At 62.3% G+C, this 183,172-nt stretch carries 169 protein-coding genes and 2 riboswitches (1 of these 171 running past the window's edge); of the genes, 76 read left to right on the forward strand and 93 right to left on the reverse strand.

All coding sequences use genetic code 11. The features are described from left to right. Positions 1 to 46, forward strand: the 3' portion of a protein-coding gene (locus tag ACYU0X_RS16190; RefSeq protein WP_461901701.1) for an ABC transporter substrate-binding protein. The gene continues 1,475 nt to the left of window position 1, outside the view; the window shows 46 of its 1,521 coding nt (coding positions 1,476–1,521); its start codon lies beyond the left edge, outside the window; it ends in the stop codon at positions 44 to 46. Beyond that, positions 43 to 1,806, forward strand: coding sequence for an ABC transporter permease subunit (locus tag ACYU0X_RS16195; RefSeq protein WP_418907793.1), 1,764 nt, complete (start codon positions 43 to 45; stop codon positions 1,804 to 1,806). Before ACYU0X_RS16190 ends, ACYU0X_RS16195 begins: the two co-directional genes overlap by 4 nt. 70 nt (positions 1,807 to 1,876) lie before the next feature. Here the strand turns inward: ACYU0X_RS16195 and ACYU0X_RS16200 are convergent, their stop codons facing one another. From ACYU0X_RS16200 to ACYU0X_RS16215, 4 genes are all read right to left on the reverse strand, one after another. Then, positions 1,877 to 3,022: a glycerate kinase gene (locus ACYU0X_RS16200; protein ID WP_461901702.1), complete on the reverse strand. Its 1,146-nt coding sequence runs from the start codon at positions 3,020 to 3,022 to the stop codon at positions 1,877 to 1,879. 112 nt (positions 3,023 to 3,134) lie between these two features. Beyond that, the gene (gene gcl, locus ACYU0X_RS16205) at positions 3,135 to 4,928 is read right to left on the reverse strand and encodes a glyoxylate carboligase (protein WP_461901703.1); all 1,794 of its coding nucleotides are present in this window, start codon (positions 4,926 to 4,928) and stop codon (positions 3,135 to 3,137) included. 348 nt (positions 4,929 to 5,276) lie between these two features. Continuing rightward, the gene (locus ACYU0X_RS16210) at positions 5,277 to 6,161 is read right to left on the reverse strand and encodes a 2-hydroxy-3-oxopropionate reductase (RefSeq protein ID WP_461901704.1); all 885 of its coding nucleotides are present in this window, start codon (positions 6,159 to 6,161) and stop codon (positions 5,277 to 5,279) included. Positions 6,162 to 6,194: 33 nt separating this feature from the next. Then, positions 6,195 to 6,992: a hydroxypyruvate isomerase family protein gene (locus tag ACYU0X_RS16215; protein ID WP_461901705.1), complete on the reverse strand. Its 798-nt coding sequence runs from the start codon at positions 6,990 to 6,992 to the stop codon at positions 6,195 to 6,197. Positions 6,993 to 7,291: 299 nt separating this feature from the next. Here ACYU0X_RS16215 and ACYU0X_RS16220 point away from each other — a divergent pair, with 299 nt between their 5' ends. The 3 genes from ACYU0X_RS16220 (at position 7,292) to ACYU0X_RS16230 (ending at position 9,889) form a co-directional block, all read left to right on the forward strand. Then, positions 7,292 to 7,432 (forward strand): hypothetical protein, encoded by a 141-nt coding sequence (locus ACYU0X_RS16220; RefSeq protein ID WP_418907798.1) that lies wholly within the window; start codon positions 7,292 to 7,294, stop codon positions 7,430 to 7,432. A gap of 162 nt (positions 7,433 to 7,594) precedes the next feature. Next, positions 7,595 to 9,124, forward strand: coding sequence for an NCS1 family nucleobase:cation symporter-1 (locus ACYU0X_RS16225; RefSeq protein ID WP_418907799.1), 1,530 nt, complete (start codon positions 7,595 to 7,597; stop codon positions 9,122 to 9,124). 24 nt (positions 9,125 to 9,148) lie between these two features. Further along, entirely contained in the window at positions 9,149 to 9,889 is a 741-nt protein-coding gene (locus ACYU0X_RS16230) for an aspartate/glutamate racemase family protein (protein WP_418907800.1), read from the forward strand. 90 nt (positions 9,890 to 9,979) lie between these two features. Here ACYU0X_RS16230 and ACYU0X_RS16235 read toward each other — a convergent pair whose 3' ends face one another. The 3 genes from ACYU0X_RS16235 to ACYU0X_RS16245 all read right to left on the reverse strand — a co-directional run bounded on the left by ACYU0X_RS16235 (position 9,980) and on the right by ACYU0X_RS16245 (position 12,880). Beyond that, a complete protein-coding gene (locus ACYU0X_RS16235; RefSeq protein WP_418907801.1) occupies positions 9,980 to 11,344 on the reverse strand; it encodes an MFS transporter in 1,365 nt (454 codons plus the stop codon). A 74-nt stretch (positions 11,345 to 11,418) separates the two neighbouring features. Further along, entirely contained in the window at positions 11,419 to 12,054 is a 636-nt protein-coding gene (locus ACYU0X_RS16240) for a GntR family transcriptional regulator (protein ID WP_418907802.1), read from the reverse strand. Positions 12,055 to 12,199: 145 nt separating this feature from the next. Beyond that, positions 12,200 to 12,880, reverse strand: coding sequence for an SDR family oxidoreductase (locus ACYU0X_RS16245; protein WP_418907803.1), 681 nt, complete (start codon positions 12,878 to 12,880; stop codon positions 12,200 to 12,202). 325 nt (positions 12,881 to 13,205) lie between these two features. Between ACYU0X_RS16245 and ACYU0X_RS16250 the strand changes: the two genes are divergently transcribed. The 4 genes from ACYU0X_RS16250 to ACYU0X_RS16265 all read left to right on the forward strand — a co-directional run bounded on the left by ACYU0X_RS16250 (position 13,206) and on the right by ACYU0X_RS16265 (position 17,069). Continuing rightward, positions 13,206 to 14,192 carry a siderophore ABC transporter substrate-binding protein gene (locus tag ACYU0X_RS16250; protein WP_461901706.1) on the forward strand — a complete coding sequence of 329 codons (987 nt, stop codon included), beginning with the start codon at positions 13,206 to 13,208 and terminating at the stop codon, positions 14,190 to 14,192. A gap of 99 nt (positions 14,193 to 14,291) precedes the next feature. Further along, on the forward strand, positions 14,292 to 15,272 hold the full coding sequence (locus ACYU0X_RS16255; RefSeq protein ID WP_418907805.1) for an ABC transporter permease: 981 nt from the start codon (positions 14,292 to 14,294) through the stop codon (positions 15,270 to 15,272). Next, positions 15,265 to 16,317 (forward strand): iron chelate uptake ABC transporter family permease subunit, encoded by a 1,053-nt coding sequence (locus ACYU0X_RS16260; protein ID WP_461901707.1) that lies wholly within the window; start codon positions 15,265 to 15,267, stop codon positions 16,315 to 16,317. The genes ACYU0X_RS16255 and ACYU0X_RS16260 overlap by 8 nt, the downstream gene beginning before the upstream one ends. Next, positions 16,314 to 17,069 (forward strand): iron ABC transporter ATP-binding protein, encoded by a 756-nt coding sequence (locus ACYU0X_RS16265; protein ID WP_418907807.1) that lies wholly within the window; start codon positions 16,314 to 16,316, stop codon positions 17,067 to 17,069. The genes ACYU0X_RS16260 and ACYU0X_RS16265 overlap by 4 nt, the downstream gene beginning before the upstream one ends. On the opposite strand, the gene ACYU0X_RS16270 is transcribed toward ACYU0X_RS16265, so the two are convergent. Continuing rightward, positions 17,066 to 17,533 (reverse strand): hypothetical protein, encoded by a 468-nt coding sequence (locus tag ACYU0X_RS16270; protein ID WP_461901708.1) that lies wholly within the window; start codon positions 17,531 to 17,533, stop codon positions 17,066 to 17,068. The two genes, ACYU0X_RS16265 and ACYU0X_RS16270, sit on opposite strands and share 4 nt — an antisense overlap. Beyond that, entirely contained in the window at positions 17,530 to 18,042 is a 513-nt protein-coding gene (locus ACYU0X_RS16275) for a DM13 domain-containing protein (RefSeq protein WP_418907809.1), read from the reverse strand. The genes ACYU0X_RS16270 and ACYU0X_RS16275 overlap by 4 nt, the downstream gene beginning before the upstream one ends. Positions 18,043 to 18,198: 156 nt before the next feature. On the opposite strand from ACYU0X_RS16275, the gene ACYU0X_RS16280 reads away from it, so the two are divergent. Further along, entirely contained in the window at positions 18,199 to 18,900 is a 702-nt protein-coding gene (locus ACYU0X_RS16280; RefSeq protein WP_418907810.1) for a response regulator transcription factor, read from the forward strand. Next, entirely contained in the window at positions 18,897 to 20,054 is a 1,158-nt protein-coding gene (locus ACYU0X_RS16285; protein WP_461901709.1) for a sensor histidine kinase, read from the forward strand. Before ACYU0X_RS16280 ends, ACYU0X_RS16285 begins: the two co-directional genes overlap by 4 nt. 248 nt (positions 20,055 to 20,302) lie before the next feature. Here ACYU0X_RS16285 and ACYU0X_RS16290 read toward each other — a convergent pair whose 3' ends face one another. The 6 genes from ACYU0X_RS16290 to ACYU0X_RS16315 all read right to left on the reverse strand — a co-directional run bounded on the left by ACYU0X_RS16290 (position 20,303) and on the right by ACYU0X_RS16315 (position 25,972). Then, positions 20,303 to 20,581: a metal-sensitive transcriptional regulator gene (locus tag ACYU0X_RS16290; RefSeq protein WP_309409962.1), complete on the reverse strand. Its 279-nt coding sequence runs from the start codon at positions 20,579 to 20,581 to the stop codon at positions 20,303 to 20,305. 289 nt (positions 20,582 to 20,870) lie between these two features. Then, positions 20,871 to 21,764, reverse strand: a complete 894-nt coding sequence (locus tag ACYU0X_RS16295) for a sulfite exporter TauE/SafE family protein (RefSeq protein WP_461901710.1) — start codon at positions 21,762 to 21,764, stop codon at positions 20,871 to 20,873. 3 nt (positions 21,765 to 21,767) lie between these two features. Further along, on the reverse strand, positions 21,768 to 22,346 hold the full coding sequence (locus ACYU0X_RS16300; RefSeq protein ID WP_461901711.1) for a rhodanese-like domain-containing protein: 579 nt from the start codon (positions 22,344 to 22,346) through the stop codon (positions 21,768 to 21,770). 37 nt (positions 22,347 to 22,383) lie between these two features. Next, complete coding sequence (locus ACYU0X_RS16305; RefSeq protein WP_461901712.1) at positions 22,384 to 23,781, reverse strand: MBL fold metallo-hydrolase; 1,398 nt, start codon at positions 23,779 to 23,781, stop codon at positions 22,384 to 22,386. A 156-nt stretch (positions 23,782 to 23,937) separates the two neighbouring features. Continuing rightward, positions 23,938 to 24,732 (reverse strand): hypothetical protein, encoded by a 795-nt coding sequence (locus ACYU0X_RS16310; protein ID WP_461901713.1) that lies wholly within the window; start codon positions 24,730 to 24,732, stop codon positions 23,938 to 23,940. A 10-nt stretch (positions 24,733 to 24,742) separates the two neighbouring features. After that, a complete protein-coding gene (locus ACYU0X_RS16315) occupies positions 24,743 to 25,972 on the reverse strand; it encodes an MFS transporter (RefSeq protein WP_461901714.1) in 1,230 nt (409 codons plus the stop codon). A 66-nt stretch (positions 25,973 to 26,038) separates the two neighbouring features. Here ACYU0X_RS16315 and ACYU0X_RS16320 point away from each other — a divergent pair, with 66 nt between their 5' ends. Continuing rightward, positions 26,039 to 27,466, forward strand: a complete 1,428-nt coding sequence (locus ACYU0X_RS16320) for a phytoene desaturase family protein (protein ID WP_461901715.1) — start codon at positions 26,039 to 26,041, stop codon at positions 27,464 to 27,466. A gap of 114 nt (positions 27,467 to 27,580) precedes the next feature. On the opposite strand, the gene ACYU0X_RS16325 is transcribed toward ACYU0X_RS16320, so the two are convergent. Together ACYU0X_RS16325 and ACYU0X_RS16330 are read right to left on the reverse strand one after the other, a co-directional pair. Next, positions 27,581 to 27,910 carry a nuclear transport factor 2 family protein gene (locus ACYU0X_RS16325; RefSeq protein ID WP_418907815.1) on the reverse strand — a complete coding sequence of 110 codons (330 nt, stop codon included), beginning with the start codon at positions 27,908 to 27,910 and terminating at the stop codon, positions 27,581 to 27,583. Between the two features lie 18 nt (positions 27,911 to 27,928). Next, entirely contained in the window at positions 27,929 to 28,684 is a 756-nt protein-coding gene (locus ACYU0X_RS16330) for an SDR family oxidoreductase (protein ID WP_418907816.1), read from the reverse strand. A 68-nt stretch (positions 28,685 to 28,752) separates the two neighbouring features. Between ACYU0X_RS16330 and ACYU0X_RS16335 the strand changes: the two genes are divergently transcribed. Next, complete coding sequence (locus ACYU0X_RS16335; RefSeq protein WP_418907817.1) at positions 28,753 to 29,448, forward strand: TetR/AcrR family transcriptional regulator; 696 nt, start codon at positions 28,753 to 28,755, stop codon at positions 29,446 to 29,448. Between the two features lie 58 nt (positions 29,449 to 29,506). On the opposite strand, the gene ACYU0X_RS16340 is transcribed toward ACYU0X_RS16335, so the two are convergent. From ACYU0X_RS16340 to ACYU0X_RS16355, 4 genes are all read right to left on the reverse strand, one after another. Then, a complete protein-coding gene (locus tag ACYU0X_RS16340) occupies positions 29,507 to 30,415 on the reverse strand; it encodes a dihydrodipicolinate synthase family protein (protein ID WP_418907818.1) in 909 nt (302 codons plus the stop codon). 83 nt (positions 30,416 to 30,498) lie between these two features. Further along, entirely contained in the window at positions 30,499 to 31,476 is a 978-nt protein-coding gene (locus ACYU0X_RS16345) for an ArsA family ATPase (protein WP_418907819.1), read from the reverse strand. Then, on the reverse strand, positions 31,467 to 31,733 hold the full coding sequence (locus ACYU0X_RS16350) for a cory-CC-star protein (RefSeq protein WP_418907820.1): 267 nt from the start codon (positions 31,731 to 31,733) through the stop codon (positions 31,467 to 31,469). Before ACYU0X_RS16350 ends, ACYU0X_RS16345 begins: the two co-directional genes overlap by 10 nt. Beyond that, positions 31,730 to 33,436 carry a carbon starvation CstA family protein gene (locus ACYU0X_RS16355; RefSeq protein WP_418907821.1) on the reverse strand — a complete coding sequence of 569 codons (1,707 nt, stop codon included), beginning with the start codon at positions 33,434 to 33,436 and terminating at the stop codon, positions 31,730 to 31,732. Before ACYU0X_RS16355 ends, ACYU0X_RS16350 begins: the two co-directional genes overlap by 4 nt. 284 nt (positions 33,437 to 33,720) lie before the next feature. Here ACYU0X_RS16355 and ACYU0X_RS16360 point away from each other — a divergent pair, with 284 nt between their 5' ends. After that, the gene (locus tag ACYU0X_RS16360) at positions 33,721 to 34,803 is read left to right on the forward strand and encodes a Fic family protein (protein WP_418907822.1); all 1,083 of its coding nucleotides are present in this window, start codon (positions 33,721 to 33,723) and stop codon (positions 34,801 to 34,803) included. Between the two features lie 69 nt (positions 34,804 to 34,872). Here ACYU0X_RS16360 and ACYU0X_RS16365 read toward each other — a convergent pair whose 3' ends face one another. Further along, positions 34,873 to 35,664 carry a carbonic anhydrase gene (locus tag ACYU0X_RS16365; protein WP_461901716.1) on the reverse strand — a complete coding sequence of 264 codons (792 nt, stop codon included), beginning with the start codon at positions 35,662 to 35,664 and terminating at the stop codon, positions 34,873 to 34,875. 122 nt (positions 35,665 to 35,786) lie between these two features. Next, the gene (locus ACYU0X_RS16370; RefSeq protein WP_418907824.1) at positions 35,787 to 36,386 is read right to left on the reverse strand and encodes a GNAT family N-acetyltransferase; all 600 of its coding nucleotides are present in this window, start codon (positions 36,384 to 36,386) and stop codon (positions 35,787 to 35,789) included. 105 nt (positions 36,387 to 36,491) lie between these two features. On the opposite strand from ACYU0X_RS16370, the gene ACYU0X_RS16375 reads away from it, so the two are divergent. Genes ACYU0X_RS16375 through ACYU0X_RS16395 form a run of 5 tightly spaced genes read left to right on the forward strand, consistent with a single transcriptional unit; the run spans position 36,492 to position 42,107 of the window. Continuing rightward, positions 36,492 to 37,139 carry a TetR/AcrR family transcriptional regulator gene (locus ACYU0X_RS16375; RefSeq protein WP_418907825.1) on the forward strand — a complete coding sequence of 216 codons (648 nt, stop codon included), beginning with the start codon at positions 36,492 to 36,494 and terminating at the stop codon, positions 37,137 to 37,139. Between the two features lie 3 nt (positions 37,140 to 37,142). Next, positions 37,143 to 38,750: a carboxyl transferase domain-containing protein gene (locus ACYU0X_RS16380; RefSeq protein ID WP_461901717.1), complete on the forward strand. Its 1,608-nt coding sequence runs from the start codon at positions 37,143 to 37,145 to the stop codon at positions 38,748 to 38,750. 5 nt (positions 38,751 to 38,755) lie between these two features. Next, the gene (locus ACYU0X_RS16385; protein WP_461901718.1) at positions 38,756 to 40,786 is read left to right on the forward strand and encodes an acetyl/propionyl/methylcrotonyl-CoA carboxylase subunit alpha; all 2,031 of its coding nucleotides are present in this window, start codon (positions 38,756 to 38,758) and stop codon (positions 40,784 to 40,786) included. Beyond that, positions 40,783 to 41,286 (forward strand): MaoC family dehydratase, encoded by a 504-nt coding sequence (locus ACYU0X_RS16390; protein ID WP_461901719.1) that lies wholly within the window; start codon positions 40,783 to 40,785, stop codon positions 41,284 to 41,286. Before ACYU0X_RS16385 ends, ACYU0X_RS16390 begins: the two co-directional genes overlap by 4 nt. Next, a complete protein-coding gene (locus ACYU0X_RS16395) occupies positions 41,283 to 42,107 on the forward strand; it encodes an HpcH/HpaI aldolase/citrate lyase family protein (RefSeq protein WP_461901720.1) in 825 nt (274 codons plus the stop codon). Before ACYU0X_RS16390 ends, ACYU0X_RS16395 begins: the two co-directional genes overlap by 4 nt. Positions 42,108 to 42,119: 12 nt before the next feature. On the opposite strand, the gene ACYU0X_RS16400 is transcribed toward ACYU0X_RS16395, so the two are convergent. Continuing rightward, a complete protein-coding gene (locus tag ACYU0X_RS16400) occupies positions 42,120 to 43,229 on the reverse strand; it encodes a hypothetical protein (protein WP_461901721.1) in 1,110 nt (369 codons plus the stop codon). Positions 43,230 to 43,348: 119 nt separating this feature from the next. Next, positions 43,349 to 43,458, forward strand: a riboswitch (TPP riboswitch). On the opposite strand from ACYU0X_RS16400, the gene thiC reads away from it, so the two are divergent. Continuing rightward, positions 43,455 to 45,197 carry a phosphomethylpyrimidine synthase ThiC gene (gene thiC, locus ACYU0X_RS16405; protein WP_461901722.1) on the forward strand — a complete coding sequence of 581 codons (1,743 nt, stop codon included), beginning with the start codon at positions 43,455 to 43,457 and terminating at the stop codon, positions 45,195 to 45,197. (Overlaps the previous riboswitch by 4 nt.) Before the next feature lie 297 nt (positions 45,198 to 45,494). Next, complete coding sequence (locus tag ACYU0X_RS16410) at positions 45,495 to 46,007, forward strand: DUF4822 domain-containing protein (RefSeq protein WP_461901723.1); 513 nt, start codon at positions 45,495 to 45,497, stop codon at positions 46,005 to 46,007. A gap of 148 nt (positions 46,008 to 46,155) precedes the next feature. On the opposite strand, the gene ACYU0X_RS16415 is transcribed toward ACYU0X_RS16410, so the two are convergent. After that, positions 46,156 to 46,635, reverse strand: a complete 480-nt coding sequence (locus ACYU0X_RS16415; protein ID WP_461901724.1) for a GNAT family N-acetyltransferase — start codon at positions 46,633 to 46,635, stop codon at positions 46,156 to 46,158. Positions 46,636 to 46,816: 181 nt separating this feature from the next. Here ACYU0X_RS16415 and ACYU0X_RS16420 point away from each other — a divergent pair, with 181 nt between their 5' ends. The 3 genes from ACYU0X_RS16420 to ACYU0X_RS16430 all read left to right on the forward strand — a co-directional run bounded on the left by ACYU0X_RS16420 (position 46,817) and on the right by ACYU0X_RS16430 (position 49,429). Beyond that, on the forward strand, positions 46,817 to 48,217 hold the full coding sequence (locus ACYU0X_RS16420) for an MFS transporter (protein ID WP_418907835.1): 1,401 nt from the start codon (positions 46,817 to 46,819) through the stop codon (positions 48,215 to 48,217). Continuing rightward, complete coding sequence (locus ACYU0X_RS16425) at positions 48,210 to 48,641, forward strand: DUF1801 domain-containing protein (protein WP_461901725.1); 432 nt, start codon at positions 48,210 to 48,212, stop codon at positions 48,639 to 48,641. Before ACYU0X_RS16420 ends, ACYU0X_RS16425 begins: the two co-directional genes overlap by 8 nt. Before the next feature lie 182 nt (positions 48,642 to 48,823). Beyond that, complete coding sequence (locus ACYU0X_RS16430) at positions 48,824 to 49,429, forward strand: HdeD family acid-resistance protein (protein WP_461901726.1); 606 nt, start codon at positions 48,824 to 48,826, stop codon at positions 49,427 to 49,429. Positions 49,430 to 49,558: 129 nt separating this feature from the next. Here the strand turns inward: ACYU0X_RS16430 and ACYU0X_RS16435 are convergent, their stop codons facing one another. After that, positions 49,559 to 50,191, reverse strand: a complete 633-nt coding sequence (locus ACYU0X_RS16435; RefSeq protein ID WP_418907838.1) for a hypothetical protein — start codon at positions 50,189 to 50,191, stop codon at positions 49,559 to 49,561. Between the two features lie 152 nt (positions 50,192 to 50,343). Here ACYU0X_RS16435 and ACYU0X_RS16440 point away from each other — a divergent pair, with 152 nt between their 5' ends. Further along, positions 50,344 to 51,066: an ankyrin repeat domain-containing protein gene (locus ACYU0X_RS16440; RefSeq protein WP_461901727.1), complete on the forward strand. Its 723-nt coding sequence runs from the start codon at positions 50,344 to 50,346 to the stop codon at positions 51,064 to 51,066. Here the strand turns inward: ACYU0X_RS16440 and ACYU0X_RS16445 are convergent. From ACYU0X_RS16445 to ACYU0X_RS16460, 4 genes are all read right to left on the reverse strand, one after another. Then, positions 51,034 to 52,440 carry an ABC transporter ATP-binding protein gene (locus ACYU0X_RS16445; RefSeq protein WP_461901728.1) on the reverse strand — a complete coding sequence of 469 codons (1,407 nt, stop codon included), beginning with the start codon at positions 52,438 to 52,440 and terminating at the stop codon, positions 51,034 to 51,036. The two genes, ACYU0X_RS16440 and ACYU0X_RS16445, sit on opposite strands and share 33 nt — an antisense overlap. Next, positions 52,437 to 53,192, reverse strand: a complete 756-nt coding sequence (locus ACYU0X_RS16450) for an energy-coupling factor transporter transmembrane component T family protein (RefSeq protein WP_461901729.1) — start codon at positions 53,190 to 53,192, stop codon at positions 52,437 to 52,439. The genes ACYU0X_RS16445 and ACYU0X_RS16450 overlap by 4 nt, the downstream gene beginning before the upstream one ends. Before the next feature lie 12 nt (positions 53,193 to 53,204). Then, positions 53,205 to 54,011, reverse strand: a complete 807-nt coding sequence (locus ACYU0X_RS16455) for an ECF transporter S component (protein ID WP_461901730.1) — start codon at positions 54,009 to 54,011, stop codon at positions 53,205 to 53,207. 89 nt (positions 54,012 to 54,100) lie between these two features. Continuing rightward, positions 54,101 to 55,195 carry a nucleoside hydrolase gene (locus ACYU0X_RS16460; protein WP_461901731.1) on the reverse strand — a complete coding sequence of 365 codons (1,095 nt, stop codon included), beginning with the start codon at positions 55,193 to 55,195 and terminating at the stop codon, positions 54,101 to 54,103. 87 nt (positions 55,196 to 55,282) lie between these two features. Here ACYU0X_RS16460 and ACYU0X_RS16465 point away from each other — a divergent pair, with 87 nt between their 5' ends. The 3 genes from ACYU0X_RS16465 to ACYU0X_RS16475 all read left to right on the forward strand — a co-directional run bounded on the left by ACYU0X_RS16465 (position 55,283) and on the right by ACYU0X_RS16475 (position 58,504). Then, positions 55,283 to 55,870: a hypothetical protein gene (locus ACYU0X_RS16465; RefSeq protein WP_461901732.1), complete on the forward strand. Its 588-nt coding sequence runs from the start codon at positions 55,283 to 55,285 to the stop codon at positions 55,868 to 55,870. Positions 55,871 to 56,014: 144 nt separating this feature from the next. Then, positions 56,015 to 57,430 carry a PepSY-associated TM helix domain-containing protein gene (locus tag ACYU0X_RS16470; RefSeq protein ID WP_461901733.1) on the forward strand — a complete coding sequence of 472 codons (1,416 nt, stop codon included), beginning with the start codon at positions 56,015 to 56,017 and terminating at the stop codon, positions 57,428 to 57,430. Positions 57,431 to 57,481: 51 nt separating this feature from the next. Continuing rightward, positions 57,482 to 58,504, forward strand: coding sequence for a CobW family GTP-binding protein (locus tag ACYU0X_RS16475; protein WP_418907846.1), 1,023 nt, complete (start codon positions 57,482 to 57,484; stop codon positions 58,502 to 58,504). 52 nt (positions 58,505 to 58,556) lie between these two features. Here ACYU0X_RS16475 and ACYU0X_RS16480 read toward each other — a convergent pair whose 3' ends face one another. Further along, positions 58,557 to 59,072 carry a VOC family protein gene (locus tag ACYU0X_RS16480; RefSeq protein ID WP_418907847.1) on the reverse strand — a complete coding sequence of 172 codons (516 nt, stop codon included), beginning with the start codon at positions 59,070 to 59,072 and terminating at the stop codon, positions 58,557 to 58,559. A gap of 34 nt (positions 59,073 to 59,106) precedes the next feature. On the opposite strand from ACYU0X_RS16480, the gene ACYU0X_RS16485 reads away from it, so the two are divergent. Both ACYU0X_RS16485 and ACYU0X_RS16490 read left to right on the forward strand, forming a co-directional pair. Then, positions 59,107 to 59,928 (forward strand): AraC family transcriptional regulator, encoded by an 822-nt coding sequence (locus ACYU0X_RS16485; protein ID WP_461901734.1) that lies wholly within the window; start codon positions 59,107 to 59,109, stop codon positions 59,926 to 59,928. Between the two features lie 112 nt (positions 59,929 to 60,040). Then, positions 60,041 to 60,682, forward strand: coding sequence for a class I SAM-dependent methyltransferase (locus ACYU0X_RS16490; protein ID WP_461901735.1), 642 nt, complete (start codon positions 60,041 to 60,043; stop codon positions 60,680 to 60,682). 170 nt (positions 60,683 to 60,852) lie between these two features. Here the strand turns inward: ACYU0X_RS16490 and ACYU0X_RS16495 are convergent, their stop codons facing one another. The 4 genes from ACYU0X_RS16495 to ACYU0X_RS16510 are packed head-to-tail and all read right to left on the reverse strand — an operon-like array spanning position 60,853 to position 66,006. Next, complete coding sequence (locus ACYU0X_RS16495) at positions 60,853 to 61,686, reverse strand: bifunctional allantoicase/(S)-ureidoglycine aminohydrolase (RefSeq protein WP_418907850.1); 834 nt, start codon at positions 61,684 to 61,686, stop codon at positions 60,853 to 60,855. An 11-nt stretch (positions 61,687 to 61,697) separates the two neighbouring features. Continuing rightward, on the reverse strand, positions 61,698 to 62,954 hold the full coding sequence (locus ACYU0X_RS16500) for a DUF6986 family protein (RefSeq protein ID WP_461901736.1): 1,257 nt from the start codon (positions 62,952 to 62,954) through the stop codon (positions 61,698 to 61,700). A gap of 2 nt (positions 62,955 to 62,956) precedes the next feature. Next, positions 62,957 to 64,579, reverse strand: coding sequence for a malate synthase A (aceB, locus tag ACYU0X_RS16505; RefSeq protein WP_461901737.1), 1,623 nt, complete (start codon positions 64,577 to 64,579; stop codon positions 62,957 to 62,959). 41 nt (positions 64,580 to 64,620) lie between these two features. Next, positions 64,621 to 66,006 carry a malic enzyme-like NAD(P)-binding protein gene (locus ACYU0X_RS16510; RefSeq protein WP_461901738.1) on the reverse strand — a complete coding sequence of 462 codons (1,386 nt, stop codon included), beginning with the start codon at positions 66,004 to 66,006 and terminating at the stop codon, positions 64,621 to 64,623. 232 nt (positions 66,007 to 66,238) lie between these two features. On the opposite strand from ACYU0X_RS16510, the gene ACYU0X_RS16515 reads away from it, so the two are divergent. Continuing rightward, positions 66,239 to 67,009, forward strand: a complete 771-nt coding sequence (locus ACYU0X_RS16515) for an IclR family transcriptional regulator (protein WP_461901739.1) — start codon at positions 66,239 to 66,241, stop codon at positions 67,007 to 67,009. 94 nt (positions 67,010 to 67,103) lie between these two features. Here the strand turns inward: ACYU0X_RS16515 and ACYU0X_RS16520 are convergent, their stop codons facing one another. Continuing rightward, on the reverse strand, positions 67,104 to 67,709 hold the full coding sequence (locus ACYU0X_RS16520; protein WP_461901740.1) for a malonic semialdehyde reductase: 606 nt from the start codon (positions 67,707 to 67,709) through the stop codon (positions 67,104 to 67,106). A 117-nt stretch (positions 67,710 to 67,826) separates the two neighbouring features. Continuing rightward, positions 67,827 to 68,267 (reverse strand): MarR family winged helix-turn-helix transcriptional regulator, encoded by a 441-nt coding sequence (locus tag ACYU0X_RS16525; RefSeq protein ID WP_461901741.1) that lies wholly within the window; start codon positions 68,265 to 68,267, stop codon positions 67,827 to 67,829. A gap of 50 nt (positions 68,268 to 68,317) precedes the next feature. Here ACYU0X_RS16525 and ACYU0X_RS16530 point away from each other — a divergent pair, with 50 nt between their 5' ends. Then, complete coding sequence (locus ACYU0X_RS16530) at positions 68,318 to 68,740, forward strand: organic hydroperoxide resistance protein (protein WP_461901742.1); 423 nt, start codon at positions 68,318 to 68,320, stop codon at positions 68,738 to 68,740. A gap of 10 nt (positions 68,741 to 68,750) precedes the next feature. Further along, positions 68,751 to 69,134, forward strand: coding sequence for a DUF1304 domain-containing protein (locus tag ACYU0X_RS16535; protein WP_418909347.1), 384 nt, complete (start codon positions 68,751 to 68,753; stop codon positions 69,132 to 69,134). 69 nt (positions 69,135 to 69,203) lie between these two features. Here the strand turns inward: ACYU0X_RS16535 and ACYU0X_RS16540 are convergent, their stop codons facing one another. Then, positions 69,204 to 70,460 (reverse strand): ROK family transcriptional regulator, encoded by a 1,257-nt coding sequence (locus ACYU0X_RS16540; RefSeq protein WP_418907857.1) that lies wholly within the window; start codon positions 70,458 to 70,460, stop codon positions 69,204 to 69,206. A 53-nt stretch (positions 70,461 to 70,513) separates the two neighbouring features. Here ACYU0X_RS16540 and ACYU0X_RS16545 point away from each other — a divergent pair, with 53 nt between their 5' ends. The 12 genes from ACYU0X_RS16545 to ACYU0X_RS16600 all read left to right on the forward strand — a co-directional run bounded on the left by ACYU0X_RS16545 (position 70,514) and on the right by ACYU0X_RS16600 (position 84,630). Next, entirely contained in the window at positions 70,514 to 71,872 is a 1,359-nt protein-coding gene (locus tag ACYU0X_RS16545; protein WP_418907858.1) for an ABC transporter substrate-binding protein, read from the forward strand. Positions 71,873 to 71,881: 9 nt separating this feature from the next. Continuing rightward, positions 71,882 to 72,823 (forward strand): carbohydrate ABC transporter permease, encoded by a 942-nt coding sequence (locus tag ACYU0X_RS16550; protein WP_418907859.1) that lies wholly within the window; start codon positions 71,882 to 71,884, stop codon positions 72,821 to 72,823. Between the two features lie 2 nt (positions 72,824 to 72,825). Then, positions 72,826 to 73,722 (forward strand): carbohydrate ABC transporter permease, encoded by an 897-nt coding sequence (locus ACYU0X_RS16555; RefSeq protein ID WP_418907860.1) that lies wholly within the window; start codon positions 72,826 to 72,828, stop codon positions 73,720 to 73,722. A gap of 79 nt (positions 73,723 to 73,801) precedes the next feature. Continuing rightward, positions 73,802 to 75,454 (forward strand): glycoside hydrolase family 13 protein, encoded by a 1,653-nt coding sequence (locus ACYU0X_RS16560; RefSeq protein WP_418909348.1) that lies wholly within the window; start codon positions 73,802 to 73,804, stop codon positions 75,452 to 75,454. A 36-nt stretch (positions 75,455 to 75,490) separates the two neighbouring features. Beyond that, complete coding sequence (locus tag ACYU0X_RS16565) at positions 75,491 to 77,179, forward strand: glycoside hydrolase family 13 protein (protein WP_461901743.1); 1,689 nt, start codon at positions 75,491 to 75,493, stop codon at positions 77,177 to 77,179. Between the two features lie 274 nt (positions 77,180 to 77,453). Beyond that, positions 77,454 to 78,476, forward strand: a complete 1,023-nt coding sequence (locus ACYU0X_RS16570) for an ABC transporter substrate-binding protein (RefSeq protein ID WP_461901744.1) — start codon at positions 77,454 to 77,456, stop codon at positions 78,474 to 78,476. 77 nt (positions 78,477 to 78,553) lie between these two features. Further along, positions 78,554 to 79,372, forward strand: coding sequence for a hypothetical protein (locus tag ACYU0X_RS16575; protein ID WP_418907863.1), 819 nt, complete (start codon positions 78,554 to 78,556; stop codon positions 79,370 to 79,372). Beyond that, the gene (locus ACYU0X_RS16580) at positions 79,359 to 80,219 is read left to right on the forward strand and encodes a class I SAM-dependent methyltransferase (protein WP_418907864.1); all 861 of its coding nucleotides are present in this window, start codon (positions 79,359 to 79,361) and stop codon (positions 80,217 to 80,219) included. Before ACYU0X_RS16575 ends, ACYU0X_RS16580 begins: the two co-directional genes overlap by 14 nt. A gap of 2 nt (positions 80,220 to 80,221) precedes the next feature. Then, positions 80,222 to 81,517, forward strand: a complete 1,296-nt coding sequence (locus tag ACYU0X_RS16585) for an opine metallophore biosynthesis dehydrogenase (RefSeq protein WP_461901745.1) — start codon at positions 80,222 to 80,224, stop codon at positions 81,515 to 81,517. Beyond that, positions 81,514 to 82,728, forward strand: coding sequence for an MFS transporter (locus tag ACYU0X_RS16590; RefSeq protein WP_309410033.1), 1,215 nt, complete (start codon positions 81,514 to 81,516; stop codon positions 82,726 to 82,728). The genes ACYU0X_RS16585 and ACYU0X_RS16590 overlap by 4 nt, the downstream gene beginning before the upstream one ends. Next, positions 82,725 to 83,825, forward strand: coding sequence for a FecCD family ABC transporter permease (locus ACYU0X_RS16595; RefSeq protein WP_418907866.1), 1,101 nt, complete (start codon positions 82,725 to 82,727; stop codon positions 83,823 to 83,825). Before ACYU0X_RS16590 ends, ACYU0X_RS16595 begins: the two co-directional genes overlap by 4 nt. Positions 83,826 to 83,856: 31 nt before the next feature. After that, positions 83,857 to 84,630: an ABC transporter ATP-binding protein gene (locus ACYU0X_RS16600; RefSeq protein WP_418907867.1), complete on the forward strand. Its 774-nt coding sequence runs from the start codon at positions 83,857 to 83,859 to the stop codon at positions 84,628 to 84,630. A 536-nt stretch (positions 84,631 to 85,166) separates the two neighbouring features. Here ACYU0X_RS16600 and ACYU0X_RS16605 read toward each other — a convergent pair. The 12 genes from ACYU0X_RS16605 to uraD form a co-directional block, all read right to left on the reverse strand. Beyond that, positions 85,167 to 85,670: a 2'-5' RNA ligase family protein gene (locus ACYU0X_RS16605; protein WP_418907868.1), complete on the reverse strand. Its 504-nt coding sequence runs from the start codon at positions 85,668 to 85,670 to the stop codon at positions 85,167 to 85,169. Between the two features lie 42 nt (positions 85,671 to 85,712). Then, positions 85,713 to 86,663: an ROK family protein gene (locus tag ACYU0X_RS16610; RefSeq protein ID WP_418909349.1), complete on the reverse strand. Its 951-nt coding sequence runs from the start codon at positions 86,661 to 86,663 to the stop codon at positions 85,713 to 85,715. Positions 86,664 to 86,726: 63 nt separating this feature from the next. After that, the gene (gene galE / locus ACYU0X_RS16615) at positions 86,727 to 87,689 is read right to left on the reverse strand and encodes a UDP-glucose 4-epimerase GalE (protein WP_418907869.1); all 963 of its coding nucleotides are present in this window, start codon (positions 87,687 to 87,689) and stop codon (positions 86,727 to 86,729) included. Further along, complete coding sequence (gene galK, locus ACYU0X_RS16620) at positions 87,686 to 88,882, reverse strand: galactokinase (protein WP_461901746.1); 1,197 nt, start codon at positions 88,880 to 88,882, stop codon at positions 87,686 to 87,688. Before galK ends, galE begins: the two co-directional genes overlap by 4 nt. After that, positions 88,879 to 89,997 carry a galactose-1-phosphate uridylyltransferase gene (gene galT / locus ACYU0X_RS16625; protein ID WP_418907871.1) on the reverse strand — a complete coding sequence of 373 codons (1,119 nt, stop codon included), beginning with the start codon at positions 89,995 to 89,997 and terminating at the stop codon, positions 88,879 to 88,881. The genes galK and galT overlap by 4 nt, the downstream gene beginning before the upstream one ends. Before the next feature lie 50 nt (positions 89,998 to 90,047). Beyond that, entirely contained in the window at positions 90,048 to 91,229 is a 1,182-nt protein-coding gene (gene mmsB / locus ACYU0X_RS16630; RefSeq protein WP_418907872.1) for a multiple monosaccharide ABC transporter permease, read from the reverse strand. Continuing rightward, positions 91,226 to 92,764 carry a multiple monosaccharide ABC transporter ATP-binding protein gene (gene mmsA / locus ACYU0X_RS16635; protein WP_418907873.1) on the reverse strand — a complete coding sequence of 513 codons (1,539 nt, stop codon included), beginning with the start codon at positions 92,762 to 92,764 and terminating at the stop codon, positions 91,226 to 91,228. The genes mmsB and mmsA overlap by 4 nt, the downstream gene beginning before the upstream one ends. A 42-nt stretch (positions 92,765 to 92,806) precedes the next feature. After that, a complete protein-coding gene (chvE, locus tag ACYU0X_RS16640) occupies positions 92,807 to 93,973 on the reverse strand; it encodes a multiple monosaccharide ABC transporter substrate-binding protein (RefSeq protein WP_418907874.1) in 1,167 nt (388 codons plus the stop codon). A gap of 199 nt (positions 93,974 to 94,172) precedes the next feature. Continuing rightward, positions 94,173 to 95,714 (reverse strand): nucleobase:cation symporter-2 family protein, encoded by a 1,542-nt coding sequence (locus ACYU0X_RS16645; protein WP_418907875.1) that lies wholly within the window; start codon positions 95,712 to 95,714, stop codon positions 94,173 to 94,175. A 78-nt stretch (positions 95,715 to 95,792) separates the two neighbouring features. Next, positions 95,793 to 96,716, reverse strand: coding sequence for a factor-independent urate hydroxylase (gene pucL, locus ACYU0X_RS16650; RefSeq protein WP_418907876.1), 924 nt, complete (start codon positions 96,714 to 96,716; stop codon positions 95,793 to 95,795). A gap of 4 nt (positions 96,717 to 96,720) precedes the next feature. Next, the gene (uraH, locus tag ACYU0X_RS16655) at positions 96,721 to 97,074 is read right to left on the reverse strand and encodes a hydroxyisourate hydrolase (protein ID WP_309410060.1); all 354 of its coding nucleotides are present in this window, start codon (positions 97,072 to 97,074) and stop codon (positions 96,721 to 96,723) included. Positions 97,075 to 97,128: 54 nt separating this feature from the next. Next, positions 97,129 to 97,623: a 2-oxo-4-hydroxy-4-carboxy-5-ureidoimidazoline decarboxylase gene (gene uraD, locus ACYU0X_RS16660; RefSeq protein WP_418907877.1), complete on the reverse strand. Its 495-nt coding sequence runs from the start codon at positions 97,621 to 97,623 to the stop codon at positions 97,129 to 97,131. A 318-nt stretch (positions 97,624 to 97,941) separates the two neighbouring features. Here uraD and ACYU0X_RS16665 point away from each other — a divergent pair, with 318 nt between their 5' ends. Then, positions 97,942 to 98,130 carry a hypothetical protein gene (locus ACYU0X_RS16665; RefSeq protein ID WP_418907878.1) on the forward strand — a complete coding sequence of 63 codons (189 nt, stop codon included), beginning with the start codon at positions 97,942 to 97,944 and terminating at the stop codon, positions 98,128 to 98,130. A 110-nt stretch (positions 98,131 to 98,240) separates the two neighbouring features. On the opposite strand, the gene ACYU0X_RS16670 is transcribed toward ACYU0X_RS16665, so the two are convergent. From ACYU0X_RS16670 to aceE, 3 genes are all read right to left on the reverse strand, one after another. Next, positions 98,241 to 99,239, reverse strand: a complete 999-nt coding sequence (locus ACYU0X_RS16670) for an AEC family transporter (RefSeq protein ID WP_418907879.1) — start codon at positions 99,237 to 99,239, stop codon at positions 98,241 to 98,243. Between the two features lie 147 nt (positions 99,240 to 99,386). Further along, the gene (gene ald, locus ACYU0X_RS16675) at positions 99,387 to 100,514 is read right to left on the reverse strand and encodes an alanine dehydrogenase (protein ID WP_418907880.1); all 1,128 of its coding nucleotides are present in this window, start codon (positions 100,512 to 100,514) and stop codon (positions 99,387 to 99,389) included. 272 nt (positions 100,515 to 100,786) lie between these two features. Beyond that, on the reverse strand, positions 100,787 to 103,585 hold the full coding sequence (gene aceE / locus ACYU0X_RS16680; protein WP_461901747.1) for a pyruvate dehydrogenase (acetyl-transferring), homodimeric type: 2,799 nt from the start codon (positions 103,583 to 103,585) through the stop codon (positions 100,787 to 100,789). Positions 103,586 to 103,794: 209 nt separating this feature from the next. On the opposite strand from aceE, the gene ACYU0X_RS16685 reads away from it, so the two are divergent. Then, positions 103,795 to 104,565, forward strand: a complete 771-nt coding sequence (locus ACYU0X_RS16685; protein ID WP_418907882.1) for an SDR family oxidoreductase — start codon at positions 103,795 to 103,797, stop codon at positions 104,563 to 104,565. Between the two features lie 19 nt (positions 104,566 to 104,584). Here the strand turns inward: ACYU0X_RS16685 and ACYU0X_RS16690 are convergent, their stop codons facing one another. The 3 genes from ACYU0X_RS16690 to ACYU0X_RS16700 form a co-directional block, all read right to left on the reverse strand. Then, on the reverse strand, positions 104,585 to 105,034 hold the full coding sequence (locus ACYU0X_RS16690) for an SRPBCC family protein (protein WP_418907883.1): 450 nt from the start codon (positions 105,032 to 105,034) through the stop codon (positions 104,585 to 104,587). A gap of 53 nt (positions 105,035 to 105,087) precedes the next feature. After that, positions 105,088 to 105,327, reverse strand: a complete 240-nt coding sequence (locus ACYU0X_RS16695) for a hypothetical protein (protein ID WP_309410406.1) — start codon at positions 105,325 to 105,327, stop codon at positions 105,088 to 105,090. Positions 105,328 to 105,402: 75 nt separating this feature from the next. Next, positions 105,403 to 105,876 carry a MarR family winged helix-turn-helix transcriptional regulator gene (locus ACYU0X_RS16700; RefSeq protein ID WP_418907884.1) on the reverse strand — a complete coding sequence of 158 codons (474 nt, stop codon included), beginning with the start codon at positions 105,874 to 105,876 and terminating at the stop codon, positions 105,403 to 105,405. Between the two features lie 102 nt (positions 105,877 to 105,978). Between ACYU0X_RS16700 and ACYU0X_RS16705 the strand changes: the two genes are divergently transcribed. Continuing rightward, on the forward strand, positions 105,979 to 106,989 hold the full coding sequence (locus ACYU0X_RS16705) for a pirin family protein (protein WP_418907885.1): 1,011 nt from the start codon (positions 105,979 to 105,981) through the stop codon (positions 106,987 to 106,989). Next, on the forward strand, positions 106,986 to 107,324 hold the full coding sequence (locus tag ACYU0X_RS16710) for a GNAT family N-acetyltransferase (RefSeq protein ID WP_461901748.1): 339 nt from the start codon (positions 106,986 to 106,988) through the stop codon (positions 107,322 to 107,324). Before ACYU0X_RS16705 ends, ACYU0X_RS16710 begins: the two co-directional genes overlap by 4 nt. Here ACYU0X_RS16710 and ACYU0X_RS16715 read toward each other — a convergent pair. The 5 genes from ACYU0X_RS16715 to ACYU0X_RS16735 all read right to left on the reverse strand — a co-directional run bounded on the left by ACYU0X_RS16715 (position 107,321) and on the right by ACYU0X_RS16735 (position 112,898). Next, a complete protein-coding gene (locus ACYU0X_RS16715) occupies positions 107,321 to 108,682 on the reverse strand; it encodes an MFS transporter (protein ID WP_418907887.1) in 1,362 nt (453 codons plus the stop codon). The genes ACYU0X_RS16710 and ACYU0X_RS16715 overlap by 4 nt on opposite strands. 44 nt (positions 108,683 to 108,726) lie before the next feature. Next, a complete protein-coding gene (locus ACYU0X_RS16720; protein ID WP_418907888.1) occupies positions 108,727 to 109,467 on the reverse strand; it encodes a ZIP family metal transporter in 741 nt (246 codons plus the stop codon). A 35-nt stretch (positions 109,468 to 109,502) separates the two neighbouring features. Then, the gene (gene dnaB / locus ACYU0X_RS16725) at positions 109,503 to 110,861 is read right to left on the reverse strand and encodes a replicative DNA helicase (protein ID WP_309410400.1); all 1,359 of its coding nucleotides are present in this window, start codon (positions 110,859 to 110,861) and stop codon (positions 109,503 to 109,505) included. A gap of 479 nt (positions 110,862 to 111,340) precedes the next feature. Continuing rightward, positions 111,341 to 111,856 (reverse strand): flavin reductase family protein, encoded by a 516-nt coding sequence (locus ACYU0X_RS16730; RefSeq protein ID WP_418907889.1) that lies wholly within the window; start codon positions 111,854 to 111,856, stop codon positions 111,341 to 111,343. 68 nt (positions 111,857 to 111,924) lie between these two features. Then, a riboswitch (SAM riboswitch) is annotated at positions 111,925 to 112,040 on the reverse strand. A gap of 144 nt (positions 112,041 to 112,184) precedes the next feature. Next, positions 112,185 to 112,898 carry a DUF1345 domain-containing protein gene (locus ACYU0X_RS16735; protein ID WP_418907890.1) on the reverse strand — a complete coding sequence of 238 codons (714 nt, stop codon included), beginning with the start codon at positions 112,896 to 112,898 and terminating at the stop codon, positions 112,185 to 112,187. Positions 112,899 to 113,034: 136 nt separating this feature from the next. Here ACYU0X_RS16735 and ACYU0X_RS16740 point away from each other — a divergent pair, with 136 nt between their 5' ends. Continuing rightward, positions 113,035 to 113,502, forward strand: coding sequence for a mycothiol transferase (locus tag ACYU0X_RS16740; protein WP_418907891.1), 468 nt, complete (start codon positions 113,035 to 113,037; stop codon positions 113,500 to 113,502). Positions 113,503 to 113,512: 10 nt separating this feature from the next. On the opposite strand, the gene ACYU0X_RS16745 is transcribed toward ACYU0X_RS16740, so the two are convergent. Continuing rightward, positions 113,513 to 113,830, reverse strand: coding sequence for a helix-turn-helix domain-containing protein (locus ACYU0X_RS16745; RefSeq protein ID WP_418907892.1), 318 nt, complete (start codon positions 113,828 to 113,830; stop codon positions 113,513 to 113,515). Between the two features lie 221 nt (positions 113,831 to 114,051). On the opposite strand from ACYU0X_RS16745, the gene ACYU0X_RS16750 reads away from it, so the two are divergent. Beyond that, complete coding sequence (locus ACYU0X_RS16750; protein WP_418907893.1) at positions 114,052 to 114,630, forward strand: dihydrofolate reductase family protein; 579 nt, start codon at positions 114,052 to 114,054, stop codon at positions 114,628 to 114,630. 323 nt (positions 114,631 to 114,953) lie between these two features. Beyond that, positions 114,954 to 116,042: an IS110 family RNA-guided transposase gene (locus ACYU0X_RS16755; RefSeq protein ID WP_461901749.1), complete on the forward strand. Its 1,089-nt coding sequence runs from the start codon at positions 114,954 to 114,956 to the stop codon at positions 116,040 to 116,042. Between the two features lie 84 nt (positions 116,043 to 116,126). On the opposite strand, the gene rplI is transcribed toward ACYU0X_RS16755, so the two are convergent. From rplI to rpsF, 4 genes are read right to left on the reverse strand one after another with little or no spacing between them, the layout of a single operon-like run. After that, positions 116,127 to 116,585, reverse strand: a complete 459-nt coding sequence (gene rplI / locus ACYU0X_RS16760; protein WP_418907894.1) for a 50S ribosomal protein L9 — start codon at positions 116,583 to 116,585, stop codon at positions 116,127 to 116,129. 15 nt (positions 116,586 to 116,600) lie between these two features. Then, on the reverse strand, positions 116,601 to 116,840 hold the full coding sequence (gene rpsR / locus ACYU0X_RS16765) for a 30S ribosomal protein S18 (protein WP_013350683.1): 240 nt from the start codon (positions 116,838 to 116,840) through the stop codon (positions 116,601 to 116,603). 60 nt (positions 116,841 to 116,900) lie between these two features. Then, entirely contained in the window at positions 116,901 to 117,464 is a 564-nt protein-coding gene (locus ACYU0X_RS16770) for a single-stranded DNA-binding protein (RefSeq protein WP_418907895.1), read from the reverse strand. A 57-nt stretch (positions 117,465 to 117,521) separates the two neighbouring features. Further along, entirely contained in the window at positions 117,522 to 117,818 is a 297-nt protein-coding gene (gene rpsF / locus ACYU0X_RS16775) for a 30S ribosomal protein S6 (protein ID WP_309410392.1), read from the reverse strand. 258 nt (positions 117,819 to 118,076) lie between these two features. Here rpsF and ACYU0X_RS16780 point away from each other — a divergent pair, with 258 nt between their 5' ends. Continuing rightward, complete coding sequence (locus ACYU0X_RS16780) at positions 118,077 to 118,475, forward strand: YybH family protein (protein WP_418907896.1); 399 nt, start codon at positions 118,077 to 118,079, stop codon at positions 118,473 to 118,475. Between the two features lie 10 nt (positions 118,476 to 118,485). Then, entirely contained in the window at positions 118,486 to 119,844 is a 1,359-nt protein-coding gene (locus ACYU0X_RS16785; protein ID WP_418907897.1) for a purine-cytosine permease family protein, read from the forward strand. A gap of 1 nt (position 119,845) precedes the next feature. Here ACYU0X_RS16785 and ACYU0X_RS16790 read toward each other — a convergent pair whose 3' ends face one another. Continuing rightward, the gene (locus ACYU0X_RS16790) at positions 119,846 to 121,915 is read right to left on the reverse strand and encodes an acyltransferase family protein (protein ID WP_461901750.1); all 2,070 of its coding nucleotides are present in this window, start codon (positions 121,913 to 121,915) and stop codon (positions 119,846 to 119,848) included. Positions 121,916 to 122,391: 476 nt separating this feature from the next. After that, the gene (locus ACYU0X_RS16795) at positions 122,392 to 123,021 is read right to left on the reverse strand and encodes a TetR/AcrR family transcriptional regulator (RefSeq protein WP_418907899.1); all 630 of its coding nucleotides are present in this window, start codon (positions 123,019 to 123,021) and stop codon (positions 122,392 to 122,394) included. Positions 123,022 to 123,096: 75 nt separating this feature from the next. On the opposite strand from ACYU0X_RS16795, the gene ACYU0X_RS16800 reads away from it, so the two are divergent. After that, positions 123,097 to 124,719: an amidohydrolase gene (locus tag ACYU0X_RS16800; protein WP_418907900.1), complete on the forward strand. Its 1,623-nt coding sequence runs from the start codon at positions 123,097 to 123,099 to the stop codon at positions 124,717 to 124,719. Between the two features lie 9 nt (positions 124,720 to 124,728). Beyond that, positions 124,729 to 125,817, forward strand: coding sequence for a C45 family autoproteolytic acyltransferase/hydolase (locus ACYU0X_RS16805; RefSeq protein ID WP_418907901.1), 1,089 nt, complete (start codon positions 124,729 to 124,731; stop codon positions 125,815 to 125,817). A 107-nt stretch (positions 125,818 to 125,924) separates the two neighbouring features. Here the strand turns inward: ACYU0X_RS16805 and ACYU0X_RS16810 are convergent, their stop codons facing one another. Together ACYU0X_RS16810 and ACYU0X_RS16815 are read right to left on the reverse strand one after the other, a co-directional pair. Beyond that, positions 125,925 to 127,118, reverse strand: a complete 1,194-nt coding sequence (locus tag ACYU0X_RS16810; protein WP_418907902.1) for a serine hydrolase domain-containing protein — start codon at positions 127,116 to 127,118, stop codon at positions 125,925 to 125,927. Next, entirely contained in the window at positions 127,118 to 128,548 is a 1,431-nt protein-coding gene (locus ACYU0X_RS16815; RefSeq protein ID WP_461901751.1) for a purine-cytosine permease family protein, read from the reverse strand. Before ACYU0X_RS16815 ends, ACYU0X_RS16810 begins: the two co-directional genes overlap by 1 nt. Before the next feature lie 361 nt (positions 128,549 to 128,909). Here ACYU0X_RS16815 and ACYU0X_RS16820 point away from each other — a divergent pair, with 361 nt between their 5' ends. From ACYU0X_RS16820 to ACYU0X_RS16855, 8 genes are all read left to right on the forward strand, one after another. Beyond that, positions 128,910 to 130,241, forward strand: coding sequence for an MFS transporter (locus ACYU0X_RS16820; protein ID WP_461901752.1), 1,332 nt, complete (start codon positions 128,910 to 128,912; stop codon positions 130,239 to 130,241). A gap of 53 nt (positions 130,242 to 130,294) precedes the next feature. Then, the gene (locus tag ACYU0X_RS16825) at positions 130,295 to 130,945 is read left to right on the forward strand and encodes a GntR family transcriptional regulator (protein ID WP_418907905.1); all 651 of its coding nucleotides are present in this window, start codon (positions 130,295 to 130,297) and stop codon (positions 130,943 to 130,945) included. Positions 130,946 to 130,998: 53 nt separating this feature from the next. Next, complete coding sequence (locus ACYU0X_RS16830; RefSeq protein WP_461901753.1) at positions 130,999 to 131,154, forward strand: hypothetical protein; 156 nt, start codon at positions 130,999 to 131,001, stop codon at positions 131,152 to 131,154. A gap of 44 nt (positions 131,155 to 131,198) precedes the next feature. Beyond that, positions 131,199 to 131,855, forward strand: a complete 657-nt coding sequence (locus ACYU0X_RS16835) for a DUF2848 family protein (protein ID WP_418907906.1) — start codon at positions 131,199 to 131,201, stop codon at positions 131,853 to 131,855. A gap of 1 nt (position 131,856) precedes the next feature. Then, complete coding sequence (locus tag ACYU0X_RS16840; RefSeq protein ID WP_461901754.1) at positions 131,857 to 133,329, forward strand: 4-hydroxyphenylacetate 3-hydroxylase family protein; 1,473 nt, start codon at positions 131,857 to 131,859, stop codon at positions 133,327 to 133,329. A gap of 11 nt (positions 133,330 to 133,340) precedes the next feature. Next, complete coding sequence (locus ACYU0X_RS16845) at positions 133,341 to 133,694, forward strand: cupin domain-containing protein (RefSeq protein WP_309410370.1); 354 nt, start codon at positions 133,341 to 133,343, stop codon at positions 133,692 to 133,694. A 3-nt stretch (positions 133,695 to 133,697) separates the two neighbouring features. Next, entirely contained in the window at positions 133,698 to 134,222 is a 525-nt protein-coding gene (locus ACYU0X_RS16850; RefSeq protein WP_309410369.1) for a flavin reductase family protein, read from the forward strand. Between the two features lie 101 nt (positions 134,223 to 134,323). Further along, a complete protein-coding gene (locus ACYU0X_RS16855) occupies positions 134,324 to 135,118 on the forward strand; it encodes a carbon-nitrogen hydrolase family protein (RefSeq protein ID WP_418907908.1) in 795 nt (264 codons plus the stop codon). Positions 135,119 to 135,139: 21 nt separating this feature from the next. Here the strand turns inward: ACYU0X_RS16855 and tpx are convergent, their stop codons facing one another. The 13 genes from tpx to ACYU0X_RS16920 all read right to left on the reverse strand — a co-directional run bounded on the left by tpx (position 135,140) and on the right by ACYU0X_RS16920 (position 155,313). Beyond that, entirely contained in the window at positions 135,140 to 135,634 is a 495-nt protein-coding gene (gene tpx / locus ACYU0X_RS16860) for a thiol peroxidase (protein WP_418907909.1), read from the reverse strand. Between the two features lie 121 nt (positions 135,635 to 135,755). Further along, a complete protein-coding gene (locus ACYU0X_RS16865; protein ID WP_418907910.1) occupies positions 135,756 to 137,036 on the reverse strand; it encodes a M18 family aminopeptidase in 1,281 nt (426 codons plus the stop codon). Between the two features lie 110 nt (positions 137,037 to 137,146). Then, the gene (locus tag ACYU0X_RS16870) at positions 137,147 to 137,653 is read right to left on the reverse strand and encodes a nucleoside deaminase (RefSeq protein WP_418907911.1); all 507 of its coding nucleotides are present in this window, start codon (positions 137,651 to 137,653) and stop codon (positions 137,147 to 137,149) included. Between the two features lie 10 nt (positions 137,654 to 137,663). Further along, entirely contained in the window at positions 137,664 to 138,362 is a 699-nt protein-coding gene (locus tag ACYU0X_RS16875) for a response regulator (protein ID WP_418907912.1), read from the reverse strand. A 36-nt stretch (positions 138,363 to 138,398) separates the two neighbouring features. After that, complete coding sequence (locus tag ACYU0X_RS16880; RefSeq protein WP_418907913.1) at positions 138,399 to 139,757, reverse strand: copper amine oxidase; 1,359 nt, start codon at positions 139,755 to 139,757, stop codon at positions 138,399 to 138,401. A gap of 131 nt (positions 139,758 to 139,888) precedes the next feature. After that, positions 139,889 to 147,682 (reverse strand): SdrD B-like domain-containing protein, encoded by a 7,794-nt coding sequence (locus ACYU0X_RS16885; protein WP_461901755.1) that lies wholly within the window; start codon positions 147,680 to 147,682, stop codon positions 139,889 to 139,891. Positions 147,683 to 148,201: 519 nt separating this feature from the next. Continuing rightward, positions 148,202 to 149,497 (reverse strand): sensor histidine kinase, encoded by a 1,296-nt coding sequence (locus ACYU0X_RS16890; protein ID WP_418907915.1) that lies wholly within the window; start codon positions 149,495 to 149,497, stop codon positions 148,202 to 148,204. A gap of 10 nt (positions 149,498 to 149,507) precedes the next feature. Further along, positions 149,508 to 150,341: an ABC transporter permease gene (locus ACYU0X_RS16895; RefSeq protein WP_418907916.1), complete on the reverse strand. Its 834-nt coding sequence runs from the start codon at positions 150,339 to 150,341 to the stop codon at positions 149,508 to 149,510. Between the two features lie 6 nt (positions 150,342 to 150,347). After that, complete coding sequence (locus tag ACYU0X_RS16900) at positions 150,348 to 151,274, reverse strand: ABC transporter ATP-binding protein (RefSeq protein ID WP_418907917.1); 927 nt, start codon at positions 151,272 to 151,274, stop codon at positions 150,348 to 150,350. Positions 151,275 to 151,346: 72 nt separating this feature from the next. Further along, positions 151,347 to 152,762, reverse strand: coding sequence for a phytoene desaturase family protein (locus ACYU0X_RS16905; protein ID WP_418907918.1), 1,416 nt, complete (start codon positions 152,760 to 152,762; stop codon positions 151,347 to 151,349). Then, complete coding sequence (locus tag ACYU0X_RS16910; protein ID WP_418907919.1) at positions 152,763 to 154,223, reverse strand: glycosyltransferase family 87 protein; 1,461 nt, start codon at positions 154,221 to 154,223, stop codon at positions 152,763 to 152,765. It lies immediately after the preceding gene. A 224-nt stretch (positions 154,224 to 154,447) separates the two neighbouring features. Beyond that, a complete protein-coding gene (locus tag ACYU0X_RS16915; RefSeq protein WP_461901756.1) occupies positions 154,448 to 155,101 on the reverse strand; it encodes a hypothetical protein in 654 nt (217 codons plus the stop codon). Next, entirely contained in the window at positions 155,056 to 155,313 is a 258-nt protein-coding gene (locus ACYU0X_RS16920; RefSeq protein WP_461901757.1) for a hypothetical protein, read from the reverse strand. Before ACYU0X_RS16920 ends, ACYU0X_RS16915 begins: the two co-directional genes overlap by 46 nt. Positions 155,314 to 155,803: 490 nt before the next feature. Between ACYU0X_RS16920 and ACYU0X_RS16925 the strand changes: the two genes are divergently transcribed. The 7 genes from ACYU0X_RS16925 to ACYU0X_RS16955 all read left to right on the forward strand — a co-directional run bounded on the left by ACYU0X_RS16925 (position 155,804) and on the right by ACYU0X_RS16955 (position 163,990). Continuing rightward, positions 155,804 to 156,979, forward strand: a complete 1,176-nt coding sequence (locus ACYU0X_RS16925) for a cytidylyltransferase domain-containing protein (RefSeq protein ID WP_418907922.1) — start codon at positions 155,804 to 155,806, stop codon at positions 156,977 to 156,979. Between the two features lie 44 nt (positions 156,980 to 157,023). Continuing rightward, a complete protein-coding gene (locus ACYU0X_RS16930) occupies positions 157,024 to 157,917 on the forward strand; it encodes an N-acetylneuraminate synthase family protein (RefSeq protein ID WP_309410355.1) in 894 nt (297 codons plus the stop codon). Positions 157,918 to 158,020: 103 nt separating this feature from the next. After that, the gene (locus tag ACYU0X_RS16935) at positions 158,021 to 159,016 is read left to right on the forward strand and encodes a glycosyltransferase family 2 protein (protein WP_418907923.1); all 996 of its coding nucleotides are present in this window, start codon (positions 158,021 to 158,023) and stop codon (positions 159,014 to 159,016) included. After that, positions 159,013 to 160,371, forward strand: a complete 1,359-nt coding sequence (locus ACYU0X_RS16940) for a polysialyltransferase family glycosyltransferase (RefSeq protein WP_418907924.1) — start codon at positions 159,013 to 159,015, stop codon at positions 160,369 to 160,371. Before ACYU0X_RS16935 ends, ACYU0X_RS16940 begins: the two co-directional genes overlap by 4 nt. Positions 160,372 to 160,382: 11 nt before the next feature. Next, positions 160,383 to 161,393 carry a hypothetical protein gene (locus ACYU0X_RS16945; RefSeq protein ID WP_418907925.1) on the forward strand — a complete coding sequence of 337 codons (1,011 nt, stop codon included), beginning with the start codon at positions 160,383 to 160,385 and terminating at the stop codon, positions 161,391 to 161,393. Positions 161,394 to 161,399: 6 nt separating this feature from the next. After that, positions 161,400 to 162,608, forward strand: a complete 1,209-nt coding sequence (locus tag ACYU0X_RS16950) for a DUF6716 putative glycosyltransferase (RefSeq protein ID WP_461901758.1) — start codon at positions 161,400 to 161,402, stop codon at positions 162,606 to 162,608. Positions 162,609 to 162,904: 296 nt separating this feature from the next. Beyond that, positions 162,905 to 163,990, forward strand: a complete 1,086-nt coding sequence (locus ACYU0X_RS16955; RefSeq protein WP_418907927.1) for an inositol-3-phosphate synthase — start codon at positions 162,905 to 162,907, stop codon at positions 163,988 to 163,990. A gap of 205 nt (positions 163,991 to 164,195) precedes the next feature. Here the strand turns inward: ACYU0X_RS16955 and ACYU0X_RS16960 are convergent, their stop codons facing one another. Further along, on the reverse strand, positions 164,196 to 164,318 hold the full coding sequence (locus tag ACYU0X_RS16960) for a hypothetical protein (RefSeq protein WP_309410349.1): 123 nt from the start codon (positions 164,316 to 164,318) through the stop codon (positions 164,196 to 164,198). A gap of 562 nt (positions 164,319 to 164,880) precedes the next feature. Next, entirely contained in the window at positions 164,881 to 166,323 is a 1,443-nt protein-coding gene (locus ACYU0X_RS16965; protein ID WP_461901759.1) for a CCA tRNA nucleotidyltransferase, read from the reverse strand. A 91-nt stretch (positions 166,324 to 166,414) separates the two neighbouring features. On the opposite strand from ACYU0X_RS16965, the gene ACYU0X_RS16970 reads away from it, so the two are divergent. The 5 genes from ACYU0X_RS16970 to trxA all read left to right on the forward strand — a co-directional run bounded on the left by ACYU0X_RS16970 (position 166,415) and on the right by trxA (position 171,810). Next, positions 166,415 to 166,954 carry an NUDIX hydrolase gene (locus ACYU0X_RS16970; protein ID WP_309410347.1) on the forward strand — a complete coding sequence of 180 codons (540 nt, stop codon included), beginning with the start codon at positions 166,415 to 166,417 and terminating at the stop codon, positions 166,952 to 166,954. Continuing rightward, a complete protein-coding gene (murJ, locus tag ACYU0X_RS16975; RefSeq protein WP_461901760.1) occupies positions 166,938 to 168,695 on the forward strand; it encodes a murein biosynthesis integral membrane protein MurJ in 1,758 nt (585 codons plus the stop codon). The genes ACYU0X_RS16970 and murJ overlap by 17 nt, the downstream gene beginning before the upstream one ends. A gap of 99 nt (positions 168,696 to 168,794) precedes the next feature. Then, on the forward strand, positions 168,795 to 170,396 hold the full coding sequence (locus ACYU0X_RS16980) for a hypothetical protein (protein ID WP_461901761.1): 1,602 nt from the start codon (positions 168,795 to 168,797) through the stop codon (positions 170,394 to 170,396). A gap of 99 nt (positions 170,397 to 170,495) precedes the next feature. Then, positions 170,496 to 171,464: a thioredoxin-disulfide reductase gene (gene trxB, locus ACYU0X_RS16985; RefSeq protein ID WP_418907931.1), complete on the forward strand. Its 969-nt coding sequence runs from the start codon at positions 170,496 to 170,498 to the stop codon at positions 171,462 to 171,464. Between the two features lie 22 nt (positions 171,465 to 171,486). Then, positions 171,487 to 171,810, forward strand: coding sequence for a thioredoxin (gene trxA / locus ACYU0X_RS16990; protein ID WP_309410343.1), 324 nt, complete (start codon positions 171,487 to 171,489; stop codon positions 171,808 to 171,810). A 5,357-nt stretch (positions 171,811 to 177,167) separates the two neighbouring features. Here the strand turns inward: trxA and ACYU0X_RS16995 are convergent. From ACYU0X_RS16995 to rpmH, 8 genes are all read right to left on the reverse strand, one after another. Further along, positions 177,168 to 178,361, reverse strand: a complete 1,194-nt coding sequence (locus ACYU0X_RS16995; protein WP_461901762.1) for a ParB/RepB/Spo0J family partition protein — start codon at positions 178,359 to 178,361, stop codon at positions 177,168 to 177,170. Between the two features lie 112 nt (positions 178,362 to 178,473). Next, positions 178,474 to 179,406, reverse strand: a complete 933-nt coding sequence (locus ACYU0X_RS17000) for a ParA family protein (protein ID WP_418907934.1) — start codon at positions 179,404 to 179,406, stop codon at positions 178,474 to 178,476. 169 nt (positions 179,407 to 179,575) lie between these two features. After that, positions 179,576 to 180,217 carry a 16S rRNA (guanine(527)-N(7))-methyltransferase RsmG gene (gene rsmG / locus ACYU0X_RS17005; protein ID WP_461901763.1) on the reverse strand — a complete coding sequence of 214 codons (642 nt, stop codon included), beginning with the start codon at positions 180,215 to 180,217 and terminating at the stop codon, positions 179,576 to 179,578. A 25-nt stretch (positions 180,218 to 180,242) separates the two neighbouring features. Beyond that, entirely contained in the window at positions 180,243 to 180,767 is a 525-nt protein-coding gene (locus ACYU0X_RS17010; RefSeq protein ID WP_418907936.1) for a Jag family protein, read from the reverse strand. Positions 180,768 to 180,769: 2 nt separating this feature from the next. Further along, positions 180,770 to 181,735 (reverse strand): membrane protein insertase YidC, encoded by a 966-nt coding sequence (gene yidC, locus ACYU0X_RS17015; RefSeq protein ID WP_309410338.1) that lies wholly within the window; start codon positions 181,733 to 181,735, stop codon positions 180,770 to 180,772. Continuing rightward, complete coding sequence (gene yidD / locus ACYU0X_RS17020; protein ID WP_418907937.1) at positions 181,735 to 182,112, reverse strand: membrane protein insertion efficiency factor YidD; 378 nt, start codon at positions 182,110 to 182,112, stop codon at positions 181,735 to 181,737. The genes yidC and yidD overlap by 1 nt, the downstream gene beginning before the upstream one ends. Beyond that, positions 182,105 to 182,461: a ribonuclease P protein component gene (gene rnpA / locus ACYU0X_RS17025; protein ID WP_418907938.1), complete on the reverse strand. Its 357-nt coding sequence runs from the start codon at positions 182,459 to 182,461 to the stop codon at positions 182,105 to 182,107. Before rnpA ends, yidD begins: the two co-directional genes overlap by 8 nt. A gap of 63 nt (positions 182,462 to 182,524) precedes the next feature. Next, the gene (gene rpmH / locus ACYU0X_RS17030) at positions 182,525 to 182,662 is read right to left on the reverse strand and encodes a 50S ribosomal protein L34 (RefSeq protein ID WP_309410335.1); all 138 of its coding nucleotides are present in this window, start codon (positions 182,660 to 182,662) and stop codon (positions 182,525 to 182,527) included. Positions 182,663 to 183,172 lie beyond the last annotated feature (510 nt).

Here is a 183,172-nt window from a genome sequence, read left to right on the forward strand (position 1 = left end):
GCGCGAGCGCGCGCTGGTTTCCACCTCCACCGCGATCGAACCATGAAATCGCTGATCGGGTGGGGCTCGCGGGTCCTAGCCTTCTCCGCCACGCTGGCCATCGCCGGGCTGCTTCCCTGGTTTTCCTCGGTCTCCGCCGAGCGGGCAATTCTGCGCGCACGCTATGCCGACCGTGAGGCCACCGATGAGGCCCTTGCCGCCATCCGCGCCGAGCTGGGGCTGGACCGCGGGCCCTGGCACATCATGGTGGACTGGTTCGCCGGGGTTTTGCACGGTGATTTAGGCACCTCGTGGGTTTCCCATACTCCGGTGGCCGAGGGTATTTTCGCGGCCCTCGCCGTCTCGCTGACACTTATGGGGTTGGCGCTGCTGGTCGCGTTGTGCTGCTGCATTGGGCTCTGCCTACCGGTGCTGCGCCGTGGCCTGAATGGAAAGGTGCGGGCTGGCAGCGGCGCGGCGGCCACCGCACTGACCGCGCTGCCCGAGTTCGTGCTGGCGATGCTGTTGATGCTGATCTTCGCGATCTGGCTGGGCTGGTTCCCGCCCTTCGGCTGGGAATCCCTGCACAATGCGGTGCTTCCGGCCCTGGCCCTCGGCATTCCGGCCGGCGGGTTGATGGGCAAGTTGCTCTCCGATTCGCTGGCGGCCACCCTCGCCGAACGCTGGGTCGCCACCTGGCAGCGGGCCGGCTACCGGCCGCTGTCCGTGGCCCTGGCGGCGCTACGGCGCGCCACGGCCCCACTGGTGGGACAGCTGGCGCTGGTGGTCATCGGGCTCACCGGCGGAGCCGTCGCGGTGGAACAGACCTTCGCCATCCCCGGGCTCGGACGGTTGATGCTCGGGGCGGCCTCGGCGCAGGACGTTCCGGCGCTGCAGGCCAGCCTGCTGGTGTTGCTGCTGCTCGCCGCGCTGTTGGGCACCGCCGCCGCGCTGGTGCGCTGGCTCATTCTGGGACCGGCCGTGCGCGCGGGCAATGTGCCGATCTCCGCCCTGGCCGGCGCCTCGACGCGACGCGACCTGTTGCTGCCGGGCGGGTGTCTGGCATTGTTGGCCGTCATCGTGCTCTGCGCCCTGCCGCGTGACCCCTTCGCCTCCGCACATCCGCGGCTGGCCGCGCCGAGCCTGTTGCTCCCCTTCGGGGCGGACGCCTCGGGACGTGACCTGCTGGCGCGGGTGGGGCACGGGGCGTTGCTCACTTTGGCGCTGGCTCTGCTGGTGGTGGCGATCTGCCTCGTGTTGGGCATTGTGCTGGGCAGCTTCCCGCGGCTGAGCATCGGCCCGTTGGAGGTCGCCAATGCGGCGCCGCCAATTATCGCCGGGCTGCTGGTGGCCACGATCTTCGGCCCCTCGGTGCCCGGGGCGGTGATCGCGGTCTCCGCGGTGGGCTGGGCCCCGCTGGCCGCGCACACCTCCGCGCTTTTACATGAGTTCTCGGCCCAGGCGCATATTCGCATGTTGCCGTTGCTCGGACTCAACCGCGCGCAGATCTATTTCCGGCACCTGCTGCCGCAGCTGCTCGGCCCGCTCCTGAAGCATGCGCTGTTGCGTTTGCCGGGGCTCGCGCTGACCCTAGCCAGCCTGGGGTATCTGGGGCTTGGCCCGAAGCCGCCGACCGCGGAGCTCGGGCTAATTCTGGCCGAGGGGCTGAACTATCTCGAGCGCGCCCCGTGGGCGGTGGCCGCCCCGGCCGGCGTGTTGGTGCTGCTCTCGATCCTCGCGGTAACCGCCGGCGCGCTGCGCTTACCGCGCCGCGTCCGCACAAATCCGCGAGGCCGCACGCTCGACGCCGTCGGGCCACGCGGCTAACCTCCCGCTTAAACGCAGCGTTCCCGCCGGGTCATCGACCCGGCGGGAACGCTGTTGCTGTGGTTAAGGCTTAGTTGGCGGTGCGCTTGAGCGCCAGATCCGCGCCGATCTGCTCGCCGAGCTTTTCGGCCGCGTCCACCACCAGTTCGGCGGCGCGGGCCATCGCCTCCTCCGGGCTGTCCACCAGATCCATGAGGGCAACGGTGGCGCGGAAGCCGGCCTTCTGCAGGGTTTCGGCATCCAGCGTGGTGCGCCCACAGATGCCGTACACCGGCACCTGGTGTGCGTCGGCCATCTCGGACACGCCGATGGGGGTTTTACCCTCTAACGACTGGCTATCGAGGCTGCCTTCGCCGGTGATCACCGCGTCGGCCCCCTGCAGGGCCTGTTCCAGACCGGTGAATTCGAGGACGACGTCGATGCCGCGGCGGCGCGTGGCACCGAGCACGGCCATGGCCGCGTACCCCATGCCGCCGGCGGCGCCGGCACCGGGGTTATTCCGGTAGCTGTTTTCCAACTGGGCCTCGACCTGATCGGCAAAGTGCCCCAGGGCCGCGTCGAGCTGGGCGACCTGCTGTTCGTCGGCACCCTTCTGCGGGCCGAAGACATGGGCCGCACCGTTCGCGCCGGTCAACGGGTTATCCACGTCGGCGGCAAGGAGCACGGTGGTGTCACGCAGGCGCGCATCCAGTTTGGACAGATCCACGGTGGACAGGTGCTCGAGCACCCCGCCGCCACCGGGTAGTTCGTCTCCGGAGGCGTCGCGGAAGCTGGCACCCAAGGCCTGCAACATTCCGGCACCGGCGTCGGTGGTGGCCGAACCGCCGACCCCGAGCACGATCTGGGTGGCCCCGGCATCCAGCGCATCCTTGATGAGTTCGCCGGTGCCGTAGCTCGTGGCGGTCAGCGGAGCCTTGCGCCCCTCGGGCAGCACATCCAGCCCGGAGGCCGCGGCCATTTCGATGACGGCCACGCCGTCCTTGAGCGCGTAGCTGGCCTCTAGCGGCTGGCCGGTGGGTCCGGTGACGGTGACCTGGCGCGGGGTGAAACCAGCGTCCAGGGCCGCGTCGACGGTGCCTTCGCCGCCGTCGGCTACGGGTACCGCGCTGGTCTGTACGCCGGGGATGGAGCGCTCAAGCCCGGTGGCGACGGCCTGGGCCACCTGCGCGCCGGTCAGGGTGCCCTTGAACTTGTCCGAGGCAATGACGATCTTCATCGGCTCTTACGCTCCTTGAGATGCAAAAAAGTTTCGGTAGATGTGAACGCTGCCGCGCCCGCTCCCAGTATTGTCGGAAACGCGGCGCGGCAGCGTGATGTTACGTAACAGGTTAGGCGTTGACCTTCTCGCCGATGTTCAACGGCACCAGTGCGGTCGGTGCGTCGGCCGGGCTCAGGGCCAGGTCCTCGAACTCGTTGACGGCGTCCAGCTGGGCGCCCATGGCGATGTTGGTGACGCGCTCGAGGATGACCTCGACAACCACCGGCACCTGATGCTCGGCGGCCAAGCGACCGGCCTCGGCGAAGCCCTCGGCCAGCTTGGCCGGGTCTTCGACGCGCACGGCCTTGCAGCCCAGACCCTCGGCGACCTTGACGTGGTCCACGCCGTAGCCGTTGGTCTCCGGGGAGTTGATGTTATCGAAGGCCAGCGAGACGTGGTAATCCATCTCGAAGGGGCGCTGCGACTGACGAATCAGGCCCAGGTAGGAGTTGTTGACCACCACGTGGATGTACGGCAGTTTGAACTGCGCGCCCACGGCGAGCTCCTCGATCATGAACTGGAAGTCGTAGTCACCGGAGAGGGCCACCACCGTCTCGCCCGGCTTACCGCGCACCACGCCCAGGGCGGCCGGTCCGGTCCAGCCCAGCGGGCCGGCCTGTCCGGCGTTGATCCACTTGCGAGGGCCGAAGACGTGCAGCATCTGCGCGCCGGCGATCTGCGAGAGCCCGATGGTGGACACGTAGGTGGTGTCCTCGCCGAAGGCCGCGTTCATTTCCTGGTACACGCGCTGCGGCTTGATCGGCACATTGTCGAAGTTGGTCTTGCGGTGGTTGGTACCCTTGCGGGCGGTCGACTCGTCGGCCCAGGCCGAGTAGTCCGGCACCGACCCGGCGGCCTTGCGCTCACGCACAACCTCCAGCACGACCTCGAGGAAGGCACCGGCGTCGGAGACGATCCCCAAATCCGGGGAGAACACGCGACCGATCTGGGTGGACTCGATGTCCACGTGCACGAACTTGCGGCCGGCACGGTACACGTCCAGCCCGCCGGTGTGGCGGTTGGCCCAGCGGTTACCGATACCCAGCACGAAGTCCGAAGCCAGGAAGGTTTCGTTGCCGTACTTGGTGTGGGTCTGGATGCCCACCATACCGGCCTGCAGGCGGTGGTTATCCGGGATCGCACCCCAACCCATGAGGGTCGGCGAGACCGGGATGTTCAGCTCTTCGGCCAGCTCGACGAGCTTGTCCGAGGCGTTGGCGTTGATGATGCCACCGCCGGCGATGATGATCGGGCGCTCGTGGGCGGTGAGCAGGTCGACAACCTTCTCGGCCTGGCCACGGGTTGCGGCGGCCTTGACCACCGGCAGCGGCTCGTAGGCGTCGATGTCGAAGTCGATCTCGGCCAGCTGCACGTTGATCGGCAGGTCCAGCAGGGCCGGGCCCGGGCGACCCGAACGCATCACCTGGAAGGCCTTGGCGAAGTAGCCCGGCACCAGGCCCGGCTCCAGGATGGTGGCCGCGAACTTGGTGACCGGCTTGGCGATGGACTCGATGTCCACGGCCTGGAAGTCTTCCTTGTGCAGCACGTTGGTCGGCGCCTGGCCGGTGATGCACAGCATCGGGATGGAGTCGGCGATCGCGGCGTACAGGCCGGTGATCATGTCGGTGCCGGCCGGGCCGGAGGTGCCCAGGCAGAGGCCGATGTTGCCGGTGGCGCGGGAGTACCCGTCGGCGGCGTGCGAGGCACCCTCGACGTGGCGGTGCAGGGTGTGGTTGATTCCGCCATGCTGCTTCATCGCCGAGTACAGCGGGTTGATTGCGGCACCTGGCAGGCCGAACGCCTCGGTGGCGCCTTCCTTCTCCAGGATCAGCACGATCGCATCTACTGCGCGCATCTTTGCCATTTGAATCACAAATCCTTTGGGGTGGTACGCCCGCTTCGAGGGGGCGATGAGGTTCAGTCAGGAGGTAGAGACCTGGGGCGGGTGGGAAGAGCAAACGGTGAGCATCTGCCGCCGCACCGCTAGTGGCATCACGCAGATGAGTCACCATCGACGACGGAACCGTGAGCGTGACAGACGCTAGGTGTTAGGAACGAAGGACACCGTCTCCGGCGGTTCAGGGATCACCGGAATAAGGAGAAAGCTAATCTGTCCAGTTGCCGTCGGGTGGGGCCACGGTGCGGGTGCAGCCGTTTGCCGGTGCACCCGCCCCAGGAATTCTGTAGCCAGTCCCTTGCGGGAGAGGGAAACTTACTCGGCCTTGCCGGCGAGGCGCTGTACGCCGCGGAAGAGACCCGAGTGATCCAGTGCGCCGTCGCCGGAGGCCACGGTCGAGGTGACCAGCTGGGCCACGAGGGCACCGAGCGGGAGCACCACGCCAGCTTCGCGGGCGGCGGAGGTCACGATGCCCATGTCCTTGTTGTGCAAGGCCAGGCGGAAGCCCGGGGCAAATTCGCGGTCCAGGATCTTCTGGGCCTTCTGGTCCAAGACCTTGGAGCCGGCCAGACCGCCGCCCAAGACCTTGATCGCCGATGCGGTGTCGACGCCGTAGGCCTCGAGGAACACCACTGCTTCGGAGAGCGCCTGAATGTTGGCGGCAACGATCAGCTGGTTCGCGGCCTTCACGGTCTGGCCGGAACCTGCCGGGCCGACCAGCACGATGGTCTTACCCACGGCGTTGAGTACGTCCTGGGCTGCATCGAAGTCTTCCTGCGCACCGCCGACCATAATCGAGAGCACGCCGTCGATGGCACCGGCTTCGCCACCGGAGACCGGTGCGTCCAGCGGGCGCAGGCCTGCGGCGCGGGCCTCTTCGGCCAGGCGGACCGAAACGTCGGGGCGGATCGAGGAGTTGTCGATCCATAGGGCGCCGGCCTTGGCGTTGGCGAAAACGCCTTCCTCGCCGGTGACCACGGCTTCAACATCCGGGGAGTCCGGGACCATGGTGATCACGACGTCGGCGTCCTTGACGGCCTCGGCGATCGAGGAGGCACCCTTGCCGCCGGCGGCGACCAGGTCGTCGATGGCCTTCTGGCTGCGGTTGAAACCGGTGACGGTGAAGCCGGCGTTGACGAGGTTCTTGGCCATCGGCAGGCCCATGATGCCAAGTCCGATGAATGCAACGTTCTGCGACATGTCTTACTCCAAAAATCTAGATGGTGCGGGTGCTTAGGCGGTGGCGGAAGTGGAGGTCAACCACTGGAAGGCGGTGGCGGCGTCCTGCTTGTATTCCAGGGCGACCTTGCCGGTGTAGCCCAGTTCGCGGGAGCGGTTGATCCAGTCGAAGAGTGGCAGCTCGCCGGTACCCGGTGCGCCGCGGCCCGGAGCGTCGGCGATCTGGATGTGGCCGAAGTCCTTGGCGTGCGCCTCGATCACGGCGGCGACATCGTCACCGTTGACGGCCATGTGGTAGAAGTCGGCCAGCAGTGCGATGTTGCTGTTGCCCTCGGCCTTCACGGCGTCGACTACCTTCAGCGCGTCGGCGGCGGTCTTCAGCGGGTAGGCCTCGGTGCCGGAGACCGGTTCGATCAGCACGGTGCCGCCGATCTTGGCCACACCCTCGGTGGCGACCAGCAGATTCTTCAGGCCCAGCTCGTCCTGTTCGGCGGCCGAGTAGTCCGGCAGACGGTTGCCGTACAGGGCGTTGAAGGAGGTGCAGCCGGTGGCTTCGCCGATGGCGGCGACCACTGCCACGTTGTCCCTGAATTCGCTGCAGCGTCCCTTCCAGGAGACCAGGCCGCGATCGCCGCCGGGCATATCGCCGGCGAAGAAGTTCAGACCGTCGAGCTGTACACCAGCGTCCTTCAGCGAGGCGATGAATTCATCGACCTGCTTGTCGGTGGGTACGGCCTCGGCGAAGGGCCACCAGAATTCCACGCTGTCGAAGCCCGCGGCCTTGGCGGCGGCGGCGCGCTCGAGGATGGGCAGCTCGGTGAGCAGGATTGAGCAGTTCAGAGTGTAGGACACTTCGGTGCCTCCTTCAGGATCGGTCGCTGATTCCACAGAGCGGAATTTATGTTTTGCTTGATGAAAACTCTAGGGGGAGGCGTGGATCACTGTCAAGCAGTAGGCAGAGAAGTTTCGAAACCCCAAGAGAATCCCCAGCCAGCGGTAACTCGCGGCTCAGCGCGTGGGTAACAATTTCCAGCCAGCGAAAAGTTTTTTACCAAAAGATCTTGCGCGAGCATCTGGTCGACCATTAAGGTTAGTGAACCCAGTGATGTGGCACACATCTCGGAGTTGTAGTACATAGCTCAGGAGCAGCCATGAACCAACCACGATCCACCGGATCACCCAAGCGCCTTGCGGGCACCGCCCGCACCCTTGCTTCGCGCAGCAATTTTTACCTCTACAGCAACACCAACGTCGAGTTCTACGCGCACTTCGGCCAGCCGGTATTCCCGTAGATTCCTTAGGTTCCCAGCCCGCGACGTCGTCGTCTCTCTGGGCGCGCTCTGCGCCATCTTTAGACCGTCGCTCCCCCATTCATCGTGGCCGTAGTGCGTCCACTTCACGTCGCCTCGACGTAACCTCGCGCATCTCATGCCACCTTTTCTAAGGAACTCGCAATGGCGCTGCCCAAAACCAGCCCTACCGATGCTCAGCCAGTGTTGCTGACCACCAACTCTTCCGGCATTGCCCCGGAAAACCCCCACAATTTGAGCGCTTCGCTCTACAACCAGGACCTGGCCCCCACCACGAGGTCCGGCCGCACCTGGAACGCCTACAGCATCTTCACGCTCTGGGCCAACGACGTGCACTCGCTGGGTAACTACGCCTTCGCCATCGGGCTCTTTGCCTTGGGCATGAGCGGATGGCAGATCCTCTCCGCACTGGGCATCGGTGCCCTGCTACTCTTCGTGCTGCTGAACCTCTCCGGATTCATGGGCGAGAAGACCGGCGTCCCCTTCCCGGTGATGAGCCGCATCGCCTTCGGCATCAACGGCGCACAGATTCCCGCACTGCTCCGCGGCGCCGTAGCCATCGCCTGGTTCGGCATCCAGACCTATCTGGCCTCTCAGGTGCTCAGCGTGATGATCATTGCCGTAGCACCGGGCGCCGCGACGCTGCAGGAAACCAGCTTCCTGGGCCTGAATCTGCTGGGCTGGATCTGCTTCGTGGTCCTATGGATCATTCAGTTGATCATCGTCAGCTACGGCATGGAGATGATCCGCAAGTACGAGGCCTTCGCCGGCCCGATCATCTTGGTCACCTTCCTGGCCCTAGCCATCTGGATGCTCTTCGAATCCGGTTTCAACATCTCGCTGAGCACCGGCGAAACCAAGTCCGGGCTGGATATGTGGATCGCCATCTTCGGCGCAGCGGCCCTCTGGGTCTCCATCTACGGCACCTTCGTGCTGAACTTCTGCGACTTCACCCGCGGTGCGGCCACCAAGAACTCGATCGTACGCGGTAACTTCTTCGGCATCCCGCTGAATATGCTCTTCTTCGGCGCCATCGTCGTGGTGCTGACCGGCACCCAGTTCTCCATCAACGGCACCGTGATCGCCTCGCCCTCGGATGTGGTCGCCTCGGTACCGAACACCTTCGCCCTGTTGCTGGCCTCCGGCGCCCTGCTGGTGCTGACCATCGCGGTGAACCTGATGGCCAACTTCGTGGCCCCGACCTACGCCTTGACCAACCTCTTCCCGAAGCACCTCGACTTCCGCAAGGCCGCGCTGATTTCCGGCGTGATCGGGCTGGTCATCCTGCCGTGGAACCTGTACAACTCGCCGCAGATCATCAACTACTTCCTCGGTGGTCTCGGCGCTCTGCTCGGCCCACTGTTCGGCATCATCATGGCCGACTACTGGATCATCCGCCGCGCGCGGGTGAACGTGATGGACCTGTACCGCTCCACCCCGGAGGGCACCTACTACTTCACCCGCGGTGTGAACTACCGCGCGGTCACCGCCCTGGCGATCAGCTCCGTAGTGGCCCTGCTGCTGGCCTTCCTGCCCGCGCTTCACGTGGTCGGCCCCTTCGCCTGGTTCCTTGGATCCGGCGCGGGCGCCATCGCCTACCTGCTGCTGGCCAAGCGGCCGGTGGATCTGGCCGACATCGACGGCGAAGCCATCGCCGTGGCACCGAAGCACTAGTCCGATCCTGGCAGGAAGAACCCCATGCGTATTCTCATTCTCAACGTCAACACCACCGCCTCGATGACCCAGGCCATCGGCGACTCCGCCCGTCAGGTCGCCTCCCCGGGCACCGAGATTGTCGAACTGACCCCGGACTTCGGTGCGGACTCCTGTGAAGGCAATTTCGAAAGCTACCTCGCGGCGTTGGCCGTCATGGACAAGGTCAGCAACTACCCCGAGCCCTTCGACGCCGTGATCCAAGCCGGCTACGGCGAACACGGGCGCGAGGGTTTGCAGGAACTGCTCGATGTCCCGGTCGTGGACATCACCGAGGCCGCAGCCTCCACGGCCCAATTCCTCGGACACAAGTACTCGGTGGTCACCACCCTGGATCGCACCGTGCCGCTGATCGAGGACCGGCTCAAGCTGGCCGGGCTCACCGACCGTCTCGCGTCGGTACGCGCCAGCGGGCTGGGTGTCCTCGAGCTTGAATCCGAGCCCGAGCGCGCCGTGCAGGCCATCGTGGAGCAGTCGCGCAAGGCCGTGCTCGAGGACAAGGCCGAGGTGATCTGCCTTGGTTGCGGCGGCATGGCCGAACTTGAAGAGCAGGTGCGTCTGGCCACCGGCGTGCCGATCGTCGATGGAGTGCGCGCCGCGGTCACCATCGCCGAGTCGCTCGTGCGGATGCGGTTGAGCACCTCCAAGGTGCGCACCTACGCCACCCCGCGCCCGAAGCAGATCACCGGTTGGCCGATCACCGCGGTTCCGGTCGTCGCCCGCTAAGGCAAACACGCTCAAGGGTCCGTCACCACGTTTAGCTGTGGTGGCGGACCCTTGCGCATATGTGCGGCACGTGGCACCGCTCCGGCACGCTTAATCCGCGGGCGTGCGCCGGATTCCCCCGAGTGTCTGCAGCAACAGCGGCAGCAGCACCAGCCCCGCCACCAGCGTGAGCGTGGCAAAGGAGGTCCCTGCCATCAGTGGACCGGACGCGAGCGCAGCGCCCGCGGCACACAGATTGGACAGCGCATCCACACCGCCCTGCGCCGAGGCGCGCGAGTGATCCGAGACCACGGTGGAAAACAGTGCCGAACCGGCAACGTTGACAAAGGACCAGCCCAGACCGAGGAGGATCAAGCTGCCCATAATCCAGCGCATATCCTGCGGCCACAGCCCACCGGCTAAGAGCGCCCCGGCAAAGAAGACCAAGCCGATTCCTATCGCGAACCGGTGCCCGATACGGTCGGCGATGAATCCGACCACGGGCGAGAGCGCATACATGCCCAGAATGTGCAGCGAGATGGTCAGCCCGACAAGGGTGACAGAGCCCCCGTGATGCGTGATGTGCACCGGGGTCATCGTCATCACCGAGACCATCACGATCTGTGCGCTGAGGATCGCCACAACCGCATACCGGGCCCGCCGATTGACGCGCAGTTCCTCGGCGATGCGGCCGAAACCGCCCCGAGCAGGTCGTGGGGCCGCGGGCGAGGTGGCGTCGTCGCGCTGCAGAATCAGCAAGGGGTCCGGTCGTAGCCAGATGAAAATCAGGACACCGGCCAACGCCATGCACAGACCGGCAATCAGGAAGGCTCCGGCGTAGACATTCAGTCCGGTCAGCGTTCCAAGCCACTGCCCGGGTATCCCGAGGTTCGGGCCAAGCACCATGCCGATGGTGCCCACCCAGACGACCAGCGCTAGACTCCGGCCCTTATGTGCGCTCTGCGCCAGGTCGGTGGCGGCGAAACGGGCCTGGAGGCTGATGGCCGAGCCCGACCCGATGAGTAGTAGGCCGAGGAACAACAGGGCCACCACGTTGTACTGGGCGGCCGGTACGAGTAGCAACCCACCGAGCGCGGCGAGCCACCAGCCACTGGTCAGTGCCACGCGGCGTCCGAAGCGCGCCGCGAGATTACCCAAGGGCACTCCGAACAGGGCCGCACCGAGCGTGCTGGCGGTTCGTGCCAGCCCCGCCCAGACTTCGCTGGAGGTGACTTCTTCGGCGAGCAGGATACCGATCGAGGGGGCGACGCCCACCCCGACGGTGCCGATCACCTGCGTGATCGCCAGTATCCACAGGGTCTTTCGTTGGATTCGGTCGCGTTCGTCGCCGCGGCCCGCCATAGCTGACAGCACGCCACCTGCTTGCTGTTCCTCTTGCCCGGCCATCTGCCCGCCTTTCACTGCCCCACGGCGGCTCTTGTTGGCCAAGCCGCCCGGATCTTCAGTGTAAAGCATCTGGGATTCATCTTGTATCCCAGATGCACGCAAGCGTCGCTAGCTGAACATTGAAGTGATTTAGTGCCTTGGATTCAGCTCGCTGCGCCGCTATCGGACATGTGCAACTGAAGGCGCTCGGCAAAGCCCTGAGCGTCGCGATTCGCCATCAATTCCACGAGCGCTTTGTGCTCGGCAATGATCTCCGCGCAGCGGCTTTGCAACATGTCCCCGGTGGAAAACAGCGCGAAACGGTGCCGGTCGGCCAGCCGGTCATAGAGTTCGAGCCGAATTCCGTTGCCGCTTACCTCGACGAATCGGCGATGGAAGGCGATGGTGAGGTTAACGAATTGCCGAAGGTCCCCTTGGGCAAAAGCTTCCTGTTGCGCTTCAATCGACGCCAGCTGCCGCTGCGCCATGCGCTGGCATTCGGCCTCCGGGGCATCGGCCACGGAGGTGCTCTCAAGTAGCCAGCGCGTATTGGCCAGCTCGGCGATTTGCCGCTCACTCAGACCCTTGACCAGCGCGCCACGCTTCGGGAAGATTTCGATCCATCCCTCTTGCTGCAAACGTCCCAGAGCGAGGCGCACCGGGGTGCGACTAAGACTGAACTCCTTGGCCAGCGAGGCCTCGCCGATCATGGTTCCCGGAGCGTAGGTACCCTCCAGCACGCCGTCGCGGATCAACAGGTACGCACGTTCAGATGCGCTCAGTTCCTCGATGTCCGTCACGTGGAGTTTCCCCTCGTTCGCCGTTCAAGGCGCGGTGATTCCACGCCTTGAACTACAGTACGTGAGTTCCCGAACGACTAATACAACGTGGGCCTTAACGAGCGTCCTTGGCACCTCGAAGCGCACCGGCGACCCGACCTGCCAACTAAGCCCAGGCCACTTCCATGGGGGTGTCCCCGTCGATGAAGTTGGCGGTCTGACGAATCAGCAGATCCTCGCCGAGCACCAGCGCAATGGCCTCGGCCACGTTCTCACGCGAGGTTGCCGAACTTTGCGGATCCGCCCCGTCAATCCTGCCGAAGGCATCGGCCACGCGCACCTTAGACGTGCCCGGCTCCAGGGTCAGCGCTCCGGGACCAAGGATCGTGTAGTCCAAAGCGGAGTCGCGTAGCACCTCGTCGGCCTCGTACTTTGCCTTGGCATAGGAGTAGAAGGAATGCGAAGGCTCGAGACGCTCGGCATCAACCAATGCGCTCAGATAGGAAACCATCACAAAGCGCTGCACGCCGCTTTGCTGCGCGGCCCGCATGGCCCGGGTTGCGGCCTCATAGTCCACCGCGTTGGTGCGTAGCGGGTTACCGCCACCGGCGCCTGCCGAGAACACGATGGCTTGGGCGCCGGCGAAAACTGCGGCCAGCTCATCGACGCCGGCCTGCTCGATGTCCAAAAGCACGGGTTTCGCACCCGCCCGCTCGACGTCGGCCGCGTGCTCCGGGTTGCGGATCAGCGACTCGACGGCAAATCCGCGGGCGCTTAGTTTCGGTGCGGCCAACAGGGCAACTTTTCCGTGCCCGCCAAGAATAACTACTCGTGGTGATGCGCTCATATTTCTCTCCCTCTTCGCTCGTCCTTGGCACAACCGACACCGGGCGCCAGACATTCCCGCCGGGCTAAACCATGGGATTCGGCACATCACCTCACCATGCCGCGTCGACACAATTAGGTTACTTTTTCTCGCCGTATTTCGACATATTCTCGGCGCGATTCCGCGGATTCATGAGGATGATGCGATGAATAAGGGAAATTAACCCTATCTAAAGTGAGGTATCTAACAAGACAATGGTTTAGCTTAATTTGAACAGCTAAGGCTAAGCTAATTTTCAGATCACCCAATCCGGCACCTATTCAGGGTGCCCAACTCGAAGGAAAACATGGCCTCCATGAAGCTTCGCGCTGCAGCGCTGCTGGGCGTCGCTGCCCTGTCCCTGACCGCCTGCGGTTCCACCACCGCCGCCCCGGCCGAATCCTCCACGCCGGCCGCCGAAAGCACGGTGACCTTCACCGACAACAACGGTGAGCACACCGTTAAGACGCCTTTCAGCTCGGTAGTGGCCACCGATAACCGCACCTTTGAGACTCTGGAGAGCTGGGGCGTGAAGCTTTCGGCCGCCGCCGTCGCATTGATGCCGGACACCATCGGCTACACCAAGGACAAGTCGATCGTCGATCTGGGTAACCACCGCGAACCAAATCTGGAAGCCGTCGTCGCCGTCAAGCCGGACCTGATCATCAACGGCCAGCGCTTCGCCGACTACGCCGACGATTTCGCCAAGCTGGCCCCGGAGGCCACCGTGGTGAACCTCGACCCGGCCGACGACAAGCCACTGGATGAGGAACTCAAGCGCCAGACCACCGTACTGGGCGAAATCTTCGGCAAGCAGGCCGAAGCCAAGAAGCTCAACGAAGAGTTCGATGCCTCCATCCAACGCGTGAAGGACGCCTACAACAAGGACGAGAAGGTCATGGCCCTGATCACCTCGGGTGGCGAGATCAACTACTCGGCTCCGGGCGCCGGACGCACCCTCGGTCCGGTCTTCGACATCCTCGGCCTGACCCCGGCCCTAGAGGTCGAAGGCGCCTCCACCGACCACCAGGGCGATGACATCTCCGTCGAGCAGATCGCTAAGTCCAACCCGGACTGGATGCTGGTCATGGACCGTGACGCCGCCATCGCCGCCGACGAGCAGGGTTACAAGCCCGGCGCCGAACTGCTGAAGAACTCCGAGGCGCTGGCCAACGTCACCGCCGCCAAGGAAAACAACGTCGTGGTCATGCCCAACGACACCTACACCAACGAGGGCATCCAGACCTACACCGAATTCTTCAACGAATTCGCCGACGCGCTGGAAGCCAAGTAACCATCAGCGTCGCGACGCGACCCTAGCAGTGGCGCAAACCGTTCGGAACGGTTTGCGCCGCTGTGCCGTATCCACCACACTTCATTTCACGGCGGCACCATGACACGCATTCCAACGGAGGCCAAGCCCAAGGGCCGGCTCTTCGAACCCAAGCTCCTGCTGGGCATTCTGGGGGTAGCCGCCCTGCTGGCGCTCTCCCTGTTCACCGGGGTCTACGACATTTTTGGCGCCGCGGACGGTGCCGAAATGTTCGCCATCACCCGCATCCCGCGCACCATCGCACTCGTCCTGGCCGGGGCCGCCATGGCCATGAGCGGGCTGGTCATGCAGTTACTGACGCAGAACCGGTTCGTCGAGCCCACCACCACCGGCACCACCGAATGGGCCGGACTCGGCCTGCTTGCGGTGATGATCATCGCCCCCAGCGCCGGACTACTGACCAAGATGACCGTGGCCATCGCCTTCGCCTTCATCGGCACCATGGTCTTCTTCTTGTTCCTGCGCCGGGTCTCGCTCAAGGCGTCGCTGACCGTACCCATCGTGGGGATCATGCTCGGTGCTGTCGTCGGGGCCTTCTCCACCTTCCTCGCGTTAACCACCGATATGCTGCAGTCCCTGGGGATCTGGTTCGCCGGATCCTTCACCTCGGTCATTCGCGGACAGTACGAGGTGCTGTGGATCGTCGCGCTGGTGGGCCTGGCCGTGTTCTTTGTCGCCGACCGATTCACGGTCGCCGGCCTGGGTGAGGAAATCGCCACCAACGTGGGCCTGAACTACCGACGCGTCATGTTGCTCGGCACCGGGCTGATCGCCATCGCCACCGGTGTGGTCACCGTGGTGATTGGCAACCTGCCCTTCCTAGGGCTCATCGTGCCGAACATCGTCTCGATGGTGCGCGGCGATGACCTGCGCAGCAACCTGCCCTGGGTGTGTCTGCTGGGCATTGCGATCACCACCGTCTGCGACCTCGTGGGACGCACCATCATCCGGCCCTTCGAAGTTCCGGTCTCGCTCATCCTCGGGGTGGTCGGCGCCGCGGTGTTCATCATCCTCCTGTTGAGGCAGCGTAAACATGGCTAATCTACTGACTCGCCCGTTGGCCCCCGCGCCGAGCCCGCGGATTCACCGCGGCTCCGGGGCACTACCCCAAGGGCGCACCCGCACCCGCTACTGGGTGGTGTTCGGCATCCTGCTAGTACTCGCCGTGGGCTTCGGTTTCGGCTTGCTCGCGTGGGACAACCCCATGCCGCTGGGAACCGAAGGCTTCTGGCTGATCGCCAATATGCGCGCGAACAGCCTGTTGACCATGGCAATTGTGGCCTTCTGCCAGGCGGTGGCGACGGTGAGTTTTCAGACGGTCACCAATAACCGCATCATCACCCCATCGATTATGGGCTTCGAATCCCTCTACATCGCGGTGCAGACCGGGGCGGTATTCTTCCTCGGCGCCGCCGGTGTCAGCGCGGTGCAGGGACTCTGGCAGTTCTCGGCCCAGGTGGCCATCATGGTGCTACTTGCCTGCCTACTCTACGGCTGGCTGCTCTCCGGCAAGCTGGGCAACATCCAGATCATGTTGCTCATCGGCATCATCCTCGGCGCCGGACTCGGGTCCATCTCGACCTTCATGCAACGGCTCTTAACCCCCAGTGAATTCGACATTCTCACCGCGCGACTCTTCGGCTCCATGTCTAACGCCGATATGAGCTACATGCCGGTGGCGATTCCGCTGGTGGTACTCGCCGGCACGGCACTCATCGCTAGTTCCAAGCGACTGAACGTCGTTGCACTGGGACGCGACACCACCATGAACCTGGGCATTAACCACCGCGGCGAGGTGATGCGCACGCTGTTCTTCGTCTCGATCCTGATGGCCGTGTCCACCGCGCTGGTCGGGCCGATGACCTTCCTCGGCTTCTTGGTGGCCACGTTGGCCTACCAGCTGGCCGATACCTACGATCACCGCTACATCTTCCCGGTCGCCTTCCTGACCGGGTTCGTGGTGCTCGCCGGGGCCTACTTCGTCATGAAGAACATCTTCTACGCCCAAGGCGTGGTCGGCATCATCATCGAAGCGGTCGGTGGCATCACATTCCTGATCTTTATCCTCCGAAAGGGACGCCTGTGATTACCCTCAACGCAGTACACAAAAGCTACAGCTCCGAGGTGTCCATCGGCCCGGTCACCCTACAGATCCCCACCGGGGGCATCACCGCGCTGGTAGGCCCAAATGGGGCGGGCAAATCCACCATGCTCACCATGGTCGGGCGGTTGCTGGGCATCGACGCCGGTAGCATCGAAGTGGCCGGTTACGACGTGTCCTCCACCTCCTCGAAGGACCTGGCGAAAATCGTCTCGATTCTGCGCCAGGAAAACCACTTCGTCACCCGCCTCACGGTGCGCCAACTCGTCGGCTTCGGCCGGTTCCCCTACTCCAAGGGGCGACTGACCACCGCCGACGAGGAGATCATCTCGCGGTCCATCGACTTCCTCGACCTCGGCGCACTCGAACACCGCTACCTGGACCAACTCTCCGGCGGGCAACGCCAACGCGCCTATGTGGCCATGGTGCTGGCCCAAGACACCGAACACGTGCTGCTCGACGAGCCGCTGAACAACTTGGACATGAAGCATTCGGTGCTGATGATGCAGCATCTGAAGCGTGCAGCCACCGAGTTGGGACGCACCATCGTGATCGTGCTGCACGACATCAACTTCGCCGGTCACTACGCCGACTACATTTGCGCCATGAAGCACGGCCAGGTGGTGGAGTTCGGGTCTCCGGCGGACATCATGCGCGACGAGGTACTCACCGGTGTCTTCGACACCCCGGTGCGGGTAGTTGAGGGCCCGGCCGGTCCGCTGGCGGTCTACTACTAGCCGACCTCCGGGGCGCGCCGGCGGCGCAGCAAACCGTCAAGACCGATGCGGTCGGCGGCGTGTGGGAAAATCAGCAAGAGCACACCCAGTGCCGCCATCAGCGGGTAACTGGCGGTGAGCTGGTCACTGGACCAGTACATCAGCAGCGTACCCAACGCCCCGGCCAGCACCAGCACGGTCCCCAACCCCAGAATCAGCAGCACCCCCAGCCCGGCCTCAAGCCACGGAATCAGCACCCCGAACAGGCCCGCCAGCGGCTCGATCACTTCGGCGGCGAACCACTTCATCGGCGCCGGGGTGCGGCTATTACCGGTCACCGAGTCGACCACCAACAACATATCGGCGGCACCGAACCCGGCGCGGAACTTAATCAGCGCCTCGGCGATCCACAAACCGCCCAGCACCACCCGGGCGATGGTCAGCGGCCACGCCGCCCATCGCGCGGCCGCCGACAGCCGACTCATGACAAGCTCGCCGCCCCGTACACCGTCTTGGCCTTATCGCAGTGGATCACGACGGTGTTGTACATGCCGGCCTGCATCTCATCGAGCGCAAACTCCTGCATGGCCTGGTCATACTGCACCTTGCCGAGCTCCATCCCGGCTTCCACATCGGCTTCGGTGCTGCCATTGGTCAGGTAAACGTGCAGATCCGGGGCCTCATCCGAGGCAAAGTCTTTCAAGATCAATTTCGAACCGCTTAGTTCGACGGTGCCGGTGACCATCTTGCCGCCAACTCCCTCAAACATGCCGGTTGAGGCCATCGGCTCCATCGAGTCCATCGATTCAGTTGGCGACATTGAATCCATCGGTTCCATGGAATCCATCGACTCGCTTGGCGCCATCGAATCCATCGATTCGCTCGGGGCCATGGATTCGCTAGGCGCACTGCCGGAATCCGCCCCACAGGCGGCCAGACTCAACGATAGGGTCAGCCCGGCGCCCAATGCCAAGGCCTTCGTAAGGGTACGCATGATGTGCTCCTCGTAATGTGCTGTAGCTCTCCGACGGCAGGGTGCCGCCGGGCATACTTCGACGGTAATGAGCGCCGGCGCCCGGCGGAGCGAAGATTTCAAGACCGTAAGATCTGCCGGCCACCGCATCTGCACTGGCCGCAGTAGGCTGAAAATATGCAACAGCGAGCCCGCGTCACCATCGTCGAAGACGACCCCACCGTGCTGAAGGTCGTCGGCGATTACCTGCGGGCCCAAGACTTCGAAGTGCAACAGTGCGCCGACGGAATCGCCGGTCGTGAGCTACTGTCCAAGGACCTACCCGACGTGTTGATTCTGGACCGGATGCTCCCCGGGCTCAGCGGCGACGAGCTCTGCGGCTTTGTGCGGAAGCGCGCACCGCAACTACCGATCATCATGCTCACCGCACTGGGGTCGGTGGACGAACGCATCGACGGGCTCGAGCGCGGGGCCGATGATTACCTTCCCAAACCCTTCGCCCTGCGCGAGCTAAAGTTGCGTATCGACGCGCTGGTACGCCGGGCCCGTGGGCCGCAACCCACCGCAACCCCCTTCAGCTTGGGCGCCTTCACGATCGACCCGGCCCGCCGCATCATCTGGCAGGATGGTCGACAGATCGAACTAACCACCCGCGAATACGAGCTTTTCCTCTTTCTGCTGCGCAACCCGGACCGGGTACTCACCCGTGAAGACATCCTGCGCGAAGTATGGGGCTGGTCTTTCGGCGAAGCCTCCACGGTCACCGTGCACGTGCGGCGACTGCGCGAGAAAATTGAGGCCGAACCCCATTTTCCACGCTACCTGCGCACCGAATGGGGCGTGGGCTACCGTTTCACCGTCGACGGGAACACACCATGATGCTCAGCGGCACGGACCTGTGGATTATCCTCGGCACCTCGGCCGGATGCACCCTGCTGATCATGCTGCTCACCGCCGGGCTGCTGCGGCTGGCCGCGGCGCGCACCATTGTCGTGCAGTGGCTGATCTTGGTCGCCGGGGCCATTCTCTCCATCGTCGCCGCCACCGTGGCCATTGCCGCCGAAATGTACTTCTCCGGCCACGACCTTCAGGTTTTGCTGGCCGTGATCGGTATTTCGGCGCCCCTGTCCTTGGGCGCGGCCATCATCACCGGCCGGTTGGCTAGCAGTTCGTTGCGCGAAATGCGCGCCTCCGCCCAGCGGATCGGTGCCGGAGACGTGGTCACCGCCCGCCCCGCCGGGTCCAAAGAATTGACCGAACTCTCCGAACAGTTGGCCGACACCTCCGCACAGCTCGCCGGGGCACGCGCGCAACTCGAACAACTCGACGCCGCCCGCCGACAGTTTTTCGCCTGGATTTCGCACGACCTGCGTACCCCGCTGACCGGGGCCCGGATGCTGTGCGAAGCGCTGGAAGAAGACCTCGTCGACGACCAACCGCAGGCCCTGCGCAGCATCCGGTTCAAGGTCGACACCATGTCGCGACTGGTCGACGATCTCTTTGAGCTCTCCCGGTTGCAAAGCGGAGCCCTGCGCTTACACCGCGAGCATGTGGCACTGATCGATGTGGTTTCCGAGGCCGCGGCCAATGTGGCCCGGCAGGCCGAGGCGCGCGACGTACGCATCGAACACCGCCGGCTCGAGGACAAGCTACTCTGGGCGGACCCGCATGAGTTGTCCCGGGTGATGACCAACCTGCTGGGTAATAGCGTGCGCCACGCCCCGGCGGGCACGGCGGTGGTGGTCTCGGCTGAACGCAATAGCACCGGACACCTGCTGGTCACCGTGCTCGATCAGGGACCGGGAGTGGACACCGAGGATCTAGGGCATATGTTCGAGGTCGGTTGGCGGGCCGGCAACGCCCGCACCCCGGGACCCGATGAGCACGACGCGCCGGCTCCAGGCACCGGGGCCGGACTAGGGTTGGCCATTGTGCGCGGCATCGTAGAGGCCCACGGCGGCACCGTGGCCGCAGCCCGTGGGGACGCCGGCTTCGAAATGAACATCAGCCTGCCGGCGGATAACCCGCGCTAAACGTTCTGCCGCACGACACAGGAAGTTTGGAGCTGCACCACTGTGGGCATAAATTCTCAGCGACCAAAAATACGTGCGAGCAGTCCCCGTGACGGCTCGGCGTCGTGCCCTGGGCAGCGATCCTTAACCGGAATGCCACGCATCACCGAATCGACGTGTTGGCCGCATCCAGCCCACGTAGCCTTCTGACAAACCTTGCATTGAACCTGACGGCACACGGGTGCCTCCTTTCGGGCCGTAGCCTTGATCTAGGACAACGAGAGGAAGAGCTTTTCGAGCTCTTCGACCGTCAATCCGTCTTCTTCTTCAGCGATTTTCTGGGGGTCAGCGATGCAATGCTGCATTGCCGATGAAATGATGGCGAACCCGGCACGGTCGAGGGCCGTAGACACCGCCGCCAATTGGGTCACGATCTCACGGCAGGACCCATCGGTTTCCACCGCGTTAATCACCGCATCGAGCTGACCCCGGGCCCGCTTAAGCCGATTAACTATGCGCTTCTGAGTCGCCTCGTCCGCATTACGCATCCGTATTCTCCTTCGTCAAGGGATGAAGTTTCGTGTGCCGTCTTGGGGCGGAGCACCTGTGCTGCGCACGGAGCTCGGCTCTCACCCATGTGATGTTGAGGTTCGTGAGTTCGACGATCAGGTCCTCGAGGGTTCTGTGACTCTGTGGGCCCGTTGTGGAATGTACAAGTATCCCATCCTTGAAGGCCTTAAGTGTCGGCACCATCCTAATCTTGGCGGCCTCGTCGAGGACGAGCTGCGGGTGCTCGGTGGCCGACAGGTGAACCGTCTTTATGACGCCGCCTCGCTTTCACTGACTCAAGTTGGGCGACAGTCGGTGGCCCCGTTGCCAGGGACAGCCTATGGTCGAACGCGAGAGCTTCGCACAGATTAGCTGGACGACGAGGCCCAACACGATGAGGACCGCTCCAACCGCTCCAAAAGGGTACGGAACTTCTTGCACCAGCACCAGCGCTGCAACGCTCAGGACGAAATAACCAAAGCCACGGCGCAGCTTCACGGACGCAATCCGGTTGACAAGGCGAGCGCCTAACAAGGACCCGATGACGGCGGCGATGCTCACCGGAGCGATGACGCCCCAAGGCACGGTCAATGAACCTACATAACCGGAGAACCCGGCCAGTGCGTTCATGAAAATCACCACTAACGACGTCCCCACCGCGCTGGATAGGGGTAACCGGCCCAGCAAGGTCAGCGCGGGCACTAACAAGAACCCACCACCGGCGCCGACTAGCCCCGATAAAAATCCAACGAGGAGTCCGACGACCACGGACCACCACACCGATCGTTCACGACGAAACTGGTCGGTGGCTACCCTCCGCCCTCTCAGCATCGCCGTTCCGGCCGCGAGCATCATCGCGGCAAAACCAACCATGAGTATGCTCCCCGGGACGGCGCCCCCAGCAAGTCCGCCCGCGAAAGCGCCGACAACACCAGAACCACCGAAAATGGCTCCTATCCCCCATCGGACGTTGCCCTGCCGTGCGTGCGTCGGCAGGGTCGCCAGCGAAGTCACTCCGATCACCACGAGCGAGGCGGCCATCGCCTCTCGTGCCGGCATCCCCGCCACATACGTCAAGATCGGTACCATCAGGATCGAGCCGCCACCACCAAGTAGCCCCAAGGAGATGCCCACAAGGCCAGCCAAACCGATGGTGAGTGCGACAATCGCAGCGCTATCCATGGCTCACCGCCCGGCCTCGGGTATGTCGGCGAAGGGATCTGCTGGCGTCGATGTCCTATTCCACGGCATGCTTGCTAACCCACCAATCATCGGGCAGCTATCCCTGAGGGCCGATACGGCCAAGCCGGCCCCGGCCGCTGCGGCGATCAGGACGAGGCTACGGTGCGCATAGCGTCGCCCGAGTAATCCCAGCAAGACCATGCTCCCAGCGGTCAATCTCATCTGCCGGTCCAAGGTCCATCGTCGGGTGCCGTATGACAGGGTGCCACCGCATTCTTCATAGGAGGCGATGCCACCGGCAAGCACCGCACACCGGTCGAGACCCTGCGCAAGAAGCCGCCGCTGGGCCTGTGTTGCACGGTTCCCGGATTGACAGATCAACACGATGCGTTGTTCCGTGGTCGACGGAAATTCCAACGCCTCCGCCTTAAGCCGATCTAACGGAATGTTCCGCGAACCTGGAATATGCTTGGATTCAAATTCCACCGGGGTTCGCACGTCGAGTAGCAAACCAACAGGTGCTCCCTCGTCCATCGCGGACCTCAGTGTTTCCGCTGCCACAGCGGCCGTCGAGGTAGTCATCACGACATATCGCCTCCGTTGAGAATCTTCACGACGTTTAAGCCTTGGCCGTTGCCTTGTCGCGGCACCACGCCGCATAGCTTCCATCGAGTTGCACCACCCGGTAGCCCGCTTGGCGTAGCACGCTGGAAGCCACGGAGTTTCTCATGCCCGATTGGCAATAGGTGACGATGGTCCCCTCACGTGGCAGATCGGAGAGCTGCCCTAACAGGCGACCGGCCGATAGCTGCCGAGCCCCCGGGATATGCCCACGCGCGTATTCACCCTTGGTGCGCACATCGAGTAATAAGGAGTATTGGCTCTCGGCAAGTTGTGCCGGCCGCACCGTATCTGGCACGTATTCCGGCAGTTGAGCGAGGCTCGTGATGAATCCGGTCGCCGTATCAATGCCCACCCGGATCAGATGATCACGCATTTCTTCGGCGCTGGGCGCATCGGCGGCGAGGACGATTAGTTCGCGTTGGTCATGTTCCGGATCAATGGCCCACGCTGCAAAGCTTGCCATTTTGGATGGCCCGGGGATCGCCAGCGCTCCGGACACGGTGGCTCGCGAGACCGATTCGTGCTCTCGTGTATCAATCACAACGGCCGCCGAACGCCCCGTGCGCTCCAACACCTCGCTAGACGTGAGTTCCCGCATGGGTGGCTGCGGACCCAAGATCTGTGCGCCTTCGCGGTTCTGTCGCTTCATTCTGGCGAAATACGCATGAGCTTCCGGTTGACCTTCGAGTAGCTCCGAGCTGAAACCTTCGACGTCGTCATTTCGCAGATAGCTCCCCCACCAGGCGTTATTGCGCTCATATCCCACGGTACTCGAGGGAACTGCGCCCAGCGCCTTACCGCAGGCGCTGCCTGAACCGTGGCCCGGAAAGATTTGTACATGATCGTCCAGCTTCAGTAGGACATCCTTCAAGGAGGCGAATAACTGTCGTGCACCCACATATCGGGTATCCACACCTCCGGCCGCCTCGTCCAAAAGATCCGGGCGCCCCAGATCTCCCGCGAACACGAAATCACCAGATAGTAAATAACCGGGCCGATCGCTAAAGGCTCCGTCGGTGACCAAGAATGACAGGTGTTCTGGGGTGTGCCCCGGGGTATGACGCGCCTCGATGCGAATGTTGCCTAGTTCGATGATGTCCCGATCTTTAAGGCGCTGCGCGTCAAAACTGTACTGCCAGTCGTCACCCCCTTCGGCCGAAACGTAGATTTGGGCACGGGTCGCTGCGGCTAGCTCACGGGTGCCCGACAGATAGTCGGCGTGGATGTGAGTTTCCGTGACCGCCACAATACGCATCGAATGCTTAGCGGCCAACGTCAAGTACTCGGCAATGTCGCGACGCGGATCAACCACAATGGCTTCACCGCGCACTTGGCAGCCGATGAGGTAACTAGCCTGCGCAAGATCTTCATCGTAGAAGCGTTCCAGCAACATGTGAGCGTCCTTTCTAGGTGACTTTCCAAGACCATATCCATACCCCAGGGGGTATGTCAAAATACGGGTGGGGGTATACAAAAGACTGGTCCGCTTCTGCCTCAGAGAATCGGGAGATTACCTCAGATCAGACCGCTCACCTAGGAGCGCGCACGCTCAGTCCCACAGCGCATGCGGGAACTCCGCTTCGATCTCGGCGGTAGCAACCGAATGAAACATGGGGTCGTAGTTCGAAGGCTCGCACAACTCCACGAGGACAATGCTGGCCAGATCCTCAATCAGGGATTGTTCGTCGGCCACCCGCGATTCCAGTAGCACACCGAGGAAGCAGGCAACCACACGGCCGAAAGGCTCACGGTAAATCAATACCTGTCGTCCGTCGAGCGCATCACGAAGGGCCACAAAACCTGCTTGCTGCAGGTGACCCGGTGACACCCGAGCGAATGCCTCGCGCAGGTGCTCTTCACTCACGCGAGGTGCGCGGTAGGCCACCGCCGGCACGGACGGAGGGGCTTCGGAACCGCCGGAAGCCTCGTACCGCGCCACCGATGGATCCCCGGTGGCACACCCGAGACTCTCCAGCTCATCGCGCGCAATGACGCTGCCAATTCCCAAGGGTTCATAGGAGCCGTGATAGCAGAATGTTCCGGCGTCGTCAGGCGGGTCCTGTCGCGTCGGGTCGGCCCCAGCCAGGCGCACCAATGAGACCGACGTTGAGCCCGCTTCGTTGCCTGCTGCCTCGGCCACCACGACGAACACTTCGTACTCCCCTCCCGCCGCGCGCAGCCGGGCCCACTGCAACACCTCAGCAACGTCGGAGGCTTGCCGGATCTGAAAGGTCTGCAGATTCCATGCACCAGTTTCCGGGTCGGCGTTCCACAGGTGAACCCGATAGGTCGGGTCGTTGGCCACCTCGGAGGGCGCGCACCGTTCGGTGACTCGAATAAACATGCCGCTCAGCTTACTCCGCCACAGGACGCGGCTTGCCATGAACGCGTGGCGGTAGAACCGGGGAACACAGCAACAACACCAGCCCCACCAACGGCACGACCAGCAGCGCCACCCGCAAACCCCAGGATTCGGCGACCAGACCCACCAGCGGCGGGGCGCCCAGGAATCCCAGCCGCATCAACCACGAGACCACGTTCAGGCCCGTGCCCGGCTTGAGCCCGGGCATCGTATCGGCCTGCGCCATTGCCGCCGGCACCGTGGTTGCCACCCCGAACCCGGCAGCCGCAAAACCCAGGATGCTCCCGGCGATACTGGGCCACGCCAGTGCCGTACCCATGCCCAAAACCACCAGCAGGGCACCGAATTGCACCACGGTGCGCTGGCCCCACCGATTGACCATCCCATCTCCAAGTAGCCGCCCCACGAACTGGGCGCCCACTAGGGCAATGAACCCGCTGGCCGCGACCGGACCCGGGGCATCCAACGACTGTCCCAAATACAGTGCCGCCCACGAATTTCCGGCGTCTTCGACGACGATCCCGGACACCGCGATGAGTACCAGCGCGGCCATCACCAGTACGAGTCGAGAACGCCGTGGCGCCGCAGCGGCATCACCGGGCTGCTGCGATTCCGTCTGTTCGGGCACGCCGCGGGTGACCGCCACCGGTAAGCAAAAACGCCAGGCCGTCAACGACACCACCGAAAAGAGCAACGCCGAAATCCCCAGGTGTAGCCCCAGCGGCAGCCGCAATGCCAACGCGCCGGCCGCCATCAGGCCGCCGAGCACCGCACCGACCGACCAGAGGGCGTGGAAGGAGTTCAAAATCGATCGCCCATAGCGCCGTTGCACCGCCAACCCATGGGAGTTCTGCCCAACGTCGGTGATCGCGTCCATGGCCCCGCCGCAGAGCAGGGCCAGCGCCACCAGGCTCACCCCGGGCGCGGTGCCGGCGGCCAGCACGGACAACGCGGTGAGCAAGGTGCCGATCACCGCCACGGGTGCCGACCCCCAGCGTCGAATGAACGCCGCCGCGGCCAACCCCGCCACGATCGCACCCAAGGGCCACGCCATGACGAGCAGACCATAGCTGGCCTCACCGAGGCCCAGCGAAGCCTTCAATTCCGGTAACCGCGGCACGAGGTTCGCGAAAATCGCCCCGTTGGTTAAAAACAGGGCGGAAACGGCCGCACGGGCACGGCGCAAATCGCGGTCTGGCTGGGCAGTGATGGTGTCGCTCACCGCACCAGTCTATTGATCGATCCGCGTTAGACTCGGAGAAACTCGCACTATCCTTTAGGAGCGTCCGTGCCCAGTGCCCTCATCGTCGGTAGCGGCCCGAACGGTCTGGCTGCCGCTCTCACCCTGGCCGCCGCCGGTCTCGAGGTCACCGTCCTCGAGGCCGCCGACACCCCCGGGGGCGGGATCCGCTCCGTGGAAGCCACGATGCCCGGGCTGCTACACGACCACTGCGCCGGTTTCCACCCCTTCTTGGACAACTCCGCCTTCACGCGCGCCTTCGACCTCGCCTCGGCCGGAGTCAAGCTGGCCCAGCCACCGGTGCAGTATGCGCATCCCTTGGACGACGGTGGCGCCGCCGTCTACCGCTCGCTCACCGAAACCGCCGCCGGGCTCGGGGTCGATGGCGATAACTACCGCCGCCTGTTCGAACCCTTGGCGCGGCAGTTCTCCGCCATGTCCGAGGAGTTCCTCCAGCCGCTGCTGCACCTGCCCCGCCACCCGCTGGCCCTGGCCGGGCTGGGGATGCGCGCGCTCTGGCCGGCGACGCTCCTGGGGCGCCTCTTCCGCGACGAACCGGCGCGGGCCCTCTTTGCCGGCACCGCCGCTCACGCCTTCACGAAGCTTTCCACCCCGCTGAGTTCGGCCATCGGTGTCTCACTCTCCGCGGCCGCCCACGCCAACGGGTGGCCGGTGGCCGTCGGCGGCTCGCACACCATCGCCGACGCGCTGATAACCCTGCTGGAACGGCACGGCGGCCAGGTGGTGACCGGTCATGAGGTCACCGACTTCGGTGAGCTCGAGCAGGCCGACGTCGTCCTCTTCGACACCGGGCCACGCACGCTGGCTCGCATTGCCGGCGACCGCCTACCGGCGCGTAGCCGCTCCGCCTACGCGAACTTCCGGCACGGTGCCGGTGCCTTCCAACTGTCCCTCGCCGTCGAGGGCGGGTTGCCTTTCGCCTACGAGCCGGCGCGCCGCGCGGGCACCGTGCACCTCGGTGGCACGCTGGCAGAGGTCGCGCACGCGGAGGCGCAGGTTGCCACGGGGCGCATGCCCGAACGCCCCTTCGTCCTGGTCGGGCAGCAGTATCTGGCCGACCCGACGCGCCGCAAGGGCGAGCTGGTTCCCGTGGACTGCTACGCTCACGTGCCCGCCGGGTACACCGGGGATGCCAGCGCGGCAATCCTCGCGCAGCTCGAACGCTACGCTCCGGGCGCCCGCGAGCGCATCGTTGAGATCACCGCCCGGCCGACCGGACGGATCGAGGCGCTCAACCCCAACTTTGTCGGCGGCGATATCGTCACCGGCCGCAAAAGCCCCCGCCAGCTCCTGCTCGGACCCCGCGTCAGCGCCAATCCCTACCGCACCGGAGCCGCGGGCATCTACCTTTGCTCGGCGGCCACCCCGCCCGGACCGGGCGCCCACGGGCTATGCGGCTACTACGCGGCACGCACCGCACTGGCCGACCTCGAACGATCCCCGGCGCACGGCTAGGCGTATCTGAAGCTTCTGACGCCACCCATGAAAATGCGTGCTGCGGGCGAACGGGCTGATGCTTCTGGGCCTTACGGCCAGCCCCCGAAGCATCAGCCCGTCACCCATTGGTGCTTAGCCTTCGCGGATGGTCATTTTGGTCAGCTTGTCACCGCTGGTCTCGAAGGTGAACTTTGACATGCCGTTGGCGTGGGTGGACTTCCAGTCGCCCCGCACAATGACGTGCCCGTCTTCTTCGTGAACGCTTTCTATGTCCAATGTGCCGCGGGCTCCGATGAATTCCTTGTCGCTCCAGGCCTTGATTTCCTTGGTGCCGGTGAAGACCCGTCCCCAATCATCTACTACCCCGTCCGCGGTGAAAGCGTTCAGGAAGCCTGATTCGTCGTGCCCATTCACTGCCTTCCAGAACGAAGCAACCGGCTCGGGTACAGAAGTATTGCTCATTGATCTGCTCCTTGTTCTCTAGCGGGTGGTATATCCGCCGTTGGCGAAGATGGTCTGGCCGGTGATCCACCAACCGTCGGTGGCCAAGAACGAAACGATCGGGGCAATGTCTTCGATCTGGGTCAGTTGGCCGCCCATTGCCTGGGACTTGTGGAACTGCACTCGCTCGGGGGTTTCCTGCCCATAGAAGAACGGGGTATCCATTGGGCCGGGCGCGATCGCGGTGACCGAAATGCCACGCTCGGCGAACTCCTTGGCTGCCGCGCGAGTGAAGTGCTCGACCGGGCTCTTGCCGCCGGCGTAGGTCGAGTAGCCGTCGGTGAAGGCACCTAGCAGCGAGGTCACAATCGTGATGATCTTTCCGTTGTCGTTCAAGTGCAGGCCAGCTTCCTTGATGAAGAAGTAGGCGGCCTTGCTGTTGACGTCGAACATCGAGTCGTATTCCTCTTCAGAGGTTTCAACGATCGGCTTACGCAGCACCTTACCGACGGTGTTGACGGCAACGTCGATCTTTCCGAGGGCGGCTTCGGCATCGGCGAAGAGTTGCTGCACAGCCTCAGGCTTGCTCAGGTCTCCGCTGAGGATCACCCCGCGAGCTCCCGCGGCTTCGACCGCTGCCAGCGTTTCCACGGCCTGCGGGTGGGTGGATTCCGATTTGTAGTGGATCGCGACGTTAGCGCCAGCCTCGGCTGCTTGTCGGCTGATCAATCCGCCGAGGTTCTTTGCTCCTGCCGCAACGAGGACGTTCTTGCCTTCCAGAGTATGTGTGCTCAACGCTTTCTCCTTCTCGCTATGACACTAATACAAGTTTATGTACCAGTGGTATGCGCTACTATAGCAGTATGACAGAAGAGCGTCGAGGCGATACACGATCTCGAATTTTGGAGGTCGCGGCACAGATGATTGCCGCAACGCCGGGCGAGGACGTGTCATTACGTGCCGTATGCGCAGAGGTCGGCGTCAAAATGCCTACTCTCTACCATTTCTTCGGGAGCAAACAAGGCCTTTTGGAAGCAGTGGTGGAACGCGGGTTCGATCTCTACTTGGCCGAAAAAGAGGCACACGAAAGCTCCGGCGACCCCATTCAGGATCTCCGCGATGGCTGGGATGCCCATGTCGCCTTTGGTGTGGAGAATCCGGGCTTTTATAGCTTGATGTACGGGAAGGTGCGCCCCGGGTACTCACCTGCCGCGCAGTCGCGGCCCAGCGAAATCCTTCGCGGGATCACCTCAAAGGCCGAAGCGCAGGGTCGCCTCGTGGTCTCCTCGGAGCACGCCGCCGCTCACGTGCTAGCGACGAATATTGGAGTGACCCTGCGGATGATCACCTTGGCCCAAGAGGACTGGGAGCTGTCCAATGCCGTGCGCGAAGGCGTCATCTCGGCCATTACGGGCACTTCTGTTGCGGATCCGCAACGCTCTGTCATCCATCAGGTGCTGGACTATGCCAACGCACGCCCGGACGTGCTTGGAACCGAGGAGACGGCGCTGCTTTCGGCGTGGCTACGCAGGCTCTCGAGCCCGCACAAGGGGCGTTAGGCATAAGGCATAGGTCCGCCATCGCTGGGAAAGGCGCACCCGGACATGCCGGCGCGCTCTAGCTTTCGGCCGAGATCTCATCCAGGGCCGCCACGGCGCGCTCCACCACCGGACGCAGATTGGATCCGGCGGGCCGAAGCGGCAGTGGCAAGTTGTACTGACTGGCCAACCGTCGATGATGGGCAATGGCGGCCACGGCTCGCACGCTGCTACCTGCCTGGGCATAGAGCTCCCACACCGGCTCCAGGCGGGCCGAAACATCGTGGATCAGGTCCTCGTTCCCGGAATTAACCACCTGAAGCAGTTTGAGTGCGGCCACCGGTTCGGTACCGGCCAGCACGGAATGCCATAGCTGACACCCGCCGACAAGACCGGTGGCGGCGTGGGGGTCGCCCGATATTCCCAGCGTGATCTCATCCCCCACGGCACCACGAATACCGGTGATGCGCGCGGTGACCTCGGATTGAGGTCCGGGTACCGGAGGGATCTTGATCCCTGCGATCCCGGGCAGCGAAGCCAATTCTGCATAGAGTGCGTCGGTGAATTGAAAATGTGTGATGCGCGGGTTGTCGTAGACGGCCACCGGTAGCCCGCAGAACCCGGCCACCGACCGGTAGAGCTCGATCACTTCATCCTCACGCAGCGGCTGATAGCTCATGGGGGCCACCAGCACCGAGATAGCCCCCGCCTCGACCGCCACCTGAGCGTGCTCGAGCACCTCACGCAGGCTTATCGCCGAGATACCGACCTGCAGACGCACTCCCGGGAGCTGCTCGGCGGCAAGCTGCACGACCCGCTGTCGTTGCGCCATCGAAAGATAGGCGTAACTGCCCGTCGATCCCAACACCGTGACCGAGTCGATCCCCGCCTCGCGCACCCGCTGCAGCAAGCCGCGGAACGCCGCCTCATCCACTTCGCGTCCGTCGGACATGGGAGTCAGCAGGTACGCACTAAGTTCTTTGCTCATGATCGACGTCCCCTCATGTCAGGCTCTGGTTAGTTGGCGCGCTCTTCTTGCGATCACTGTAGGGCATTAAAGTGCACTCTCGGTTATATTTCGCCGAAGAGCTCCTGAGCCAGTCGGCTTAAGGCTTGCTGGCCGAGAAGCTCGCCGGATAAGAGCGGCACCTCGGTGATCGGTATCTTTGGTAGTCGCCCGCGAAGCAGCGCCAATTGCCGGTCTTCGGCCTCGCGCCGGGCGGCCAAGAGTTCACCGGCATCCGCCGGTGAGCGCCGGTTGGCGATCAAGGCGGCAATGGGAATCGCTAATTCGCCAAGTCGTTCGGCAAGTTCAACGGATTCGGCGACCGGTAGCGGTTCAGCGGCCAACGCGATCACAAATCCGCATTCGTCTCGATTTGTGACCAGCCGATGAAGATTCGCGAAGCGTTCTCTGCGCTTGATCAGCACCCGGCGCAGTTGCGCATCGCGTCGATCGGGCCCATCCTCGGCCCCCGGAGTCAGGCCGCGCAACGCGGCGGAGAAGCGCTCGGAGCGGTCCCGGTTCGCCAAGAGCTGCTCGGTCCAGCCACCTAGTTGTTCGGGTAACGCCAGAAGCCGCAAGGTATGGCCGCTCGGAGCCGTATCAAAAATCGTCAGGTCGTACTCGTGGGCTCCGGCCTCGACCGCTTCGGCAATGCGTTCGAGCATGGCCGACTCGTGGGTGCCAGGTGCCTGCCGCGCCAGCCGCAAATGCCGTTCGGCGGCCGTATGCATCCGCTCCGGAAGCATCTTGCGCATGGTTTGGCCCACCGCGGCCAGGTGGCGGTCCACGGTGCGTTGCGGATCGATCTCCACGGCATGCACCGTGCCGCCGGACCCGGCCTCTGCCACGAGGGTCGCCTCATCGCCGAGCCGCGCCCGCCAGAGATGCCCGAGGTTATGGGCAGGGTCGGTCGAAACCACCAGCACCCGTCGTCCCCGCTGGGCTAGACCCAGCGCGGTGGCCGAGGCCAGCGAGGTCTTCCCGACGCCTCCCTTGCCACCAAAGAACAGGACCTTCTTGCCCTCGAACTGGCTCAACAACACGACATATGCTCCAACGGCGAGGTTTCCATGCCCATGCGCCGATGCCAGGCATGGAAGTCTTCGTAGAGCATCGGCATGAGTTCGGCGGTGTAGTAGGCCGCGGGATCGGGCACCCCAAGCGCCTCGGCCAGGACGACGAGGGTGAACAAGTCGTCCTCTTCGCGCCGGGCTCGAGCGAAGGTCTGCCGGTAGGGTCCGGCATAGAACTGCTCAAGCCCGGCCACGAAAGAGGCCCAGCGTTCCCGCATGGTGCTCATCGCTTGAGCAGGTCTCCCACCACGTCGGGCACGTCGGCATCGGGAGCCTCCGGCGGGTCGGTAAAGGCCTTACGCAGGGCGACGACGGCCTCGACGGAGACCCAGACGGCCGCAAGGATGATGATGATATCCAGCACGAGCAACAGCCAATTGCCGGTGTCGACGAAGGTGCCGATCTGCACGAAGGCCGCATAGAAGGACATCACGAACACGAACAGCAGCGGGATGATCGCCGGCCAGGGGTTGCGGCGCTTGCGCACCAGCATGACCGCCACGATCAGCAGGGTCAGCGAGGCCAGCAGCTGGTTTGTGGTTCCGAACAGCGGCCAGATGGTCAAGCCACCGCTGCCGTCCATGCCCTGGCTGAAGACCAACGCCATGGAGACCACGAGCACGATGATTGTGGCCGTGTACTTTCCGAGCTTGATCCGCGCCGCATCGCCGGCTTCCTGCACCACGAAGCGCATCAGGCGCACGCCGGTGTCCATAGTGGTCGCCGCGAAGAGCACCGCCATGGTGGCCAGTACGGTGGCCGATAGCGAGACCGGCAAGCCGAGGCCGGCGTTGACCAGGTGGCCGCCGCCGGCGACGAATGCGCCGACGCCGCCCTGCCCGAAGGCCGTGTAAATTTCTTCCCACTGCGCCAGGGTCTGGAAACCGGCGGTGGTAGCCAGGATGGCGCCGAGCGCCAGCATGCCTTCACCGACGGCACCGAAGTAGCCGATAAACCGAGCATCCGGCTCGGAGTCGATCTGCTTGGCACTGGTTCCCGAAGAAACCATGCCGTGGAAGCCCGAGATCGCGCCACAGGCAATGGTGACGAAGAGCAGCGGGACGATCCCCGGGGTGCCGTCCGGGACGTTCTCGTTGATCGCGGGGACCACAAGTTTCGGGGCGCTGACCAGTACGGCGATGAACAGGATGGCCAGTCCAATAAACAGCTGCACGCCATTGATGTAGTCGCGCGGCTGGAGCAGGACCCAGACCGGAAGCAGCGAGGCGATGCCCGCGTAGACGAAGAGGGTGACGATCCAGAAGGTCGCCGGGCTCATGCCGAGGATCGTTTCGGGCAGCACCACGGGTACCGCATCGCCGAGCACGATCAACGAGTAGAGGGCCACGACGCCGATGGCGGTAACCAGCAGCAGGTTCCAGCGCAGCTTGTATACGGCCACACCCACGAAGAGCGCCACGGCTACCGCGCCCCAGGCCGGGATGACGGCGGTCGGGGTGGAAATCAGCAGGTTCGTGATGACCACGGCGAAGGCCGCCACCACCATGAGCAACAGCAGGAAGATCACCACGAGGAAGAGGTTCGCCCCGCGCTTGCCGATGTAACGGCTGGACAGCGAGCCCATGGAGCGTCCCTTATTGCGCTCCGAGGCCCACAGGGCGCCGAGGTCGTGCATTCCGGCGAAGAATACGGTGCCGATGGTGACCCAGAGGAAGGCCGGGAGCCAACCCCAAATCACCGCCACGGCCGGGCCGACGATCGGCGCCGCGCCGGCCACGGAAGTGAAGTGGTGGCCCCACAGCACGAACTTGTTCGTCGGGACGTAGTCGATCCCGTCGTTCAGTTCATGGGATGGCGCGGTGAAACTCGGGTCGAGCTTGTATACCTTCTGGGCAAGGTACTTGGAATACAGCAGGTAACCTCCGGCAAACATCGCCAGACCAATCACCAGCAGAACGATCGCACTCATCGTTTGCCTTTCGTCGACTGCTAACAGGGCTGGAACCCGCTGCCGTCTCACACATCACAGCTGGCTCCCAGAAAGCAGTCTACGTGAGCCGCACCACCTTGCGACCTCCGCATTTGCGGGGTGTCGGGTGCTCCCGGCCTTGGTCGTCTCGGGCGAGAAAGTGCACTTCAGTGCGCTTACGGCATTCCGCAAAACGTGTAAAGCTGGTTGACACGTTCCCAAAACGTGTAAAAAAATCGGCGAAATCTTTACACGTTTCGCGTGAACGCGCGTAGTCTGCTCCTATGTGGTTCCCCGACGTTCCCTTCAACGAACTCCCACCCCCACCCCGCGATGAGCTAGAAACCAAGACTGTCCTTAAAGCGACGACTGCAGCGCGCGCAGCCCTCGCCGCGCTTGACCAAGCCATCCATCGAATCCCCAATCCGGCCGTTCTCCTCAGCGCCGTTTCACTACTCGAGGCTCAGGCAAGTTCGGAAGTCGAGAACATCGTCACGACTACCGATGATTTGTTCCGTTTCGCATCATCCGTCGAAGAACACGCCTCGCCTGAAACCAAGGAAACCCTTCGATACCGCGAAGCGCTCTTCAAAGGGTTGCATAGCATCAAGAGCCGACCGCTCAGCACCACAACAGCCATTGCCGTGTGTTCAACAATCAACAACCACCAAACCGGAATTCGTAGACTACCTGGTACCTACATCGGCAAACCCTCGACTGGAATCGCGCGCTACACTCCTCCCGAGGGACATGAAGTAATAGCAAATAAACTTGCGGCATGGGAGCAATATCTGCACCATGACGACGACTTGGATCCGCTAGTAGTCATGTGTGCAGCTCATTATCAGTTCGAAGCCATTCACCCATTCCCAGATGGGAACGGCCGCACAGGCAGAATACTAAATGTCCTGCTTTTAATTGAGCGCGACCTACTTCGGCAGCCCATTCTCTATCTCTCCAAATACATCATCCAGCACAAGGACGAATACTATGACCGGCTATTGGCGGTTACGCGCGATAACGCGTGGGAGGAATGGATTACTTACATGCTCCGAGCAGTCGAAATGACCGCAAGAAGCACCCTAGGGCTTATAGATCACATTCAAGACCTTCAGTCGTCTATGCGCGAGGAGCTTCGCGCGACGCTAGGAAACACGGACGCCGATCTGCTGGATCTCCTTTTTGAACGCCCCTACTGCCGCGTTGCCGATGTTATCGAGCGATGCAGCGTTTCCAGACCGACAGCAACCAAGTGGCTCCGTGCCCTGACTGACGAAAACCACCTGGTCAGCCAGAGAGTCGGACGTGAGAACCTTTATATAAACCATAGGTTCCTTGCTTCACTCTCAAAGCATCACGACGTGTAAAGCCCGTTAACACATTCGCGAAACGTGTAAAAAAATCGGCAAATTCTTTACACGTTTCGCGCTCGCGAGCTAGCCGGTTACATCCCATTCGACCTCGCCGGTATTCAGGTCGTAGACCGCGGCGACCACCTTGGTGCGGCCGGCCTGAACCGCCTGACGAATGATGGCCGAGCGTTCGACGAGCTTTTCGGCCACCGCGGCGGCGTTGGCGCGCACCACCTTATCGATATGAGCCGCCTCGTCTCCCTCGGGCTTGACCTCGCGGGCCACGGGTGCAATTTCGTCGATGAAGTCCGCGATCTCTCCTGGAGCTTGCGGATCCTTCGGGTTCTCGGCCAGCGCCTTGACGGTCCCGGTGACCGCGCCGCAGGCGGTATGACCCAGGATCACAATCACCGGCACCTCATAGGGGCTGCCCACCGCGAACTCCATGCTGCCCACGAGCGTGTCATCGAGCACCTCACCGGCGGTTCGCGTGACGAACAGATCGCCGACCCCCTGATCGAACAGCAGCTCGGGTGAGACCCGAGAATCGACGCAACCGTGAATCAACGCCCACGGTTGCTGGTGCTCGGCGACCGCGGCTCGCGCCTCGGCATTTTGCCGGGGGTGTTGGGCGGTGCCCTGCGCATAGCGCGCATTGCCCTCGCGCAACCGGGCCAGCGCTTCGTCCGTGGTGCGCGGTGCCTCGTCCGCCTCGGTGGCCGAAGCCCGTTGCCGCTCTGCCTGTGGCGCCGAGCAGGCGGCGAGTCCGGCCAGCGCCAGCAGGCCGCCGACTCCGGCGAGCATCCGGCGTCGACTCAGGTCAGATCCGTTGCGCGGTGCTGGGCTGTTAGTGAGGTCGTGCGCGTGGCTGGGCATGCTAACTCCTTGGAGGTTTCGACGTGAGCGACGAAAGTAGCTACGCCACCCAAACCCATCATCGAATTAAAATACCTCCATGTGAAAACCGAATCTCACTCTCCGAGAGATTCAGGCAAAGATTACGCACCGCCGCGTTGCTCACGCCATTCCTCGGCGAGAATGCCGTACATCATCCCATCCATCCACTGACCGCTGCGGTGCAGCCCAGACGCGCGACTATATTCCTCACGGCGCATCCCGAGGCGTTCCATAAGTCGCCAGGAGGGCTCATTCGCCGCGAAGCACCCCGCGACGACGCGGCGCAGACCTAGCGGGCCAAAGCAGAGGTCGATCACCGCACGCACGGCCTCGGTCGCATAGCCACGGCCGGAATAGTTGGGGTCCAGGGTCCAGCCGAGTTCGGCCTGACTGCTTTTAGCCGGTTCCAACAGCTCGGTCTGGGACCAGCCATCCTCGATGCGCACCATGACATCGCCAATGACCTTCGGAGCCGCCGAGCCCTCGGTCAGCTCGATCATCAGGGTGCGCGCCAAGCGTTGCGGGTCGGTGAACATTTCGAGGAACGCATCATAGGTCGTGGGCCCCGAGGTGATCCATTGGGTCACCTCGGGCAATTGGCGAAAGGTCCATACCGCCGGCGCATCCGCCGCAGTGGCCATGCGCAGTTGAAGTCTGTCGGTGCATAACGGCTGCGTCATGCTCGTCGATAACAGGGTCATGAGATAAGCATAAAGAGAAATCAATCGAGTGATTGACATCACAGCCAAAGTTGGATGTACTGAGCCTGTCAATCGATTGATCGAGTCCACGAAGGGGTGGCACCTATGGATCTAGGGCGAGTGCAACGCGCGGCCGTGGGTTGCTTCGCGCGCAAAGGGTTTGCTGCCACCGGCATCCGAGAACTGGGTGCGGCCGTCGGACTGAACTCCGCGACGCTGTACCACTACGTCGGCAGCAAACAGGAGCTTCTGGTGGAGATCATGCGCCGCTGCCTGGAGACCATGATCGAGCAGGGGCGTGCCGCCTGCGCCGCCGCCACGACCCCCACCGGTCAGCTGGCCGGGCTGGTCGCCTCCCATGTCGGTTTCACCGCCACCAACCCGCTGTCCTGCCGCGTGGCCGAACACGAGCTGCGCGCCCTGGAGCCCCCGGTGCGCGCCGAAATGCAGGCGCTTCGCGATCACTATGAGCAGCTCTTCACCGATGTGCTGCAGCGCGGTGCGCAGCAGGGCGACTTTCACGCCACCGACCTCGGCCTGGCCCGGCTGGCCATTATGGAAATGTCCACCGGCGTCGCCCACTGGTACCGGCCCGACGGGCGCAAGTCCCTCACCGAGGTCCAGCACGCTTTCGTGGCCATGTCCTACGCCCTACTTGGCGTGGACGCCGACCCACACAGCATCCTTCCCGCACCACCACCCCCGGTGCGACTTGCCAGCGAACCCACCGACGAGCTCAGCGACCAAGGATAAGTTATGCCCCTCTTGCCCAGCGCCTACACCCCCGGCGACCCGGCCCAACAGGAAAGCCGGCAGGCCTACGAGACACTCATCGCACAGCTACGTGAACGCATGGCCCGCGTCAGCGCCGGCGGCCCACCGGCCTCCCGCGAGCGCCATGTGGCCCGCGGCAAACTACTGCCGCGCGACCGCGTGCAACGACTCCTCGACGAGGACTCCCCCTTCCTGGAGTTAGCGCCGCTCGCGGCCGAAGACATGTATGAGGGGGCCAGCCCGGCCGCCGGCGTGATCGCGGGCATCGGCCTGGTGCACGGCCGCCGCGTCATGGTGGTTGCCAACGACGCCACCGCCAAGGGCGGCACCTACTTCCCGATGACCGTGAAAAAGCACCTCCGGGCGCAACAGGTCGCCGCCGAACACCGGCTGCCGTGCATCTACCTGGTGGACTCCGGTGGCGCCTACCTGCCGCTGCAGGATGAGGTGTTCCCCGACCGGGAGCATTTCGGGCGCATCTTCTACAACCAGGCCACGCTCTCCGCCGCCAAGATCCCGCAGATCGCCGCCGTGCTCGGCTCCTGCACCGCCGGCGGCGCCTACGTACCGGCGATGAGCGACGAGACGATCATCGTGCGTGAGCAGGGCACCATCTTCCTGGGCGGCCCGCCCCTGGTCAAGGCCGCCATCGGCGAGGTGGTCAGCGCCGAGGAACTCGGCGGAGGCGACCTGCACGCCCGCACCTCGGGGGTGGTGGATCACCTGGCCGAGGATGACGAGCACGCGCTGGAACTGGTGCGCGACGTCGTATCCACGCTGCCGCAGGATCATCCCCCGGTGTGGGAGGTGGCCGAGGTCAGCGAACCACGGTACGACCCGGCCGAGTTGACCTCCATCGTGCCGGTCGACGTCAACGCCCCCTATGAGGTGCGTGAGGTCATCGCCCGGATCGTCGACGACAGCGACTTCAGTGAATTCAAACCCGAGTACGGCACCACGCTGGTCACCGGCTTCGCACGCATCCACGGTCACCGGGTGGGGATCATCGCCAATAACGGGGTGCTGTTCTCCGAGTCGGCACTGAAGGGCGCGCACTTCATCGAGCTCTGCGATCAGCGCGGCATCCCGCTGGTGTTCTTGCAGAATCTGGCCGGGTTCATGGTGGGCCGCGATTACGAGGCCGGGGGCATTGCCAAACACGGAGCGAAAATGGTCACCGCGGTGGCCACCGCCCGCGTCCCGAAGCTCACCGTGGTTATCGGCGGTTCCTTCGGCGCCGGCAACTATTCGATGTGCGGGCGGGCCTACTCGCCGCGCTTTTTGTGGATGTGGCCGGCCGCGCGCATCTCGGTGATGGGCGGTGCCCAGGCCGCCGGCGTATTGGCCAGCATTCGACGCGATGCGCTCGAAGCCGAGGGCCGCACCTTCGACGAGGCGGCCGAGCAGGAACTCACCGCCCCGGTGCGCGCCCAGTACGAACATCAGGGCAACCCGTACTACTCCACCGCGCGGCTCTGGGATGACGGGATCATCGAACCGGCCGACACCCGGCGGGTGCTTGGCATGGCCCTGGACCTTTGCTCGCGCCAACCCCTGCCGGAAACCAACTTCGGCCTGTTCAGGATGTGAACCCCATGCAGAATCCACCTTTCGACACGGTACTTGTGGCCAACCGCGGCGAAATCGCGGTCCGCGTCATCCGCACCCTGAAATCCCTGGGCATCCGCGCGGTGGCGGTGTATTCCGACCCGGACGCCACCGCCCTGCATGTGCGCGAGGCCGACGAGGCGATCCGGCTCGGCCCCGGACCGGCAACACAGAGCTACCTGAATATCGAGGCGGTACTGGACGCCTGCAAGACCAGCGGCGCCCAGGCCGTCCACCCCGGCTACGGGTTCCTCTCCGAGAATGAGCGGTTCGCCGCCGCGCTCGAGGCGGCCGGCATCAGCTTCATTGGCCCCAGCGTGTATTCCATGCACCTGATGGGCGACAAGATCAGCGCGAAAAACCACGTGGCCGCCCACTCGGTCCCCACCACCGAGGGCGTGGCCAAACCGGGGTTGGACGACGCGGCGCTGATCAGCGCGGCGGAGCGCATCGGCGCACCGCTACTGATCAAGCCCTCGGCCGGTGGCGGGGGTAAGGGCATGGTGGCGGTGCACGACCTGGCCGACCTGCCCGAGGCGCTGGCCAGCGCCCGACGCACCGCACGCAGCGCCTTCGGCGACGAAACCCTACTCCTCGAGCGGCTGGTCACCCGGCCGCGGCACATCGAGGTGCAGGTACTGGCCGATCAGCACGGGAATATCGTGCATCTGGGCGAACGCGAATGCTCGCTGCAACGCCGCCACCAGAAGGTCATCGAGGAGGCCCCGGCTCCACTGCTCGAGGGACTACCGAATGGGGCCGCGATCCGCGAACGCCTCGGGGCCGCGGCGGTGGCCGCGGCCCGCTCGGTGGAATACACCGGGGCGGGCACCGTCGAATTTCTGGTCAGCGACGATCGGCCCGAGGACTTCTACTTCATGGAGATGAACACCCGCTTGCAGGTGGAACATCCGGTCACCGAGGCGGCCATCGAGGTGGCCGGAGCCCCGATCGACCTGGTGGCCTGGCAGGTGCGCATCGCTGCCGGCGAGCGCCTGGACTTCGCCCAGGATCAGGTGGCCTTTGTCGGCCACGCCGTCGAGGCCCGGGTCTACGCCGAGGATCCACAGGCCGGTTTTCTGCCCTCCGCCGGGCGGATTCTGGCGCTGAACGAACCGACCGGGCCGGGAATCCGCGTGGATTCCTCCTTGTGCGAGGGCGGGATCGTGGGCACCGATTACGACCCCATGCTGGCCAAGGTGATTGCCGCGGCGGACACTCGCGCCCAGGCCCTGGCACGACTGGACCGGGCGCTGGGTGAAATGCTGATCCTCGGGGTGCGCAGCAACCTGTACTACCTGCGCGCACTGCTGGCCAACGATGAGGTGCAGGCCGGGCGGCTGGATACCGGGCTGATCGAGCGCACCCTGGAATCCTTGCAGCCCGGGGCACCGGAGGCGGCGGAGGTCGTGCTGGTCGCGGCCTGGGTCCACGCCCAGCGCAACGTCGGCGACGGCCTTTTCCAGGCGGCCGACGGCTGGCGACTGGGCGCGCAGGCGCTAGCTGCCACGGTTCATCTGGTGTTGGACGAACAAAACTACCGGGTGCAGTTGAGCCCGGACGGGCGCGCGGTGCTCCACCCCGAGGGTGCCGAACCCAGCGAGCACCACGTTGACGGCCCCGCACAGCGCTTGACGGTCGACGGCCGCACCCGGCCGGTGCACATCGTGCGCGAGGGCTCGCAACTATGGGTCCGTGCCGGAAGCCACACCCGCAATTGGCGGGTGCTCAGCCGGTCCGAGCGGCTGGCCGAACGACTGGCCGGTCTCAACCGCGAGGGCACCAGCAACGGGCAACTGACCGCCCCGATGCCGGGCACCGTGGTGGCGGTGGGCGCCGCCGAGGGCCACCAGGTCTCCCCCGGCGACCTGGTGGCCACCATCGAGGCAATGAAAATGGAGCACCAGCTCACCGCCCCGATCGCCGGGGTGCTGCGCCGAAGCCCGCTTGCGGTCGGCGACCTCGTCACCGCCGGTCAACTCATCGCAACCGTCGAACCAGTGGAAGAGCAGTCATGAGCCAGAGAATCGAACAGCGCGGACGCTACCTCGACGAGCTGGAAAGCGGCACCGTTTACGTGCACCGCCCGGGACGTACCCTCACCGAGGCCGATAACGTCCTGTTCACCACGCTGACCATGAACACGCAGGGGCTGCATTTGGATGAGGCCTTCGCCAGCGCCCAACCCTTTGGGCGGCGACTGGTCAATTCCATGCTCACCCTCAGTACGATGGTCGGCCAGTCGGTGGCGCAGCTGACCGAGGGGACCATTGTGGCGCAACTGGGGCTCAGCGATATCTCCTTCCCGCACCCGATGTTCCATGGAGACACCCTCTACACCGAGACCGAAATCCTCTCCGTGCGGCCCTCCTCGTCGCGGCCCGGGCAGGGCATTGCCACGATGCGCCATACCGGCTATAACCAAGAGGGAACCATCGTGGCAACCGCCAGCCGCAGCTGCCTGATGTGGACCCGCGCCGCCCACGAAGCGGACAAAGCTCAGGAGCGTAGCCGATGACACATGCAAAATACTCCACGGGGCCGGCCCTCTTATTCTGCCCGGCCAACCGTCCCGAGCGCTTCGCCAAGGCGGCCGAACGCGCCGATACGGTCATCCTCGATCTGGAGGACGCGGTCGGTGAACAGGAAAAGGACGCCGCCCGGCAGGCGCTGATCGATCACCCGCTGAATCCCGAGCGCACCATCGTGCGCATCAATCCGGTGATCAGCGGTCATTTCCCCGCCGACCTGCGGGCCCTGGCGCAGACCGAGTACCGCACCCTGATGCTGGCCAAAACCGAGGACGGTGCGGTGCCCGCCGCGCTGCCGGACTATCGGGTCATCGCCCTGTGCGAGACCGCGCGCGGGATCGCCAATATCGCGGCCATCGCCGCCACCAATAACGTGGTGGGTCTGATGTGGGGCGCCGAGGATCTGATCGCCTCGCTCGGCGGCACCAGCTCCCGCGGCACCGACGGCAGCTACCGTCAGGTGGCCCGCTATGCCCGCGCCCAGGTGCTGATACATGCCGCCGCGCACGGCAAGGCCGCGATCGATTCGGTGTACCTGGACATTCCCGACACCGCCGGCTTGCTTGCCGAGGCGCAGGATGCCCGGGCCAGCGGCTTCACCGCCAAGGCCTGCATCCACCCAAGCCAGGTTCCGGTCATTCGGCGGGCCTACTACCCCGATGCGCAGGAGGCCGCCGCGGCCTCGCGCATCCTGCGCGCCGCCACCGAGAATTCCGGGGTGTTCAGCTTCGAGGGGCAGATGATCGACGAACCGGTGTTGCGGCAGGCCCGCGCCACGCTGGCCGCCTGGGAGGCCGGGGAACAGTAGGCTCGACCCCGCTTATTCGGCGGCCTCGATGAGGCTTTCGGCCTCGCTGACCCCGGCGGAAATGACCGGCAGCAACCGTTCATCGACCTCGTAGGAATCGCCTGCGGCGCTCAGTAGCCCAAAACCGGCCAGCGAGGCCAACGCGGCCTGTGCCTCGGGCAACACCACGTCGAATAGCTTCGGGCCCACGCTGCGTCGCAGCGGCTCAAACTCCGCATCCTTACCGGTCACCGCGGTGACCAGCAGGTTCCGCAAGATCAAGTAATGCGCCTCGTCGCGCTCGCTGGGGTCCTGATGCGGCAACAGGTGGCTTTGCACGCAGCCCACCGCCATCTCGAAGAGCACCTGGGCGCTGTCGCCGGCCTCCCCCTCGGTCAGGCTGGCGAAGGCCGCCTCATCGCGCACAACAAGTTCTTCGCCGGGCTCCACCACGGACATCACCGCGGCGTTCCAGACATGGGCGAAAACCTCCGGAGCCGGCGCATCACCGCTGGTAGTGGCCGGATCAACACCCACCGAACGCATGATCCGTTCCCGGGCCGGGCTGTCGTCGCGGGTGAACTCATCGAGGTGCACACCCTCACCGAGCGCCAGCGCGAGGTCCTTGACCTTCGTGTACAGGTCGGTGCCGCGCAGCAACTGCACCAGCTCCGCGTCATCCTCGGCGAACCCGGTCAGCGCGGATTCGAGGATCTCCTGCAAGGCCTCGAGCTCTTCCTGCGGCCCCTCCCAGAGACCGCGGGCGGCGAGATACTGGAGGTAGTCGATCCAGGCCCCGAAAATTGGCTCGACCTCCACCCCTTCGGGCAGCGACACCAAGAATTCGGCGAATACCTCGCCGAACAGTTCCGGGTCGATCGCGCGCAGATGGGCGTTGCCGGCCGCCTGAGCGTATTCGCCGCCCACGGACTTCACGACATCTAGCTGCATCTCGGCCACCTGCTGCGCCTGCGACTTATCGAAGCCCGGCGCTTGTTCGCGCACCCACAGGGCATAGTCATCACGTAGCGCGTCGAGCGCGATTCCGGCCTGCAACCGGTGCACGCTACGCCCCCGCGGAGCCGACTTGGCGGGGTTTCCCGCTCCGGCGTTCTTCTTACCCTGGCGTTTCTTGCCGGCCATGAGCCATCCTTGCTGATCGAGCGGAACTACGTCCCGTTAAGCCTACGTGTTCGCGCTGGCCACCGCGCGCCCGGACCGACACCAACTTGCCAGGCACCGCCCCGAACGTGTTAGCGTAATCGCGACCACACGGGTGTCCGTAAGCACGGGCTGAGATCGAACTGTAGCTGTTCGAGACCGTCGAACCTGTCCGGGTAATGCCGGCGAAGGAAGTGAGCTCATTCCATGAATGAATTTCAGCAGCACCCTGCCCATTCTCTGTCCTATCTCGAGGAGGGTGACCTGCGCGTTCCGGTCACCGAAATCGAGTTGGCCGATTCCCCCGATGGGCGAAGCAATCCCCCGTTGCAGGTGTACCGCACCTGCGGCCCCGGCAGCGACCCGGTACAGGGACTGCCACCCTTCCGCGAACAGTGGATCCGGGGACGCGGCGACGTTGAGGACTATGCCGGGCGCGGGCGCAACTTGCTCGACGACGGCAAGTCCGCGCTACGCCGCGGCACCGCCAGCGAGGAGTGGGCCGGGCGGCGCCCCACCCCGTTGCGTGCCACCGGTGAGCAGCGCGTCACCCAGATGCACTATGCGCGCCGCGGGCTGATCACCGAGGAGATGCGCTATGTGGCCCTGCGCGAGGGCTGCGATGTGGAGAAGGTACGTAGCGAGTTGGCCGCCGGCCGGGCCATCATTCCGGCCAATATCAACCACCCGGAAGCGGAGCCGATGATCATCGGCCGCGCCTTCCTGGTCAAGATCAACGCCAATATCGGTAACTCGGCGGTGACCAGCTCCATCGCCGAAGAAGTTTCGAAGCTGCAGTGGGCCACCGCGTGGGGGGCCGACACCGTAATGGATCTGTCCACCGGTGATGATATCCACACCACGCGCGAGTGGATCCTGCGCAATTCCCCGGTGCCCATCGGCACCGTGCCGATCTATCAGGCGCTGGAGAAGGTCAACGGCGAGGCTAACGCGCTGACCTGGGAGATTTTCCGCGACACCGTCATTGAGCAATGCGAGCAGGGCGTGGACTACATGACCATTCACGCCGGGGTGCTCTTGCGCTACATCCCGCTCACGGCCGATCGTGTCACCGGGATCGTCTCGCGCGGCGGGTCGATTATGGCCGGCTGGTGCCTGGCCCACCACAAGGAGAATTTCCTCTACGAGCACTTCGACGAGCTGTGCGAGATCTTCGCCAAGTACGACGTGGCCTTCTCCCTCGGCGACGGGCTACGCCCCGGCTCCATCGCGGACGCCAACGACGCAGCACAATTCGCCGAACTCGATACGCTGGCCGAACTGACCAAACGCGCCTGGAAGTACGACGTGCAGGTCATGGTCGAGGGACCCGGGCACATCCCGCTGCACCTGGTCCGCGAGAATGTGGAACGCCAGCAGGAACTGTGTGATGGTGCCCCGTTCTACACGCTGGGCCCACTGGTCACCGATATCGCTCCGGGTTATGACCACATCACCAGCGCCATTGGCGCCACCGAGATCGCCCGCTACGGCACCGCCATGCTCTGCTATGTCACCCCCAAGGAGCACCTGGGGTTGCCGAACCGCGACGACGTGAAGACGGGTGTGATCACCTACAAGATCGCCGCCCACGCCGCAGATCTGGCCAAGGGTCACCCCATGGCCCAGGCACGCGACGACGCGCTGAGCAAGGCCCGCTTCGAGTTCCGCTGGAACGATCAGTTCTCGCTCTCGCTCGATCCGGTCACCGCCCAGGAATTCCACGATGAAACCCTGCCCGCCGAACCGGCGAAAACCGCGCACTTCTGCTCCATGTGCGGGCCGAAGTTCTGCTCGATGCGCATCAGCCAGGACATCCGCAATGAGTACGGTTCGGCCGCCGAACAGCAGGCGCTGGTCGGAATGGCAGAAAAATCGGCTGAATTCCTCGCGTCCGGCGGAAAGGTTTATGTCAGCGCCGAAATTCCGGTGGGTGAGCCAAGTAGCTAGACAGGATTATCGGCTAGTTTCCTCCAATCCCAAAGGATTAGCACAGACTCGAGCCCTATAGTCATAAGTACCTCATGAAGGTGCGAGTGATGATCGACTGATGGCCCCGGTAGTTACCGGGGCCATTAGTCGTTAAGCCTTCGCTCCCCGCCGGGTCAAAGATCCCCCAATTGGCTATTTCTTCGTGGTCAACTGCCCGATGCCACGCACTGCGCCTCGCGGCGACGATAGATACTAAGCGGCCCGCCGAGCACGGTGAGCGGCCGCCAACTATTGCCGATCGACGAAGGATCTCCGATGAACTTCCGCTCCAAGCCAGTCAAGACCGCCACCGCCCTGGGTTCTGCCCTGTTGGCCGCGGGCCTACTTGTCTCCTGCGCCTCGGGCGTCTCCGAGCAGCCAACCACTTCCGCCGAGGCCTCCGCGACGCAAAGCCCCTCTCAGCTGCTGGCCGCTACCGCATGGGAAACGACCGGCGCCGTGGATCAGGACGACCAAGAGGTGGACTTGAGCGACGAACGCGCCGCGAATTTCGTTGGCTACGCCTACTTCAACCAGGACGGCAGCTTCCAGATGTATACCTTGGATGACGAGCCCAAGATGCAAGGTGAGTGGAGCATCTCGGAGGACGGAGCAACCCGCCATATTGTGGCCAAGGACGAGGACGGCAAGGTTCTCTTCGAGCGCGTCTCGCACATCACCACCCTGACCGGTGAGGAGTTCACCTACCGGGTCCCCGCCGAGGACGACCCGGAGCAGTTCGTGGACATCGTCCACACCCCCACCGACCACCTGGAACCCACTAAGTAAGAGCAGCTATCGGCAAGCTCCGGTGCGGGGCTAAGTTCACGCACAGATGAGAGCCTTAGAGTAATAAGTACCTCATGAAGGTGCGAGTGATGATCGAGCAAGCCGCCGGATATTTCCGGCGGCTTGTCTCGTTAAAACCGTCGGGACCTCAGCGAGGGTTGCCCACATTCAGGGGTAGCCGAAAGTAGGCGCTGTGGGGGTCGCTCCGATAAGACCCGAAGGCCGGTGCCGGAGTAAAGCCCACGGATTCATAGAGGGCACGGGCGGCACGGAAGTGATCGTGGGTCCCGGTTTCGAGGCAGAGCGTTCGAACGCCGCGCTCGGCCGCCACCTGAATAAGATGCTCGAGCATGCGACGGGCATGACCGCGTCCGCGATGCGCGGCATCCGTGCGCATGCTTTTGACCTCCGCCACGTAGTCGGCGAAAAAGTGCAACGCCCCCATGGTGATGGGCCGCTCCCCCAGATAACCGGCATAGAGCTGCACCGACGGTGCCATCAGGCGTTCCGTTCCGAAGGCGTGCCGGCTTTCCGATGGTGCGGTGGCCTCCAGGTCGCGCAGGTGCTCACCAATGAATTCGGCCATCCCGGGCGCATCGACGCCCACCGCCCTGATCTGTAGCTTCATAAACGGCAGTCTGCCAGAGTCATGTTTCAAACAGTTTGAGTCGCGGTCACAAGCGCGTTTCCGATGCTCGCTTTTTCGACGGCAATCCGGCCCGTGCCGTATCCCACCGCTGACATTGTCGGTCTTAGCTCGTATCCTAAAGCTACGTGCACCCCTTCAACGGAAGTCAGGACGTTGCGCGATGGACAATGATTTCGATGCCGAACTCACCGATGCTTCCACGGCACCGGCATCAGCGGCGCCCACAACCGGACACCGCACATTCCTTCACGTTCTGGTCAATACCGCCATCGCGAATATCACCACGAGCTACCTGTGGTTCGCGCTGACCTTCTGGGTGTACCTCGAGACGAAGAATGTCATGGCTACCGGCTTTATCGGCGGCGCCTTCATGCTCCTGATTTCGGTCTGCGCCATGATCTTCGGCACCGCCGTGGATCGACACCGCAAAAAGGCTGTCCTGGTCTTTTCGGCGGTGTTCACCGCAGCGATGTTCTCCCTAGCCGGCCTGCTGTATCTGTGGTTGCCCACCGCGTCCATCTTGGATATTGGCGGGTGGCAATTCTGGCTTTTCAGTGGAGTGATCCTCATCGGCGCCATCGTGGAGCAGATGCGCAATATCGCCCTGTCCACCACCGTGACCCTGCTGGTGCCGGTAGAACGACATGCCAACGCAAACGGTCTCGTCGGCACCGTGCAGGGGGCCGCACTGATCGTCACCAGCGTGTTTAGTGGCCTGTCCATCGGCCTGCTCGGCATGGGATGGACCCTGAGTTTGGCGATCATTCTGGTGCTGGTGACCTTGACGCATCTGCTGACGATTCGCATCCCAGAAAAGCAGCCCGAGCCGGAACCCGGGGTCAGCCGCAGCATGGATTTCCGGACCGGATTCGCGGCCATCACCGCCATCACGGGATTGCTCGCGCTCATCCTGTTCTCGATGTTCAATAATTTCATCGGCGGGGTCTACATGGCGCTGATGGATCCCTACGGTCTGGAGATCATGTCCGTCGAGGCCTGGGGCATCGCCTTCGGTGTTGCCTCCACCGGCTTCATCATTGGTGGGCTCCTCGTTGCCAGATTTGGGCTCGGCAGCAACCCGATCCGCACCCTGTTGATCGCGGTGATGGCCATGGGTGCCTTGGGCGCCTTATTCACCATCCGGGAATCGGTGTGGCTTTTTGTGCTGGGAACCTGGCTCTACATGATGTTGATTCCCGCCGCGGAAGCCGCCGAACAGACCGTCATTCAGCGCGTCGTGCCCTACGCCCGGCAGGGGCGCGTCTTCGGCTTCGCCCAAATGCTTGAGGCGGCCGCGGCACCCATTACCGCGTTTCTGATTGCGCCGTTCGCACAGTATTTGATCATTCCGTACATGCGTACCGAGCAGGGACTCGATACCTTCAACTGGTTGTTAGGTGGCGGTGGTACGCGCGGCATCGCCCTGATTTTCTGCGTTGCCGGCGTGATCATGGTGATTGTCGCCCTGCTGGCCCTAGCCAGCCGACCCTACCGTGAACTCTCGGCGAGCTTCGGCTCGGCAAAGGTCAACGAACGAACCGGACAGGAAACCGATGGCTAATCAAAAAACCTTGCCCACCACGGCCAGCGTGGCCGACTTCCTCGCCTCGGTCACACCGAACAAGCGACGGATGGACGGTGAAGAGCTGGTGGAGATCTTCCGTCAAACAACCGGCGTTGAACCGGTCATGTGGGGGCCGAGCATGATCGGTTTCGGACAGTACAGCTACAGCTACGACTCCAAACGCAGTGGGATCTGGCCCAAGGTCGCGTTCTCCCCACGCCGGGACCGGATTAGCCTCTACGGGTTGAAGGACAACACTCAGCAGGTGGAGCTGCTTCCGCGTTTGGGTAGCTTCACCGAGGGTGTTGGTTGCGTCTACGTGAAAAAGCTTGAAGAAATCGACCACACGGTTTTACGCGAACTCATAATTCTGGGCTTCAGCCGCCCGGATCGGCTACCCGAGTCCACAGAGTGGTACTGATCTCGCGTCGGACGGGCATTCGTGCTCGGGGTGATTCCGAAGCTCGGCTTGCCTTCGCAAGACTGTGTCAAAGATCGCGCCGAGGGCCATTGTGACCAAAGTATAGTTTGCCTTGTTAGTACCCATTATCGTGTTGGCGCGTCGCGTTTTCGCGGCGGCTACCCGCCACGGAAGGACTAGGCATGCACCTGCTCACCCCGCAGATTGATGCGTCACTATCGCGCACTCTGGCCAAACACATGTTTACGGCGATGCTAGTGCGTGGCATTCTGGCCATCGTTTTAGGTTTGCTGATCTTGTTCTTTCCGAAGACCTCGTCGGTGACCATTTCCCTCTTCGTGGTCCTTACCCTGTCTTTTTGGCTCTTTCTTGACGGCGTCGCATCGCTGCGAGCCGGTTGGATCGAGCACAAGGCCGGGGTGAAAGGTTGGGGGTGGACGATCGCCGGCGGTATCGCGGCGATCCTCGCCGGCCTTGGCGCACTGGCCTTCCCGCTGTCCGTGGCCTCCTTCGGCGGCCTGATGATTATGTGGTTCATGGCGTTGGGGCTGATGATCCGCGGCATGCTGGAAATCGGCTCACGCCTCGGTGGGGCCTGGGCCAAGGTATTCGGCGTGCTGAACCTGCTGGCCGGTCTCGCCCTGTCCATCGTCATTGTGACCAATCCGGTCTCGGCGCTGTTGGCCTTGTTGTGGATTATTGGCTTCTACGGCGTGGTGTTTGGCGTTGCCGCGCTCGTGGGCGCCTTTGCCTTCCGCCGCGCGACCAAGCCGCTCACCGCCGCCTAACGTATCGGCAGGCAGTCGCAAGCCGAGGCACAGTGCGGACATAGGGGCGCGACTTAAGCTGGTATTACCTCTTTGAAGGTGCGAGTGATGATCCGCGAAATGCCCCGCTTCGGCGGGGCATTTCCTGGTTTAGCCGGCTAGGGAGCCTTGCAGGCGCAGTTGAGCCGGAGTACGCAATACCGGGGCCCGGCGTTGCGCGGCGGCGACGGCTGCGGCGGCCGCCGCTGGGGTCAGTCCGTCGCTGACCATCAGGCGAATGGATTCCTTGGCCAAGTCGGTGGCCGCCTCGGCGGCCAGGCGCACATCGATATGTTCCTCGTCGAGTCCGAGGGCGCGGGCCATGGTGGGCGTTAATGCCTCGGTGGTTTCCTGCTGCATATCGAGCCAGACCCTGCGGTAGGCTGCGGCACCGACCAAGAGGTCGGCCAGGCCTTGATCTACAACGGCCGATTCGCCGTGGTAGGCCTCGGCGAAAGATTGAGCGACGAGGTCAATGAGGGCCGGGGTGGACTGGCTGCCGGGCCGGGCCGCTTCGCGGACACGCCGGGAGAGCCCTTCGATGAACTTGACCAGACCCTGCACGAGTAGCGGACGCAGGCAGTCGGCCTTGGTAGGAAAGTTGCGAAAGAAGGTCCGTTCGGACATTCCGGAGGCTTCGACCAACGCCTTGGTGTTGGCGTCGGGGCCTTCGCTGATGAGTACTTCGGCGCAGCGGCGAGAACTATCGAAGAGCTGCTGCGCACTGAGGGGTGTTCTTGCCATCCTTTAAGCCTAACCTTAATGCCGGTTACTGCCATTATGAGCTCACTCACCGCCGCGTGGCAGGCCTAGCCGAATGGCCGATGTGCCCCGCCTGTGCCATTGGGCATAGTCGAAGAGACGATGATTCTGCACTGACACTTCGGAGCTAGCCCATGAACGCCCGCCGCCTATTCCCTCTGCCCTTCCTCCTGCTGACCCTTGCACTGGCCGGTTGCGCCACGGGAAGTCCGAGCCCCTCCCCCTCCTCCGGTGCCATGGATTCAACGGCCACGGCCAGTAGCTCCGCGATATCGGCCACGGCCGAACTGCGTCAGGCCGTGACCACCTCCGATGTGGCCGCCGCGCGGCAAGCGATCGCCCGCGGTGCCGATCTAGAGGTTCGCATGCACAACGGGATGACCCCGGTCATCGTCGCGACCAAGGCCGAAGAGACACCCATGGCGCTGGCGCTGATCGAGGCCGGAGCGGATGTGAACGCCACCGACGACATGCAGGACTCCGCCTTTCTCTACGCTGGCGCCGAGGGGTTGGATGAGATCCTCGCCGCGACCCTAGCCGCGGGGGCCGATGTAGAAAGCGTGAACCGGTACGGCGGCACCGCGCTAATTCCCGCCAGCGAACACGGCCACGTCTCCACCGTCAAAATGCTCATTGCCGCGGGCGTGCCGCTGGATCATGTCAACAACTTGGGGTGGACGGCCCTACACGAGGCGATTGTGCTCGGCGACGGAGGAGCCGATCAGCTCGAAACCATCCGGCTGCTCTTGGAAGCCGGTGCCGATCCGCAGCTGGCCGATGGCAACGGGGTGTTGCCGGTGGAACTCGCCCGGCGTCACGGATACTCAGAGATCGCCGAACTGCTGGCGCGTTACTGAGCGGCCGGGTGCCGCCGCCAGACGCACCACCCGGTGCGCGGTGCGCCGCATGAACGACTCGTCGTGGCTTGAGAACAGCACGGCGCCCCCGGCGGCCAGTCGATGCTCGATCACCCGGTGGAGTCGTTCCAGCCCGTGCCCGTCGAGGGCTTCGGTGGGTTCGTCGAGCAGCAGCACACGCGGCTCGCGCACCAGCACCGTCGCGAGCGCCAGCAAGCGGCGCGCCGACACCGGGAGCTCGTAGGGGTGCGTTTCGGCCAGCTCGCTCAAGCCCAGTTCATCCAAGACGCGCTCGACCCGCTGGCGGTGCAGGCTACCGCGCGGCAGACCAAAGCTGACCTCGCGGCTCACTGTGCGCTCAAAGAGTTGCTCGGCCGGGTTCTGCAGTAGCAGCCCAATGTCTTCGCATGATTCGACGGTTCCGCCGCGCGGCGGCAGGAGCCCGGCGGCGATTTTCAGCACGGTGCTCTTGCCGCTGCCGTTGGCACCGGCCAGGCAGAGACACTCACCGGCCACCAGCCGCAGGCTAAAGTCCTCGAGTACCGCGGCGGACTGTTGCGGGTACCCCGCGCTGACGTGATCGAATGCTAGGAGCGTCGCCGGATCCTCGATCGCTGGCCACTCGGTGATCGCAGGCGGCGCCGGGGTGGGCCAAACTGTCACGGGCCACAGGGTCCCGTCCTGCAGCCGGAAGCTGGCATCCGCCTGACCGGTGAGGGCATCGGGCAGCCGGCTGAGCACCACCACGGCCCGGCCCTGGGCGCGGAGCTCGAGGATCACCCGGCGCACGCGCTCGGCGGCAAGGGCATCCAATCCGGCCAGTGGTTCGTCGAGCACGAGCACCTGGGGGTCGCCGATGCTCAGTGCGGCGAGCGCCAGGAGCCGTTGCTGTCCGCCGGAGAGCCGCTCCGGGGCTCGCTCCAGCAGCGGTTCGATCCCGAATTGCCGGGCGACCGATCGCACCCGGGTTCGCATCTGCGCACGCGGCACCCCGATATTTTCCAGCCCGAAGGCTAATTCCTCGGCCACGGTCTCGCGGATGCCGGAAAGGTACTGCCCGACCTCCTGCGGCAGTAGTGCAACATGGCGGGCCCAAACGGCCAGGTCGATGCGTGGCCCCTGCCCATCGCGGTGATCGATCTGCTGCCCGTCGAGCCGAAGCTGACCGTGGAGCAGGTCGAGTCCGGGGCGCGGTAGCATGCCGGCCAGGACGGCTCCGAGGGTGGATTTTCCGGAGCCCGAGGCACCGACGATCACATTGAGCGTTCCCGGCACCACCTGCAGGTGGCTGCCGTGCAGTATCGGGTGCCGGGACCTGTCAAAGCGGAAGGAATCGATCCGGGCTTCGAGCATCGGCTGCCGTGCCCCGCTCATCCGCTGAACCGATCCAGGGTCAGGATCAGGGCCGGACCGGCGACGGCACAGATCAGCGCCACACGGCGCAGCACGCGTTGGATGGTGGAATCGGGGACCTCACGCAGCCGGGTATGCGCCCCGGCGGCGGGGAATCCGCGCGCCGCCAGGTGCGGGGCACGGTCGGCGGCATCCTGTAACGATCCAAGCACCAGCGGCACGCTGCGCAGCCGGATACGTTGAAACCAACCGATCGGACCCCGACCAACATGCCCCAGACGCAAGGCCTGCGCCTGTCCGATGGCGTGCTGTTTCGCGCTCAACTGCGGCAGCAGCGACAACGTGGCCGCCACCAGATAGCCCAGCTGCGGCGGCGCCTTCGACAGGTCGATGGCCGCGATAAGCCGGTGCCGGTCGATCACTAACGCGCAGAGCAACCCGACGACCACAAGCACCGCGGTGCGCAGCGCCAGCTGGGTAGCGAGCCAAAGCCCCGCGCCGGTCAATTCGAAGGGCCCCAGCTGGGCGAGCACCGGCGATGGGCCGGGGGTGAACAGGGCATGGACCATCAGTTGGGAGCCGAAGGTTGGCGCTATGATCAGCGCGGACAGCGCACAGAGCTTACCCAAACACCGATGCGTGGTCGCCAGCACCAGGCAGCCGAGGATCACCGCCAGGCTCAGCGGCCAGTACCCGGCCGCGGTGGTGATGGTCAGTACCGCGGTGGCTAGGGCCAACACGGTGAAGGGGTGTAGCTGATCGGCTTGTGGCATGGAGTCCGTTACTTAGTTTCCGCTGCGTCGACCCAGCACGCGGTAGCGGCGCACAAAATCAAAGCTACTAGTCAACCGGCCCGGCAACGCGTAAACCAGCAGGGCGGCGATGAGGAAAACCACGGCCTTATCCCCGGGGTCGGAAATCAGCGCCTGCTTGGTGACCGCGGAAAACAGCGACTCACCCATGGCCCGGAAGGTCGCCACGAGCGCACCGGTGCCCACCCCGGAGGTACCTCCGTAGACGAAGGCCGCCACCGGCGCGGAGATCACGCCGACGAGCACGCCGCTGAGCAGACCGGCCACCGGGGCCAGGTAGATGCGGCGCAGCGCACCGAACCGGGCGGCGGTACCGGCGAGGAAACCAACGAGCGCGGCGCCGGCGGCGAAGGGCAGCACGGTGGGGGCGAATAGCGACCAGATCAGCGTGCCCAGCACACCGGTGGCGGCCCCGGCACGGCGACCGGCGAGGAAACCGATGAGCACGGTACCGATGGAATCCAGATACAGCGGCACCATCACCGAGCCAACGAACTGGCCCAGGATCACATTCAAGGCCAGCGCCACCGGGATCAGGGTGAGCGTAGCGACCGGCACCTCGGGCAGTACCGCGGCCAACAGCAGGATCGCGGCGGCAAGATAGGCGACGAAGGTGGCCAGCGCGACCCCCTGCCCCAGCCCTTCGACCAGCGCGGTGGGTTGGGTGATGACCAGGGTGATGTAGGTGCCGACCAGCAGCAGCGTGCCGGCCACGGCCATCAGCCGGCGCGGTAGTGTGCCCCCGGCGCGGGCGTCGTCAATGGTCAGGTTCGATGACATGGGTACCTCGGATGCGTCGATGATGTGGCGGCATCCCTGGGATACCACCGTTCGGCAGGGTCTATGTCACCTCGACCCGGAAGCATAGTCTAGTCGATGCCTGCCCGCCCGGTCGGGGCGTTCAGACCCCGCGCCAGCGCCGCGAGCTTCACGCGCAGTTCGGCGAACCCGGCGGCCGGGTCGTTGGCGCTGAGCACCCGGACGTTGGCCGGGCGCCCCCAGAGCCCGCGAAAGTCGGCGACGGTGGTGCCAAAGAGCAGTTTGGATTCGGTTTCCACCGCGACACTGGCCGGTCTCGTGGCGTAGTCTAGGGTGCCCACGGCAATCCCCGCGGCACAGTAATCGTGCACGTGGGCGATGTACCCCTGATCGTAGGCCCGATGAAATTCGAAGTAGAAACGCAGGGCATCGGAGAGGTAGCGCACCAGCGGATTCGAGGCGGTGCTTGTCGTTCCCTCGCCGTCCTCGGCACGCACAAGTTCCGGTTCCGCGCAACTGGCCGCGGCGGCCAGCTCGGTCAGGAAGCTCGGCTGCATTTCGAATCGTTCGGTCTGCTCCAGCGGGCAGAGGATCGGCAGCTGCTCGGCCGGCAGCCCCTGCGCGGCGGCCCGGTCGTAGGCCGCGAAGACCTCGGCGGCCGCATGCGGGTCGACGTGCACATTCCATTCGGCCGTGGGGGTGGTGTTGCCCTGATAGTAGAAGGCCCCGCCCATGATCACCACGCGCTTCAGTAGCCAGGGCAGTCGCGGTTCGCGACGCAAGGCCAGGGCAAAGTTCGTCAACGGGGCGCAGAGCAGCGCGGTCAGCTCCCCCGGATGTTCGCGCGCGGCGCGCACCCAGACATCCACGGCGTCCTGGTCCTCGGCCGTGCCGGCCGGCTCGGGTAGTTGGGCGTATCCCACGCCCTGCGGTCCGTGGGTTTCTTCGGTGGTGACCAGCGGGATCTGCAGGGGTTGGCGGGCCCCGATAAACACCGGCACCTCGCCGCGGCCGCAAAGTTCGAGCAGTGCCCGGTTATTGGCCGCCACCCTATCCGCATCCACGTTCCCCGGGGTACTGGTGACCGCCTCGAGTTGCACATGCTCGCAGGCGCAGAGGTAGGCCAACGCCAGCGCATCGTCGATTCCCGTGTCGTTATCCACCAGCAGGCGCACCGGTTCGGGTGCCTTGTGCATCGGACTCATCTCTTCCCCCCTCGGCCGGGTCTGGACCCGTTGGTGACTATACCGCCCTTCCGTCAAGACCCGCAGGTGATCTGGCATACTGAGCCCGTGCGACTCAGACCCTCCGCCCTGCTGCGTGCGCCGATCATCGCCGCGCTATGCGTGGGGTTCGCGGCACTTTTTCACGCCGTGGGTGGCGGACCGGTACCGGACGCGGGTTTGCTGGTGCTGCTAACCGGGGCGCTGACCCTGGGAAACCTGTTGCTCGTCAGGCGTCATGCGCTCTGGCGCACCCTACTGGCCAGCGGCGCCGGTCAGCTTCCGCTGCATGCGGCGTTCGCTGCCGGGCACCGGGTGCCGAGCCTTGGCGCGGGCCATGCCCACGCCGTCGGTGAGCCTGTGCAGCTGGCCGTGCGCACCGCAACGGAGCACCCTTCCATGTGGTTGGCGCATATCGGGGCGGCTGTGGTCACCACCGCCGTCGTCTGCCTGGTCGATGGACTGGGGCGTTGCGCGCGGCGGCTGGGCGGGCAGCTCATCCGGCGGATTCTGCTGCTTTGGTTGCTGTGGGCCCTAGGCCGAGTGCCCCTCATCCCGCGTCTGCTCGCCCATCAACCGTTGCCCCGTCCGCGGTGCGGCTTAACGCACCGCGCGGATCCGGTCCGCGGCCCTCCACTGCATCCCAGATTTTCCTAATCCCAGCGGCTCGCACCGCCGTCACATGGCGGTATCGCGAGCCGCCTTCCCGCCGGGCCCCGCCCGGAGCACACCGTCTACGTCACTGGCCGAGCGCCGTGCCGTCGGACCGAAAATCTAGGATTCCTTATGTCGCCTACCTCGATGCCCTCGAGGCCCCTAGCCGATTCCACTACCCCCACCCCGAATGCCAGGGGCTGGTTTCCTGCCCTGTTGCGCCGCCTGCATTTCTACGCCGGGCTTTTCATCGGCCCGTTGATCGCCATCGTGGCGCTATCCGGTGCGCTCTACGCACTGGCCGCGCCAGTGGAGAACGTCATCTATCGGGATGAGCTCTATAGTTCGGCGCGTGGTCCGGCCCAGCCACTGTCCGCGCAAATCGACGCCGCCAACACTTACCTACAGACCGGAACCCCGGTCAAGGCCGTACGCCCCGCCATAGCCGAGGGACGGACCACGCGCGTGCTGTACGCCGATGCGCGGGATCCCATGGGTGCCGACCGCGCCATCTTCGTCGACCCGTTCAGCCTTCAGATCACCGGCGACCTGCATTCCTATGGAACCAGCGGGGCGTTACCGATGCGGATCTGGCTCGATGGGGTGCACCGCAACCTGCACCTGGGCGAGCTTGGACGCGGCTACAGCGAAATGGCCGCCTCGTGGTTGGCCCCGGTGGCGCTCAGTGGCTTGGGCCTGTGGCTCTGGCGTCGCCGTTCACAGCGGCGTAGCGCGCACCGGCCATCCGGCGCGCGGCGCGGCCAGCGCGCCACCCGCACGCTACACGCGAGGATCGGGGTCTCCGTCCTGCTTGGTGCGCTGTTCTTTTCCGCCACCGGACTCACCTGGTCCAACTATGCCGGTGGCAATATCGCCGCTGTGCGTGCCGAACTTGGCTGGACGGCCGACCCGCTGAAGCTCACGGTGGGCGAGGCGGCCACCGATGCGGAGCATAGTGCGCATCATGGCGGCGGCGGGCATCTCGGCTCCAATGTGGCACCCGAGCATTTCGATCACGTGTTGGCGGCCGCCCGGCAGGTCAATATCGACTCGCCGGTGCTGGAGATCTCCGCGCCGGCCGATGAGCACTCGGGGTGGCGGGTACGCGAGCTCGACCGGCAGGTGCCCTCGTCGCTAGATTCGGTCTCGCTGGACCCGCAGACGCTCGCGGTGATCGATCGGGATGATTTTGATCGATACCCGTTGATGGCCAAGCTTTCGAGCTGGGGTATCGCCCTGCATATGGGTGAACTGTTCGGCCTGCCGAATCAGCTGTTGATGGCCGCCTTCGCCCTAGGCATCTTCGTCCTCTGCCTCTTGGGCTACCGCATGTGGTGGCAGCGCCGTCCGGCCGGGGTGGCCGGCGGCCTGGCGGCCGCCCCGCGCGCCGGGGCGTTACTACGCGCTCCGCGCTGGGCGATGGGAGTGAGCCTGCTGCTCGCTCTGGCGCTTGGCATCTTCCTGCCCTTGCTCGGCGTAAGCCTGCTCGGCTTCGTCCTTATCGACCTGCTGGTGCAAGGGCGTGCGCGGCGCCGCGCGAAACTTGCGAGTGATTCTCATTAGAATGGTGGCGGCCCGGCGTACGGGCCGCCACCGAGCAGAAAGGCAGGACCGTTGATTCCCGTCATCGCGCTGACCGGCCATTTGGGTGCCGGTAAGACCAGTGTGCTCAACCAGCTCCTGAGCCGCCCGGGCACCCGCGTCGGGGTCATTATCAACGACGCCGGGGCCATCAACGTCGACGCCGGGCTGCTCACCTCGCAGGTGGACGCGGCCGAGTCCATTGCCGGAGGTTGCGTCTGCTGCCTGAACGATTCCGGGCCGCTGGATGAGCTGCTCGAGAAGCTCAGCGCCCCGCGGCTACGGCTGGATGCGATCATCGTGGAAACCAGCGGGTTGGCCGACCCGGTGAATGTAGCCCAGCTGCTGCGCTTTTCGCAGGCCGAGAACGTGCGCTTCGGTGGAATCGTCGATGTCCTCGACGCCGTCGAACATGAACGGACCGTGGATACCGGCGGCCTGCCCCCGGCGCGGTACGCCGCTACCAGCTTGGTGCTGGTGAACAAGATGGATCTGTTGGAGCCCGCGGCGGCGACCGCGACCCTGGAGCGGATCACCGCCCGGGTGCGCGAACGCAATGCACTGGCTCCGGTGCTACCCATTGCGCATGCCGCGGTGGATCCGGAGCTCATTTTCGACGTGGCCAACGAGCAGGATCCCGAGGATCAACTGCCGCTGGCCGAACTGGCCCGCGCCAGCCATCATCGGCACACCCCGCACGTGCACGCGGTCACCGTCCCCTGCCCCGAGCCGGCCGATCCGGGGGCCGTGCTGGATCTGCTGGCTTCCCCGCCACCGGGGGCCTACCGGCTCAAGGGCGTGGTGCCGTTCCGGCTGGCCGGTGGCCGCCGCGCCCGCTACCGGGTCAACGTGGTGGGCCGCACGGTTCACTTCGAACCCCCGGGTCCGGGTGCCGACCCGAGCGAGGATGGGCTGGTCGCGGTGGGTATGGAACTGTGCGCGGAGGAAGCCAGCGCGGCCTTAGGTGTCGCGCTCAGCCCGAGCACGCAAGAACCTAGCGCACGGTCGCTGACGCGTCTGGAGCGCCAACTGATTCTCTCCGGCGGTGCCCGCTAAGGGCCGCGGTCCGGCTCTCATGCCGGCCCGCGGCCTACGGGGGTGAAATTTCTTAGCTTTGCACCGATTGCGCGGCGGCCCACTGTTCCACGCGCCGGTTGCTCTCCTCTTCCGAAAGATCCTCGACGCGGGACATGATCGACCAGCGCACCCCGTACGGGTCACGGATCGAGGCGAAGCGGTCGCCGGAGACGAAGGTGCTCAGCGACTCGCGGATCACCGCGCCGGCCGCCTCGGCCCGCTGCACCAGCTCATCGGCGTCGGCGCAGTACAGCCCCAGCGAGTAGCAGTCGTCGTCCCCCTCCGGGGCCGGTACGAGGTGGTAGTCGGGGTTGACCTCGCCAAGTTGCAGTCGGCCCTGGCCGAAGTCCAGCTCCGCGTGGACGATGATTCCGCCCATGTCGGTGGCGTTGACCACCCGGGCGCCGAAGACCGAACGGTAGAACTCGATGGCTTCGCGCACCGAGCGCAACGCCAGGAACGGGGTCAGGCTCGTGTAGCCCTGCGGGATACCGTCGGTGGTGTACGTGCCGCTAACGCCGCGGCGGGGCGTGTTGTTTGTTTCCATAACTCGACGGTACGTTGCCTTCAGGGGACGAGACTTGAAGATTTACGACAACCTGCGAAAGGGACCCATGGGCGACGTCGAGGACTTGCGCGGCATTCTGTACCCCACCCGTCTGCCGACCTTTCACCGGGAGCCGGCGCCCGCGGAGCTGACGGAGCTGATCCGTTGGTTCTGGATCCCACGCTGGGCCATCGCCCCGGGGCGTAGCTCGCGGCAGGAAGTCTTGCCGTTCCCGGCCTCGAACCTCGTGGTGCAGCCCCAGATGGTCAGCATCGCCGGCCCGACCACCGCAATCTCCCGCCGCGATCTCACCGGCACCGGATGGGCCGTGGGCGCGCTCCTACGGCCCGCGGCGCTGGCCTCGCTGAGGCTTGACCCGCAGGCGCTGCGCGATCGTGAAGAGCCGCTGGACGAGCCGGATCTGCATGCGGCGGTCTGCGCGGCCATGGACGAACCCGAGGAATCGGCCGCCCGGCGGCGGGCCGTGGCGGAATTTTCCAGTTGGGCCCGAGCGCGGCTGACCCCGCCCGATGAGGAGGCACGGCTGGCCAACACCATGGAGGAGCTGATCTCCACCGATCGCTCGATGATGCGCGTGGAACAAGTTGCCGACGCGCTGCACAGCAGCCCGCGCACGGTGCAACGACTGGCCCACCGATACATTGGGGTGCCGCCGTTGGCGATGATCCGACGGTACCGCTTGCAGGAAGCGGCCCAACGCCTCCGCGAAGAACCACAGCAGTCGCTGGCCGATCTGGCCGCCGATCTTGGCTACGCCGACCACGCCCATCTGACCCGTGATTTCCGCACGGTGCTGGGTTTCACCCCGCGTGGGTACCGCGGCAGCGACCAGTAACTGAGGCGGGGCCCTACGGGTTTTTGCGTGCCACGCAAGGATGCGCGCAGCACCGCCATCGGCGACGTACGCTGAATCCCACACCCGTTGATCCGAGAGGAAAAGTGGCCCCATGCATCAGCACCAGCACAGCGACGCCGTCATCAATCATCAAGACTTCTGGGAGCAGCACTACGGTGCCGCCCAGCGGATCTGGTCCGGTCGGGTCAACCCGCAGTTGGCCGAACTGGCCGGTGCGCTGCCGGCCGGCCGCTCGGTGGATCTAGGCTGCGGGGAGGGCGCGGACGTGCACTGGCTCGCCGCACGCGGCTGGGAGGCACTGGGCGTCGATATTTCTGCCACGGCTATCGAGCGGGCCCGCGCGGTGGCCGCCGAACATGAGCTGAGCACGGCGCGGTTCACGGCCGCGGATCTGACGGTTTGGACCCCGAACGAACATTTTGATCTGGTCACCGCCAGTTTCCTGCAGGCCCCTTTTGAGTTCTCGCGCAGCACGTTGCTGCGTCGGGCCAGCGAGCTGGTGGCCCCGGGCGGTCACTTGCTGCTGGTCTCGCACGGCTCTCGGCCGCAGTGGGCGCCGCAGCCGCAGGGCGGCTTCGAGTTCCCCACGCTGGAGGATGAGCTTCGGGCGCTGGCGCTGGATGAACAGCGCTGGGAGCTGCTCGTGGCCGAACGCCGTACTCGGGAGCTCACCGGGCCACAGGGCCAGCCGGGAACCACCGATGACAACGTGATCTTTGCCCGGCGCCGCTGAGCCACATCGGGCAGAAAGTAAAAAACCGGGGCCACGGCCCGGAACGAAGCGCACATCCCCTCCCCTCCCCGAGCAAAGAAACATCACTGGAACAAAAGAGGTTGGAGAGGAATGAGAATGGCGCGCCGTCCCGGGCCGTAGCCCCGGCGGTCTGAGATGAACCGGTCGTGCTACAGCACGATCTGGCGGTTCTGATCCTTGTAGAGCAGGTAGCGGAAGTTGCTCGGGCCACCGGCGTAGCAGGCCTGCGGGCAGAAGGCACGCAGTGCCATGTAGTCACCGGCTTCAACTTCGACCCAGTCGTCGTTCAGGCGGTAGACGGCCTTGCCCTCGAGCACGTACAGCCCGTGCTCCATTACGTGGGTTTCGGCGAAGGGAATCGAGGCTCCCGGTTCGAAGGTCACGATGTTCACGCCGAAGTCGTAGGACAGGTCCTCCGGATCGAGCATGCGGGTGGTGCGCCACTTGTTGTCGGTGTCCGGCATGGCGCCGGGGGTGATGTCCTTCTCGTTACCGACCACGGCCTTCGGGGCTGGCACGTAGTCCAGGGCCTCGTAGCGCTTGCGGATCCAGTGGAAGGTGGCCAGCTCGGCGCCGTTGTTGTTCAACGACCAGTTGGCGTTCGGCGGCACGAAGGCGAAGCCGCCCTCCTCCAGCACGTGCTCCTGACCTTCGAGGGTCAGGGTCAGCGACCCGCCCACGACGAACAGGAAGCTGGAGACCCCGGCCTGCGGTTCGGGCTTTGCGGCTCCGCCGCCCGGAGCGATCTCGACGATCACCTGGGAGAAGGTGGTCGGTCCACCGGCGACCGGGCGGTTGAGCACCCAGGCGCGGGTGTTGGTGAACTCGGGGAACACGCTGGTGACGATATCGCGCAGCACACCCTTGGGGATCACGGTGTAGGCCTCGGTCACGATCGCACGATCGGTGAGCAGGTCGGTCTGCGGCGGGTGCCCACCATAGGTGTTGTAGTAGGCACTCTTGGTCTGTGCTTGGGCAGTCATCTGCGGTTCTCCTAGTTAGCGTGGGAGCGATTCAGTGCGATCGCTTCGAGTTCGTCGAGGGAAATCTGGGCCAGCTCGGTGACTTCCTCGGCGCTGACCGCACCGCAGGCAACGCCACGGTGGATATAACGGGCCAGCGCGCGGGCGGTGGCTGGCTCGTCCATAATGGCCGATTCGATCTTGTGCACGTAGTTGCGCAGTCGGGTCGCGGCGGCCTCAAGTCCTTCACGGAAGAAGGCGAAGGCGGCAAGGTAGCGGGTGACCAGCTGGTTTTCGTGCAGGTCCCAGCCTTGGTAGATGCCGCGTTCGAGGTGACGACGGACCAGGCGGGCGTGCAGTTTCCAGGCGGCGGCCATATTCTCCGGGTCACCGGCGGGCAGGATATTGGTCGACCCGTCGGAGAGTTCGACCCCGGTGCCGGCCACGGCGACCTGCATGACGTCCTTGGCGAAGTCGGCGACCGGGTGTTCCATGGACTGGTAGGCGGCGGCCACACCCAGCGAAGCGGAGTAGTCGTAGGTGCCGTAGTGCAGAGAGATCACGCGCCCGGCACCGGCGTGGATGAGGCGGGCCACCGGGTGATCCCCCTCGGGCCCGATGATGACCTGCGGGGTTTCGATCTGCACCTCGAAGCGCAATGAACCGGCCGGCAGGTTATGTGCCTGCTCGAGCTTCTCGGCGAGGAACACCATGGTGCGGACCTGCTCGACGGTGGTGACCTTCGGCAGCGTAATGCGCAGGCCCTCCGGTAGCGGTCCGTGGCTGGCCAGCTGGGAAACGAACAGATCTAGGGTGCGCACTCCGCGGGCCCGGGTGGGCTCCTCGAAGCACTTGAAGCGGGTGCCGATGAAGGCCGGGGCGCTTCCGTCGGCCACGGCGGCGGCGACGGCATCTGCCGCCGCCACCACTGCGGCGTCTTCTTCGGCATCGCTGCGCGAGCCGTAGCCGTCCTCGAAGTCGAGGCGCAGGTCTTCGATGGGCTCCTTGGTCAGCTTGGTGGTCACCAGCTCGGCCAGGCGCTGCGGCTCCTTGAGTCCCAGCGTGGTGGCCAGCTCGACCAAACCACGCGTGTCACCCACGGCGGCCAAAGCGTTGCGACCCCAGGTCGAAGGCAGCTCGGCGGTGTACCGGTCGGCCGGAATGTACACGGTGTGTACGGGCTGACGGTTACCGGTATCCCCCGGGAACTGCTTAGCCAGCAGTTCGTCGGTGGAGGCTAGCTGCTCTTCGACCGCGGCCAAGGTTTGCTCATCAAAGACTGCACTCATCGTTACTTCACGGGCTCCTTATCCAACAATTCGTAGGCGGGGGTGGTCAAGAAGTCGGCGAAGTCCTCGTCACGGCCCGAGACCAGGGTGCCGATAAGCTCGGCGGCTGGCTCGTAGTAGGCGGCGAAGCGTGCCTCGTCGTTGACCTCTCCGCGCAGGCGCTCAACTTCCTCGGCGAGGATGTTGGCCACCAGTTCGGCGGTGATGGTGTTGCCGGTATCTTCGGCGACGACCTCGTTGCGGATCTGCTGCCAGATCTGCGAACGGGAGATTTCGGCGGTGGCGGCGTCTTCCATCAGGTTGTGGATGGCCACCGCGCCGTTGCCCGAAAGCCATACGGCGGTGTAGGCCACGGCCACGTAGAGGTTGGCGCGCACGCCGGCCTCGGTGACCTTGCCCGGGGCGCTGGCCACGTCGAGCAGCTGCTCGGCGGTGACCTCAACCTCGGGGCGTTGCTTGTCGAGCTGGTTCGGCTTATCGCCCAGCACCGAGTCGAAGACTTCCTGGCAGATCGGCACCAGATCCGGGTGGGCCACCCAGGAGCCGTCGAAGCCGTCGCCGGCCTCGCGGGTCTTGTCGGCGCGGACCTTCTCGAAGGCTGCGGCGGTGGTTTCCGGTTCGCGGCGGTTCGGGATGACCGCGGCCATGCCACCCATGGCGAAGGCGCCACGCTTGTGGCAGGTCTTGACCAGCAGCTCGGTGTAGGCACGCATCATCGGGGCGGTCATCGCCACGTCGGCGCGGTCCGGCATGATGAAGGCTTCGCCGGCTTCGCGGAAGGTCTTGATCATCGAGAACAGGTAGTCCCAGCGTCCGGCGTTCAGGCCCGAGGCGTGATCGCGCAGCTCGTAGAGGAACTCTTCCATCTGGAAGGCGGCCGGGATGGTTTCGATGAGCATCGTGGCACGGATGGTGCCGTAGGGGATGCCCACGTATTCCTGAGCGAAGGTGAACACGTCGTTCCACAGGCGTGGCTCAAGGTAGTGTTCCATCTTCGGCAGGTAGTAGAACGGGCCCTGGCCGGTGGCGGTCAGGTGCTTGGCGTTGTGGAAGAAGTGCAGGCCGAAGTCGACCAGGGCACCGACGCCGGGCTTGCCGTCGATCAGCACGTTGTTTTCCACCATGTGCCAGCCGCGGGGGCGCACGACCACGGTGGCCAGCGGCGCGTCGCTGCGCAGCTGGTAGGTCTTGCCTTCCTCGGAGGTGAAGCTCAGCTCGCCGCGGGCGGCGCTGGTCAGGTTGGCAACGGCGTCAATGACGTTTTCCCAGCTCGGGGTGGAGGCGTCTTCCAGATCGGCCAGCCAGACCTTGGCACCGGAGTTCAGTGCGTTGATGGCCATCTTGGCCGGGGAAGCCGGGCCGGTGATTTCCACGCGGCGATCCTGCAGGGCTGCCGGAGCTTCGGCGACCTTCCAGTCACCGTTGCGGATCTCTTCGGTGGCCGGATCGAAGTCGATGCGCTTGGCGGCCGCGTACTCGGCGCGGCGGGCGGCGCGGGCGGCCAGCAACTCGTCGCGGGTGCCGGCGAACTTCTCATGCAACGCCTCGATGAAGGCGAGGGCCTCTTCGCTGAGGATATTCTCTGCCCCGTTCACCTCGGGGATTCGGGTTAGCGAGATACTCATGGTGCTCCTTTTGACCTCTTTTTAATCTGTTCCAGTGACTCTCAATGCTTGTTCGACGCGCGAACCACAGCGGCGGCAACGTCGCCGGCGACCTGGGTATCGAACACCGACGGGATAATGAATCCCGGATTGAGTTCGTCCTGTCCCACCCGTGCGGCAATCGCGTCGGCGGCGGCCAGCAACATGGAGTCGGTGATGTCGGCGACTCCTGCATCCAGCAGCCCGCGGAAGAAACCAGGGAAAGCCAGGACGTTATTAATCTGGTTGGGGAAGTCGCTGCGACCGGTGGCAACCACCGCTGCATGCCTACCCGCAACCTCCGGATCCACCTCTGGATCCGGGTTCGCCATGGCGAAGACGATGGCCTGGTCATTCATCGAGGCAATATCGTTTTCGTCCAGGACGTTTGGTGCCGAAACGCCGATAAATACGTCCGCTCCGGCCACGGCTTCCTTCAAGGAGCCGCGGAAATTCTCGGGGTTGGTGTTCTGCGCCAACCACACTCGGTGTTCGTCGGTGTAGGTTTCGTCGCGGTTGATCGCACCGCCACGGCCGCAGGCGACGATGTTCTTCGCGCCGCGTGCCTGCAAAAGCTGAATGATGGCGTTGCCGGCCGCTCCGACGCCGGAGACCACGATGCGCACCGAGCCGATGCTCTTACCCACGACGAGCAGTGCGTTCTGCAGGGCCGCCAAGGTCACGATGGCGGTGCCGTGCTGGTCATCGTGGAAGACCGGGATGTCGAGCTCTTCGCGCAGGCGCGCTTCGATTTCGAAGCAGCGTGGTGCGGCGATATCTTCGAGGTTCACTCCGCCATACACCGGGGCCAGGGCCTTGACGATGTTCACGATCTCGTCGGTATCCTGAGTGTCCAGGCAGACCGGCCAGGCGTCGACGTCGGCGAACTGCTTGAACAGTGCGGCCTTGCCTTCCATAACCGGCAATGCGGCGGCGGGACCGATATTACCCAGGCCCAGAACCGCCGAACCGTCGGTAACCACGGCGATGGTGTTGCGCTTGACGGTCAGGTTGCGGGCGTCGGCGGGGTTTTCGGCAATGGCGAGGCAGACGCGGGCCACGCCGGGAGTGTAGGCGCGGGAGAGATCGTCGCGGTTGCGCAGGGCAACCTTGGGCACAACCTCGAGCTTGCCGCCTAGGTGCATGAGGAAGGTACGGTCCGAAACATTACGAACCTTCACACCATCGAGGGCGTTCAGTGCATCGCGGACGGCTTCGCCGTGCGCGACGTCGGTAGTGTTGCACGAAACGTCAACCACCATGTGGTTGTGGTGGGACTCGGTTACGTCCAGGGCGGTGATATGGGCACCGGCGCGGCCGACGGCGGCCGCCAGTTCGCTGGTGGCTGTAATCGACGCGGGGGTCTCCACGCGCAAGGTCAAAGAATATCCAGGGCTTGGTGCAGCCATCAGTTCCTCCTACGAACGTTTTCCGTATAGTGGATACTAATATCTATAAAATGAAAAGGCAAGCACATTTTGTGGACCTGCTCACAACTCTGTCACAAAAAGTTTTCGGATCGTGGAAATCTGGCAGACTTTAGCGGTAATCTAGTTCCACGACGCCTAAACGACTTTCACTTGGACCCGTGATATAGCGCCCCTTGGCGCCTCGGATCCCCTTCACTCTAGGAGCAGCGATATGACAGAGACCGCGAGCAAACCGGCGGCGGGCGTACAGTCCGTCGAGCGGGCCTTTGAGCTGCTTGAAGTAATTGCCCGGGCCGGCGGTGAGGCCTCGCTGAGCGAGCTAGCCGCCGACACTCCGCTACCCCTACCGACCATCCATCGCCTGCTGCGCACCCTGGTTGGCGTGGGCTACGTCCGCCAGCTACCCAACCGGCGCTACTCGCTGGGCCCGCGCCTCATTCGCTTGGGCGAGGTGGCCAACCGTCAGCTCGGCGCACTGGCCACCCCGGTTCTCAAAACCCTCGTCGAGGAGCTCGGCGAAAGCGCGAATATTGCGGTGCTCGACGGCGACATGGTCACCTATATTGCTCAGGCGCAATCCCCGCATTCCATGCGCATGATCACCGAGGTCGGCCGCCGCGCGATGCTGCATTACTCGGGCGTGGGCAAGGCGATTCTCTCGGTACTCGACGACGAGCGCGTGCAGCGCCTGGTCGCCCAGGCCGGCATGCCGCCGAAAACCCCGAATACGATCACCACGCTCGGCAAGCTATTTACCGACGTCGAGGCCATTCGCGAACGCGGCTATGCGCTGGATGAGGAGGAGCAGGAGCTGGGTGTGCGTTGCGTAGCGGTACCGGTACCCGGCGCCCCCACCCCGATGGCCATCTCCGTCTCCGGCCCGGTCACTCGCGTGGATGCAAACTTCGTAGGCCTGGCGGTGCCGAAGCTTCAAGAGGCGGCCGAAACCCTCGGACGCCAGCTGGTGGCGGACGCCGAGTAGCCACCGCCCGAGGCGTCGAGCTCTTAACTAACAGACGGCCCTGGCCCACCCCGATTGATTTGGGGTAGGCCAGGGCCGTCGTCGTGCGCGGTGCCTAGACGGTGCGCACAACCTCGTCGTAGGCAAAGCGTTCCTTCGGGGCGCCGATCTGGTCGGCGGCGGGCTGACCGATGTTGACCACGAGGAAGCTCTTCTGCTCGCCGTCGGGGAAGAAGGCCTGGTCGATAGCCGAGAAATCGGCACCGGTCATCGGACCGGCGGCCAGACCCAGCGAGCGCACGGCCAGGATGAAGTAGCCGGCCTGCAGGTGCGCGTTGTTATTGCCGGTGGCGGCGGTGAACTCGGCGTCGGCGTCATACATGGCCTTCGGGGCCGTGTATCCGGGCAGGAAGTCTTCCCAACGCTCATGCCAGGAGGTGTCGTAGCTGAGCACAGCCACTAGCGGTGCCGCGGCGGTCTTCTCACGGTTACCGGGCATCAGCGCCTCGACCAGGTGGGCGCGGGCCTCGGCCGAGCGGACGTAGGTTACGCGCAGCGGCTGCGAGTTGAAGGCGGTCGGTCCGGACTTGGCCAGCTCGTAGATGGCGCGGGCCTGCTCGTCGCTGACCTCACCGGTGAAGGCGTTCGCGGTGCGCGAGGAGGCAAAGATCGCCTCAAGCGCCTGGGTATCGATGGTTACTTCCTGTTCGGCAATGCTCACAGAGTCTCTCCTTGGCATGAGCCCGAGGCGGTGGAGCCACGGGCGCGGGCGGTAGTGGGTGCTTCGTTGTGTTCCAACCACCGCTTCCGCGGCCAGATTCCCCGAACCCGCTGTGACTTAGCCCACGCGATCGAGTGATTCCATCACCTCGGCGAGCAGGCCGCGCAGCTGGGCGGCGCGCCGCTCATCGAGTCCGACGGACGCCGCCATGCGCTCTGGAACATCGGCCACGGTCTCACGCAAGGCAATCCCCTGCTCGGTCAGCGAGATGAGCACCCGGCGTTCGTCGGCCGCGCTGCGCACGCGATGCAGGTGGCCGGCGGCCTCCAGGCGCTTGAGCAACGGGGTGAGCGTGCCGCTATCGAGGCGCAGACGGGTGCCGAGTTCGCCGATGCTCAGTGGTTCTAGATCCTTCCAGAGGGCCAACATGACCAAATATTGCGTGTAGGTCAGCCCGGATTCCGCCAGCAAGGCGCTGTAGGCGCGGGTGACGGCGCGGGTTGCTGCATGTAACGGGAAGCAGAGCTGGGCGTCGAGGTCGAGCTGTTCGTAGGCCATGGCAAAATTATAGCTTGCCAATTTAAATTGCGCACAATATAGTTGTGCTCATGACAAACAAAACCCTGTACACCGCAACCGCCGCCGCCTACGGAGATGGCCGCAATGGCCGCATCGAGTCCTCCGATGGACTACTCAGCGCCGAGGTGCGCACCCCCACCGAGCTCGGCGGCCCCGGTGGCGCCACCAACCCCGAGCAGCTCTTCGCCGCCGGCTACGCGGCCTGCTTCCACTCCGCACTGAAGCTGGTGGCCGGTCAGCACAAGGCCGACGCCTCGGACTCCGAGGTCGTGGCCGATGTCAGCCTGCACGGATTGCCACAAGGTGGATTTGGTCTCGCGGTGCGCCTCGAGGTTGCCCTGCCGGCCTTGGAGCGGGAGGAAGCCGAGAAGCTGGTCGAGGCCGCCCACCAGGTGTGCCCCTACTCCAACGCCACCCGCGGCAATATCGACGTCTCGCTCTCGGTGGCCTAAGGTGACCGCGCTGACCATCGCCGGCCTGGCCCTCAGTGGCCTCGCCGCCGCCGTGCACGTGCTGATTTTCTGGCTTGAGTCTTTCGCCTGGCTTACGCCGCGGGCGCGCAGGATCTTCGGCACCGGGGAGTCCGAGGCCCAGGCCACCCGCGAACTCGCCTTCAACCAAGGGTTCTACAACCTCTTCTTGGCCATCGCCGTGCTCCTTGGCCTGGTGTTCTTCGGCGCCGGGGCGCAGACCGTGGGGGCGACGCTGATCTTCACCGGCGCAGGCTCGATGGTCGCGGCCAGTCTCGTGCTGCTGCTCAGCAGCCCCGAGAAGCGCGCGGCCGCGCTGAAGCAGGGCGTGCTACCCCTGCTGGGCATCGCCGCACTGGCGCTGGGCCTGCTCTAGTTCCGGCGCACCCATTGGCACCGTCTCGCATGCGAGGCGGTGCCAATTTCTGTATCCAGCGCGTTGCGCCTAGTCGGGGATCAGCGCGGTGTCGCGCACCATGGCCAACGCCGCGGCCAAGGCACCTTGCACAACCACATCCTCGCCCATTTTCGAGGCGACCAGCTCGGCCCAACTGAGCGTGTAGTCGCGGCTCATCAATTCGCGGGTGCGGGCCAGCACCGGCTCGATCCGCTCGGCCACGGATCCGGCAATGATGATCCGGTCCAAATCCAAAAGCCCGGAGAGCAGCATGCAGACCGGGGTCAGCACCTCGGCCAGCGAACCGAGGATGTCCTGCGCACAGCGATCCCCACGGCGCGCGGCGGCAAAGACGAGGTCGGCGTCAATCGACTCGGCCGGCACCTCGGCCAGTTCCCCGCGCAAGGTTCCGGCCGCCGCGGCGGCCCGCACCTCGGTGCGCGCGTGGTAGGCCAGACCATCGGGTGTGCGCACCCCGGCGATCATCTCCAGCACGCGCATTTCACCCACCGCGCCATGCTGCCCACGCAACAGCCGCCCATCCACCACCAGTCCGGTACCAAAGCGCTCCCCGGAGAGCAGCGTGGCGAAGGAGCGCACCCCGGCTCCGGCGCCACCGGCGGCCTCGGCCAATGCGGCGAGGTTTGCGTCGTTATCCACCAAGACGCGCCAGCCGCGCTCGGCAAATTCGGCCTGCAGGTTCGGGTTCATGCGTTCCCACCAGCCCTCTGCGCCATCCGAGACGGAGGTGCCGTGGGCATCGACCGGAGCGGGGACTGCGATCGCCATGGACATGATCTGCTCTTGCCCGAGATCAGCCTCGGCGAGCACCGAATCGACCAGATCCACCAATGCGGCGCGCCGTCTGGGGCCGGAGGCGTCGGCGGGTATTTCCCGATCGCGCTGCGCCACGATCACCCCATGCAGATCCGCGACGCGGGCACGTAGCCGCGACTCGTCGCTTTCGCAGGCGATGACATAACCGGCCTGTGGGCGGAAGAGGTAACGCAGCGCCGGCCGCCCCTTGACGTAGCTGCCGGCGATACGCGAATCCTCGGCCTGTTCGATCCAGCCGGCCTCGACCAGATCGCGGCACACCGAAAGCACGGTGGCCCGCGTCAGCCCAGTAGCTTCGATTAATTCGCTCGCGGTCATGGGCTTTCCGGGCCAGATCGCCTGCAGGACGCTGCGCGCGTTGACGGTGCGCGGGGATAATCCGGCGCCCGCCGACGCGGCGCCATCCGCCTCGTTCAGGGGGAGCCATCCCGGCCACGCTGCCGGGTCCAAGTCCTTCAAAAAGTCCACGCAACAATTATAGACACGCTTATATTTAGGTGCTAATTTTATTCCCACGCCGCGTGACGGGCACCACATGCCCGGCACCCGCGATCGTCACCGCCGCACGAGAGGACGCCATGCACCCGATCAATTCCCCCGGAGCCACCCCGGCCCGCCACGGGGTTTCCCGACGCCAGTTACTGGCAGGCTTTGCCGGCCTGTCGACACTGGCCGCACTGGGCCTGAGCGGGTGCTCGGCCAGCGCCACCGCGGGCCAATCGCTGCGCTTCTACCAGACCAAGCGCGAGGTGATCGAGTACATCCGGGGCCTGCTGGCGGACTTCCACACCGAACACCCCGAAATCTCGGTCGTCCACGACACCGCCGAAGGCACGCTCAACGGCCAGTTCGTGCGCAGCACGCCGCCGGATCTGGCGCTGCAGCTCTACAACTTCGAAATGTCGCGCTTCCAGGAACGCGGGGAACTCTCCGATCTCTCGGACCTGCCGCAGGCCGCGGCCATCGCGCCGGCGGTGCGCGAACAGATCGAGCTCTACCCGCTCTATCCCGGGCGCACCTCGGTGCTGCCCTACTCGATGATGGCCGCGGGCGTGATCTACAACAAGGAACTCTTCGCCAAGCACGACGTGGCCGTACCCACCACCTACAGCGAGTTCATCACCGCCTGCGAAACCTTCGAGGACGCCGGGGTAACTCCCATGTATGGCACCTGGGCCGACGCGTGGAGCGTCAAGCAGGGACTGGTGGACTACGCGGTCGGCGGCATGGTCGACGTCATCGAGTTCTTCAAGCAACTGCGCGCCCTCGGCCCGGACGTCACCGCCGACTCGCCGGTCTCCTTCTCACGCACGCTGCGTGAACCGCTGGAAAAGATGCTCAAGATCGCGAAGTTCACCAACCGCGATGCCAAGGGACGCATCTACGGTGACGGCAACCAGGCCTTCGCCAAGGGAGAGGCGGCCATGTATCTCCAAGGTCCGTGGGCCCTGCTGGAAATCGAAAAGGTCAACCCAAAGCTTTCGGTGGGCACCTTCCCGCTGCCGATGACCGAGAACCCGGCGGATAACAAGGTGCGCGTCAATCTCGACCTGGCCCTGTGGATTCCGAGCAAGGCGAAAAACCCGGACGCCGCCCGCGAACTGCTGAAGTTCCTGACCCAGCCGGCCATCCAGGACGAATACAACCGTTTCGCCCTGGGCTTCGGGGTCCGCAACGACGCGCCGCCGGTCAGCGACCCGCGCATCAGCGAACTACAGCCCTATGTGGACAGCGGTGCGATCTATCAGGGTGTCTCGCAAGGCATCCCGTTGACCATCCCATTCGAAAACTACTGCCAAGACCTGGTCTTCGGGGGCAATCTCGAGCAGATGCTCGCCACCCTCGACGCCGACTGGGTCCGGCTGGCCAAGCGCGCCTAGGAGCCCTCGATGACGACTACCGAACAATCGGCCAACGCCCCGCGGCCCGAGACCCTCAGTCCCGCCAAAACCCAACCGCGTAAGCAGCGCAGGCTGGGCAAACACCCGGATGGCACGCACTGGCTTTTCCTCGCCCCGACACTGCTGGTGTTCACCCTCTGTATCGTGCTCCCGGCGCTGATGGGCATTTTCTTCAGCTTCACCAACTCCGTGGGCTACGGCGACTGGGAGTTCGTCGGGCTGAGCAACTACGCGCTCATGTTCACCGATCCGGCGATTCTCTCTTCCTTCGGCTTCACTCTGGGCTTTGCGGCAATTACCGTGATCGTGACCAATATTGTCGCGTTCCTGCTCGCGGTCGGGCTGAGCGCCAAGATCCGCGCCCGTGTCGCGCTCCGCACGATTTTCGTGATCCCGATGGTGGTCTCCCCCATTGTGATCGCCTTCGTCTTCAAGTTCCTCTTCGCCAAAACCGTGCCCGCGGCCTCCGGCGCTCTGGGGATCGGGCCGCTCGAGGAAACGATTCTGGCCAACCCGGATTTGGCGTGGCTGTCCATCGTGATCGTCACCGCCTGGCAGGCGATTCCCGGCACCATGCTGATTTATATTGCCGGATTGGTCGCCATTCCGGACGACATCTACGAGGCCGCCTCCATTGACGGCATTGGACCATGGCGCCAGATGTGGCTGATCACCATTCCGCTGATGGCCGGATACATCCTCATCAACGTGGTGTTGACCTTCAAGAACTTCCTGAACGCCTACGACATCATCAAGGGCCTGACCGACGGCGGTCCGGGCACCTCGACCCGTTCGGTGGCCATGACCATCTTCCGCGGCTTCACCGACGGCGACTACGCCTACCAGATGGCGACCGCCACGATCTTCTTCATCATCACCCTGGCCATCGCGCTGCTGCAGCTGCGCCTGACCCGCCCAAGGAAGCGCTAATCATGACGGCAACACCGAGTAGTCCCAAATACAGCAGCACCCAGATTCTCTCCAAGGGGTCCAAGGTCCGTCGTCGCGGCGAGCGCTTCAACCGTCCGCTGACCCTGATCTTGACCCTGTGCACCCTAACGGTGCTGATTCCGCTGCTAGTCACCGTGTTCATGGCCTTCAAAACGGCCGGTCAGGCAGTCGAGGCTCAGGCCTTCGCCCCGCCGGCCCCGTTGAGCATCGAAGGTTTCCTCGAGGCGTGGCGGCTGACCAACTTCCCGGTCACCTTCGCCACCTCGCTGTTTGTCTCGGCGATTGCGGTGGCCGGGGCGGTACTGATCTCATCGATGGCCGCCTACGCCATCCACGCCAACTGGGAACGCAAGTTCTTCCGCTTCGCCTTTTTCTACGTGCTGGCCGCCATGTTCCTGCCCTTCCCGGTGCTTGCGCTGTCGCAGATCAAGCTCAGCGGCATTGTCGGCCTGGATAACCCGCTCGGGGTGGGCATTTTGCATGTGATGTTCGCACTCGGTTTCAATGTCATGCTGCTGACCACCTTCCTGCGCAACCTGCCCGGTGAGCTCGAAGAGGCCGCCCGCATGGACGGTGCCAGCACCTGGCAGACCTTCTGGCAGGTCATCTTCCCGGTGCTTGCGCCGATGAGTGCAACGGTGGGGATCTTCGCCTTCCTGTTCTCGTGGAACGACTTCATGATGCCCTCGATGATCATCTCGGACCCGGCCCAGCAGACCTTGCCGGTGGTGCAACAGCTCTTCCAGTCGCAGTTCTCCAGCAATTACCACGTCTCCTTCGCCTCCTACCTGATGGCCATGACCCCCTCGATTCTGGTGTACATCCTTACCCAGCGCTGGGTACTCTCCGGAGTGACCCAGGGCGCGGTAAAGTCCTAGTCCCCGCGTGTCCGTATTTTCGAAAGGAATCTCAGTGACGAGCTCCCTCCGCCCCGCCGACCACACCTCGGCGGACCGCATGGCCGACCCGAACTGGTGGCGGCAGGCCGCCGTCTACCAGATCTACCCGCGCAGCTTCGCCGACGCCAACGGCGATGGCATCGGCGACCTGCAAGGGATAACCGCCAAGGTGCCCTACCTGCGGGAGCTTGGCGTCGATGCCGTCTGGCTCAGCCCCTTCTACCCCTCGGCGCTGGCCGACGGCGGCTACGACGTGGACGACTACCGCGACGTCGACCCAAAGATCGGCACACTCGAGGATTTCGACCGGATGGTCGCCGCCCTGCACGAGGCCGGCATTAAGCTCATTGCCGATATCGTCCCGAACCACTCCTCAAACCGTCACGCCTGGTTCCAGGAAGCGCTGGCGGCCGGCCCCGGATCCCCGGAACGCGACCGCTATATCTTCCGGGACGGGCGCGGCGAGCACGGGGAACTGCCACCGACCGACTGGGAATCGGTCTTTGGCGGCCCCATGTGGCATCGCGTCACCGAGCCCGACGGCCAGCCGGGACAGTGGTACCTGCACATCTTCGCCCCGGAACAACCAGACTTTAACTGGCAGAACCGGCAGGTGCGCGAGGACTTTTTGACCACGCTGCGCTTCTGGTCGGATCGTGGGGTGGATGGCTTCCGCATCGATGTGGCCCACGGGCTGACCAAGAACCTCGAGGGCGCGCTGCCCACCAAGGCCGAACTCGATGCGCGCAAGCACGCCACCGATGGTTTCGTCGACGGCTCGCACCCGTACTGGGACCGCGACGAGGTGCATGAGATCTACGCCGAATGGCGCAAGCTGTTCGACTCCTACGATCCGCCGCGGACCGCCGTGGCCGAGGCCTGGGTGCACGCCGACCGGCTCGCCCGCTACGCACGCCCCGAGGGTCTGGGACAGGCCTTCAACTTCGATCTGTTGCTGGCCGACTTCGACGCGGCCTCCTTCCGCGAGGTGGCCACCAAGGGGCTGGACGAAGCCGCACGGTCCGGGGCCTCCTCCACGTGGGTGTTCTCCAACCATGACGTGGTGCGCCACGCCACCCGCTACGGGCTACCGGTAACCGAGCACCCGCACACCGGCAAGGACTGGCTGCTGCGCGGCGGAGCGCGCTCCGAGGTCGACACCGAGCTGGGCGAGCGCCGTGCGCGGGCCGCCACCCTCTTCCAACTGGCCCTGCCCGGCTCGGCCTACCTGTATCAGGGCGAAGAGTTGGGCCTGCATGAAGTGGGGGACCTACCCGACTCCGCCCGCCAGGATCCGAGCTTCTACCGCAACCCCGGCAAGGAGATCGGGCGCGATGGTTGCCGCGTACCGCTGCCCTGGAGTAGCCAGGGCCCCTCCTTCGGCTTCGGTGACGGCGGTGCACATCTGCCGCAACCGGCGTGGTTCGCCGACTACTCGGTGCAGTCTCAGGACGGCACCGCCGGCTCCACATTGGAAATGTATCGCGCGGCACTGAAACTGCGCCGCGAACTACAGACCGAGGAACGTCTTCACTGGTTGGTCAGCGGCCACGAGCAGGTACTGAGCTTCGAGCGCCCGGGCGGCTGGGTGGTGGTCAGCAACTTCGGCAACGAACCGGTTGACCTCCCAGCCGGTGAGGTGTTGCTGGCCAGTAGCGAGCTGAACGACGCCACTCTGCCCGGGGCCACCACCGTATGGTTGCGCCGCTAACCACCTACTTTTACCCCACGAAAGGATTATGAATCGATGAGTCTGAGCACCGCGCCAGCCACCGAACGCCCCGAAACCCTCACCGATGCAAACTGGTGGCGGCAGGCCGCCGTCTACCAGATCTACCCGCGGAGTTTCGCCGACGCTAACGGCGATGGCATCGGTGACCTGCAGGGCATTACCGCCAAGGTTCCCTACCTGAAATCCCTCGGGGTGGACGCCGTATGGCTCAGCCCCTTCTACCCCTCGGCGCTGGCCGACGGTGGCTACGATGTCGCCGACTACCGCGATGTCGACCCCAAGATCGGCACCCTGGACGACTTCGATCGGATGCGCTCCGCCTTGCATGACGCCGGGATCAAACTGGTCGTGGATATTGTCCCGAACCATTCCTCCAATGAGCACCGCTGGTTCCAGCAGGCGCTGGCCGCGGGCCGCGGCAGCGTCGAGCGCGACCGCTACATCTTCCGCGAGGGACGCGGGGACAATGGCGAACTACCGCCGAGCGACTGGACCAGTATTTTCGGTGGCCCGGCCTGGACCCAAGTGGAGGACGGGCAGTGGTATCTGCACCTGTTCGCCCCCGAGCAACCGGATTTCAACTGGTCGAACCCCGAGGTGCGCGAGGACTTCTTGACCACCCTGCGGTTCTGGTCCGACCGTGGCGTCGATGGTTTCCGCATCGACGTGGCGCACGCGCTGAGCAAGGATCTTTCCGATCCGCTACCCAGCGAGGCGGAGCTGAACCAAATCGATCGCAGCTCGGGCACGCACCCGATCTGGGACCGCGACGAGGTACATGAGATCTACGCCGAATGGCGCAAACTGTTCGACTCCTATGATCCGCCGCGCACCGCCGTGGCCGAAGCGTGGGTCGAACGGCACCGCCGACCGCGCTACGCCAGCGCACAGGGCTTGGGGCAGGCCTTCGAGTTCGATCTGCTCACCCAAGAATTCGACGCCGCGGCCTTCCGCGAGGTGGTCACCGACTCGCTGGAGCTGGCCGCCGAGTCCGGTTCCTCGTCCACCTGGGTACTCTCCAATCACGATGTGGTGCGCCATGCCACCCGCTACGGTTTGCCGCCGTTGCAGGCCAGCGTGGGCTCCACCGAACGCGATCAGAAGCAGGGTCAGGCCTGGGTACTGGCCGGTGCCCCGGAAACGGCATTGGATCGCGCCCGCGGGGAACGCCGGGCACGGGCGGCCTCCCTGTTCGAGCTGGCGCTCCCGGGCTCTGCCTACCTGTACCAGGGTGAAGAATTGGGGCTCCACGAGGTGGGCGACATCGCCGATGAGGCGCGGCAGGATCCGACTTTCTTCCGAAACCCCGGGGTGGATAAGGGCCGCGACGGCTGCCGCGTACCCCTGCCATGGAGCAGCGAAGGGTCCTCCTTCGGTTTCGGTTCCGGCCACGCGCACCTGCCGCAGCCGCAGTGGTTTGGCGACTACTCGGTGGCGGCGCAAGATGGCACCGCTGGCTCGACGCTGGAACTGTATCGCGCGGCGCTACGACTGCGGCGGGAGCTGCAGGGCGCGGAAACCCTGCAGTGGCTCGAGACCGCTCGGCTGGACGTGCTGAGTTTCGAGCGGCCCGGCGGCTGGGTGGTGGTGACCAACTTCGGCACCGAACCGGTTGACCTGCCCGAGGGGGAACTATTGCTTAGTAGCGCAGAGCTGGTCGCCGGGGCGCTGCCCGGTGAGGCAACCGCCTGGTTGCGCCGCTAGTAGTAATTCTTAGGGCCCCGCTTCACTTTGGAGCGGGGCCCTAACTCATTTAACAGCTCCGTTGCGTTCCGGCATTGCAGCTGCCGCCAGTTTAAGCGCAGCCCTGTCTGGAGAATCTAGGTCCTACTCAGCAGGTTTAGAGCAACCTACGCAACAATGCTCGACCCTTTTTGTTATTGAGAATCATTTGCAATAAGCTTAGGGCGTTTGGTTCCTGGACGCGGCACTCGTTGACCGCACGGCTCGACGCACATGAAAACGGAGCAATCTCTCAATGAAACACCCCAATCCCGTCAAAGCACTCTCACTCGCCCTGCTAGTCGCGCTAATTAGTGGGTGCAGCACCCCCGGCACTGTCGATCGCACGAACGCGAACAGCACGACGGCCGAATCGGTCACCATCGACAGCTGCGGCCGAGAGGTCACCTTCGATACGCCGCCAGAACGCATCTTGGCCGTCGGGTCGGAAGCCCCGGCACTGCTCGAGGCGGCCGGTGCTGGCGAACGAGTCACCCACTACGCGGGAAGCTTGCAGGTTCCCTTCGACGCATCAACCCAGCGTGTGGTGGAGCAGGCCGAACGCATCGCCGAGGATTCCCACAAGGTGTCCTTTGAGATGATCCTGAACAGTGGGGTCGATGCGGTGATCGGCACCGATATCACCGCAGGCGTTGACCTCGACTCGCTGGCCCAGCGCCTGGAGGGAGCCGGGATCAAATTAGTCACGGTCAGCGGCTACTGCGCCGGTATCGAGGGGCGTTCCACACACAACCTCAGCGGCTTCGAGTTGATCTACCGGGATATTGAGAACTACGGCAAGGTCTTTGGCACTCAGGACCAGGCCGCGGCCTCCATCGCCGATCTACGCAAACGAGTTACCGCAGCCACCGAGCTCGTCGGTGACCACGCCGCGCGCAGCGCGGTCCCCCTCTATGTCCCGGCCGAAGGAACCGTGGGCTCCTACGGCGGACAGTCATTGGTGTCGGAGCAAATGGAATTGCTCGGCGTAGAAAATGTCTTCGCCGATGTCCCCAAGCGTTACTTTGAGCCCTCCACCGAGGCGCTGACCGATGCGGCTCCGCAACTGATTTTCGCCATGTTCCTACCCACCGGATCCTCGCAGGTTGAAACCGAGCAGGACGTCGTGGACGCGGTGCGTCAGCGCCCCGAGCTGGCCGGTATCGAAGCGGTATCGGACGACTCGGCCCTGCTGCCACTGAATTACTACTACACCTCCCCCGGCCCCTTGGCCGTGGATGGCCTGGAGCTGCTCGCTAATCGCCTGAGCGACGGATGAGCCGGCTCACCCAACACTCCCGGAGCGCCGCCTCCCACTCATCATTGCGCCGAGGGGCTCTGCCATCGGCTACCGCCGTGGAGTTCGTCAAGCTCTCGCCCACCGAAAACATGACTCTCCTGGTCACCAGCGGGCACCCCAGCGCGCACTACCCAGCGATTGCGGCCCAGCTGCTCCAAACCCAGCATGTGCACGCCGAGCAGGTCGGATTTATCCGCACCGCATCCACCCCGGAGGCGCACGCGCGGTTGCATATGGCTGGCGACGAATTCTGCGGCAATGCATGCATGGCGCTGGCCGCCTACCTTGCCGCGCACGGCGGATTACTACCCGGCCGGTCGCGACAGATCACCCTCGAGGCCTCGGGCAGCACCCGGGCGGTGCACTGTCTGGTCGAGCACCGCGACTCGGGATACCACTGTCAACTCTCGGTGCCCGGGCCACTGCGTGTTGAGCCCTACCGTTTCCCGGGTGCCGAAACGGCGCCCTGCGCTCTGTTGCGCTATCCCGAAGCGATTCATCTGGTGCTCGAAGGCAACCCCGCAGATCCGCATCTGCGTGCCGCGGCGCAAAACCACGCACGGAATCTAGCACTACGCACCGGTATCGCCCTGGTCGGGGTAATGCTCTACGACCCGATACGACAACAACTAGCACCACTGATCCACGTGCCCGCGCTGGATTCCATGGTTTTCGAACGCAGTTGCGGTTCGGGCACCGGCGCAGTGGGCGCCTACTTGGCCGCTACCGGCGGCCGCTCGATCAGCACCGCGGTGCACCAGCCCGGAGGCACCATGCACGTGAGCGCACAGTACACACAGGGAACCGTCACCGAGCTTGGTATCGGTGGGCAGGTTCGCATCATCGCCGAAGGGACAGCCTATGTTCACATCTAACCCAGTCACCACCGAGCCAACCGTTGCGAGCTCCGATGAGGCGCAACGGTTATTGGAGAGCCTGCACCAGTATCGCCGGCTCTTCACCGAGGCTCTCGCGGCCTATGACGGCAGCACCGGAGGGGCCCGACACCTCGAACAGGCCATCGCCAACTATGCCCGGCTGATCACCAGCGCATCGAACGAGGCACGGTTCACCCGGCTCCTTCAAGATGGCGGGGCACCGACGGAAGAATTAGTGGACGAACTGCGTGCACTCTCGGCACGATGCGCCGGGGTGCTGGAAAAGTACCGGGCGCTACGGTTGCTCAACGGTCAGGAAAGCACCGACGACTACTTCATGAACGTTGAATCCTGCATCGAGCAGGAATTCGGGGCGATGACTCCGGATGAGCATTCCAAGGTGCTGCTCATCGGTTCCGGTTCCTACCCGATGACCTTGCTCCACCTCGCTCAACAGACCGGGGCCCGCACTCTCGGTATCGACATCGACGCAGAAGCCGTGGAACTGGGCCGACGGGTGGTGCAACAGTTGGGCAGCGGCCTGCACATCGGGCTCGAACAGCGTACGGCCGCCGAACTGGAGTTCACAGCCCAAGCCACCCACCTCGTTTTCAGTTCCACGGTGGCGGCCAAATACGAGCTACTCGACGAGCTCTACGCGCACACCCGCGAGGACGTCGTGGTGGCCATGCGCTTCGGAGATTCACTGAAGTCGCTATTCAACTACCCGATGCAGCCGGTCAACCCACAACGCTGGCAATTGGTGCACACCATCCGCCAAGAAGATCAGGTTTTCGATATCGCGCTCTACGCCAAGGCGCGCACGCAGGCAAAGGACGGATAACCATGGAAGATTTCGGTTCGGTATTAATCGCCGGCACCGGTCCCACCGCGGTGCAATTAGCGCTCCTGTTCACCCGCCTCGAGCATCAGGTGGGCATCGCCGGGCGCCCCTCGGCGCGCTCCGCCGAGTTCTTTGACCGCTTGCAAGCCTCCGCCGGTCAGATTGAGGTCGAGGTGCACAATGAACAACACCGGGCGCTGGCCGGCACCGGCAGGCTCAGCTTCTGGTACACCGATTACACGCACGTACGGGGCCGTTGGGACACTCTCGTCCTGACGGTCACCGCCGATGCCTACCTTCCGGTGCTACGCAGTCTCCCGCCTAGCGTGCACACCTCGCTCCAGCGCATTGTCCTGCTCTCCCCCACCCTCGGCTCCAGTGCCCTGGTGCGCAGCTACACCCGCGACTGGCCCGCCACCCCAGAAGTCATCAGCCTTTCAAGCTACCTAGGGGATACTCGCTGGTCGCAGGGTACTATCGGCGAGCGCGTGCTGACCGCCGGGGTCAAACGCCGCGTCTACGCCGGTTCCAGCGCGGGTAGCTCGCCAAGTCTGCAGGTGCTGTCCAAGTTGCACGCCGGCGTCGGTGTCGAACTGGAGGCAGTTGAACATCCGCTGGCCGCCGAAACACGGAATATGTCGCTCTACGTGCATTCGAGCCTGTTCATGAACGAGTTCGCGCTGCGGGCCGTATTCGATCCGGCGGCGACAAAGAGCTATGTCTATAAGCTCTACCCGGAGGGACCGATCAACCCGGAGCTGATCCGCACCATGCTCGCCCATTGGCGAGAGCTCTCGGCCATTACCGAGCGCTTGGGCGGCGCCCCGGTCAACCTGCTGGATTTCATGCTCAGCGACGGGTATCCAGTGCGCCCCGAAAGCATCAATCCGGTGGACGCCGCCCGCTTCGAGAGCCTGTCGAGCAGCGAGCAAGAGTACTTGCTCTACGTACGCTATGCGTCGCTACTGATCGACCCGTACTCCACCCCGGATGACCAGGGACGCTACTTCGACTTCTCGGCCATCGCTTTCCGTCCGATCTTCCGCACACAGGCTGGGGTATGGGATATTCCGCGGATGCCGAAGGAGGATTACTACCGCACGAAGATCATCCAAGGTCTCGCCCGGCAACTGCAGGTCCCCTGTCCCACGATCGACGCGCTGCTCAATACCTACGAACGATACCTAACCCAGAGTGCCGAAGCCTTAGCCCCGGAACCTTGTTCTGAGGCCTTCACGGTGCAAGATTTTTCCGACGATGTGCAGCTGATCTGCGCCGCAACGGTGGGAGTGAAATGAGCAATAACCTCACAGTCGACCAAACCCTGCCCAGCGAACGGCGCATAGTCGCCGCCCTGTGGCCCACACTGCTCGCCTCCGCGGCGGGTCTACTACCCTTCACCATTTTCAGCACCTTTCTGGTCTCGATCGCAGAATCCGTGGGCGAAGGGAACGCCGCCGTCGGCGCCCTGCGTGGACTCGGCGGAATCGGCGCGGTGCTGGCCGGGGTCGCGCTGGCCCCGCTACTTTCCCGTTTTGCACCGGGCCGCGTGGCTTCGGTGGCGTTGGTGCTCCTTGCCCTGGCCACTGTTGTCGGGTCGTTCGCTTGGCTTCCGGCGCTGGCGGCCTTCTGCCTGATCACAGGCGTGTCGAACGCGTTGCTCTATCCGGCGCTCTCCACGGCGGCGGCCGACCGCTTTGGCTCCGGGCCCGCCGCCAGCCGGGCCGCCACACTGGTCATGACCTCACAAACCCTAGCCTCGACGCTGGGGGCTCCGCTGCTGGTGATCCCCACCAGCTGGTGGGGCTGGCGTGGCGACCTGATCGCGGTGGCCGTGCTGGCCCTCGCGCTGGTCCCGCTACTGCTGCGTTTTGACCGCAACACCCAGCATGCGGCACCGGATACCGCACGCATCGGTTACCTTGCCGCCTTCCGCACCCTTGCCAAGGTGCCGGGGGCACGGGCACTGCTCTTGGTGGCCTTTGGCCGGGCCGGGGCTCTGATGGGCCATCTGGCTTTCCTCGCGCCGTTGTACTCCGAACGCTTTGGCCTGCAACCGAGCCAGTTCGCCTTCGTTTGGGGGCTTAGCGGCGGTGCTTTCTTCCTAGGACATCTCGCGGCCGGTCGACTGTTGAATCTCGAGGAGGCCGATGCACGAGCCCGGCGGGTTATGGTGCTCTGCCTCATCAGCGCCCTTGGCGCTCTGGTTGGGGTGTATCTCGCCCCTAATCTGCCGTTGGCGCTTCTGGCCACGGCGTTGCTTTCGGCGAGTCACGCCGTGGTGGCCGCAGCCGTGGTGACCCTGCTGGTGCGCCGATGCAGTACCGTACGCGGCACCGCGTTGAGCCTAAACTCCGCGGGTATGAGCCTAGGTCTCTTCCTCGGTGCCGCCGTGGCCGGTGCCGGCATGGGCGTGGCCGGCTATCCGGGTGCGGCCACCGCACTCGGGGCGCTCACGCTACTCGCGCTACTAGCCGCCCTGTCTCTGCGACCGGAGCCGACCGAATGAGCACAGTTACCGAATTTTCAGCCGTCTTGCCCCCGCTCCCGGCAGCGGATGACCTCGAGCATGACCGGCGGCGTCGGCGCACCCGCCGATGGCTGATCGGGCTCTCGGTGCTCTTGGTGGCCACAATTCCGGTGGCCGTTAGCCTCGGGCCGGCCAGTATCCCGTTGGAGACGACCGCGAGGATTATCGGCCGGCAGCTTTTCGGGCTTCCGCTGCAAGTGGATTGGAGCGCGTCCGAGGAATCGATTATCTGGCTCTCGCGGGTACCTCGGGTACTTCTTGGAGCCGCGGTCGGCGCGGGGTTGGCCATTGCCGGAGTGGCGTTGCAGGCGTTGACTCGCAATATCCTGGCCGAGCCCTACCTGCTCGGGGTGACCTCGGGTGCCTCGACACTAGCCGCGGCCGCGATTCTTTTCGGTTTCGGTGCCAGCGTAGGTTCGCTATCGCTCACCGGTAGCGCTTTCATCGGGGCGCTCGCCGCCGGGGTGGCGGTCTTCTTATTGGCCCGTGTCAGTGGGCAGATGACTTCCACCCGTCTGGTGCTCTCAGGGGTTTCGATTGGGTACGTATTACACGCATTGACCTCGCTGCTGATTTTCGCCTCCGATGACCCGGATGCGGGCCGTTCGGTGCTCTTTTGGGTGCTCGGTTCGCTCACGCTGGCCACCCACGGTTCGGCCATACTGACCCTCGCGGTGGTGCTGGCCACGCTGATGCTGCTGTTGTATTGGGCTAGGCCGCTCGATGCGCTCGCCATCGGTGATGGCACCGCGCAGACCTTGGGCCTCTCCCCGACCCGGCTTCGCGCGATGGTGATGGTGTTGATCGCGCTCTGCGTCGGAGCCTTGGTTGCCGCCTCGGGTGGGATCGGCTTCGTGGGGCTGATCATCCCTCATGTAGCCCGGCTCTGCGTGGGAACCGCACACCGTCGGCTATTACCGGTCGCGGCGCTGCTCGGTGGGATCTTCCTCATCTGGGCCGATGTGCTGGCCCGCAGCGTCCTGTCCCCGCAGGAACTGCCGTTAGGGATCGTCACCGCACTACTCGGCGCGCCCTTGCTCTTCCTGCTGGTACGCCGGCTGAACCCTACCCAATGATGACGCGTTACATGAAAGGAAGTGAGTAGCCATGATTTCGGCCCAAGATATTTCGGTCGGCTACGATGACCGACTGGTCATTCAGGGCGTCTCGCTCGAGGCGGGCCCCGGTGAAGTGCTGGGGCTGATCGGCCCCAACGGTAGCGGTAAGAGCACGCTGTTGCGCACCCTCTATGCGGCCCTGCGGCCCCGGGCCGGACTCGTGAGCATCGATGGAGACCCGGTGACCGCGTTGCGCGGCACCGAACTGGCCCGGAAGATCGCGGTAGTGGCCCAAGAGACACCCTCGGACCTGCCGATCACCGTGGCCGATATGGTGTTGTTGGGGCGGACAGCGCAACGCGGTGCCTTGGCCGCTTTCGACCGCGAAGATCACCGTGCCGCGGCGCAGGCGCTGACTCGCGTCGGTGTCCGCGACTTAGCGGATCGGCGCTACGCCACGCTCTCCGGCGGTGAAAAGCAACGCGTGCTTATTGCTCGCATGCTCGCGCAACAGGCCGATCACCTGTTACTCGATGAACCGACAAACCACCTGGACATTCGGCACCAGCACGAATTGTTGCGCCTCGTCGGGCAGCTCGGGTTGACCACCGTCATCGTGTTGCACGATCTGAATCTTGCGGCGCGCTATTGCACGAAACTGGTGATGCTCCAGCAAGGGCGGGTCGTGGCCAGCGGTACTCCCGACACGGTGCTCACCTCGGAGCTGATACGCGAGGTCTATGAGGTGAACGCCGAGCGTGTTTCACTCGGCGCCCACCTACAGCTGGTGTTCAGTCCGCTTGAGGAGCCGGTCACGGTGTAGCCGGTTGGTGTTCCCACGGTTACTGCTCCTTGGGCGCAACATGACATATGCCAGACGCGCGAGTGCCGCAGGCTCCAACGAAAGTAGGATTTACAGCCAATTGGGGCCCGGAATAGACTTCAAGGGAATTTATACTCAATCACTTGGGTCGACTTCGTGCCTCCTGTTCGGAGTCCCGCCCGAGTCGTCGACCTAGAGATTGCTCGCCAGCCTAAGGTGGTGCGTTGCCCATTACTGCTCTTTCCGTTTCAGCCATGAGTGCATTTGCACTTGGAGCAGTACTCTGTCTGCGCGCGAGCAACCATTCTCGAGCAAGCTCTCCGACGCTCGAAGGGCGCCGGAATCCATTTCTGATCTTCATTTTCAGCGCCTTGGCACTATTCATTTTTGGGCTCGGGCTATTGATTTTCGACTTCATCAACTAGCCGCCAACCCGTAGCGGATGGCGTCGGTGACGTCATCCGCCGCGGTCCACGCTGTCTCTGGACCGCGTAACGCAACGCCACAGCCGGAGCGTTGGCTGCCCACTAAGCACGTCACGCCGGAGGCGGGCCCTGCCAGAGCTTGAGAATGCGGCGCTGGGAGTGGTCCCCCTCCGGAGCCATGTCCACCAAGGCCACACGGTCCAGCTCCAGCAGTTGTCCGGCATGTCGTCGCCGACCGTCGTGGTGGGTGATGTGCGGCCGGTAGGCCTCGAGGGTATGCCGCTGGCTGGCGATGCGCCCGTGCAGGGCCAGCACCTGCCCAGCGATGGTTTCGTGGAGCTCCTGTAGCCGTGGGTCGGGTTCCACGAGGTTGACCAGAATCGATTCGTGCCGCCCGAACCACGCCTCGGGGCCTACCCGCAGTTGCGCCCCTAAGGCCCGGCAGACGGCCGGGGTCGCATCTTCCACTAGCCGCCGCACGGGATCCGATCCGTCTTCGGCGGTACTGGGCAAATCAAAACGTAGCAGCGTGATGTGCAGTGGCCAGTCCTCGCGCGGGAACATCCCACCCTCGGTCACCGGTTCGACGAACACGACCATCACCAGATTCCGCATGGCTCCAGTGTCACATCGATCGCTCCGGCGGAACAGGGGCCGCTAGACAGTGGTGTGGTTGCGGCGGGCCAGATCGGCGGCGCCGATGAGCCCCGCTTCGGCCCCCAGTTGAGCCTGAGCCACCACCGCATAGGGCCGGTAGCCACGCCCGGAGAGCGTTTTTCGGTAGCTCTCGTCGGCGGTGGCCACCAACTGCGCAGAGGCCGCACCCAGCCCGCCACCGATCACGATCATGCCTGGATCCAGTACCGCGCACAGATTGGCGATTCCCAGCCCCAACCACTGCCCCATCTCGGTGAGCAGGTCCCGGCAGGCCGGATCCCCTTCGGCGGCCAGTCGGGTCACGATAGCTCCGGTGACCTCCTCAGGCGCTCCGTGCACCGCGGCAATCAGGTTGTGCGCCACCGGTGAACCCGAACGCACCAGTTCGGCGCCATCGCGGCCAAGTGCGTTACCCGAGGCGTACTGTTCCCAGCATCCCCGGTTACCGCAAGCGCAGCGGTGCCCTCCGGGAACGATCACCTGGTGGCCAAACTCCCCAGCTACCCCGAAGCGTCCGCGATACACCTCGCCGCCGAGAATCATCGCACCGCCAATCCCGGTGCCTAGGGTCAAGCAGACCACATCGCTTTCTGCGCGCGCGGCCCCAAAGCGGTACTCGGCCCACCCGGCGGCGTCCGCGTCATTGACCAGGGTGACTTCGGCACCCATCAGATCGCGAAGCCGAGCCCGCACCGGCTCGTTGCGCCAGGCCAGGTGTGGACTAAACAGCACGTTCTCACCGGCCGCATCCATCCACCCCGCGGCGCCGACCCCGACCGGGATACCCGCTTCGCCGGCACTGAGTTCATTCACCAGCTCGGCCACAGTGTATTCAACCGTTAGGGCATCATTTTTCGGTGTTTCACGACGAAGTTGACGCACGATGCGCCCTGCCGAATCGACAAGTCCGGCGGCTATTTTGGTTCCGCCTATATCGACACCGATGGCCATAATCTGTTGCACGCTAATAACTCTAAACGTTAAGCGCCTGGTGTCCCTCGGACCGGAGTTTTCTCACCGCAATGTAGGCGCAGCTCGAAAGGCACTAGCGACCATCTGTCCTAGGCTGTGGCGCATCCTCCAGTCCAGATCGCGGGCCGCCAAACTACCGTCGGCCACAATTCGCGCCGGGTCACCCGGCCGACGCTCGGCTAGGCGCGGCTCGAACCGGTGCCCGGTCACCTCGGCGACCGCCTGCATAATCTCCCGAACCGAAACCCCCTGACCCGATCCGAGGTTATAAACCGGCTCGACGGGTTCGCCGCGTTCGAGCCGCCGCGCGGCCGCCACATGCGCCAGCGCGAGATCCGCCACGTGCACATAGTCGCGCACGCAGGTGCCATCGGCGGTGTCGTAGTCGGTGCCGAAAATGGTCGGTCGCTCCCCCGCGGCGAGCGCTCGGAAGATCAACGGGAACAAGTTATGAGCGCTGGCGTCGTAGAGGTGCTTGTCCCCCGAACCCACCACGTTGAAGTAGCGCAGCGAGGTGTGCGCAATCCCCGCGGCGACCGCTTGGTCGCGGATCAACCATTCGGCCACGAGCTTGCTTTGACCATAGGGCGACTGCGGATAGGTGGGCGTGCGCTCGGTGACGAGCTCCTCACGCGGGGTGCCATAGACGGCGGCCGAGGAGGAAAAGACAATGCGCTCCACCCCTGCATCGGCCATGGCCTGCAATAGGGTGGCGGTGCCCGTGACATTCTGCTCGAAGGTATGCAACGGATAGCGCACCGATTCCCCGGCGTACTTGTAGCCGGCTAGGTGAATCACACCGCGCACCCGGTACCTGAGCATGGCGTGCGCGAGCTCATCGCGCTGCAAGATGCTCAGCTCGAGCAGCGGAATGTGCTCGGGTACGAAACCGCGCACACCGCTACTGAGGCTGTCCACGACGACCGGGGACATGCCGGCCTCATCCAGTGCCCTGATGACGTGGGCTCCGATATATCCGGCACCGCCGGTAACCAGCCAACTCATACGCGCCCCGCCCCCTGCGCGGGGGCCACCACAAAGATGCCGGGCTCGGCGTACCCGGCCCGGTCAAAGGCCTGACGGATCGCGCTCTCCACCTGCGGCCGCACCGTTTCGTCGATCAGCGCAATGGCGCTCCCGCCAAAGCCGCCGCCCGTCATGCGCGCCCCAAGGGCACCGGCTTCGAGGGCAGCGCTCACGGCTAGGTCCAGTTCGGGACAGGAAATCTCATAGTCATCGCGCATCGAAGCATGTGATTCGGTCAGCAGTTGGCCGACGAGGTTCAGATCTCCACGTTCCAGGGCCTGCACGGTGTGCAGAACACGGCCGTTCTCGGAAACAATGTGGCGGGCCCTGCGACGCAGTGGCTCTTCCAGCGCATCAAGCAGGTGCACCTCGTCGATCTCGCGCAACGAGCTCACCCCCAACCGCGCGGCGGCCGCTTCGCAGCTGGCCCGGCGTTGTGCATAGCCACCGTCCACCAGAGCGTGGGCGACCCGTGTGTCAATGACCAGCACCTTTAGGCCCCGCTCGGTTAGTGGCAACGGAACCGCTCGCGAGGCAAAGGAGCGACAGTCCAAAAACAGGGCGTGGCCTGCCTGCGAGAGCAGCGAGGCGCTTTGGTCCATGATCCCGGTCGGTGCCCCCACAAAGTCGTTTTCCGCCCGTTGCGTCAGGCGCACCATCCGTTCCGCATCGAGCCCGAGGTGGAACACCTCATTCAGTGCCACGATGGTTGCTACCTCGAGCGCATGCGAGGAGGAGAGCCCCGAACCAACCGGGACCGTGGAATCCACGAGGAGTTCAAAACCGCGTATCCGTCCGGCATATTCCGCGGCGAGCACATGGCTCACCGCCGCCGGGTACGCAGCCCAGCCTGCCGGGGTTCCCGGAGCAAGGTCGGCTAGCCGCATCCGCGTCACCTCGGGAGCCCCACCACCGGCGCCCATGGTGGAGGCCAGGGCAATCTCGTCCGCATGCGCGGCGTCGGGGTCCACGCGACGCACCGCGATCAGCGTCTGCCGGTCGATGGCAAAGGGCAACACGTACCCAAGGTTGTAGTCGGTATGTTCCCCCATAAGGTTCACCCGGCCCGGTGCCTGCCAGACACCCTCCGGACGGTGACCGTAAAGTGCCTCGAAGCGCTCGTGCAGTCGCCGGGCGCGCTGCTCTACGGTGTGGTCCTCGTGGCGGATCATGGCATGGCCTCACGCAGTCGCGCAGCGGTCTGTTCGGCACTCACGTCGTTGATGAAGGCGCCCATGGCCGCCTCGGATCCGGCCAAGAACTTCAGTTTGTCGGCGGAACGGCGTGGACTGGTCAGTTGTAGATGCAACCAGCCGGTCGCGCGGTCAACTGCGGTCAGCGGGGCCTGATGCCACGCGGCGATATAGGGAGTGGGGCTGGCATACAGTGCGTCATAGCGGCGCAATAGGTCGCGGTAAAGCACGGCCAATTCGTCGCGTTCGGCCCCGGTCAATGCTGCGATATCCGGCACCTGACGATGCGGCACCAGATGGGTTTCCAGTGGCCAGCGCGCCGCAAAGGGTACATAGGCGGAGAAGTATTCGCCCTCGAACACCATTCGTTCACCACTCTCCCGCTCCCTAGCGAGTAGTTGCCCCATAAGCGCGCCCCCGGTGTCCTCGGCGTACCGGCGCGAACGCTCGGCCAGCCGCTGGGCGTAGGGGGTGATGTAGGGGTAGGCATAGATCTGTCCATGCGGGTGATGCAGGGTCACGCCAATGTCTTGGCCGCGGTTTTCGAATGGGAAAACCTGGCGGATGCCGGGTAGCGCCGAGAGGGCCGCGGTGCGTTGTGCCCACGCCTCAACCACGGTGCGGGCCCGCGCATCAGTCAGTTGGGAGAAACTCCCGGCGTGCTCCGGAGTGAAGACCACAACCTCGCAACGGCCGTAGGCGGGCTGGGCTTGACCGTGGGCGGCGTCCGCGAGGTGGTCTTGGGTCGGCCCCAGCGAGGGGAAGCGGTTCTCGAAGCAGACCACATCGAAATCGGCGGCGGGAATTTCGCTGTGCCGCCCCGCCACGCTCGGGCAGAGCGGGCACTCTTCCTTCGGCGGCAGATAGGTGCGCGCTTGGCGGTGGGCGGCGACGGCCACCCAGTCCCCGGTCAACGGATCCTGGCGTAATTCCCCGGGCGCCGAACGCGGGTCCAGCGCCCGCTGGTCTCGCACCTCTTGTGGCGGCTCGCGGCCAGCGTCGGCGAAGAAGATCGCCTCGCGGCCATCGGCCAGCCGATGGCTGAGCCAGCCGTGGTTGCCGCAATCCGCTAACCCGGAAGTACTGAGTGACATTGATTTTCTGCCCTAGCAATTGTTGAAGAACGGTGTCGTGGACGCAGCCTCTAGCTGGCTGCCCCAACCCTCCGCTTGTTGTAAATGTCGAAGGCCACGGCGATGAGCAGCACCATGCCCTTAACCAGTTGCTGCGTCGAGGCACCCACACCCATGAGCTGCATGCCATTTGAAAGCACCGCCATTACCAGACCACCGACAATGGCTCCGGTGACCCGACCCACGCCGCCGGTGGTCGAGGCGCCACCGATGAAACAGGCGGCGATGGCATCAAGCTCGAACATATTGCCCGCCCCCGGCTGGGCGCCGTTGGACCTGGAGGAGAACACCACGCCGGCAATACCGGCCAACATGCCCATATTCACGAAGATCCAGAAATTGATCTTCTTGACGTTCACCCCGGAGAGCCGGGCGGCCGACAGGTTACCGCCGATGGCGTAGACGTGGCGGCCGAAAACGGTACGCGTGGTCAACACGTGATAGGCGATGATGAGCACACCGAGAATCATCAGCACGATGGGCATGCCGCGGCTGATGGCGATCTGCCAGAAGAACCAGAGAATCACGGCGGTGGCGAGCGCGTACTTGATGATGAACAACGCCAGCGAATCCACGTGCTGCCCGAATTTCAGTTGTCCCTGCCGGGTGCGCCAGGCCGAAACCACCAAACCGACCACCGCAATCACGCCGATGACGAGAGTGAAGGTGTCATAGCCGTAGCCTCCGAGCAGTCCGTTAAGGAACCCGCCGGCGATTCGCTGGTATTCGCCGGGGAACGGCGAGAGGGAGACGTTATTGAGCACCTCATAGGTCAACCCACGAAACAGCAGCATGCCGGCCAGGGTCACGATGAAGGCCGGAATGCCCACATAGGCGACCCAAAAGCCCTGCCAGACTCCGCACAGGGCGCCGACCGCGATCCCGGCGAGCATACCCACCCACCATGGGGCTCCGCCCTGAATGACGAGCACCGCGGAGACCGCACCGGTCAGCGCCACCAGGGAACCGACGGAGAGATCAATGTGCCCGGCGACGATCACCATGATCATGCCCAAGGCGAGCACGAGCACATAGGAGTACTGCAACACAATGTTGGTGATGTTGATGGGGCTGAGCAGCAGGCCCTTGGTGAGCACCGTGAACAGCACGACGATCAGCACGAAGGCAATATAAATGCCGCTGGTGCGCAGGTTCTTGGTGAAAATATCCTTCACATCGGAAGCGATGGTCATCGGGTGTTGTCCTTCTCGAGTGTCATGAGCTCCATCAGGCGTTCCTGGGTGGCTTCGGCGCGCGGGAGTTGGCCGGTGATCCGGCCGTAGGCGAGTGTGTAAATGCGGTCACAGATCCCTAGTAGCTCCGGTAGTTCGGAGGAGATCACCAGCACCGCCTTACCTGCGTCGGCGAGCTCGTTGATGATCGTGTAGATCTCGTATTTAGCTCCGACGTCGATGCCGCGGGTTGGTTCGTCGAGGATCAGTAGTTCGGGGGCGGTGTGCAGCCATTTGCCCAGTACGACCTTTTGCTGGTTACCGCCCGAGAGATTTCCGGTTTTGGCCAGCACCGAGGGGGCCTTGATCCGCATGGAGCGGCGGTAGAACTCGGCGATCTGGATCTCCTTGGGCCCGTTGACGAATCCGCCGGTGGAGATCTTTTGCAGCCCGGCCGCGGTGGTGTTGGTGCGAATATCTTCGATGAGGTTTAGTCCGAATTTTTTCCGGTCCTCCGAAACATAGGCGATGCCAGCCTTGATGGCTTTGCGCACGCTGGAAGTATCCACGGGCCGGCCATCCATCAGCACGGTGCCGGAGATATCCCGCCCATAGCTGTGTCCGAAAATGCTCATCGCCAGCTCGGTACGACCAGCGCCCATGAGACCGGCAACGCCCACAATCTCACCGGCCCGCACATCCAGCGCCGCCCCATCCACCACCAGCCGATCGGGCTGGGTCGGGTGTCGCACGCTCCAATCCCGCACCTCGAACACCACCGAGCCAATGTCAGGTTCGCGCGGCGGATAGCGTACCGACAGCTCACGCCCGACCATGGCCCGAATAATGCGGTCCTGCGTGGTGAGCGGGTCGGACATGTCGAGAGTTTCAACGCTCTGCCCGTCGCGAATGATGGTCGTGGTGTCGGCGATCTCCTCGATCTCTCCGAGCTTGTGGGAGATGATGATGCTGGTGATCCCCTGCCGCCGAAGATCGCGCAGAAGATCCAAGAGATGCTCGGAGTCGGCGTCATTCAACGCGGCGGTGGGTTCGTCGAGGATGAGCAGCTTGACGTTTTTGCTCAGCGCCTTGGCGATTTCCACGAGCTGCTGCTTACCCACGCCGAGTTGTCCCACCGGGGTGGCAGGGTGCTCGGCCAGACCAACGCGTTCCAATAGAGCCGCGGCTCGCTGGTTCGTGGAGTTCCAGTCGATGAATCCGGCGTGCTGGGTTTCGTTGCCAAGGAAGATGTTTTCCGCCACCGACAGGTGCGGCACCAGCGCCAATTCTTGATGGATGATGACGATCCCCAGCGCTTCGGAATCCTTGATGGTGCTGGCCTTGAGCTCAACACCGTCAAAGTGGATGCTGCCGGAGTAGCTCCCATGCGGGTATACCCCGGAGAGGACCTTCATAAGCGTGGATTTCCCGGCGCCGTTCTCACCACAGATGGCGTGGATCTCTCCGGCGGCAACCGAGAGGTTGACGCCGTCGAGAGCCTTAACCCCGGGAAAGGTTTTGATGATGTCCTGCATGCGCAGGATGGTGTTCTCCATGTGGGCTCGTTCTTCTCCTCGCGTGCGCCCTACTGTGGGCGGTTACTTGCTCTGCCCGGCGGCAACTTCGTCGGCCGTGTAGTAACCGGAGTCGACCAGCAGCGAAGAAATGTTCTCGGCCGTGACGATGTCCGAGTCCAGTAGGTAGGACGGGACGGTTTTCACGCCGTTGTCATAGCTGGAGGTGTCATTGGCTTCCGGTTCGTGGCCTTCGGCGAAGTCCTTGACCGCGGTGACCGCCTGGCTGGCGAGCTTGCGGGTGTCCTTGAAGATCGTGGAGTACTGCACTTTGTCGTCGATGAGTTTCACGGAGGCGATTTCCGCATCCTGTCCGGTGATGATCGGCAGTCCAGCGTCGATATCGACTCCGTATCCGGCGTTGCTCAGTGCGGTGATCACGCCACGCGAGATGCCATCGAAGGGTGAGAGGATCCCGTCGATCTTCTTCTTGCCGCCGCCGTAATGGGCGGTGATCAGGTCCTCCATGCGGCTTTGCGCTTCTTCCTGAGACCAGCGCAGGGTGGCGGTTTGCTCAATGGTCGTCTGCCCGGAGCCGACCACTAGGGTGCCGTCGTCGAGGTAGGGCTTGAGGGTGTCCATCGCACCCTTGAAGAAGAAGTGCGCGTTGTTGTCGTCCACGGAGCCGGCGAACAGCTCAATGTTCAGCGGCCCTTTCTTCGTGGTGCGTTCGCCCTGTTCATCGAGCAGTCCCAGTCCGGTCAACAGCGAGGTGGCCTGTTGCACGCCCACCTTGTAGTTGTCGAAGGTGACGTAGAAGTCGACATTCTCGGTGCCGTTGATCAGCCGGTCGTAGGCGATGATCGGAATATTCTGATCGGCGGCCGCTTGAAGTTGGGTGGAGAGGGCGGTGCCGTCGATGGAGGCCACGACGAGAATATCGGCGCCCTTGGTGATCATCTGGTCGATCTGCTGCTGTTGCGTGGGGATATCGTCGTTGGCGAACTGCAGGTCGACCTCGTAGCCGGCCTCTTCAAGCTGGGACTTCACGGCGGCACCATCGGCAATCCAACGCTCCGAGGTTTCGGTGGGCATCGCCACGCCTATTTGCACGTCGCCCGGTTCCATCGCATCGCCACCACCGGCCGCACCGGCCCCGGCTCCCCCGCCACCGCAGGCGGCCAAACCCGTAATGAACGCCAACGAACCGAGCGCAGCTACCGTGCGGCGAGCCCATGTTTTCCGTGCCATGTAATCCTCCTGCTAGTCCTTCGTTGTCGGGCGGTGGAGCCAGACTCACACAATGTTAGCGCTAACAAGTGATGCGGGCCACCCCCAGAGCAAATTCTTCGCTTCCCACCCAGAGACCTCGCAATGGCAATAAATGCACGAAGACCCGACCCCTGCAGGGGTCGGGTCTTTCTCATGCGCGCTATAGGTGGTCTTTTACCTAGTGACCGTGGCCGACATCGGCCAGCTTCGGTTTAGGCATTTCGATCGCACCCGTTTCAATTTTTTCGAACTCCTCCGGGGTGACCACGGGGATTTCGTAGCCATCCTTGTCGATGAGCTTTCCACCCTCGAAGTGGTCCCCGTCGATCAGGCCGCACACCTCATCCTTGCGTACCAGACGCGGTGGGGCGGCCGAGAAGACCGAACCATCCTTCTTCGGGGTGCCGAAGCGCATCTCGTTGAACAGCAGATTCAGCAGCACGGCCATCAGTGCGGCCGAGGAGATACCCGAGTGGAAGATGGTCTCGAACCAGGTTGGGAAGTTGTGGTAAAAATCCGGCTTCACGATGGGCAGGCAGCCAAAGGAGATGGACGCGGCCACAATGGCGAGGTTCAAACCGTCGTACTTCACCTTGGACAGCGTGCGGATGCCGGAGGCGGCCACCGTGCCGAACAGGACGATACCGGCGCCACCGAGCACTGGCATCGGAATGGCGGCCACCACACGACCGAGGACCGGAAGCAAGCCAAGGACCAGCAAGATACCGCCACCTGCGGCCACCACGAAACGGCTGGTAATGCCGGTGATCGCTACCAGGCCCACGTTCTGCGCGAAGGCGGACTGGGTGAAGGTGTTGAAGATCGGGGCGACCATCGAGGAAGCCATATCGGCACGCAGGCCGTTGGCGATGCGCTTGCGGTCCACCTTGGTGCCGGCGATCTCGCCCACGGCGAGGATATCGGCGGTGGTTTCGGTCAGAATAACGAGCACCACGATGGTCATCGAGATGATGCCGCCGATTTCAAAGACCGGCATGCCGAAGGCCAGCGGCTGCGGAACCGCGAAGATGGCGCCTTCGCCGACCTTCGAGAAGTCGGCCATGCCGACTACGGCTGCCACTACGGTGCCGATGACGATAGCCAGCAGAATCGACAGGCGCGAAATTGCGGCGTTGCCGACCTTCGAGAGCAATAGGACGATCAACAGCGTCAGGCCGGCGAGCCCGATGTTGGCTAGAGAGCCGTAGTCCTCGGTGTTCGAGTTTCCGCCCATGGCCCAGTTCGCGGCTACCGGGGTGAGCGATACACCGATCATGGTGATCACCACGCCGGTGACCACCGGCGGGAAGAACCTAATCACACGGGCAAAGAACGGCGTGATCAGGAAACCAATCGCCGAGGCGGCAAGTACCGCACCGAAGACCGCTTGAATGCCGCCACCGCCATTGACGATGGCCACCATGGTGGCCACGGAGGCGAACGAGGTTCCCTGCACCAGGGGCAGCTGAGCCCCGAAGAAAGGAATGCCAATGGTCTGCAGAATCGTGGCCAGACCACCTACAAACAGGCAGCAGGCAACCAACAGGCCCAGATCAGCACTGTCCATCCCGGCGGCACCGCCGATGATCAGTGGCGGGGCAATGATGCCGCCGTACATGGTTAAGACGTGTTGCATGCCATAGGCAATTGTCTTCCCAATCGGCAACTTTTCGTCTTCGGGACGCTGTGGTTTGATAGATTCGACTTTCGCAGCGCGCATGGCTGACCTCCTTCGTCAGTTTGCTGCAAGGGGCGTGTCCGTGCGGCTACACGGACACGCCCCGATAGGCATTAAGGGCTAGATGAATGCCGGGATGTTGGTCCAGATCGGATGCTTGGCGCCGGCACCTTCGCGCTCGACAGTGGCTTCGATCAGACCGTATGGGCGGTCTGCGGCGAAGAACACTTCGTTCGGGTTGTCCTGGCCGAAGACCTCAAGGTCCACCAGGAAGTGGTGGTTGTTCGGCAGCGAGAACTTGATCTCGGAAATCTCCGGGTTGGCCTCCAGTGCAGCCTTGCCCATTTCGAACATGGTGTGCTGCAGAGCCAGCGAGTGAGTGTTGGCGAACAAGGTCAGCAACTGCTCACGCACCGAGGCGTAGACGGCGTTGAAGTCGATGCCGGCTTCGATAGCCTCGTTCGAGTAACGCCAGCGAGCGGTCACGTCGGTGGCCAAAATGCGGTCGGTGGTTTCCTTCAGCGTGGTGTACTTGTCACGCGGGAAACCGTGGAACTCCGAACCGGTGGACTTCAGGACGGTCAGGTCCTCAAGGCCGGCGACGATGCTCTTCGAACCGTCTTCGGCGATCTCCAGAACGGCGGTGCGTACCTCGCTCTTGTTCTTCGAGAAGGCGTGATCGTGGTCGTTGATGCGGTCCCAGAAGTACTGCTGGGCTGCCCAGCGGCCTCCGGTGATCCACTCGAACTCGCTGGTGAAGTGGTTGCCCAACTTCAGCAGGAACTCTTCCGGGCTGCGCACGCCGTCACGGGCTAGGCCGTAGACGGTGTTCTTCTGGGTGTCGGTCGGGACGACCAGACCGTTGTCACCCTCGTAGTGCGCCTTGGTGAAGTCGCCGTGGAGCTGGCTGGTGACGTTCAGGTCTTCGATCTCGTGGCGGGCGGTGTCGCGGGTGATCTTGACCAGGCGAACTTCGGCCTTGCCGTACTGGTTCTCGCCCAGAACGATCTTGGTGGCGGCGGGAGCGGTGGTTTCGGTAGTCATGGTTCTAACTTCCTCGGTACGTGGAATATGCAAACGGGCTGATAAGAAGAGGTACGTGGTAGTGCTCATCGACGCTATTGACGTAGAAGTCGATGCTTACCGCGGGGAAGAAGCTTTCCGTTCCCTGCTTCCCGAAGTAGTCGCCGGTCTCGAAGGAAACCCGGTAATGTCCTACTTCAACCTGTGTCGGCCCCAGGTTCTTGATGCGGCCATCCGCATCGGTTTCGCCGGTTCCAATTTCTTGCCAGCCGGATGCCGTCTTGGCTTCCAGCGTGGCCTTGACACCGGAGGCAGGCCTCCCGGTCCCGGTGTCGAGTACATGGGTGGTGATGTGGCTGCGCTCAGTTACATCTGCCATTGATAACTCCTTGGGTAAGGGGTTTATATTCGGGGAAAGTCTGGCGTCGAGCGCCTAGTTGTTAATCGCATTCGAGAGACGCAAAAGTGCAATGGCTCGAAGCTGTTCGGCGACCTCGCGCATTTCGGTGGCGTCATCATTGCCGATGCGACGCTGGCATTCGGCCAGGATCTCTTCGGTGGTGCGACCCGCTGCGCGGATCAGAAAGACGCGGTTGAAGCGCTGCTCGTACTCACGGTTGGCTTCTACCAGGCGGGCCTTGGCTTCATCGTCCAAGGAGAGCCCGGACTGTTCGCCACGCGAAAGGTTCGCTTCCTTAGATTCACCCTCGGCTCGTTCGCCAATTCTCGGGTGATGGGCCAGAGCGGCGTTAACCTCTTCTTCGGTGAAGGGATTGGCGCTGCGCTCGGCGGTGCGCTGAAGTTCATCGACGGAGTCGAAGGGGCGGGCCGAAAGCACCTCGTTAACCCACCGGTCAATATCGATGCATGGGCGCAAGATCGCCACGGCCTCGGAGTCGCTTAGGGTGTTGAAGGATTCTAAATCCATCGGTATCAGCTCTTTCGTCCTGCTCTGCTCGATCCGCTCGCTGACACCCTTACCACCGACTGGCTCGTCGGCTTCGACTAGATGTTTCTGGATCGTGGAAACTTCGTTCCACTACTGTAAGCCCAATCACACCCAGTGAGTCAAGTGGAATCCCTCACATTGCATAAAATCAGATTTTTTCTAGGTGGAAATCTTGCTTAGCGAAAGAATATGACACACACCACTTGCGCGTCGAGCTAAAGTCTGGCCATAATGATTTCACAACATAGAAACTAACTTCCGTAATACGGAATAAACTAGACTCAAAGGAGGGTCGCCATGACCGCCATCAATTCGGCCGAAACGCACTGCACACAGGATGAATCCCTGGTCCACGCGGCCACCGACGCACTGCGCACGGGACTGTTTGCTCCGATCCCCAACCTGGATCCGGACATCAGCAACCGGGTGCGCATCTCCCCCGCTGCTCCCACCATCTGGGACCGCTTCTTCGGCAAGAAGCGCTAAGCCACCGGCCACCGCCGGTCCTGTAGACCACGCAGAGCCCATTCTCCTGAGGCGTCGAGAATGGGCTCTGCGTTCTTTTAAGCGCAGGTGCAAGGGCTTTCAGGCCACGATCAGCGCAAGAAAAGTTGAGCCAAGGTCGGTAGCGTCAAGACCGCCAAGGCGCAGGTGAGCACGATCCCCACCGCAGTTGGTTCGCCATCGCCGGTTTCACTCGCCGCCATAATGTAAGCCGTAGCCGACACCGGCATCGCAGCCATCAAGACCGCAGTATTGAACCAGAGCGGATCCAAGTCGGGAGCCAACCACACCAGGCTAACTACGGTCAGCGCCGGTAAGAGCAATAACTTACCCAGCACCATCAACACCATTGCCGGTAACGACATCCGCGCCGCGCTCCGCTGGTCTGCTGCGCGCCCCCGGATACGGCGCACCGTACGCCGTAGCGATAGCCCAATGGTAAAAAGCGCCCCGGGCGCGGCTACAGCCGCCAACATCTGAGCGGCCCGCTCTACCGGGTCGGGCAATGACCAACCGAAGTAGAGCACGGCCCCTCCGGCCAGCATCGCCCAGGTCACCGGATTGCGTAGCAACGCGTTGCGCACCGTCATCGCCACGGTGCGCGCACTGCGTCGCCGCTGATCTCCTCGTCGCGTCGGCAACACGAGTTGGGCCAGTACGGGAAACCCGACCATGAACAACACGTTATGCACCAATTGCCCCATGCCAGCCGCGAGCCCCGCACTGCTGCCCAGCACGCCCAGAACCACCGGAATCCCCAGATAGGACACATTGCCAAATCCGGTACTCAGACTCATGGCCAGCGACTGCGCGAGAGACCGTCGCAACACATAGCGGGTCAACAGCCCAACCAGCCCCGCAAAAACCGTGGTGGCCGCGGTGGTGACAAGTAAGAACTCCAGCGGCACCCCGGACTGCGGATCAGCATCGGCCACCACCGTGAAAAGCAGCGCTGGCAAGGCAATGTAGAACACAAAGGTATTCAGCGCCGGCTCGACGTTATCGGCAAAGCGCAAAGCGTGGCTCGCGGCGTAGCCCACGATCATGATTAAGAACAGCGGGAGGATACCGAAAAGTACGTCGCCAAACATCACCGCTCCTCGCGCATAGCCACCCCGTCAACTCTAGGCGCATGCGTTGTTGACCTGTATCTTCATGAAGGCCGTTAACGAACGTACAGGCCGTCGGACGCATCGAAAACGATGCGTCCGACGGCCTGTACCGTACCGAAGATTTGCTTAGACCGCGGCGGCGGAGCCCAAGACCTCGGCTGTTGAGACATAGGGCAGCTCGAACTCATCGGCCACGGACTTGAAGGTCACCTGGCCTTCGTGGACGTTCAGCCCGTTGGCAAGGCCGGCATCTTCACGCAACGCCTGCATCCATCCCTTATCCGCAATGCGCAGAGCGTAAGGCAGCGTGGCGTTGGTCAGCGCCGCGGTGGAAGTCTGCGGCACGGCACCAGGCATATTGGCCACGCAGTAGTACACGGCGTCATGGACCTTGAAGGTCGGCTCGGCGTGAGTGGTTGGGCGCGACCCTTCGAAGCAGCCACCCTGGTCGATCGCGATATCGACCAGCACGGAACCCGGGCGCATGTGGGCGACCATATCCTTGGTTACCAGCTTTGGTGCGGCGGCGCCCGGAATCAGCACGGAACCGATCACGAGATCCGCTTCGGCTACTTCGGCGGCGATGGTCAGGCGCTGCGAGGCCAGGGTCTTGATCCGTCCGTTGAAGGCCAGGTCGATCTCGCGCAGGCGCGGGAGACTAATATCAATGATGGTCACGTCGGCGCCCATGCCAAGTGCGATGGTTGCCGCGTGCGTACCCGCCACGCCACCACCGATTACTACAACCTTGGCCGGACGCGTGCCTGGCACACCACCCATCAGCACTCCGGCACCACCGTTAGGCTGCTGTAGCTGCACGGCCCCGATTTGAGCCGCCAAGCGACCGGCAACCTCAGACATCGGTGCCAGCAGCGGCAGGGAACGTCCGGAAGTGACGGTCTCATAGGCAATGGCGGTTGACCCTGCGGCGAGCAGTGCGTCGGTGCATTCGCGCGAAGCGGCTAGATGGAGGTAGGTAAACAGCAATTGCCCAGCACGCATGCGGTGGTATTCCGCGGCGATCGGTTCCTTGACCTTCAAGATCATCTCGGCTTCAGCCCAGGTTGCATCGGCATCCGGCGCAATCCGCGCCCCGGCGGCAACATAGGCCTCATCGGCGTTGCCCGAACCGACCCCGGCGCCGGTTTCGATGATCACTTCGTGGCCCCGAGCGACAAACTCGGATACCCCGGCGGGGGTTATGGCGACGCGAAATTCGTTGTTCTTGATTTCCTTCGGGACACCAATGATCATGGCAACCGCTCCTCTCGTGAGACGTCTCGGGCGGTGTGAACGAACGGAAATTCGAGCGGTGACCGCCATAACTTGTGTTCACCAGAGTAGGGTTTTCGACGAGATTTTCAGAGGACTGCCGAAATATCTACGGCAGTATCAAGATAATCTGTTTTTTATTTCATCGGGTGACGCTTCGGCGGGCGAGATCGCCGTTGGATCTTCGGGGTTAACGACCCGCGACCCCGTGGCACCCAAAGCGGCGCCACGGGGTCGTGAGCTAGTGACGTGGGTTAGGCGTCGCCGCCGGCGTTCCCACTCGTACCCGCGGTCGGGTCATTCAACCGGTACGCCGCATGCGCCTCGGCGACCTTCGCCTCATCAATCTCCCCACGCTCGGCCAACGCGGCCAGCGCCTGGACCACCACGGTATGCGCATCGATCTTAAAGAACCGGCGCGCCGCGGCCCGCGTATCGGAGAACCCGAACCCATCAGCACCCAACGTGTAGAACTCACCGGGCACGTACGGGCGGATCTGCTCAGGCACCGCGCGCATGTAATCACTGGTCGCGATCACCGGCCCGGTCGCCTGCGAGAGTTTCCCGGTCACAAACGGGGTCACCCGCCCGCCGGCAGGATCACACAGGTACGCCTCATCGGCGGCCTGCCCATCCCGGGCCAGCTCGTTCCAGGAAGTCACCGACCACACATCAGCGGACACACCCCACTGCTCGGCCAGGATCGCCTGGGCTTCTAACGCCCACGGCACCGCCACACCCGAAGCGAGCAGTTGGGCGCGGGGCCCGTCCACGGCGGCTTCCTTCAACAGGTAGATGCCCTTGATCAGCCCCTCGACGTCCAGATTTTCTGGTTCGGCCGGCTGGGTGATCGGCTCGTTATAGACCGTGAGGTAATACATCACGTTCGGATCCGGGTGCCCCCCACCATACATGCGCTCCAGCCCGGAACGCATGATATGCCCGATCTCGTACCCGTAGGCCGGGTCGTAGGTGACCACCGCAGGGTTGGTCGCCGCCAGCAACGGTGAATGCCCGTCGGCGTGCTGCAGTCCTTCACCGGTGAGGGTGGTGCGTCCGGCGGTCGCGCCGATGATGAACCCGCGGGTCATCTGATCCGCCGCCGCCCAGAACTGGTCGCCGGTGCGTTGGAAGCCGAACATGGAGTAGAACACGTAGATCGGGATCAACGCTTCCCCATGGGTGGAGTAGCTGGTGCCCGCGGCGGTGAACGCGGCGACCGCGCCGGCCTCGTTAATGCCCGGGTGGATCAACTGACCGGCCGGGGATTCCTTATACGCCAGCACCAGGTCACGGTCCACCGAAAGGTAGTTCTGCCCGGCCGGGTTATAGATCTTCGCGGTCGGGAAGAACGAGTCCATCCCAAAGGTGCGGGACTCATCGGGCACGATCGGCACGATCCGGTGCCCGAAGTCCTTATCGCGCATCAGATCCTTGAGCAACCGGACAAAGGCCATGGTCGTGGCCGCCTGCTGCTTCCCGGACCCGCGTTTGGCGATCGCGTAGGACTTCTCCCCGGGCAAGGTCACCGGGGTAGGGGTTTCCGAACGACGGGAGGGGACCGCCCCGCCCAGGGCGGCACGGCGTTCCATCAGGTACTTATACTCTGCGGAGTCCACCCCGGGGTGGTAGTACGGCGGCAGGTACGGGTCGGCTTCAAGCTGCGCGTCGCTGATCGGGATCCGCAGGTGGTCACGGAACCCCTTCAAGTCTTCCAGGGTGAGCTTTTTCATCTGGTGGGTCGCGTTGCGGGCCTCGAAGTGCGGGCCCAGCCCGTACCCCTTGACCGTTTTGGCCAGGATGACGGTGGGTTTGCCCTTGAACTCGGTCGCGGCCTTATAGGCGGCGTAGACCTTGTGGTAGTCATGCCCGCCACGCTTGAGCTGCCAGATCTCATCATCGGAAAGGTCCGCGACCAGTTCCTTCGTTTCGGGGCGCTGCCCGAAGAAGTGCTCGCGGATAAACGCCCCGGACTCGGCCTTGTAGGTCTGGTAGTCCCCATCGGGGGTCTGGTTCATCACATCGACCAGGGCCCCGGCCGGGTCCTTATCCAGCAGGGTGTCCCATTCACGACCCCACACGACCTTGATCACGTTCCAGCCCGCGCCGCGGAAGAACGCTTCAAGTTCCTGCATGATCTTCCCGTTACCACGTACCGGACCGTCCAGGCGCTGCAGGTTGCAGTTGATCACGAAGTTCAGGTTATCGAGCTTCTCATTCGCGGCCAGCTGCAAGAAGCCACGCGACTCGGGCTCATCCATTTCCCCGTCCCCGAGGAACGCCCACACCTGCTGGTCGCTGGTGTCTTTAATGCCGCGGTTGTGCAGGTACCGGTTCAGTTGGGCCTGGTAGATCGCGTTCGCCGGGCCGATGCCCATCGACACGGTCGGGAACTGCCAGAACGCGGGCATATTCCGTGGGTGCGGGTAGGAGGGCAGCGCGTGCCCTTCCTTGGACTTTTCTTGGCGGAACCCGTCCAGGTCCTGCTCGGTCAGACGGCCTTCGAGGTAGGCGCGGGCATACATGCCCGGCGAAGCGTGGCCTTGGAAGAAGATCTGGTCCCCGCCGCCGGGGTGGTCTTGGCCGCGGAAGAAGTGGTTGAATCCGACCTCGTAGAGGGTCGCGGCACCGGCGTAGGTGGAGATATGCCCGCCGACCCCGACCCCGGGACGTTGTCCGCGGTGCACCATGACCGCGGCGTTCCAGCGCATGAACGCCCGGTAGCGGCGTTCAATGGCTTCGTCGCCGGGGAATTCGGGTTCTTGATCGACCGGGATCGTGTTGACGTAGTCGGTGGTGGTGACCATCGGCACGCCCACGGATTTCGCGCCAGCGCGTTGCAGTAGGGAACGGATGATGAATTGGGCCCGTTCGGTGCCCTGCGCCTCGACGAGTTGATCGAACGAGTCGATCCATTCCTGGGTTTCTTCAGGGTCTCGGTCGGATAGCTGATACGTCAAACCACTACGGATCCCGGTGATTTGCTCGTCGATATCCGCCGATGATGCGGTCAATGCACTAGCCGTTTGCGGCTCATTCTCGATGATGGTCATGCAGGGCTTTCCTTCGGAGTTTTGACCGCTTCTGGCGGTCGCCACGACAACACGGTCGTTTCACTGTATGAAAACTTTCTCTCGCATCCTAAGATTAAGTAACTCAACTCACAACCCCGGACAGACCCGGTAGAGTCGGGGAAACCAGTCATCACCGCTAGTGAACTCCGGATTAATGGGGAATAGCGACGCGTAAAAGTAGGAGAGTAATGTCCAGCGCCATCACGTCACACTCGGCACCGCAGCGTCGGCGCACCATCATCGTCACCGGAGCGGGCTCCGGAATCGGCCGCGCCGCGGCCCAACTGCTCCTCGCTCAGGGTTGGAATGTCGGACTGCTCGGACGCACCGAACAAACCCTGCACGAGACCGCCGCGGGGGCCGACAATGCCCTCGTGATCACCGCCGACGTGGCCGATGTCGCTCAGGTACGCGCAGCATTCGATGCCACCGTCCAGCGCTTTGGTACCGTCGATGCGCTCTTCAACAACGCTGGGATCTTCGGCGCTGCGGTCAACGTCGGCGACCTCGAACCGGAGGAATGGGACAGGGTCTGCGCCATCAATCTCACCGGGGCAATTAACTGTGCTCGCGAAGCTTTCAACCGCATGAAGGCGCACGGTGGTCGCATCATCAACAATGGCTCGATTTCCGCGCAGGTGCCGCGCCCCAATTCGGTCTCCTACGCGGTGACCAAACATGCAATCACGGGCCTGACCAAGTCCATTGAGCTCGATGGGCGAGCATGGAATATCTGCGCGTCACAGATCGATATCGGCAACACCGCCAGCGAGCTCTTGCAGGGCATCGGCACCCAGGCCGGCGCCTTGCAGGCCGACGGCTCGCGCAAGGTTGAGCCCTCATTCCCCTTGGAGCATGCCGCGCAGGCCGTGGCCTACATCGCCAATGCCCCGCTAAGTGCTTCGATTAACCAGCTGACCATTACGGCCGCGGGCATGCCCTTCATCGGCCGAGGCTAGCCCACGCCGACGTCGCGACCTAGAAGTATTCGGCGAGCAGGGTCTCGAGCTTATCGAGCGCGGAGTTCCAGGCCGCCGTGCTGGCCGCAAGCACCTCATTGGGTAGCGGCCATTGGGTCAGCGTCAGATGCGTGAGGCCGCCGAATTCCTTGAGGGTCACGCGGGTGTTGATCACCAGGTCCAAGGTCATCTCATGAGGACCGTCGGCACTGGCGAAGAGCTCATACTCTTCGTATTCGGTGATGACCGCGCGCAACGGCACGTGGTGCGACGGGTCTTGCTGCGGGTGCAGGTCCAGTTCATGTCGTCCCCCGACCTTGGGTTCGAGTACGATCGATCCCTCGCGTACCGACCATCCGGCCGGACCCCACCATTCGGCGATGATTTCCGGTTCACGGAAGGCCGCCCACACCGCGGAGCGGGGAGCTTTGAGTTGGCGGGTGACGATCAGCTCGGTCATATCCTGCATATCTAGAGAATATCGCGTCGGCGCCCGGTCCCTCGCCAGGGCCGACGCGAGCGCTAGCTCAAGCGCGCGGCAGCCTGGATGGTCTCGGCATCGGGCGTGGTGCCGGCGGCCTGGTGGGCCCGCAGCACGCGTACGGCACGCTCCCATTTCACGCGCTCACGCGGGCTGGTCTCGATGGTGCGCTCGGCGGGGCCAAAGATGGACAGTCCCAGATATTTCAGCCGCCACAGTACGCGGTACCCACGACTGAGTCCCGTGGTATCTCGAACGATGGGCAACGGTGCGTCACTCATGGCCACTCCTCTGGTCAGCGGTGCGTGCGGCATGCGCCGCACACTTCCAGTGTAGGCCAATAGTTGGTGCACCAACTAATTTTGATCGGTGGCGCTCAGCGCGTGACGGGTGGCCTTTTGCAAGGTGGTGCGCAACTGCACCACCTCGGCCTCATCGAGGTCCAAGCGCCGCATCATTTCGCGCGGCACGTTCAGAGCTTGAGTCCGCAAGGCAGTGCCTTGCTCGGTCAGCGAAATGACAATGGCTCGCTCATCGCGCGGATTACGGTTTCGCTCCAGCAGCCCCGCGGCTTCGAGGCGTTTAACCAGCGGCGAGAGCGTCCCCGGATCCAGATGCAACCGTTCGGCTAATTCGCGGGCTCCGATCGGACCGAACTCCCACAGCGCCAACATCACCAAATACTGCGGGTGGGTCAACCCCAGCGGGTCGAGCACCGGCTTATAGGAGGCAATGATGGTGCGTGCCGCCACCGCCGCGGCAAAGCACACCTGTTGTTCAAGCCTGAGTAATTCGTCATCGCCCAGCTGTTGCTCTTCCGGATTGGTCATCGATGCCTCTCTTTCCCGTCTCACTACTGCCACTTCACATCCTCGCACGTCCAGATGATTCGGGCGCTGGTCAGCTCGAGGACACACGCCTAGGCTGGCCCTATGAGCAACCTTGAACAGGTGCCTGCCGAACAGGACTGCAGAACCCTCCCCTGCCTCGATGAGCTTCAGATCCTCGAACCACGGCCGGTACCGCTCGGCGGACCGCGGGCCATGACGGTCTTCCGCACCCTGCCGCAAAAGCAACGCAGTCTGATCGGCGCCTGGTGCTTCCTGGACCACTACGGCCCCGACGACGTCGCCCGCACCGGCGGCATGCGCGTACCGCGCCACCCTCACACCGGATTGCAGACCGTGTCCTGGCTGTTCACCGGCGCCATCGAACATCTTGATTCGGCGGGCTTTAGCGCCACCGTACGCCCCGGCGAGGTCAACCTGATGACCGCCGGACAGGGCATCAGCCACTCCGAGTTTCTCAGCGAGGACACCACAGTACTGCACGGGGCACAACTGTGGATAGCATTGCCCGATCGAACCCGCTTTATGCCACCGACCTTCGAGAACTACCGTCCCGAGCCGCTGCACGGCCCCGGGTACAGCCTGCGCGTCTTCCTCGGGACGCTCGGCACTCAAGGGCACAGCAGCACCTCGCCGGTGCAAACACACACCGAAGTCAGCGGTGCCGAATTGTGGCTGGAACCGCATGCGGAGCTGAATATCGACGTGCCGGCCCACCACGAACACGGTGTTCTGGTCGATGCCGGAACCCCACAGGTACAGGGCCAGCAGCTCGCACACCGCGAGCTGGGATTCATTCCGGCCGGCGCCAGCTCCTTGCACCTGCGCGCCGGCGCGGAGCCGGTGCGCGCGTTGCTCATCGGCGGGGAGCCGCTTAACGAACAAATCCTCATGTGGTGGAACTTCGTGGGGCGAACCCACGAAGAAGTCATCGCGTACCGTGCCCAGTGGCAAGCCGAGATCGGCGCCGAACCAGGTATGGTGCAGGGCGAACAATTCGGTCCTTTTCCGCCCGATACGCCAGCCCCGTTACCGGCCCCGGAGCTACCCACGGTGCGCCTACGACCACGCCCCAATCCAGGAGATCAGAGATGAACGAGATCAGCATCCGGCACCTGCCCGAGAAGCAGCGTTATGTCCTCGAAGACGCGGGCACGCAGATTGGAGCGGCCCACTACCGCGAAGTGCCGGGCAGTACGGACGAGGGCACCGATCGTATCTTCTTCCACACCGTGGTGGACGAGGCCTACGGAGGGCAGGGACTCGCCGGGAAGTTAGCAAACTACGCGCTCACGGACACGGTCGCCCAGGGCGCTCAGATCGTGGCCGTCTGCCCCTATATCAAGGCCTACGTTGCCAAGCACCATGATTTCGACGCGCACCTAGTAAAGGTCGCCGCGCGGCATCTGGCGGCACTGCCCAAGGATTAGCGCGCCGCGGTACGCCCAGCGACGAGAACCATAGCCAGCGCCACCACGAAGGTCAGCGCAAACACGGCGGCAAATGGCGCGGCACCGGCAAGCACGAACACCACCCCGGCCACGGCGGTGGCACTGGCAGAGCCCAGGGAATCGGCCAGCGTCATCGCCGAGGAATTGAAGCCTTGCTGGTCCTTGGCCGAGAGGCCGAGCATATTCACGTTCTGACGCGGATAAATCAACCCCATACCGAAGCCGCCGAGGGCCCATCCCGCCACCAAGATCGGTACCGGCAAATGCCAGGTGGCGGTGGCCAGTGCGGTGCCGATCGCCGCGGTGGCGGCCAGCGATCCGACGGTGATGAATGCGGCGTTGCTAAAACGCTCTCCCGTACGCCCCTGGAGCCAGGAGCCCACCGACCAGGACAGCGCCGAGGCGGTAAGTACCAACCCGGCGAGATCCGGGCGTAGCGCGTAATCCTCACGCAACATATAAGGCAGGTACACCTCGGTACCGAAGAAGGCCGCGGCCACCAACCCTCGGGAGAGCACCGTAGCCGGCAGTCCGCGGGCCGCCCGCAGGGTTCCGGCCGGTAGCAACGGCTTCAGGGCCAGCAGGGCCGCCGCCAAGGCCACCACCACACAGATCGGGCCGATACCCGGTAAGCGTCCCAAGAGGCTCATCGCCAGCACGCTGACCGCGGTAGCGGCGGCCAGTAGCAGTCGGCGGACCGAGACTGGTCCCAGCTCGGCGTTGTGTTCGGGTTGCAGCGAGCGCAGGGCGGGAACGACGGCCGAAAACGCAAACACCACGAGCAGCAAGACTCCCAGGAACACCCATCGCCAGCCGATAAAGGTGGCCACAAGCCCGGCAATCCAGGGACCGATGAGCGCCGGGAGAACCCAGGCGGCGGCAAAGAGCGCGAAGATTTTCGGGTGCAAATGCCCCGGATAGAGGCGGGCGATCAGCACGTAGATGCCCACCGTAATGGCTCCACCGCCCACACCTTGAATCAGTCGGCCGATAACGAGCATTGGCATACTCACTGCTACGCCACAGATCAGTAGGCCGATGACGAAGATCAACACCGAGGCGAAGAGCGGGAGCTTAGGCCCGCGCCGGTCGGCCAGTTCACCGGCGGCCACCATACCGACCATGCCGCTGGCTAGCGGCGCGGAGAAGGCCAGCGCGTAGAGCTCGCGCCCCTGTAGCGCTTCGCTGATGACTGGCATGGCGGTGGTTACCGCCATGACCTCAAATGCCACCATGAACACCAGCACGAACATGCCCAGAGTGGTGCCCAGATACTTAGGACTGAAGACCGTCGTCGGTCGGGGATGGATCCGTTCGGACGGACCGGTTGAATGCATAAAGCTATTCTTTCACTGTCTGGGCCAGAAGCCAGCAGGACTGACTAGCCACCGATCACATGCAGTGCGAAGGCCGAGAGAAATCCCAAGACGACCAATAAACCGGTCAAGTCGCCTTCGCCGGCATAGGCTTCGGGAATCATGGTGTCGGCGAGCATCGTCAGGATGCCGCCGGCGGCCACCGCGGTGGCGAAGGCCAACACCTCCGGGGCCGCACCAGCCAGCAGCAGGTAGCCTAGGGCCGCGGCCAGTCCGGAGGCAACGACCGTACCGGCCCACAATCCGAACACCGAGCCTGCGCTGCGCCCTCCGGCCTTCAGGTCCGCGGTACTGGCCAGCCCTTCGGGGACGTTGGAGATGAAAATCGCGGCAACCATGGTCGGGTTGATCCCGCCCCCGGCCACGAGGCCCACTCCGAGGGCCACCGATTCCGGGATCCCGTCAATCAGTGCACCGATCGCGATGGCGATACCCGAATTGTTCTGCGCACCGCTACCGCTGGCCGCGGCCTTACGCTTCGGGCGGGCGCCGACGAGCCGGTTTGCAGCGAAATAGAGCAACGAGCCGGCGGCTACGCCACCGGCGGTCGCCAGCAGGCCTCCGGTGTCCGCCGCTTCGAGCACAAGTTCGAAACTCAGCGCGCTAATCAACACCCCAGAACCAAAGGCCATCACCGCGCAGATGATGCTACGCGGTATCCGCAGGAACCAGGCCAGCCCCGCGCCGAGCAACAGCGCCGCACCGGCGACCGAACCCCAGAGGAATGCAGTGAGAGCCTCGAACATGGCCCCAGCCTATCGACCCGGCAGTGGAATCTCCGCTAGCTCGGCTCGTTCGACATGTTGTTGAAGCGAGAGTAGTGACCTTGGAAGGCCACGGTGATGGTCTTGGTGGGACCGTTACGGTGCTTGGCCACGATGACATCGGCCTCGCCCGGGCGGTTTTCCTTGTCGTAGACGTCATCGCGGTGCAACAGAATGACCATGTCGGCGTCCTGCTCGATGGAACCGGATTCACGCAGATCCGAGACCATGGGCTTCTTGTCGGTGCGCTGTTCCGAACCACGGTTCAGCTGCGAGAGCGCAATCAGCGGGACATCCAGTTCCTTGGCCAGTAGCTTCAAGTTACGCGAGAACTCGGAGACTTCCTGCTGACGCGATTCGACACGCTTTCCCGAGCTCATCAGCTGCAGGTAGTCCAGCACGATCATGCGTAGCTCATTGCGCTGCTTCAGGCGACGGCACTTGGCGCGAATCTCCATCATCGACATATTCGGTGAGTCGTCGATGAACAACGGCGCCTCGTTGAGGCGTCCCATGGTGGTAGCGATCTTGGTCCACTGCTCATCGGCCACATCGCCCTTACGCAGCGCCTGCAGCTGAATGGAGGCCTCGGCGGAGAGCAGGCGCATGGCGATTTCATTGCGGCCCATTTCCAGCGAGAAGAACACGGTGGCCATACGGTGCTTGATGGCTGCCGAGCGTGCGAAGTCCAGGGCGAAGGTGGACTTACCCACCGCCGGGCGAGCCGCGATGATAATCATCTGTCCGCCCTGCAGGCCCTGGGTCAGCTCGTCGAATTCGTAGAAGCCGGTAGGCACACCGGTAATGCCATCGCCGGCGTTAGCGGCGTTCTCGATCTCATCGACGGTGCCTTCAATGATGTCGCTCAGGCGCACATAGTCTTCGGAATTGCGGTTTTCGGCGACCTTGTAGACCTCGGCCTGGGCCTCGTTGACGATGGCATCGACCTCGCCATCGGGTGAGTAGCCCATTTGCACAATGCGCGTACCGGCATCCACCAGGCGGCGCAACACCGCACGTTCACGCACGATCTCCGCATAGTAGGCCGCGTTAGTTGCCGTGGGGACTTGCTGGACCAGATTGTGCAGGTAGGCGGCGCCACCTACGCGCGCCAGCTCATTGCGTTTGGTCAGCACATCGGCCACGGTCACCGCATCGACCGGCTCACCGCGACCATACAGGTCCACGATGGCCTCATAGATAAATTCGTGGGCGGGACGGTAGAAGTCCGCACCGCGCACCACCTCGACGACGTCGGCGATGGCATCCTTGGAAAGCATCATGGCGCCCAGCACGGAAGACTCGGCGGCCAGATCCTGTGGAGGTGTGCGCCCCGCATCCGCGTCGCGGCTTTCGTACGTCGGCTCAGCGCTCATAACTGACACTTCCATCCCCTTGAGTTCCACCCGGGCGGCTCTGCCCCCACCTTTTAACCAACTCACCAACACTGTCAGGCGTTACCGACAGGTTGAGTCGTGACATTGTGGATATTCGTCCGCCCTGTGCCAACGATAGGCGCGTTTACCACGGATCGAAACCCACTTATCCACAAAATATGTGGATAAAGGTGAAGCCCCTGTGGATTCGCTGTTTACGACTTGGGGAGAACTCTGTGGATTATTAAAATCACATCTTGTCAATAGCCATCTGACAAGGCCGTTTAGAAAATGGGTACTGTGGATACAAGTTTATTTTTCACAGTTATTCAGCCTGTAGATATCGCCTGTCCACAGCGAATCACCGCGTTTCCGGGGCTTTAGACAGGTTTTCAACCCCTTATCAACAAGTTATCCACTGGATTGTGGATAACTATGTGGAATCTTTTCATACCTTATGCAGAGTCGGGCGTGTGACCCTAGACAAGCGCGGGCAGTCGGCGAATGGCCGAGTCATGGAAAACGACCGGGTCATGCTCGGCCACCCGGTGCGCATGCACGCGCAGTAGCACCACCCAGTGATCGCCTGCATCGACCTCGGAGTAGATCGAGGTTTCAAAGTGGGCGGCCGAGTCATCCAGCAACAAGGCCCCGTCGGCGGTAACTTCGGTGGAGACGCCGGCAAAGCGGTCGCCATGCTTCGACGCCAACTGGGCACACACCCACTCGTTGCGTTCACTGAGCACCGAGATTCCAATGCGTCCAGCCCGCCGCAACCGAGGCCAGGTTCGCGAGGACTTTTGCACAGCGAACATCACCAGCGGTGGCTCGAGAGAGACCCCAACGGTAAAGGAGGACGCCACGAATCCCTCTTGGCGCCCATCTACGGTGGCGCACAGGGCTGCAATTCCTGAGGGGTGTCGGGCAAAGACCGTACGCAGGGAGTGAGAATCGAGATCGTAGTTCAGCGGCAAGGTTTTATCCTTCGTTCTCATGCCCACCGATGCGTGACATGGACGCTCTGCGGCACGAGACCGCGGGTTTCCATGGTTTTCGTCTCGATGTGCGGTACTTGCCCCGCACGGCCAGTACGGGACCGAATCGTCACCTGGAGCACCCCACTACCGTTGAGAGGGTTGCCGGCCGACAAGCCAGGGCTAGATGTCGACACTCTTGATTCTGTTAAGAACAATATGGGCTACATGACGCGAGGGTCAAACAAACTGCGTAGCAAAGCTCAATATTCACCGGTTTATTCGACCCGCCGCGTCACTCACGGACTCGCGCCGCGTAATCTTCGTTGTTCACAAGGCGTAAGCGGGCTCAGCCCAAAATGCTGCCACTGATCAGCGAGATAATCATCGCCAGCACCGCGGTGTTGAAGAGAAAGGCCACATAGGTATGCGTCCGAATGGTGCGCAGGCCCTGGCGGGTGCGCGGGGTGCCTCCGTTATAGGCTCCCGCGGCCGAGACCATCAGCGCCATGGAAAGAAAGTCACCGAAGTCCGGTGCCTCGCGGATGTCGAAGTCAATGTGTTCACCGGCGGCATTTAGCCGGAAGTACTGCAAGGCGAAAGTGTAACCCACCGAAACCCAACTGGCCGCGGCCGTTACGATAACCAGCGCGGGTACGAGCGCACTGGGGCTGTCCCATGGCGTGAGGACCAGGCAGATAGCCACCACGAGTGAGGCTAGGGCAAGCGAGAGGGACCACGCCTGCGCGTCGTGTGCGCCCATGAATCGGCTCAACTGGCTCGGCCCGTGCTGCCATTGGTAGCGCGCGATGCGTTCGAGCAGACGTGGGTCGGTGCGGGTATATAACCAATGTGTCCAGCCAAGATTAAGCACCAGTGCCAAGGCCAAGCCACCGCCAACAGCGGTGACCAGCAACGCCGCACCATTTATGTCGGAGCGGGAAAGTAGTGAACCGATAAGGAGCGCAGGCAAGAGCGGTAGCGAGGTTACCGCGAGCCGGAAGCCGTCATCGAAGGCAAGCCGGCGCCACCGCGCGCGCAAGGTTCGCTTGGCCGATTTCATAGCTCAACTCTCGCACAGAACGAGATGACATGAGGTGCATTGCGCCATTGTTTCGCGAAATAAGCCCCGTTCAGGGGCGTGTCTTAATGGCTATAGTGCAAGTACACCGCCGGTGGCGACCCCGAATGGAGCCAGTATGCACACCGAGATTCCTGACCTGCTCGACGCCCTGGGAGACAGCCGTTCGCTCTTGCGCGAGGCTTACGTAGATCTCGACGAGCAGGGATTTACCCATCGGCCCCACCCCGGAGGGCCCAGTCTCCAAGATCCCCTGCGGTTAGCCATTGAACTGGAGCTGGGGTGGTGCGCGCTGATCACACACGGCGAGCGAGCGCAGGACACCCAACCTTCCGTCGCCACGGCGAGCTCGTTAACGGCCGCCCTGCAGCAGTATGCATTGGTGGCCGCGGCCACCGATGCGCTGATCAGTTCGCTCACGGTCTTCGACCGGCGGCTAAGTGTTCCGCCGACCCCATGGACCCCGCCGGGCAGCACGTGGTCCCTGCGCCGCGTCATTGCCCATCTGATCACACAGACGGCATTTCAGGCAGGCCAGGCCCAAACACTACGTGCCGGGCTTGCAGCGGCCGCCTCGGGGTCCTGAGCGCGCCCGCTTAGAAGATTCGGATACTAGAGGCCTGAGGTCCCTCAGTCGAGTCCACCTCGAGGCGTAGGCTACCGCCCAGTGCCTCGACATAGCGCTGTAGTGTCGCGAACTGCACCCGGTCGAATTCGCCGCGCTCGAGCTTGCCGATCCGCTCCGCTTTGACCTTCAGCAGGGCGGCCAACTCCTGCTGGCTCAAGCCCGCGCGCTCACGGAGCTCACGCAAGTTCTCTTCACGTTCGGCCTGTTCAAGACTCCGCCGATGTTCGGCCACACGTTCCTTGGCGGAATCGTCCAACTGCGACTGGTCGGGAAAGACTGCGCCCATGCTAAAACCCCATTGTTCTGCTTGATGCCGGTGATTCACGGCCCAGCGTAGCACCGGGGCGTCGGCGGATCCGCCTCCGTGTTAACTCATGACCACGTTCCGCTGGGCACCGCCACAGGCCCTGATCGAGCGCGGGAGCTTTCGGGCTGTTGAGCCCGCGGTGCGCGGCGTAGACTAGGCGTCCACGGGCCTTGTCGGCAGAAATGGGCTAGGGGGACAGCATGTCTCAAACGTTCACCTATGACGTGTTTTCAAGCCTGGATGGATATGCCAGCGCCGGTGAGCACTGGGGCGGCTACTGGGGCAAGCAGGGCCCCGAACTCCTGGCTCGGCGCCTAGCCATCTATTCGGAGCCCTGCCTGCTAATACTCGGTGCGGCTACGTACCGGCTCTTCGCGCATTTCTTGGCCACCGAGCCACCGGATTCCGAGGTCTTCGATCCTTGGGTCAGCGCAATGCTCGGCCAACCGATGCTGGTGATCTCCACAAGTCTGCGCGAACCGCTGGAGCTACCCAATGCGCGGCTGGAGCGGGGTGATGCGACCGAGGTGGTGGCACGGTTGCGCGAGGAATCCAGCGTGCCGCTGCGCTCTCATGGAAGTATTCGGATGAACCGAGCGCTTTTGAATGCCGGGCTGGTCGATATCGTGCAGCTTACGGTTTTCCCGGCGCTCACCGGTGCCAGTGGTAGCGACCGGATCTTCGCCGAGGTCGGCGACTTTGACCTGGAGCTACTAGATGCCCGACTGCTGGATTCACGCACCCAGGAGTTGAGTTATCGTCCCACCCCGCACCCCTAGCGGGAGTACCTCGTAACTAAAAACGCTGTGAGTATGGAGGTGGCTGGTCTGGGACTAGCTGGCAGGATAAGAACCGGCCGTCCCGCCCCGAGGATGTGACTCATTAAAACGCTGACCCGAAAGGTGTCATCCGATGGATCTGTCCATCTGATCGGGGTGGGTCGACCGGGACCAATCCGGCCCACCACGGTGACTTGATCAGAAGAATGTCCGCCCCTTTTCTAGGGGCGTGACCCATCACAGTGCTGTTCCGTAGTGACCCTTACCCGGACTGGTACCGGCCGTTCACGGCCGACCAAGAAAATCCAGGAAAGGAAAGTACGGTGACCGCACAACCTATCGTCGCTCATTCTTATCCATTTGTCGTGGGTGTCGACACTCACGCACGCAATCACGTCTACGCCATCATCAACGCAAGCAACGGTGCGTTGCTCGATACGCAGTCATTTCCAGTGACCAGTACTGGGATTAACCGGGCCATCGCCTGGGTCGCGCGACGAACCGAAGGCAACGCAGACACCCTGTGGGTCATCGAAGGGACCGCCACCTACGGGGCAATCCTTGCCGGCACGGTCGCCGCCCATGGATTCCCCGTCACCGAGGCACCGCGCATGAGCAAGAAACAGAACCGTGGCGTGGGAAAAACCGATGCTTTAGACGCCCACCGAATGGCGGCAGCGTCCCTGCCGTTACCGGTAGAGAAGCTACGCCATCCGCGACTGAATGAAGGAATCCGCCAAGGATTACGGATCCTCGTCACGGCACGCAGCTCGATGACCAAGGACCGTACCAGGGCCATGAACGCTCTAAACGCCCTGGTACGCAGCAACGAGTTGGGGATTGATGCCCGCAAGAAGCTCACCGGCAGCCAGATCACTGAGATCAGCCGCTGGAGAGAGCGGGAAGAAGAGCTGTCGCTGCGGATTGCACGGTCTGAAGCAGTACGCCTGGCCAAACATGTCATGGACTTGGACCAGCACCTAGCGACCAATGAGCAGCAACTAGACGAACTGGTCAAAGCCAGCGAAGCAGCACCCTTACTAAATGAAATCGGGTTCAAGGCAATCACCGTAGCGAAATGCTTCGTCGCGTGGTCCCATGAAGGGCGGGTGCGCAATGAAGCGGCATTTGCCTGTTTGGCAGGAGTAAATCCGATTCCTGCATCGTCCGGGAATACGATCAGGCACCGACTTAATCGAGGCGGTGATCGGTCGTTGAATGCTGCCCTACACTTGGCGGCGGTGACACGTATGACTCATGACGAAGAGACACGTATCTATGTCGAGAAGCGTCAGGCTCAGGGGAAAACTGATCGGGAGATCCGCCGATGCATCAAACGCTATCTCGTCCGTCGAATTTTCAAGATCTTCAGTGTTTCAGCAACATTTGACCAAGCTCCAGTTACGCCTTGACAGACATAGAAGAATCCAATGGGTGGCACCCCGTTCACGCGGAACGGGATGCCACCCATTGATCAAAGTGAAGCCGAAAGGGCCTTACTTCTTGGCGGCAGCCACAACCTGCAGGCGCAGGTTGGCAACGACGTCCTCGTGCAGACGCACGGTGGCGGTGTAGTTGCCGGTAGCCTTGATGCGGTCATCGAACTCGATGTTGCGCTTGTCGATCTTGCCCAAACCGGCAGATTCGACGGCAGCTGCAATGTCAGCGTTCTTGACGGTGCCGAACAGGCGGCCGTTAGCGCCAGCCTTGACGGTGACCTTAACCGGCTGGGACTTCAGCGATGCTGCCAATGCCTGAGCTTCCTCGAGATTGGCAACGGCGCGAGCAGCGCGAGCAGCCTTGATCGACTCAACCTGCTTCTCACCGCCCTTGGTCCAAATGAGTGCGTAGCCGCGCGGCAGCAGGTAGTTACGGGCGTAGCCGTTCTTTACCTCGACAATGTCGCCAGCGGTACCCAGACCGGATACTTCGTGAGTCAGAATGATCTTTGCCATGGTGGTATCCCTTCCTTAACCGCGGCCAGCGCCGGAGTAAGGCAGCAGGGCAACTTCGCGGGCGTTCTTGATAGCCTGTGCGATCTTGCGCTGTTCCTGAACGGACACACCGGTCACGCGACGAGCGCGGATCTTGCCGCGGTCGGAGATGAACTTACGCAGCAATGCGGTGTCCTTGTAGTCGATGACGGTGATGTCAGCGGCCTTCAAGGGGTTGGACTTTGGTTTGGGCTTACGGATTTCAGCCTTAGCCATCGTGGAGCTCCTTAGCTTGGGAGCCCGCAGAGTGATCTGCGGGATGGTGAATAAATGAGTTTAGAAAGGTGGTTCGTCGTTGCCCGGGTTGCCCCAGCCACCGCCGCTGTTGTTGCCACCGCCGGTGCTCCACGGGTCGTTGGATGGAGCATTCCATCCGCCACCCTGCTGCGGCTGTTGCTGCTGCTGTGGGGCGTTCTGCTGCGGTGCGTTGGAGAAACCTCCACCGCCGCCGAAGCCACCGCCCCCACCGCCGGAGCGCTGGGTGCGGGTTACCTTGGCGGACGCGAAACGAAGCGAGGGGCCGATTTCATCGACCTCAAGCTCCATGACGGTGCGTCGTTCACCTTCCTTGGTGTCGTACGAGCGCGAACGCAGGCGACCCTGGGCGATGACGCGCATGCCCTTGGTCAGCGTTTCGGCAACGTTCTCGGCCGCCTCGCGCCACACCGATGCACGCAAGAACAGGGCTTCCCCGTCCTTCCATTCATTGGACTGGCGATCGAAGGTGCGCGGAGTCGAAGCGATCGTGAAGTTCGCTACGGCTGAACCGGACGGCGTGAAACGCAGCTCCGGGTCGGCGGTCAGATTTCCGATAACGGTAATTACAGTCTCGCCTGCCATTGACTCTCCTTAAATGGGGTGAACGTTGTTTGCACTACGACGGGAAAAGGGGCGTAATTAAACGCGGGCCTCTTCCGGACGGGTGACCTTGTGGCGCAGGATCTGCTCGTTGATCTTCAGCTGACGCTCAAGCTCGGACGAAGTAGCAGGATCTGCGGTGTAGTTCACCACGATGTAGATGGCTTCCGCCTTCTTCTTGATCTCGTAGGCCATCTTGCGACGACCCCAGATATCAACCTTCTCGATGGAACCACCGGCGGTGCGGACAACCTCGAGGTACTTCTCGATGGTTGGCTCGACGGTGCGGTCGTCGACCTCGGGATCAATCAGAACCATAAGTTCATAAGCACGCATGTGAACCCACCTCCTTTGGGCTAAGCGGTTGCGGCATCTCCGCAACAGGAGGTTCTAGCGTTATCCGCGCGGCTCACTACCCAGATTTCAGGCAGGATCCGGCACAGACCTATCAAGTCTAGACGATACACATGACGCCTCGTAACCTTTGTGACACAGGTAACTTGCGTCAACATTTGCGGTACAGTATTGCGCTTCGCCCGTCGGGATGTTTCGCTAGTGACTACGAGAGTTTCCCTATAGGAAAAGAGGCAGGTCATGCTCGCCCAACCCACCGAGAATCAAGTGCTGGCCGCGGCGGCGGCCATTGTTCAGGCCTTTGCCGCCACCGACACCGAGAGCTACTTTGCGAAATTCAGTGAAGACGCCAGCTTCATCTTCCATCCCGAACCACAGCGTCTGAATAGCCGCGCCGAGTACGAAGCACTGTGGGCATCCTGGCTACGCGATGGTTGGCGTGTTGTGTCCTGTGAGTCCAGCGATCCCCTGGTGCAGTGCTGGCCAGGCGGTGCGGCCTTCAGCCATACCGTCGCCACCACGGTGCATGTGGAGGGCGAGGGCGAAGAGTCCTATGTCGAGCGGGAATCCATCATCTTCAAGGACGTCGATGGCGAGCTCCTCGCCGTCCACGAGCACCTGTCCACCATCACCGCCTAGGAGCCAAGACATGTCCATGATCGACAGACTCGAACAACGGCTGAATCTCACCTCCGACGATTCCGGGCCGATCCGCGGCACCCTATCCCTCGGTCGCATCGGCATGATCTGGCTCGCCGCCAACCTCGTGGTGACCACGATGTTGACCGGCACCCTATTTGTTCCCTCCGTTTCGTGGGGCGCGACGATCGGGTTGATCGTGCTAGGTACCGTAGCCGGCGCCTTGGTGCTGATTACCATCGGCAACATCGGCACGCGCACCGGATTGCCCACCATGGCCTTGACGCGCGGCGCCTTCGGCATCCGCGGCAGCTACCTGCCCGTGGCGGCCAATCTCATTGTGCTCATGGGTTGGAGCTGGGTGCAGGCCATGCTGGCCGGTGTTACCGTCGACTACCTCGTGCACTCGTGGACCGGCTACTCCAATCCGATCCTGTTCTCCGTGCTCAGCGAGATCATTGTGGTCATTCTGGCGATCCGCGGCCACGAGGGCATCGCGAAGATCGAACCGTGGCTCGCGGTGATCATGCTGGCGATCATGGGATGGATCTTCTTCACGATTTTCACCACCTTCACCCCTGGGGACCTCAACTCCCTGCCGGCCCCCGCAGAAGAGGGGATGACCGGTGGGCTCGTCTTCGACGTCGTCTTTGCCACGGCGATCTCCTGGACCGTGCTTTCGGCGGATATCAATCGCACCGCCAAGAGTCCGAAGTCCGGCATGCTGGGCTCGGGTATCGGCTACATCGTCTCGACGGTCTCCGCGATGGCGTTGGGAGCGACCGTCTTTGCCTATGTGCTCAAGCGCGGCGATGAGGCCATCGCCTTCGATCCAGGCACCGTGGTCGCGGCCTTCGGCGCCCCCATTGCGATCGTTATTTTCTTCTCCGTGATGGCCACCAACACCATGGTTGTCTTCGGCATGACCACCTCACTGGTCAACGCGCGCGCCGAAGGAAATATGCGCTTCCTCCCGGCGGCTCTCGTGCTGGGCCTTATCTCGATTCTCGGTTCGACGTTCCTGGGCCTGCTGGATAGCTTTACGAACTTCATGATCCTGATCGGTTCCTTCTTCGTACCGGTCTTCGCCATCATGATCGTGGACTACTACATCATCGCCCGGGCAGCCTACTCCCGAGACATCCTGCGCGCGAGTAGCGGAGCCTACTGGTATTCGGGTGGCTTCAACCCGATCGCCATTGGCTCTTGGGTCGTGGGAGCGGCGCTGTCGTACGCGCTGGCCTACCTTTGGCCAAGCCCCATCGGAGCGACGCTACCGACTTTCGTGGTCACCTTCTTGCTCTATCTAGTCCTGTCCTACGGACGCAAGAACAAGAACCCAATCCACCAATCACATCTGGCCGCCTAGGCTACCGGCGTAGGTCCCCGGAGATCACCGGCTCGAGACGCTTCGTGAACTCCGGGGCCAACGTGCGCATATAGGTGTCGGAAATATGGTGCTTGTCGCGGTAGACCAGAACGTTGCCGACCACGGCGGGACATGTGTTTTCGGTGCAAAACTCGTCGGTGAAATCCTGCACCTGCACCCGTGGCTCTAGCTCGGCGGCCCGCTTCGTGGCGTCCGCCGGCTCCAGGGCGTCCTTTCGTTCCGTGGCGCATTCTTGCGGATGCTGCAGGTGTCCGGCCAGGCAATCGCGCGCGAATTGCTTGCCTTCGGGACGCGGGGTATCCACTAGCGGGATCACATCGATGCCCGCATCCTCCAGCTCGCCCCAATACTCGGCAAAACCCGCGGCCGGGTCGCTGGTGTAGCTCGCCGCTGCCCAGTAGGCCGTGATCACCACGTCAATATCGGAACGCTCAAGAATCCGTTCCAAACTGGCCTCATTCGCCGCACGGCAAGAAATCGAACCGGCTTGCTCCGCCTCTCGAGTGGCGGCGGTGAAGGGACAGGAATTCTTGAGGTAGGTCACCAGCTTCCAGTCGTTGCGTTGCACAAGGTCAAGCACCGCCTGGTACCAGTGCGTGGCGTGCGAGTCCCCCACCAACGCGATCGTAGTCTTCGCCTTCGGGTTGCCGAATTCGCACTCCTTGGTTTCCGTGGCCTGCGGCTTTTGCACGCAAGCCCCGATTTGCGGCAAATCCTCGGCCGCCTCGGACAGCGCCGGAACGATCTGCGTATTGCCCTCGAGAAACGCCGGAGCACCGGCCTGGAGGGAGGGCGCCCCGAATCCCTGCGGCGGTGCCTGTTCAAGTTGGCGCACCTGCTGGCGCTGCTCGGCCACCAGTCGCTGTTGCGCGTACTGCGGCGCGAAGCCCACGCCGGCGACCACGGCCACTGCCGCCACGCCCGCCAGTACGGTGCGTCCCGCACCGTGCGAGAACCCCGACCAGCGGCGCACCGGGTTCTCCACCAGCAGATAACTGAGCTGCGCCAGCACGAGGGAAAGCGCCAAGAGCCCAATGGATTCAAGTGGGCCGGGGTCTTCTCCGGTTAGTTGCGCGGCAAAAACGATCAGCGGCCAGTGCCATAAATAGAGTGAATAGGACACCGCGCCCACCCATTGGACCGGCGGGCTGTCAATCACCCGATGCAGGGAGAAAACACCCTCGGTGCGTTCGGCGGCGATGATCAGCATGGTGGCTAGCACCGGCACCAGGGCGGCCAGGCCGGGAAAGGCGGTGTGCCCGTCGTAGCTGAACGCGGCGCCGACGATAGCCGCCAACGCGAAGAGCACCAAGAGGCTGCGGCTCCATTGCGGTAGCCCGTATAGCAACCCCCGGGTGGCGCTCGTGCTTCGGGCGGCCAATAACGCCAGGAGCCCACCTGCGGCCAGCTCCCAGGCCCGAGTGGTGGTCACGAAATAGCCGCTGGCATCTGCGGCCAATCCTAAATACGCGGAGTAGCCCAGCGACAGAACGAAAACCAGAGAAAACCCGGTCCAGAGCCCGGCGGTACGGAGCCGTGCTGGAAGTAGCAGGCATGCGGCTAGCACGATCAGCGGCCATACAAAGTAGAACTGTTCCTCAACACCCAACGACCAGAAATGTTGCAGCGCACTAGGTGCTTCATCGGCTGCCAAGTAGTCCACCGACGATGCGGCGAGCACCCAGTTTTGCACCGAGAGGGCACTGGCCACCGCTTGGACGCCAACCGAATGCCATTGGGTCGATGGCGTGATTCGCAAGGTCACCAGCACCACGACAAGGATGACCAACAGGGCCGCTGGCAGGATCCTTCGCACGCGCCCCGCGTAGAAAGAAAGCAGACTAATCCGGCCGGTGCTCTCGGCTTCTTTGAGCAAATGAGAGGTAATGAGAAAGCCGGAGATGACAAGGAAGATATCGACTCCGATGTAACCACCGGGGACGATTCGTGGTTCGAGGTGGTAGATCACCACGAGCAATACGGCCAGCGCGCGTAATGCCTGTATTTCGGGGCGGAATCCGCGCCGTATCCCAGTCTGTTGTCCCTGCATCTTTCTAGCGGAACAGATGGGCGTGAACGGAAGGGAAACAGCATTCGACGTGCGGCTTGGAAAGTACCGCAAGAATGCGCATGCGCCGCTCGGTATGAGCGTGGCGCCCCGACCCGCGGTCAGGACGCCACAACTTCACCCAGGGGGTTGGCCCAGTAGCTTAGCCTCCCAAACCTCCGAGCAATCCTAAAATCAATTCAAGCAGAGCATCCACGTTTCCACCTCCCCGCACCGTCACCGCGTGGGCCCACCATCACCGCGCTACCTCGCTAACGAGGCTGACATTACCGATTTAGTGCGGTCAGTCACAATAGTTTTTAAGAAGTCGTAGATATATTTCGTACTCCTATAACCGCGTTCACCTAGGCGTTAATCGAGTACGGCTTATTTGTAACCGCAAATTATCAACCAGTGATAGCTGGCGACCGGCCTTCGGCATTTCAATGGCTACGCTGCGGTATTCACCGGCTCCGAACCTAGCGTTGCGGCAAGCTGCCCGGAGCAAGACCCAATAGATACTCGGCGGCAACCCGGATCAGTGGGGTGAGCTCGGCCAACGCTTCCGGTTCGGCGGTATTTACGTAGCTACCCGCCCCGTCGATCGCCACCAGGATCCCACTGGCGGCCAGCCGCGGGTTGCGCGACGTCACCTGCCCGGCCCGCTCGGCGCACGCAATGAGCTCCGTGAGTCCGGCAAGCGTCAGTTCCTCCTGCTCATTAACCACGGCGCGCAAGGATTCGCGATAACGCGATAAGTGCCGGACGTTGAGCCACAGTTTGCCCAAGTTTTCGAAATCCGGGGCGGCCACATTGGCCAAGAATTGGGCGATATTTCCCAGTTCATCCCCCTCGGTCATGCCCACCGAAAAAATCGCCTCGCGCTCGCGCACCGCGGCCAGCTCGAAAGCCGCACACGTCAGCTCGTCGACACTCTTGAAATAGTGGCTAATGAGCCCGGGACGCACGTCCAATTTTTCAGCCACAAGGCGCATGGTCACCTTTTCCAAACCCAGCTGCAGGGCTAAGGCCGCCGCGGTATCGAGGATTTCTGCTCTGCGGTCCTCCGGGTTCTTCCGGGTTCGTGGTTTGGGCGCGCTTGACGTCATGCGCTCACCCTAATAGATTTGAACTCCACAGTCTATTGGTGTCATGACCAATAGTGAGAGAGGTAGCTAGATTCGATGGGCGCAGACCTGATCATTTCCGCTCGGGGCATCCACAACCCCGGGGAGCCAGCGAGCACGGCCACCACGGTGGCCATCTCCAACGAGCACATCATGGCCCTCGGCGGACCAGAGCTTGTGCAACAGCACGCCACCAAAGACACTCGCATCATCGAGCTCGATGGCGTGGTGCTGCCCGGGCTCGTGGATATTCACACGCACCCGGTCTGGGGTTCCATCGAGCGCGGGACCTCCCTCGACCTCGCCGAAATCCACACACTCGAAGCCCTGCTGACCGCCACCGGCGAGCGCCTCGCGGCGCTGGGTGCCGATCAGTGGATCACCGGGTTCAACCTAGACGTCAATCTCTTTAACGGGCACGTGGACGGCCGGGTATTCGACGAACACTTCCCCGGAGTGAAGATCAGCTACATGACCTCCGATGCGCATGCCTTGGTGGTAAGCCCCGCCGTCATCGAGCAGTTGGGCATCACAGGCCGCGAACGCTTCGCCGATGCCTCACAGATTCACACCGACGAGCAGGGCACTCCGACCGGCTACATTGTGGAGCTGCAGGCCATGGATCTGGTGATGGAGCACTATCCGACGCTACCCACCGAACAGGCCGCCGACCTTGTTCTGCAAGAACTGCACCACATGGCCCGTGCCGGCCTTACCGGGATACATGCACTTGATTTCGCCGACCCGTCCCAAGCCGTGTTCAGTTACCTGGACGAGCGCAATCTGCTACCCCTGAAGGTTCGCTGCTCCCCACTGATTCCCGCCGATTCCGGGCCAGAAGTATGGGCTCAGGCCGTAGCGCAGCAAGAGCTTGGTGGCCGTCGGTGGCAGGTGGCCGGGGTGAAATTCATGCTCGATGGCACCGCCGATAACGGCTCGGCGTGGTTCGCACACCCGGACTGCTATGGGCAAAACACCGACAGCCTCTGGCGCAATCCGCAGGCCTACCGTGAGGCCATCGAATACTTCACCTCCCGCGGCATACCTACGGCCACGCACGCTATCGGAGACGCCGCGGTGGCCTATGCGCTCGACGCGATAGAAGCGGCTGGACCGGCCCGCGGCGGTGCCCACCGCATTGAGCACCTGGAATCCATCGGCGACGAGCTGCTGCCTCGCTTCGCCGAGCTGGGAGTCATCGCTAGCGTGCAACCGGTCCACGGGACGCGCCTGACCAGCGCGGATGGCAGCGACAACTGGTCCATTCGCCTCGGTCGTGACCGTGCAGCCCATGGTTGGCGCACCCGCGACCTGCTACGTGCCAAGGCGCCACTGGCCTTGGGATCCGACTGGCCCATCGGGGTGGCCGATCCGCGTATCGCGTTGGCTGACGCACAGCTGCGCCGCCCGGTCGAAGACCCGCAGGCCGCCACCCTCCACGTCGAACAAGCGCTCACCGCGGATGAGGCCTATACGGCGATGACACGGATTCCTGCCCTCGCCGCCGGCGCACCGGCCGAAGGCAGGATCGCCGTCGGCGCCCGCGCCGACCTGAGTATTTTCGCCGCCGACCCGATGCGACTCGCCCCGAGCGCTCAGGCCAGCAATCCCGTAGTGGCCACCGTCGTCGACGGTAACCTCATCGAACACGACCGCGTCACCGCCGACGCCCTGCGCTAAGGAATACCCATGACCGATTTCCCCGTTCCACGCCCCACCCTGCGCCCCCATGTACGCATCGACGCCGGCAACCCCACCGCACGCGGCCAACAGCGTGCGGCACAGCTTGGCGACCAGCTACATGGCGCGCTGGCGATCTACACGAAGTTCTTCGACCTCGGTGGTCTAACCCAGCAGCAGGTGCGCTCCGACGCCGAACGCGCGTTAGAGGACATTTCGAGCTTCGCCCCCGAGCTCGCCGAAGAGATTATTGGCACTGCTACCGAAGCAAATTTGTCCCCGTGGCAGGTGGCCGCCCTCAACGCACGCACCGAGATCTTGGCCCGTAGTGCCAACATCGCACCGGGAGAATGCTCCACGATCGTGCGCGAGACTGCGCATGGGACCTTCGGGGTCCAAACTTGGGACTGGCACGTCGAATTGGCCGGACACTGGCACACGCAACAGGTCATCGGCGGCCGTCACCACATGGTGGGAATTACCGAACATGGCATTCTGGGCAAGATCGGCATCAACAGCGCCGGCCTGGGACTGCACTTCAACATTCTGGGGCACCGCGAAGACGCGGTCGGTGGAATCCCCATGCATGTGTTGTCCGCCTATGTGCTGCAGAATGCCGGGTCGGTGGCCGAGGCCATCGATGTGGTGCGTAGCGCGCCGATCGCCTCCTCCGGCTCCTTCGCACTACTGGACCGACAGGGTTCGGCGCTCCTCGAAATCACCCCGCGCGGCGTATTCGAGGTGCCACCGCTGCAGGCAGGCACGCACCTGCGCACCAACCACTTCCTCACCGAAACGCCCAAGGCCGAGGAGAAGAGCTGGCTCTATCAGCCCGACTCCGGGCAGCGTTTCGACTTCCTCGCCGCGCGCCTAGCCAATGGGGCGCCGGAGTCCGTCAATGAACTCTTTGAGCAGCTGGTGACCGGCTCGGGTGAGCCACCGGTGACCTGCGTACCGGATATGAACCTCTCCATGGGGCAGCGTTGGGCGAGCCTGGCTACGGTCATCCTCGACCCAAGCTCACGCAGCGCCAAGGTACTTGATGGCACGCCCGCCGAGGCCGGTCAGCGCCCGTGGCACACGCTCATCGCCAATTAGGTTGCAGGCAGTGCTGAACGCCAGCACGCTGGCCTAGAACGAAAGGAAAGGTGCGGCACATCGACAGTTTCGATGTGCCGCACCTTCGTGCTTATCCGGCTTGTTGCCTAGTGCAACCGCGCTACCGCTTCGGTCAGCTCCAGCAATAGCTGCGTCTGCAACCGATGCCAGTGCGCCGTATCGGGTTCGGGCCAGCTGGAGAACTTCACGATCACCAGCTCCTGGGAAGGGTCGATCCACAGGTTCTGTCCGTGGATGCCGATGCCGGAGATGATCCCGCGCTCGGTACCTGTGCACCACCACTGCCGGGTGTAGGATCCTCGCGGAAACTGCTCCGTGAAGCCCTCGCCCTTCATGGCCTCGGGATTCCCGCCCGCGAAGACCTCCGCAACCCAGGCTTCGGACACCACCCGTCCCCCGGGAGCTTGTCCGCCGCTTAGCATCAGCTGGCCCACCTTGGCCAGGTCACGCGCGGTGCAGCTGATCCCACCGTTGGCGAAACCGAACCCGGCGTTATCGACGGTGATCGTCGCATCCCGTTCGGCCCCGAGTTTCTGCCAAAGATACACGCCCAACGCTTCGGCATACCGCATGGCACTGGCTCGTTCGATCACCCACGCAAGCACATCGGTGCTTGCCGAACAGTACTGGAACCGCTGCCCATAGTTCCCGGCCCCGCGCAGGGACGTGAGGAACTCCGAGGTGTTCGACGGATCCCCCGGCTGCTGGGGGCGCCATCCGGCCGAGCGGTCGTGGCGCTGGACCTCGGAGTTCGGGTCGACATAGGTTTCGTCGTAGTCGACGGTGACGAGCATGTCCAGGACCTGGCGTACCGTCGCCTCACCGTAGACCGAGTCGGCCAATTCGGGCACGTAGTGCACCACGGGTGCATCGATCTCGAGCTTCTGTTCCAGCTCAAGGGCACCGGCCACCAGCGCGCAGAGCGACTTTGAGACGCTCATCAGCAGATGTGGCTGATACTCCCCCACCCCGGCCCGGTAGTACTCGGCCACCAGCTCTCCGCGCTGCAGAATCACCAGCGAATCGGTGTAGCTTTCTTCCAGACGGGCGACGAGGTCCGGCAGCTGTTCCGCTAGCGCACCTAGCCGCAGCGTTGCCTGCGCCGGCACGGGCGCCGTGGAGATCCGCGCGTGGGTGGTCACCTCTTCCATATGGCTGAAGGCCCACCGATTGTGCCCGGCCTCCTGCCAGTTTTCGAGCAGCCGGTTCCCGGCATCATCTTGCGGGTAACGCGGCGGATGGGCACGGTGGTTATCTGTCGGGGAAGCTGCAACGAACATTAGACCGCCCCGAGCACCTGGGTGGATTTCTTCGCCAGCGACACGTAGCACAGGGCCGACACCGCGATGCCTACCGGCACCGAAAGGTCTACCCCACCAAACGCTAGGGATAGTGGCCCGCTCCAGACATCGGTGGAGAGGAATAGCGCGGTGGCCAGACCTCCAAGGAGCAGACCTCCCATCCCAGCCATGCTGTAGCCGCCGCGGTACCAGTACTTGCCGGAAGGGAACTGTTCGAAAAGCTGCAACGAATCGTAGCGATTGCGGCGAAGCAAGATATCGACCACGTAAATGGTCATTGTCGGCACCGAGATGATCAGCAGGAACTGCAGCATCAGGTTTACCGCGTCGATCAGCGAGGTAGAGATGGCCAGCACGAAGGTGAAGATCGTGCCCAGCACGCCAATCAGCACGGCCGAAGGGATGCGACGGATCGGCACACCGATGGACTGGAACACCATGCTCGAGGTGTAGGTAGTCATACCGTTCAACGCAACGGTGTTGAGCACAACGCCGATGACCAAGAGGATCCCCAGCCACCCGGGCAGCATTTCCAGCAGGGCGAAGTCGATGCCGATCTCTAGTGCCTCGAAGGAGACCGCGGTACCCAGCAAGGCGCCGACGCTGAGGAAGATAATTCCCGGTACGGCTCCACCGAGTGCCGTTGCGGCCACGATGCGCCATGCCTTGGTTTCGCTGGGCAGGTAACGAGCCAGATCAGCGCTGTTGGAGTAGGACAGTGGGGTCGAGGCAAGAATCGCGAAGCCGATGCTCAGCGAGATCCACAGATCCAGCCCTCCCAGAGGCTCGGGCTGCACGAACCCGAGATCGATCTGCGGCAGGATAAAGGCGGTGACCACCACGAAGATGGCCAGCAACGCCACGGTCACCACGGTGTAGCTGCGCAAGATTAATGCGTGCCCATAGACGGCTACGAGCACGGTAATACCGGAAACAACGATGGTCACCAGAGCCTTGGCCAGCGTCTCGTTACCCATACCGATGCGACGGAGCAGTTCGGCGCCCATGAAGGTTGAGGCCACCCAATTCAGCGCGAGGAAGATGCCCGAAACGAACCAGCCGTAGAAGGCGATCACAATGCGGTTGCCCCGGATTCCGTAGATCGCGCGGGTAATCACCGAGCCCGAGGTTCCGGCCGACGGGCCGCTGGCGGCGACGATTCCCGGCAGGACCCACAGCAGGTTGCTGGCAATGATCACGGCCATGGCCTGCCAGATTTCCAACCCTAGAACGAGGGTAAGCGTGGCTCCCATGGTGAAGCTCAGAACACTCACATTCGGTGCGGCCCAGACGGCGAATAACTCGTAGGGCTTGCCGTGGCGGTGTTCGGGCGCGATGTATTCAATCCCGCGTTTTTCTGGATGCTTCGCGGAATCCGCGGCATCGGAATCAAGGTAGGTACTACTCATGACTCACGATCCTTCCTGCTGAGTGTGACCGCTCCATTGCGGTAAATGTCCCCAAAATTTTCCTTGTTGGTCATGTGACCAATTAGCGTTCAAGGTTCAATTAGAACGGTCAGCACCAAGCTGTGTCAAGCCTCACAGCACCACTGACCCAAACGAACAGGTCGCGGCCGAGGTTGGCGCCAAGACCAACCCAATCCCCGGGAAGCATGGGTTCCACAAAGAGGCCGAGTGGCGCGCGGTTGAACCGGAGCGTCCCGGAAATTAACTGTAGACAAGTTGTATACAACCCGTCTACAGTGTTGAAGTGACGACAGTCACCCCGGGATTTCATCGCTACCTCTTCCACTTTTCAGGAGTCACCATGAGCAAAGTCTCTACGACTGCAACAGTGAAGAAACACACTTCACTGCCTACGGTTGCAGCCTCGTCTCTCGCAGGCACGGCCGTCGAATGGTACGACTTTTTTCTTTACGGCACCGCTGCTGCCTTGGTCTTCAACCAGCTATATTTCCCAACCGGCGACCCCTTTGTGAGCACTATGCTCGCACTCGGCACCTTTGCGGCTGGCTTCCTAGCCCGCCCATTGGGTGCGATCGTGCTTGGGCACCTCGGCGACCGCAAGGGGCGTCGAGCCACACTGATTTCCAGCTTGATGCTGATGGGCGTATCCACCGCATTAATTGCCCTCATTCCCACATACGAAACGATCGGCGTCTGGGCGCCAATCTTGCTCTTGCTAATGCGGCTCGTACAGGGATTCGCGCTTGGCGGCGAGTGGGGCGGGGCGGTCTTGCTGGTTTCCGAGTACTCCAATGACAGTTCTCGCCGGGCTTTTTGGGCATCTTGGCCCAACGTGGGCCCACCCATGGGCAATCTGATGGCGGCCGGTGTACTGGCTCTCCTATCAGCCACCCTGACTCCCGAAGCATTCCTTTCCTGGGGCTGGCGAATCGCTTTTGGTCTTTCCGCCGTGCTCGTCATCATCGGTCTGATCTTGCGCCTTTACGTCGAAGAAACACCCTTGTTCAAAGAATCCCAGGCGCGTCAGGCCGCGGCCGGTGTGCAACATCGACGTATGCCCCTAGCTCAGTTGCTCCGCGGTAATTGGCGACAAATCCTCATCGCTGCTGGCTCGCGAATGGGCGAAAATGCCGGATTCTATATTTACTCCCTCTTCCTGATCACCTATGTCACTGAGATCCTCAAAATGGAGCGCGGAATCGGTCTTAGCGCTGTAATGGTCGGTCAAGGAGTCGCCATCGTAGCGATCCCCCTCATGGCAATCCTCGCCGATCGGATTGGCCGCAAGCCTGTCTTGTTCGCTGCGTCGGCGGCAACAGTTCTCTGGGGATTCGCCTTCTTCGCCTTATTAGACACCAAGAGTCCCGGCTTGATTACCCTTGCTGCGGTGGGTGGGCTACTGATCTTCGCCGCCTACTCCTCCGTCATCGGAGCCTTCTTTTCGGAGCTGTTCCCCACGGAAGTTCGCTACTCGGGCACCTCGGTCTCGTACAACATCGCCTCACTGATTGCCGGCGCACTGTCACCTGTCATTGCTCTGGCCCTTTATGAGGCGTTTGGAACAGGTCTGGCTATCGGTATCTACCTTGCCGTCATGGGCTTGATTTCCATCATCTCGGTAGCCTGCGCCAGAGAAACGAAGAACATCAAGCTCACGGATCTGGATGCCTAAAAGGTTGGTATGGTCACTTCGACAGCTAACCCTCCTTAGTCGAAGGACATGCCATGAGCATCATGCACAACTCGCAGATCACCGCACCGGAACGGGCCTACCGCTGGCTTCGGCAGCAGATCGGCGAATTACCCTACAACCAGGAGGCATTCCTAAGTGAAAACGCAATCGCTGAGGCCGCCGGCGTCTCACGAACCCCGGTGCGGGAGGCTCTCCTTCGCCTCGAAGCCGAAGGACTGTTAAGGCGCGTTCCTCATAAAGGTGCCTACATCCCGGCACTAACCGGCACCGATCTTAAAGAAATCCTCGAAGTCCGGCAGGTTATCGGCGAATGGGCCACCCGCCAAGTCGCCGAACATCGGGTAGATCTGGTCCCGCACCTCGAGGCCATTTTGGAACAACAGGCACAGACCACTGATCCCGTCGCCTTTATCGAACTCGACATTGCCTTCCACCGAACCATTGTTGAGGGAGCCGGAAACTCTACCCTCGCTCAGGTGTATGACGCTCAGCGATTCAAGCAAGAACGACTCGGCATCCAGGCGGTTCTAGCCACCACCGACCGTTTTGACGCAGTGCTTGTCGAACACCGCGCCATTGTCGCTGGCATCAAAGCTGGCAATCCAGACCAAGCGGCCCAGGCCGCACTAAGCCATCTCGAATCAACCAGAAAAGCGGTCTCAACACAGCGCTCAACTAGCTAGTCGTATTCCGGCTGTTGGTGGGTGACGTAGAGAGACCACCAAGGAGTACCGACATGTCCGCACAGCTCATACACCTTGATATCGATGCCAAGAGTCCTACCCGGGAACCACTCGGCTTCGGAGAACTGATGCGGATCATGGTCGAACCCTCCTTGGCCGTTTCCACTCTGTACATCCCCACGAAAGGCAGCGAAGAATGCACAGCGTAAGTACACCGACAGGGATAGGGAAGCCCAGCGCCGCCGATGATACGGTGACTTTCACCGTCAAAGGCACCGGCGAAACACTCACCCTTAAAAATTGTGCGGCGATCGTAGCCGGCTATACGGGACGGGATACCCACGCGGTTCAAGAACATATTGATGAACTTGCAGCCATTGGTATTGCCCCTCCGCCACACGTGCCAATGTTCTACCCAGTACCTTCGAGTTCTTTGAGCACCGCAAGCACGCTGACTGTTAGCGGCGAGCGCACCAGCGGTGAGGTCGAACCTCTATATATCCGCCACAACGGCCGGTACTTCCTGGGTTTGGCCTCGGATCATACCGACCGCGAGCTCGAAGCCGTCGACATTCCGCAATCTAAGGCAGCCTGCCCGAAGCCCGTTAGCACCGAAGTCATCGAGATCACGGACCTTAGCACCTTGTCTTTGGACGGGGCACGCGCCCGTAGCTGGGTGGACGGCGAACTCTACCAAGACGGCACGCTTGCCAATCTGCGCACGCCAGCCAACGTGATTGAGCTCCTGCTCGAGAATCAGGGCAAAAACCTCGAGGATTTCCTCTGCCTTGGTGGAACGCTGCCGGTGATTGGCGGCGCTTTCAAGTACGGCGCCGTGTGGAAGCTCGAACTGACCCTTGACGAAAACACTGTCCTGACCCATACCTATCGCATTACGGAAGGAAACTAACATGCGTACCGGAGCCGAATACTTAACCTCGCTTAACGACAACCGAACGATCCTGCTTGACGGTGAAGTAGTCCACGACGTCGTGAACCACCCGGCCTTCGCCAATGTGGCAAAGACCGTAGCCGAGCTCTATGACATCGCCGCCGACCCGGCCAACGGTATGCAGTACCACAGCGAAGAAATCGATGGCACCGCCAATTTGGTTTTCAGCGCACCACGTACCCCCGAACAGCTCAAGGCTCGTCGTGTAGCGGTGGAACGCTGGGCAAAGCACACCCACGGTTGGGTCGGCCGTAGCCCGGATCACGTAGGAACTTTCTTCGCGGCGTTCGGTTCCCACGCGGATGTTTTCGAACACCCCGAGCGCGACTTCGCTGGCAACATTCGCCGGTACTACGAGCGCATTCTGCGCGAGAATCTCTACGTCTCCTACGCCATTATTCCGCCGCAGTACTCCCGCGCCACCACGGCATCGGGCTGGGAAGGTGATTACATCCAAGTCGGCGTGGTCGGTGAAACCGCAGAAGGTCTCATCGTGCGCGGTTCGCAGATGCTCGCCACGGGAGCTGCCATCGCTGACGAAGTCTTCGTCACTTGCATTAAGCCGCTCGGAGCCGACGATCAGGACTTTGCCGTTTCCTTCGCTCTTCCGGTGGACACCAAGGGACTGAAACTCCTCTGCCGGCGTCCTTTCGCGCCGCAGGCATCTAGTGAGTTCGACTACCCGTTGACCAGCAACTACGACGAGCCGGACTCCTTGGTGATCTTCGACGATGTACTCGTTCCGTGGGACCGCGTCTTTATCGACCGTGATACTGAAAAGTTGCGCCGCCAGTTCTTCGATACGGGCGCGCATGCCTTAGGCAACTGGCAGGCGCAGACACGCCTAACCGTCAAGTTGCAGTTCATCGGTGCCGTGGCCCGCAAGATCACTCAGGTCAACGGGACCGAAAAGATTCCAGGCGTGCAGGAAAAGTTGGGCGAGCTGGCTGCGACGATCTCTTCGGTCGAATCCGCGCTGCTTGCTGCCGAATACACTGCCACAAGTGACGACGCCGGCATGCTGGTCCCCGGAAAACGTGCTCTGTACGGAACCATGGGCCTGCAGTCGGAGATCTATCCGAAGGTTATCGAAATCCTCCGCGACCTTGTCGGGGGCGGTGTCCTGCAACTTCCTTCGGGAGTCAATGATTTGCACAGCGATGTGACGCGCGACGACGTACGACGCTACATCGCTTCACCCAACGTATCTAGCGAGGAACGCATCAAGCTTTTCCGCTTGGCATGGGACATCATCGGCACTGAATTCGCAGGCCGTCACCAACAGTACGAGATGTTCTACGCTGGCGCTCCCTTCGTCGTCAAAGGTGCGTACACCTTCCGCAACTACGGATATGAGGAGCACGTAGCGGAGCTCGACGAATTCCTTGCCAGCTACAGCCACGAACCAGCCACCTCGGCCAGCAACGCTTAAGGAGATCCATCATGGCAAAACCAGAATACGAATTCGGCCCGGTCTCCCGTGTTGAATTTACGGATTGCAACCCACATATCGAAGGGCTTTCCGAAGCCATCTTGGCTCGCGACGACTCAAGTGATGCGGTGACCCGCATCCTGAAGTTCGAGCCCGGCACCGATACTTCTCCTAACGGTCCACTACGCCACGATTTCTGGGAAGAGGTCTACATCTTCGAGGGTTCATTCGTGGATCAGCGCCTAGGGCAGACTTTCAAGGCAGGCGACTGGGCGACCCGTCCGCCAGGAATGGAACACGGACCGTGGGTCTCCGAGAATGGAGCGAAGATGTTCGAGGTGCGCTACTACTCGAAGGAGGATTAGGCCATGGCACTGAATACCGACTTTGCGGTACCCGCGCCACTGGACATGCGTCAGGCCATGGGACGATTCCTCACTGGCGTCGCGGTGGTTACCACCGAACACGAGGGTGAGGGATCGGGCATGACTATCAACTCACTGACTTCTATCAGTCTGGAACCGCCGATCCTAATGATCTCGCTGAACTTCGATACTCGGACCGGGGATGCCATCCGTGCTGGCGGTCGCTTCGCGGTCTCGATTCTCGGCGCCAAACAGGAGGCCGTTGCCCGACAGTTCGCTACCCGTGGCGGAGCACGCTTTGAAGTTGGGAACTTCGACGCCACGCCCGGCGGACTACCAGTGATCGGTGAAGCACTTAGCCAGCTCGAGTGTGAAGTTGTCAATCAGTACGATATCGGCGATCATCAGGTCTTTTTCGGTCAGGTCACCGCTAGCCGCGACCGTGATGGTAGCGGGCTAGCCTTTAACGCCGGCAAATTCGGAACCTTCGAAGACTTCCACCACGAGAAGGCTCCCTGGCTTTTCTAGCCACCACCGGCCTCATGCGGGGCGCGTCGGGAGACTTCCTGGCGCGCCCCATACGCACATCAGAAATTAGTGAAGATACCGCATCCATTAAAGGAGTGTCCATGAAAATCGCTTTGGCACAGATCCTCAGCAGCCCCGATCCGGCTGACAATCTGGACCTCATTCGCGATCACGTGTCGACTGCCGCTGCACAGGGAGCAGAGCTTGTAGTGTTCCCCGAGGCAACCATGTGCGCATTCGGCAATGACCTAACTGCTGTCGCTGAGCACCTTGACGGGCCATGGGCAAACACGGTGCGGCGAATCGCCGAGGAACACCAAGTCACCGTCGTGGTCGGCATGTTCACCCCGGGTGAGCAGAATCGCGTACGCAACACCTTGCTAATTACCGGTGGCGGCATCGAAGCTCATTACGACAAGATTCATCTCTACGATGCCTTCGGGTACCGCGAATCCGAATCCGTCACCGCCGGTAGCCTACCGGTGCAATTCACGCTCAACGGGATCACTTTCGGCGTCGCTACTTGCTACGACGTGCGCTTCCCTGAGTTATTCTTCCGACATGCGCAGGCCGAAGCACTGGTCAATATCGTTTGTGCGTCGTGGGCCTCGGGTCCGGGCAAGGCCGAGCAGTGGCAACTTGCAACGCGCGCCCGGGCGATGGATAGCACAACGTTTGTGGCGGCCGTAGATCAAGCCGACCCTTACTCGGTCGAGCAGGATGTTCCACCCGGAGTGCCTCTGGGTGTGGGGCACAGTGCACTGATCTCTCCACTCGGGGAAGTCATCGAAGACCTAGGCGTAAAGCCAGGGATGAGGATAGTGACGATCGATCCGGAGCAGGTGGATGCAGCTCGGACCGGACTGCCGGTTCTAGCCAACGCGCGGCTTCGGTAGGCGGTCCGGCCGGGGAAGTGTTTAGAGGCTGGCCAGCGCGGCGGAGTAGTCCGGTTCCACGTGGAGATCCTCGTTAATCTGAGTATGCAGCACAATCCCCTGCTCATCGAGCACCACAATGGCCCGAGCAAATAGCCCGGCCAAGGGTCCGTTGGCCTGCGTGACCCCAAAGTCGTCGCCGAAGCTCGAGCGGAATGCCGAGGCAACGACGACATTCTCAAGTCCCTCGGCCCCGCAGAAACGCCCCAGGGCAAAGGGAAGGTCCATGGACACGCAAAGCACGGTGGTGTCAGCTAGGTCTGCCGCCAGCTCGTTGAAGCGGCGCACCGAGGCGGCGCACACACCGGTGTCGACGGACGGAAAGATGTTCAGCACTACGCGCCGGCCCGACAGCGAAGCCTTGGTGACCTCCTCCAGCTCGGCGGTGGTCAATTCGAAATCGGGAGCCGGCAGGCCGACCTTGGGTAGTTCGCCAACGGTCTGCGCGATGGTCCCGCGTACTTTAAAGCTCGTCATCCCCCTACTATGTATCGCCCACGATCCACCCATAGAGCTCTGTGCTGATATATTACGAGCTTCAGTTGCCCAACCCCCGGGTCCCAACACGAGATTGGGCCCCGGGGGGTCGCGCGGTTACTTAGTTCGCGAAGAAGACCTCGGCCACTCGGGCCAGGTACCAGGGGTCATCGACTCCGCACATCTCGCGGGCCGAGTGCATGGACAGTAGCGGCACCCCGACATCCACGGTGCGGATTCCGAGACGGGTCGCGGTCAACGGGCCGATGGTCGAGCCGCAGGGCACCTGGTTATTCGACACGAATTCCTGATAGGGAACCTCGGCCTGTTCGCACCAGCCGGCGAAGGCGGCGGCACCCACGGCGTCGGTCGCGTAGCGCTGATTGCCGTTGATCTTCAGCAGCGGACCGGCGTTGAGCATCGGACGGTTAGCCGGATCGTGGCGTTCCGGATAGTTCGGGTGCACCGCATGTCCAGCATCGGCCGAGAGGCACAGCGAATTGGCCATGGCGCGTGCGCTGTCTTCCACTCCGGCCCCTAGCGACGCCTGGATCCGTCCGAGCACCTCTTCAAGGAAGGGTCCGCAGGCGCCGGAGCGCGATTCCGAGCCAAGCTCTTCATGATCGAAGGCGGCAAGCATCGCAATTCGCCCGCCCTGCGGGTCGCGCGCGTAGTTGAGCAGGGCAATCAGCCCGGCGTGCACACTGCTGAGATTATCTAGGCGAGAACCGGCATAGAATTCCTTGCCGACACCGAAAACCTCGCCACGCTGGGCCGGTGCGGTCAGCACGTCATAGCCCGCCACCTGGTCGGCGGCGACCCCGGCGGCCGCAGCCAATTCACCGAGAATGTCGGCATCGGCCAGGTCTCCGGCCCCGAAGATCGGGTTCGTGTGGGTCTGTCGATCCAGTTTCAGGCCGTCATTTACCGCCCGATCTAGGTGGATAGCCAGCTGTGGGATGCGCAGCAGCGGCTCGGTGCAGGTCAGGTGGGTGCTGCCATCGCGCAAAACCAAGCGTCCGGCGAGCACCAGTTCACGATCTAACCAAGAGTTCAAAAGTGGCCCGCCATAGACTTCCACCCCGGCCTGCCACCAGCCGTGGGCACCGGTGGTCGGCTTAGGCTTGAGCTTGAACCCCGGCGAATCGGTGTGGGCACCGAGGATATGGAATCCCGCGCTGGCAGTTGCTCCCTCGGGTTGCACCCAGGCGATGATGGCACCATCACGCACCACGTAGTACCCGCCGGGGGCCAGTTGCCAGGCCTGCGCCTCGTCCAATGCGGTGAAGCCTGCGGCTTGGAGACGGCGCGCGGCGCTGTCCGCGGCGTGGTAGCTGGAAGGGGATGCGGCGACATAGTCGGCCAGGTCAGAGATGTGTGCCAGGGCTGCGGCAAATGCCATGAAGGTGGGTCACTTCCTCGTGTAATCGGGTCTACGGTAGTGGACGTTGACTGTGTTCCAGCTTACTGGGCGGCCGGCGCCAACCCGAGTCGTGCCGGCGATCCCGGCGTTTAGGGCTCGTCGATGCCGTGAAGTTGGGCGTGCAACGCCCGCACCTTGGGCAGCAGTTCGGGGACCGGACCGGAAACGGACAACCCCGTGGTGACCTGATCAATGCTCAACGGGCGGACAGGGCCAGCGGCAAGGCCCCATTCCGCGTGCCATTGCTGCAGTTCATGGGTTCCGGCCACGTAGACGATGGGACCAAGGCCCACCCAGGCGTGGGCGGCGGCGCACATGGGGCAGTGCTCCCCCGAGGTGTACACGGTGCAAGCCGCGCGTTGCTCGGCGTCGAGGTTCTCCCCCGCCCAGCGGGCGATCTCCAATTCCGGGTGGCGGGTGTGGTTACCGTCCTTGACCCGATTACGATCCTCGAACAGCACCAGGCCCGACGGATCGACGAGCACCGACCCGAAGGGCTCATCGCCGTCCTCGAGCGCCTCGGCGGCCAACTCGATGGTGCGCAGCAAGTAACTGCACTGGGTGTCGTCAAAGTCGTTCAACGGCCGCATGCTCATACTTCCCAGCCTAGTAATCCAGGCCCTGGGAGGGAATGACCAGCCCGGTTTCATAGGCGTACACCACTGCCTGCACCCGGTCGCGCAAATGCAACTTGGTCAGGATCCGCCGTACGTGGGTTTTAACGGTGGCCTCGGAGAGGAAGAAACGGTGCGCGATCTCGGCATTGGAGAGCCCCTCAGCCAACGCGCGCAGCACCTCGAGCTCGCGCGGGGTGAGGTCATCGAGCAACGGGTCGCGTTCCGTGGGCTCGGGTTTGGCGCTCTGCTGTTCGGCGCCGTTGCGCACGTAGGTTTCCAGCAGACGTGCGGTCACCCGGGGTGCCACCACCGCGTCGCCGGAAGCCACCAAACGCACCGCCGAAACGAGCTCTTCCGGGGCGACGTCCTTGAGCAGGAAGGCGCTGGCTCCGGCCTGAAGCCCGGCAAAGGCGTACTCGTCGAGATCGAAGGTGGTCAGAATGATGATCTTGGTATCCGGATGGCTCCCGGCGATCCGCTCTGTGGCCTCGATACCGTCCATTTTCGGCATGCGCACATCCATCAGCACCACATCCGGGCGCAGGGCATCGGTTTGGGTCAACGCCTCCAACCCGTCCGCGGCCTCCCCGACGATGAGCATATCGGGCTCGCCCTCGAGGATGAGTCGAAACCCCATGCGCAACAGCGGCTGGTCGTCGACCAGTAGGACCTTCGTTGGTTCGGCCATCAGTTTCCCCCGGTCTTAAGTGCGATAGCTACCAGTTTATCTTTCTGGTGGCATTTGTCCGTCCCAGTTCTCGGGTTTTCCGTTCAAGTTTTCTCGACCCTCCGGCGGATCGATACGAGTTGCGGTCAGATCCCGCGGGACCATCGTGAACCCCTGCCAGTGCACCTCCATGGGCGACTGTTCTTCATCGCGCGGCACGTGGTGGTACCCGACCGCGACCCAAGACACCACGTCATCCAGGGGCTGTCCCTTTTGCTTCTTGACATAGTCCACCACGCCGCGGCCGCAGCGTCCACGGTTGTAGGTGGCGTAGATCTGGCAGTCGTCGGCATTGGTGAATGCGACGTCGTAACCGGTCTCGCCCTCGTGGTGCTTCTGATCGTCCACGAAGGTGAAGCTGTCGGTTTTGCCCATGTCGATCTGGTAGGAAATCGGGTGCCCGTCCGCGTTGAGCGTCTCGGGGGCCATCACCTTCCACCAGCGGCGATCGCTCCAGCGCGCGGTGGCCGGGGTGTCGATTCTCGTGTAGTTTCCCTCGACGATGGGAGAGTATTTGCCCTCGGTGCCGGTGTCCTTGGCATCGAATTGCTCGACGACTTGCCCGGTTTGTCCGCCCAGCGCCCAGTCGATCTTCCACACGGCGTTATGCGAGTGGCTCGAGGCGTGATCGCTATCTTCGGGGCCGACCGCCGAACCGTGCTTCTCATCGGAGTAATCCACCGGCGAAAGGTCTCCGGTGGCGCCCAGCGAGGGGCGGATGCTGCCATCGGCCCCGAAGGTGACCTGGTTGATGTATTCGTACCAGCCGACCTTGGAGACCGTGGACAGTTGCCAGTCGTCCTTGCGTTTGGCCAACAGCTCCCCGACCTCCGCCGAGCGGTAGGACAGTCCGGCGTCGACCATATCGCTGCAGAGCACCGGGCGGGTGGGTGTGCTGCCGTATTTGCTGCCGTCGCCGATGTTCGGAATCGGGGCTTCAAGAATCTGCCCGGTGCACTCCAGATCGGTCAGCGAATGCATATTGGGCCCGCCGAAGCCGGCCGTGGTGATATCCGAGGTGTTGCGCCCGCCGTCGTCGTAGGGCACCTCGAGCTGAGCCAGTGACATCTGGCTGATCACCGGGATGGGGTCCTTCCCCGGCGGGGCGAAGGAAATATCGGAGAGCACCATGCCGAGCTTGGGATCCACCGACCAGCACATGTTCCAGGTGCCGCCGCTGGTCATTTCCCGGCTCAACCCCTGCGCCTTCTCGTCCGAGCAGGAAACGCTGGCCGAGCTGGCCGAACCTGCCGCGGGTGGCTGCTCTGGATTGGTCTCGCCACTGGCGCTACACGAGGCCAGTAGGGCCGTGCAGCCGATCAGCGCGGTCAGTCGCAGCAGCGCGGTGCTTCGCATGGATTGAGCTCTCCTAGGTCGTAACGTGCGAAATGGGGAACCCCTCATGACAAGGGGCTCCCCATTCCGTGATCCTACTAGCCGGTTGGTCTCACTCGCCGGTTTGACCCGACGTGTGAGAACCTATCCCGCTAGTTCTTGTGCGAACGGCGGGTGCGCAGTGCCAAGAAGGTACCTGCACCGAGCAGCAGCAGGGCCAGCAGCGAGTACCCAATGACCTGGGCGCCGGTGTCGGCTAGCCCATTGCCATTGTTGTTCCCGTTGTTGTTGCCATTGTTGTTGCCGTTGTTATTGCCGTTGTTGTTCCCGTTTCCGTTGTTGTTGTTATCGTCGCCGATAACCTTGAACGGAGCCGAGTCCTTCTTCTTGCCATCCTTGTCGTTGACGACGACCTCGTAGTCACCCTCTGGGGTGTTCTCCGGGACGGTCACCTCAACTTCGAAGGTGCAGTTGTTGTCGACGACGACCTTCAGGATGTCGCCTGCGGATGCCTTAGCACCGCTGTCCACGACGTCGATCTTGGTCTTGCCGTCTGCCGAGACGATGGTCAGGGTCAGCACCTCACCCTTGGTGAAGCCCTTACCGATGACCTTGAAGGTATCACCGGCCTTGACCTCATTCGGGACCACAATCACGGACTGGTCGATGGAGCAAGTGTTGACCGGCTTGTCGGTGACGTTGATGTTCTCGCTGTCGCCGTTACCGTCCTTGTCCTCGGCCCGGACCTCGTACTCGCCCTCCGGGGTGTCTTCCGGCACGGTGACCTTCACGTCGAACTCACCGTTCTCGTCGGTCTTCACATCCACGGTCTCAATGACGTTGCCGTCCTTGTCGCGGATCTCGACCTTGACATCGGTGTTCGGCGGGAAGCCCTCGCCGTGAACGTCGATCTCGTCGCCAGGGTTGACGTCCTTCGGGTTCACGGTGATCTCCGGATCGTACTGGCCGTCGCCCAGGCCGGTGAGGCCAGCGTCAACGGTCAGGTCCTCGGCAGCCTCGGCGGTGAGGGTCAGCACCGCGGTGCGGCCCTCGGCGTCGGCGTTGGAGTCCACGGCACGATCGTCGCCCACGTTAGCCGGCGAGAAGGAGGCGCCTTCCGGTGCGGAGAACTGGATGACGTAGTCGCCATGGGCCAGTTCGCTGAACCAGTAGTTACCGTTCTCATCGGTGGTGGTGGTAACCGCGTCACCCTCGTCATCGAGTACCGGCTGACCGGAAGAGGTCAACAGGCTGACGGTGACGTCGGCGACGCCGGCTTCACCCTCGTCCTGCAGGCCGTTCTCGTTGGCGTCGTTCCAGACCAGGTCACCGAACTTACCGTTGTTGTCGCCACCGGTGTTGCCATCGGTCACGTTCAGCGGTGCGGTTGCTTCGCCACCTTCAAGGTCAACGGCCTTGACGGTGTGCTCACCCGGGGTCGTGCCTTCCGGCACGGTCAGCGGGGTAGTGAAGCCGCCGTTTTCGTCGGTCTCAACCTCAACCGGGTCACCCACATTGTTGCCATCGGCATCCTGCAGCTGAACGGTTACGGTCGAGTCCGGAGCGAACCCGGCACCGGTTACGGTGGTGTCCTCGCCGGCCGGCACCTCGGACGGATCCACGGTGATGATCGGCTCGGTGATCTCGATACCGGTGATACCAGCGTCGACGTTCGATGCGGCCGGAGCCTCATCGGTCAGTGCCAGCACCTCGGTGCGGCCGTTCTCGTCGGCGTCGGAGTCCACGGTGTCGTCGTCGCCCACGTTGGCCGGGGAGAACCCTGCACCCTCGGGAGCCACGAACTCGACGATGTACTCGCCGGCGGCCAGATCGGCGACGGTGTAGTTACCGTTGGCGTTGGTGGTGGTGCTGATGGCGTTGCCATCGGCGTCCTCAACCGGGGTGCCCTCGGCGTCCAGCAGGTTGACGGTGACGTCGGCCAGGCCAACCTCGCCCTCATCCTGAATACCGTCTTCGTTCAGGTCGATCCACGAGCGACCATCAACCGAACCGTCGTTGCCACCGGTGTTACCTTCGGTGACGGTCAGCGGAGTCGAATCGGTGTTGCCCTCTTCGTCCGTCGCCACAACGTCGTACTCGCCCGGGGTGGTGCCTTCCGGAACGGTGATCGGGGTGGTGAAGTGGCCGTTCTCGTCGGTCTCGACGTTCACCGGACCGGCGATGACGTTGCCGTCTTCGTCGACGATGGTGACCTCAACCGGCGAGTTCGGGGCGTACCCGTCACCGGTGACCTGAGTGTCTTCACCAGCCGGAACCTCGGACGGATCCACGGTCACGGTCGGGGAAGTGAACACCACATCGGTGATACCGGCATCGACGTGCTCAGCGGCCGGAGCCTCTGCGGTCAGTGCCAGTGCATCGGTGCGACCATTATCCGGATTCACATCCGAATCGATGGTGTCATCGTCGCCCACGTTGGCCGGGGAGAACCCGGTACCGTCCGGCTTGATGACCTCGACGATGTAATCGCCGGCTGCCAGCTCCGAGATGGAGTAGACACCGTTGGAGTCGGTCGCGGTGCTGACGGCGTTGCCATCGGCATCGTTGACCGGGTTACCCTCGGCATCCAGCAGGTTCACGGTGATGCCGCCCAGGGCGGACTCGCCTTCATCCTGCAGACCATTCTTGTTGGCGTCGACCCAGGTGCGACCCGAGATCGAACCGTCGTTGCCACCGGTGTTGCCATCGGTAACGGTCAGCGGTGCGGTGTCGGTGTTGCCCTCACCATCGGTGGCCTTGACCTCGAAGTCACCTGGAGTGGTGCCCTCGGGGACGGTCAGCGGGGTGGTGAAGTGGCCGTTCTCGTCGGTCTCGACGTTCACCGGATCGCCTACCGGGTTGCCCTCGGAGTCGACCAGCTGAACCTCAACCGGCGAGTTCGGAGCGAACCCGTCACCGGTTACCTGAGTGTCCTCGCCAGCCGGAACCTCGGACGGATCCACGGTCACGGTCGGCTCGGTGATCTCAACACCGTTGATACCAGCGTCAACGGTCAGATCCTCAGGAGCCTCGGCGGTCAGGGTGACTACCGCGGTGCGGCCGTCTTCCTGAGCGTTCGAGTCAACTGCACGATCGTCGCCTGCCTCTGCCGGCGAGAAGGTTGCACCTTCCGGAGCCACGAACCCGACGACGTAGTCGCCGTGTGCCAGGCCATCGAAGAGGTAGTTACCGTTCTCATCGGTGGTGGTGCTGATGGCGTTGCCATCTGCATCGTTGACCGGGTTGCCATCGGCATCCAGCAGGTTGACGGTGATACCGGCCAGGCCGGCCTCGCCCTCATCCTGAATACCGTCGGCGTTCATGTCGTTCCAGACACGGTCACCCAGGACACCGTTGTTGTCGCCACCGTTACCGGCGATGACGTTCAGCGGGGTCTCTGCGGACTTACCGGTGTTCGAATCGGTGCCCTTGACGGAGTAGCCGTCGGCAACCGGAGCATCGGCCGGTACCGTCAGCGGGGTGTCAATGGCGCCGTTGTCATCGGCGGTGGTAGCAACCGGGTCACCCACGTTGTTGCCTTCTGGGTCAACCAGCTGCACCTGAACGTCACCGTTCGGGGTGTAGCCCACACCGGTCACCTGGGTGGTCTCACCCTGCGGTACATCGACCGGATCGATCGCAATAGTCGGATCCATAACCTGGATGCCCAGCAGACCAGCGTCAACGGTGTCGTTGGCCGGAGCTTCGGCGGTCAGGGTCACGACTGCGGTGCGGCCGTTGTCAACGTTGGCGTCCGAGTCCACAGCGTCGTCATCGCCCTGGTCTGCCGGTGCGAAGGAAGCACCCTGCGGCAGGCCAGTGAATTCAACGATGTAGTCACCGTGTGCCAGGTTGGCGAAGGCATACATACCATCCGCATCGGTGGTGGTGCTGATGGCGTTGCCATCGGCATCGTTCACCGGGGTACCTTCGGCGTTCAGCAGGTTCACGGTGACGCCTTCGACGCCAGGCTCGCCTGCATCCTGGATACCGTTGCCATCAACGTCGGCCCAGACGAAGTCGCCCAGCTCGCCGTTGTTGCCAGCGGTACCATCGGTGACGGTCAGCGGAGCATCGTCGGTGCCACCGTCTTCATCGGTTGCCACTACCTTGTAGTCGCCCGGGGTAGAACCTTCCGGAACGGTGACTGGGGTAGTGAAGTGACCGTTTTCGTCGGTGTTCACGGTGATCGGATCGCCAACCGGGTTACCCTCTGGGTCAACCAGCTGGACCTGAACCGGCGAGTTCGGCTTGAAGCCATCACCGGTAGCGGTGGTGTCCTCGCCCGGTGCAACCGAGGACGGATCCACGGTCACGGTCGGCTCGGAAACCACAACACCGGTCAGACCGGCATCCACTGCGTCGGTGGTCGGAGCCTCGGTGGTCAGTGCGACCACGTCGGTACGGCCATTGTCGGCAGCGTCGGAATCGACAGCATCGTCATCGCCCTGGTTGACCGGAGCGAAGCCGGTTGCGTTCTCAGGGAGAACGAACTCAACGGTGTATTCGCCGACCGGCAGGTTAGCGAAGGTGTAGTTACCGTTGGCATCGGTGGTGGTGCTGGTGGCGTTGCCATCTGCATCGTTGACCGGGTTGCCTGCGGCATCCAACAGGTTGACGGTGACGCCTTCAACGCCGGCTTCACCCTCGTCCTGAATACCGTTCTCGTTGACGTCGTTCCAGACACGGTCACCGATCTGGCCCGGGTTTTCACCGGTGCCACCCTCGGTAACGGTCAGCGGTGCGGTTGCCTCGCCACCCTGAGTGTCAGTGCCCTTGATGGTGTAGTCACCCGGAGCGGTAGTGTCCGCAACAGGCAACTCAGTTGCCGGGAAAGCACCGTTCTCATCCGACGGAGCAGTGATCGGATCACCAACAGGGTTGCCATCGGCATCCTGCAGCTGAACGGTCACAGTGTCGTTCGGAGCGAAATCAGTACCGGAAACATTCGTCGGATCGCCAGCCGGAACCGTAGTCGGGTCAGCAGTGATCGACGGCTCGTTGCCACCAGTCGGCTCAGTCACGGTCAGCGGGGTCGTAGCCTCGCCACCCTGAGTGTCAGTGCCCTTGATGGTGTAGTCACCCGGAGCGGTAGTGTCCGCAACAGGCAACTCAGTTGCCGGGAAAGCACCGTTCTCATCCGACGGAGCAGTGATCGGATCACCAACAGGGTTGCCATCGGCATCCTGCAGCTGAACGGTCACAGTGTCGTTCGGAGCGAAATCAGTACCGGAAACATTCGTCGGATCGCCAGCCGGAACCGTAGTCGGGTCAGCAGTGATCGACGGCTCGTTGCCACCAGTCGGCTCAGTCACGGTCAGCGGGGTCGTAGCCTCGCCACCCTGAGTGTCAGTGCCCTTGATGGTGTAGTCACCCGGAGCGGTAGTGTCCGCAACAGGCAACTCAGTTGCCGGGAAAGCACCGTTCTCATCCGACGGAGCAGTGATCGGATCACCAACAGGGTTGCCATCGGCATCCTGCAGCTGAACGGTCACAGTGTCGTTCGGAGCGAAATCAGTACCGGAAACATTCGTCGGATCGCCAGCCGGAACCGTAGTCGGGTCAGCAGTGATCGACGGCTCGTTGCCACCAGTCGGCTCAGTCACGGTCAGCGGGGTCGTAGCCTCGCCACCCTGAGTGTCAGTGCCCTTGATGGTGTAGTCACCCGGAGTCGTTCCCTCAGGAACGGTCAGCGGGCTTGGACCAAAGGCACCATTTTCGTCAGTCGGAGCAGTGATCGGGTCACCAACAGGGTTGCCATCGGCATCCTGCAGCTGAACGGTCACGGTGTCGTTCGGAGCGAAATCAGTACCGGAAACATCGGTCGGCTGACCCGGCTCAACAGAGGTCGGATCGGCAGTAATGACCGGAGTGCCCGCTTCAACCACGGTCAACGGGGCCTCGGCCGAGTTGGTGGTGGTGTCGTCGGTGCCGCGGACGGTGTAGTCGCCTGGCTGTGCATCAGCCGGGGTCGGAACCGAAACAGTGAAGGTTCCGTCTGGGCCCGCGGTGGTGGTGATCGGATCGCCAACCGGGTTACCGGCGGGATCGATGAGCTGTACAGTTACCGGTCCATCCGGGGTGTACCCGGTACCGGTTGCGTTGGTTGGGTCACCGGCCGGAACGGTCGGTGGGTCCAAGCCAATGTTCAGCTCCTGTACATCCGGCTCAGTCACGTTAAGTGGCTGAGTTACCGGGGTACCGGTGGTTACATCGGTGGCGCGCACATCGTAGGTTCCCGGAGGAACATCTGCGGCAACCGGGAGTTCGGTCGACGGGAAGTCGCCGTTCTCGTCGGCGGTCACAGTAACCGGATCGCCAACAGGCTGGCCATCGGCGTCTACAAGCTGCAGCTCGACGTCACCGCTCGGGGTGAAGCCGGTACCGGTGACGTTGGTCGGGGTACCTGCAGGCACCTCGGTTGGGTCAACGGTGATCGACGGATCAATCGCAGCGGCACATGCACCGGTGCGAACACCAGCGCTACCGAGGTTCAAACGACCTGCATCTGCCGACTGAAGAACACCCAGCGACAGTGCCGAAACCTCAAGGGCCTCGGTCGTCTCGGTGCCATCAGGCAGGGTGCAAGTGGTCTCAACCTGACGGTTCAGCTGCAGCGACACGAATTCCGTGGCCAACGTGAAGACCGGCTCCAGAACCTGACGGACCGGGAGGGTGATCATGTTGGTCTTGATGTCGGTGATCAGCAGATCGTAGATCGCGTGTCCACCATCGCCCACCAAGAAGTCGCGAATCGGAATGATCGCGGTATTAACCGCTGGGATCACTGCCGAGTTCATCGCGGTGGTCAAGGTGGTGCAGAGCACCGATCCGCCCAAGCCGGAAGGCGTGCAAGAAACCGGATTGACGGTCTCGCCACCCAGGTTCACGGTCCACGAAGCTTCGGCACCGCCAGCAGGGCTGGTCAAGGACGCATCAACAGTCAAGGTGATGCTGGAAATAGCACCCTCAATAGCGTTGGTGGCGACCTTGATGACCTCTTCGATCAGATCGTGGATGGTCTCCGCGATGATCGGGTAGATCTCGTTGCTGATCAGCTCGGTGTTCGGGTTCTGGTTGTTGATGCCATCCGGCAGGTCAACACCCTCCGGGCGTTCACCCGAGTAGGCCTTGTCCAGATCCACGTACAACGTGCCGGTGCTCAGGTCGATGCTGAGCACTTCGTTCTTCGAGGTGATCGGCTGAGCCAACAGCTCGTTGAACACCTCATCCTGAATGTTGGAATCAACGGTCACATTGAAGTCGGCGCCGACCGGCAACGCGCTGAGCACGTCGAGTAGGTCGGTAAGCTGCGACATCCCGTTGATGTAGTCTTCCAAGGTGGTATCCACCTGGCCAATGGCGTCATATAGCTGTGAAGCCATCTGCTCGACCAGTGGAGACTGGAGTTCCAGGTTGGCTTCAGCCACCCGGTACTGACCCTTGCCACCGAATCCATCTGGATCTTCGAAGACGCCGTCCACTGCCTTAACCCAAGCACCACCGGCACCGGCGGTCAGTTCCGCCTTGCTCAGTACTTGGCCGGTCAATGCATCGGCGCCAACGGCTTCAAACAGCGCAAGCAGGTTGATCCTGGCCACGCCAAAATCACCCTGCTCACCGTCGAGGGTGATCGCCCCGTCGGCTCCGGCCACACCGGAGATTGCTTCACCGTTCTTACCGTCGGTTGCGGTCGAACGTGACAACAGAGTGCCAAGCTCGCCGAAGTTCAGAAACTGGTCGACCGGAATCGGGAACTGTCCGAGATCGACCAGTTCGCTGCCGAGCAACGATACGTCGAGCCCGCCTTCATCGGTTTCCGGACCACTCGGGAACAAGGCCCGAGTCTGTCCGCCGCCGGCCATTTCGTTACTGAATAGCGAGAGATCGATGATGCTCGCCGCAGATTCAGTTTGTTCTGCTGGTTGCGTGTTTACATCTGCCATGGCGGGTAAGCCGTAGGCCGAAACAGCTAGGGATGAAGCCACCCCTAGTGCCAAAGGCCTTCGCCACCACGCCGCGTTTCCTGCAGGTGCAAATTTCGTGCGCGCAGTGCGTCGCATGAAATGCCCTCCTTGTATATGGCGCTACTGTGTACAACCCCCAAGGTTCCCCACTGCACATTCAACAAGGTCGGCTAGGTCCAAATCAATAGCTTTCTGAGACTAACCTCAGAATTTCCGTAAAATTCAACACTTGCCCCACTATGTAGGCACTGTTCTAAAAACACACAAGTCAAACGGATAAACCATTGGAACTTGCTATAGTTGACGCTTCACGGTCCGAGCGATGCCACTGCGCGCATAATCAAATACCCACGAATAATGCCCAGTGAGCTAGGTAACACCGCGGTTTTTTGGATCACGATCTCAGTTCGGCATAAATTTTTCCCATCATGCCTTGGCGTGAATACTTTCTCAGTGAGTGGGAACTTCACTCTGAAAGTAAATTTTCAAGACAAGATGTTAAGTGGTGGGGTTAGTTTTAGGCTCAAGTAACGATGAGTCACATTTGGGAATCCGCAGCGAAGCGGAGACAATCCAACCGCCTTCGGGCCGCGGACCAGCCTCCACCGTTCCATCGAATAACGCAGCGCGTTCGCGCATACCGCTCAACCCCTGACCGGAACCCACCGAATGAGAGAGCGTCCCATCGCCATCATCAATAATTTCGAGAACAAGCCACTTAGACTCTCGCTTGAGCCGCACCTGTACGTAGCTAGCTCCATGGGCATAGCGCAAAGCGTTGGTCAACGATTCCTGGACGATGCGGTACACGGTGAGTTCGAAGGTGGTGTCCTTGGGCAATGGCTCCCCGGTGTAGCTATAGGTCAGAGGCAATCCGGCGACCCGGAAACCATCCAGCATCTGCTCCAAGTTGCCAGAGCTCGGCTGCGGCGAGAGCTCGGCCCCGTCGGCCTGACGCAGCACACCCAGAAGTCTGCGCATATCGGCGAGCGCCGCACGTCCGGTTCCTGACAGTTCGGCCAAGACGGTTTCTGCCCTGGCCGCGTCTTTCTTCGCCACCACACGGGCGCCATCGGAAAGTGCGATCATCACCGATAGTGAATGGGCGACAACGTCATGCATCTCCCGCGCAATCCGGTGGCGCTCTTGCACCTGAGCGAGGCGTGAGACTTGGGAGGCCCAGTGATTGATTTCGGCGTCATGGATGCGAGCGTTGCGGATGTTGGTTCCGACGGCCGCTGCGGCCACATAGCTACCGAGCATGAACCCGCCGCTGATCGAGAGCATTAGTGCGGCTCCCCCGTAGTCATCGATGCTCTCACCCTCGTCGAGGACCTCGCTGACATCGGGATATCCGGTCATGATGAACAACAAGATATGGAACGCGCCGATAAACAAGGCGATCGGGATGGTGCGACGGCCAGAGTACTTCGTGCCGACCGTATAGAGCGCGATCATCATGCCGATCCCGCTATATCCGCCACCGCCGGCGTCCAAGACGATGGAACTGGATTCAATGAGAAATACGGTCAGCAATACCAGCATTGGGTAACGCAGGCGAAAGAGTAACGCTAGGGCCGTGGCCAGGATCCCCGCGAGCATCAGGATCTGGTCTAGTTCCGGATCGATGGCCCGGCCGACGAGGCCGAGCAGCGACAGCATCAAATACACCAGAACGGTGGCCACGACGACGAAACGCGGGTGGGTGCGCATGAATCTGCGCACCCGCCCCATGCGCCGTCTGGTCAGTTCGTCGAAGGAGACCAGCGGGTCGGCGCCCTGATGTGAACTCATGGAGTTAAGCCTAGATGTCGCGAGCCCGCAAGGCCCACGCGGCGAACACGAGCGGAATCACCGCCCACCCTGCCACCGCGCACATCAATTGCCAGGTTTCCAGTGACGACATCGAGGTCGTCGGGGAGATCAAGGCCGAAACCACCTGATCCGGCAGGTATTGCACAATGTTTTTCACCCAGTCCACGGCCATGATCAGGACCTGAACCAGAATGGACAGTACAAAGAACAACCCCAGTAGCACCGTGATACCACCGGCCGAGCTGCGCAACAGGAACCCTAGTGCTAGGCCGATCAGCGCCACCATCATCGTGGTCAGTGCTCCGTACCAAAGCACACGCTGGAAGGCTGCGGAGGATAGCTCCAGCCCCAACTCGTAGTGTCCGGCGATTGGCAGACAAACCAGATAGGCCAGTAGGGTGCCCGCCACCGAGATGACCCCGGTTAGCACGGCGATGAGCAATGCCTTGGCCGACAGAACTCGAATTCGCTGCGGGCTGGCCAGGAAGGTGCTCACCGCGGATCCGGTGGTGAATTCTCCGCTGGCCAAGAGCACCGCCATGGAACCCAGGATCAGCTGTGAAAAGGTAATCCCCGAGCCAAAGACCTCGGCGGTCACTTCGGGATCGGTGAAGTTCGGCATGCCCGCTTCGGCCGGAATATTCGTCATGAATGCTCCGACCGACCAGATGCCTAAGGCAGCCAGTGCCACCTGCGCTAGCACGGCGACGACGATCAAGATCTGGGTGGAGCGCAGTGCAAAGAATCGAATGGACTCGGCACGGAACACACTGCCAAGGGTGACTCGGCCCGCGCGCGATGGGGTGACGGTTGACGTGCTCATAAGCTCCTACTTTCCTGCCGTCATCGGCGCCGCCGTGGTGGATTCGTATTCCACGGCCGTTCGGGTCAATTCGAGATAGGCGTCCTCTAGCGTGCGGCTAAGCGGCCGCAATTCGCTGAGTGCAATGCCTGCCTCCAGGGCACGCTGACCGATCTGCTGCGAGGTGGGTCCCACCACGCGCAGGGTCAAAGCGTCCTCCCGCACGAGTTCCACTCCACTGGCTGCCAGAGCGCGCATTAGCGCTTCGAGATCGCCGGCACGCACCAGGGTCTGCTCGCGACCATCTGCGAGAAACTCCGCAATGGGCGCATCGGCCATGATCCGACCGCGCCCGATGACAATCAGGTGGTCGGCGGTCTGCGACATTTCGCTCATCAAGTGCGAGGAGATAAACACCGTCTTCCCCTCGGCGGCCTGCTGCCTCGCCAACTGACGAACCCACGCCACACCCTCGGGATCGAGCCCGTTGACCGGTTCGTCGAGGATAAGAACCTGTGGGTCACCGAGCAGCGCGGTGGCGATACCTAGTCGCTGACCCATGCCCAGAGAAAAACCGCCGACCTTCTTATGTTGCACCGACCGCAGGCCGGTGAGCTCGAGTACCGCGTCGACGCGACTGGCTGGCAATTGTGCGGCCGCCGCCATGGAACGCAAGTGGGCTCGGGCCGTCAACGATTTGTGGACGCTTCGCGCCTCCAGCAGGGCGCCGACCTCCGTCAGCGGATGGCTCGACGAAGTAAAGGGGGCGCCGTTGACCTGTACGGAGCCGCTCGAGGGCGTCGCGAGGCCAAGGATCATGCGCATCGTAGTAGATTTACCGGCGCCATTCGGCCCGAGAAAACCGGTCACTTGCCCCGGCTGCACGGTGAACGAGACGCGGTCGACAACGGTTTTCGAACCGTAGCGTTTGCTAAGTTCCTGTGCCTGAATCATGCCTCAAGTCTAGGAACGGCGCGGTTGGATCGAACCGTCCCCAGTGCTGATTTATCGGCTCCTCCCAAAGGCTTACACGCTAAGTGCGTACTCCGTTCGGAGCATATCTGCGGCCCCGAGATAACCACCCATGCCATGAACGGATGGACCCGGGGCGGCCGAGGAAGACACCAAATACAGTCCACGTCCGATCCGCCACGGCGAGGAACTCAACCGAGGTCGAAGCAATGCGCCACGCAGATCCATACTTCCTCCGGTGATATCACCACCGACCAGCGCGGCGTTCTGTTGTTCCAGTCCGGCCGCCGGGATCACATGACGCTCGAGCACGGTGTCTCCAAACCCGGGGGCCGCCGCCTCGATCTGCGCGGTCACCGCCGCCGCCATGTCGGTGCTCGACCCACGCGGCACGTGGCAATAGGCCCAGAGCACCTGAGTGTCATCGCCGGTGCGCGAACTGTCGAACAGTGAGGGTTGGGAGACGATCACGTAGGGGCGCTGTACCGTGCGGGTACGGCTTTGGCGCTCCACGCGAATCACGCGCCGCGCATCACCGCCCAGATGGACGGTCCCGGCCCGATGAAGTTGCTTCTCACGCCATGGGACTGGTTCACGCAACAGGTAATGCACGATGCAACTGCCCGGTGGGCGGCGCGTTTTAGCCAAGCGGCGGCGTAGCGGCGGCCGAATCCTTTCACCGGCTATACGCGCGGCGTCCTCGGCTCCCACCGCGAACAGCACCACTTCTTCGTCCAGTTGCCGCAGGTCGGTCACCGGTTGGGAGCGCTGAAATTGTGCACCGTGGGCGGCGGCTTCTTCGGCGAGCGCATCGCTGATCGCCTGGGAACCTCCAATGGGAATCGGCCAGCCACCAGCATGGGCGGAGGCCGCCAGGAAAAGCCCAGAACCCAACGCCGCAGGTCCGTGCCCTCCCCCAGCAAGATGCGCCGCACAACCCGCGAGGAGCGCTGCGGCCCGAGGGAATCGTTCGGAGTACAGATCGCGTAGCACCATGGCGCCGGGAACGGCCGCGGCAAAGCGGGCCAAGGCCGCAGCTTCACGTCCGGCCCGCGGTAGCGGGTTAAGCAACACGGTCGCCAGTTCATCGATGTGTTCGGAAAGCGGCGCGAGTAGGTGCCGATAGGCGCGGCCTTCGGCACCGCCAAGTTCTTCGGCGGTACGGTCCAGATCGCGCCAAGCATGAGCGCTACGGCGATCGAGCACGTGAGCGAAGGACAGCTCCGGCGTCTCGAAACGTACCCGACGATGAACCCCTAGATCGGCGAATGCCGGTGAAAGTAGCGCCATCGGGTGCACGGCACTGCCCAGATCAAAGCTGGCACCACTGGTGCCGATCCGTTGCGTGCGGGCCGCGCCGCCGAGCTCCGCGTTGGCCTCGTACACCGTCACCGGGACCCCGGCTCGTGCAATCACGGCGGCAGCCGCCAAGCCGTTCGGGCCGGCCCCGACCACGGCTACCTCACCCATTTAACCGGCCTGTTCCTTATGTGGGGCCTTCCCGCGAAGCGATGAGAGCGTGAACTTATCGTCGGCACCGGCGAATCCGCCGGCCTGCGGATCATCCTGACCAACGATTCGCACCGGATCCTGCAACGGGTCGAGCACGGTGCGTACTACCCGGTACATCAAAAAGCCCAGCATGATCATGTGCGCGAAGACCAGCAATACATAGCCCAGCTCGGGGAACGTCTTGTGGATGTCCTTGTCATCTCCGAAAGAGCCGAGGTAGGCCCAGAGGCCATAGAAGTGTGCCACTTCCACCAGCATCCACGCGGTGAATTCCTTCCACCGCGGCAGCGCCAAGGCAAAGAGCGGAATGAGCCAGACGATGAACTGAGGCGAGTAGACCTTATTCACCATCACGAAGGAGGCAATAATCAAGAACGCCAACGAGGCCAGCCGTGGGCGCTCCGACGCGGCCAAGGCCAGCACGGCCACACCCACGCAGCAGAGGAAGAACAACCCAATGCCCAACCGGGAAATTGTCTCTGGCGCAAGGAAGGGAACCAACTCGTACTTCGCCCCAATGTTCCAGACATGCCAGAAGCTGGAAAGCCCAGCCCCACGTTCGGAGGAGAAGCTGAAGAAATATGCAAAGGACGAAGGAAAAGCGAGCGCATAGGGCAGGTTCACCAGCGCCCAGGTGCCGGCAGCAAACCCGGCGGTTTTAAAGAACACCGACCACCGTCCGGTACGCAACGCAAGCACCAGAATGGCCCCCAGAATGAAGAAGGGATAGATCTTCATGGCCGTCCCCAAGCCGATGAGCACACCGGCCCCGATGCTATGTCCGCGCGCGAAGGCCAACATCCCGCCGGCCAGCAGCGCTACGGCCCACATGTCCCAGTTGATACTGCCGGTCAAGATAATCCCCGGGGCAATGGCCACAAAGGCGGCATCCCAGGGACGCCGTCCACACATCTTCATGGTGCACAACACCGTGATGAGCCAGAGCACGCTGACCAGCAGCAGGTTCATATCGAAAAAGATCAGCGAACGACCGGTTTCCACCTGCGGCACGAGAGCCGAGACCACGGAGGCCACAGCGCTCATGAGGACCGGATACTCAAAGTCGGCTCCGGCCGCGAATGGTGCGAAGGGGTTATCGGCAAAGCCACGTGCCCCAAAGAGCGGGACCCAGTCGGTGTAGCAGAAATAGTCGTAGGGGTTCGAACCGCCCCAACCGTTCACCCGGCAGGGATTCTTCGCCAGCAACATGAGCAGCGAGCCAATCACCGTCATGATGATCAGCACCCGCTCCACGGTGAACAGTCCGGGATTAACTTGTCCCGGCGCACTATGCCGACCTAACGGTCCGCCAATCACCTCGGTGAACTTCGCCAGAAAGCGGTCGGACCGTGAGGGCACGGTGATGCGCACCGGGCCACGGCGTCGCGCGGACTGTTTGGACTGGGTGGACTCCTGCATGGTTTCCAGCCTAAATGCTTGAGGCGTACCGCGTGCGGCGACGCCCGGATTATGTCTGCACCTGTCGCCCCTAGGCCACGGAATTGGTTTCATCTACGAATTTCACGTCGCAGCACCCTGATGGAAGCTACCGATTCCCTAGATGCTCGGGCCAAGCTACTGCGTACCGCAGGCACCGGGCACAAAGCCGTACCTTGTACGCACGACAGCAGTAGAAAGCTGTACTAGAGCTGCTGCGTGACAGTGGACACCGCGCCACTGGCCTCATCGACGAACACGTACAAGTAAGCCGTGTCGTGATGCAGGTCCGTGACGTCGAGCTGGCCCACGAAGACCGTCGGATACTGCTCAACGACCGGCCACGTCGGCGCTTGCAGCCATCTCGGGGGCGTGCTCACGTACCGGTAGCGCTGCTTGATCAACGCCTGCAATTGGGTCCGACGCGACCGCTCCGGGACAGTGCTCACTGCCTCGAGTAGCGTGGCTGCGCTCAACGCGTCGATGTCGACCCACGTCGGCTGCGCCGACATCAAGAGTTCGTAGTCGGCGGCTGCTTCCCGTCCGAGCTCCGTCGAATGCACATAGACGCCCTGGTCGCAGAGATACTGCTCCAGCACGCCAACGGCATCCACCCGCCCGGCGGGTGTTCCCAGGTCTATTAGCAGGAGGTACTGCAGCAGATCGCGATGGGCGACGTAGGCGGGTGCATTGGGCCAATCGCGCAGTGTGTCGAGGCTCTGGCCGTACAGTTCTTCCAAGAATGCCTCGTCGCCCATGGCTCCCGAGAGGAAATCCTGGATGATCCGTACAGCGTTCTTTTCCGGCCCCATGGCTACGATCCTAGGCTCCTTGCGATCGGAGCGGCAAACATCAGACACCGTGTCGAGTCATCCATGTCAGCGACCAGGACCGCCGGCACTTCCTTGGCAGCGGTGAACGCCATGATCAATTCGGCAACATCGATGAGAAGGCGCATGCTGTCTACGGCCGCAGCTATGCAGATGAACCGCATGGACTGATCGAGCAACTCTCCGACGACGCGGTCGTCCTCACGGCGCCCGACCAATTGGGCGTCGACTACAACGCCCATCTGTTCGACTCGATCCTCACGCACGTCGCACTAGGGCTCGGCTGGCGCTAGGGGCAGGGCGGGCCGAGTGCCTACGCAGGAAAGCGCGCCCTCGAGTTCCTGACCCAAAGGCGCTGGTAGCTTCGCACCGGCCGTAGTCCTAGGCCGATGCAGTGCCTCGTCGTTCCTGTTGACCAGCGGACGGAGCTCGTTTCTTAGGCGTTCTCCTCGATATCCGCCCACCCACCTTCGACAGTGCGGTCCTCCATTTTTCAACGAGACCCGTTCCACGGTTTTGGTGAAGTTCCTGAACATACGGAGTCTAGTTGTCCGCCCAAAGATATGACCAGAGAAATTTCTGTACCGCGCACCTCCTTTGGTCTTGGCAAGGTCCAGCTTTTCCGTCCTGACAGCGGCATTCAGCAAACTAGCAGGGGATGACACCGCCTCTTCACCCGGCGTTTACCCGAGTGCACCCCTGCGGTTAACTCCAACGAATACCTTCAATTTTGTGAGCAATACCGAACAGCCAAAAGTCTTGGCGATCATTCCCGCCCGGGGAGGGTCCAAGGGCATCCGGCTCAAGAACCTGCGACAGATCGGCGGCCAATCGCTGCTGGGACGGGCCATCACCTCGGCCCGGGCCGCGTCGCGCATCGACGAGGTCGTGGTCAGCACCGACCACCCGCAGATCAAAGCCGAGGCCCTGTCCTACGGGGCCACGGTGGTAGATCGTCCAGCGGATATCGCCGGTGACACCGCCAGCAGTGAATCGGTGCTGGAGCATGTGTTGGAACAGGTCGACCCAGCCCCCGAGGTAACGGTCTTCATCCAGTGCACCAGCCCGATGATCTCCCCGGAGGACCTCGATGCCGCCGTGGAGACGGTGGAGCAGTCACGTGCCGAGGTGTGCTTTGCCGCGGTAGCAGACCACGGGTTCCACTGGGCCCTAGATGAGCAGCAGCAGGCAGTAGCCGTCGGGCACGAGATGTCCCACCGGCCACGCCGCCAGGACCGCGAACCACGCTTCCGCGAAACCGGCGCCTTCTACGTGATGAACACCGCCGGGTTCCGGGCGGCACAACACCGATTCTTCGGACGGGTCGCGATCCACGAGGTACCGAGCGAGCACGGAATCGACATCGACACCGAAACGGACCTGAGCTTCGCTTCGCTGCTCGTGCCGCAGAGCACGGCGCCGATCGACGTGGACGCCGTGGTGACCGATTTCGACGGGGTGCATACCCCGGATACCGCCTACGTCGACGAACACGGGACCGAAACCGTGCGCGTCTCGCGTTCCGATGGCATGGGCGTTGCCCGGTTGCGGGCCGCCGGGGTGAAGTTCCTGATCCTCTCCAAGGAAATGAACCCGGTGGTCGCCGCGCGTGCCGCAAAACTCAACGTCCAGGTGGCCCACGGCATCGATGACAAGGCCAGTTTTCTGGCCAATTGGATGCGCGACGAGGGCGTGAACCCGGCACGGGTGGCCTATGTCGGTAACGACATCAACGACCTCGCCCCCATGGCGCTGGTGGGTTGGCCAATTACCGTGTCCGACGCCCAAGTCGAGGTCCACCGCGCCGCACGGCACCGGCTATCCCGTTCCGGCGGGCATGGCGCGGTTCGTGAATTAGCCGAACTGGTGCTGGCCGCGCGGCACGCACCGGTACCGGCCGCCGTCTAGATTTTTTCGTTTTCCCTAGTTTCACCCACTGAAAGGCAGAACCCATGACCTCCATCACCACCGACATCAAGCCCGTCGCCATTGGCGAGTCGCTGCTCGGCACCGGCCAGCAGGTGTATGTCATCGGCGAGATCGGCATTAACCACAACGGTGACCTCGAAATCGCTAAGCAGCTGATCGACGTGTCCGCGGCCGCCGGCGCCAACGCGGTGAAATTCCAGAAGCGCACCCCGGACATCTCCACCCCGATGGACATGCGTGACAAGATTCGTTCCACCCCGTGGGGCGACATGACCTACCTGGACTACCGCTACCGCGTGGAGTTCGACCAGGCTCAGTACAAGGAATTGATCTCCTACGCCGCCTCCAAGGGGCTGCACGCCTTCGCCTCCCCGTGGGATGTTCCTTCGGTTGAGTTCATGGAAGAGCAGGGTGCCGTCACCCACAAGGTCGCCTCCGCCTCGGTGACCGACATTGAACTGCTCAAGGCACTGGCCGAAACCGGCAAGCCGATCATTCTCTCCACCGGCATGTCCACCATCGAGCAGATCGACAAGGCCGTGGAAACCCTGGGCACCGACAAGCTGGTCATGATGCACGCCACCAGCACCTACCCGCTGCCTCCCGAGGAAGCCAACCTGCGCACCATCGAAACCCTGCGCGAGCGCTACCAGGTGCCGGTCGGCTACTCGGGTCACGAGCGCGGCCTGCAGATCTCGCTGGCCGCGGTGGCCTTGGGCGCCGTGACCGTCGAACGCCACATCACCCTCGACCGCACCATGTGGGGCTCGGACCAGGCCTCCTCGCTGGAGCCGAAGGGCTTCGAAGCTCTGATCCGCGACATCCGCATCCTCGAGCAGGCCATGGGCGACGGCGTCAAGAAGGTCTTCCCGGGCGAATTGGCTCCGCTGAGCCGCCTGCGCCGCGTCGACGGCTAAGTCCGGAGCGCCTCGCGACGCGCATCTCGGCGGCCGGACCAGTATTCGGTCCGGCCGCCGCGATGCATCCATGCCCCCTCGCACACTCCTCGAAGAAGGAACCATGACCCCGATTCCCGGCCGCATTTCCGTGGTAATTCCCGCCTACAACCAGGAAGCGTATATCTGTGATGCGCTGACCTCGCTAACGCGGCAAGAACTCGACGGCCGAGAGCTCGAGGTACTGGTCGTCGACGACGCCTCGACCGATGCCACCGCGCAGCTGGTGCGCAGTTACCAGTCCAAACTGCCCGGGCTGAAGCTCATTACCCTGCCGGCCAACGGCGGTGTCTCGGCCGCGCGCAACGCTGGCCTTGATCAGGTCACCGGCGAGTTCTACACCTTCCTTGATCCCGATGACTGGATGGGGCCCCGCCATCTGGCGACCCTGGCCGATGGGCTACAGGAGCTGAATGTCGACTTCGTGCGCTGCGATCATGTGCGTGTCACCGGCACCAACCGCACCATTCACCGGGCCCCACAGGCACAGCGTGGGCTGCGCCTAGATCCGGCGGCGGATATCGAGCCGATCGATGCGCCATCCATGGTTGACTACCCATATTCCTGGGCGGGAATGTATCGTACCGAGCTGATGCGCCAGCGCGGCGTCTTCCATTTTGATCCCGATCTGACCAGCGCCGAGGATCGTCCGTGGATCTGGAAACTGCACCTGCGCAACCACAGTTATGCGGTGCTTTCCGGTGCGGACATCTTCTACCGCCGCGGACTGCCCGGATCACTGACTCAGGTCTTTGACGAACGCCAGCTGAGTTTCATTCCTGCGTTCACGCAGGTTTTCGAGGAGGTCGACGCGCACCCGGAGGCCGCGCGGCACCTGCCGAAGGCACTACGCCAATTCTTCGCGATCGTGTGCCACCATGAAAAACGAACCAAGAACTACCCGCCCGAGGTCCGCTTGCAGATGAAGCAGCAGCTACGTCGCGTGTTCGCGACAATTGATGTGGCCGCCGCGCGCAAGGTCGCTTTGGAAATGGACGTGGCCCGACGCCGCCATGTGCTCTCCTACCTGCAGGCCGCGCAGATTGGGGTCGCCCGATGATCGCCCTCGTCGAGGCCTCCAGCTATTTCCAGTTGGTCTCCCTGGCCGCCATGGCCGATGCCGGGCTGCTCCCGCCGGCCGACGAACGTGTTCTCGTGCTGGCCAATGGTTCGCAGATTCCCGAACTCACCACCCCGCTGGATCGCGTGCCCGGGTTCGACGAGCTTGCCTCCCGCTTCGATCGCGTCGTTGACCTCGCTGCCTTGCTGGCACCACGACGTCCGGCGCAGTTCAACCCGCGTGGCGTCGAGGACCAGCTGCTGCTCAATAAATTGCTGCGCAGCGCCTGGAATCTCGGCGACGAACCGCTGACCTTGGTGCTCGAGTCCATTCAGGTGAACCCGGCCCGCGCCCTGGCCAATGTTTTCTATGACGCGCAGATCTGGGTCCACTCCGACGGTCTGATGTCCTACGGCCCCACGCGAAGCAAACTTGCCACCCCCATCGCCCAGCGCTTGGTCGGCACCATCCACATCGACCTGGTGCCAGGTCTTGAGCCGCAACTATTAGCCGAGCTCCAGCCCCAACGGAAGGTGCTCTCCGCCTCCGCGCTATCTCGGGTGTTCGACGAGCTGGCGCACGGGCAGCAGCCGGTACCCGACGCGCCCGAGGGCGCGGCCTTGCTCTTGGGGCAGTATCTCGGTTCCCTCGGGGTAATCGACGAGGACGAAGAGTTCGAGTTGCACGTGCAGATGCTGCACGAGGTGAAGTCCCGCGGCCTGAACACGGTACTTTTCAAGGCCCATCCATCGGCGAGCGCCACCTCCGCGGCGCGGCTGGCTGGCACCGCGGCATCCCTCGGCCTCGATTTCACGGTGCTGGACACCGACCACCTGGCCGAAACCGTGGTCGCCGCCGTGCGCCCTGCCCTGGTTCTGTCGTGCTTCTCCACCGGCTTGGCCACCGCCAAGTACCTGCAAGGCATCGAGGTTGTCGCGGTGGGCACCGCGATGCTGCTTCAAGCTTTGGCGCCCTACCAGAATTCCAATCGCGTGCCGCTGAGTCTGGTCCACGCCCTCTGTGTGCAGAACGTCAGCGCCCCGGCCGAGCGTGCCGACACGGATGACGACGAACTCACCGGATTGCTGCATGCGGTGTCTTACTGCATGCAGTCAGAGCAACTGCCGCAGCTGCGCGAGACGGCCGAGCAATTCCTGAATCGGCACTATGCCCGTCACGCCGTGCACTTTAAGCGTCGCCGCCTGACAAGCCTGAACCTGCCACCGCAGTGGGCCCATGTGGGGTCCGGGCGCCGGATTCCGGCACAATTGCGCGGGGTTTCACGGCAAGTTATTCGACGCTCCTCGCGGCAACTGGAAAAATGGTCACGTTCCCTGAATCGGTTGGCCAAGTGAGTCTGGCGGAAATGAATCTTGTAGGCACCGATACCGGCCAGGTATCCCGACCTCGTTTCGGCACCGCGCGGGTTTGGGTCGAATCGCCACTGCAATTGCTCTCCGCGGTGGAAACTCACGCCGCGGGGCTGTTGGGTAGCGACGTGCACATCGTGCCGCGCCTGGGCATGCCCCTGCAGGCCACCACCGGGGCCATGCTGGATTCGGCTCCGGCCGGAGTCAGCTTTCAGCCAGCGGCCAAGCGTCCGCCCATGCCCAAATCCGCCAAGGAACGCTGGGTTGTCGGCGACGCCTATTCCGGAAAGGTGCAACGGGCCCTATTGGGCGGGGTGCGTGCAAAGGAAATCATCGTCATCGACGACGGACTTGCGACCCTGTCGTTAATCGCGCAGCTCACCCAGCGCTCCCCCACACCGCTGGTACGTGCCCGCGCTAAACAATCCGCGGCACGCAATTCCTTGGGGCTGGCCATGTGGCGCAAGATGCGTGCGCTGGCACGTGAATCGCGGTTGCTGATCGTCTCCGCCCTTCAGGTGCCACAGGAGCAGCGCGAACGCATGGACGAACTGGGCATCAAATTTGCTCAGCATAAGTTCGAATGGCTCGCCACCCAACCGGTTGCCGAACGATTCGCCGAGCCCACCTTGCTCATCGGGTCGGCCATGGTGGCCGACGGACTTATTCATACCGAGCCCTATCTGGCATGGGTCAAGTCCCTAGCCGCTGACGGTCCGCTGGCCTATTTCCCGCACCGTCGGGAAACCCCGCAGTTCCTTCAGCTACTCGACGCGCTCGAGAACGTGCATCTCAAAACCCATACGGTTCCCATCGAGATGCGTCTGCGCGATCTACGCCCGGGTCAGGAAATCCGCGCGCTGCCCTCGACCGTCATCCCCTCGCTGCGACTGCTACTGGGAAATGAGGCACGCAGTCTCTACCCATTGCCGGTCCCCGAACATTGGTGGACCGAAACCACCTCCCAGCAACTGCGCGAACATCTCTCGCGTTCCCTGGAGGTGTAGCTCCATATGCGACCCCAAATTATCGCCGTCGCCGATTCGGACTCATACCTGAAGCTCGCCACGACCTTCCTGCATCGCTTGGGCCCGAGCTGGGATCGTCGGGTAGCCCTTGTGCGCACACCCATCATGCCGACCGAAGAACAGATCAACGCGGCCTTTGCGGGCACCGACTTGGCGCCCGACCAGCTGCTGCGTCTTCCGCTGAATCAGTTGGTTTCCCCCGCCGTGCAATGTGACATCGTCTTCGCCGCCGCTACCGGGCCGGTGGTCAGCGAACTCTACTCGCGTATTTTGCGACATGAGCCGCTGCAAGGTCGAGGCACCGCTCTCATTTCGGCCCTACCCGGCGTGGCCTACCCGGCGACGCAACGTGGCTGGAACTATCGGCGCCCCGGCGACGCGTTCATCTGCCATTCACATGCCGAGGCCCGCGACTTTTCCTTCCTCTCCGAGTCAGCAAAGGGACATCAACCGACGATTATGGTCGGTAAGCTGCCGTTCCTCTCCTCCCCAGGCTTTCCTGCCGAGTCGCAAGCCGCAATCAAGCGCCTCGTGTTCGCTCCGCAGGCAAAGGTTCCATGCGTGCGCGAAGAACGCGAACGCATCCTGATCGCACTTGAACGTTGCGCGCGGCTCAATCCTGGGCTCGACGTCGTGGTGAAACTACGAGCGCGAGCAGGTGAACCACAGACACATCTCGAGCAGTTTCCCTACGACGAGATCTTCCAAGAACTCCAGGCTTCTGGACGCATCTCTGGCTCCACCCATCTGCGTTTCACCACAGGCAGCATGGCCGAGGTGCTGAAACCTGGCAGCGCTTTGGTCACCGTCTCCTCCACCGCCGCACTCGAATCCATCGACCGCGGACTGCCGACGATGATCTTGCGCGACTTCGGCGTCAGCGAGGAAATGATCAACATCGTGTTCCATGGGTCGGGCCTTCTCGGAACCCTTGACGATCTCCAGTTGCTGAACTTTGGAACCCCCAACAAACCATGGCTCCGGGAAAACTACTTTCATCGGATGACCCCGGCCTTCTCGCAATCTTTGCAGGTGTTAGCCGAACGGGCACGCTCCGCACAGCTGAGCACCGATCCAGAGCTCCTGTGCGAGCTACGGCGACGCCCACTGAGGCACAGTATTCGCACGGCCCTGCCGCAACCCGTGTTACGCACTCTCCTAAAGATCCGTGGGATGGGAAGAAAGGTCACCTGAGGCCACATATAGCCGTCATGATCAAAATAGTTTTTGCTAATGACTAAGCCAATGTAGCGCGAATTTTCGCGGTAAGTCATGACCTAGCCGCCTTTTGTAACTGACGGAGCGACACGCCCGATCGTCTCCCACAGAACACATTGTCCGGCGCATGGCGCGCAATGGGACGTCAAGTAAGAGATCATGCGGAATATTTCATGATCAAAAGGTCTTAGGATCAATGAGGGGCTTTTTCGTTTTAGCGCTTTCGTGCGCCCAATTGCCTCAAGCTTGATAGGTACCCGTAAGGAGATAATGTGTCGGCGAACCCGATTCGCGTAGCCATCGTGGGTGTAGGTAACTGCGCCACTTCGCTCGTACAAGGTGTTGAATACTATCGAAATGCCGATGCGGAGGCCACCGTTCCCGGGCTTATGCACGTACAGTTCGGTGACTACCACGTGGGCGATGTACAGTTCGTCGCGGCCTATGACGTAGACGCTAAAAAGGTCGGACTGGACCTGGCCGATGCCATTGTGGCCAGTGAAAATAACACCATTAAGATTGCCGACGTGCCTGCCACCGGCGTAAAGGTCCAGCGCGGCCACACCCTAGACGGACTGGGCAAGTACTACCGCCAGACCATCGAAGAGTCCACAGCTGAGCCGGTCGACATGGTGCAGAGCCTCAAGGACGCCCAGGTCGATGTTTTGGTCTGCTATTTGCCCGTAGGTTCTGACGAGGCGGCGAAGTTTTACGCCCAGGCAGCTATTGATGCCGGCGTAGCTTTCGTCAACGCACTGCCCGTGTTCATCGCCGGAACCCCGGAATGGGCTCAGAAGTTCACTGATGCAGGCGTGCCCATCGTGGGTGACGATATTAAGAGCCAGATTGGTGCAACCATCACCCACCGTGTGATGGCCAAGCTCTTCGAAGACCGCGGTGTTGTTCTCGACCGCACCTACCAGCTGAATGTCGGTGGCAACATGGACTTCAAGAACATGCTGGAACGCGAGCGCCTCGAATCGAAGAAGATTTCCAAGACTCAGGCCGTCACCTCGAACACCAGCGCCGTGCTCGGCGATGATGATGTGCATATTGGCCCAAGTGACTACGTGTCATGGCTCGACGATCGTAAATGGGCCTTCGTGCGCCTCGAGGGTCGCAACTTTGGTGATGCACCGGTGTCCTTGGAATACAAGCTCGAAGTTTGGGATTCGCCAAACTCGGCTGGTGTCATTATCGACGCGGTTCGCGCAGCGAAGATCGCTCTGGATCGCGGTATCGGTGGTCCGATCCTGTCGGCTTCGAGCTACTTCATGAAGTCCCCGCCGGAGCAGTACGACGACGATACGGCCCGTGCGAAGGTGGAAGCGTTCATCCGCGGAGAGGTTGAGCGTTAAGAATCGCCCAATACTCGCAAGAGCCTCGAATTTCTCAACCGCTGCACCAGCGGCAGGGGAGTTCGAGGCTTTTGTTTATTCTCACGCCCCTTAGAGATGCGGAAAGCCCGCCGGCTTAAGGCCGGCGGGCCTCTGCGTGGGATCGTCGTATCTCATATGAACTCCTGTGTCGCGGGCGGTGATGATGGTAATGGCATCATCAGCGCTAGCGAACTCGGAAGTACATTTCCATAGGCAAGTGATTCTTCAAATCACGTTCGCGCAGACGTTGATCTAGCTCTTCGAGCGAGATGCGCTTGCGAGGCTGTTGGCGTCGTTTGCTACTCATTTGGTGTCCCTCCTCTCTGCATATGAAGAGGCGGGTGAGTTAGCTTGTCGCGTGGTCAGCACACCACGCGCTTTGAGGCTTTCCGGACCAGCGAAGATTAGTTCCGAGTTCCGTAGGGCACTCGCTGTGGGAGAGGTGCAAAGTGGGGCAGACATGAAAAAAGTTCCTCAGGGGTTTCGGTCGATGACTGACTTTTCAGCCCCCAGGAACTTTGATGAAGCGTGAGATTCTTAGATCTTCATCATTCTGGAGGCGTTGGAAGCACGATTGCCGGTATACGCCGAGACACGGCCGCGCACCGGGGCAGTTCGATTGCCCATAAAATCAAAAATAAACATGCTTCCCACCTCCTAAATCTGCTCGAGTCGATTGCCAAGGACTGGCAAGACTGCAACGTATATTGTCTAGTCGATCACGCAAGCCTCATTGAGACTTCCCAATCACAAGCTTAACCTTATCGCACGGGTCGATGGAAATACAACACCTTTGGAGAAAAAGATTGCAGCGCACGTAGTGAAGCCCACCACGAGTACTACATGGTGGGCTTCACGGCACTGTTTGACTATGCGTCGGTGGCTGACTCGGGCTGTTCAGCCCACCACGCCCGAAGGCGGCGAGCGGATTCTTCGACCCCTAGCGGCCCTTCGTCGAGTCGCAGTTCAAGCAAGAACTTATAGGCTCGCCCAACCACCGGGCCGGGTTTGATCTGCAAGAGCTCCATGATCTGTTGCCCGTCCAAGTCTGGTCGAATGGCGGCCAGCTCTTCTTGGGCTGCAATCTGCTCGATGCGTTGCTCTAAGTCATCGTAGGCAAATGCCAGGCGCTCTGCCTTGCGACGGTTTCGAGTGGTGACGTCCGAGCGAGTCAGTGCGTGCAAGCGCTGCAAGAGGCTCCCGGCATCGGTTACGTAGCGGCGTACGGCCGAATCGGTCCATCCCGCCTCGCCGTAACCGTAGAAGCGCATATGCAACTCCACAAGGCGCGCCACGGCCTTGGTAGTGTCCTTATCAAAGCGCAAGGTACGCATGCGTTGCTTCACTAGTTTCGAGCCGACCATGTCGTGATGACGGAAGGAAACCGCACCGCTAGGTTCGAACTTCCTCGTCGCCGGCTTACCCACATCATGCATCAGAGCTGCGAAACGCAAGATGAAGTCCGGTCCCGGCAGAACGCCTTCGGCGTCGGTTTCATGCCCCATCGCCTGTTCAAGGACGGTCAGTGAATGCTGATAGACGTCCTTATGACGATGATGCTCGTCGATCTCCAACCGCAACGCGGACACTTCTGGGAGTACCTTGTCGGCCAGGCCGGTTTGGACGAGCAGATCTATACCCGCCCGCGGATCAGCTCCGTTGATGAGCTTGACCAGTTCATCACGCACACGTTCGGCCGAGATGATCTCAATACGATCGGTCATCTCCCGCATGGCTTTGCGGACCGGAGCAGAGACTTCAAGCTTGAGCTGTGATGCAAAACGAGCTGCACGCATCATGCGCAACGGATCATCGGAGAAGGAAATGTCCGGCGCGCCCGGAGTGCGGATTAAACCTTCGTTCAACGATGCCAATCCATCAAAAGGATCCACGAGTTCGAGATCCGGCAGGCGCAGTGCCATGGCATTCATGGTGAAGTCGCGCCGGAAAAGATCGTCATTCAGGTTATCTCCGAAAGCCACAATAGGCTTACGTGACTCTTTGTCATAAGCGTCCGCCCGATAGGTCGTGACCTCGAGCGTATGTTCGCCCTTTCTCAGGGCGATAGTGCCGAACTCTCGGCCAACATCCCATACGGTGTCGGCCCAACCAGCGATGGTTCTAAGCGTCTCTTCCGGACGTGCACTGGTGGTGAAGTCAAGATCCGGCGAGACTCTCCCCAGGTATAGGTCACGAACTGGCCCTCCGACGAGAGACAGTTCAAACCCTGCGGACACGAATCGATCAGCCAGCTCAAAGATGACCGGAGGGAGGATTTGGCGCAACGCGGCGCGGGAGGGAAGTTCGTACATAGTGACTTAAGCGTGCCAGATTTCGCGATCCTGCGCTCGCTTCTACTCGTGGCTACGGCGCGCAGGGGCATTTTCTCGATAGAGTGGTTTCATGAACCGACCGATCCCGTCTGCCCCAAAGCGCACGCCATTGACTGCGTCAATGGCCCACGCTCAGGCACACGCCGGTCATCAACCACTTCCAACGGTCGAGGAAGTCTCGTCCGGGGGTATCGTCATTGACTTCGAAAATCCACAGTTTCCCGTAGCGATTATTGCTCGCTATAACCGTGGTGGGCGTCTGGAATGGTGCTTACCCAAGGGACATCCCGAGGGCCCGGAATCCAACGAAGAAGCCGCCGTTCGTGAAATCGAGGAGGAAACCGGCATCGCGGGACGCGTTCTGGCTCCCCTCGGATCGGTGGACTATTGGTTCACCGTGACTAACTATCGGGTTCACAAGACTGTGCACCATTTTCTGTTGCAGGCCACCGGTGGTGAGCTCACGATCGAAAATGACCCGGATCATGAGGCCGTGGATGTGGCTTGGGTTCCGTTAAACGCGCTTGGCAAGCGGTTGTCTTTCCCTAATGAGCGCCGAATTGCCGACTTGGCGCGCGAGGTCCTAACGAAGTATGTCTCAGGCTCCTAACCACCTGTCGGGCTCCGACCCGGAAACAGGCGCTTTTAACCAGATCGGCGCCAACGGTTCTTCTCCGGTCAGCAAGCCCGCCGCAGGACGCTCGAAGATCTACGCACTGATGGCCTCCGGGACATTGGTTTCCCGCGTGCTGGGCTTCGTGCGTACGGCATTGCTCGCCGTTGCCATAGGTTCCGTGACGTCGATTGCGGACATCTTCGAAAAGGCCAACGTCATCCCGACCATCATCTATATGTTGTTGGCCGGCGGCGTGTTCAATGTGATCCTGATTCCGCAATTGATCAAAGCCTCAAAGGCCAACGATCGCGGATCTTCGTACACATCCAAGTTGGTGACGCTCACGATCGTCGTCATGGGTGCGCTTACCGTGCTGCTGACGATCGCCGCGCGGCCCATTATTATCGGGCTGACCAACAACTGGTCCGATGAGATGATCACTTTGGGCACCTCATTTGCCTACTGGTCACTACCGCAGGTGTTCTTTTACGGACTGTATGCCGTTCTCGGGCAGGTCCTCAACGCGCATGGCAGGTTCGCCGCGTTCATGTGGGCGCCAGCAGTCAATAACCTGTTGCAGCTTGTTGTGATTGGCTCGTTCATCTGGATGTTCAGCGCCTACTCGCACGGTGACCCCATGGATCAGTGGAACGGACTGAAAACCGTCTGGCTCGCCGGCGGCGCGACTCTGGGTATCGTCTTACAGGCTTTGGTGCTGCTGTGGCCGCTACGGAAGCTTGGACTGAATCTGCACTTTGATTTCTCCTGGCGCGGCATCGGCCTACGCCATGTGGGAAAACTAGCGCTGTGGACCATCGCGGCGATGATGATCGGCAACATCGCATCACTGCTGTACTCAAAGATCGTCTCGGGAGCCACTGCCGCCCGTACATCGCTCGATCCGCAGGCTGCGGCATCCGTTGCCGGTGAGTATGCGCTGAATACCTCGCAGCTGATTACCGTGCTACCGCATTCACTCTTCGCCTTGACCGTAGCCACCGTCCTGTTCAACGACTTCACCAAGGCTTTCACCGACAACCGGCGTGAAGATATCGGTGGGCTGCTGAACCGTGGCATGCGTAGCACGGCTATTCCCATCGTTTTCGCTACGGTCGCTTTTATCGTCTTGGCCGGCCCACTCGGGCGCCTGTTCGCCGGACATTCTCAGTACGCAGTGGCAGCGGCCTGCGCATTGGGGCAGCTTCTTGTTTTGACGGCGCTGGGCTTGCCGTTCAAGTCGCTACAGTTCTTCATGTTGCGGGTGTTCTTTGCCGACGAAGATACGCGCACGCCCATGTTGATTCAAACAACGATCGCAATGCTTGGTTTGGTCAGCGCCACGCTGGCCGCCATGCTCGTCGATCCCCTGCATATCGCCGCAGCCATCGCATTGATCTACGGTGCCACCAATGTGCTTTCGGCCGTCGTGACGCACTACCTGGTTAAGCGGCGTTACGGTGACTACGGGGTAATCTCGGTGATAGACACGTACGTTCGCATTGGATGGATGGCCACTTTGTCGGGCCTCGCCGGCGCGCTAACTCTCGCACTGCTCGGCGGTCTTACCTTCGGCTTCGCCTACGATTCCGTCTTCTCGGCACTCGTTACGATCGCCGTCGTGAGCGTGGTCATGGCTTCGGTGTATTTCTTCCTTCTGCACCGCACCAAAGTTCCGGAGCTCGAGGGTTTTGCCGGTCCGATCATCCGTAGAATCCCCGGCTTACGCCGCAAGTGATTTACATTGAATCACCACCAAATAGGCAGGGTCGGAAGGTAACATGAAGGGTGGCGGGGTGCTCCCGCCGTAATCAATCGCCAACTCTTGGAGATGCAAGTGTCGCAGCCCATCGATGTCGGGTCCGTCCTCAGCGGTCGCTACCAGGTCACCGAAAATGTACTGACCTCTGCCGAAGGCGATCTTGTTCTGAGTGGCATCGATCAGGTGCTTAACCGCACCGTGAGTATTCTCGTCGCTTCACAGGGAACCTCAGAACAACTAGCGACCAGTGCGCGCGAGATCGCTATGGATCAGCGTGCTTCAAACGTCCAGGTTCTGGATCTCGGCGTGACCGAAACGAACCAGACGTACCTCGTGACCAATCCTGCACGAGCAACAGATTTGCTCGATCTGGTGCTGAGCACCGAAGCCGCACCATACGTAGAGCCTTTCTTCACCGATACGCTGGGCACCGAAATCTTCGGTGAGTCCCGGCAGGCGGTCCCAGAGACCTACGAGGACCAGGACGGCTACTACGAGGAAATCCAGTACGACGATCCTCAAGAAGAACCAGAACACAAACGCCGCGGAGCCGCCCTTGGCGCCGGCTTCGCCGGATTGAAGAATCGTTTCGGCAAGAAGCACTCCGAACACGAAGATGAGCAGCCGGAGCAGGACGAAGAAGTGACCTCCGAGGAGGCTACTTCGACGGCTACTGCGCCCGTCGCAGCCGTGAATAACCCAGACACTCAAGCAGAGCCTGAGCAGAAGCCAAAGGTGACGAAGCTGGATAAGGACGCTGAGCCGAGCGTCACCGCCACGGCGGCACTCGCTGCTGCAGCCCAGTCCAAGGGAACCGAATCTGGCTCCCAGAAGGAATCCGTCGAAGAGGACGAGACGGATTCCAAGAAGAAGGCAGCCGCAGCAGGTGCGGCTGGTGCAGGCGCAGCGGCTTCCCTGGCTGCAGCACCCAAGGCGTCCACCTTCCCAGCTGGAGCCAAGAATGTTCCGGCTCAGGATGAGCCACTTGTTGAAGACGAGCCGGAAGAAGAAGGCAATAGCAAGGGTGTGCGCCTCATGGTCGGTGCAGTGCTCATTGCCGTTCTGGTGATCGCAGTGGTCTTTGCCTTTAATTTCTTAGGCAACGGCAGTGACCGTGACCCTCAGGCCGGCACGCCCACGCAGCAGTCGACGGAGCAACCGACTTCGCAAGAGCCTAGCGGTGAAACTGAGCCCAGCGAAACAGGTCTTCCTGACCCGAAGGTAGCGGGGGTTTCACGTCTGGTTCCGGGCAATCAGGAACTCAACGCCGAGACCGACAATACGTTGTCGAAGATGACTGATGGCAACCCATCCAGCACCTACAAAACGTACTCATACACCACAGGAAACTTTGGTGGGTTTGCCTCGAATATGGTGTTGATTCTGGACCTAGAGCAGAAGTCAGCCGTTCACGAGATCAACCTCGAGGGACTGAATGCAACCGGCGGTAACTACGAGGTATTGGTAGGAACCTCGGACGACCTGGGCAAGGCCAAGTCTGTCGCCAATGGCTCCTTTAGCGGGCCTTCCATCTCGATCCCGGTCAATGGTGATGGTCAGGACTTCATGGAAGGCACCCACGTCTTCCTGAACATTACCGACCTGCCGCGGGTGGCATCAGGCGCTAACTCTTCACGCCCGTATGGGTTGCAGATCGGCGAGTTCTCCGTGAAGTAACAGTCCCGGAATTATTTTCCATAGCTAAGCGTTGAGGTGGATAGTGAGGATAGCCCTCGCTATCCACCTCGCATTTTGAGAACGAAAGGTTCTTTCCCCGTGACAGCAGCACTGAACGACGATATCCGCGACGTCATCATCGTGGGTTCTGGTCCTGCCGGATACACCGCAGCCATTTACACGGCACGTGCGAACTTGAATCCACTGGTCATCGCTGGTTCGGTGACCGCCGGCGGCGAGCTGATGAACACCACTGATGTTGAGAATTTCCCGGGTTTCCCCGAAGGCATCATGGGTCCAGATCTGATGGACAACATGCAGAAGCAAGCCGAACGTTTTGGTGCTGAGGTCATGTACGACGACGTTGCCGCGGTGGATCTTGATGATGAAATCAAGACTGTCACCCTGAATGACGGCAAGCAGTTCCGTGCACACTCCATCATTCTGTCTACCGGATCTGCCTACCGGGAATTGGGTCTGGCCGATGAGAAGCGCTTGTCCGGTCACGGCGTTTCTTGGTGCGCAACGTGCGACGGTTTCTTCTTCCGCGATCAGCAGATCGCCGTTGTTGGCGGTGGCGATTCGGCTATGGAAGAGGCGCTATTCCTAACAAAGTTTGCGTCTAAGGTCTATGTAGTGGTGCGTCGCGATGAGCTGCGTGCTTCCAAGATCATGGGCGATCGTGCTCAGGCACACGAGAAGATCGAGTTCGTTTGGGACTCGGAAGTATCCGCCATCCAGGGCGACGAAAAGGTTTCCGGACTCGTCGTGAAGAACCGCCACAGCGGTGAAGAAACGACCCTGGATGTTACTGGTGTGTTCGTCGCCATTGGTAACGACCCTCGGATCGAGCTAGTCAAAGACAAGCTCGAGCTCACCGCTGACGGAACTATCGCTGTCGAGGGACGCTCGTCGCGTACCTCGGTCAAGGGCGTGTTTGCGGCCGGCGACGTTGTTGACTCGACCTACCGCCAGGCCATCACGGCCGCTGCGTCGGGTTGTGCCGCGGCCGTCGACGTTGAACACTACCTCGCAGATATCAAGACTCCGGCTGAAGCCGCACAGTAAACCTCCCGAAAGGAGTGCTCCCATGAGCAATGCAAAAGATGTAACTGAAGCAACTTTCCAGAATGACGTCTTGGATGCCGAAAAGCCGGTCATCGTAGATTTCTGGGCCGAATGGTGCGGCCCTTGCCGTCAGCTTGGTCCGGTACTGGACCAGATTGCTGCCGAGCACGCCGACAAGGTAGAGGTCGTTAAGGTCAACGTTGACGAGAACCAGGGCATCGCGGCCAAGTACGGCATCACCAGCATCCCGGCTGTATACGTCTTCAAGGGTGGCGAGCATGTAGCTACCTCGATTGGAGCAAAGCCCAAGCCGGTGCTCGAGAAGGAATTCGCAGAGTACCTGTAGAAGTCTCGAACAAATGGGGGTAGATGGCGTGAGCTATCTACCCCCATTGTTGTATCTAGGCGTACGACGCGATTCCAGACGATCTGAGATGGCGAAGACCAATAAACAAGTATTTTACTTTGTTTTCGAATCGCAGCTCTTGCCCAATACTAAGTTTTGCCATGATGGTCCTCTCGCTACGTCAGTTCGGTACCTCTGGACTCGATATTGTCCTAGCTGCCGTCAAAAACACTCACACTGTTCCAGGTGGCCTTAATGCCGCGAAGCACACTCGTGATCACGACTGGCTTCTTCCGCGTTGCATCGCACCGATGTTTTGCTCATTCTTCTCCACCCGATCGAGTCGCACGACGTATACGGCGGAAGTTCAGTAAGGCAACCACTACTCCTACGCAAACCCACTAGATGCTCGCTCTTCCGAACCGAGAATCTTCAGGGAGTGGGCACGCCTTTCCCCGCCTTTAGTTGCCATTGCTCCTTCCAAGACCATTGCTCCTGTACCTCAACGTCCTTCACAGAAAAGCTAGTCTCAAGAGCTGTGCCAAAGTGATGACCTGTTTCCTTACGTGATTGCTAATGTGTACGTCCGCACCACGAACGGTTACTGTCATCATTTCTCTGCTCCTACCCCACTCCCAGCACGATCAATATCCATTGCGAGCCTTCTTCATTAGACAATGTGAAATGTTGCAGTCGCCGCTTTGTGTTCACGATGGATTTCGCTGTTCCAGCCCGTAGCAATCGCATGGTCTGCAGACCGAACGGCTTTATGGAATCCTGTGCCAGCGGTGCGTTGCTTCCGACGGACTGAAGCTCGAAATTGCAACTGCATCCGGGTCAGTTTCCCGGGTAACCGTTCTCAGCAATGTATATAAGCTGATGGCAGTTAGTCACTCCACTGCACCGCAATACGTCTACACTCGACTGCTGATCCGCGCGCAATACCGCATCCAGAGTTCGCTGAACTACAGCTCCAAGACGGCCTCGATCGCCTCAAGCATCTTAGTGCCAGAAAGCCCAGTCTTCCGGCATCATGGGTTGGGCCCTGCGACCTAAGTCCGTGTTTCGTCCTTACCTCGCTTTCTATACAGCAGCGATCAACACATGAGTTGAGTAGAGGTTCAATTTCTCTCGACGTTGCAACCGGTGTCGAATCTGAATAGGTTTCTTGGCCGCGAGACATCTTTGCTGAACACCGTAAGACTTCGAGCTGACGATGCTCATGGCAATCCCCTACTCGATACCACCCATCGAGTGCCCCGCTGGGATCAGTCGGTGCCAGCCTCAAGCAACGTCTTATCGGCGACATATGCACCCTTCGTCGGTGAGGTCTCTGCTTGCTGGCGCACCCGTCCGTGCATGTTTCACGTGAAACACGGCAGTTTCAAGGAACCTCATTACACAACGTCCTACCCTGGGCTCAGCAGGGATGTTCATATGGCTAACCTTCTGTCCGCAAAGCAGGCAACTCCCCTATCTCGAGTTGTAGCTCCCACGTGATTTCTCGAGAGCGGACACAGTGCATGTCTTCATTAGAGTTTCGGTTTATGTGGTCGCTAGCGACGCGATGGACGGCCCCAGAATGCGGTACCGCCGAACGGCAAAACTAGACATTCATGCCTATCCCTGACACGCCACACTTACAAAGAACTTGCGCGGAGCACAAGTGAAATTGACGGAAAGCGTCTTGCGTCCTGTTGCCAGATAGACTCTCGCTCCCCCATGAGTCAGCAGGTTCAAGGACTGTGCCGCAACGACTGCTAGATTTGAGCAACGCTCGTTCAGCAGCAGAAAGGCACCAGTTATTTCATTATCCTTGTGCCTCTGTCGGGCGCTAAAGGACCAGCACGCCCAGTATGGGCCCGCTGTCTGAATCCGTTGTAACGGCCCCAGACTGTCCTCCAGATAGGCCGTAGGCGGGTTTATCCCGTCTCGGCGTCCAACACGCTTGTCGTTGTGTCTTTGGGTGCTTAGAAAGTCCCTCAGCGTGGAAGACTCGGTCCAACGTGCAGCCACCCTTACAACGCTCGAACGACGTTTCTTGAACTTTCGAACCTAGCCTCGATGCAACATTCACCGACACTGCATGAGCTTGTACAAGGCTTCGTCAGCGGCTGATGTGGGTGTGGCACGGTTTCAGCCTCAGATCACGGCTTCAGTGGAGCGGTAGGCCCTTCAGAAGATTGGATAGGGCACCCAGCGCGTAGGGCAAGTCCCGTCTCCGGTCTCTGCTGTGATGGTGTCAGGCCCGTTGAGCACCTTGCTCAGCCATCAACGCGCCGATTAGAGCGATGACCGTCTCTCGGGTCTAGAACAGTCCCTCCCCTGCCAACGGCTAGGCGTCTCCCCGTTCAATCGCGAACTCGGGTTGTTCGAGCACTTCCACTGCCACCCATTCATCGGGAGCCCGGCCAACGAGAGGTTATTTTCCCGGGCCATGTACAGATCCTCGAGGATGGTCGGCAGCTATTGGTACATGTACGCCGCAGGCGGTCGTTCTGGTTATGCAGCGGCCTCGTCTACGTGGTCATAGACCGAGTGACGAACCGTTTTGACCGCTGTCACATGACTTTCGGAGTGACCCATATCGGGGTTGCCGCATAGCGGATGCGGCATCGCTGCGAGCAGATTAACAACTAATGCTTCCGCAGATCACGGGTGTGCGCTCCAGGTGACCAGCCCGACCCTAAGCTTGCTCGGAGTGACCAGCTCGGTGCAGGCCAGGGTTCCATGCGGACCGGGTTCTCTTGGTTTCAACTGTTGCTCCGAGCATTTGTGGGATCCCGTCGTGGCGATCGCGACGACCAAGATCACTGTCAGGATCACCGTGACTGCCTACACAGACTTCCCTGCTCGACACCGCTCAGAATCACGAGCACGAGCGGTACAGTCTCCCCCAGCAACCTGTACGGAACTCTTCGACCCCACGTTCTATATCTGTAGTCACGCCCGAGACTTGGAATTTGGACAGTCGTCGAATGCCAGGTCATTTGACGCGCTTATCCCGGCATCGGGAAGTGACCCAGCGAGGTCTTACTCGTTCACGACGGTGATCACCCCAGTGTAGGCACGTTTACTCCGTTCTAACGGCCCATGAGGGGAAGTAGGGTTTTTACCGGCGCTAGGAGACGACAACACCCACGGTCTCGACCTGACTACTCAACATCCCAATGTCGGTACCCCTAAAGCCGCGCCCCTCAAGGAGGAGTGTTCCCTCTGTAGACCACGACCACCACGGGTCGGCGTAGACGGGGTGAAGCAGGTTGACCATGGCCAGCACCAAATCACATATCAGGTCTGGCGATGCCTCTGTGAGTCGTTCGGTCGGACGTGTTGCCGGTCGACAATATGAGAGGCGGTTATCTCTCGAAGATCTTTCGCATCAGAAAGAGGGAACTTGGTTGAAGGATAAATCCGGTGACCCGTAGCGTTTACGGGCGGGCACGTCACCACGTGTCACGCCAACCTAGGCGACCTCACTGCCGTCGAATTTTCTGAACTTCGTGCTTCCTATCGGCAGCACATCTCATGTCCATCGGCGCTAACGACTTTGGATTGTTTGTCTTGGAATGTCAATGCCGCCCTCCGTGAGCTAGCCATGGCCAGTATCAAACCCCGTTTCGACGATTTGCCACGAATCATTGCTCCGCTCCTGCTCTCGGAGGAAGCATTCACGAACCTACATTGGCCGGCGAAGCGATTGACGCACGATGCGCTGATAGGGTGCGTAGCTTGTGGGCTCGTCCCGAACCAATCAATCTTGTACTTAGACGGCACTTGCTTTCTGACGCAAACGACATCTCTCGATTCAGGTACTTCATTCGGAAGCTCACTTAGCGCGACTGCATCGGCGTATAGCTGCGCCGCGTTTGCCCGCTGCACGATCCACCCGCACGGATACTTTGTGGCCCTCTGGCTACGACCGCGCTTGGTGGTACCTCGATAGTTGAACTTGTAGCGTTTCCACCTGGCTAGTGAATAAGGCCAGTCCTCTCGCCTTCAGCAAGTCTTCCTATCCTCTCTCACTCCGCTAAGACGTCACGGGAAGAGTCCCCTCCCCTGCTATCCGCCTGTCTGGCGAACGTTTTCATGTGGAGACCGGGAGTTCTCGATCGAGCAAAGTTTGACGACGCAGGTATCAGTAACGCCTAATGCATTCGGCATGCCGGCCGCGCATGACATCCGCACCTCCGAGGGCCCGCGTCTGGCATACGCCCATGTTCCGAGGCGAATCGGCCGTACTGCCTAGAGTTGGAGTCCTGAACCTTCGAGACAAGCAATGCCTTTGTCGATTCCCTGCTCAAGCAAGGTCCCAGCCTCCAACAGTCACATTTCGCTGATGATGCTGGAGGCTAGGGCTTTCACGGTACCGCAGGTCTTCGAGCTCTAGTGTCTCAAGCAGAGCTACGGATGACGCGAACTGACCAAATGGCAGCCCAGTTACATCGAATCTGTGAGCATCCAGGCGTAAGGTCACGACTCACACAGAAGTTTAGGTCGAGGGTCTCCTCGATCCGCCTGCACATCCTTGATGGTGCACGTAAAGCCAGTTTTGGTGCGGCTCCCATTGCATTAAGCGGCCGCGGTGATTGCATATCGTTTTCCGCGACTTTAGCCGTACTTCTGACGTCGCCAGCAACTGTCGTACTTGCACGTCATCTCATGCCACATCTGCCTCTTGCGGTCGTACGGTCGTTGCCACTGCGATCAGTCTCGTGGATCATATGGGACGGGCGCTAGTTTTCGCTCCCGTGCTATACGCTCGAGGTGGTTTTCGGGTCTTCCTTCCCGGTCTACGGGCGCGCTTTCACTATGGCCGCCTACCATGGCACCGGCTACGAGGTAGGTCGTTACTCATCCGCTCGGACAACGCAGGTTTCTGCCCTACCTGCCCCTCGTCTCCCTGCATGTAGCTGTTTCATGCATCCTTTGCTTGTAGGTGATCGCGGTAGCCGTGACCGCAGTCAGCTCTGCGCGCTGCACCATACTGCTCAGAGAACTCATGTCAGTTTGTAAATCATTCATTCGCGAGGACAAGACCAAGGGCCCGCTCCGCCTGATCGTAGATACCCCTCTGACTGCAGATCGCTCCCCTTAGGTATTTCAAGCTATCGGCTCATCGAGCGACTCGTCCGATCGTGCGAAAGATTCACAAACTCCGTGCACAGCGGTAGTTACACTTGTGGCCCGCCCGACTATCAACGATTAGCTCGTTTCCCGATCTCAGGTCACTCACGGGTCGTTCTAGCAGCGCCTCGGCGGTCTGCCTCCCTGTTTCACGTGAAACATGCTCGCTCCCGGCATGAAAAAGCGGTGTGTGTTTCACGTGAAACACACACCGCTTTCCGAAACAGGGACTAACCCTTGGCCTCAGGGTCCAGAACTTCCATGATCCGATTCAGATCTTCGACGGAGGCGAACTCGATGCTCACCTTGCCCTTACGTGCGCCTAGCGAGATCTTCACATTCGTATCGAGTCTGTCGGCTAATGACGAGGCCAGGAAATCGAGGCGTTCGTTGCGATTAGCTTCGCGCGGCTTCTTTTCCTTCTTCTTCGGTCGATCATCGCTGAGGGCTACCGCTTCTTCAGTGGCGCGAACGGACATACCTTCATTCACAACTCGCTGGGCTAGTTGCTCAATCGCTTCACTGTTGGTCAGCCCCAAGAGTGCTCGAGCGTGCCCTGCCGACAGTACGCCAGCCGCGACCCGACGCTGTACAAGAGGCGGCAACTTCATCAGACGAATGGTATTTGATATCTGTGAACGCGATCGGCCGATACGATCAGAAAGGACCTCTTGCGTGCAGTTAAACTCTTCCAACAATTGCTGGTACGCAGCAGCTTCTTCAAGCGGATTCAGTTGTGAACGATGAAGATTCTCCAGCAGTGCATCGCGCAGGAGATCGGTATCGAGCGTGTCACGAATGATAGCCGGAATTGTGGCAAGTCCAGCTGCCTGAGTTGCACGCCAACGGCGCTCACCCATGACCAGCTCATAGGGCTCATCCCCCGCTTCACGAGAAGGTCGTACGACGATGGGCTGGAGGAGACCAATCTCGCGAATGGAGTGGATGAGCTCATCCATGTGCTCCTGATCGAAATTGGTACGAGGCTGCTTGCGATTGGGGTGAATTTTCGTGACATCAAGTTCCATGAACTGTGCGCCAGGAACATCGATCAACTCGACATCATCAGATGACTTGGCCGCTTCCATAGCCGTCTCGGGTCGCTTACTAGCTTCTTCTGTCTTATCGTTGCTCTTTGGCTTGACGGTCCCAGCCAACCCAGGCATCTCGGCTCTCTGGCGACGGTTCGAGCGGGAGTTGCCCGAGGGCTGACGCGTTGCAGTCAGTGAGTCGGTCTTGCGGCCTGGCTCAAAAAACATGTCAACAGGGCGGACGGGCTTGGTTTTGGTGCTATCGCTCGGAGTCGTATCTGCCACCTTGGTTTCACGTGAAACATAATCGGTGTCGTCTCCAGATGGTGCGGTAGGCGTACTGGAGATCAATGCCCCAAGCCCACGTCCTAGGCCTCGCTTCTTCTCGACCATTGCGTTCCAACGCCCTTTCCTCGCAAATCGCAGATATGACTAGTCTACTGGCCCGAGGTAGTTAAGAGAGCGCAAGAAGGGGTGTGTTAATACAAGATTGGCGTTCGCTTGCTTACTTCGCCCGTACACCGCGTTCAGCAATTTCAATTGCTGCTTCCATGTAAGACAATGCACCCGTGGAGTTGGGGTCGTAAGTAATAACGGTCTGTTGGTAGCTCGGAGCCTCGGAAATACGAACGCTACGTGGAATCAGTGCACCCAAAACCTGCTCAGGGAAATGCTCCCGAACCTCATTCGCAACCTGAGACGCTAGATTAGTTCGACCATCGTACATCGTCAGAAGGATAGTGGAGACCGTCAGACGAGAATTCAGATGCTTCTGAATCATCTCAATGTTCTTCAGGAGCTGGCTCAATCCCTCGAGGGCATAGTACTCGCACTGGATTGGGATAAGCACTTCCCGAGCTGCGACAAAGGCGTTTACGGTCAACAGCCCAAGGCTCGGCGGGCAATCGATGAAAACGTAGTCGAGGCGCGGCAGACCCTGGCGCTGACGAGTCCGAGCGTAATCGTCGAGCGCCCGTTGCAAACGTTGCTCTCGTGCAACTAGAGAAACAAGCTCGATTTCGGCGCCAGCCAGGTGAATGGTAGCCGGCGCCACCTGAAGGGTCGGTAGATCAGGGCATGTGGCTACCACGTCAGCTAAAGGAACATCATTGATGAGGACATCGTAGATACTTTCAACCTCGGCGTGGTGCTCGATGCCTAGCGCGGTTGAAGCGTTGCCCTGAGGGTCAATGTCAATGACAAGAACATTCAACCCGCCCTTGGCCAGCGCGGCGGCAAGGTTGACGGTGGTCGTGGTCTTGCCGACGCCACCCTTCTGGTTAGATATCGTGAAGTATCTGGTCTTATCAGGCGTTGGGATCACCTTCTCCGCCAGCGCCTCGCGACGACGATGCTCACTGGCCAGTTGGCTGGCAAGGGGAGAAGAGGAGTCGTTAAAGTCGAACACACTGTTCGACGGATCCTTCGTCTTACTCAAGGAGTGCTCCTCTGTATCTCGTGACGTATAGAACTACGACAGCTTGAACCATGTTTCACGTGAAACAATCAGCGACAAATGATTTCGTTTGTTTATCTACGAAAATCATCTTCCGTGCCGATACCTCCTTGGGAGAGGCACCAACACCTTAAAGACTATCGCCTAACCTCTAGCCAACCTTAATTCGAACCACCGTGGTTGGTTCTTTTAGGACTTCCTCGCCTACGACGATGACTTCGGTATTAGCCCCACCAAGCTTCTTGACGGTCTTCTCGGCCTTCGCGATCTCCTCAGCCGCAGAACGGCCCTTGATGGCGAGAAGCTCACCTTGGCCGTGCAACAGAGGCAAGGTCAGGCCGGCTAGATTGGACAGGGCTGATACGGCACGCGCCGTGACATACTGCGCGTTAACGACGTCCACCATTTGCTCGGCTCGTCCCCGCATGACTGTGACGTTATCAAGTCCAAGATCTTCGATAACTTCCGTAAGCCAAATGCAACGGCGTTCCAATGGCTCAATCAGGGTGAGCTTCAAGTCGGCTCGCGCGATGGCCAGACACAAACCCGGCAGTCCCGCGCCACTGCCCACATCGGCAACCTCCGCGTCCTTGTCCATGAGCTCCGCGATGACAGCGCAGTTCAGTACATGACGCGACCAGAGGCGTGGTACCTCACGTGGCCCTAACAGGCCACGTTCAATTCCGGATGTAGCCAAATGCTGTACGTAGCGTCGCGCGAGGTCTAGGCGATCTCCAAAGATCTTCTCCGCAGCTACCTGTTCTGTAGCGCTCAAGCTCAGGTCTTCAGTCATAGGATCGTCCTTAAGGTAAAAGCAATTAGTTTCCGGAAACCGAAACCACGATATGCCGCCGAGAGCCTTCGCCCTCGGATTCGGAATGCAACCCCGCATCGGCAATAACATCATGGACGATCTTGCGCTCATAGGCGCTCATCGGCTCTAGATGGACGGATTCCCCGTCTGCTTGGGCCTGCTTGATAGCTTCCTGCGCCATCGCTTGGAGGGTTTCAGCGCGCTGCGCACGGTAACCGGCGATATCAAGTACAAGGCGGGAACGTTCGCCCGTAGCGCTCAATACAGCAAGGCGTGTCAGTTCCTGTAAGGCGTCGAGAACTTCACCCTCTGCCCCAACGAGGCTGGAGAGATCGGCTGGCTGATCGTCGGCTACGATCGAAATGTAAGTACGTCCCCCACGAATCTCGATATCGATATCGCCATCAAGGTCTGCAATATCCAGTAGCTCTTCAAGGTAATCGGCAGCTACGTCGCCCTCGTCAAGGGACTCGGTTACTACGTCCTGGGTCTTCAACTCCGCCGATGCGGTCTCTTCGGTGGTGGTCATGACTACTTCTTCTTCCGACGGTTCTTACGCTGTGGCTGCTGACGCTGACCCTTCGACTGCTCATCAACCGCAGTCACTTCAGGAGCGGAATTCTTCTTCTGACCCACCGGAGGCAAGCCCTTGGCAGCACGGCGGGCGTTAAGGTCACGCTCAGCCTCGGAGCCTGGCGTCGGGTTGTTGCGGATTACCCAGAACTGCTGACCAAGGGTCCACAAGTTCGAAGCGGTCCAGTAGATCAGAACACCAATTGGGAAGTTGATACCACCGATACCGAAGACCAAAGGCAGAATGTACAGCATCATCTTCTGCTGCTGCATAAATGGCCCCTGCAGAGCCTCAGCACTCATGTTCTTGGTCATCAGCTGACGCTGAGTAATGAACTGTGACGCCGTCATCGCCAGAATCATGATCACCGCGACGACGATGACAGCTACGTTCACCGAACCTGAATTAATGGTCCCCAGGAACGTTTCCGACAATGGAGCACCGAAGATTGAAGAGTCGTCAAAGCTGCGAATATGCGCAGCCGACAATGCACCGATACCGGTGTTATTCTCGCTTGCTCGCGATGCCTCGTTAAGAACGCGGAAAAGCGCAAAGAAGAACGGCATCTGCACGAGCAACGGAAGGCACGATGACAGCGGGTTCGTCTTGTGCTTCTTGAATAGAGCTTGCTGCTCCTGAACCATCGCCTGACGCGACAGCTGATCGGTCTTGCCCTTGTACTTCGCCTGCAGCTTGCGCAGATCAGGCTGCAGGGCCTGCATTGCACGCTGCGCTTTGATCTGCTTGACGAAAACAGGGATCAGCGCCGTACGAATCAGCAACACAAGGAAGATGATCGATAGGGTCCAGGTGACACCAGAATCGGCGTTCATGCCGATCATCGTGAACAGTTCGTGGAAGGCCCACAGAATCCACGACACGACGAACGTGAACGGGGTCAGTATCCAATCAAGGAAATTCATTAGCGGTCAAGCTCCTTGTTACCGCTTTCCGCGGCATCTTCATCGTCGGGAATCACAGGGTGATTCAGAACTATGATCCTCGGGACCTTGCCCTCGGGCCAAATCCGCGGTCCCTCCGGCACATGGTCCACTCCCCCGTGGGAGAACGGATTGCAGCGCAGGACCCGCCAAGTAGTCAAACCAATGCCCTTAATTGCCCCATGCTGGGTCACGGCTTCAAGTCCATAAGCCGAGCAACTAGGGAAGTATCTGCACACGTCACCGTAGATCGGCGAAATCACCTTACGATAGGCGATGAGCAAGGCAATGAGTAGGTTCCTCGGTATATCTATGAGAAACCAGAATACTCCCGTGCGGGGAACCGTATCTTTACGCACGACTGTCCTGAACCTTACGTAGGACAGACTGGTGAGCACCGACAATCTGCCGGTTCAATTCGGTCCAAGGCAACTCCGCGGCGCCAGGCAATGCCCGAAGCACGTAATCGATATTGCCGTCTTCGGTACGCAAAATTCGAGAAATCTCGCGCATACGTCGTTTGGTTAGGTTCCGGTGCACCGCATTGCCGACAGCCTTCGAAACAATAAACCCAAAACGATCGCCCTGCACGTCGTCATTTCGAAGACGTGCATATAGCACGACGTTCCGGCGTCCGCTTCGGACGCCGGAACGTACAGTGGCTGTAAGGTCCTGCGCTAGGCGCAGTCGCTGACTCTTTGGCAACATGTCAGATACGACGGTTCCGTATGAAACGCGTCAGAGCATGAGACCAAACGCTAATCCGCAAATTTATGCGGACAGCGAGCTGCGGCCCTTGCCGCGGCGTGCCGACATGATGGCACGACCCGCACGGGTACGCATACGTAGACGGAAACCGTGCTTCTTGGCACGACGACGGTTGTTAGGCTGAAAAGTCCGCTTGCTCACGGTGACACTCCAAGACGATCTAGATGGCGCGTCTTACCCGTTACTAGCTAGCTGAATAACAACAGGCCGACGCTCGTTCTTTTGACATGCGCAATTTCGTGGGCTCTTCTAAACCTGAGCAGGGCACGAAACACGCGCATAGGACTAAATAACGATAGAAAAATAAGTTCGCGCCGTCAAACCGGCACGACAACTTCACCTCCCAGCTGAACCAGAGACCCGGAGGTTGTGAATAATCTATCCGAATCTTGTGGATTACGACATACTTTTCGGGCAACGAACGTGGATATCTCTGTATACACGGAACACCTGAGGATAGATACGCCCAAGTGAAATCGGGTAATACGGTTCTACACATCCCGAGAGGGAACTTTTTCCCCAGAACTGTGCATAACCATGTGGATGACCGCTAGAATCGGAAGCGACGTTGCCCGAAAGACGGTAGAACATCGACTATTCGGCGCTTCGTTGTGACCAACATTGCATTTCCCAGAGAAAAGAGGCGCCTTC

The sequence above is a fragment of the Glutamicibacter sp. X7 genome (genome assembly GCF_054889245.1).

What these genes read in the sequence shown, in the direction of transcription:
- ACYU0X_RS16590 (WP_309410033.1), top strand. Translation starts at nt 81,514, where the DNA reads ATGAGCAATAACCTCACAGTCGACCAAACCCTGCCCAGCGAACGGCGC.
- rpsF (WP_309410392.1), bottom strand. Translation starts at nt 117,818, where the DNA reads ATGCGTGCTTATGAACTTATGGTTCTGATTGATCCCGAGGTCGACGAC.
- ACYU0X_RS16970 (WP_309410347.1), top strand. Translation starts at nt 166,415, where the DNA reads ATGAACCGACCGATCCCGTCTGCCCCAAAGCGCACGCCATTGACTGCG.
- ACYU0X_RS16325 (WP_418907815.1), bottom strand. Translation starts at nt 27,910, where the DNA reads ATGAGCAATACTTCTGTACCCGAGCCGGTTGCTTCGTTCTGGAAGGCA.
- ACYU0X_RS16740 (WP_418907891.1), top strand. Translation starts at nt 113,035, where the DNA reads ATGCACACCGAGATTCCTGACCTGCTCGACGCCCTGGGAGACAGCCGT.
- galE (WP_418907869.1), bottom strand. Translation starts at nt 87,689, where the DNA reads ATGAGTTGGCTGGTTACCGGCGGTGCCGGATATATCGGAGCCCACGTC.
- ACYU0X_RS16890 (WP_418907915.1), bottom strand. Translation starts at nt 149,497, where the DNA reads ATGAGTTCACATCAGGGCGCCGACCCGCTGGTCTCCTTCGACGAACTG.
- ACYU0X_RS16515 (WP_461901739.1), top strand. Translation starts at nt 66,239, where the DNA reads ATGACAGAGACCGCGAGCAAACCGGCGGCGGGCGTACAGTCCGTCGAG.
- ACYU0X_RS16220 (WP_418907798.1), top strand. Translation starts at nt 7,292, where the DNA reads ATGAACCAACCACGATCCACCGGATCACCCAAGCGCCTTGCGGGCACC.
- ACYU0X_RS16720 (WP_418907888.1), bottom strand. Translation starts at nt 109,467, where the DNA reads ATGTTCGAGGCTCTCACTGCATTCCTCTGGGGTTCGGTCGCCGGTGCG.
- ACYU0X_RS16695 (WP_309410406.1), bottom strand. Translation starts at nt 105,327, where the DNA reads ATGAGTGACGCACCGTTGCCCATCGTTCGAGATACCACGGGACTCAGT.
- galK (WP_461901746.1), bottom strand. Translation starts at nt 88,882, where the DNA reads ATGATCCGCCACGAGGACCACACCGTAGAGCAGCGCGCCCGGCGACTG.
- ACYU0X_RS16815 (WP_461901751.1), bottom strand. Translation starts at nt 128,548, where the DNA reads ATGAGTAGTACCTACCTTGATTCCGATGCCGCGGATTCCGCGAAGCAT.
- ACYU0X_RS16460 (WP_461901731.1), bottom strand. Translation starts at nt 55,195, where the DNA reads ATGAGTCCGATGCACAAGGCACCCGAACCGGTGCGCCTGCTGGTGGAT.
- ACYU0X_RS16885 (WP_461901755.1), bottom strand. Translation starts at nt 147,682, where the DNA reads ATGGCAGATGTAAACACGCAACCAGCAGAACAAACTGAATCTGCGGCG.
- ACYU0X_RS16210 (WP_461901704.1), bottom strand. Translation starts at nt 6,161, where the DNA reads ATGTCGCAGAACGTTGCATTCATCGGACTTGGCATCATGGGCCTGCCG.
- ACYU0X_RS16560 (WP_418909348.1), top strand. Translation starts at nt 73,802, where the DNA reads ATGGCCGACCCGAACTGGTGGCGGCAGGCCGCCGTCTACCAGATCTAC.
- ACYU0X_RS16900 (WP_418907917.1), bottom strand. Translation starts at nt 151,274, where the DNA reads ATGATTCAGGCACAGGAACTTAGCAAACGCTACGGTTCGAAAACCGTT.
- ACYU0X_RS16275 (WP_418907809.1), bottom strand. Translation starts at nt 18,042, where the DNA reads ATGCGTACCCTTACGAAGGCCTTGGCATTGGGCGCCGGGCTGACCCTA.
- ACYU0X_RS16920 (WP_461901757.1), bottom strand. Translation starts at nt 155,313, where the DNA reads ATGGGCGTTGTAGTCGACGCCCAATTGGTCGGGCGCCGTGAGGACGAC.
- ACYU0X_RS16440 (WP_461901727.1), top strand. Translation starts at nt 50,344, where the DNA reads ATGAACGCCCGCCGCCTATTCCCTCTGCCCTTCCTCCTGCTGACCCTT.
- ACYU0X_RS16285 (WP_461901709.1), top strand. Translation starts at nt 18,897, where the DNA reads ATGATGCTCAGCGGCACGGACCTGTGGATTATCCTCGGCACCTCGGCC.
- uraD (WP_418907877.1), bottom strand. Translation starts at nt 97,623, where the DNA reads ATGGATTTAGAATCCTTCAACACCCTAAGCGACTCCGAGGCCGTGGCG.
- ACYU0X_RS16965 (WP_461901759.1), bottom strand. Translation starts at nt 166,323, where the DNA reads ATGTACGAACTTCCCTCCCGCGCCGCGTTGCGCCAAATCCTCCCTCCG.
- mmsA (WP_418907873.1), bottom strand. Translation starts at nt 92,764, where the DNA reads ATGGAGAACACCATCCTGCGCATGCAGGACATCATCAAAACCTTTCCC.
- ACYU0X_RS16470 (WP_461901733.1), top strand. Translation starts at nt 56,015, where the DNA reads ATGCCCTCGAGGCCCCTAGCCGATTCCACTACCCCCACCCCGAATGCC.
- ACYU0X_RS16280 (WP_418907810.1), top strand. Translation starts at nt 18,199, where the DNA reads ATGCAACAGCGAGCCCGCGTCACCATCGTCGAAGACGACCCCACCGTG.
- tpx (WP_418907909.1), bottom strand. Translation starts at nt 135,634, where the DNA reads ATGACGAGCTTTAAAGTACGCGGGACCATCGCGCAGACCGTTGGCGAA.
- ACYU0X_RS16735 (WP_418907890.1), bottom strand. Translation starts at nt 112,898, where the DNA reads ATGAAATCGGCCAAGCGAACCTTGCGCGCGCGGTGGCGCCGGCTTGCC.
- ACYU0X_RS16795 (WP_418907899.1), bottom strand. Translation starts at nt 123,021, where the DNA reads ATGACGTCAAGCGCGCCCAAACCACGAACCCGGAAGAACCCGGAGGAC.
- ACYU0X_RS16480 (WP_418907847.1), bottom strand. Translation starts at nt 59,072, where the DNA reads ATGGAAACAAACAACACGCCCCGCCGCGGCGTTAGCGGCACGTACACC.
- ACYU0X_RS16340 (WP_418907818.1), bottom strand. Translation starts at nt 30,415, where the DNA reads ATGAGCAAAGAACTTAGTGCGTACCTGCTGACTCCCATGTCCGACGGA.
- ACYU0X_RS16715 (WP_418907887.1), bottom strand. Translation starts at nt 108,682, where the DNA reads ATGCATTCAACCGGTCCGTCCGAACGGATCCATCCCCGACCGACGACG.
- ACYU0X_RS16705 (WP_418907885.1), top strand. Translation starts at nt 105,979, where the DNA reads ATGAGCAACCTTGAACAGGTGCCTGCCGAACAGGACTGCAGAACCCTC.
- ACYU0X_RS16350 (WP_418907820.1), bottom strand. Translation starts at nt 31,733, where the DNA reads ATGAGCACCATGCGGGAACGCTGGGCCTCTTTCGTGGCCGGGCTTGAG.
- ACYU0X_RS16260 (WP_461901707.1), top strand. Translation starts at nt 15,265, where the DNA reads ATGGCTAATCTACTGACTCGCCCGTTGGCCCCCGCGCCGAGCCCGCGG.
- ACYU0X_RS16445 (WP_461901728.1), bottom strand. Translation starts at nt 52,440, where the DNA reads ATGAGCGGGGCACGGCAGCCGATGCTCGAAGCCCGGATCGATTCCTTC.
- gcl (WP_461901703.1), bottom strand. Translation starts at nt 4,928, where the DNA reads ATGGCAAAGATGCGCGCAGTAGATGCGATCGTGCTGATCCTGGAGAAG.
- ACYU0X_RS16270 (WP_461901708.1), bottom strand. Translation starts at nt 17,533, where the DNA reads ATGAGTCGGCTGTCGGCGGCCGCGCGATGGGCGGCGTGGCCGCTGACC.
- ACYU0X_RS16690 (WP_418907883.1), bottom strand. Translation starts at nt 105,034, where the DNA reads ATGCAGGATATGACCGAGCTGATCGTCACCCGCCAACTCAAAGCTCCC.
- ACYU0X_RS16645 (WP_418907875.1), bottom strand. Translation starts at nt 95,714, where the DNA reads ATGCGCGCTGCGAAAGTCGAATCTATCAAACCACAGCGTCCCGAAGAC.
- ACYU0X_RS16785 (WP_418907897.1), top strand. Translation starts at nt 118,486, where the DNA reads ATGTCCATGATCGACAGACTCGAACAACGGCTGAATCTCACCTCCGAC.
- ACYU0X_RS16820 (WP_461901752.1), top strand. Translation starts at nt 128,910, where the DNA reads ATGAGCAAAGTCTCTACGACTGCAACAGTGAAGAAACACACTTCACTG.
- ACYU0X_RS16850 (WP_309410369.1), top strand. Translation starts at nt 133,698, where the DNA reads ATGGCACTGAATACCGACTTTGCGGTACCCGCGCCACTGGACATGCGT.
- ald (WP_418907880.1), bottom strand. Translation starts at nt 100,514, where the DNA reads ATGATCATTGGTGTCCCGAAGGAAATCAAGAACAACGAATTTCGCGTC.
- ACYU0X_RS16530 (WP_461901742.1), top strand. Translation starts at nt 68,318, where the DNA reads ATGACAAACAAAACCCTGTACACCGCAACCGCCGCCGCCTACGGAGAT.
- ACYU0X_RS16250 (WP_461901706.1), top strand. Translation starts at nt 13,206, where the DNA reads ATGGCCTCCATGAAGCTTCGCGCTGCAGCGCTGCTGGGCGTCGCTGCC.
- ACYU0X_RS16910 (WP_418907919.1), bottom strand. Translation starts at nt 154,223, where the DNA reads ATGCAGGAGTCCACCCAGTCCAAACAGTCCGCGCGACGCCGTGGCCCG.
- aceB (WP_461901737.1), bottom strand. Translation starts at nt 64,579, where the DNA reads ATGAGTATCTCGCTAACCCGAATCCCCGAGGTGAACGGGGCAGAGAAT.
- aceE (WP_461901747.1), bottom strand. Translation starts at nt 103,585, where the DNA reads ATGACCATCATCGAGAATGAGCCGCAAACGGCTAGTGCATTGACCGCA.
- ACYU0X_RS16940 (WP_418907924.1), top strand. Translation starts at nt 159,013, where the DNA reads ATGATCGCCCTCGTCGAGGCCTCCAGCTATTTCCAGTTGGTCTCCCTG.
- ACYU0X_RS16605 (WP_418907868.1), bottom strand. Translation starts at nt 85,670, where the DNA reads ATGCGGAATCTGGTGATGGTCGTGTTCGTCGAACCGGTGACCGAGGGT.
- ACYU0X_RS16565 (WP_461901743.1), top strand. Translation starts at nt 75,491, where the DNA reads ATGAGTCTGAGCACCGCGCCAGCCACCGAACGCCCCGAAACCCTCACC.
- trxA (WP_309410343.1), top strand. Translation starts at nt 171,487, where the DNA reads ATGAGCAATGCAAAAGATGTAACTGAAGCAACTTTCCAGAATGACGTC.
- rplI (WP_418907894.1), bottom strand. Translation starts at nt 116,585, where the DNA reads ATGGCAAAGATCATTCTGACTCACGAAGTATCCGGTCTGGGTACCGCT.
- ACYU0X_RS16510 (WP_461901738.1), bottom strand. Translation starts at nt 66,006, where the DNA reads ATGGCTGCACCAAGCCCTGGATATTCTTTGACCTTGCGCGTGGAGACC.
- ACYU0X_RS16390 (WP_461901719.1), top strand. Translation starts at nt 40,783, where the DNA reads ATGAGCCAGAGAATCGAACAGCGCGGACGCTACCTCGACGAGCTGGAA.
- ACYU0X_RS16810 (WP_418907902.1), bottom strand. Translation starts at nt 127,118, where the DNA reads ATGTTCGTTGCAGCTTCCCCGACAGATAACCACCGTGCCCATCCGCCG.
- chvE (WP_418907874.1), bottom strand. Translation starts at nt 93,973, where the DNA reads ATGGCACGGAAAACATGGGCTCGCCGCACGGTAGCTGCGCTCGGTTCG.
- ACYU0X_RS16360 (WP_418907822.1), top strand. Translation starts at nt 33,721, where the DNA reads ATGTGGTTCCCCGACGTTCCCTTCAACGAACTCCCACCCCCACCCCGC.
- ACYU0X_RS16865 (WP_418907910.1), bottom strand. Translation starts at nt 137,036, where the DNA reads ATGGCATTTGCCGCAGCCCTGGCACACATCTCTGACCTGGCCGACTAT.
- galT (WP_418907871.1), bottom strand. Translation starts at nt 89,997, where the DNA reads ATGTCACTCAGTACTTCCGGGTTAGCGGATTGCGGCAACCACGGCTGG.
- ACYU0X_RS16365 (WP_461901716.1), bottom strand. Translation starts at nt 35,664, where the DNA reads ATGCCCAGCCACGCGCACGACCTCACTAACAGCCCAGCACCGCGCAAC.
- ACYU0X_RS16960 (WP_309410349.1), bottom strand. Translation starts at nt 164,318, where the DNA reads ATGAGTAGCAAACGACGCCAACAGCCTCGCAAGCGCATCTCGCTCGAA.
- ACYU0X_RS16500 (WP_461901736.1), bottom strand. Translation starts at nt 62,954, where the DNA reads ATGAGTGCAGTCTTTGATGAGCAAACCTTGGCCGCGGTCGAAGAGCAG.
- ACYU0X_RS16880 (WP_418907913.1), bottom strand. Translation starts at nt 139,757, where the DNA reads ATGCGAAGCACCGCGCTGCTGCGACTGACCGCGCTGATCGGCTGCACG.
- ACYU0X_RS16355 (WP_418907821.1), bottom strand. Translation starts at nt 33,436, where the DNA reads ATGAGTGCGATCGTTCTGCTGGTGATTGGTCTGGCGATGTTTGCCGGA.
- ACYU0X_RS16230 (WP_418907800.1), top strand. Translation starts at nt 9,149, where the DNA reads ATGCGTATTCTCATTCTCAACGTCAACACCACCGCCTCGATGACCCAG.
- mmsB (WP_418907872.1), bottom strand. Translation starts at nt 91,229, where the DNA reads ATGACCATCGCTTCCGATGTGAAGGATATTTTCACCAAGAACCTGCGC.
- dnaB (WP_309410400.1), bottom strand. Translation starts at nt 110,861, where the DNA reads ATGAGCGCTGAGCCGACGTACGAAAGCCGCGACGCGGATGCGGGGCGC.
- rpsR (WP_013350683.1), bottom strand. Translation starts at nt 116,840, where the DNA reads ATGGCTAAGGCTGAAATCCGTAAGCCCAAACCAAAGTCCAACCCCTTG.
- ACYU0X_RS16905 (WP_418907918.1), bottom strand. Translation starts at nt 152,762, where the DNA reads ATGGGTGAGGTAGCCGTGGTCGGGGCCGGCCCGAACGGCTTGGCGGCT.
- ACYU0X_RS16830 (WP_461901753.1), top strand. Translation starts at nt 130,999, where the DNA reads ATGTCCGCACAGCTCATACACCTTGATATCGATGCCAAGAGTCCTACC.
- ACYU0X_RS16305 (WP_461901712.1), bottom strand. Translation starts at nt 23,781, where the DNA reads ATGTTGCTGGAACGCTTCTACGATGAAGATCTTGCGCAGGCTAGTTAC.
- ACYU0X_RS16945 (WP_418907925.1), top strand. Translation starts at nt 160,383, where the DNA reads ATGAATCTTGTAGGCACCGATACCGGCCAGGTATCCCGACCTCGTTTC.
- ACYU0X_RS16200 (WP_461901702.1), bottom strand. Translation starts at nt 3,022, where the DNA reads ATGAAGATCGTCATTGCCTCGGACAAGTTCAAGGGCACCCTGACCGGC.
- ACYU0X_RS16870 (WP_418907911.1), bottom strand. Translation starts at nt 137,653, where the DNA reads ATGAGCATGCGGCCGTTGAACGACTTTGACGACACCCAGTGCAGTTAC.
- ACYU0X_RS16525 (WP_461901741.1), bottom strand. Translation starts at nt 68,267, where the DNA reads ATGGCCTACGAACAGCTCGACCTCGACGCCCAGCTCTGCTTCCCGTTA.
- ACYU0X_RS16300 (WP_461901711.1), bottom strand. Translation starts at nt 22,346, where the DNA reads ATGACTACCTCGACGGCCGCTGTGGCAGCGGAAACACTGAGGTCCGCG.
- ACYU0X_RS16375 (WP_418907825.1), top strand. Translation starts at nt 36,492, where the DNA reads ATGGATCTAGGGCGAGTGCAACGCGCGGCCGTGGGTTGCTTCGCGCGC.
- ACYU0X_RS16935 (WP_418907923.1), top strand. Translation starts at nt 158,021, where the DNA reads ATGACCCCGATTCCCGGCCGCATTTCCGTGGTAATTCCCGCCTACAAC.
- ACYU0X_RS16290 (WP_309409962.1), bottom strand. Translation starts at nt 20,581, where the DNA reads ATGCGTAATGCGGACGAGGCGACTCAGAAGCGCATAGTTAATCGGCTT.
- ACYU0X_RS16570 (WP_461901744.1), top strand. Translation starts at nt 77,454, where the DNA reads ATGAAACACCCCAATCCCGTCAAAGCACTCTCACTCGCCCTGCTAGTC.
- ACYU0X_RS16420 (WP_418907835.1), top strand. Translation starts at nt 46,817, where the DNA reads ATGGACAATGATTTCGATGCCGAACTCACCGATGCTTCCACGGCACCG.
- pucL (WP_418907876.1), bottom strand. Translation starts at nt 96,716, where the DNA reads ATGACTACCGAAACCACCGCTCCCGCCGCCACCAAGATCGTTCTGGGC.
- ACYU0X_RS16495 (WP_418907850.1), bottom strand. Translation starts at nt 61,686, where the DNA reads ATGACTGCCCAAGCACAGACCAAGAGTGCCTACTACAACACCTATGGT.
- ACYU0X_RS16780 (WP_418907896.1), top strand. Translation starts at nt 118,077, where the DNA reads ATGCTCGCCCAACCCACCGAGAATCAAGTGCTGGCCGCGGCGGCGGCC.
- ACYU0X_RS16385 (WP_461901718.1), top strand. Translation starts at nt 38,756, where the DNA reads ATGCAGAATCCACCTTTCGACACGGTACTTGTGGCCAACCGCGGCGAA.
- rnpA (WP_418907938.1), bottom strand. Translation starts at nt 182,461, where the DNA reads ATGTTGCCAAAGAGTCAGCGACTGCGCCTAGCGCAGGACCTTACAGCC.
- ACYU0X_RS16490 (WP_461901735.1), top strand. Translation starts at nt 60,041, where the DNA reads ATGCATCAGCACCAGCACAGCGACGCCGTCATCAATCATCAAGACTTC.
- ACYU0X_RS16610 (WP_418909349.1), bottom strand. Translation starts at nt 86,663, where the DNA reads ATGGCCATCGGTGTCGATATAGGCGGAACCAAAATAGCCGCCGGACTT.
- thiC (WP_461901722.1), top strand. Translation starts at nt 43,455, where the DNA reads ATGAATGAATTTCAGCAGCACCCTGCCCATTCTCTGTCCTATCTCGAG.
- ACYU0X_RS16600 (WP_418907867.1), top strand. Translation starts at nt 83,857, where the DNA reads ATGATTTCGGCCCAAGATATTTCGGTCGGCTACGATGACCGACTGGTC.
- ACYU0X_RS16595 (WP_418907866.1), top strand. Translation starts at nt 82,725, where the DNA reads ATGAGCACAGTTACCGAATTTTCAGCCGTCTTGCCCCCGCTCCCGGCA.
- ACYU0X_RS16875 (WP_418907912.1), bottom strand. Translation starts at nt 138,362, where the DNA reads ATGGCCGAACCAACGAAGGTCCTACTGGTCGACGACCAGCCGCTGTTG.
- ACYU0X_RS16685 (WP_418907882.1), top strand. Translation starts at nt 103,795, where the DNA reads ATGTCCAGCGCCATCACGTCACACTCGGCACCGCAGCGTCGGCGCACC.
- ACYU0X_RS16555 (WP_418907860.1), top strand. Translation starts at nt 72,826, where the DNA reads ATGACGGCAACACCGAGTAGTCCCAAATACAGCAGCACCCAGATTCTC.
- ACYU0X_RS16730 (WP_418907889.1), bottom strand. Translation starts at nt 111,856, where the DNA reads ATGAGAACGAAGGATAAAACCTTGCCGCTGAACTACGATCTCGATTCT.
- ACYU0X_RS16825 (WP_418907905.1), top strand. Translation starts at nt 130,295, where the DNA reads ATGAGCATCATGCACAACTCGCAGATCACCGCACCGGAACGGGCCTAC.
- ACYU0X_RS16395 (WP_461901720.1), top strand. Translation starts at nt 41,283, where the DNA reads ATGACACATGCAAAATACTCCACGGGGCCGGCCCTCTTATTCTGCCCG.
- ACYU0X_RS16370 (WP_418907824.1), bottom strand. Translation starts at nt 36,386, where the DNA reads ATGACCCTGTTATCGACGAGCATGACGCAGCCGTTATGCACCGACAGA.
- ACYU0X_RS16585 (WP_461901745.1), top strand. Translation starts at nt 80,222, where the DNA reads ATGGAAGATTTCGGTTCGGTATTAATCGCCGGCACCGGTCCCACCGCG.
- rsmG (WP_461901763.1), bottom strand. Translation starts at nt 180,217, where the DNA reads ATGACTGAAGACCTGAGCTTGAGCGCTACAGAACAGGTAGCTGCGGAG.
- ACYU0X_RS16745 (WP_418907892.1), bottom strand. Translation starts at nt 113,830, where the DNA reads ATGGGCGCAGTCTTTCCCGACCAGTCGCAGTTGGACGATTCCGCCAAG.
- ACYU0X_RS16580 (WP_418907864.1), top strand. Translation starts at nt 79,359, where the DNA reads ATGTTCACATCTAACCCAGTCACCACCGAGCCAACCGTTGCGAGCTCC.
- ACYU0X_RS16770 (WP_418907895.1), bottom strand. Translation starts at nt 117,464, where the DNA reads ATGGCAGGCGAGACTGTAATTACCGTTATCGGAAATCTGACCGCCGAC.
- ACYU0X_RS16845 (WP_309410370.1), top strand. Translation starts at nt 133,341, where the DNA reads ATGGCAAAACCAGAATACGAATTCGGCCCGGTCTCCCGTGTTGAATTT.
- uraH (WP_309410060.1), bottom strand. Translation starts at nt 97,074, where the DNA reads ATGGCAGATGTAACTGAGCGCAGCCACATCACCACCCATGTACTCGAC.
- ACYU0X_RS16425 (WP_461901725.1), top strand. Translation starts at nt 48,210, where the DNA reads ATGGCTAATCAAAAAACCTTGCCCACCACGGCCAGCGTGGCCGACTTC.
- ACYU0X_RS16665 (WP_418907878.1), top strand. Translation starts at nt 97,942, where the DNA reads ATGACCGCCATCAATTCGGCCGAAACGCACTGCACACAGGATGAATCC.
- yidC (WP_309410338.1), bottom strand. Translation starts at nt 181,735, where the DNA reads ATGAATTTCCTTGATTGGATACTGACCCCGTTCACGTTCGTCGTGTCG.
- ACYU0X_RS16225 (WP_418907799.1), top strand. Translation starts at nt 7,595, where the DNA reads ATGGCGCTGCCCAAAACCAGCCCTACCGATGCTCAGCCAGTGTTGCTG.
- ACYU0X_RS16245 (WP_418907803.1), bottom strand. Translation starts at nt 12,880, where the DNA reads ATGAGCGCATCACCACGAGTAGTTATTCTTGGCGGGCACGGAAAAGTT.
- ACYU0X_RS16710 (WP_461901748.1), top strand. Translation starts at nt 106,986, where the DNA reads ATGAACGAGATCAGCATCCGGCACCTGCCCGAGAAGCAGCGTTATGTC.
- ACYU0X_RS16855 (WP_418907908.1), top strand. Translation starts at nt 134,324, where the DNA reads ATGAAAATCGCTTTGGCACAGATCCTCAGCAGCCCCGATCCGGCTGAC.
- ACYU0X_RS16455 (WP_461901730.1), bottom strand. Translation starts at nt 54,011, where the DNA reads ATGTCATCGAACCTGACCATTGACGACGCCCGCGCCGGGGGCACACTA.
- ACYU0X_RS16430 (WP_461901726.1), top strand. Translation starts at nt 48,824, where the DNA reads ATGCACCTGCTCACCCCGCAGATTGATGCGTCACTATCGCGCACTCTG.
- ACYU0X_RS16670 (WP_418907879.1), bottom strand. Translation starts at nt 99,239, where the DNA reads ATGTTTGGCGACGTACTTTTCGGTATCCTCCCGCTGTTCTTAATCATG.
- ACYU0X_RS16380 (WP_461901717.1), top strand. Translation starts at nt 37,143, where the DNA reads ATGCCCCTCTTGCCCAGCGCCTACACCCCCGGCGACCCGGCCCAACAG.
- ACYU0X_RS16790 (WP_461901750.1), bottom strand. Translation starts at nt 121,915, where the DNA reads ATGCAGGGACAACAGACTGGGATACGGCGCGGATTCCGCCCCGAAATA.
- ACYU0X_RS16400 (WP_461901721.1), bottom strand. Translation starts at nt 43,229, where the DNA reads ATGGCCGGCAAGAAACGCCAGGGTAAGAAGAACGCCGGAGCGGGAAAC.
- ACYU0X_RS16335 (WP_418907817.1), top strand. Translation starts at nt 28,753, where the DNA reads ATGACAGAAGAGCGTCGAGGCGATACACGATCTCGAATTTTGGAGGTC.
- ACYU0X_RS16700 (WP_418907884.1), bottom strand. Translation starts at nt 105,876, where the DNA reads ATGACCAATCCGGAAGAGCAACAGCTGGGCGATGACGAATTACTCAGG.
- ACYU0X_RS16995 (WP_461901762.1), bottom strand. Translation starts at nt 178,361, where the DNA reads ATGGTCGAGAAGAAGCGAGGCCTAGGACGTGGGCTTGGGGCATTGATC.
- ACYU0X_RS16895 (WP_418907916.1), bottom strand. Translation starts at nt 150,341, where the DNA reads ATGAGCACGTCAACCGTCACCCCATCGCGCGCGGGCCGAGTCACCCTT.
- ACYU0X_RS16310 (WP_461901713.1), bottom strand. Translation starts at nt 24,732, where the DNA reads ATGTTTATTCGAGTCACCGAACGGTGCGCGCCCTCCGAGGTGGCCAAC.
- ACYU0X_RS16750 (WP_418907893.1), top strand. Translation starts at nt 114,052, where the DNA reads ATGTCTCAAACGTTCACCTATGACGTGTTTTCAAGCCTGGATGGATAT.
- ACYU0X_RS16235 (WP_418907801.1), bottom strand. Translation starts at nt 11,344, where the DNA reads ATGCTTTACACTGAAGATCCGGGCGGCTTGGCCAACAAGAGCCGCCGT.
- ACYU0X_RS16450 (WP_461901729.1), bottom strand. Translation starts at nt 53,192, where the DNA reads ATGCCACAAGCCGATCAGCTACACCCCTTCACCGTGTTGGCCCTAGCC.
- ACYU0X_RS16800 (WP_418907900.1), top strand. Translation starts at nt 123,097, where the DNA reads ATGGGCGCAGACCTGATCATTTCCGCTCGGGGCATCCACAACCCCGGG.
- ACYU0X_RS16840 (WP_461901754.1), top strand. Translation starts at nt 131,857, where the DNA reads ATGCGTACCGGAGCCGAATACTTAACCTCGCTTAACGACAACCGAACG.
- ACYU0X_RS16415 (WP_461901724.1), bottom strand. Translation starts at nt 46,635, where the DNA reads ATGAAGCTACAGATCAGGGCGGTGGGCGTCGATGCGCCCGGGATGGCC.
- ACYU0X_RS16435 (WP_418907838.1), bottom strand. Translation starts at nt 50,191, where the DNA reads ATGGCAAGAACACCCCTCAGTGCGCAGCAGCTCTTCGATAGTTCTCGC.
- ACYU0X_RS16195 (WP_418907793.1), top strand. Translation starts at nt 43, where the DNA reads ATGAAATCGCTGATCGGGTGGGGCTCGCGGGTCCTAGCCTTCTCCGCC.
- ACYU0X_RS16930 (WP_309410355.1), top strand. Translation starts at nt 157,024, where the DNA reads ATGACCTCCATCACCACCGACATCAAGCCCGTCGCCATTGGCGAGTCG.
- ACYU0X_RS16255 (WP_418907805.1), top strand. Translation starts at nt 14,292, where the DNA reads ATGACACGCATTCCAACGGAGGCCAAGCCCAAGGGCCGGCTCTTCGAA.
- ACYU0X_RS17010 (WP_418907936.1), bottom strand. Translation starts at nt 180,767, where the DNA reads ATGACCACCACCGAAGAGACCGCATCGGCGGAGTTGAAGACCCAGGAC.
- ACYU0X_RS16295 (WP_461901710.1), bottom strand. Translation starts at nt 21,764, where the DNA reads ATGGATAGCGCTGCGATTGTCGCACTCACCATCGGTTTGGCTGGCCTT.
- murJ (WP_461901760.1), top strand. Translation starts at nt 166,938, where the DNA reads ATGTCTCAGGCTCCTAACCACCTGTCGGGCTCCGACCCGGAAACAGGC.
- ACYU0X_RS16950 (WP_461901758.1), top strand. Translation starts at nt 161,400, where the DNA reads ATGCGACCCCAAATTATCGCCGTCGCCGATTCGGACTCATACCTGAAG.
- ACYU0X_RS16550 (WP_418907859.1), top strand. Translation starts at nt 71,882, where the DNA reads ATGACGACTACCGAACAATCGGCCAACGCCCCGCGGCCCGAGACCCTC.
- ACYU0X_RS16805 (WP_418907901.1), top strand. Translation starts at nt 124,729, where the DNA reads ATGACCGATTTCCCCGTTCCACGCCCCACCCTGCGCCCCCATGTACGC.
- ACYU0X_RS16410 (WP_461901723.1), top strand. Translation starts at nt 45,495, where the DNA reads ATGAACTTCCGCTCCAAGCCAGTCAAGACCGCCACCGCCCTGGGTTCT.